The sequence below is a fragment of the Humiphilus diazotrophicus genome, from assembly GCF_059726315.1.
On sequence record NZ_AP040870.1, the window covers coordinates 6614013 to 6844698 of the forward strand.

Consider the following 230686-nt stretch of genomic DNA (forward strand, 5'->3'; position numbering starts at 1 on the left):
TTGCGATATGCCGGGATAGGGAAGCGGACGTCCTATGCCCTGTCCCGGATCTTTGTTACTCGAACGGATGGTGGAGAGACAACGCTCAACACCTCGGAGATTGCAGGATCTGGAATAGCAGCAGGGCTCTCGGTTCTGTATTACCCTAGCAAAGAACAAACCTGGGGTGTGGTAGGCGAACGCTTTGGAACGAATCTTGCAGGTGATGCATTCGTGATGGTTCTCAAAGAATTTTCGCCAGAGATTAATCGAGTCATTGGAAATGTCGTCCATCTTAGGTTGAGCCAGAATCATAAGTGAGGTTGTGGCGGATACTGCCGGTGCCTGAAAGGCGCGGAGTTAAATAGCAACGGAGCAAGGATAAGAAAAAATGGTAAGAAAGCGACTGACGCGAGAAGAAAGTAGAGCGTTGACGCAAGAAAGATTATTGGAGGCAGCAGCTAAGGCATTTGCTCGTCATGGATTCGAAGGGGCCTCTCTTGAAGCCATTACCGAAGCTGCGGGCTTCTCGCGTGGAGCTTTCTATTCGAACTTCAAAAGTAAGGATGAGCTCTTTCTGGCGCTGATTGAGAGAGAGCTGAAGAGAATGACTCAGGAAGCGCGCGGCATCTTCTCCGAAGACATCTCTCCGGCCGATGTACTATCCGCATTTCGGGGGTACTATACAGGTTTCGGGAAGATGGATAAGGACGCCTTTCTCCTCATCACGGAAGCGCAACTCTACGCCGTGCGAAACACGAAGTTTCGTGGCAAATTAAACGCACTGTTCAAGCAGATGCACGACGAGCTGAAGTCATCCATGGAGACACTCATCAAGATTGCTGAGGTCGGCAAGGAGTTCGTCCCCGATCTGGTCGTCTTGATTGGACTTTCGCTAAGCCACGGACTTACCCTCTACAACCTTATGGACGCGAAAAACTATCCGGATAAAATGGTGGCTTCCTCGCTGGAAACGGTCTTCGACCTGCTCGTCAAGAAGTGAGTTGTTCGATTGTTGCGACTGCTTTGTACGGGAGGCAGGGCGGAATAGAAGATGAGCGATTGGCTTATGTTAGAGCGCTGAGTCAATCTGGCTCGGTGAGTTGGTTTCTCTCCCGGTAGGGAGCCGCCGAGAATAGCCCCGGGTGCAGCGTAGCGAAACCCGGGGTAACGTACAAAAATAAATATTGCCCGCGCCGTAGGTGCGGGACGAATGCTTTCTCAATCTAGTGAAGTGGGATTCGTTCCGCCCCATACGGGGCGGAGGTCCATTAAGATTGGGATACCCCGGGTTTCGCTATGCTTCACCCGTGGCTAAGTTAGTAGCATCCCTCCGGGATGCTCTCTGGAGTTCTACTTTTTTCGAGCAGGTAATTGCAGAAAACCTTGAACATAACCAGGATCTCAAAGGCGAATTGGCTTTTGTTTTGTATTAGCTATTTCACTTTTCCTGGTTCTGCAACGCATCGATAGGCAAGATAACCCGGCCCTATATGCTTGGGAATTTCATGAACGTATCCGTTGTTGGAGATATAGTATGCGTGTTCCTGGTCGACTTCGGTGCTTGTCCACCAATAGATGACCTTGGAGTGAACTTTCCATAGAGGCGAGTCTTTGTCGGGCATATGTTGGTACGCGGTCCGATGTAGTGCCGGATTCCAGCTTCCACCTGCGTTCTTCCCTCGAAAGACCAGAGAGCGAACCGATTCATCGACAGTAGGCAAGCGCCACACATTTTGCGGCACATTGGAAAGCAAGCGCCCGTCTGCCGTCAGATGTGCGCAGTTCTCCATCGCCGTGTTCCATGAAACGCCGTCTTCCGGCCAGCCTGGGCCCGCAGGAGCCCACACCAGCGTCACTCCGTTTCCTGCAATCTGACGCATCCCGTAATTCCCGTCATCGAAGCGATGCATGGCCAGCCACCCAGGATACGCTCCGGATACAATAGCCGTTGCTAACGGTATCCATAGAATGCATCGCCACGCCCACCGTCGTGGTTGAGGGCTGCCGAACTGGTATAGAACACCAAGGAGTACCAATGGAATCGCGATAAGCATGACAGCGGCGGAGAAACTGCGGAAACCTCCGAAAAACCATGCCACTGCGATTGCGCAAGAGACCAGGAGCAGAACTGCCAGTCTGGGCAAAGCTAGAGCAGCAGCTGAGATCAGTATGACAATCAACATCGGGCTCAGGTACTGCACAACCAGCAGACCCAGGTTTCTCCAGATGCTGGGGTAGTACCATCCCTCATGAAAGTTCTCCATGCTTCCCCACAACGCCCACCAGCACGCAAAGATAGTGGAGATAGCTATTGCCCCCCAGCCTAAAACCTGTTGTCTCAGTAACGTGCGATCTGTCATCGGTCAGCAAGTCTACCACCTGTCTCCTCGTCCTGCATCCCTGCCAACTGCAACATGTTTTTGTGGAGACTACCTTTCCCCCAGATAGCCGGCGAGTTTCTCGAAGATCTGATTCCAGCCGCCCTTGAGTTCCTGCGACGAGTGTTTCTCTGGAACCTTTTCGTGCGTCAGGACTAGTTCGCATTCTGTGCCATGCGGAAATAGCTCGATGGTGACAAGTGTCTCCAGATGATCCATTCGCGATGAGATCCAGGTGAACTGTAACTTACTTGGTCTGTCCAGAACCAGGTATTCGCCGCTATGGACAAACTTTGTATTGGGAGCGGTCATAACGATATGGAAGCGCCCGCCCACCTTAGGCTCCAGCGTTGCCTCGCAATGCGTTACAGGCCCAGGAAACATCCACTGGCCCATGCCTTCCGGATCGAGCCAGGCATCGAAGACCTCCTCGCGCGATACAGGTAACACTCGGCGGATGATCACTGTCTGGTTGCTCATTTCGTTCTCCGCTTGCGCTTCTCGATCAAATGCTTTTCAAGGGCATCTATGCGATCGGTCCAGAATCTGGTGTAGTAGCTCATCCAATTCATGGCTTCCTCCATCCGTGAAGCGTCCAGGCTGCAGGAGTGCTCACGCCCCCGAATCTCGCGTTGGATGAGCCCGGCCCGCTCCAGCATCTTCAGGTGCTTGGAGACTGCATTCAGGCTCATAGCGTAGGGCTCAGCGAGTTCTGTTACGGTCATGGGACCGTTGCGCAGACGGTCGAGGATGGAGCGGCGAGTCGAATCGGAGATGGCACCGAAGACGACGTCCAGAACTTCTGCGTTGCTGTCCTGCTGGATCATTGGAGTCCGAACTTTCTTCCTGTAACTATATTCAACCATAAAGTTGACAATCAACCAAAAGGTTGAATATCGTTGAGTCATGGACGAGAGGTGGGACTCCGGCCGGACCTCCTTTCCGTCTTACCCAAACATCTCAGGAGCAAGCGAATGCCTACTTTACTTCACGTCGATGCCAGCCCGATGGGCGAGTTTTCCATTTCACGCAGCCTTACACGAGAGTTTGTGGAGCAGTGGAAAGCGGCGAATCCTCAGGGCCGGGTGATTGTGCGGGATCTGACCACGACTGCGATTCCGGTCATTACTGCCGCCTGGGTTGCAGCTAACCTGAAACCAAAGCACTTACGCAACGAAGAAGAGGAGAGGCTACTCTCTTTCTCGTCTCAACTTACCGGGGAATTGCTTGAAGCCGATGAGTATATTATCGGCGTGCCGATGCATAACTGGGGCCCAGCCTCCAGCTTTAAATTGTGGATAGATCAACTCGTGCGCTTTGGAGAAATCCTCGAGGTTACTCCTAATGGACCAAAGGGAAAATTAGTAGATAAGCAGGCAACCTTTATCGTTTCGGCCGGTTCGCTTTATGGGCAGGAATCGGGAGACCCCTCGAAGAATTATCTTGAACCATGGATTCGGTCTTTCTTTAGCTATCTTGGCCTTAAGAAGATGGACTTTGTCCTTGCCGATGGTGCCGTTGCCGTCCGGTATGGAAAGATCGATCTCGCTTCTTTCCTTACCCCTCACATTGAATCTATACGGGCGCGATTTGCAGGAGCCCTGTCTCGATAACTTACAGCCTCCGGTTAGCAGGTTTTCGGCAGCGAGGTAGACCGAAATTTAACACTCTTCACTCTCCCTTCCTAAGCGAAAGCTGTACTTCGTTGTCATGCGGAGAAATACTTCGGCTCCCGGAAGAGAGTCACATAATCTCTTCCGGGTTGCCTGTATTTCCTGGTAAATTTTGTGCCCCTGTTCTGAATCCTCCCTTCTAAAGCGATGTATTTGAAAAGCCCTTGGCGGATAGGCAGCAGTTATAAATCTTTTCTATCGCCGGGGCTCGCTCCGGTAAAAGCATCTCCGGCTCGCATTTGCCAATTGTTGAAGAAAGCGCTATCTTGTCTATTTCTTTTGGGATGTAAGGGGCCGGCAGATGGCTAACTTATTTAGATCCTTCGGCGAACCGTTTCGGCTTCTGCCCGATACCCGACAATCTTTCGCCTGGTCTATCTCTCAAATAAAACGTTTTTTCACGAATAAGTGTGGCGGTAATCGTTTTCTCCAGCAGGGATATGGGTGAAGCGGGTATATTGCTGTGAGATAAGGCGTAATGCTGTATCTTTCAGCGAAAGTTGTTAACTTAAACGTTTGATCAAAATATTTCCTATTGACAGTCGTATCACGAAAAGAGTAATCAAACGTTTCACTACTTTCATAGTGGAAAGGATCGATAAAGCGACCTGACACCAAACCGATCATACGAGTCGGTGAATAGAAGTTAGATTTCTGGAGGTAAGCTTGAATAACTATCGGCCTTGAGTTGGTCTCGCCAACCCGGGAGCCGGAGCTATAACGCGGGCCAGGGCTACACCCTTGGTACTCGTGCTGGGTGTTGTGCGTCTGGACAGCTATCCTCCTGAACAATTTATCAGTCTTGTCTGCTCGCCAAAGGAACGTGGCGGCTTTCTTGCTGTAGAGAGGAGGGCTTCGCGTAATACCGGATGTTTTCGGATGACAGATGACGTTGGCAGATTGTTATGCCCGGTATTTGCGGGGGCAATCGACATCTGCGTCTGCTGCTGCGGCTTTGACGAAAGCTGCAGCAATCGTAGATAGAATATTTGACCGCTGTACTTGTTCCTAACAAAAGATAGCTACCTGTTAGGGTCGAACTTCGACAGTAAACAAGCGAACAAGAATAACGCAGTTCATATCTGAAGTATCTGGGAGAACATATGAACCGATATATTCGCTGGATGCTGCTGATCGGTTTTGCAATCACGTTATTGCAGATACCTGCATACAGTCAGCAAATTACCGGTGTCATCAGTGGTTCGATCACTGACACAACCGGTGCCATAGTTGCGAATGCTAGCGTTTCGATTATCAACTTGGGGACCAATGACGTACACAAAGTGAACGCCGGCGACCAGGGGACCTTTACCGTTACTCAATTACCCGAGGGTAACTATGAGGTCTCCATCAGTGCGAAAGGCTTTAAGGCATTTGTCTCCAAGAACGTAGTGGTCCACGTTGCAACAACTACTACCGTGAACGCACAACTCCAGCCGGGCAGCGTATCGGAGACTGTCACGGTAGAATCCAACACGATTCAGGTGCAGACCGATAACTCTGCGCTGGGCCAGGTGGTTGAAGGTCAGCAGGTGCGGGAACTTCCGCTGAACGGCAGAAGTTTCGTGCAATTGACTCAGTTGACGCCCGGTGTCTCCGCCGCGAACAACTTCGATACGAAGAATAAGGGACTTCAGGGCGGCGTCGACATGTCCGTGAACGGCAATCCCACCACGAACAATCTGTTCATCATCGACGGTGTGAACAACAACGACGTGGGCTCGAACCGTACGATCCTGATCTATCCTTCCATCGATGCAATCGCCGAATTCAAGATGTTGACCAACAACTTCGGGCCAGAGTACGGACAGGCTTCCGGCTCGATCGTCAACATCGTGACTCGTAGTGGCAGCAACGCCTTCCATGGGTCCGCCTTCTACTCCGGCCGTAACGACCAGCTGGATACCTATACCTTCTTCTCGGCTCCCAATGCAGGCAAAGGGCTGCCCCTGGATGGTAAGGACAAGTTACGCCGTAATGACTGGGGCTACACTGTGGGTGGTCCGGTCCTGAAAGATAAGCTGTTCTTCTTCTGGAGCCAGGAGTGGAATCGCGAGATTCGTGGCCGTCAGGTAAGCGCTTGTGTACCAACCGCGGCACAGCGCGCCGGAGATTTTTCGACTCCCGGTTGCAATACGAATCTTCCAAACTTCGGTTCGCTTCCGGCTTCGGCATATACGGGAAATAAGCTGAATTCCGTAGATCCCGCAACTGCTACCTATCTGCAGATGCTGCCGTTGCCGAATCTGAGCAGCTACAATTCCTCCAACCAAAACTGGTCAGTATCTCTGCCGACGGCTCTGTCCTGGCGCGAAGAGAATATCCGCGGCGACTATGACCTGAATAAGACAAATCACATCTCGGGCCGTTATACCCAGGACACCTGGAACAATCCTGCTTTCAATGCCGGGTACTGGGGCGATACTGTGTTTCCTGCTCTCGATAGCAGCTGGGCTCAGCCTTCCAAGTCCACCACCGTGCATTGGATCGATACTTTAAGCAGCACGTTGGTAAACGATGTGGCCTTTAACTATTCGAATAACCGAATCAGTATTACGGCTGGCGGTACCAATCCGAGTCTGTTGTCTAAGGTAACGGCCGCCATTCCTACCCTTTATTCCCCCTCTATCAAACACCAGCAACTGGGCGTTGCACAGGTGAACTTTGGTGCCTATGGTGGTACGACGCAACTACAGGCTCCATGGCAAAACGAGCTGAACCTTTACAGCTTCCATGACGACCTCTCCTGGGTAAAGAGCCAGCACTCTTTCAAGTTTGGGGCGTTATTGGATTTCAATGGCAAGAACGAAGACACCGGTGGCGGCAGTTCCGAACGTCCGGTGATCAACAGTCCCAATACTGGCGCGGGTGGTTACGATACGGGCGATTCCCTGGCCAACCTGGAACTGGCAGGAAACGTATTTAACATCAACGAAACTTCAACCAATGTTCGCGCCCAACTTCGTTGGCGTAACTATGAATTCTATGCGGGTGACACTTACAGGATGAGTCCACGTGTGACCCTGTCCTATGGTGTGCGTTACTCGCTCTTGCTGCAGCCCTATCAACCGGACGATCAGATCACCAGCTTCCAGCCGAGTCTCTTCGATCCCAACAAGCCTGCTTCCGATGCCTGCAACGGCCTGTGGGTAGCACCGGGTAAGGATCCCTGCGGTGATGCCAACAAGAAGTATGGAACCAACTTCAGCTCGGGGACTCCTGGTCCTAATCGTTCTTTAATCAAGAACGGATATCATAACGTCGCTCCGCGTATCGGTGTGAACTGGGATATGTTCGGAACAGGGAAGACGATTATTCATGCTGGCGGTGGACAGTTCTACCAGCGTGAACGTGTCTCCCGGTATGTACTGGTATCGAATGCTCCGTTTGCATTGACGACCAACAACTATGCGCGTACACTCGGCGGAGCCACTCCGGGGAGCCTGTCAGGTTCGGCAAGTCCGCAAGGTGGCATTAACCCGAGTACGATTCTTCCAAACTCGTGGCAATGGAACGTATCGGTGGAACAGTCATTGGCTGCAAACACAGTTTTGCAGATGGGTTATGTCGGAAATCGCGGGATACATCTTACCGTGGGTTACGACATCAATGCTATTCCACAACAAAACTGGTTGGCCGCAACCTTCGCGACCTCCGACAAAGTTAATAGCTACCGTCCGTTCCCCAATTATGGAACTCTTACCTATTGGGATCGTGGCGGCAACTCTAACTACAACGGCTTGCAGATTCTGCTACGTTCCCGTATTGGCAGCTCACTGAATTTAGGTGCCGCTTATACTTGGTCACATACGCTGGCAGATATCCAGATTGACGATTCCGGTGGTGGCTTGAGTGCTGGTTCCAGAACATATCCTGGATTGCGCAGCATCGACTATGGAAACTCGACGGTTAACAGGCCTAATGTCTTTGTTGCGAACGCAACCTGGTTCCTCCCAAAATTAAAAGGAGCAAACCCGATTGAGCGTGGCGTGCTCGGCGGTTGGGAGTTGACCGGAATTATCAGTGCCATGAATGGAAACTCCTTCAGTATCTTCCAGGGGGCATCTGAGAATCCGAACAATGTAAGTCCCAACAGTCCGACCCCGGCCCTTCGTCTGAATCAGACCGGAGCTCTTGTGGCCACTGGCTTCACGAGTCCGAATCCGCTTCGGCCGCTATCGACCGGGCAGAACTGCTCCGACGGGCGTAGTTCGAACAAAATCATCAATCCGGGAGCCTTTACTCTGGTCGGATATGCGCTCGGAACGATTCCGTCCAACATGGAACACAGAGGTAGTTGCGGCGGGCCTAATTTCAATAACACAGACTTTTCGGTTAACAAGAACTGGCATGCAGGCGAACGTTTGCAGGTCCAGTTCCGGCTGGATTTCTTCAACCTGTTCAATCACCCGAACTTCAACCCGGGATCGCTCTCGCAAGGTAGTCCTATCCAGGATGTAAATTGCGGCAGCGTTGTTGGCACAGGAGTAGATCCGACCACGAAACAGCCGATAAATCTGTACAACGCTTGCAGTGCTACCAACAACATCGTGACCAGAGAGACTCGTACCTCTGGCTTCGGCACTTCCAGCGGACTGATCGGTACTGCACGTCAGATCCAGTATGGAATGCACTTCACCTTCTAGGAGTCGATCATTCTGAATCCTGGAACTCAACTGGAATGGGGCCGCATACGCGGCCCCGTCTCCTATCGAATTTGTGCTCTTCACTATTCGTCCATATGGCACCATAATGCCGTTATGTTTTTACGGCTGATATGCAGGTGGACTTTTCTGCTTTTGGCTCTCTCGTTTGTGGCATCTTATGCCCAGCAGACACGGCGTATTCCTGCCGGTGCTGCCTCTTCTTCCCGTCCTACCGGAAAATTAAACAGCAAGTTGGCTGAGCTTTGGGAGCGTGAGCAATCCGCAGTCCGGAGCGGAGATCCCAATGGGGTGCTAACAACAGCACAGCAGGTTTGCGAGCAGGCCTCCCGGGAGATCGCTGAGCTTCGGGCGAAGCTGAAGACTACTCCTCGTGCTTCGACCGCCGCGCTGCAGGAACTGAAGACACGCGAGAACCTGCTGACCAAGATATTGGCCAGTACCTTCAACGATTGGGGAACGGCTGAGGCTCGCCTTCATCAATACGAGCAGGCGCTGGGACATTTTCAAGAGGCCGAACGCTGGGATGCGGGAGCACCCGGCGTGATGCGCAACATCGGTGTTGCCGCTTTCCGTCTTGGCAAATACGACGAAGCTGTCCGCGCGCTGCCGTCGGCCACAATGAAATCTTCTGCAGACGATCCGACGCGTATCATGCTGGCCGTCTCGCTCTTCTCTTTGGATAAATACAAGGAGGCGGCAGAGGTCTTCTCAAAAGCTGGCAATCAAGCGTTACAGGATCCACGGGCCGCCTATGCCTGGGCTGCTGCTCTGGCGCGCAGTAAGCGGCAGTTGGAGGCAAACAAACTGCTGGATCAGCTCACTGCTAAGGATCAGCCGACGGAGTTGATGTCTCTTTATTGCCAGCTTTATATCGTTACAGAGAATTACGAGCACGCGGTTAGTTGCTTCCGAAATCTCTACACGAAAGATCCTGCGGCTAAGTTAGCTCACTTTCAGGTTGGGGCTGCACTGATTCGGCTGAATCGCCCAACCGAGGCGATTCCTGAGTTCAGAGAAGAACTGAAGCTCGATCCCAACAATCCTTCCGTAGAGTACAACCTCGCTTATGCCTTGCTGGAGACGTCGCAGAAAGAAGAGGCGGCAACGTTGTTGTGGAAAGTTGTAGCGGTGGATCCCGATTACCCCCAGGCGCAATATCAATTAGGCAAAATGTTACTCGCCGATGGTAAGCCGGTGGAAGCTATCTCGCATCTGGAGGTAGCCGTCAAAGCCGATTCTTCAAAAGACTACATCCACTATCAGCTGCAGACTGCCTATCGCAAGGCCGGGCGTTTGGAGGATGCGGATCGCGAGTTGAAGATCTACCGAGAAATTAAGGCAGAGCATCGTCAGGCTTCCACCACCGGGATGGGAGATTCCAGCGTGCGATGATCTGCTGACAAAGGTGCCAGGGTTCGTATATCTTTTCATTCTTGTGTGACGGCAGTTTCGGAAGCGTGGGATAGCAGAAGTACGAAACGCAGTGAAGGAAGCTGGTGAGAAGAATCCATGACCTGGTCAGGTAAGCTTCGTTGGATAACCGTTAGTGCCGTGCCGATTCTTCTTTCTTGCAGCGCTCTTGGGCAGGGCGCGCATGCTGCTGCTCCTCCGCCACCTCCCGGGGCCAAGACACAAATATGCAGCGGGCATTCGATTCCTCAGCTTGTCGATATAACTAAGAAGACAGGTATCACCTTCTCTCATCTGGCATCGCCGGAGAAGAAATACATTGTCGAGTCGATGAGTGGCGGCGTATTGATTCTCGACTACGATCGCGATGGCTGGCCCGATATCTACTTTACCAATGCTCCTACCGTCGAGATGGCCTTGAAGGGACAGCGGGCCCGGAGCGCTCTCTATCACAACAATCACGATGGTACCTTCACCGACGTGACCGATAAGGCCGGAGTCGCCTATCCGGGATTTGCCATGGGTGGAGCGATTGGTGATTACAACAACGACGGCTGGCCCGATATCTATGTCACCTGTCTTGGAGGCAATGTTCTTTATCGCAATAATGGAGACGGTACTTTCACAAACGTGACCAAGCAAGCCGGAGTGGCCGAAGGTCGTTGGTCTACAGGCGCCACCTTTGGAGATTACGATGGCGATGGCTTTCTCGATCTGATGGTGACGAGCTATGTGGACTTCCATCTCGACGATCTGCCCGGCTTCGGTAAAGCTCCCACCTGTACTTATCGGGGAATCGATGTGCAGTGCGGTCCGCGCGGGCTTCGCGGTGCCGGTGACGCACTCTTTCATAACAATGGAGACGGCACCTTCACCGATGTGACCAAGACCGCCGGGGTAGAAGACCCGGGCGGATACTATGGCCTTGGCGTTGTCTGGTCCGACTTCAATAACACCGGTAAGCCTGACATTTATGTAGCCAATGACTCGACTCCGAACTTTTTATATCGCAATAGCGGAGGAGGGAAGTTCAGCGAGATCGGGCTGGAGTCAGGAACGGCCGTGAGCGACGATGGCTCCGAGCAAGGATCGATGGGCGTCGCCATTGGGGACTACGACCACTCCGGCCGCTTTTCGATTGCGATCACCAACTTTGCAGACGAGAACAACACCCTCTATCGCAACGATGGGAATTGGTCCTTCACCGATGTCTCTTATAAGTCAGGAATGGCTCTGGCAACTTTGCCTTGGGTGAAGTGGGGGAATGCTTTTGTCGATTTGGATAACGACGGTTGGCTGGATCTGATCTCGGTAAATGGGCAGGTGTATCCGCAGGTCGATAAGTTGCCGTCAGGTGCTCGTTATCGTCAACCCAAGAATCTAATGATGAATGAGCGGAACGGCACTTTCTGCGATGCCAGCGATCAGGCTGGCGCCGCGATGCAGGAGCCGAGGACCAGCCGCGGTCTTGCCTCTGCCGATCTGGACAATGACGGCAATGTCGATCTCGTCGTCGGCAATATCGATGGTGCACCGATGATTCTGCACAACAATGGACTCACCGGAACCCATTGGGTGAGCTTTGAACTGGCGGGAACGAAGAGCAATCGTCTGGCCATCGGTGCGCGCCTTAAGATCGTCGCTGGAGGCATAACGCAGACAGAAGAGGTTCGCAGTGGCGGAAGCTATATTTCGCAACATGATTTGCGCGTGCACTTCGGATTGGCCGATGCCAGGAAGATCGATTCCGTAGAGATTCGCTGGCCTTCGGGCGCCATTGAAAAGCTGACGAACCTAGATGTAGATCGTTTCTACGCAGTGATGGAAGGCTCCGGCGTAGTCGAGCCGTCGAAGATACATCCAGCGAAGAAATAGTGTACCGCCGGACTCCAGGCCGGCTGTCGTGTGGGCGTCCTCGCCCACACCTAGAGGTTCTACATTTTTCGCGAAGGATAGCAACAAAGAACAACGAAATATAACAGCAATTTCGGTCGTTGCCACCATTGGTCAGGCTGTGTGTCAGGGATGGCCTTCAGGCCATCCGAAAACAGTCTTGGTTAAGAGAGAAGAAACATTTTCGGTAACATATGCAACGGGAAGAACAAAGGCATTGAACCTATACCAGTTTGAGCGTTTTGGTCATTGCTTCCACAAACGAAGATACTCTCAGACAGTACCTTGCAACTATTCGGCCTGCTCAATTTCCCGCAGCATTCGTTACCGAGAATGTTAAGCCACTCTTAGGAGACGGCTTTCGGATGGCCTGAAGGCCGTCCCTGACACACGACCAAAGTCACTTCGCCTTTGGGACTCTGGTTATGTTCGAAGATTTTCTGCAATTTCAGCTCAGAGAAAGTAGAAACTTCAGGTGTGGGCATCCTCGCCCGCACAGGCGAAGCAGAGTGAGAACAATGAACTTTGCATTAATACACGGACTTCCCAGGTGGAGGGCCTGGAGACCGGCGGTACAAGGTGGTTCGGTAGCCGGGAAGGTCAGCTTCACAAGCAAGCTTGCCCAACAACTCCATGGCCTTTTCCGCATGCTCCGACCAATAGGTAGCGTTTAGGCGAATGCAATTTCGGAATCTATCACCGTTGGTAAAGATGACTCCGCTAGCCAGGCTAACGCCGATCTGCAATGCTCTTTCATAAAGCTTTTGCGTATCAACCTGCTCAGGCAATTCAACCCATAACAAAAATCCGCCTTCGGGTTTGGTCGCTCTAGTTCCTGTAGGGAAATAGCGGCCCACTGCATTGCGAAGCTGCGTAAGCTGTTGAGAATATGTCCGGCGTATATTCTTCAAGTGGCGGTCATACCATCCATTCTCCAGGAATTCCGCTATGGCGAATTGCGATGGTGCCGCTGCAATCATGTTGGAGTAGCTACGCAACTCTTCGATTCTCTTCAAGAACCTGCCTGGAGCAATCCATCCGACACGATAACCGGGGGCTAAGGTTTTGGAAAAAGATGAGCACAAGAGCACCTGTCCTTTTCTGTCAAAGCTTTTGGCCGTAACAGGTCGGGAGGTCCCAAAAGTTAAATCTCCGGATACATCGTCTTCAATGAGGGGAATGTTGTGCCTTTCTAACAGACGCACCAAGTCCCGTTTCTTCTCCTCCGGCATAAGACTCCCGAGGGGATTATTGAAGTTGGAAATGATCATGCATCCCTTGATGGAATTGTGCTTGATCGCATAATTGAGCGCTTCAAGGCTAAGTCCTTCCCGAGGGGCTGACGGAATTTCGATAACTTTTAGATCCAGCCACTGAGCTGTGCTGAGAAACGAATAGTAGACAGGAGACGCAACGGCAATCGTATCGCCTCTTCGGCAAATTGCCTGTAAGGCCAGGGTTACTGCCTCCATACATCCCGATGTGACAATGATCTCGTCAGGTGACAGAGTGCATCCCGCTTCAAAAGCACGTCTCGCAATCTGTGCGCGCAGGCGCATCAGACCCGACTGCTCTTTAAGCGCTATACTCTCGCTCCGGAATTTTCGTACCTGCGCGGAAAGCGTCGCACTTAATTTGTCGATGGGTAATAAAGCCGGATTCGGAGCACTAATTCCAAGCGGTAATATCGATGAACCGGATGCACCTTGTACCAGGCGCATTGTCGTGTCGCTGATGCGAACAACTTTGGCACTGAGGCTATCGCGAATCAATCGGACATTCGAACAGGCTTCCGGTTCCGGAAGATGGCGGCGAACGTAATAGCCGGATTGAGGGCGGGCTTCAATGACATTCATGCTCTCCAGTCGCGCATAAGCTTCCATAACGGTGTTGATGCTTACACGCATCTGGTTGCTTAAGTCGCGAATGGAAGGGATGCGTTCTCCGGGCCGGTATGCCCCTTGTTGAACCATCCTCTCAATCTTTGCCGCAACGTCTTCGTATAAAAACGAATCGCGATTGTTACTGCGCCGGTCCCTTGTCATCTTTCAACAGAAGTGTATCCTCTTTTTCATCATGTCATGCCAAAAAGTAATATCAGCATGAAATTCTCAATACTGTACCCATTCCAATTATGAATATTGTGTCTGTTTTTTCTCATTCACAAAAATCAGAATTACTGACAAGGCAAAAGAACAGCTTGTCCACTGGAGGGTGCATGTTCACCGGAGTTATCGAAGAAGTGGGACGTGTCGCAAAGATTCATACATCTGGAGGGAGAAGATACGTCACGGTGAATGCTCCGCGTATTGCCAGGCAGTTGCAGGCAGGAAGCAATATCGCTATATGTGGAATGAGCCTGCCGGTTCTGGCTGTCACCTCCGACACCTTTTCGATAAAGCTTTCGGAAGAGACTTGGGCAAGTACAGCTCTGTATCGCCTCACGGTGGGAGCACCTGTCAATCTGGAATTGCCTTTGCCCGTCGATGAAAGAGGAAGAGTTGGAGGGCACATGGTGTTAGGCCATGTAGATGGAACGGGTGCGTTTCTTGGCACTGAAGCGAATCCTGACAGCGGCAATCTCCTGATGTTTATTGAGGTTCCCGTCGATCTGGAGAAATATGTCGTCTACAAAGGATCGATTGCAATTGAAGGTGTCAGTCTTGCTGTGGCCGAGCTTGATGGGTCAAGGGCTTCTATAGCCGTAAATCTCCACACTGCCGATACGACCAATCTGGCTCGGCTCATGCCAGGAGATCCTGTCAATATTGAAGCCGACATCATTGCCAAGTATCTGGAGAAGTGGTTCAGAGCCGGGATGTTTCAAGATCCAGCGGAAATGCAATTTGCTTTATCTGCGGATTGATATCTCCCTCCTGATTCGCTGTCGAGACCTTTCCTTTGTTAAGCATTGATTTATCCATGAATAAGTAATGAGTTTAGCCATAAAGTCGGAACAGAGTCTTACTTGGGCTCCAAAGCATAACCCCTGGCTGGTAGCTGTTGTTGTTTCTCTTGCAGCATTTATGGAAGTGCTGGATACAAGTGTAGCCAACGTTGCCTTGCCACACATCGCAGGCAATTTAGGCGCGAGTAATGACGAAAGCACATGGGTCTTGACCTCGTACCTCGTATCGAATGCTATCGTACTTCCTCTTAGTGGCTGGTTTGTATCGGTGTTCGGGCGCAAAAGGTTCTTTATGGGTTGCATCGTACTGTTCACACTGAGCTCATTGCTTTGTGGCCTCGCACCCAGTATCGGAATTCTGGTTATAGGGAGAGTCCTTCAAGGGGTGGGCGGAGGGGGCTTGCAGCCTATATCTCAAGCAATTCTGGCCGATACCTTTACTGCAGAAAACCGGGGGATGGCATTTGCCATTTATAGTGTCACCGCACTGATTGCTCCGTCTGTAGGCCCGACTCTTGGAGGATGGATAACGGACAATTACTCCTGGCGCTGGGTCTTTAACATCAATCTTCCTGTCGGCCTTGTCGCGCTTGTATTGGTTTACAACCTTTTGGAAGATCCCCCATATCTTGCAAAAGCAAAAAGCAAATTTGTACATTTTGACTATATTGGGTTTTCCTTGCTCTCTGTCGGGATTGGTGCATTACAGATAATGCTTGATAAAGGGCAGGAGGCAGACTGGTTCGGGTCACGATACATCGTTCTGCTCGCCGCAGTTGCAGGAGTATCTCTGGTGGCACTCATTATTCATGAGTGGACGTATCATTCTCCGATCGTCAATGTGCGTTTATACAAGGATCGGCACTTTGCCATCGCCAACACGATGATCTTTGTTCTTGGAACGCTGACCTTTGCGTCAACGGTTCTGCTTCCCCAATTTCTTCAGATCCTGATGGGGTATAGTGCGGAAAGCGCTGGAATGGTGATGTCGGTTGCCAACCTTCCTCTTTTGCTCATGGTTCCGTATATCGGAAAGCTGACAAAGAAGTTTCAAGCCCGCAATATTATCGCTTTGGGTTGGATATCGCTGGCTTTCGCTATGTATTATTCGGTGCATCACATCGACCTTTTCATCGATTTCTCGACCGCTTCCTATCTGAGAGTGCTGCAGTATTGCCCCGTGTTAGTTATTTTTATCCCCACGTCAATGGCGGCTTATTCCAATTTGTCCCGAGAGCACAGCAACGATATTGCAGGGATGGTCAACTTCATGCGCAACATTGGCAGCAGCGTTGGAACATCGGTCGTTACAACCCTGATTGCAAGGAGATCGCAATTCCATCAAACGATGCTGGTGCACTCTATTTCATTAACAAACCCTACATTCCTGGATACCTCTGCTGCGCTTTCGTCCCATATTAACCATGCCGGTGTCAGCGCCGCTGATAGCTATCATTGCGCGATTGCGAGGATCTATCAGGCTGTTCAAAGTCAGGCGTTGATGCTCTCGTATATCGATATCTACTGGGTATTTGCCATGGGTGCGGCCTGTATGGTCGGGTTATCGCTCTTCTTTAAGAAGAACCTCCGGTGATTTCCCAAACCACGTACCATAAGGTACCGCTGGACTCCAGGCCGGCTGTCGTGTGGGCGTCCTCGCCCACACAGGCGAAGCAGCGCGAGAATATGAACTTTGCATTGATATACGGACTTCCTAGGTGGAGGGCCTGCAGACCCTCCACGACAGCCGGTCCTCCACCCCAACACGCGAAAACCACGCGTGCCGGGGACCCCGGCCTGGAGTCCGGCTGTACAAGGTGGAGTTGCAAAAAAAAGGACAGAACCTTAGTTCTGTCCTGAGACAAAGACCTAAGCTTTTTTGCAAGAACTTAGGCTTTGTCCTTTTGCACTCTTGTTCGTTTAGCGGTCGGTGCAGGAGTAGCAGGGGTCGCAGGATGCCTGGATGAGAGGTGAATCCGCCAGTTCCTGTCCGATGACTGCGTACTTTACCGTTGCCATATTCATGAAGGTTGGCGTGCGGACGCGAACGCGTTCGGGAATCTCTGTTCCGTTCGAGGTGATTTGATAGAAGACCTCCCCGCGAGGCGCTTCGACACGACTTACTGCCGTTCCTGCCGCAACCTTGAAACGGGCAGCAGTCGGGGGCGGTGTGTGGAAGGGGCCTTCGGGCAGAGATGTTAGTGCCTGGCGCAGGATCTTGCAGCTCTCGATCATCTCCAGAGCATGGACAACCACGCGAGCCTGCACGTCGCCCGTCGTTTCGACCGGAACATTGAACTCGAAGCGGTTATAGGCAGCGTAGGGAGCAGCCTTGCGAATATCCTGAGGGACACCCGAGGCGCGAGCCATTGGTCCGACGGTTCCCATCGCCAGAGCATCTTCCTTGCTCAGAATGCCGATACCCTTGCAGCGCGACTCGACTGTCTTGTCATGCAGGAAGATGGGGATGATGGTCTTCGTGATTCCGCGCTCCATTTCATCCAGAATGGAGATGATGCTGCTCGGATCGGTAACGTCGCGATTGACGCCGCCAATGCGGTTCATTCCGTAGTTCACGCGATTGCCTGAAACAGCCGAGAGCGCATCCATGATCTTCTCGCGCAATTCGAAGCAGGTCATGAAGACAGTCTTGAAGCCGATAAGCTTGGCCGCAATTCCGGCCCAGAGGAAGTGCGAGTGCAACCGCTCCAGCTCAGCCATGATGACGCGAATGTAGAGGCCGCGTTCCGGAACTTCGAGTCCGCAGAGCCGTTCTACCGTCTGGCAGTAGGAGAGGGAGTGCACATTCGAGCAGATGCCGCAGACGCGCTCGACGAGCGTGATGCCTTGCATGTAGTTGCGGCGTTCGGCCAGATACTCGATGCCACGGAAGTTGAACCCCACCGTCATAACGGCATCGCGAACGGTCTCTCCATCGCAGACAAGTTCCAGCTTGTAGGGTTCTTCCAGTGCCGGGTGGTAAGGCCCGATAGGAATTCGATAGCTCATTTTTGGACCTCCTGTTCCTTGCGAAGGTTGATACCGATGGCATCGCCGGGGCGGGTCATCAGGGGTTTGGTATTTTCACGGCCCAGGAATTCGACAGCGAAGTACTCATGGGTTTCGCGTTCAACCCAGTCTGCCGCCGGAGTAAGATCGACAATCGTATCGATCTTTCCCGACTGTGTGGCGGTGACGAAGCTGAGCAACTGCCCATTCAGATCCCACTGGTAATCGAGGCGGATCTCTTTGTCAGGACGTTCTGTAGCCGTGATGGCGACAAAACGTGCCTGCAATTCGCGCATGCGCGTCGTAACGGCACGCACGTCGATTGGCTCTGAGGGGGTAAGCCACCAGGAGCCTTTATCCCACTGCCAGCCTTCGCCGAGGCCGAGTTCTTGAAGAGTTTTTTCAAAACCTGTTGTATCGGTCATTCTCTAAATCCTCTTTATTCCCTAGCGGCGAAAGCTATACTGCCGGTTCCGTTTTCGGAGCAGGAGGAATTGCTGTAGCAGGTTCCTTCGCTGCCTCTTGTTTCGGTGCTGCTGGTGTTGCGGCCGCAGCTGCTCCAGCGACTGGAGTCGGACGGACGGGCTTTTTCCTGACCATGTTGAGAGTCTGCTTTAGCTCGCCCTGCTTGCTGTAGAGGGGCGGAAGCTTCGATTCCATGGTCAGAGTGTTCGGCTTGCAGCGGTCGATGCAGCGTCCGCAGAAGGTGCACTTACCGGGATCGTATTCCCAGGAGTAGTTGTCTCCACTGCGAGTTACCACGATTGCGCAAGTCGGGCAGACGTAAGCGCAGGCTGCGCAACCCACACAGCGGGTCTCGTCGTTGTGAATGAGGCCGCGATACTGGTTGCTGGTGCACTCGTGTGCGTGAGGCAGCCGGTAGGAAAAAGTGCCTTTGCGCAGATTGTCAAAGATGAGGCGAAAAATGTTCATATCCGGAACCTCAAATAGATGGCGGAGGACATTGCGAGAACGGCAAGAACTGCAGCCCAGCGCCAGTAGAACCTGATCGAGCGTTGCAGCGTGAAGCGTGCTGTAGCGGCAGCGATTGCGGAAAGAACCAGAACTTCTCCAAAGGAGATGACGAAGAAGAGAACGGCGTGCGCCCACCAGGGCAGTCCGACGGGAATGATCAAGGTAGCGACCAGTCCGGTCAGTGCAAGCCACTCCAGACCGTGTGCCAGCTCCCACATTGCCAGAGCCGCACCGGCGTACTCGGTCAGAGGTCCGGCATAGATCTCCTGCTCGGCGCTCGATGTCGAGAAGGGATTCAAACGAAGCTTGGCGGGAATGCAGAGCAGGATTCCCAGAATGCCGATCCAGTGACCGGGATGCCAGGAGGGTCCGGCAAGCTCGGCCAGGCGGAAGGTCTGTCCGGTAACCGCGATGGTTACGATAGCCAGCAGGAAGACGATGTTGTTGGCAACGCTAAGAACCGCTTCGCGGATGGAGCCGATCTCACCATAGATGGAGCCGGAGGTGAAGCCCGCGAGGATGAAGCAGATCGAAGGCATTTCGAGCAGCGCGACCAGCAGAACTCCGTCACCGGAGAAGCCGTGTCTTCCGGCAGGGAAGACGGGCAGTAGTGCCAGGGAGCCGATCAGTGCCAGTACGGAAAGTGTCGGATAGAGCCGGAGCAGATCCGCTTCAATTCCGTGACGTGAAGGCGTGCGCTTCCCGAAGAGCTTGATGAAGTCGTAGAAGGGCTGCAAAAGAGGCGGCCCGATGCGGCGCTGCATACGCGCCACTGCCTTGTGCTCGCCCCAGACAAAGAGCCAGCTGCAAGGAACGGCGAAGAGCAGTCCCGGAAAGAGGAAGAGATAAATGAGGCCGGTCATGTTCATTTCTGCGGCTCTCCTTTCGCTTTTTCGGAAATTCCGCGATCGGCCAGAATCTGTGCAGCGCGTGCGATGCCTTCAATGATCGCGTCCGGATGCGGCGGGCAGCCGGGAACGTAGACATCGACCGGAATGTGATCGCCCAAGGGTCCGGCGATTACCGGGCTTCCGGCAAAGACGTTGCAGGAAGCGGGGCAGGAGCCCAGGGCCACGACGGCCTTGGGCTCGCAGACCTGCGAGTACACTGTCTTTACGGCTTCCAGAGTATTGTTCGTGACGGGTCCGGTGATGCAGAGAATATCGGCATGTCTCGGACTGCCTTCCAGGTGAATGCCCAACTGCTCGACGTCGTAACGGGGAGAGAGGCAGGTGACCAGCTCGATGTCGCAGCCGTTGCAGCTTCCTGTGTTCATGTGGAAGATGCGTGGGCTCTTGACGCGGGCCTTGTGCATTAATTTCTCAAAGATGCTCATTGAATCCCTCCCAGAGCCAGCAGTGCATTCGGACACATACCGCCAGCCAACAGAAGAACAATCAGGACCACGATGGCAAACCGCAGAGCGAAGGGCTCGGTGGCGGTTGCTTCCTCCTGCCCTTCGGGAGCAGGACCCCACCAGCTGCGGGTCAGGCACAGAACATAGGCGACCAGAGCGAACATGGAGGAGGCGACGAAGCCTAACAGCAACCAGCGATTTGTAAGGAATGCTGTGTCATAGAGACGCCAGCGTCCGGCAAAGCCCAGCATCGGAGGAACTCCGAGCATGGCCAACATGCCAGCCATAAATCCGGCGGCGCTGAGCGGGTAACGAGTCGCCAGTCCGCGAGCTCCTTCCGTTAAGGCTCCATCAGCTTCCGGAGCACTCAAGGAGATGAAGAGCAGAGCCTTGGCCACGGCGTGAACGGTTGCTCCGAAGAGCGCTCCGCGCCAGCCTAGTTCCGTTGCTGCGGTAAGGCCCAGCAGCAGGAAGCCCATATCTTCGATGGTCGAGAGAGCCAGCAGCCGCTTCAGGTTGCGCTGCGTAAGCATCAGCAGCGAAGCCGCAAGCGAAGAGGCCAGCGCGATGATTAACCAGAAGCCGTGCGGCTTCAGGAACTCCGGATGGCTTTGCGCCGTCAGGTAGAGTTCTCCGAAGGCTGCGATATCGACAACAGCGATAATCAGCCCGGCGACCAAAGCCGGTACAGCTTCTGCAACCGCAGGCAGCCAGAGAAGCAGGGGCACCAGAGCAAGCTTGAGAACAAAGCCGCTCAGCAAGAGTGCCCGTCCCAGACCGGTTGCACCCTGCGCGAGAGCAATCTGTCCGCCCACCAGGGCGAGAACGGAGAGAGCAACAACTAAGGAGTAGAGCCAGGCTCCACGACGAGTGCCGCTACGCCATACCAGGGCCAAAGCAGCGATGCTGGCAAATTCCAGCAGTGCCAGCCGGGCCATTGGCTGTGAAACGAAGGTTGCTACCACGGCAGCCGCTCCGCTCACGGTTAGCAGCGGAAGCAGGGAACGCCATGCCTTCTGCGCTACGGAAGCGATAAGCAATCCGGCGAAGGCGATTGCGCAGCCGATACCGATTACCGCAGGAATCACCTCTGCGCCACCTTCGGCAACAGTTGCCGAAGAGAGTGAGAAGCCGCGAATGCCGAAGAAGAGGGCAACGGTAAGTGCCGAGACCCAGATCACGGCCGAACGTTCCGCCCAGACCAGGGCGCGACTCATCAGGTTCGAAAGACCCTGGATAGCGCACCACAAGCCAAGATAGACGCGATCAACATTGGTAGAGCGATAGATCGGTTCGAAGTTCTTCTTCAGAACAACCGAGAATTCACTGGCAGGCAAACGGCTTGGACCGGGGTTGAATTCACCACCGGTGAAGACGCCTACTCCGCCACCACCTGTTGCTCCGGCCAGAATTACCTGTTGCTCAACCGCGGCGGAACGCGCTCTCGAAAGACCGGCGAGCATGTAGATCAGAACGCCCACTCCGGCAGAGGCGATACCGAGAACCAGTCCGCCGGTGGTAATCCAGGAGCCTGAGGTCGGAGTAAGTCCGAACCAGGAGACCTGAACGGTTGCCAGACCGAGCACAGGAAGAATCGGATTAATGATGTACTGCACGGCCAGCTGAGGAGCAAAGCCGAGAACCAGACTGCCCAGAGCGAAGAGGCTAAGGCCGAGGACCATGCTGGTCGGGGCCTCATGCGCATTTTCCGTTTCTGCCGTTGTCGGTCCAAGAAAGACTGAGCTGGTAGCCTTCACGCAGGAGAAGACTGTACCGATACTGACGATCCAGGCCATCAGCGCGGGAACAACCTGTCCGGCTTCGAGCGATGCGGTGTAGAGCAGCCACTTGCTGGCAAAGCCGCTCATGAAGGGAATACCCATCATGCTGCCGACGCTGATTAGCCAGACTACGGTGGTCTTCGGCATCTTGCGGCTGAGTCCGCCGAGCAGGTTCATGTCGCGGGTACCGGCGGCGTGTTGTACGGAACCGGCGGCGAGGAAGAGCCCGCCCTTAAAGAGGCTGTGGTTCAAGCAGTGCAGCAGACCTGCGGCGATACCGAGCGGGGTACCGAGGCCGAGGCCGGTGATGATGTATCCGATCTGGCTGACTGTGTGGAAGGCCAACATACGCTTAAGGTCATGTTGGATCATTGCGTAGGCGACGCCAACGACCATAGTCACAGTTCCGAGCCACATCATGACCAGTCCCCAGGAGGTGGGCCACTGGTTGAAGGTGTGCATACGGACGGCAAGATAAACACCGGCCTTCACATAGCAGGCGGCGTGAAGCAGAGCGCTGACCGGAGTCGGAGCGTTCATGGCTTCGGGAATCCAGGTATGCAGCGGGAATTGTACGGACTTAGCCAGAAGTGCAACCAGCATCAGCGTATAGACGCCAGTGCTGAAGGCCTGGGCAACGTGAGGATCGGTCCAGAGAGCGCTGCCGGTGCGGGAGTAGATCATCAGGATCGCTGCCAGCAATCCGTATCCGGCAAGGTGGGTCATCAACAGAACCTTACGGGCTCCGGCGACCGCTTCCTTCTTGTTGTACCAGAAGCCGACCAGGCTGAAGGAGCAGAGTCCCATCGCTTCCCAGCAGAGATATAAGGAGAAGAGATTGGCGCTATAAACCAGCCCGACCATGCCGCAGATGAAGGTGAGCATGAAGGCGTAAAAGCGGGTGGCTCCCTTCTCGTGAGCCATGTAACCGATGGAATAGAGCAAAACAATGGCACCGAGACCGGTGCCCATCAGTGCAAACATTAAGCTCGCTGCGTCTACATGAAAGACCAGCGAGAGCGGTCCATCCCAGGGCGCTGCCGAAAAATGAATCGGGCCGTTCTGGTGGACCCGTCCAAAGGTCGCCAGCACTGCCAGAAGGCTCGGTATGCTGCAAGCCAGAGCCAGAAAGCCCTTTGCCCGGGAAGAGAGCAACGGAGCCGCGAAAAGTTGAAGGAGCACGCCAGCCATAAGTGGCAGCATGGCCCAGAGCACGAGAGCTTCAGAAGAGATGGCCATCTTTACTCCTCAGTCCTCCGCATCTTGCCTGTGAGATTGTGAACGTCATGCCAATACCAACCTTTTCTCATCCGAGTAACTCGTACTGTCCTAGATTTGTTCAACTGCGGTCTGCGGAGAGGGAATCGTTGCTCTAGGGGTAGAGGCACAGATCGCCTGTCTGCACGAAGCATGTATCTCGCGCAGTTCCGCTAACCGGAAAGTGTTATTGACTTATATAAGTTGGTTTGTATCAGGTTATGATATGAGTCGTGACGTTAAGGGCAACCAGATCGTTCGGGGCTTATGCCCTTACCTGCTTTAGCTCTTGAAACGGCTAAAGTCCACTTCTTTCTACGGCTTGCGTGGCATAACCAAAGTCACACCCTGATACAGAGCCAATTTGTAATTTCCAAAGTTCCAAAATTTCTTTATGTTGACTGCTTAATACAAATTCACAAATACAACTAATTGGTAATTTACGAACCCGGACATTTCGAGGTGGTATCGGATCTTGAGATTTAACTCTCGATCGGAAGAGCTTCCGGAAGCTTCGGGCAGTTAACCGGTCTTCCTTTTGCTCCGATACAGTGGCCTCGATTGATGTCGAAGTTCAACTACTACTTTGATCGGAATCCTTAAAACTAATTCTACAAACAACTTTGAAAATCTGTTATAGGGGCTTCCCAGATCTCGAAACTGAGGCCTGAGAAGCCCGGATTGTGATACTCGTTACACCTTTTTCCTACTTCGCGGCTACGGCTTCTTCTTTCGCTTCTGCCTTGGAACCCTTGCCATTACTGGCTTTTTCCTTATGTGCAGGAGCTGGAGCAGCAGCAGCCTTGGCTTCCGGCCGGTCGACAAGTTCTACAAAAGATTTTCCGTAGAAACTGTCGAGCAGGATGGCGCGGAACTCGCTGATCAGCGGATAACGCGGGTTGGCACCGGTGCACTGGTCGTCGAAGGCATCGACAGCCACGGCATCGAGCTTGGCGAGGAAGTCTTCCTCGGAAACTCCGGCTTCCTTGATGCTGGCCGGGATTTCGAGAGTCTTCTTCATCTCTTCGACCCACTTGATCAGGTTCTCGACCTGTTCTTCCTTGGTGTTTCCGCCCAGACCCAGATAGCCTGCGATTTCGGCATAGCGGCACTTGGCCTTCGGACGGTCATATTGCGAGAAGGCTGCCTGCTTGGTCGGGTTGTCGTTGGCGTTGTAGCGGATCACGTTCGAGATCAGCAGAGCATTCGCCAAGCCGTGGGGCAGGTGGAAGGCTGCACCGATCTTGTGTGCCATGGAGTGGCAGGCACCCAGGAAGGCGTTTGCGAAGGCGATTCCGGCCAGTGTTGCGGCGTTGTGCACCTTTTCGCGAGCCACGGGATCCTTAGCTCCGTTCTGGTAAGCCGAGGGCAGATACTCCTTCAACAGCTTGAGAGCCTGCAGAGCCTGACCATCGGAGTACTCGTTGGCCATGATCGAAACATAGGCTTCCAGAGCGTGCGTTACGGCGTCGATACCACCGAAGGCTGTCAACGACTTAGGCAGATTCATGACCAGATTGGGATCGATGATGGCCATGTTCGGCGTCAACTCGTAGTCGGCGATGGGGTACTTCTTGCCCGTTGAGTCGTCGGTCACGACGGCAAACGGCGTAACTTCGGAGCCGGTACCGGAGGTCGTCGGGATAGCGATCAGCTTGGCCTTGATGCCCATCTTCGGGAACTTGTAGATACGCTTGCGGATATCCATGAAGCGCAGTGCCAGATCCTCGAAGTCCACTTCCGGATGCTCGTACATGACCCAGGCGATCTTGGCTGCGTCCATCGGAGAACCGCCGCCCAGAGCCACGATCACATCGGGCTGGAAGACGTTGGCAGCTTCGACGCACTTGCGAACCGTGGAGAGATTCGGATCGGCCTGTACTTGATAGAAGGTTTCGACTTCCAGATGCTGCTTCTTCAACTGCTCGATCAACTCGTCGGCATAGCCGTTGCGGAAGAGGAAGTTATCGGTAACAACCAGGGCGCGCTTCTTTCCGGCAAGTTCCTTCAGGGCTTCCGGCACGCAACCACGGCGGAAATAGATAGAACCGGGAAGCTTGTGCCACAACATGTTTTCTGCACGCTTTGCAACGATTTTCTTATTGAGCAAGTGCTTTGGCCCCACATTCTCAGAGATTGAGTTACCACCCCAGCTGCCGCAACCCAGAGTCAAGCTAGGTGACAGGCTGAAGTTGTAGAGGTCGCCAATACCGCCGTGAGAAGAAGGCGAGTTGACCAGCACGCGGGAGGTCTTCATCTGCTCGCCGAAGTAGTTCACGCGTTCCTTCTGTCCATCCTGATCGGTGTAGAGCACTGAGGTGTGTCCGATTCCGCCCAGGGCGACCAGCTTGGCTGCTATTGCAACGGCGTCCTTGAAGTCCTTGGCGCGATAGAGACCCAGGATTGTGGACAGCTTTTCGTGAGCGAAGGGCTCGGTCGTGGTCGCGTCGGTGACTTCTCCGATCAGGACCTTGGTCGTTGCAGGAACGGTGATTCCGGCTATGGCTGCAATGGTCGGGGCAGCCTGTCCAACGATCTTGGCGTTGACCGATCCGTTGACCAGAATGATGTTACGAACTGCGTCAAGCTCCTTACCCTTCAGAATGTAGCCACCGTGGGAGGAAAAGCGCTCGCGGACCTGTTCGTAAACCGCGTCGACGGCTACGACGGCCTGCTCGGAGGCGCAGATTACACCGTTATCGAAGGTCTTCGACATCAAGATAGAGGCGATGGCGCGCTTGATGTCTGCAGTCTCGTCGATGACAACCGGAGTATTTCCAGCGCCGACGCCGATAGCCGGGGTGCCCGAGGAGTAGGCAGCGTGTACCATTCCTGGTCCGCCGGTCGCGAGAATCAGCTTGATTTCCGAGTGACGCATTAGCTGGTTGCTGAGGTCGAGGGTCGGCTCGTCGATCCAGCCGATGATGTCTTCCGGGGCTCCGGCTTCGACTGCGGCCTGGAGAACGAGAGCGGCGGCCGTGCAGGTGCATTTGCGAGCGCGTGGGTGCGGGCTGATGATGATGCCGTTGCGGGTCTTGAGGCTGATGAGTGTCTTAAAGATGGCGGTCGAGGTCGGGTTCGTCGTCGGGATGATGCCGCAGATCAGACCCATCGGCTCAGCCATGGTGATGGTGCCGGCTTCGTCGTCTTCGCTCAGAATGCCGCAGGTCTTCTCATCCTTATATTTGTTGTAAATGTACTCGGAGGCAAAGTGGTTCTTGATTACCTTGTCCTCAACCACACCCATTCCGGTCTCTTTTACAGCCAGTTCGGCAAGAGGAATGCGGGCGTTGGCGGCTGCCAGAGCGGCATTCCGGAAGATGTGATCAACCTGCTTCTGTGTGAAGCTGGCGAATTTTTGCTGTGCGGCTTTAACACGGGCAATAAGGGCATCCAGCTCTTCGGCTGTGGTTACCCGGATTCTTTCCTGCTTATCCCCTAAAAGCGTCTCAAGATTTGTCATGCTCTCCTCATTCACTCGTTTTTTCTGCTACCGAAGCCCTGTAGAGGCAGGCTACCGGGACAGCTCCGGTTTTAGCCTGCCCGTGGATGGAGGAACCGTGCCACCTTCCGTCTCGGTGGCCCGATCAATTCGATAAACTTATATCGATATCCACATACCGAATGTACGGTGAAGCTTTTTCTGGGACAGTGACAGCTGTCACTAGGTCCCTGTGATATGAGACTAAGTCTTTTATAGCGATACGCTTGCAGATTCAAAAAAGGAATGGAAGAAAGAGAGGGTTTAAGTACCGCCGGACTCCAGGCCGGCTGTCGTGGAGGGTCTCCAGGCCCTCCACCTGGGAAGGCGGATATTACCACCAAGCTTCCTGTTCCAACGATATTCTCCCTGTGTGGGCGAGGACGCCCACACGACAGCCGGCCTGGAGTCCGGCGGTACAAGTCAGGGAAGCACTATCTCTATTCCACGATCTTTCCGATCCACGCCGGAGTTTCCGGTTCTAACTGAACTGGTTTGCCGGCAGCAAGCCCCCAGCGATGAATCCAGGAAAGCCCTTTGCTTCCTATATAGGCATCCGGAGCCTGATAGGCTTTGTCGCGCATCGCCTGATAGAGGCTTACAAAGGTATAACCGCGCTTCCGATACATATCGAGCAGCGCAGGAAGCATTTTGGCATTGAGCTGGCTGGCATGGAGCAGCAGAATCTGGGGACACTCGCGTCCCAGGACCTCAACCGAGCGTTTTTCGAAGAAGGCCGTTATCGATTCCATGTAAGGGATGTAAGCTTCTTCGATCCGCCGAGCTAACTCGGCGTCATGCTTCTTAAGAGCTTGTTTGTAAGCGGCAGCAAAGGTCCAGTCATTGTTATCGAGGGTAACCGGAGCCTCCTGATAATTATGCGCGGCCAAGAGCGCTTGAAGATGATGCTTAGCTTCAGGAGTATTACCGTCGTGCAGAAAGGGTGCCCGATAATAGCGTAGCTTTAGAGTTGGAAAGGTTCGATGTAACTCCTGGTCTGCTTTGAGAAGGTCTGCTTCGTATTGGGTAACCGGAATCTGGTTGATATCAGGATGCGACCAGGTATGGTTGCCGAGTTCCGCTCCGGCGTCGAGCCATTGTTTTAGAATCCGCTGGCGTTCTTCCATCGATAGCTTTTGGCAGCGATTCCCAATAACGAATCCAATGAGCGGTACCTTGTCCTTACGAACAGGCTCCAACAGCTTCTGTGTGTTCTCGTTAATCTGCTGAGCGTCGCAGTTCCACTCATCCGCATAGGGAAGATCGTCGATTGTAATGGCGAGTTGGCGATGCAGTGGTTCCGCAAACGTATCAAATGTGAATACAAAGAAAGATGCCGCGAATAGAAATTTAGCTAGGGACCGTTTCATCATGAGTACCGCCGGACTCCAGGCCGGGGTCCCCGGCACGCGCGGTTTTCGCGTGCTGGGGTGGAGGACCGGCTGTCGTGTGGGCGTCCTCGCCCACACAGGGGAAGCTGCGTTAGAATTTGAAACTTCACATTGAAAAGCGATCTTCCCGGGTGGAGGACCGGCGGTACAAGTGGGCACCTCTTTCCGTTGTTATTAATCTCGTTCTATTCACAACAGCTGACAAATGGAGCAGATTTCTTCGTCCAAGGATTCGTCGGATATCTGCGGCGAAGAATCTGAACAACCGAGTGGTGAATCGTAGCTGTCCTGCGCTGCAGATTCTGTGCTCCCGCCGATTGGCTCCATGTGTCGCTGGAGCAGCCATAACGGATCATTCGCAGCGTTAGATAAAGCGCTTCGGGAATGTCCGGATCGTCGGGATGGCTCTTGACGTAGGCGAGTACTTGTTCTCCAAGATATGCCTGACCATTTCCGAGGTGCATTATTTCCGCGACCTCGCGCTCTCCCTGGCTTCGTTGCTCTTGAGAAAGAAATGTAGGAGCAATACCAAAGCGTTCCGTGATTTCGGGAACTGCGCTTTCATATCTGATGGCCGGGTAGTCTGCCTGCCAGTCTTGGCACCACCAGTTATCGCGATAACTTTCGACGAAATCGTAAGAATAGGAGCGCTGTATCCCTCCATCGAGATAGGGACGCAGCCCGGGATTCCTCAGCAAGGTCATAAGCGGATGGAAGCCATTTCCCGGAGCAGCCTGTTGTTGAAGCTTTTGCGGAAGCAAGGGCAGAAGCTGTGCGGATGCGGAGTCGTTTTTCAGAAGTATGCTTCGTACCCACGCCATCATGGCTACGGAACGGCGTAGCTGCTCCGGAAGACTGCTGGACTTGGCGGCGGTTACTAGAACTTCGAGCGAGGCCTTGCGATTGAAGAACTCAGCAGAGTCGCTGCTGAACTGCATCGGTTCGAGCTTTTTCTCGCAATCGTAACTTCTCTTCGGATTTTTCATTACATCCCGGCATTCATCGACCGAGAAATTTTCGTCGGAAGTACTCTCCAGGACTTTGCGCGGCGCGTAGGTAAGCGCTTCAGTCAAATTAGCGGAAGCGCGCATCCTGAGGCCTCGAAAAAGATTCGTAGAAGAATCACGATTGCTGGCCTGAAGATGTGGCAGCACCTCGTCAAGAAGCGTGCGTGCTTCTTGAGCACGTCCCAAAGCGTTGAGTAGGCGAACGCGGTGATAGGTAACTGTCTCCCAGTCAGGAGAGTCTTGCTTGATTTGTTCTGCTGCTTTGATCAGAGCTTCGGCTTCGGGTGATTTCGCTGTGGCCTTCCCAATGGCCGCAACCAGCCAGTAGCCTTCGCCTGTCTTCTTCCATTCTGCAGCAGCATGTCTTGCGGCTTCTTCACTCGGAGACTGGAAGGTGATTAACCAATCGATGAGTGTGCTGGTAGTACGCAGTTCGGATGCGTCGTGGTAGGCCTCGGTGAAGATCTGGGCCCGTTCTGCCGGGGTGAATATCTTCACTGTATTTGTCTTGTTGTCATACTCTTGTATCGCCTGGTCGGAGTTTTCTCTGAGGGGGATTGAATCCAGCTTAGCATTCAGATACCAGGTTATATCTTCCAGGTGCTGCGCATAGTCAGGATCGGTTTTGGGTCCCGCTAAAGCATTCGATAGTTCTTTCAATCGCGCTGCAGTATCGGTCCGCAAATGAATCAAGTCGAGCAGATTTTGAATAGCTTTGGCAGATATGCCTGTTGGGTGCTCTCTTGAAAGCAGCTCAAGAACAGCACCAGCCTTCTTCATCGGTTCGAGATCGAATTTAGCGGTTGGGTCGTCAGCAAAAGAGTCCGATACCTTATATGCATTCCTTACTAAGCATCTTGCGACCATGTATCGGGAGATGCCCTGCCATGGGGATTGAGAGTCTTTGCCGATAGCTTCAAAGGAAATCCGTGCTTCTTCGAATTGTTCTGCATAGAACTGGGCCGCAGCCAACTGATATGCGCGATCTGCCTTAAGCAGTGATGAACTTCCCTCCGGCGCGTTTTCGGGAAAGATGGGGGAGTTCTTTTTGTAGTTTGGGATGCTTGATTGACGGCAGTTAGCGAAGACCGCATCTTGTCCTTCGAGCCAATTAGTTAGGTCCAGGCTTTTTTCTCCCCAGGTCTTTGCTCGGCTCTGGAGTGTGCGAACAGCTGTGCGAAAAGCATCTTCATTACAGTTGCTGTAGTCGTCGTACGAGTGTTCTTCGTGACTAAGGTCTCGGCTTTGATCGATCTTGAGTGCCGACTTCGGATATTTTGCACGTTCCTTCAGCCATTGGCCCAGAGGCTCTTCCTTTTTTTCGCGGGCGCTGTCTTCCTCCTGCGATTGTTGTTCCCATGCTTTTGGCTCCGAATAACGGCTATAGAGCGGCTGATAGGCCTTCTGCTCCTCGGTCGTCAGGCTTCCGCCATTGAGATAGCGGAAGGCAACAGTCAGGTCGGCACGTGGATAAGTAGGTAACAAGACACCGAGCTTGCCGGCAGCAAAGTCCTTCGGATTATCGGGACGAAGCTTGCGCACAAAGACATCAGGCACAAAGTCGGGTCCGCAGGCTTGTACGGTAACTAGCGGCACGACGATGAAGGCGAGCAGGGAAGCAGCGAGAAGACGGCGGTTCATGGCAACTCTCTATCTGTTAGGAGGGAAAGATCCTGACGCCAACCACGGTCGGCGAAGACGTAAAGTCGTTTGCCCGCCAGATTCTCCGGCCAGGCTTCACGGGTTGAAATTCCGATGCTGCTCTTGCACTTGGGCTCGCGGATGCGAAATTCCGGCAGATCGGCCGGAGCACGGCGGCGATCCGGTTCCATGCGGAAGAACATGGGAACAGCTTCGTCGATGGGAAGATTGGCAATCCAATCATCGCTACTGCACCAGGAGGCCAAGGCCGTGATCGAAAGCGGCAAACCGGATGGCATCCGGGAATGAAGCTTTTCGAGAACACTTGTGTAGAAGCCGCGTTCGGAGCGCCGGGCATCGAAGTCTACCTGCATGGCGGCGATTCCCGGGCGGGTCGCAGAATAAAGCAGCAGGTCTGTAACGCGGTCTTCGGAAGTCTTGTCGAGCTTGCCTCCGGGGCGTGTCTCGATACGGACAACGGCGATCCTGGTAGCCGTATTGGGAAAGGCCATTGGCTGACGCCGAGGCTGGCTGACGATCTGGGGGCCTACGAGGATGGTTTGATCTAGCCACGCAATGGCTGTAGTTGTGGGATCGATGGAGCCGAGATCTTCAGGTCGTTCCCAAACCCAAAGTGTGCGACGGGGCAGCTGCTTCATTCGTGCGGAGAGACCGGTAGTGACAGCCGAGTCCGATCCAAGCGCAAAGCATAAAAGAGCGAGAGCTGCGAAGGCGGCTTTACTCCAGCGGACTAGCGGAACAGACATGGCAGCAGCAGGTAAGCTCAACAATGAAGCAACTTCGATCAGACGTCAAGCCACTATAGGTACCGCCGGTCTCCAGGCCGGCTGTCGTGTGGGCGTCCTCGCCCACACAGGCGAAGCGGCGTGAGAACAGGAATTTTGCATTGATATCCAGCCTTCCCAGGTGGAGGGCCTGGAGACCCTCCACGACAGCCGGTCCTCCACCCCAGCACGCGAAAACCACGCGTGCCGGGGACCCCGGCCTGGAGTCCGGCGGTACAAAATCGGAGGAGTACCCGGGCTGCTTATTCTCGTTGAGTTTAGTGTGAGGTGCTGACTTTCTGGCCTTCGACCGTGCTGCCGAGGACTTCTTGCCAGGATTGGCGGCGCTTAGGTCTGTCCGTACGACGACCGAAGGGTGTGGAGCAGCTGGTTTCGTAATCGTCCTGAACATCGATGTTCAGTGATTCCCAACCGAGATCGGCCATGGTGAGGTTATGAGCCTCCATCAGCTTCTGGAACTTTTCCGCGAAGGCTTCCGCTTCGGCAAAGTTGCCAATCGCGCTGGCGCTCTTCTCATGCTCGATCAGTTTGCGAAGTGTCTCGATAATGGCTGCTGATCGCATATCTAGAGCTCCAAAAGATGCCTTGCTCTCCAATGCATATATCGGAAGGAAGGCGTGGTTTCGTGAGACGGTACGAAGGGAATATGAGAGGAATCTATCCGAACTGCTTCACTTTGGAGCACACAACGCATGTCGACACGTTCTTTCTGCATCAACTTTAGTCTGACATCGATCACAAAGTTTAGACGCACGTTAGCGTCGGCTGGATGTGGAGATTCTTGAGAAAATTTCTGCGCGGAAAAAGAGGATCTTTCGTCGGTGTTTCGAGGCGGATTCTAAGGAATCTCTTAGTTTTTATCAACAAGGCAGAACCTTGGCGGAGTTATCTGCTATGGTGGACGGGTTCCGGACAATCGCTTCGGAACGCGCATGTAATTAAAGCCCTCCTATTAAGGAAGCGATCCGATGAATTCGATATTTCGTCATTCCGCTTTTCTGCTTCTTGCCGCATCCACAACTCTGTTAGCCCAGCAAACAACTCCTCACCCGACTACTGCTGCCGAAGCTCCGAATCGCGACACCAGTTATATCGATGCCGAGGGCACAGCGCATGTGACCCGCGTCGTCCCTGTACCTAAAGCACTCAGCCCAGAGGCGCGGGAGATGTTGAGCCGTCCGGCTCCAGATCAGGGACCACCGGAACCGCTGGCGCAGCGTCGCAGCCGCACGGACACATGGGCCGCAGGAGCCGCCAAGGAGTGGTCGAAGCTCTGCCCGAATCAATTGGTCGAGGACAAGATTGCCGGTGTCCCGGTGCGAATTGTTACTCCCGAAGGAATGCCGGAGGCAAATCGTGACAAGGTGTTGCTGAACTTGCATGGTGGAGGCTTCAACTCCGATTCCGGCTCCTATACCGAATCGATTCCGATAGCAGGCTACGCGAAGATGAAGGTTGTTGCTGTACTGTATCGTTTGGCTCCCGAACATCCTTTTCCAGCTGCGGTCGACGATTCGGTAGCCGTATATAAAGAACTGCTGAAGACCTACAAACCGGAGCACATCGTCATCTATGGAACGTCGGCGGGAGCCATCCTTACAGCAGAGGTAGCTGCAAAGCTAAAACAGCTGGGATTGCCGCAGCCCGCTGCACTGGGAATTTTTAGCGGCATGGGGGACTTCGCACGCGAGGGAGACTCCATGGCGCTATACGCTCTACGAGGCTTCACCGGGCATCTCGATCCGCCAAAGCCGGAACCGCATGACTCCGAATATGTAACTAAAACGGATCCGAAAGATCCGATATTATCTCCGATTTACTCTGACCTTCATGGGTTACCGCCAACGCTCTTCGTTACAAGCGGACGGGATCTTTTGTTGAGTGGAACGGCAAATCTGCATCGTGCCTATCTGAATGCAGGTGTGGACGCCAGACTGATAGTCTTTGACGCTCTGCCTCATGCCTTCTGGTACGATCATCGTCTTCCCGAGGCAATTGAAGCCAACCACCTGATGGCCGATTTCTTCGTTAAGCAGCTAAGCAAATAGAGTTGTTCCGGTATCGGGTAGCACTGTCATCTTTGCAGACTGATAAGTTTGTGCTTATGCAAAAAAGCTCTAACACCTGAAATCACAGCTGAATGCCCGCAGAAGGATATGGAGACCTCAATGATAATTTGCAGGCTTTCCATATCCAACGCGGGCTTTGAGCTAATGTTTAGTTTTGAGAAGGGCGATCAATGTGATCTACCGCGGTTTCATCGATGGCCGTATCTATAGTTTTCCATTTCAGTCCTAATGGAGCTATATCGAACCGCTGGGTGATGTCGTGGGCACCTTCAAGGAGGTCCACAGTAAAGTCATATCGGGCAGATAAGCCTGTATTGTCTTTTACTAATGTTCTCCCAGAAAGATGCGCGGCAAACTCGGCCATTGTCATTCTGTAGAATGTCCTTTTTTCGTTTTGGCCGTCCGGATCCTTCGCAAATGTTGTCCGCCAAGTTTCACTCTCAGGCCCGATAGCATTGCTCGGAATATTTTCGGAGGCCGTAGATATCTTCATCCTCTTGGGATTGATTCCCTTTGCTCCTACTTCCAGCGAATAGGTGTGCAACACACCTTTCGTGGTATGTATGACAAGGTTGCATCTTTCTTTGAGCATCTTTTGGAGCATTGGATGAAGCATCTCTAGTGGAATGTCAGGTGAATGTGCCTCCCGCTTTAATGCCTCGTAATCTTCCGCCGATAACTTTGCGGTGATATCGTACTCTTCTTCCCGTACCCATTTAGGGAGAGTCCCAACAAAACCCGGAGGCATCTTTCCTCGATCGAAAAGTGCAGCAATAATTACACCACTCAAGTGTCCTTTCCTTATGGAAAAAGTATCGCGCGCCACGCCAAACCACTCAATCACGTTCTGATCCGGATTGGAGGGGCGAATCGAGACCGCTTCAAAGGCCATATCCTTGCTTGCACTTTCCTTCTTTCCTTCCGGATTTTGTGCGAGGAGAGAACATGCAGTAAATGCCAAGACCAGGAACGACGCGGTCAACTTGGCAGAAGCACTGGACAGGCTAAGAACAAATCGTTTTGAAGAATCTTCTTTCATGGTGTTCCTCCAGGAACAAAAAGCTTGATTGGAACAAAGACGTTCAGAGCAGCGATAACTATTCGGCCTCAACGAACGCTCCTCCACATCCCCAGTCGTGTTTATATCTTCGCCCTGGAGAGCGAATACCCAGGGTGTGATCATTATTAGTTACATTACCACTCCACAAGAACACATTACCCAGAACATCCATTTGATCCCTTGGGAGTTGATTCGCTGGGACGAGAGCCTATGCTTCGCACCAGTCATCGTGTTAAACGTTGTCATCTCGATTCACCGCCTGACCACACAACTGCTTTGGACCTGTGTTAGCTATTTGCCCTTATCTTGCTAGGTTACTCCATACCGTAATGGCGAGTGCTGCACTTTCGATATGGGAGTGGGGATGACAAGCGGCGCATACGGGGGGCTCCATGCCGAAGTTCGCTCAGATATATCCAAGCCCTCTGTGGCTGGAACTCAAGAAGTCGTCAGCTTACCAAAGTAAGGTCCAAACGCTCATTGTCCCAGTTTGAGGCCTATCCATATCCCTGCATCGTTTATCTGTGATGTGTTACTTAGGTTTATTCCCCCGTAAATTATGAGATTATGGGTCAGCGTTCTAGAGCGGAATCAGGGTAGCTGTATCCGCAAGCCACGGAGGATCGGACACAGTAACCCTGGTTCCGCTTTAGGCAGGGGCAGCGGTTCACCGGTCACATCGTAAAATCTCTTTCTGGAGAATGAAGTTGATGAGAGTGCTCTCGAAATGGTTCTCGTTGTTATTAATCGCAATTCCTTCAATTCTTTGTCTCAGCATCGAGGTGGAAGCACAAACTGCAAAGTCTTCGACCCCTGCTCTACGCTACGATGTTGTCTCGATCAAACAGAACAACTCGATGAGCGGAAATATGAGCATAGGTTGGGACGACCATGAATTTAAAGGAACCAACGTTCGAGTAGACACTCTCTTGTCAAATGCCTTCAATTTACGACCCGAGCTCATATCCGGCATTCCCTCGGTCTTGAAGGGTAAGGCATTTGACCTTACGGCGAAGATACTGAATCCGGGACCTGGTGGCTTGGGTGTCCTCAGCAGTGAGCAGCGCGATGCGATGCTCATTGCGATTTTGGAAGAGAGATTCAAACTTAAGGTTCATTTCGAAACCAAGATACTGCCGGTTTATGAGTTGGTGCTCGCAAAAGATGGGCAGAGAGTTCTGGAAGGGAAGCAATCGGAGTTTGACCGTATCCTTGAGAAACGCGGAGTTTCTTCCGATTCGCTGATGATAAGCGATGGTGAACTCTTTGCTCGCGCCGTTCCTATTTCATTCCTGGTCACTCCGCTTGCAGGAGCGGTCGGTAGAGAGGTGATCGACAAGACCGAGTTAAAAGGAAAGTACGACTTTTGTCTGAAGTGGAGCTCTCAAAGCTCAGCAGACGTGGCCGATGCGAGCGGGGACGAAAAGGATCATGGTTCGTCTGTCTTTACGGCAGTGGAAGACCAACTCGGCCTGAAACTGATTCCATCGAAAGGGCCACTTAAAACCTTGGTTGTCGATCATATGGAATTGCCGTCAGCAGATTAAATTGCAATAAGACCCTCTCTAGACATATTCCTTGGCATAGAGTATAAAACTGGCATCGATTATGTACACATAAGTGTATACGTGTAAATTTGAAAGCTCGATTAGCGAGTGACAATGCCAGAGGTTTACTTATCGCGTCTGTGTATTTGACTGCTTCCTGTGAACTCAAATCATGGGAAGGGAGATGGCCGGGACTTGTTAAGAATAATAAGTTGCATTCCGGCTATAAAGACGTATTAGCTAGATCGTGGAGTTTCCTGAACGGAAGGAACAGCAAGATCGTGCACGTGTTCAGCAGAGCATTACGGTGTGTCTCTTTGAGTCTGATGGCCGCTTTCATATTGCCTGGAGTTCAGGCAGTAGCGCAAGCAGGTAATGCCGATCATCGGGACAAATCCGGCAGTAACGCCGGGTACAAGAAGGATGTAAAGTTCGAAGTAATTTCCATTCGTCCCGTTAAGCAAGGCGTATCCCCATACGATAATGCTGCTCCCTCTCTGGGGAATGTGGATCCCACTCCTACTGGATTTGTATCGACTCTGACTGTTTGGCAGATGCTGATGATTGCTTATTCTCCAGTCGATCAATCCGCCTGGAATAGCATCCCTCTAGTCAACGCGCCAAAGTGGTTTCGCGAAATTCCTGCGGAGTGGTTTGTCATAAACGCCCGCGTTTCACAGGCTGATCTAGGTCCTTGGCGCAATCAAAGCATTCACCATGAACTTCTCCGTTCAGCCATGCAGGATCTGCTCAAGAAGCGCTGCAAGCTCATACTTCATGAGGAACCGACAGAACTATCGGATTACAAGTTGGTGCTTGGGAAAAAGGGACTAAAGATGAAGACGTTTAGCCCGAGTGCCACTCTACCCAAGAATGGCGCACCTCTGCGCACGGGAGGAGTTAGAGTTTTCGAGGGCTCCAAGGGCACACAGGTATGGCATTTTTATGGAGCAAAGATAGAGGAGCTTGTAAGCTTCTTAGGGGCTTGTTCGCCAGAGCGTCCTATTCATGATGGGACAGGACTTACGGGGAGATATGATTTCACTGTGCAGATGATAGATAATCCCTCCCACGATCGTCTCGACCAATTACATAATTGGCCCGTTGCGCCTTTAGGCCTTGAGTTGAAATTGGGCAAATATTCCGGTTCCAAGTTGGTAATCGATCACATTGAGAAGCCAAGTTCGAATGACTAGCCTATCTCGAATCGTTACGGAAGGTTTCTGGGGCTTCTCTATGTAGAAGAGGAATTAAGAAAAGCGAGATGGCAATACCCGATGTTCAGCTCGTTTTGAGTTTTTGTGTCGAGGCTGTGTAAAGGTGGACATCAGCGCGAATTTATCGTAATGGTTTTGCAGCTTAGTCTTCTGTAGGGAAATGTGCTGATTCGATCACAAGCACCTCGACTGCCTCTCGCGCCGATTTAAGTTCGAGCCCTAGTTGTTTCCGCAGTGCTGCCGGAAGTGGTGGTGTGCCTTCTCAGAGGAAATTGGTCTAATCGGGCTGAAAGTCCGATGGCTAAATATTAGCCCAGTCCGTCAGGGCTGGGTAGGAGATATCAAACGATCTTTGAGCGCTGGAGGCGCGCTACTCACTGTTCATTGCGTACGAATCAGGTGCCGCGCCGCTGGCGCTCGGATATGTTTCCGCACGTCGTCTGATTAAATTACGCGAATGGGATGAATCTGTACGAATCACACCTCGACATCGTCCGGGTGCTGATGCCGCAGAGACGTGGTCGATGCGAGCGATGACAAGAACGATAGTGGCTCGTTTATATTTACGTTATTGCAGGACTAGGTCATACTGAAATTGATTTTATCGAAGGGGTCACATAGTGTTGACAGGTGAGACGATTTACATTCTCCAGCATGAGTATGAATTAAATGGATATGACATGCTCAAGATCCTCGGAGTTTACTCCGAGCTGAGTTTAGCGGAGCAGGCAAAGGCACGATTCGAGATTGAGCCTGGCTTCTGCGATCATAAGGACGACTTTATAATACATAAAACGAAAATTAATCAGGAACTATGGTCAGGCGGCTTTTTTACCGTTAGCATGCCTGCGGAATGACTGGCGTGTAGGTTTGCCTACTAAGGGGAGATCCCTTCAATCTAATCTCCTGCAGAAATGGGGGATAGGATAAGCATATGGTGCAGTATCGACCAGTATTCTATTTATTCGAAATTACAACGTGGATCTGTCGTAGTAACTTTGTATTTAATCTTCTGTAGGAGGATGTGCCGATTCGATCACAAGTACTTCGACTGCTTCTTTCGCAGATTTAAGTTCGAGTCCGAGTTGTTTCTGCAGCGCCATGGGAAGTGGCGGCGCGCCTTCTGTGGTGCCCTTTTGTGAATCTGCATCAGTGTTTCCAGTTGTGCCCACTGCCGACAGTTCCGGAGCCCAGGTTAAGTCGAAGTCATAAGATTCGCTAAGATTTGTCTTGTCGACTACAGTCCGGCCTGTACTTCTGGAGGCGATAGTGGAGAGGATTGTTGCCAGCCTATTCATGTCGACACAATAGGCAGTCAGGTGCGTATCTTCGTCCATCTGAAGGCCACTGTGCGGCTTGCCGTCGGCTCGAAGACGCGCACTGGAATTAACGAGATCGGCTTTACACGGATGCATCTTGTGTCCGTCTTTACTGACTACCAGATCGTAGACCTGACGCGGCTGGTAGTTCTTTCGTGTCTTCAGTCCAAATCTTTCTCTTAAGACACTTTGAAGCATTGCCATGCGGTGCTGTTTATCAAGAGCCTGTAATGTCGGCATATCTGCATCGGCGACCTTGGCTCTAATTTCGAACAGCTGATTGTCATCCCACTGTGGGCCGCCAATAACAGAATCCATGCGAACTCCATATGCTGCGCTTACAAGCCAGCGGAGCGTTTCTGTCATATGTAAACCATCTGGGGTGAGTCCGCCGCCGGTTTCCATAATAGCCTTACCGGCTGGCTTAACCGAAACAACAGTGAAATTGAGCGAGGTCTCTGTAGCGGCTGCAAGAGTTTCCGTTTGAGGCAAAGTTGTTTCTGACGTTTGACCCCCACGCGAAGTTCGGCGTTGAGAGAACAACGGAAAGTATCACCAGATGCTCAAGCATAATCATCTTTGTCTCAAGAGAAAAGCAGTCTGATCGGCCTAGATGGCCGATGGCTAAACATTAGCCCAGTCCGTTAGGGCTGGGTAGGAGATACAAAACGATTTATGAGCGCTGGAGGCGCGAGACCCACTGTTCATTGCGTTCGAAATCAGGTGCCGCGCCGCTGGCGCTCGGATATGTTTCCGCCAGTCGCCCCAGTCCTGACGGACTGGGCTGACATCTTGTACCGGCCCTTTGGGCCTATTCCTCTCTTCCGTTCGCTCCTAACCATCTGTGGAGTTCTCGGCTGTTGCAGTGCCGCTTCCTTTGCCGGAAAGCTGGGTTTCAGAGTGCAGCTACGCTGGAATTGCGCTAGTTCCCTGATGGTTTTTCAAGATGCTCTATGACGATTGATTCTATCTGTCCCTTGGACTCCTTAATGATGAAACCGAGAGCTTTGAGGGACACAAAGATTGAGGAGACAATTGCATCGTTTGTGTCGGAGTCATTTTCTCCGACTTCGACGCGAAAATCATACTTTCCTGAGAGGCTGGTTTGATTGATGACCGGGCGTCCGAGCCACCTGCTGAGGCGGGCTGCAAATTCCGGCATTGTTATGTTAGTGCCAACGAGACCATCCCCGTCCGGATAGCCTCCTCCAATTCCTCCCGCCCACGAAACCCCCGAATCTTCTTTTGCGGGTTGCAGCTTTAGTCGTTCGTTGTCCGCTGTAAGGACATAAATCTTGCCTTCTTTGGTTTCCCGATGAAACTTGAGTTGGAAGCGTTCAACGAGCAACGATTCAAGCATTTGCCTCTGTTCTTCATTGATGGGCGTCTTTTCCGAAGCGACTGTAAACTTGCCTGCATTTTCAGCGGGAGGCTTGGCCTCAATATTGAATCGGTCCCTCTTTATCCAATACGGAGCTCCGGAGATCTGAAAATCCTGAACGTTGAAGGCCTCTGTAAGAAGGTACTGGAGGTTGCAGGCGCCGCAGAATATTCGCCCGCCCGCATAGTTGGACAATCCTATCCCGATCCTTTCTCCCGGGTGCGTCGGGCGAATGGATATAATTTCAAACTTAGGTAACTGCGATATCGTTGCAACATCTTGAGCGAGACTGCTCAAATTGGAAAGACATAGGCCCCAGATTGTGAATGCCAGAGAGGCAAAGAGAGGAGGATTAGTGCTTCTATCGCGCTCGCAATCCTTGCTTGTCATTGCTTGACTTCCTTTATGTTGCGAAAGTTGGCTCCAAATCCTGTGACGATGACAACGATAGCATATGCTTAAACCGTTTTGAATCGGGTAAGAAGTCATTGACAACGTTATCAATTGCGACTATTGTGTGGTCCTATCTCTCCTGATTTTGGCTTGGTGAGGATTATCGGATAACAGGTTCCATCGTTTTTGTGTGGATGACACCGCGCTTACTAACTCTCACTCCTAACTGGATTTTCCGCATGTAAACGTTTATTGTTGTTAGCCTGAATGAATTACTGGGAAAAGTTGTTTTAGAAAGGCATTTGGGTGGGCCTGTAGACTATGGGAGTTCAAGCTGCAGTTGTACACAATGAATGTAGCCTGGATATAGGTCTCAGATCATATTGAAAGGCCGACTTCTAATTAAAGATGCTGAACCTGTATAGCTGGAAGCGAAGTTGGTGGGGCTGGAAGATCTTTGCAGCCGGGAGCCTTCTCTGGGCTGCATTTGCTCAGGGGGCAGAACATCGCGGGCAGGTAGTGACGAACAACTTCCCGGTGCCTGGAGCCATTATTACGGCGACGCAAGGCGAGAAGAAGTTCGTTACTGTAACGGATGCCCGGGGAAGCTACTCCTTTCCGGATCTCGCTGATGGGGTCTGGACGGTCGATGTCGAGATGCTTTGCTTTGCTCCCGCAGAGCAGAACATTACGGTCGGTCCGAGCGCGGCTCCTGTGCAGTGGGAGCTGAAGATGCTTCCGCTTACCGAGGCCCTGGCGAAGAGTTCGACTGTTCAAGCACCTGCTGCCACGGCTGGAATAACACCGGCGCAAGCTGCAGCACCGGCAAAGGCGAAGAAGGATTCCGGCAAGTTCGAGGCTTCCGCCGAGAAGCCTCAAGCTCCGGAGCCGCAATCCTCTTCCGATGAAGGATTGTTGCTGAATGGCAGCGTCAACAATGCCGCGACCTCTCAGTTCTCCCAGTCACAGGCCTTTGGTAATGCTCGTCATTCCCGGAGCATCTATAACGGAGGCTTGGCACTGAGCTTCGGTAATTCGGCTTTGGATGCTCGCCCTTATTCCTTGAGCGGGTTGGAGGCGCAAAAGCCAAGTTACAGCCAGGTTACAGCGGTGGCGAGTTTCGGAGGCCCGCTCCGGATTCCTCACTTTGCGCATCGCCCTCCTAACTTCTTTTTGATCTATGAGTGGACGCGCAACAGCAACTCGCTTTCGCAGAGCGGCTTGGTTCCGACTCTTGAGCAGAGGACAGCTACCGTCAGCACCGTTGATCCTGTTGCTCAGTCCTTGCTTGCCCTCTATCCGCTTCCGAATGTAGCAGGGAATAGCACCTACAATTATCAGATCCCAGTGCTGAACGGAGATCATAAAGATGCCTTGCAAGCTCGCGTCAGTCGTGGGTTTTGGGAGCGCAGTTTTATCTCCGGATCGTTCGGACTTCAGAGTTCACGGTCGGACAACACGAATCTCTTCCACTTTCACGATCGCACCGCAGCCTTAGGCGTGAATCTGAATCTGAATTTTTCTCGGCAGCTTAATCGTAGTTTCTCAATCGATAGTAGTTATAGCTTCAGTCGGTTGCGCATGAGGATGGATCCAAACTTCGCCAACCGGATAAACATCTCCGGAAACGCCGGAATGACGGGGAATAACCAGGACCCGGCGAACTGGGGGCCTCCGACGCTGGTATTTTCGAGTGGAATCAGTTCGCTTAGCGATGGGCAAAGCGCCTTTAATCGCAATCGGACAGACTCATTCGCCGGGGCGGTCAAGATGTATCTGGGCAAGCACAACATTACGGCTGGAGGCGACTTCCGCAGGCAGCAGTTCAACTACTTCTCGCAAGAGAATCCGAGAGGCAGCTTTACCTTTACGGGAGAGGCCTTCGGCTCAGACTTTGCCGATTTTCTGCATGGAGTTCCCGATACTGCTTCGATCACCTATGGCAATGCCGATAAATATCTGCGCCAATCGAATTACAACCTCTATGCTACGGATGACTGGCGCGTCCATCCCGACTTCACTCTTAATATAGGAATCCGCTGGGAATATAGTGCTCCGATAACGGAGCTGAAGGACCGGCTCGTTAATCTGGATGTCGCGTCGCAGTTCGCTTCTGTTAGTCCCGTGGTGGCAAGCAATCCGGTTGGTTCGATTAGCGGACAGCACTTTTCTAGTGCGCTCATGCGGCCTGATCGTACTCACGTGGAGCCGAGGATTGGGCTCTCCTGGCGTCCGATTGCGGCTTCGTCCCTGGTGATACGCGGCGGATACGGCCTCTATGCGGATACTTCGGTGTACCAGAGCATTGCCTTGCAGCTCGCGCAGCAGGCTCCGTTTTCGAAGAGCATAAGCGTGAGCAACGCTCTTTGTACGCAGTCGTTGAAGAATGGGCCGAATGCCTGTACTTCGACTACGGCAGATACCTTCGGGATCGCTCCCGATTTCCGATTGGGCTATGCGCAGGTGTGGCGCGTCTCGGCACAACGCGACCTGCCTGCAGCCTTGCAACTTACCGCCACCTACCAAGGCGTAAAGGGTTCGAATGGCGTGCAGCAGTTTCTGCCCAATACCTATCCTGTAGGAGCCTCCGATCCTTGTCCCGAGTGCCCGACGGGTTTTCTCTATCAAATCTCTAAAGGAACCTCCTCGCGGCATGAGGGATCGATTCAATTGCGTCGCAGATTGCGCAGCGGACTGACAGCTTCGGCACAATACACTTGGTCGAAATCGATTGACGATGACTCGATTCTTGGAGGGCAGGGCCCGATGGCCGCAGGCGCAACGACTGCATCGGAGAAAGCCTTGTCGACGGCGCAGAACTGGCTCGACCTGCATGCCGAGCGGGGCTTATCGACCTTCGATCAGCGGCATTTGCTGAATGCGACTCTGCAATACACCACAGGGATGGGCATTGGCGGACGTACGCTGATGGGGGGCTGGTTCGGCCGTATGTATAAGGAATGGACGGTGCTGAACACCTTCTCGATAGGATCGGGATTGCCTGAGACTCCCGTATATCTGGCCACGGTGAATGGCACCGGCTTTACGGGAAGTCTTCGCCCGGACAGAACCTCGGCCTCTATTTATCACGCTCCACCTGGATATTATCTAAATCCCGACGCTTTTGTTGCGCCGCAGGCAGGGCAGTGGGGGAATGCGGGACGAAATTCGATTACCGGTCCGCAACAGCTATCGTTGAACAGTTCGCTGGCTCGAACGTTCCGTCCCACGCAACGACTTACCGCAGACTTCCGCATCGATGCAACAAACCTGCTGAATCATGTAGTGTTCACGAGTTACAACACTACGATCAATCCTGCGCTAGCGAATCCGCTCTTTGGACTTCCTGCGGGAACGAATCCGATGCGTAGTCTCCAGATCACGACAAGGCTGAGGTATTAGGGCAATGAAGAAGACTCTCTCGTTATTGCTTGCGGTCGTCTCGCCTGCTTTGGTCTGTGCGCAAGTGATTGGGCATAACAAGGATGCGGGTAAAGACGAGTACACCCTCTCGGTCCGTTCTCAACTCGTAATCGAGACGGTTACGGTCAAGGACAAGGCCGGTAACCCGATCCAGGGTTTGACGGCAAAGGATTTCACTTTGACCGAAGAAGGGGTTCCGCAGAAGATTCGTTTCTGCGAGCATCAGAGCTTTTCTGCTGAGGCGACTCCTTTGCCAACACTTTCTCGCGAAGAAGAGAAGATTCAGATCTTCAAGAAGCTTAGCCGTTCCGATATCGCGTCGGAGAGCTCGGAAAAGTTGCGTTATCGTAATCGCCGCTTGATGGCCTTGTACTTCGATATGTCAGCGATGGGGCAGGCCGAGCAGTATCGTGCTCTGCGGGCGGCGGAGAGCTTTGTCCGCAAGCAGATGACGGCTGACGATCTGGTCTCGATCATGCGTTACAGCAACGGCTCCGTCGATGTGCTGCAGGATTTTACCGAAGACCGTAATCGGCTGCTGAGTATTCTCTCCACCATGATTATTGGAGAAGATCAGGAGTGGGCCACAGGCAGCAGTAACGAAAGTGCAGCCGATACCGGAGCGGCTTTCGGACAGGACGATGCCGAGTTCAACATCTTCAATACCGACCGCCAGCTCTCTGCTCTGCAGACAGCGGCAAACATGCTCGGCCGTCTCAGCGAAAAGAAAGCCCTCATCTATTTTGCCGGTGGTATGCGCCTCAATGGCATCGATAACCAGGCCCAATTACATGCAACGGTAGATGCGGCGATCCGTTCCGGGGTCTCCTTCTGGCCAATTGATGCTCGTGGGCTTGTTGCCGAGGCTCCGTTGGGCGATGCGACAAAGGGTTCACCTGGCGGAATCGCCATGTATACGGGGATGGCTGCGCAGGCTCGTGCGGCGGACTTTCAGCAGTCGCAAGACACTCTCTATGCACTCGGCGCGGACACGGGCGGCAAGGCTCTGCTCGATACGAATGATCTGTCCCGGGGAATTACTCAGGCACAGCACTCTATTTCGGATTACTACATCCTGAGCTACTACACGACGAACTCCAATCCTGACGGACGCTTCCGCCACATCAAGCTCACGGTCAGTCATCCGGATGTCGCGAAGATGGATTACCGGCAGGGCTACTATGCCGGGAAGGTTTTCAGCAAATTCACCGAGGCTGATAGAGAGCGTCAGTTGGAAGATGCCTTGATGCTGGAAGATCCGATTACGGAACTCACCATCGCCATGGAACTGGATTACTTCCAGCTGAACAGCGCCGAGTATTTTGTGCCCATCGTCGTCAAGATTCCCGGGCGTGAGCTGGCTCTGGCAAAGCATGGAGGAGCCAGCCATACGCTGCTCGACTTTATCGGTGAGATCAAAGATATCTATGGCGGAATCACGATCACCAATATCCGCGATCACATGGATATCAAGCTCACGGAGAAGACAGAAGCGGAGTTGGCGCGAGTTCCCATCGAATACGATGGTGGTTTTACCTTGCTTCCCGGCAAGTACCGGATCAAGTTCCTGGCCCGCGACGATGAGACCGGGCGCATCGGGACCTACGATGCGGTCTTCACGATTCCGAACCTCAATAAAGAGGAGCAGCACGTTCCGATCAGTTCGGTTGTGTTGAGTAGTCAACGCGTACCGCTGCAGGATGCTCTCTTCAATGCCATGAAGGCAAAGGATCAGGCAAAAGAGGCGGCTGCGAATCCGCTGGTTACGGAAGGGAAGAAGCTTATCCCTAGCGTGACCCGCGTCTTCAATAATAAGAAGACCCTCTATGTCTATCTGCAGGGTTATCAATCCGGACCGGATGACGGCAAGCCGTTGATCACTTATGTAAGTCTCTATAAGGGACAGTCGATGGCATTTCGTTCGCAACCGATTGCCGTGACTCCAGCAGGAACGGCGAAACTCAAATCTGCTCCGTTCAGCTTTGGGGTGGATCTGGGAACTTTGGCCCCTGGGGCTTATGACTGCCAGGTTTCGGTACTTGATCCGACAACAGGCAAGAGCACCTTCTGGCGCGCTCCGATTGAAATCAAGGTATCTCCATAGAACGTTTTGCATCGATTTGCTCAGAGGCAGCGTAGAAAGGACAGATTGCATTAGCGGCGAATAATACAGCAGTCGTCGCCCCGGCCCTCCGGGACGGGCTCCTTTATTGCGAACTAACCCAGGATTGCGCTTGCTTACGCTGCGCTTCATCCTGGGCTAGTATCGATTCCTCCCTCCAGGAGGAAGGTTGAAGTTTCTATATTTCGAGGGGGGAACCGCCTTGGGAACGGCTTTGAAGATGTGATATCAGTTTGTGTCAGGGCATGGGCTTTAGCCCTGCCGCAAAGACAGTGAAAGAGGATTGGGCTTTAGCCCCTGTAATGGCAAGCCCTAACCGAAATGCCGATAGAAAAGCGATACTCATTTCTCGACATACATTTTTCGGCGAAGGAAAAGACACAGGGGCTGAAGCCCAAAAACTCTTAAGGACTTTACCATCGGCACGACTAAAGTCCATGCCCTGACACAGGGCCATTACTAATGGCTTGAATGACCGAAATGCTGTTATATTTCCGCCATCAAATAGAACCTTCAGCATCCCGATCTGATACCCACGGTGATAAGGCCCAGAGACCATCCTCTGAGAAAGCGAGTGTTTCTAATATGTCCAGACGAGGACGGTATCGTTCTTTCTTTGCTATAGCGCTGTTGCTCTCAGGCGTTGCGGGGATTGCGAGCAGTCGAGCGCAAGAGGTGAGGCCTAGCTGCTACAGCAGTTCTGCTAATGGGGTTCCGGGTTTTGAAGTCGTGTCCATTAAAGAAGATGATCCCAAGATAAGCAGATATTCGTATGACATCGATCCGGATGGACTTCGTCTTGAAGGGTTCACCTTGAGGGATTTCGTCAGGTTTGCTTATGGGGTGAACAACGACCTTATTGTGGACGGCCCTAAATGGGTCGATTCTGCTCGCTATAGCATTCAAGCGAAGGTTGCAGAATCCAATGTCGCAGCTCTGAAGAAAATGAACAGAACTGAGCGTAAGGACATGCTGCGTGCGGTTCTAGCAGATCGTTTCGGACTCAAGGTCCACTGTGAGCCCAGGAAGCTTCCCGTATATGAGCTTGTGATTGCCAAGGACGGACCCAAACTAAAGGTCCATCCTCCAGATCCGGCACAAGACAAAGGCCAAGCCGGAGGTAATTGGAATATTCCCGGTGAGTTGATGGTCTATCCATCGAGACGGATAAAGGGGGTCAATGTCATGATTCCTGTGATCGTCAACCACCTTCAATCCATGCTTCATCAAACTGTAATCGATAAGACGGGACTTACTGCCAACTACGATTTCGATCTTAGTTGGACCTCCGACGAAACTACCGGTGCGAGTACTCAGTCATCAAACGAGCCGTTTCGTCAGACTGGTAAGTTGGAAGATTCCGGACCCTCCATTTTCACGGCTATTCAAGAGCAGTTAGGACTAAAATTGGTGCGGTCTAAAGGAATGACTGATGCGCTCGTGATAGATGATGCATCTGTACCACGTTCAAACTAGGTGCTGGAATAGGGCGCTCTCTGACGAGGTGATAGTGTGATGTTGTTTGAGTGTGACAGGAGTTTTCTGAAGGTGAACCGGACTCTTATTCCAGTTCTTGCGTTTGCTTCGTTCCTGAGTGTTGCTTCGACAGCGACGAGGAGCTTTGCGGAGGACGTGTCGTCCAAGTGCTATAGCACCCCGGTTTCAATGTCGGATTCCGGCAAGATGCCGAAATTCGACGTGGTATCGGTCAAGGAAGTTACCCACCCGCTAACTTCAACCTCATTTTCTCTCGATCCGGATGGCATTCGGATCAGCGGCTCGTCGCTGCAGTATCTGATCCATAGAGCCTATGGAACTAACCTTCAGCTTATTTCGTGCGGCCCCAAGTGGGTTGAATCTACCATGTTTGAGATTCGAGCCAAGATCACCGAGTCGGAAGTGGCGCGTGTGAAGGCACTGAGCCAGGATGAGCGTAACATGATGTTACGCTCAATCCTGAAGGATCGTTTTGGGCTCACCTTCCATTGCGAGCAAAGGAAAAATTCCGTCTATGAGCTTATCCCTGCGAAAAGCGGAACAAAGCTCAAGCTTCATCCTGAAGACAATGCCCCTGGATCGCTCGTGCTCCATATAGATGGACGAATGAAAGGCACTAATGTTCTAATATCGGCGCTGATCTCTCATCTTCAGACCAGAGTGAAGCAAGTTGTGCTGGATAAGACCGGACTCACCGGGCATTACGATTTTGAGATAATTTCGACCCCGGGGAATGAGTTGTCAGCTTCGCCGTCACAGACGGATGCGGCAGATACCTCTACGGCATCTCTCTTTACGGCACTTCAGGAGCAACTGGGGCTGAAGCTGATACCAGTCAAAGCCATGGTAGACGTACTGGTCATCGACGATGCACATATGCCCAATCCTGACTAACCTGAAGTCGTATCATATTCTGGATCTCTAGATAGGTTTAACGAGCTTCTTTTGTGGGCAGGATCACATCCGTCACAATCCGGGTGTCGTATTCTCGAATTTCTACCCACAACTCAAGGGTTCGCAGATCCCTATTCGAGATTGGGCAAAGTTCTATCTTCAGTGATAATGCCCGTGATCCCGTTCCTGTTGTGGTGAGAAGGAAACGGGTGCCGTAGTAGTGGATCGACGCAGCTTTCTGAGAACCAGTAGTATTTGTGCTGCAGTAGCTTGTGCCAGTCGATATCTTATCTGCGGTGGAGCGCTCAGAAGTGCGACCCGGCCTGCCGATCAGGGAAAGCTTCTTCATAAAGACCGAGCCTACGATTACGATTTGTGCTTCGTTCCCGCCTATGGACAGAGTTTGTCGATGGGAGAGCGGGGGGTTCCTGTTCTCTCGACCAGACAGCGCTTCGATTCTTTGATGTTTGCGGGTGGGCCTCTTGCGCAGGCTTACAGCAGAGATGTGCGCCGCGATTATGCCTCACTTGTGCCGCTTGTAGAGCGAGACTCGCAAGCCGGTTTCGATTTCGATCTGCTAGGTATCGCCGATCCTGGGGAGACTCCGCTTTCCGGCACCTTTGAATCTATCAAGGAACTGATGCAGTCGCAGGACGGATTGACGACTGAGAATATCTGCTATCGTCTGCTTGGCTCTTGTCCTGGACATGGTGGCTGGCCGCTTGAATTGCTCACGAAAGAATCGGGACCGTATCAGCGCCTTATCTACGAGGTGCGGCAGGCAATGCGGCTGTCCAGAGAAAAGAGACTTAGCTGTGGAGTTCCGGCTCTGATGTGGATGCAAGGCGAGGCCGATAGCATCACTCCGCCGACACATTACCAAGCCACATTGCAGAAACTGTTTGAAGATCTGAACAACGATATTGTCGCTATTACCAAGCAGCGGAAGCCGGTGCAGTTTCTGATGTATCAGACGGCCCAAGTTGGATGCTTTGGAATTGCTGCTGCGCAATATGAGCTTGCAAAGAAGCTCAGCAACGTACATATCGCTACTCCTGCTTATCCTTTTCAAACCGATGGCCCTCCCTGGAATGACGAGGTCCACCTGTCGGCACTCTCCTATAAGGTGATGGGTGCTTACTTCGGTTCGGCATATAAGCGGCTGGTCATCAACCGTGAGCCTTGGTTGCCGCTTTCTCCTGCGCAAATCTCTTCGAATGGCAGGACGATAATCATTCGCTGCAATATGTGCAACTCCGCAAAGCTGGTGGCAGATGGGATGACGACCACGACAACCTGTCCTATCAAGCCGTCGTATGGATTCACCGTACAGGATGCGGGTGGGAATCCGCTGAATATCGATAGGCAGGTACGAATCATCGGCCCGAATGAGATCATGATTACCTTACCGAAGCCTGTTACGCCGGGCTTCGTTTTGAATTACGGCGATGTAATCAATGGACACGGCGGCGGGAATATCCGCGATAACTTCGGCGAACAGTACATCTTCGATGGCGGCGGCCTAAATATCCGAATGCATAACTGGCTGACTGCTTTTAGTTATCAATTCGCCTAGCCGTCGGACGTGAAGTTTCTATTCTTTGAAAAATAGTCAGAGTGATAGTAACGAGAAATTATCCCGGAGATGAGCCGGTGGCTTATGTTAGAGCGCGAAGTCAATCACGTTTCACAAGTTGGTTTCTCTCCCGGAGGGAGCAGCCGATAATAGCCACGGGTGGAGCGAAGCGGAACCCGTGGTAACGTACAAAATATTGCCCGTCCCGGTAGGTGGCGGGACGAAAGCTTGGCCAATCCGGTGAAGTCAGATTCGTTCCGCCCCATACGGGGCGGAGATCTTGCTTATATCTGAGTCCCCCGGGTTTCGCTTCGCTACGCCCGGGGCTATTGTCGTGGCATCCCTCCAGGATGCCTTTTGAATAGCGTCGGCAGACTTCCATGACTTAATCGAATTCTTAATTGTTGCAGAGATACTTCCTGACAGCTAACTCTGAAAATATAGAAGCTCTGAGGGTGCTTTGCGTCCGTGAAGGTGGGGCACCCGGATACCTCTATCGGCAACTCCAAAATCCCTACCTGTTGACATTCTGACTATTCAAGTTCATAGTCAGAATGTCAACAGGAGTAGGAGATGGACAAGAGCAAATCCGACGTCTTGCAGGGAACGCTGGATCTGATGGTTCTTAAGACGTTAGAGTCGATGGGGACTTTGCATGGTTATGGCATTGCCCGACGTATCGAGCAAGTGAGTGACAACACGCTGGCGTTAAATCAAGGCACGATCTATCCTGCGCTTCTGCGGCTGGAACAGCGTGGCTGGATCAAGTCCGAGTGGGGACTTTCCGAAACCAATCGTCGTGCCAAGTTCTATACCCTCAGCCGTACCGGACGAAAGCAGATCGAGGCAGAGACCAAGAATTGGGAGCGCATTGCGGCAACCATGACGCGTTTCCTTGCTCCATCAAACTAGAACATTCCCCAAACGGAGGCAACGATGGACTGGCTTCGGATTCTATTCAGTCGCTGTCTGGCACTCTTCCGAACCGAGAAGCTGAATCTGGCTCTTGAGGAAGAGTTGCGCGCGCATATCGATCTTGCAATTGCAGACAATTTGCGGCGGGGCATGACGCCGGAAGAAGCCAGAACCGAGGCGTTGCGTAGTTTTGGAGGTGTTGCTCAGGTGGAGGAAGTCTACCGTCAGCAGCGCGGACTTCCGTGGCTCTCCTCAGCGATGCAGGATATTCGTTTTGGCGCGCGGATGCTGATCAAGAATCCGGGCTTCACGCTTGTTGCTATCTTGACTTTAGCTTTAGGTATCGGCGGAAATACTGCCATTTTTTCTATTGTGAATGGAGTCTTGTTGAACCCACTGCCATTTCCTCAGGCAGACAAATTGGTCGCGCTGCATGAGAGCAAGATCGGATTTCCGAATGGCTCCATCCCATATGTGAACTTTCTCGATTGGCAACGGCAGAATCATAGCTTTTCGTCGATGGCCGTAGCTCGCGGTTACGTTTTCAGTCTTACCGGCAGGGGCGATGCCGAGCAGGTAAATGCTCAATTTATTTCAGCGGATTTCTTCACTGTATTAGGACTCAATCCAATACTCGGACGTACCTTTCTGCAGTCGGAAGAGCAGCCCGCCGCAGCTCCTGTAGCGCTCATCAGCGAAGGCCTTTGGAGACGGAAGTTCAGTGCTTCTACTTCCATCCTGGGGAATCCTGTTACGCTTGATGGCCGGAACTACACCATCGTTGGAGTGATTCCTTCCAGCTTCCATCTGCAGTTTTCGAATTTCAGTGAACAGGATGTATATGTTCCGATACGCCAATGGAATAACCCTCTGCTGCTGGATCGTGGTGCCGGTTTAGCTATTCACGGTATTGCCCGCCTTCGTCCTGGAGTGACATTGAAACAGGCGCAGGCCGATATGGATACTGTTACGCATGATCTGGCCGTAGCCTATCCTGAGGCGAATGAGGGCACGAAGGCAAAGATCATTCCGCTAAAGGAGCAAATGGTGGGTGATGTGCGCCCCTTCCTTCTGGTGTTGCTCTGCGCGATAGGCTTTGTTCTTTTGATTGCGTGTGTGAATGTCGCAAGCCTGTTGCTGGCTCGCTCCGTATCCCGTGGGCGCGAGTTTGCCGTCCGTGCGGCACTGGGAGCCAGTCGTGGCCGAGTTATCCGGCAGCTGATTACGGAAAGTCTACTACTAGGTTTGATAGCGGGAGCCATCAGTCTCTTGCCTGCGATATGGGGCACACATGCGGCGATTAAGATACTTCCTGCTGCGCTTCCACGTACTGCGGAGATCGGCGTTGACTTTCGCGTGCTGGCATTTACGATGGCTGTTTCTCTGCTGACGAGTTTGCTATTCGGGCTGGTTCCGGCTTTACGGGTTTCGCAGCGCGATCCTCAGGGAGTGCTCAAGGAAAGTGGACGCGGAGCCGTACAGGCACAACACCGTACCTTAGGTCTCTTTGTTGTCATTGAGATGGCCGTAGCCTTGGTCCTGCTGGTCGGGTCAGGATTGATGATTCGAAGTTTCGTTGCACTCTGGAGTGTCGATCCCGGTTTCAATCCGCATAACGTGCTGACCTTTGGTTTCTCATTTTCACCTACGATGAAAGATGCCTCATCGGAGAAGATCCGTGCTGCTTATCGCGATGTGGTGGAGCGGCTGGCTTCTGTTCCCGGCGTAAAGGCAGTCTCGCCGGTGTGGGGCGCGTTACCTATGGCGGGCGACGATGAGCGATTGTTCTGGCTGGAAGGTCAAGCGCGTCCGGCAAGCGATAAAGATATGAACTGGGCGATCGATTACATTGTGGGTCCGGATTATCTGCGGGTGATGCAGATTCCTCTGCTGCGAGGCCGTTTCTTTACGCAGCAAGATAACGAACGCGCCCCTCTTGTAGCCGTAATTGACGAGGTCTTTGCCCGGAAGTACTTCGCTGAACAAGATCCCATCGGGAAGCGGATTCATTTGAGCGAAAGATCGGACGATGTCAGTGTTGAGATTGTCGGTCTTGTTCCGCACGTGAAGCAGTGGGGACTCGATCTGGATGATGGCCATTCTCTGCGGGCACAGATTTATTTACCGTCTATGCAGATGCCGGACAGCTTCCTAATTCTTTCCCGTACCGGTTCCGGGATGATTCTACGGTATGAGGGGGCTCTGACTGCAATTGCCGATGGGATTCGACTGGCAAGCCGTCAGATGAGTGTTGATCAGGTGATAGCAGGGAACCAGACGATGGACAGCATCATCTCCGATTCCATTGCGTCCCGCCGTCTGGTAATGATTCTCTTGGGAGCTTTTGCCGGAATGGCTTTGTTGCTGGCCTGTGTCGGAATTTATGGAGTTATGGCCTATCTGGTGTCGCAACGTACGCAAGAGATAGGAATCCGCATGGCTCTTGGGGCACAGAAACGAGAGATGTTGTTACTTGTTCTGCGACGGGGTGCCTGGCTCGCTGTTGCAGGTGTTGTTATCGGGATGGGGCTGGTGCTGCTGCTTACACGGTTGATGCATAAGCTTCTCTTTCATGTTAGCGCAACCGACCCTGCGGTTCTTGCCGGAGTTAGTGGACTGCTGATCGTTATCGCGCTGATAGCCTGTTTCGTTCCCGCAAGACGAGCTGCCTCCATTGATCCAATGCGTGCCTTGCGGACGGAGTGATCTTGAGAAGATTAGGTGCCGCGCCGCTGGCGCTCGGATATGTTGTCTGTCAACCCAGTCCTGACGGACTGGGCTCTAGAGTTTCTACATTTAGAGAAAGAAAATTAAGAGAAGTGAGAGGGTAAGACGTGTGGCTCAACTTGAGTCGTGGCATTGTGTCAGGGATGGACTTCAGTCCATCCGCCGCAATTTTTGAGGAGTTTGACAGACATTCTCGGTAACAGATGCAGCGTGGAATTGAGAAGGCCGAATAGTTGCAAGGTTCAGTTTGAGAGTATCTTCGCTTGTGGAAGCAGTGACCCAAACGCGCACACTGGTATAGGTTCAATGCTTTTGTTTTTCCGTCACATGTGTTACCGAAAATGTCTCCTTTTTCAAAGAAGACTGTTTTCGGCAGGCCTAAAGGCCAGCCCTGACACACAGCAAAAGCCAATTCGCCTCTAAGATTCTGATTTTGTACACGATTTTCGGCTGTCATCGACTAAGAAAATGTAGAAACTCTAGAACCCAGTCCTGACGGACTGGGCTGACGTTTAGCACCGGCCCCTTGGGCCTATTCCTTTCCGTCGAGCACTCCTGCTGTATCTGTAGAAGTCTGGAGATCCTACATCTCTCGGATTGTTTCCCAGCCAAGCTTTAACTAAGTAGGGATAAGAGAAAGGTGGAAGTTGTAATCTTTCTTTCTCTCGTAGGGAGACTACGATAGTAGCCCATGATTCCGCTCGCTTGCGCTTCGCTTCGTCCTTGGCTGTTTTCGAGTTCTCCCTTCCGGGAGAAGATATCTGTTGGTTTGATCTTTTTGCTTGATGAGTAATGTGCTATTAACTGTTACTTAATTCTCGAGTGGAGACGGCGTGCGCTGGAGCGAAAGGGAACTGCCCGTACTTATTCTTCTCAGATCATTTCTTGTGCGCTACGACACCTCTGGTTGCAGTTGTTGATGCGAGCAAAGATTACAGCAATGTGAAACGGCTTCTTTGCAGATCATTTCAGAGTCCACAGCAACATTTCCGGCGTACCCAGGTTGATGCCCCAATCGGAGTGCATGGACATCGAGTGGTTTTGGCATTGCCCTGTCCGATCAAAGATTGGTCAGGTGACGCTTCCTGTCGCGGAAAGCGGCTTCAAGCTTCGTGGCTGGTGGATACAGCTACGGAGATGCTATAGCTTGATTTTTTCGGAATGTTACATCCGTAACTATTACTCTTGTGCATTAACTAGCCGTCCCCCGTACCGATGGGGCGGAGCTTTTCATCTTTAGTCATATGCGTTTCAGCACGGATATGTGAGAAACTAAAGAAGTGAATCAGTTTACTTTTTTTGATTACTGACCGGATCAGAATCAATGTATTCTTTGAAAACCCCCGCTCCAGGAATTCCATTCGTAGAACAAGTTTGTTTTCCCCACAGATGGAATGTGGGCTGAATCGTATCCGCTTCGTTGGTAGCACAGCTTGAAGTAATAGCCTGATCTCGGGACCAGACTCTACAGCAGTTGTGAGACTTTTTGAAACTCTTTCATTGCGATTCTCTTGAGTGGTTTTCTCTTTCTTTTCTGTTCCTTGGGACGACTGAGGGAATTTCTGCAGTCTTTGAAGCTCGGGGAGGCTTCCAGATCTAACAATGTCGATACGGCTTGTCATTTTCGGATACATGCTGAGCCTTATCGCGGCTACGGTTGGTTGTGGCGTAATTGCAAGAAGCCGGGCCGTATTTCCCGGCCTGAGATGGATGCTTGCTTCGGTTTCGTCCTGCCTGGTCGGGGTGATACTGCTCTTCTGCCGCCATCTGATTCCGGACTTCCTGTCCATAGTGGTCGCAAATGAGCTGTTGCTCGGCGGACTGGTCTGCCTCCATCAGTCGATTACGGTGATCCTGAATGTCCGGCACCGGCGCTTCCTCTGGGTAAGCATTGTTCTTCTGGCGATTAATCTGGCCGGATTCGTTTACTTTACTTATTTCCTTCCCGATCTGGCAGCGCGCATCTTTGTACGTTTTTCCGCTTCTGCCATCCAGGTTCTGGTCAGTGCTTTCGTAGTCTTCAAACACGAAGATCCTGTGCTGCGGTCGCCCTTGCGGGTTGCGGGCTGGATGCTGGTCGTGTACTACCTGTTGAACATCTCGAGGCTGGTCGGTACGAAGATTTCGCTCCAGACCCAGGACCTGCTCAATCCCGATCCCTTTCAGGCCTTCTTTTCCATATTGAATTGCGTGATGGGGCTGTGCTGCTTCTTGTCTGTATTGTGGCTTGCTTTCTGGGCTCAGCGGTACGATCTGCAGACGCTGGCATGCACCGATGGGCTTACGGGATTGATGAATCGGCGCGCCTTCGATGAAATGATCCCCAACGAGATTTTGCGTAGCGATCAGCTCCGGGAGCCGCTGGCGCTTCTGATGGTGGATATCGATTCTTTCAAGGCGATCAACGATGATTTCGGCCACCTTGTGGGGGATGAGGTGATCCGGCAAGTGGGGGTAATGCTGCAATCCAGCTCCCGCACTGGCGACATGGCCTGCCGCTACGGTGGGGAAGAGTTCGTGATTGTGCTGCGCGACCTGACTCTCGATGGCGCGACAGCGGTGGCGGAACGGATACGCGCACAGATTGCCGGTATAGAAGACCTGCCGCATGGAATACAGGTGACAGTGAGCATCGGCATTGCCGTTCATGAGCCTGGAGATACAACGGAAACCCTGCTGAAACGCAGCGACGATGCTTTGTATTACGCAAAACGCTCGGGCAGGAACCGGGTGAGAGTGGCGCTGGTCTGAAGAAGAGGCTTCGACGGTTGCCGTCGTATGCTGCTTCCCTGGCCGATGACTTCCTTCGATTGCCCGTTGTGAAGAGGGATATCCCCCGGGACCCTGCTGTCAAAACACGCCAAAGACTCGTCGTATTTTGATCCCATCAACAGGGGGAGGGCGGACGCGCGGTCCCTATAATTGAAGTTTGGTGGTTATGCAATCAGGCCTGTCTTTTGGTGGCGAGTTCGAAGTGCAAGAGGTGGAAGCACGGTTCCTGACCGATCACTTGCCCGAGTTCGTTCGTCAGGTAGGCTTGTGCCTTCGTTTTGTCATCCTTATCAATCTGCTTTTCCTTCTGAGTGACTGGCGATTCTACGGCCAGCAGCACTTCTGGTACGCCATGGCTGCACGAGGGCTAATGGTTCTGCTCTCCGCAGCCGGAATTCTGCTTCTTCCCCAGGTTAGGAGCCTCCGCCAATATCTGGCGATTTGCACGGGGTGGATGGTCCCGGCAATACCGGCGTGTGCCGTTCTGGTCTCTCCGCACACTGACCTGGCCCTGCTGGTGATCTTTATTCTGCCGGCGTTTTTCTATCTGGCGATTCCTGTACGTTTCGTTCTGTCGCTGATCTTCGGAATGAGCTGCAGCGTGATTACTTTGGCCTCCTATCTTGCTCCCAGGCCCTGGTCGAGTGCGAATTTCGGACTGGTGGTCGGTATGACGATGAGCAATGTTGTCCTGGCACTTGTCCTGCGCCAGGGAAAGCGATTGCGGCGTATGGAGTGGGCGGCAACACAAGCAGAGCGTGCTGCCAAGGAGAAGCTTTCCCGTGGTCGCGACATGTTGCAGCGGATGCTCAAAGCCATTCCGGCTCCCTTGATCCTTACCGATCAGGAGAGCGGCCAGCTTATACGGTTCAACGATGCAGCGGGAGAGTATTTTGGCATTGGTCTGGATGCTTCGCTTCGGCTTGAGAACTGCCTGGATCCTCAAGAATGGACAAAGCTGCTTCTCCGCGTAAATACCGATGGCCAGGTTACAGGTTTTGAGACGCGGCTCTATTTCCCCGATGGCTCGATTCGGGATGTGCTGATTGCAGCAACGACCATTCTTGCCGACGATACGGAAGCGCTAATGACTGTCTTCGTCGATATCACGCGACGGAAAGAGGTAGAGGCCATCATGGAGAAGATGGCGAATACCGACCCTCTGAGCGGTTTGCCGAATCGTGCCAGATTCTTCAACGTTGCCGCAGCAGAGATAAAGCGGGCTCAGCGTTGCCATTGTCCGCTGGCTGTCTTCATGGTGGATATCGACTTCTTCAAGCGGATCAATGATACTCACGGACACAAGGTAGGCGATCTGGCCTTGCAGGCATTTGCCGAACTTTGCCGGACCTGGGTCCGCCATCAGGACACGGTGGCCAGACTGGGTGGCGAGGAATTTGGTCTGCTACTACCGGATACAGACGTTTCCAGCGCATTGGTTCTGGCCAACCGCTTACGGACCGCCGTCGAGGGGCTGAGAATGGACCGGCTCATGGCTCCAATTACCATCAGTATCGGGGTTGCGGAGGTTCTTCCCGGTGAAACGACGGTCGATGCTGCGCTCTCCCGTGCCGATCAGGCGCTCTATACGGCGAAGAAAACGGGGCGGAATCGTGCTGTTCTTTATGCCCCGATTGAGACGGCAACCTCCCACAGCGCCGGACATCGGTAACAGCGCCGGTTGGTTTTCTCTGCTTTACTTGGCCGTAAAGATGCCGCATTCTTCTTCCTGCAATAAAAAATGGGTAGCATTGCTAGATGCGCCGGATCTTGCTTTTGGCCAATCCTCTATCGAAGTCGCGTGCCGGATGGGACCTTCCCAGCGTCGTTCGCGTCTTTGAAGAGGCGAACGTTCAAGTAGAGGTTCAAGAAACGGGGCCAAACCGGGCTGCAGGCGGCAGTGCGCGGCGGGCGGCGGAGCGAGGGCTGGATGCCGTTATCGTCTGCGGAGGCGATGGCACTGTTTTCGACGTCGTGCAAGGACTTGCCGGAATGGATGTTCCTTTGGGGATTATTCCTCTAGGGACAGGGAACGTTCTGGCGCAGAATCTGAAGATTCCTCTAAAGCCTACGGAGGCAGCGCGCTGGCTGCTTTCGTCGGTTCCCCGAACGGTTCCTTTGGGCAAGCTCTCCTGCTGTAGCGAGTCTGGCACCGAAACCTGGTTCTTCGCAATGAGTGCGGGCATGGGCTTGCATGCCGCGATGATGAAGGTCACGCAGCGGAACGATAAGGTTCGAACCGGACGGTTTGCCTATTTCGCAGCCGGACTTAAGCTGCTCGTCTTTTATCCGCTGCAACCCTTCGATCTGGAGATTACGACGGTAGACGGGGAGATATTACAGCGTCGAGCCTCGGAGATGATTGCTGTGCGGGTTGCGGAGCTGAATCTCTGGCGGCCGGGTGGCGGCTTGGATTTTCCCTTTCTCCGCCTGGCCACGGTTGAGGGTGTTTCGCGTTTGCGGCTGGCGAAGGCCTCTTTTCAGGCGTTATTTCTGGGGGCGGGGCAGCGGAACAGGCGATTCAACGGAGAGGCCGCGGCCTGCTATGAAGATGTCCTTCGTATCGAGTGCAGGCCTATTGCGGGGATGGAGTACCAGGTTCCTATTGCAGTCGAGGCCGACGGAGAGGTCTTGGGAGTCTTCCGCGCAACGATTGAAATGGCCGGAGTAAGTGTGAAGCTTCTGTCTGCACCGGATGGGATCGTATCGTCTGTATAGATTCGTTTTTCGGGGGGGCCAGCACTCACGTACCGGGCTATTAATGTGTCGTTCCTTCGGAACTCCTTTCCCTGTAGTCCGCCTGCGTCCGGATGTAAAGGATGATGTCCTATGCCAGGTGAAGTCGGGTTCTTTCTTAGTTTCGGGTGAGCAGTATCTCTTGCGGTTGTGACAAATCCAGTCCCGTAGGGACGCTACAATCTTTAGCCCGGCACGTGAGTGCCGGGAACTAGAGTTTCTACATTTTCTTAGTCGATGACAGCCGAAAATCGTGTACAAAATCAGAATCTTAGAGGCGAATTGGCTTTTGCTGTGTGTCAGGGCTGGCCTTTAGGCCTGCCGAAAACAGTCTTCTTTGAAAAAGGAGACATTTTCGGTAACACATGTGACGGGAAAAACAAAAGCATTGAACCTATACCAGTGTGCGCGTTTGGGTCACTGCTTCCAAGTCGAGGATACTCTCAAACTGAACCTTGCAACTATTCGGCCTTCTCAATTCCACGCTGCATCTGTTACCGAGAATGTCTGTCAAACTCCTCAAAAATTGCGGCGGATGGACTGAAGTCCATCCCTGACACAATGCCACGACTCAAGTTGGGCCACACGTCTTACCCTCTCACTTCTCTTAATTTTCTTTCTCTAAATGTAGAAACTCTTTAGCCCGGCACGTGAGTGTCGGGAACTGGAACGTCAAGGATGTCGAGTCCCGTTAGGGACGGTACAATCTCTATCCCAATATGAACAAATGCTGGGTAGGATAAGAGTTACTACAATGTCCAGCTCCTATGTCAGCAATCACGTTCACATAGTTTTCAGTACCAAAAACCGGCGCAGGGTTATCGAGGAAGAACTTCAACCGAAACTATGGGCATATATAGCGGGGATTTCTGCTAACTACGGAATGAATGCAGTTGCTATTGGCGGAATCGAAGATCATGCTCATGTGCTCCTCAATCTAGGGGCGACTGTTTCCATAGCCAAAGCCGTCCAGGTATTGAAAGCCAATTCCTCCCGTTGGATGAATGAGCACCGGGGGACACGGTTTGAGTGGCAGGAGGGGTATTTTGCCTGTAGCGTCAGTCAATCGCAGATTGCTGCCGTCCGAAAATATATCGCGGAACAAAAGCAGCATCACTCCAAGATCGATTCGATGAAGGAATTTGAGCTCTTATTGAAGAAGCATGGAATCGAGTTGCCGGGTTGATGTGCCGTCCCTGAACGGGACTCAGGAGTCTTGAATCTCCGGTTCCCGGCACTCACGTGCCGGGCTATTGCTGTACCGTTCCTTCGGAACTCCTTCCCCTGTAGTCCACCAGAGTTGGAATGTAAAGGACGATGTCTTGTGCAGGTGAACTCGGGTTCGTTCTTTTAGCTTTAGGTGGTTGGGTCTTTGACATCGGCAAACGGATCAAGTCCCGCAGGGACGCTGCAATCTTTAGCCGGGCACGTGAGTGCCGGGAACAAGAGAGACCAAATTCGGAGTCCCGTTAGGGACGACACAAGGTTCTCACCACTCCCGGGTTATAAGTACGCTATTTCCTCGGGCCCATCCATTAACCTAGCAGGTGCGTAGTTCGGAGCTGTCTCCGGTTCATCGAGAAAGGCATTAAAGAGTGCGGTGAAGAGCCCTTGTTTCTTACTCAGCCGCTTATTCCTTTCACGAAGAAAATCGAAACGGAAGGGCGAGCGCCGCTCTATTTCCTGCAGAAAGCTTTCCGAACAGAATTGGTAGGAGTTTGCCACGGCTCCGACGATCAGGGAACGCCAGCTCATCTTCAGTAAGTCCTTCAGCATTGCTGAACCGTTTGCCAGGCAATCCATCCTGTTGCCCACTTGTTGACTGAAATTCAAAAGCTGGTGAACGAGCTGGTCCAGAGGCATCCCCTGGGTTACTGCACGGGTAAACAGAGTTATCGAGCCGCGTCGTAAGTCCTCCTGCACATCCTGTAAGTCATCCCCTAATTGCAGGAGCACTCCCCATTCAAAGGCGAAGCGGCTCTCCTCTTTGCTCAGCCAGCCATGAGAGAGGCAGGCATCGGTCAGAACCGAACTACCACCTTTTGCGCAACTTACTTTCAGGATGTCTGCTTCTTCACAAAGTTCCTGACTCCGCAACTGTGCGATGCTCTCTTCTTGTGCGCGGTGGATTGCATAGAGGCAATCGAAGACTTGGGGATATTCCAGTCGGGGATACTGTCTTTCGATCAGACCGACCATCGCCCAGATGGCGCTTTCATGGTGATTCTCGGCTGCAATCCCTTCTCCGCGTAGTCTCTGGAGAAAACGATGGCTGAAGTAGAGCTTAGTTGCAGCGGAAAGATCTTCCCGGTCGAGATAGTTATCACTGTAGGGATAGAGCATGCTGTATCCCAGAATGGAGGAAGTAAGCTCCATGGGGTCTCCGAGCAGAGGCTGCATCCCGCAGGCGGTCCAGGCATTCCGGCAGGCCTGAACAATACCGGGCATGCTCAAGGTTGGATCGAACTGGCGAGCCCAGCGCGCCAACGTGGTGCCTGCCGGCAGAAAGTCATTCGTGAGGAGATCAATTGCATCTTCCGATAAACCCAGAGCAGAGGCTGAAAAGCGGGCGAAGGAGGCGGTGACCCGATCTTGCGTTGTCACCCGGTCGGACTTATTTTTCGCTGCAAGCCGTGCTTCCTTCTCGACATCCCGCAGGGCCTGATCGTAAGTCTTTTCCCGGCGTTGCTGGTCTTTTCCGTTATAGAGAACGACTCCGGGAGACGACTGTGAGTCGCAGTTCTTCCAGATTTCGATGGTTTGCGAAACCTGTTCCTGAAGCCAAGGCCAGCTGTAGCGCTCATCCATATTCAAGGGATACGGATGGTGAGAGCTGGGAGTTCCACGTTCTGGAACATTTCGGCAGGTATGGCTATTCCGTCAAAACGACAGCTTCATTACGAGCTGAAGGGAGCGCGGCCCGCCTTGTTGATACAGGGGCCCGGCGGAGCCAAAGCTCTGGTTGAGCATTAGTTTGGATTGACCGAAAAGCTCGTCGGTAAGGTGTGGATCGATGTATCCCAGATCGGGGTGATTAAAGAGGTTGAAGGCTTCCATCCGTGTCTGTATGTCTAGTGATTTATAGATATGGATATTTCTCCGCACCGCAAGGTTGAGTTGCCAGGCTGCGAAACCGCGAAGCGTATTTCGCGAAAATGTTCCCGGATCGTTGCCGGTGGGAAGCTGGAAGGCCGGAACTTCAGCCTCCGGCCCGCCGTTGAATACGCGCTCATGAGGATATTTTGTTCCTGTCAAATAGAAGGGGTTACCCGGGATGAGGTTTACCCCGCTGTAGTATCTGTCTCCGGTGCAAGGATCGATGAAGAGGTTTCCAAGCGGAGTAACAGGGAAGGCCGATCTTGAGAAGAATCGTCCATCGGCACCCCAGCGGCTCAACATGGATCTGTATATCCAGCCATGGGTGAAGTTAGGGCCGTCCCAGGAGAGAGCCATCTGGAGGTTGTTACGGACATCGAAGTCGGAGTTCCCATGCTTCAAGGGGAAGGCCGGACCAGTGGAGCCATAATCCAGTGTGTGGGAGAAGGAGTAAGCGGCTAGCGCCTGTATTCCACGTGCGAGAGAGCGTTGAAATTTCAGCTGCAGAGCTTGATAGTTCGAGGTGATCTCTTCCGGGAAATAGTAGACCTCTCCAATATTTGTTCCTGCTGGATGGATACTTTTGAATTGACTCTGAAGCAAGCGCCGTCCGGAAGATCCAACATAGGAAGCGGTAATCATCTGATTTTTGCCTAAGGTTTTCTCCAGCGAGAGATTCCAATGCAAGGCGTAAGGAAGCTGCATATGGCGGGGAAACGCATAAGCGATCGTGGAGACCTCAGGTGCTTGGGAGGTCAGGTCGAAGTCGAAGAGAGAAGTTGCAACAGGCACAGATACGTTTTGGGTGTAACGTGTTGCCGAAAAGCCTTCGGCGCTGAAGGCTCCGACAGCAGCTTGGTTAGCCATGTCGAAGAAGGCTCCGCCACCTGCACGCAAGATGACTTCTCGTCCTGCACGGTCATCGATAACCCAAGCCGCACCCAGGCGTGGAGCGAAGTTATACCAACTGGTGTGCCAGAGTGCAGTGCCTCTTGGAGCCAGCGTCAGGGTAGCGGGAGATTGCAGGTTGCCTAAGACAGTGTAGGCATTTCTTCCATGTGCCGCACCCGGCGGCGGGTTTACTTCCCAACGGACTCCAAGGGAAAGGCTAAGCGGTTTTGCGATTCTCCAATCATCCTGAACGAAGGCTGAAAACTCATTCCAGACCGGAGCCGCTGGCGTAGCTTTTGTGATCGTCAGACTGGAGGTGCTGTTGTTTACCATCGCTTCGCGGGTGAAGTAATTTGCCTCCAGAGAAACAGATGGGGGTGTGATCTCGGAAACCACATTCCGATAATCGAGGCCGAAGCGGAAGAGATGATTTGAAGCCTGCAAGGTGAAGGTATCTCTCAGGTTCCACTGCCTGAGAAAACTTGCCGTGTTATCGGTATTGATGAAAGATTCGCCTATTCCGGGGATGCGAATGTATGCTTCGGAGCTTGCCAATCCTTGCGAGTTGGGGATGCCGAAAGATATATTCAGGTTTTCTAGCGCATAAGGAGACCAATAATAGGTGTAATACTCGTCGGTAAAAGTATTTATACGGGAACGGTTTCTTGCATAGCCGAATCTGAAGTCGTTCGTTCGAGTGGCTGAGAGCTGAGCCGTTATTCCACCGATAAGTGTTCTGGTCTTTATCCGTGAGTCGGTTACCGAGGAAAGATGTATGGATTTGTTCGCACTGGGGCTCTCATTCATTCTCAGGAAACCGGAAAATCTAGAGCCGAAGCTGTGATCGAAGCGTATGCTTGCCGCATGCAACTGACCGGGCAATGGTATGGTTCCGTAAGCATATTGGGATAACCCATCCCTGTTATCCCAATTCGGTCCAACAGCTAATGGACTGGGGAAATGACCAAGAACCGGACGTAATGAGTCAGGGACTTCGGTCTGCAGCTGAAAGTCCGGTGTGTACTCCATAGTCGGAGGATTCAGCTGCGAGGCCTCGAGCTTTTCATAGGAGCCGAAGAAGAAACTTCTGCTGCTACCTTGAGAACCTTTTGTAATTGCAATAGGGCCGCCCAGGGTCCCACCAAAATCATCCTGATGGAATGAGAGTGTGCTCCATGCCGAGTTGTAGCGGGTAAACCAGTCAACTCCATCGAAGAGACTGTCACGGACGAAGCCATACGCAGTGCCATGAAAATCGGTTGTTCCGGATCTTGTTAACAGTGTGAATTGTCCACCCGGGGTGCGGCCATACTCCGCTGAGTAAGAGGAATCGAAGACACGGAATTCCTGCAGCTCATCGACAGAGACGAGCCCCTGCGTTGTTCCCACGGCGGTAGTGCCCTCATATCTGCCTGTACTGGCGAATTTGCGATGGCCGAAGAGTGGACCGGTGCCAATATCTGCGGAGATGCCATCGATAATGAAGGCATTCTGATCGGGCCGTTGTCCATTCAGGCTGAAATCTCCCGGGCCGCTTATCTGAGGATTCTGCGTTTGAATGCCGGGAGTCATGGAGATCAGGTCCTGAAAGCTGCGCCCATTGAGCGGCAGATTGGCGACAAACTTTCGGTCGACAACAGTACTGATAGCGGCATCTGTGGTGTTGAGCGTCATGCCGGAGGCATCGACTTTGATTGTTTCGTCGATGGAGCCAATCTGCATGCGAATCAGAAACTGCTTTACGTCACCGATGTTGAGAATGATTCCTGTGAACTGTGCGGTGGTGAATCCGTCTTTCTCAATCTGAAGAGTGTAGTTGCCCGGGATGATGCCGGGCAGGAGAAAGATGCCAAGAGCGTTAGAGCTGGCGTCGTTTTCCGTGCCTGTCTGGATATTGAGGAGTTTGATTTTGGCGTCAGGCACTCGGGCTCCGGTTGAATCTTCTACTGCTCCGGAAACGTTTGCCGTACTTACTTGAGCGTTGGCAACGGCCATGAAATAAGAGAATAAAACGCAGAAGAATGCCGGGCCAAAATACTTAGTCTTTACCATCAGGTTTCTTAATCGAGTGTCTTCTCTATTTTAAAGCGGAATCAGGGCTAGAGTGTCCGATCCAGCAAGGGTTAAGAGCAGCTTTTTTCGACGGAAAAGCTGCGCGATCCTCTGTAGCTTGCGGATACATCTACCCTGATTCCGCTCTAGTGCTTGCAACTGGGCACTTCCAGTCAATATGACTGATTGTTCAAGGAGTTCCCGGATGTCTGATTTGTACGGGCGAAGATGAAACACATGCAGATTTCAACATCGGCAGCCGGGCAATGCTGAATGAAATATTGTTCGGTTATCTATTGAAGTCTTTACTCCTCTTCCTTTAACTGAGCACTTCGTGCCGACGTCCCTCAAAGGGAATCCTGGAGGGATGCCAAGACAATAGCTACGGGTGTAGTGTAGCGAAACCCGTGGAGAACAAGGCAAACAAGACCTCCGCCCCGAAGGGGGCGGAACGAATCCTGCTTCGCTGGATTGAGAAAGATTTCACCCCGCCACCTTCCGGGGCGGGAAATATTTTGTGTTGTATGTAGCATCCCTCCGGGACGCTCTCTGGCGTTTCTACATTTTTCGAGCTAGTAATTGCAGAATCTTAAGCACAACGAAAGTCTTAAAGGCGAATTGGTTTTTGCGGTGTGTCAGTCCCGCACCGGAGCAACCGACCCGCGATAAATGAAACGGGAGGTCGGATTTTGATGATTCTTTATGAGGGGTTGCGAATGTGTTTTGAAGCATTGCATCGGCCCTTAACAGTAAGGGAACAATACCTCCCGGAGGGAGCGAACGAAAATAGCCCCGTGTGGAGCGTAGCGGAACGCGGGGTTCGCAATCCCATTCAATAGATCCGCCCCGGCAGGGGCGGAACGAATCCTAATCTCCTCACCTAGGATTTGTGGAGGATTTCGTGCCGCCACCATACGGGGCGGCGAGACGTGAGGGGGCTAACCCAGCGCTCCCGTCCGCAAAGCGGACTCCGCGCGGGGCTACTACCGATTCGCCCCTCTGGGGCGAAGTGCTGGAGCTTCTATCTTTCCATGCTAGTAATTGCAGACAATTTTGAATATAACCAGAAGCTCAAAGACGAATTGGCCTTTGCCCTGTGTCAGTCCTGCACTAGGGTAGCCGACCCGCGACAAATGAAACGGGAGGTCGGATTTTGATGATTCTTATGAGGGGTTGCGAATGTGGTTTGAAGCATTGCACCGGCGCTTAACAGTAAGGGAACAATACCTCCCGGAGGGAGCGAACGAAAATAGCCCCGTGTGGAGCGTAGCGGAACGCGGGGTTCGCAATCCCATTCAATAGATCCGCCCCGGCAGGGGCGGAACGAGTCCTAATCTCCTCACCTAAGATTTGTGGAGGATTTCGTGCCGCCACCATACGGGGCGGCGAGACGTGAGGGGGCTAACCCAGCGCTCCCGTCCGCAAAGCGGACTCCGCGCTGGGCTACTACCGATTCGCCCCTCTGGGGCGAAGTGCTGGAGCTTCTATCTTTCCATGCTAGTAATTGCAGACAATTTTGAATATAACCAGAAGCTCAAAGACGAATTGGCCTTTGCCCTGTGTCAGTCCTGCACCGGGGTGGCCGACCCGCGATAAATGAAACGGGAGCTCGGATTTTGATGTTTCTTATTAGAGCAAAACCAGCGTTACTATGTCCTATCCAAATTCGGCGATGTGCAGGTTTTCTTGACGAAAAACCTGCGTAGGGATTTGTGGCTCGGGATACACCTACGCTGGTTTTGCTCTAGCCCTGACACAACTCCGGGATGCTTTCCCGACATAGGAATAATGCAGGGAGAAACGAAGACTGCTTTCCTCTCTTTCACTGTTCCTTATTCTCTTTTCCTGCCTTTCTGGTCATGAAGATGAAAACCTCATTCTATCTAGAACGAAACCTTCATGACGAATTGAAGAGAGCGGGGACCGCCTTGCTGAAAGAGAGGACTTGAAGAGCCGAAGCTTTGGTTCAGCATCAGAGTTGCCTGTCCAAAGAGTTCGTCTGTCAGATGCGGGTCGACATAGCCGAAATCGGGATGATTGAGAACATTGAAGGCTTCTGCCCGTAACTGCATCTTCAGTTGATGAGGAAGATCGAAATCTTTTCGGAGAGCCAAATTGACTTGCCATGCACCAAAGCCGCGGAGCGTATTACGAGAGAAGTTTCCTGCTTCTCCTGCGGCAGGAAGTTCAAAGGCCGGAACTGTAGTATTCGGTCCTCCATTGATGAAGCGCCCGCCTGGATATTGAGGACTGTTCTGGTAGAGCGGTCTGCCTGGGACACGATTGACGCCACTGTAATAGCGCTCCCCGGTAGCAGGATCGACAAATACATTTCCCAATAAAGTTATCGGATAAGCAGAGCGGATAAATAGCCGTCCATCTACTCCCAAGTCGTTCCACAGATACTGGCCTAAGGTCTTGGGATATCGACTCGATAACATCTTTGAGTATCGATCCGGCACTACCTTTGCGTACCGATCCGACAGCATCTTTGCGTATCGTTCGGGCAAGAATTTCGACGATGTTGCGCGATCCCAGGAGAGTGCCATCTGGTAGTTATGGCGAACGTCGTAATCGGATGAGCCGCGTATTAGCGGGAAGAGTGGATAAGTCGAACCATAGTCGATGGCATGGGAGAGGGCATAAGAAGTCAGCATCTGCAGCCCCGGTGCGACGGAACGCTGAAACTTCAACTGCAGCGCTTGATAGTCGGAGGTGATGTTCCGGGGGAAATAAAGAACTTCTCCGATCTGCGGGTTGGCTTTGCTGATATCTGTCGACTGGCTCTGCAATAGCCGTTTCCCGGCTGCTCCGACATAGGCAGCTGTAAACACTTGTTTCTTCCCTAGGGCCTTTTCTAATTCAACATTCCAGTGCAAAGCATAGGGAAGTTGCAGGTGACGGGGAAAGGCATAAGCACTTCTGGACACATTCGGAGAGGTTGATAGGAGATCGAAGTTATAGTTGGCGGTGGAGAGCGGAATCGCCATATTGGTGTAGTGTGCGGTCGCTGCAAATCCTGCTGCACTGAAGGCACCCACAGCTGCCTGGTTGGGCATGTCGAAGAAAACACCTGCTCCTGTGTGCAGAACCAGTTCGTGTCCCGGCGCGTCTTGGAGCGCCCAGGCTGCTCCGAGGCGCGGCGCGAAATTGTACCAACCCGTCTCCCATAGAGGGGTTCCGCGCGGGGCGAGCTTGAGCGTTGCCGGAGCATGCAGATCTCCGATGACGGTGTAAGCACTTCTTCCATGAGCTTCGGTTGGAGGCGGATTGATCTCCCAGCGGAGCCCGAGTGAAAGACTGAGCTTCTTATTGATACGCCAATCATCCTGAGCAAAGGCTGCAAATTCTTTCCATAGGGGAGTCGCTGGTTTGGCTTTGGTGATTACGACGATAGAAGCATTGTTATCTATCAAAGATTGGCGGTTGAAATAGTTAACACTTAGTGCGAGCGGGGAAGGGTAAATGTGTGTTGTGACTCTTCGATAATCCAAGCCGAAGCGAAGTAGCTGGTGAGCGGTTTGAAAGCTATAGGTGTCCTTGATGTTCCATTGTCTGAGAGAATTCGAGGCGTAGTCCTCGTTAATGAAAGATTCTCCCACCTCTGGAATCCTGATGTACAACTCGGAACGCGTCGGACCATCATTGCTGTATAGTCCCAAAGTCGAGCTCAGGTCCACGGGCGTTACTCCTCCCGCGCCACCTCCTTTGTATGCATATTGGAGGGAAGGTAATGTATCCAGGTGAGAGTAGCTCTCTGCATGACCAAGCCTGAAGTCGTTACTTTGATTGTTGGTGATTTGTGCGGTGTTCCCGAAGGTAAGGGTTTCGGTGCTCATCTTTGTGTATGACAGAGAGGAGAGATAGCGGGTCTGCACGTCGCTTGGTGAACGATCTAGCCTGAAAAAGCTGGATATCTTGGGCGTAAAATTGTGATCGATCCGAATACTTGCTGATCCTATATGGCTGGGTAAAGAATATGCGCCGAAAGAATAGTGCGCCAATCCGAGTTCACTATCGGGGAAGTAATCTTGTCCTGGAAACATATTGATGATGGTTTGCATCTCCTCCGGAAGCAGTTTTCGGGTGGAGAAGTCCGGAACGTACTGCACCAGTGGAGCGCTTGGTTGCGATGCTTTGAGTAGCCGTTCATAGGAGGCGAAGAAAAAAGTCTTGTCCGATCCCGGATAGATCTCTTTCGGAAAAAGATGGCCTCCTAAGGTTGCCCCGTAGTCTTGTTGGTGAAACGATACGCTGGAGTCTGCCTCGTTGTAGCCGGTGAACCAGTCCTTAGCATCGAGAACATTGTTTCTCGTGTAGGCATAAGCGCTGCCATGATAGGTGCTGTTTCCGGCACGCGTTAGTAGCGTGAACTGTCCTCCCGAGGTGCGCCCGTATTCAGCGGGATATGAGGAGTCAAAGATGCGGAACTCCTGAAGCTCCTCGATGGAAACAAGCCCTTGCGTGGTGCCTAAAGCCGTTGTTCCTGCATATCTGCCCGCGCTGGCAAATTTACGATGTCCGGAGAGCGAACTTGTCCCGATGTCTCCCGACACTCCGTCGACGGTGAAGGAGTTCGAGTCCGGCCTTTGCCCGTTGACGCTGAAGTCTCCCGGGCTGCTGATTTGCGGGCTCTGCGTCTGGACGCCCGGGGTCATGGAGATCAGATCCTGGAAGCTCCGGCCATTGAGCGGTAGATTGGCGACAAACTTTCTATCGACGACGGTGCTGATTGCTGCGTCTGTTGTGTTGAGAATCATTCCGGAGGCATCGACCTTGACCGTTTCGTCGATTGAGCCGACTTTCAGACGGATCAGAAACTGCTTTGCATCGCCGATGTTGAGAATGATTCCGGTGAACTGCGCAGTGGTGAATCCCTCTTTCTCGATCTGGAGGACATAGCTTCCGGGAATTACTCCGGGTAGAAGGAAGACTCCGTATGCATTGGAACTCGCATCGTTTTCGGTCCCGGTTTCGGTGTTGACGAGCTTGATCTTGGCATCGGTAAGCCGGGCACCGGTCGAGTCCTCAATTACGCCGGTTACGTTTGCTGTGCTGACCTGGGCGTCGGCTGCGGTTATGAAGCAGGAAATCAAGAAACAGAAAAATGCCGGACTAAAATACTTCGTCTTTACCATTCAATCGCCAGAACCTGAAACACCTAAGAATTCTGTTGCTAGTAGCGCGAAGAAGCGGAGTGCCTCTATTCATGGTTTCCTGGGCACCTGTACTCCTCTTGATTTACCTGACGACCTCCACCTATAGAGTAAAGAGTCGGTTTTCACCGAAATCTACCCTCAGGATTGAATTTTATTTTATAGCTGGTGAATATCGATTATTGAAGAGGGCAGGGATCGATGTGGCACTGGATATTTACCGAGAGCTTCGGCATGATGGTTTCGAAATCAGCTCCAAAGACATAGATCAGATTCAGCTGCTTCAGTTCTTCAACTGTTTTACGCATTAGGGCGTTTTGCTTTTGGAGAATCGCGCCAAGGTCTCGCTGGTAAGAGGCTTGATCAGTCCACTGTATGGTGAAGTGCTCGACGGGCTGCCAAGGCATATCCTTGTCTTTGAGACCAAGCCAGTAAGCGATCAGTCTATGACGAGTTTTGGCATTGAGGGGGAGAGCGTGGCAGCACGTGTCTGCTGGATGACCCAACTGTGTTCGGCGGGTACCAATAATGTCCCCATCCAAATCGACGACGGTTGGTCCGTTTCCAGGATGACCATTTTCGATAAGTTCATATTCATAAACGTCAGGCCATCCCCGTAGTGGTTCTTCTGGGAAGTAATCACCAATGGTCATTGTACGTATTCCCTGGTAATTGGAATTAGGAGCTGTAACGATGATTTGTAATTCCTCTTCTGAATTCCGCACAACATAGGCGACAAGATTCTCCCTTCTGTCACCTCTGTTCATCATGGCGAGGATAGGGTTTTTAGCAAGGATCATCGAGGCGATTCGACCGCGCATATTGGCGCCCCAGTCCTCGTCATAGTTGCAAGCCCACATCGTTAGCGTTGTGCGCGATTTCTCAAGCGGATAACGGCTGATGAGGATCGCGGCGTATGTAGGCAAGGTAGGGGCGATATGATCAATTGTCTCCAGAGGAACAACCACATTTTTCTGAATCAGAGCATCCAGAACAGCAAATGCGGCGTTGCGTAGCTCCCGTTGAGATTTGTTCAGGTTCGAGACGCCCGGAGGAATGTTCCACTCATCGAGCAGCTTCGGCATCTCGGCAATAATCTCTTTGTCATCTCTTCTCCGTGCAAAATCGGCGGCCCAGGCAATCAGCTTCGGATTGTTGCTGTGCAGCCAGTCATGAAGAGTACTGGAGCCAACTTTTGTCTCAGGTGAGATTACTGGTTCTTGAGCTCGCAAGGATGAAGGAAGGACTAAAAACAATAACAGCGCATACCAGCAGACTTTCATGAGTACTTTCCTTGCTCTCACTACCTGAGATTGATCTTCTGCCACCGGCCAAGGTCGTCATACCTCATAGACAGCAGCCGGGAGAAGAATGTTCCCGGCGCGTCTGGACGTCTGCTGCCAGAAATGTCCGATTCGGGACGATAGGCATGATACCGGACAGCCTTTCAGTTGTGATTCTCTGTTAAAAGTGGCTGAAATTGAGGCTTTTCCGTATTCCATGTTTGGCGAATGACGTGCTTAGGTTTGAGATAGCTTTTTATACCCAGGAAGGGGAATTCATGGGATACTGCTACGTCCCGTACTGTCGCGGTGGTCAATCAAGAGTTTGTCAGGACGTTCTTTAAGAATCAGAACCCGATAGGACAGCACTTCGGTGCTCCGGGACCGGAGTCAAGTGGAGATTTCGAGATTGTCGGCATTGTGGAAGATACGGCTTATTCGTCTCCACGCTGGAAGCCTTATCAAATGTATTTTTATCCAATGGTGCAACGTCCTGCCAGTTCCGAGCAGCCCATAGAAAAGGATCCAACTCTCTATGCCGGGGCCTTGGTTTTGCAAACGGACAATCCCATAAACAACATGGAATCGATTACCCGGCAGACCCTGGCGAGCATCAATCCAAACCTGACGGTGATGAAGTTTCAGACCTTCAATCAGCAGATTGCCAGCCAATTTACGGATGACATGATGATTGCGCGACTGATGTTGCTCTTTGGAGGTCTTGCCTTGTTGCTGGCTACAGTTGGTCTCTATGGTGTGACGGCTTATACCGTGGCACGGCGCACAAGCGAGATCGGAATCCGTATGGCTCTCGGGGCAGAGCGTACCGGGGTGATTGCCATGGTCATGCGCGGAGCAGTGCTTCAAGCCGGACTTGGGCTGGCAATAGGGATTCCTGTCGCTCTAGTGTGCGTGCGGTATGTGCAATCGCAGCTCTACGAGATTAAGAGTGTAGATGCGAGTGTGCTGACGATAGCTGTTCTTATCTTGGCGGCGGCTGCCTTATTGGCAGGATTGATTCCGGCACGGCGAGCAGCTTCGACCAATCCCGTAGAAGCATTGAGAACAGAGTAGCGAGCCATTGGCTTATGTTAGAGCGCTAAGTCAATCGGGCTCGGTGAGTTGGTTTCTCTCCCGGAGGGAGCAGCCGCTAATGGCCCCGGGTGTAGCGTAGCGGAACCCGGGTAACGTACAGAATAATATTGCCCGCCCCGGAGGTGGCGGGACGAATGCCTGTTCAATCCAGTGAAGTGAGATTCGTTCCGCCCCATACGGGGCGGAGGTTTAGCTAGATGGGGATACCCCGGGTTTCGCTACGCTTCACCCGGGGCTATTAGCTTGGCATCCCTACCGGGACGCCCTTTGCGTGACGTTGGCTGAATATTTGCAAGGTCCCGTTTGATGGTATCTTCGCGCTTGGGAGTAATGACCAAAACGTTCGAATTGGTATAGGTCCAATGCCTGTGTTCTTCCCTTTGCATACGTTACCGAAAATGTCTCTTTTCTCTCAAAGAAGACTATTTTTCGGATGGTCTGAAGGCCATCCCTAATAAGAAACATCAAAATCCGACCTCCCGTTTCATTTATCGCGGGTCGGCTACCCCGGTGCAGGACTGACACAAAGCCTGATCAATGGTGGTAACGGCCGAAATTGCTGTTATATTTCGTTGCTCTTTGTTGATATTCTTCGCAAAAAATGTAGAAACTCAAGCGGCCGGACTAAAAGTCCTGCCCTGACATAAAACCCTCATGCACCTTGATCAATTGGGCGTCGCCTATGGCTCCATCAAGCCAGCTTCATGAACGCCTCCGTATAGAAAGTTGACATATCGGGAAAGGTGCAGAACTCCGGTAGACCCAGTTCGAGCACAGGTGTTGTCTTGATCATGGCTGCGATGCGATTCTGTAGCAGTAGATGATACTCTTTCCCTTCTTCCGGGGTGAAATCTTGTAGGGTATAGGCGAGGGTGATATGAAAGCCGTAGCTTTCGTGATTGGGATCTCGGTGGTTGTACACAGTTGAGAGCTGATCGCGAGTTGCGCGGAGGACTGCTTCCGCTTCAGAATCGGCTCCTGTCATGCGCAGGGTAGCTGCATGACCGAAAGAGAGTGTCTTTTCGGCATCGATGCGGACGCGGAAAGGCAGCTGTGCCTTCAGTCGTGCGCTTTCGAAGCGGGTGCGAACCCGTTGTGTGCATTCTTCCAGAGACGCATCCAGGGGAAGATCCTGTGGCCAACTCGAACGATCTTTCCCGTGACCGTTCGCTCCCGGAAAGATCGTCATGTGATAGCTATCGATTGGCAGAACGCCTATCTTCCTGGCGAAGGAAGCCCTCAGTAAGTATTCACGCAACTTGCTGGCCTCTTCCATAAACCGGCTTTGATGCGGCACATGGCAGATGACAGTATTGCCTGGAAAGGGAGCTACCCGTCCATCGGAGTAAAACTTCTCGGCGCCATTTTTAATATAAATCGGAGCGTTACTGCCTACCTTGAAATAACTGGTCTCTTCCGCTCGTGAAGAAAGAGTGAGGGCGGCAAGGGAAGCCGTCGTTTGATAAAGGAAAGAGCGGCGCGAGTTTATCATCTTTGAATCCTCGATATGTCGGTTGAATGGTGAGAAGGGATTAGTGAAAGAGCCCGCAGACACGAGAGGTGCCCCATACGGTTCGCGTTTTTTGACAAATCGTGTGGGGGTCCCGGAAGGTACGGTCAAAAGTATCTTCAATTGAAGCAGTCGAGCTACCCCACACGACGTTTTTCTGGCGCAAGTTACTAGAATTCCAGACGCAAAGCTACCTGTACCTGGCGCGACGGATAGACGCTCGATTGAGAGTTGGAAAAGCTGCCAAAGCTAGCTCCATCTGTCACCGTAGAATTGGGCACGGCATAATTCGTCGAATTCAGAGCGTTAAAGGCTTCCATTCGGAAGTCAAACTTTCCGAACTCGTTGGGAAGAGGGAATCTCTTGTGGATGCCCAGGTCCAACTGGCCGAAGGCTGGTCCGTGGAATGCATTCCTCGGAGCATTGCCGAAGAGCACATAACCGGCAGGAACGGAGACCTGCCTCAAGTCGAAGTATCCATTCAGACTGGAATTGGTTTTGGTTCTGGTTTTGCCGTACACCGCTTTCACTGTGCTGACAAGATTTGGCCGCAATGTATAGGCTGAGCTGGTAGAAGAAACCGTATAACTGGAGTTGGGTGTATAGGCCAGATTGACAGGCAGGCCGCTGGTGACTACGTTGATTGCCGTCAGCTGCCAGCCGCCGAGGATCGTCTGTTGCCAGGCGGGAGCGTTTTGCCCAAACATCTGACCTTTGCCGAAGGGAAGATCGGCAATGACGGAGAGCGTATCGTTAAAGGGCTGATTATAACTGCCGAGTCCTCGATCTCCCTTGACGTTGAAGATATTCACGGAGGCGCTGTCGCCGGTACCGTTCGCAGCCTCGAGATCGGCGGCGGAGTTATTGATGCTCTTCGACCAGGTAAAAGCATTCGTAAAGAAGAGGCCATGCTTAAATTGTCTGGTCAGCTTGGTTTGTAGCGAGTTGTAAATGAGAAAACCAAGGTTCGATTCTGTAAGAATGTTGGTAAAACCAGAGATCGGACGGCGGGAGAGCTGCGAGGGGCAGTTATTCGCCGTAACTTGCGCAGCGGTGCAGAGCGAGGCCTGGTTGTAATCGTAAAGAGCCGGAATCTCGAGGCCATGATTGCCGACATAAGAAAGTTCGAACGTTATATTTGCCGGCAGTTGCTGCTGCATGGAGAGGTGATAGGCCTGCACGTAGGGGGTCCGGAAGTCCGCAGGCCGATAGCGGGTCTGTGCTTTGGTAGTAGAGAAGTTGATGGCGCTCGCGAAGTTGTTTTCGTAGCCATCCTGTGTGCGGCGGAAGCAGGTGGAAGGATCCTGGGTGAGCGAAGTACAGAGCGCCGACGACGGAGTCTGATCGATTGTCGCATCGATGATATCCGGGCCGTTATATGCAAGCAGACCCTCTCCACCGAAGCGGAAGAGGTGTGCATAGCTGATAGCATAGCCTCCGCGAACGACAGTCTTCGGCAGCACCTGCCAGGCAAAGCCAATACGGGGCCCAAAGTCGTTGTAGTCGGGATCGACGAGCGTGCGCTTTGCGAGCGATCCGTTGCCCACGTAATGGAGCGTGTAGTTTGCAGTGCTGACATCGCTTCCGTTGCCCGCGTGAAGCATCCGATGGTTGACTGGATCGAAGTTGAGCATGTGGTCGTTCTGCTCGTAATCGGGCGTGACGAACTCGTAGCGTAGTCCAAGGTTCAAGGTCAATTTTGGCATTATCTTCCAGTCGTCCTGAACATAGCCCATGTGCCAGTGGCGCAGATAATTGACTTCTGCCACATTGTTTAATTCATAGTGACTACGTGCTCCCCAGAGAAAGTCGGTGAGATTCGCAGCCTGCTTCACAACAGCTGCGCTGATGCCTTTATTGCTGGCAGCCACGTTGCTGAACTGTCCTGCGTACGTATCGGAGCCAAACTTCGGGTGGAAGTCGGAGATAGCCTGAGAGAGCCAGCCAAATTCATAGCCTATCTTGATGCTGTGGCGTCCGCGAAGAAAGGAGTAATTGATCTTCGGATTGGCCTGTGTCGGATTTGTGAACTGTGGATTAGTGGCCTGCTCTCCGAATTGGGTGAAGCCATTTACCGATTGCGTGTTGACGCCGCCCGTGTAAGACGGATCGTTGGGCACATTGGCAAAGCCCAGATCGGCCAGAATATTGTCCTGACCAAGATTGACGGGCTTCTTTCCGCTCGAGGTCCAGGTCTGGCCATAGCGCAACTCCAGAATGGAGTTTGGCGTTACCGACCAGTTATAGCCGGCGACAAGTTGGCGAGTGCGTGCATAAAGGTCACCGTTACTGTTACCTCCGGCCAGTCCGGGGAAAGGCGGAGCCACGGTGAAATCAACCGAGCGCTGGCTGTAACGGAAGAAACCATTCTGGGTAGACGAAAGGATAAAGTCGGCACGGATGTCGCCCTTATCGTCGGTCGTGGTGTTCGGGGCCATGTATTGATAGTTGTTGGCCGTGAGAGCCGCATTGGGTATGTTGGGCGCAGGGAGCAGGCTGAGGACTTTCGTTGCGAGTGGGTTGATTCCGGCGTTGTTGAGCGGAATCTGACCGTTGCCGTAAACCGTCTTTGTAAATGGATTCTGAAGGGTGACGACGTTGCCTGCGGCATTATTGGATGAGCCATCGACGGTAAAGATGCCGTTGCGCTCCGCTGCCGTGGGTAGATTGGCCTGCGTAAGCGTTCTGGCAATGCTGCGCATACCCTCGTAATCGGTAAAGAAGAATAGGCGGTTTTTCAAAACAGGTCCGCCAAAGGTAGCCCCGAACTGGTTTTGCACCAAGGTAGGCTTAACGCCCAGTCCGAGAAAGGGACCGTAGGCATTCAGAACTGTATTCCTCATGTATTCATAAAGACCGCCATGGAAATTCGCCGTGCCGCTACGAGTGATGGCATTGACGATAGCTCCTCCGGCGCGTCCGTATTCCGCGGAGTAGTTGTCCGTCTGAACTTTAAATTCCTGAATGGCGTCGGGGGAGGGAATAACTGCTTCGTTCGAGTACCCCTGATTCGCCTCCTGGTAGGCATTGTTATCGATGCCGTCCAGCTGAAAGTTGTTGGACTGCGAGGTAAGCCCGTTGACGTTATAGGAGGCGTCGCGGGCTGGGAAGGAGGTTGCCTCGAGAGTTGACTTCTTTACTCCTGGTACCAGGATCGCCAGATCGGCATAGGAGCGTCCATTTAGTGGCAAGCTGGTTGCCTCGTGGCTCTGGATTGTCTCTCCACGATCGCTGGTATCGGTTTCGAGTTGGGTGGCCGCTCCGTCCACCATGACCGAGGTGCTGGCGTTTCCGACAGGCAGTGCCAGATCGACTCGCTGGCGCGCGCCGATCACGATTGTAAAAGTCGCCGTTGTGATCGGTTGGAAACCGTCCGCCGTTACAGAGAGGCGGTAATCTCCGGGAGTTACATTTGCAAATTCATATTCTCCCGACGAACCGGAAGTCTTTTCCATTTCGGTATTCTTTTTGACATCGGTGAGTTTAATTTGGGCGTAATGGATGACGGCTCCGCTGGGATCGTGAATAACTCCAAGGACCGAGGCCGAATCAAACTGCGCATGTAGAGATTGAAGGCTGGCGCTCAGGAACAACAGCCAGAATCCTGCGCGCAAGAAAGTCTTCGGCATAAGCCTATTTCGGCGTTTAAAACACACGTGGCTCTCCTCAAACAGGGATTTCTAAAGTAAGTGATCGTGCACGATGTTTCCAGCCTAGTCAGGGTTGCGGATGGGAAGAAGCGATTTTACGGCGAATTGGCTGTCAAACGCGATTATCGTCAATGACTTCAAACAGATAACACGTTTGTAATAGAGTGGATTTAACAGGGAATCGGGCCTGGATTTACGTGATTGTAACCTTTATGGTGTCAGATGAGGACATGGCTGAAGATCGGCTATTGTATCTGCCTCCGGAGCAGGAAAAGAGACGGCTCCCAGAAGAAGCGGATGCAAATGCCCGCGAGGCCTTGATCAACCGCATCTGCAGCTCCCCTGCCTTTCACAAATCTCCCCGCCTTTCTGCCTTTCTTCGTTATGTGTATCGGCTGCAGAAAGAGGGGCGCGGCAGTGAGATCAGCGAGCAGCGCATCGGCTCGGCTCTCTTTGGCCGTAGCAGGGACTATGATCCTGCCGACGACAGTATCGTCCGCTCCCATGCCAGTCGGCTGCGTCGCCGTCTGGAAGAGTACTTCGAGCAGGATGGGGCACGGGAGAAGCTTCGAATTGAGATTCCACGCGGCGCTTATGTGCCGGTCTTCACCGCAAGTCAGGAATTGCGAAGCGAGACCGAAGAGAACTCCATACCCGAGACAAGTGCTCTTTCTTCCCAGCTGGAACCAGAGGAACGGATTGCAGTGTTCGATCCGGCTGCTGTTCAGCCTGACGATGGCGACACCGAATTGCGATCGTGGCTAAGGCGTTTTCAATGGCTCACGTATCTTTTATCGATCTTTTCCCTCGTTGCTCTTGGCTGGATCGCTTACGAGCACTGGAAGAGCACAACCAGCAGCCCGCTGTACAACGTCGAACATCACCTGCTCTGGAGCCGCCTGATCTCCGGGAATCGGAAGACTTTTATCGTCGGTGCCGATAGCGGTCTTGTCATGCTGCAGGGCATGACTCATCAGCGTATTACATTGGCCAGCTATCTTAGCGGAGACTATCTGCGGAATGCGCATGGCCAGGGCGTACCGGATTCCACGTTGATTAGCTTTGGAACTCGCCGCTACACCTCGTTCGTCGACCTGAAGATTTTCGACCGTCTGATGAGGATGGTGGGATCTCGAACCGACCTGTATGAGCTTCGTTACGCTAGAGATCTTCGTTTGGATGAGTTGAAGCAGGGGAATGCGATCTTGCTGGGGACCTATGAGTCAACGCCTTGGGTACAGCTTTATGAATCCAAAATGAACTTTTACTTCCAGAACGATCTTTCGAACGGCATCTTTTCGATTATCAATCGTAATCCCCAGCCAGGGGAGCAGGCTAGATACGACAGTGTTGTCAAGGACCCGAAACGCACCGTCTACGGCGTGGTTGCCTTCGAAGCAGGCTTGGATAAAACGGATAATGTTCTGATTCTTGAAGGCCAATCGATGGCAGGCACGCAGACCGCCTCCGATTTTGTCTTCAACGATGCGCTGCTTTTGCCCTTCCTGAACAGAATCAAGAAGGCCGATGGAAGGATTCCCCACTTCGAACTTGTCTTGCATTCCAACAGCCTGGGTTTTGAAAGCTCCCAGATAGACATCATAGCCTACCGGGTCGAGCGAGATTAGAGCATTTCCGCTACTGGGCGCCACTTTAAGTGTGTTAGCAAACTTCCGGGATCTACCCTAACTTCGCTTCCTCATTTACTCTTATTCTCAAAGAGAATCTGTTACTGCTATGAACTCCCGGACAACTATCTCTCCTCGTCTTGGCAAAGCATTTGCTGCGGTTGCCATTTCCTTTTCTCTATTCTCGGGCTGTGATTTCACTGCAAGGGCCCAGCATGTTGCGTTGGGCTATACCGGGGCGATTCCTGCTTCAGTCGACGACCTGCAAGATGCCTTTCATCTAGGCACTCCTGAGCAACGCGAAGGCCTTCTGAAAAGTCTGGGCGTTGAGCCCAAACTCGCTCACGCTGCTTCTACACAGATGAAAGAGTCTTCGATTCGTGTCGAGAGATTGGATAAGCAAGATACAACACTCGTCTTCCTTCCGCAGCAGATGCCTGAGAGAGAAGCAGCACATCTGCTGCTCGTTCGAAAAACGCAGCCAAAAGGCTGGAAGGTGATCGATGATACCTCTGCACATTCCTGGTACGGAAATATCTCCTATGAACTCATCTCAATTCCGGGGCAGGGCAGCGATGTTGTTCTGATGCATCATCAGGATGCAGGCCACGGTACCGGTATGGTGGCAGAGAATTTGGCCGTAATCGGGATTCACAATGGGCATCTCGTCACTTTAATGGAAACGCAGGAATACAAGCGGGAAGATACTTCCGGGAGCGATGAGAGTATCGAACAGAAGAGCACTCTGCAGCCTTTCCCCGACGGCAGCGTAGAAGAGACTCGTGCCACCTATGACCTCCGGCCGGAGGATAATTCGGGAAGAGAGGTCGAACGGGGCCGCCTTATTAAGATAGAGCGGCGGCGCTGGCGGTGGAATCCCGCTACAAAGAAATTCAAGGCCGGGATCTTTGCGGTCGTGAAGCCTTAATCGGATAGAGCTAGTGTTTTGTACCGCCGGCGTCCCCGCCGGCTGTCGTGTGGGCGTCCTCGCCCACACAGGGGATGCAGCGGTGGAATTTGAAACTTCACATTGAAAAGCAATCTTCCCAGGTGGAGGGCCTGGAGACCCTCCACGACAGCCGACGGGGACGTCGGCGGTACACTTATTCCTCGCGCAAAGTTTTTGCGGGATCGATTCTGGCGATTCTCAGTGCCGGTACTGTTGTTGCCAGCATTGTGACGCAGATCAACGTGAGTACAACGAGCAGAATTGTTGCGGCATCGTATACCCCTACTCCGTAGACAACACTCTTCATTACGCGCAGGGTTCCGGTGCAGATGCCGAGCCCTATCAGCACGCCCAATACAGAAGCTTCGGCCCCAGAACTCCCGATCTGGACAATTGCTTTTTCAAGTGTCGAACCGAGTGCCAGCCGGATACCCATCTCCCTGGTTCTTAACGCAACGACATTCGATACCAGGGCAAAGATTCCGATTGTGCTTAACAGAAGTGCCAGTGCCGCCAGGGTGGCGAGGAGTGCTACTTCTACTCTTTGCATCGCCAGCGTCTTGGCTATAACGTCATTCATTGAATAGAAACCGGAGAAGGGAAGATTCGGATCGGTACTGGCAAGTGCATGTTGCATCTGTGCTGTGATTCCTGAAATCGGAGCTGCTGTGCGAACAATCCAACTAGGCTGGAACCAGAGGTGTAACATCGCGAGCATCTGGCCGCTATTTATCTGTGCTGCCGGAATGTAGATGGTCTCCTCATGCGTTAAAGGTGACGTCACCTCATTCAATTGCCCCGCCGAGGAGAGCACCATATCTCCAACGACTCCCACGATCAGCATCTTGTTTAAATGCCGCCCAATGGGATTGGTCCCGTGAAAGAACTTGCGCACGAAGGCTTGATTGACGATGGCGACTGGTTGAGCCTGAGGACCATCCGTGTCGTTGAAACTTCTGCCTGTAAGTACCGGAATCTGTAGGGTAGAGAAGTATCCGGGAGTAACGTAGACCTCATCGGTCATAACCTGATGTCCGGCTTCTTTCCCGTCGCTGAGGGTCACACCGTCGATAAGGGCTCGTTCATAGGGCAGAGTCAATCCGACAGCGGCCTCCTGTACGCCGGGAATTTTTTGCATCGAGGCAAGGCTTTCGTTGAGCATTTTCCGGAAAGCGGCAGGATCTCGATAGCGAACGTCATCGAGCGATACTCTGGCAGTCATTACTCCATTGGAATTGAAGCCTGGAGGAAGGGTTTCAAGATGGATAAGCGTGCGGATAAGGAGTCCTGCGGCTGCCAGGAGGACAACCGTCAGCGCTACTTCGCCGGCGATCAGTGCCTGACGCAGGCGCAGATTTCCACTTCCGATGATTGCGCGGCTACGGATTGAAGAGCGCAGGTCGACTCTTCTTGTTGTCAGTGCTGGGAGCATTCCAAACAAAATGCTCGTCAGGAGCGAGAGTGAGAGTGTAAAGGCGAGAACCCGGTTATCGAGTGGAACGCCCGCAACAGGGAGAAAGTTCTCCGGTAAGAGAAGCAAGAGTCCGCGTAAGGCAAGGAAGCCTATGCCTATTGCGACGGCTCCTCCAAGGAGGGCAAGTAACAGGTTTTCAATCCAAAGTTGTCGTTGGATTTGCCAGCGGGAGGCTCCGAGCGCCATCCGGGTTGCAATTTCGTTTGTACGTTGTGAGGTCCGGACCAAGGTCAATCCGGCAAGATTTGCGCAGGCAATCAGAAGAATGAAGGCTGCGGAAAGCATGAGTGCCAGCACTTCAGGCCCTAGCTTAGCTGTTTCGCCCTTCTGCAAGGGAACCGAATAATAGGTGATCGAGCTGCCGTGCTGCGAATGGAATTGGACATGCTGTGTTTGGGTAAGCAGGCGATTGATTTCAGCATCGGCTTGCTGCCATGTGGTTCCGTCACGCAGTCTGATGAGGATTTCGAAATTCGTTCCTTGTCCTTCGCCTTGGCGGCTTGGCTGGAGTGCGGTGTAGATCTCGGCGTTTTGCGGAGTGGTAGCGCCTTCGGGAAGAACTCCTACGACTGTGTAGGGCTCACCTTTCAAAAGAACAGATTGTCCCAGCACGTTTGGATTTTCGCCAAAGGTCGTGTGCCACAGACCATAGCTGAGAATGGCTGCTTTCGGGCCGTTCGTCCGGTCCTCGTCCGGTGAGAAATTACGTCCTAACAAGGGGTGCAGAGATAGGACCTCGAAGTATTGTGCGGATACACGCGCAGCATGGAGGTACTGAACATGGGAGCCGGTCTGCAGGTTTACTCCCGATGTAATCATGCTGTAAATAGCTGCAGTTAGCGAGGAGGCGTTATCGCGCAGTATCTCCCATTGCTCGCCATCGATATTGACTCGCCCCTCGTAGGGCTCTGTTCCTGTTTCTCGAACAAAAAGTGTGCCTATGCGCTCAGGATGAGGGTAGGGAAGCTTCTTCAGTAGAAGTGCATTGACGATGGAGAAGATAGCGGTATTTGCTCCAATAGAAAGAGCTAGAGTTAAGACGACGGTAAGAACAAAGCCTGGGCTACGCCATAACTGGCGCATGGCAAACCTGAGAGGCTGGACCAATCCCTGCATGGGCGTTTCCTCCACACCGTGCAATAAGAGTTCATACGCAAGAAGGCTTGAGTGAGTTCCTGAGTTATTCGGCTGGGTATGGTTTTGTACCGCCGGTGTCCCCGCCGGCTGCCGTGTGGGCGTCCTCGCCCACACCTAGAGTTAAGACGTGTGGCTCAACTTGAGTCGTGGCATTGTGTCAGGGATGGACTTCAGTCCATCCGCCGCAATTTTGAGGAGTTTGACAGACATTCTCGGTAACAGATGCAGCGTGGAATTGAGAAGGCCGAATAGTTGCAAGGTTCAGTTTGAGAGTATCCTCGACTTGGAAGCAGTGACCCAAACGCGCACACTGGTATAGGTTCAATGCTTTTGTTTTTCCCGTCACATGTGTTACCGAAAATGTCTCCTTTTTCAAAGAAGACTGTTTTCGGCAGGCCTAAAGGCCAGCCCTGACACACAGCAAAAGCCAATTCGCCTCTAAGATTCTGATTTTGTACACGATTTTCGGCTGTCATCGACTAAGAAAATGTAGAAACTCTAGGTGTGGGCGTCCTCGCCCACACAGGGGATGCAGCGTTGGAAGGAAATTGCGTATTAATACCAATCTTCCCAGGTGGAGGGCCTGGAGACCCTCCACGACAGCCGGCCTGGAGTCCGGCGGTACAAGGTACTGTTAGGGAAGTTTTGATGCGTGCTCTAACATCGCCAAGACGAGCAGTAAGATGCGGCGAAGGCCTGTTTCTCGATTTACTCCGCTGTACCATTCGGCGCGGGTGTGGGCTCCGCCGCCGTCGCCTCCGGCTCCCATACTCAGAGACATAATTCCCTTCGATAGCGGGATGTTGGCGTCGGTTGAGCCTACCCTGGTGCCGGTTTTGATATCCATGTGACGGTCGACTGCGCGCAGGGCTTCCATAATTGTCGAATCGGAGGCTAATCTCGCTGCCGGGCGGTCACCTATCTTCTCTATGTTGAATGTCAGCTTGCCTCGCGATTTGCGGGGAGCGAGCTTGTTGGCTTCAAGTACAGCGTCTTCTACTGCGCGAAACAGCTCAACTTCAAGACGGACGAGCTGTTCAGCATCTGTAGAACGGAGGTCGATTCGTGCCGAGACCTGTTCCGGAATGGCGTTGACCGAGGTCCCGCCTTCAATGGTTCCGGCATTAATTGTCGTTCGCGGTTCCTCGGGCAGGGGAACCTTATAAAGACTGGCAATGGCGGCGCTGAGTGCTGCGATGGGGTTCGGCGTCCCGGCATCGGTGAAGGAATGGCCTCCCGGGCCGTTGACCTGGACCAGGAACCGACGGCTCCCCAGAGCATGGGTTACGACCGTCTCGTGTCCGGCTCCATCGAGAACAACGTTAGCTACAATCCGATCTTTGAGTGGCGATTCATAAATGTGGCGTATGCCGCGAAGGTCGCCTTCGCCTTCTTCTCCTACATTTGCAACAAAGATCAGATCGGCAGGGACTTCGTAGCCTACATGCAGCAGGGCCGAGGCCAGGGCAAAGAGAGCAACCACTCCGGCGGCATTGTCGCAGGCTCCGGGAGCTTCGAGGCGATGTCCCTTTAATTTCGGATTGATCGGGGTGCTCGCCGGAAAGACCGTATCGATATGTGCCGAGAGAAGGACGCAAGGCCGTACTGCCTCCGTTACTGCTGCCTTTGCCGCAGAGGGATAGATGGCCAGCACGTTGTCGAGACTGTCGGTCGTAATCTGGCTGAGGCCGATGGAACGGAAGCATTCGACCACCCACTTGGCCCGCTCCTTTTCTCCAAAGGGAGGCGCCGGGATGGCCACCATATCCGCCTGCCACTGCATGATCTGTTTCTCATTCAGGTGCAACCAGCGAAAGGCCTCGTGAACGCTGCGCTGCGACGCTAGACGGCTGATGAGTGCATGAGCTGGATTGGCGGATTCTTTCGACATTGCTCCCTTGAGACTATACCGATTCCGGGTGCTTCTTCTAGAGCGGAATCAGGGTTACTGCGTTCGATCCGGCAAGGGTTAAGTACAGCTTTCTCGACGGGAAAGCTGCGCAGTCCTCTATGGCTTGCGGATACATCTACCCTGATTCCGCTCCACCTCCGAATGGGTATCCCTTGCGGTTACTCTGGCCCTAACTTAAAGGAGCACATTAAGGTTGGTAATCGACTGAGACCAGAAATAATCCTCGCGCCGGGGCTGTTGGACCGGCTTGGGTCCGGCATTTTGCGTTCAGGATTCCGGGAATATCGTCCGGAGCGAATTGCCCTCTCCCCACGGCGAGGAAGGTCCCTACCAGATTGCGAACCATGTGGTGCAGGAAGCCCGTGCCGTGGACGCGATAAATAAAGAGATCGCCTTCCTTGACCCATTGCGATGCGAAGACCGTCCGGATATTGCTGATGGGCTCGTCCTGCTGACGCTGGGTGAGGTCCGGATCGCTGGCGGCAAAGGAGGTAAAGTCATGCTCGCCGACAACCTTTGCTGCCGCATCCTGCATCGCGGCAAAGTCCAACGGCCAATTCAAGGAGTAGACATACCGGGAGAGGAAGGGTGGGCAGATTTCTCCGCGAAAGATGCGGTACTCGTATTTTTTGCCACAGGCGCTGTGCCGGGCATGGAAGCCGTCTGGCATTACCTCCGCCGAGAGGATGCGGATTGTCGCGGGCAATGTCCGGTTCAGGGCTCGTAAAAAATTCGATGGAGGAATCGGAGCCGTTAACGGGAAGGATGCCACTTGACCGAGGGCGTGAACCCCGGCATCGGTTCGGCCCGAGCCTTGCGGCAAGATCCGCTCGCCGGTGATTCGCTCGATAGCCTGCTGCAGCTCGCCTTGGATGGTGATGAGGTCAGGCTGCACCTGCCAACCTTTGAAGTCGGTGCCGTCATAGCACAGCACCAGCTTCCATTGTCTGGCATGGGCGGAAAGGTTGGACTCGGGATTTTCGTTCATCACACTTCTTCGTTTAAGTCTACTCAAAGAATTTCGCAATTTTTTGCGAAGTTGGGGATATAGCGATGCCTGGTATGTCCGATTCTTAGCCAACCGCCCTGTTGCGATATACTCAACCTTCTTGCAGATGTGTCTTTGCAATGATGCGCTGATGCGATTTTTGTGGAACCAGGCTCAGCCATATTGCGTATGAAAAGAACATGTAAGCGAGGCAGGAATTGGGTGGTGAATTTTTCCGAAGTATGGGAACCGCCCATTCACAGATTCTTGTAATAAGGTCGTTTACGTAAATTTTTCGAGTCGAATGATGCTCCTGGAGCGTCTGTGAATTGGCATTCCATGCCCATAACAGATGGAGAGGGCGAATGGTTTTTTCGCGTAAACCGGTAGGAAAGACGAGGCAGTGTGTGACTAACGGCAGTCGAACAGATTCCATGAAGAAATTAAAGGCCGCAGCCGCGGCTGCATTGATGCTTGTGGCAGGGATGCCTGGACCAGCCATAGCGCAGCAGACGACACCACCGGCAGCGGTGAAGGATTTACCCTCGGCCCCGAATCCGAACTACACAAGCCCGCTCTATATGAGGCAAAGTTTGCGGGATTTCAGTAAGCCGCGGAACTTTTATAGCAAGCAACCTCTTAGCCCCTGGCAGGCGACCTCTGTGGATAAGGTGAATTTTATGAATTCACCTCGCATGGGTGATCTGATCAAGAACGGGAAGATCTATCTGAGCTTGAACGATGCCATTGCCATCGGTCTTGAGAATAACTTCGATATCGCCATTGCCCGCTATTACCTGGATATCGCAGACACAGACATTTTGCGAGCCAAGGCCGGAAGCTCATTATTCGGTGTAAGTACTGGTTTGATTACCAATACTCTTGGCGGTGCCAGTCAGACACTTACCTCAGGTGGCGGACCGGGTGGAACCTCGGGTGGTTCGGGTGGCGCGGCATCCGGTGCTTCCGGACTTACTCTTTCGACAAATGGTCAAGGACCTGCGCCGGAAAATCTGGACCCTGTATTAACCGGGAGTCTGCAATTGGAGCGTGCCCGTACTCCGCAGACTACGAACTTTTATACCGGTTCGTATTCCATGAGCCAGAATACTGACACCTATAATTTTGGTTATAGCCAGGGATTTCTGACTGGTACAAGAGCGGACGTTTCATTCAATAACAGCCGTACGACGAATAATCAGGTTTTGAACCTATATAGTCCTTATCTGAACTCATCCATTAAGGTTCAGTTAACGCAGCACTTGTTGCAAGGTTTCGGGACTTCCGTCAATGGACGATTCATCGTTCAGGCTATTAATGATCGCAGAATTGCAGATGCATCTTTCCGTCAGCAGGTCCTCTACACGGTGAACCAGATCGAGAATATCTACTGGGCTCTGGTAAGTGGTTATGAGGATGTGCAGTCGAAAGAACGAGCCCTCGAACAGTCGAAGCAGCTCGCAGCTGACAATCGTAAGCAGTTGGAGATTGGAACCCTAGCTCCTCTTGATGTGGTTAACTCGGATAGCCAGGTTGCTAGCGATCAGAATGCGTTGACATCCTCGCAGACAAATTTGGAGTATCAGCAATTGCTGATGAAGCAGGCTATTGCCCGCAACCTGAACGATGTTGCTCTGACTCAGGCTCCGGTGATTCCTACTGATCGTATTAGCCTGGAGGAAACCTCCGAAGAGAAGACTCCTGTCGATGAGTTAGTGCAGAAGGCTTACGAGAACCGTCCTGACGTTGAGCAGAGCATTCTCAACCTCAAGAATAATGAGATTACGCTGAAGGCTGTAAAGAATGGTTTGTTGCCAACAGTCGATCTCTATGCTTCCTACAGCGGTTCAGCGTTGGGTGGTGCTCAGAGTCCTTATTGCCGGACCAGTATCTTGAGTACAACCCCTTGCCCTCCAGGAACGGTTCCTGCCATTGGATACGGGTCGGTTTTGGAGAACACCTTCAATAACAGCAACCCGGATAAAGCTGTCGGCCTGAATATCAACATCCCATTGCGAAATCGTCCGGCTCAAGCGCTGCAATCTCGTGCGTTGCTTGAGTATCGCCAGTCGCAGATGCGGTTACAGCAGGTCTATACGCAGATTCGCATGCTTGTGCTTAACCAGCAGTTTGCGTTGACCAATGATCGTGCTCAGGTGAAGGCTGCTCAGGCAGCTCGTGAATATGCGTCTCAGAGTCTAGAATCCGAGCGGAAGAAGTATCGGCTTGGTGCCTCGACCACAGCGAATGTTCTGCAGCAACAGCGTAATCTGGCCACGGCTGAGAACAATGTGATTTCGGCTGAGGCAGCATATGCAAAGGATCGCGCTGCCATGTTCCAGATCCTGGCGAATACCTTCGATCACTACGGCATTAGCCTCGGTGATGCGGTATCCGGCAAGGTTTCTCAGGCTCCTAAGATTCCTGGTTTGCAGGCCGCTCCGGCAAATCAGCCTGAGCCTACGCTGCCCGCTCAGCAGGAGCAGTTGCAGCAGCAGCGTCAGCAGCAAAATCCGCCACCTCCGACTCAACCGCAGTAGTAACTAGGGAAGGCGAGAAATACAGAAATGCCCGGCTTTGGCCGGGCATTTCTTTTGCAGTCTCAACATTTGCAAGCAGCAAGCGAGGAAGAAGGAATCGGCGCAGGCAGGTGGCGGTCGGAAACCGCCACCTGCATTTCAATACGGTCCGGCCAAAGTCGAATAATTCTCCAAATTTCCTTCTATTTTTGAATCTTCTGACGTACTCTGAAAATCAAACATCTGTTTGAAACAACAATTTCATACAAGTGTTTGAAATCGAGACACTGAAAGGAAATTGACCAAACCTCATATATGGCACTGTCTGTGAAAAGCGACGAAACCCGCCGAAAGATCATCGATGCCGCTGGCAAGATCTTTGCCGAGGTGGGCTATGAGACCGCTACGGTGAGGCAGATCACCGAAAGCGCAGGCGTAAATGTTAGTGCTATCAACTATCACTTCGGCGATAAGAGCACTCTTTATCGCGAGGTGCTGACCTATGGCATGACAGAGATGTACGAAAAGCTGGCGCGGAACTGCAGTTCCGGTGCTCCGAAAGATCGTCTGCGCGGCTATGTCGAAGTGATGATGCGGGACACCTCACATGAGGACCGTCCCTGGCAGCACGTCATCATCACTAGGGAAATGTTCGAGCAGAGTCGAACCTCACTGGTTCCCGACCTGCTTGTTGAGCTGATTCGGCCCAGTCACGTCATGCTCGTTTCGATTGTTCGCGATCTTCTCGGCCCGGAGGCATCTTCCGAGAAGGTTGAAATAGCCGCTCAGATTGTCATCGGGATTTTGATTCATTGGACGCTTGGCAAAGACTTCTCGCGTCGGATGGCGCCCGAACTAACCTTCAGCGATGAACAAATAGACAGGATCGTCGAGCAGGTGTATCGGTTCGTGCTCGGCGGCTTTGATGGACTGAATCAGAAATAGAAATCCAGAGATGGTAGATCGTGTAAGTAAACACAACCGAGGATGCTCCATTCTGAGAAACGCCAAAGAGTGTGACAAAGAGTGGGTGGCAACGGTCTCTCCGGAACAAAATGTTTCGGCAGATCCGGCACTTGGTTCTGGCTAATAGACAAATATCGGACTTTAACACTGACTGAATTACTGATTGATTTTTCTTTAAGGCTCGAAAGGTAAATATGAATAGCGTTTCGCGACGGACTCCCGTATCGGCGGGACTATGCACCACTCTTGCGTTTTTTTCCCTGGCCGGGGTTCTTGCCCTGACTTCGGGATGTAAGCAGAATCATGCTTCTTCGGCAAAGATGCCTCCTCTGCAGGTTGGCGTCGTAACTGCCGAGCAGCGGGACGTCCCAATCTATGGAGACTGGATTGGTAATCTTGACGGTTACGTAAATGCTCAGATCCAGCCTCAGGTTTCCGGATACCTCATCCGGCAGAACTACCGTGAAGGTCAGGAAGTTAAGAAGGGACAGGTCTTATACGAGATCGATCCCCGGCCTTTCCAGGCAACGCTCGATCAGGCCATCGGCCAGCTCGGACAAGCCAAAGCTCAGCTGATGCTCAGCCAGATTAATGTAAAGCGCGATACTCCTCTTGTAGAAGCTCATGCGCTCGCCAAGAGCCAGTTGGATAACGATACGCAGCAGGTTGCCCAGTATGAAGCCCTGGTAAAGACCGATCAGGCTGCCGTCGATAGTGCCCGCCTGAATCTCGGCTGGACGAAGGTTCGCTCTCTAGTCGATGGCGTGGCCGGAGTTGCCGTAACTCAGATCGGCAACCTGGTAAACACGTCGACCGTTCTAACCACCGTTTCTCAAGTGAATCCTATCAAGGCTTACTTCTCCATCAGTGAGCAGGAATACCTTGCAATGAATCAATCGGCAAAAGAGAAGGGTGCAAGCGACCTGCTACGCAGCGGTAGCAAGATCCCGCTCGAATTGACTCTCTCGAATGGAGAGAAATATCCCCTCAAGGGCACGATCATCTTTGTGGATCGTCAGGTCGATAACCAGACGGGCACAATTAAGATTGCCGCATCCTTTGCCAATCCCGGAAACCTCCTGCGTCCTGGACAGTTCGCGCATGTCAGTGCCTTGACGGGCACCAAGCAAAACGCAGTGATTGTTCCGCAACGTGCTGTGCTGGACCTGCAAGGGCAGCATCAGATTGCCGTTCTTGGTCCGAACAACATGGTTCAGATTCGCAAGGTTACTGCCGGCAAGCAGGTCGGGCAGGAGTGGATCATCGAGAGTGGATTGAATCCGGGAGAGAAGGTTATCACCGAGGGCAACGGCAAGGTTCGTGACGGAATGCCGGTCAATCCTGTGGCCGACGCCGCCACTAAGGAAGGGAATAAGTAACCATGTCGAAGTTCTTTATTCGCCGGCCCATTGTGGCTATGGTGATCTCCATTGTTATGGTGATTGTCGGCGTGGTTTCGTTGCTTAGCCTGCCGACGGCACAGTATCCGGATATCGTTCCTCCGGAAATTCAGGTGAGGGCCTCTTATGCCGGTGCCGATGCAACTACGCTCGAACAATCGGTAGCGACTCCTATTGAGCAGCAGATGAGCGGCGTGGATTACATGAACTACATGTACTCCACGAACTCGAATACCGGGAATACGAGTTTAACGGTCAACTTTAAAGTAGGAACGGAACCGAATACCGACCAGATTCTCACTCAGTTGCGAGTTTCTCAGGCACAGGCACAGTTACCTGCTCAGGTGACCAATGCCGGTGTGACGGTGCAGAAGGCTCTCTCTTCACCGCTGATGCTCATCTCGCTTACTTCGCCAAAGGGTACTTATGACAGCACCTTCCTGGCTAACTATGCGTACATTAACTTAGTCGATCAGCTTTCCCGTGTAGAAGGAATTGGGCGTGTACAGATTCTTGGCGCCGGTCAGTACGCAATGCGTGTTTGGGTAAAGCCCGAACAGTTGGCCAAGCTCGGGATTACCGTTCCACAGATTACTGCCGCAATCCAGACCCAGAACACGGTAAATCCTGCCGGACAGATCGGCGGAGATCCTGTTCCGAATGGTCAGGAGTACACCTACACCGTTCGTACGCAAGGCCGGCTTGTTACCGAAGAAGACTTTGGAAACATTGTTCTTCGTGCCAGCCCGGATGGAGCGATTGTGCGCCTTAAGGATGTGGCGCGCATTGAGCTTGGGGCTCAGACCTATAGCATCGTAAGCCGTAGTAATGGTCAGCCCTCTGCACTGATTGCTCTCTACCAATTGCCTGGTTCGAATGCTGTGCAGGCCGTTAAGAATGCCCGCGCAGAGATGACGAAGCTATCGAGCCGGTTTCCTTCGGATTTGAGCTATGTAGTCGCGTTGGATACGACTAAGGCCGTAAACGCCGGCATTCACGAGATCGTCGAAACTCTTATCATCGCTCTCGTGCTGGTCATCATCGTCGTCTATATCTTCCTCCAAGGCTGGCGGGCAACATTAATTCCGTTGCTGGCTGTGCCTGTTTCGTTGATCGGTACCTTTGCCATCTTCCCGGCACTGGGCTTCAGTATTAATACGCTGTCGCTCTTCGGCTTGGTGCTGGCAATTGGCTTGGTCGTCGACGATGCCATCGTGGTGGTCGAAGCTGTCGAGCATCACATGGATGAAGGTATGACGGCTCGCGAGGCTTCCTATCAGGCGATGGAAGAGGTCTCGGGACCGGTTATCGCTACGGCCCTGATTCTGGCTGCCGTCTTTATTCCGACTGCCTTTGTCTCCGGCATTACGGGCAGACTGTACCAGCAATTTGCAATTACCATCGCCATCTCGGTTTTGATCTCCGCCTTCAACGCGCTGACGCTTAGTCCTGCATTGTGCGCATTACTGTTACGGAGAAAGCAAAGCTCCAACAGCCCTCTGGCGCATTTCTTTCACGGCTTCAACCGGCTCTTTACCAAGAGCGCGGAAGGTTATATCAGTGCCTCTTCCGTGCTGATTCGCAAATCTGTAATTGCCATTGTGTTTCTGGTAGTTGCCGGTGTAGTGGCCTTTGGCGTTGGGAAACGGCTACCAAGCTCCTTCCTGCCGGAAGAAGATCAGGGATACATGATGGTCAGCCTGCAGCTTCCCGAGGCCTCGTCCTTGCAGCGGACCTCCGAAGCAGCGCGTCAGGTCGAGAAGGCACTGATGAGTGTTCCCGGGGTTGAAAATGTGAACTCGGCTGTAGGCTTCAACCTGATTACTGCTACCCAAACCTCTTATAACTCCTTCTTCTTTGTCACTCTAAAGGATTGGGATCAGCGCAAGGGTAAGGATGAGCAGTTCGACACTATCAAGAGAGCTTTGGCACAACGTCTAGGCGGTGTGCGAAATGGTTTAGCCTTCTCGTTTGCTCCTCCGGCCATTCCCGGTGTTGGTACTTCGGGAGGTGTGACGTTCATCCTGGAGGATCGTTCGGGTAGTGGCGATGGGGAGTACCTCGCCAGCAATCTCGATAAGTTCATCGGTGCGGTTCGACGCCGTCCTGAAATTGCGATGGCGATCAGTACCGCCTTACCACATGTTCCGCAGATCTATGTCGATGTCGATCGGGCAAAGGTTATGCAACAGGGGGTCAGCCTGTCGGATGTCAATCAGACGATGCAGACCTTCATGGGCGGATACCTGGTGAACTACTTCAACCGTTTCGGCCGTCAGTGGCAAACCTATGTGGAAGCAGAAGGGGATTCCCGCACAAACATAAATAACATCGGCAACTTCTATGTTCAGAATGCTGCGGGCAATCGTGTGCCACTTAGCGCTTTGACTAACATCAAGACCATTACCGGGCCGGAATTTACACTGCGTTACAACGAGTATCGTGCGGCGCAGATCATGATTACCGGCGCTCCCGGTTATAGTTCGGGGCAGGTGATGGATGCACTCGAAGATGTCTACCATCAGACGATGCCCTCCGACATGGGCTTCGACTACATGGGCATGTCTTATCAGGAAAAGGAAGCGGCTAAGGGTACGTCGGCAGCAATGACCTTTGCCTTCTCGCTGCTCTTCGTCTTCCTGATTCTTGCCGCACAATACGAGAGCTGGTCTTTGCCTCTGAGCGTTCTGTTGGGAACTCCAATTGCCATCATGGGTGCATTCATCGCTCTATGGGCGCGCAATCTGGAGAACAATACCTACGCACAGATCGGCTTGGTCATGCTTATCGGTCTGGCTGCGAAGAATGCCATTCTCATCGTCGAGTTCGCTAAAGCGCGTTTCGATAAGGGAACTCCGCTGGTAGAAGCAGCACTTGTAGGCGCTCGTTTGAGATTGCGTCCGATTCTGATGACGGCCTTTGCCTTCATCCTGGGTTGTGTGCCTTTGTGGATTGCAACTGGATCGGGTGCTCAGGCGCGGCGAACGATGGGAACTGTCTGTATCGGTGGCATGTTAGCTGCATCGTTGATTGAGATCTTCGTAATTCCTGTCCTCTTCGTCCTGGTGGAACGCTTTGCTCACCGTTTCAAGAAGCAACACAAAGAATCTTCGACCGAGCTTGTAGTTTCAGGAGGTGCAGAATGATCGAACAGTTAAAGAATAGAAACCTCCGTATTGCGACGGCTCTGGTAATTAGTTTGGGAATCTCGGCCTGCCGGGTGGGTCCTAACTATAAGCGTCCTGCCGTTCCAGCTCCACCTGCTTTTCGCGGAGCGGAGAACGTCGAGGCAAAGGCGGCGGATACCGGCGATGCCGCAACGAAAGCTGCATCTACAGTTTCGCTCGGCGACCAGAAGTGGTGGGATGTCTTCGGTGATCCTCAGCTCCAGGAGCTGATTCGCAAGGCCGTTAAGCAGAACTATGACGTCCGTCTTGCGGCGGAGCGGATCGTGCAGGCTCAAGCGCAGTTGGGTGTTACGCGTGCCGATCAGTATCCGGAGCTCGATGGAACAGCATCGATTACCAGCCAGCGTTATTCCAAGGCAGTCTATGGTTCGGAACGGATGGTCAACAGCGGCAAGCTGGGACTCTCTGCCGCGTGGAACCTGGACTTCTGGGGCAAGTACAGCCGGGCTACAGAAGCCGCGCGTGCTTCCTTGCTTTCAAGCGAGTGGGCACAGCGGGCGGTGCTGAACACCGTAGTAATGAACGTGGCTAGCGGATACTTCCAGCTGCGTACGCTCGACCTTCAGTTACAGATTGCCAAAGATACCCTGGAGTCGCGCAAGCAGTCCTTGAAGTTGACTCAGAAGCTTGAGTCCGGTGGCTCGACGACGATGCTCGATGTTCGTCAGGCTGAGCAGCTGGTCTTTACCACGCAGGCGCAGATACCGGATCTCGAACGTCAGATTGAGCAAGAGGAGAACTCGCTGGCAACGCTGCTGGGGGATAATCCTCACTCGATCCCTCGTGGCGTGGCTATCGATAAGCAAGCCTATCTGCCCACGGTGCCGGTTGGTATTCCATCGCAGTTGTTGGAGCGCCGTCCGGATATCCAGGAAGCCGAGCAGAACATGATAGCGGCAAATGCTGAGATCGGTGTTGCCCGAGCGGCCTACTTTCCGCAGATTTCATTGACGGGGTCGGCTTCGACAGAGTCGAATGCACTTTCGCGACTCTTCGACGGACCTAATTCGGCTTGGAATTATGGTCCTTCGTTGTCGGTTCCGATCTTCAACATGGGCAGGACTAAGAACAATGTGAAGCTGGCAGAATCGCAAGAGCGGCAGATGGTGCTTACCTATCAGCAGACGATTGCGAATGCCTTCCGCGATGTTTCGAATTCGCTGGTGGCCTATGGGAAGTATCACGAGTATCGGTTGCAGCAGGAGCAGTTAGCTGCTGCTGCAAAGGACGCGGCACGTTTGTCTCAGCTTCGTTATGAGGGTGGGCAATCTTCGTATCTGGAAGTCCTGACGAATGAAACTAATCGCCTTTCGGCAGAGCTGACGTTAGCAACAGCTCGCCAGAACGAGTTACTTGCCCTTGTCCAGCTGTATAACACCTTAGGTGGCGGTTGGCAGCAGTAAGTAAAGTAGTACCTTTCGTAGTTCCTTGAATTGTTGTGTTTGATGGCCCGGCTCAGTCCGGGCCTTTTTTCGTAGACCACATATAAGGTACCGCCGGACTCCAGGCCCTCCACCGAGGAAAGCAGGCGTTTCAATAAGCAGCCGTAAAGTCACATATATTGCCATGTGTGGGTGAAGACGCCCTGGACAATAGCCACAAAGGTAACGGGCATGTGGAGTTGCCAATTAGGTGTGAAGCATTACAGCCCGGTAACAGAGCAATATCCTCCCGGAGGGAGCGCACGAAAATAGCCCCGTGTGGAGCGTAGCGGAACGCGGGGTTAGTAATCCCATTCACTTTATCCGCCCCGGCAGGGGCGGAACGAAGCATAATCCTCTTATTCAAGATTTGTGGAGGATTTCATACCGCGACTATACGAGGCGGCGGGATTTTTGGGTTGAGCTAACCCGGCGCCAGGAACAGTAATGGCCATTTGCAAGCAGCAAACGATGAAGAAATCAGCGCAGGGAGGTGGCGGCTAGAACCCGCCACCACAGCCGGTTCTCCACCCCAACACGCGAAAATCGCGCGTGCCGGGGACCCCGGTTCGGAGACCGGCGTTACATGAGAGATGCTTTACCCTTTTTCTTCATGTCTCACGCAAGCGTCTGCGGTTTCGAATGCTAACTTCGCCTAAGTGGGGATGTACAGCACCATAGAAGTAGTCTTCATCGGCCTTTGTTGGTTGTTGTTCGTGCCATCACCGCGCATTCTATCAAGCTACGGCGGATGCACCGGATGGTATCGTCGGTCTCCGAACCGGGGTCCCCGGCGGTACCTTATACAGCTACTTTCCGTAGACTCGCTTGGCGATTACGACCGGAGCTACGGCATTTCCACCGAAGACTTTTGTGCGGATCAATAGCTCGAAGGAGGGAATCGATCCGTCTTTTCTGGCGATGTTGGAGAGGAATGCCGAGAATTGCTGATCGTTGAAAACAAAGTTTCCCGCCGACTCGGTTCCTGACATCCAAAGCCCGCTCAGAATTAGGATCTTTCCTTGTCCTCCGGCTGTGGGCAGATATGCTGCTAATCCATAGACCGCTGTAGCACCACTGCCTTCATCGTCCGCCGAAGGCGAGTAGATATGCTTTTCTCCAGGTTCGGGATTACGATTGAGGAAGTAGAACTTCCCTTCGTTATCCCTACGCAATGGAAAATTCATTGCAGGCTCATAGAGCCCCACCCAGGGATTCGCCTGTCTCGATCCCACCAGGATCAAATTAGACTTCTCCACCTGATCCGAGCGCAGGTCCCTGGCGAAGATCACCTCATCGCTATTGTTATTCCACTGTGGTAAATGCGAAAGCTTCGTAATCAGTTGTAGATCGATGATTGAGGTATAACGCCGTCCTCCGAGATTCTGCAGGATTTCAGGACTGACTTTGACGGCGGAGGCAGAGCCGGAATTCTGAAGATACGATCCGTTGAGGTACTGTGGCAGCGAAACTTCATTCCGGGTATAGGTCTCGTAGAGTACGAGTCCACTATCGCCGGTTACAAGCAGCGTGCGCCGGTTGTTGGGAAAGAGGCTCTCCCAGAATCTTCGTTCAACGGCGGTTTGCGTGTTTTGTGGTTCGTCCTTTCCACTGCGCAGCAACGCATCCTGATGCAGGTGCCAGATTGCCATGGCCAGGAGCAGGGCAAAGAGTAGCCCCGTAGCAAAGGGAAGCAGCCAAGGTTTCTTTGCTGCCTCCTGATGGGAAGACGGCACGGGAGCAGGATCTTCTGTCGCTGCGGGTTCAGGTTCTCCCGGAGGGATTGTTGTTGCCGGATGTTCTACCTCAGAAGACGGCTGTGAGGCAGCGTAGAAATGCGGCAGGTATCCTCCGCGTGGAATCTCCAGGAGTAACGGCTCTTTTGCGCCCTCAGTGCTGAAGTACAGTTCAAGACGTTGACGCAGCCGTGTGGCATGTGAGCGGACGATGCTATCGGTTGCGGGATCGTAATTTGGACTGCGACGAAAGACGGCGACACCAATCTTCTGCTCATTTAATTCGTCGCTTCTCTGCGCCAGATACATGCGACAGATGTATAGCAACAATCTCGGCAGCCGCTCCGAGCGTGACAGAACAGAAGAGCGCGCAATGCGCTTGGCCAGCAGCCAGCGAGGATCTTGTTCCTTAAGCGGTTTGCCGGTATCAGTCGGCGTAGGGATCTCGACGGCCATAACACTATAGTTCTAAGCATTTCGAACGGTTAAATGATGAATGCCCGATGAATTTCACTTCTGTAGCAGTTACAGGTTCTATCTGTGAAGATCGGGCAAATGATTCTCAGACAAGAAGATATAGGATCTCGATCTCGCTTTGACTGTAAAAGGCGGCAACTGGCGACAACGGCGGGGATACGGTTCTAGTCAGTAGCGCGGCTATTCCGTTTGCGACAAAACGGGGATGGTTGCGGAACGAAAAGGATGGAACAGGAATGTCACGAATCCGATATCTCTTCCTGATTATGGTGTTGCTTGGAACGATTGGCCAGATGAGTGCACGGGCGCAGGCTGTGAATGCTCGTGTAACCGGAGTTGTTCGCGATCAGACGGGAGCGATCATTTCCGGTGCTCGTGTGGTTGCCACCAACGCAGATACAAACTTGTCTACAGCTGCCACGAGCAATGAATCCGGTGAGTATGTGCTGTTGAATCTCGGTGCAGCCAGCTATCGTCTAGAGGTGGAAGCTACGGGCTTCTCCCGTTATGTTCAGACCGGAATCAAGCTCGATGTCGGCCAGAGCACTGTACTCGATATCACTCTGCATGCGGGTGGTGCAGCCGAGACGGTACAGGTCGAGGCCGATACCACCCAGATCCAACTCAGCAGCTCGACCATCTCTGCCGTCGTGAATGGCGACGCGATGCGCAACCTTCCTCTGAACTCGCGCAATACTTATTCGCTGCTGGCTCTCACGCCGGGCTTTGCCGGATCGATTGGGAACAACTACAACTCGGTTGGGTACTCGATCAACGGCACCCGCCAGGGATACACGGATGTTCTGGTTGACGGCATTCCGGGCGGCTTCCCCACGGTGAATGGTAATTCAGGCGTTGGCGTCTTTCCGTCGGTCGATGCCATTAATGAATATCGAATCATGGGGCAGAACTATCCCGCCGAATATGGACGCAGCCAGGGTGGCGTTCTCAACGTTGCGTTTAAGAATGGAGCGAACACCTTTCATGGAACGCTCTTCGAGTTTGCCCGCAACTCGGCTCTCGATGCGAATGATTTCTTCTCGAATCGCAATAAGAAGCCTCTGCCTTCCTTCCAACGGAATCAGTTTGGCGGCAATCTGTCAGGTCCGATTCGCCGGGACTCGACATTCTTTCTTCTTTCGTCGGAGTTGTTGCGGTCGAACAGCTTCATCTCGACGACCACGACTGTTCCCACCGACGATCAGCGGGCAGGAGACTTTTCCAAGACCTTCAATGCCTCGGGTCAGCTGGTGAAGATCTATAACCCTTTTTCCACGCGTGCGAATCCGAATGGCTCCGGCTACATTCGCGATCAGTTCCAGGACAATGCGATTCCCAAGGGCATGCAGAGTACAGCGGCGCAAAAGATCCTGAATTACTTTCCCCGTGCGAATGTTGCGGGAAATCCGCTAACAGGCGCAAACAACTATTTCGCAACTTCGACGGAAGATATCCGCATCGACAGTTGGGATGTTCGTGTAGACCACAAGATCTCGCCAACGCAATCGGTCTTCGGACGCTACTCCGACCGCTTTTACGATGACAACCCGCAACCGCTCTTCCCGAAGGAACTGGCGAAGGCCGAAGGGCGTATCGAGCAACGTAACTGGATGCGGAACTTTGTTCTGGGCTATACGCTCGCTCCCACGGCCTCGCTGCTTTATGACGTTCGTGTGGGCTTCTCGCGTACTCTTTATGACTATCTGAATGCCGGACTCGGTTTTAATGCCAGCGACCTTGGTTTACCGGCTCTCCTGAACAATGGCGGCGGTCTGCCGGTCTTTCCGGTAATCTCGGCCAGCAACTATGTGCAGTTGGGCAATGGCGACAACCGCCACAATGCCTTCATGACCTACAGTCTGCTGCAAAGCCTTACCTGGATTCGTGGAAGCCACACCTTCAAGTTCGGTGTCGATAGCCGCATGATTCGCGTCAATGACCGTGAAACGCGCGACACCTCCGGTAACTTTTCCTTCAAGGCAGATTTCACGCAGGGACCGAATCCCAGCTCAGCCAGCACGGCGGCAGGAAATGCGATTGCTTCGCTCCTGCTGGGCACTCCCAGTTCGGGAGATGTGATTCAGGCCTTTAAGGATGCGGCGACACAGAGTTATTACTTCGGCATCTATGCGCAGGACGACTGGCGCGTGACTCCGAAGCTTACCTTGAATCTTGGTGTGCGCTACGATCTCGATACTCCAAGAACCGAGCGTTATAACCGCATGAACTCGCTCAATACTACGGCTGCATCCCCCTTGGCTGCCGCGTCTGGAATTACAGACCTTCATGGTGGGCTAGTCTTTGTCGGAGTCAATGGACACGACCGCCACCAGTTCGACTATGACGCCAATAACATTGCTCCTCGTATCGGTGTAGCCTATTCGGCAAGTGAGAAGACGGTCTTTCATGCTGCTTACGGAATCGTCTTTGCTCCATCGCCACAGGCTGCAGCCGGAACCGTCGGTCCCTATGGCTTCCGCGTTCAGAACGACATGGTGACATCGTTGGACGGGATCACTCCTTACAACACCCTGGATAATCCTTACCCCAGCGGCCTGCAGGCTGCAGCCGGTTCTTCTCTTGGCTTGGCCACGGGAGTAGGCGGACAGATTCAGGGAGTTCTTCCCAATACCGTTGTTCCTTACAGCGAGCAGTATGCGCTGAATATGGAACATACACTTCCGGGAGATGCCTCTCTGCATATCGGTTATGCAGGAAATCGCGGACTGAAGTTACAGCAGAGCCGTGAGGGCGGCATTGATTTCGATCAGCTTCCGGTTTCGGCCTTGAGTTATGGCTCGAAGCTGAATGATCTGGTGGCGAATCCATTCTATGGAGTCATCACTCGTGGGGCGCTTTCCGCAGCGAAGGTCTCTCGTGCGCAACTGCTTAAGCCCTTTCCGCAGTTCACCAGTGTGCAACCTCTTTTCCTGACTGGCGGGCAGACTAAGTACGATGCGTTGCAGGTCCGTTATGACAAGCGTTTCCGGAGCGGCTTCCAGATCAATGCTTCCTATGTCTGGGCCAAGACCTATGACAATGGCACATCGCACCAGGACAGCTACAGACCGATGGCCGATTTCGCTGTAGCCTCGCAGCATACTCCGCATCGTTTTGTTGCCGGATATCTTTATCAGTTACCCGTTGGGCGTGGACGTGCCTTTGGAGCGAACATGTCCCGTGGTTGGGATATGCTGGCCGGTGGCTGGCAAGTGAATGGCATTACCACGATCCAGTCCGGAAATCCGTTACAGATTACGGCTTCGAATGTTTCGGGATTGGGAAATCCGTCAGCCTATGCAAACTACAATGGTAGCGATCCGGCACTTTCTGGTGACATCCACAAGCGCCTGACCCGCTACTTCAATACCTCGGCCTTCTCTCAACCAGCATCGTTCACACTGGGAAATGCTCCAGCATATCTCTCGAACTTGCTCTCTCCGGGATTGAATTCTACGGACCTTTCCTTGTTCAAGGAGTTTCATCCCTTCGAACGCGGATCGATCCAGTTCCGTGCCGAAAGCTTCAACATCTTTAACCACGTGCAATTCAGCTCCCCGAACACGAATGTAAGCTCCAGCAGCTTTGGTCAGATTACCTCGCAGGCCAATAGCCCACGGCAGATGCAGTTTGGCGCTAAGCTGCTCTTCTAGACAAGGGCAGAGAGTCCGCGAAGGTGTACGGACTCTCTGCTTCTCTTTGTGTTGTTATCTCCGGGTTACTTACAACAGCTTCAAAACTGTGCAGATGGTGTTATCTTTCTTCCGGGACTAATTTTCAAATGAAAATTCTTCGTAGAGTTGTTTCTGTTGTCATTCTCTCTTCCTTCTTTTGCTTTGCCTCTTCCGGACATACAGAATCCGTCGATCGAAAAAAGCCGATGGTGGTTGTGATCAGCCTCGATGCCTTTGGGCATGAGAGCTTGCGTGATCCGTATCTGCCTGCACCTACTCTTCGCAGCTTAATGCAGAGCGGTGTTTATACCTCGATGCAGCCGATCAATCCTACCGTTACCTGGCCGAATCATACGGCGATGGTTACGGGCGTAGATGCTTCGCGCCATCATGTCCTGGTGAATGGACTTATCGTTGACGAGCGTAGCAGCAAGCCTATTCATGTCGATGCCGAGGCGCTTAAGACGAAACTTGTCGCTGTTCCGACTGTTTATGATGTGGCGCAGGCTGCCGGGCTCACTACTGCGGAAGTCGATTGGGTTGCTATCTACAAGGCTCAGACAATCAATTGGAGCTTTGCCGAAAGCCCCGATCCGCAGAGTGTCGTTGTAAAGGAGATGTTGCAGGAGGGAAAGATCAAGGCCTTTGATCTTGAAAACTTCTCCAAGGGATCGCAGGCCTGGCGGGATAATTTCTATACCGATGCCGCAGTGGACATTATCAAGAAGCATCATCCGAATCTGTTGCTCGTACACCTGCTGGCTTTGGATGGAATAGAGCACAAGACCGGATACGATAACGACTCGGGAAAGAACACGATTGCTTATCTCGATGATCGCGTTCGGGACATTATGAATGCCGTTCGCGAAGCTGGGGATCTGGAACGGACGACCTTTCTGATTGTCTCCGATCATGGCCAGCAGAGCTATCACCATCGTCTGCACCCGAATGTATTGCTGCGGGAGGCGAAGGTGCAGGGAAGCTGTATTTCCGAGGGCGGTTCGGCGATGGTCTATCTCGATCATGCTACGCCGGAAGCTGTTGTAGGTGTAAAAGCGCTCTTTACCGGGAAGCCGGGCGTTCGCAGTGTTTTGACCGCAGAGGAAGCGGCGAAAGAAGGATATCCGCTGCCTAGCCAATCCGGTCAAGGACCCGATGTGCTGATCTTCGGGCTTGATGATTACGCCTTTGTTGGAGGAGATAGCGGAGACTTCGTGACGGAGGGCAAAGAGGCTGGTGCTCACGGCTATCCAAAGGAGAATCCGCTGATGCAGGAGATCTTTATCGCTTCAGGCAGCGATATTCGCAAGGGTGAGGAAGTAAAGCCATTTCCGAATGTGAATGTTGCTGCGGCAATTGCCCACCTGCTCGGAGTCAAGCTGAACGATATCTCCGGTCAGGCCCCGGATATCTTCGTCAAATAGCGTTAAGGTACCGCCGGTCTCCAGGCCGGCTGTCGTGTGGGCGTCCTCGCCCACACATTCGAAGCCACGTGGAAATTGAAAATGTGGCAATGTCTGTAACTCTTACGGCTTCTTGAAATTCCTGCTTCCCCTGGTGGAGGGCCTGGAGACCCTCCACGACAGCCGGCCTGGAGACCGGCGGTACATGTGGGGTGGCTCCTAGCTTTAGCGTTCTGCGATCTGGTCTAGCAGGTCGAAGAACTCAGGGAACGAGATGTTCGCAGCGTCGGCACCCTTGATTAGCGATTCTCCCTTGGCGCGCAGAGCGGCAATCGAGAAGGCCATGGCAATGCGGTGATCGCCGCCCGAGTCTATCTCGGTTCCGTGCAGCTCCTGATTCCCCGGGACGTCGAGCCCATCTTCGAACTCTTCCACCTTTGCACCCATGGCACGCAGATTCTGCACCACCAGTGCAATGCGGTCTGACTCCTTCACGCGCAGCTCCTTAGCATCGCGAATGCGGATTCCTCCAGAAGAATACGGAGCGATAGCGGCAAGTACCGGCAACTCGTCGATCAGTTGTGCCGCAAGGGCTCCGGAGACGGTGGTCGTTGTCAGTCCATTATGTGGAGCGTTGACCTGGACTGTGCCAACCAACTCTCCATGCTTCTCTTCGAGGTTGAGAACGCTAAAGCGCGCACCCAGAGCCGTGAGCACATCGAGCAGCGTGGCGCGAGTGGGATTCATTCCCAGTCCGTCGAGAACGAGGTTGCTCTCCGGGAAGAGCACTGCCGCGCAGAGAAAGAATGCCGCAGAGGACATATCGCCCGGAACCATGGCATCGATTGCGTGCAGCTTCGCTCCTCCGACAATGGAAACAGAATCAACCGTGCGGTTGACATCGGCTCCGAAGGCGCGCAACGCCAGCTCGCCGTGATCGCGTGTGCGGACAGCTTCGCGAACGGTTGTCGTTCCGGCAGCATTCAGACCGGCCAGCAGGACGGAGGTCTTCACCTGGGCGCTGGGAACCGGAGTGGTGTAGTCGATAGGCGTAAGCTGTGAGCCTTCGATGGTCAGAGGTGCATGGCCATCGGTCAGGGTGATCTTTGCGCCCATCTGCGAGAGAGGCTTGCGGATACGCTCCATTGGACGCTTCGAGAGCGACTCATCGCCGATCAGCGTAAAGGTACCCTTCTGTCCGGAGAGCAATCCGCTCATCATACGCATGGTCGAACCGGAGTTGCCGCAATCGAGCGGTGTTGACGGAACGGTGAAGTTGCCGCCGTTGCCGATGATCTCTACTGACGCTTCGGCAACATTGTGTTTTACCTGGGCTCCGAGAGCCTTCATGCAGCCGAGTGTGCTGGCGCAGTCTGCTCCGGTCGAGAAATTGGTAAATCGCGAAGTGCCCTCAGCAAAGGCCGCTAGCATTCCGTAGCGGTGAGAGATGCTTTTGTCGCCGGGAAGGCGCAGGCTGCCGAGCAGATTCCGTGCCGGCGCAATGGTGCGTTCAGTAGCGGTGTTAGCCAAGGTCACTCCATCAGATTTGATATTGAAATATATGGTAAATGGCGCGGCTACACCGCGCAGCTAAAAAGCGGGTCGCGTGGCTTCGCCACCAAGCTGGTAAAGCGGATAGCGTCGCTTCGCTCCAATAGCAAAAGCAGGACCACGAAAACCCGCAGATCAATCCATTTTGATAGAAAGGAACGCGTCGGGATTATCACTTGCGACATTTAGCTTGGCGACGAAGTCGCGCTACCCGGTTTTTAGCTTGGTGGCGAAGCCACGCCACCCGCTTTACCAGCTGCTTTACTCCGTTGGATCGCAGCAGCCTGTTACCCGCAATACCACGACTGTTTCGTCGTCGAAGTGCTCGGCTCCGGCCTGGAACTTCGAAACCTCGGCAATGATGGTATCGGCCAGATTGGCGGCCGATTTGCGCTGATTCTTTTTGACGACCGAGATCAGGCGGTCCGTGCCGAACATCTCGCCTTGTGGATTCTGAGCGTCGACAATGCCATCGCTGAAGAAGACAATCGAGTCTCCCGGACGTGTCGAAATGTTGAACTCTTCATACTTCGCGGACGGGAAGAGTCCCAGAGGGAAGCCCTCGGCGTGGATCACCTCAACTTCTCCCGAACGGCAGAAGAGCGGTTGCACGGCTCCGGCATTCGCGATCTGTAGCGTCTGGCTATCGTCATTCCAGACGGAGAAGAGCATCGTCACATATTGCGAATCCATGCGGCGTTCTTGAAGAGCGTCGTTCAGATTCACCAACATTTCAGCCGGAGAAGGCTTTTGCGCTGCTGCGGAGCGGATCAGGCCGCTGACCAGCGCTGCGTAGAGAGCCGCTGGAGCAGCCTTGCCGCTGACGTCTCCCAAGGCGATTCCGGTGCGGCCCGATTCAAAGGCGAGGAAGTCGTAGAGATCGCCTCCGATGGTCCTTGCTGCCAGAAAACGGGCGGCGAACTGGGCGTTGGTATGCTTGGGCGTTTTCGGAGGCAGCAGGCGCAGCTGGACTTCGCGAGCCATCTGAAGGTCGCGTTCGAGCCTCTGTTCCTCAGCCGCGACGCGCTGATAGAGGCGTGCGTTCTCAATGGCGATAGCGATCTGTGCAGCCAGAGTCGTTACGGTTCGCTCGTGCTGCTCGTTGAAGAAGCCGACACGTGTGTGTTCCAGATCGAGCACGCCGATGACCTTGTTCTTGTAGACCAGCGGAACCACCATCTCCGAACGCGTCTCCGGATTCACCATGACGTAACGGGAATCGCGGCGTACGTCGGCGATGTTGATCAGCCGGTTTTCCCTTATGGCGACCCCGGTAAGGCCCCCGTCGAGCGGGAGTTTCGTGCGGGGTACAGCCGGCTGCTCGAAGCGTTGCGAGTAGCGGATCTCCATCACCTGCTCCTGCTCATTGAGCAGAAGGATGCTGAACATCTGATAGTTGATCAGCCGATGCAGCAGTTCGCCAACACGCTCCAGCAGGCGGTCGAATTCCAGAATGGAGGTTAGTTCACGGCTGATCTCGTTGAGCACCTCCAGCGTCTGCGCCTGACGGGCAACTCGCGTATAGAGGCGCGCATTCTCGATAGCCTGTCCGATGCGCGATGCGGTCAGGGTGAGCAGATGCATGTGCTCGGGCCGGAAGTATTCGGGCTGTTCGGATTGAATGTCGATGACCCCGATAACCCGGTTCTTCACGATCAGCGGAACGGCGAGTTCGGAGCGGACATTCGGATTCGCATTGATGTAGTTCTCGAATTGAGAGACATCGTTGATCAACAACGGTTGTCGTGTTTCGGCGACACGGCCGACGACTCCCTTGCCGATGGAGATGCGCATACGCTCGACCTCCGGCCGGTGTCCGATCTGGAAACGCATACGCAGATCGTTGGTTCGGTCGTTGATGAGCAGGATGGCAAAGATCCGATAGTCGATGACCGCCCGGACCAGGTCTGCGGTGCGGACGAGCAGAGTCTTGAGGTCGAGTGTGGTATTGAGCGCATCGGCAAGCTGGATAAGGAAGCCGATTTCCATCGGATCGACCCGGACGGACCGAGAGTCGAGCGACGCAGTCGTGGCGGGGCGATAGTCGCCTTCGAACGCGTGCTCTTCAGCAGTATGTCGAGTTTGAGCTTGTTCTTCCACCATGAATCCGCCGTGCCAAATTTATAAAAATTCCCCAGTAACTAGAGTAACGAAGTTGTAACGAAAGAGATACCTCAGCGGCGAAAAGCTGTTGAACCAGTATCAGTTAGAGCAGAAGAGGTTTCAACCCGCAGTCCTATAAGCGTCATTTGCAGGGAAAGTAGCATACCCGGGATAGGAAGTTGCTGATTGGAAAAGGGAAAGGTGTCCCCTTCCTTCGGCGTGCTGTTGGGCCGTGAGGGTGGGGAGCAACAGTTTGGAGTGCGGTATCCGTGCCTTACTTCGCTCTGAAGTCTGTGTGCGATTACCGCAACTCTTTACTCTAGCTACCCTATTCTTGGCTATCGAGAGGGAGCCCTTCTTTACTTGGCGCCGAGTTCGCGAACGATGGCTACGCTGGCGCTGGCTCCGATGCGATTGGCACCGGCTTCCAGCATGGTGCGAGCATCGGCCAGGGTGCGGATGCCGCCCGAGGCCTTTACGCCACAACGAGTTCCGGCGACGCCACGCAGCAGTGCCACATCTTCGGCGGTTGCGCCGCCGTTGGCAAAGCCTGTGCTCGTCTTCAGGAAGTCGGCACCGCCGCAGATGGCAATCTCAGAGCCGCGAAGCTTCTCTTCTACATTGAGAAGCGTGGTCTCAAGGATTACCTTCACGATGGCTCCGGCGTCATGAGCCACATCGACGACCGAGCGGATGTCCTGTTCGACCTGAACATTGAGTCCACTCTTCAATTCGCCGATCTGGATGACCATATCGAGTTCGCGAACGCCCATCCGAATCAGGGCTGCGGATTCTGCTCTTTTGGTGGAGGGGAGGGAGGCACCTAACGGAAATCCAACGACGACTCCAACAGGAATGCCGGTACCGGCAAGCTCAGAGGCTGCCAGCCCAGCCCAGATGGGATTCACCATTGCGCAGGCAAAACGGTATTCGGCCGCTTCCTGGCAGAGCTTGGTGACCTGCTCGCGGGTAGCATCGGGCTTCAAAAGCGTGTGGTCCAGAAGTCCGGCCAGGTTTTGCCATTTGCTTAGTGCGTTGGCGGAAAATGCCGCCGAATCAAAGTCGCCATGATCGACATCGAGCTCAGGCTCGGTGACCTTTACAGTACTCATCGATTACTCCACTCCTCGCTGTGCGGCTGCACTCTTCTCCACTCCTTACGGGGAATCGTGTCCCTGGAGTGCTGGCCGGCTACATTCTAATCCTTCAATGTTTCAGGTTGCTGTTAGCCTCATCATGAAAATGCGTTATTCCTCAATTGGGGGCATCACGCAGATATCGGCCAGATTGCGGTAACGTTCCGCGTAATCCATTCCATATCCGATGACAAAGAGATTGGGAATGCTGAATCCGACGTAATCGGCCTCAATCGGCTCGATACGGCGCGAAGGCTTGTCCAGCAGCGTGGCGATGCGGAGCGACTTGGGATGATGCTGGAGGAAGAGCTTCCGCAGATAGCCCAGGGTGAGACCCGTGTCCAGAATATCCTCAACCACGATGATGTTTTTGCCCTCGATGGGGTGGTCTAAATCCTTGATCAGCTTGACGGCGCCACTGCTGCGCTGCCCTTTGCCGTAGCTGGAGACGGCCACAAAATCAAAAGTACAATCGGCTTCGATGGCCCGAGCAAGATCGGCCAGGAACGGTGCCGCGCCCTTAAGGACTCCGACCAAGACGGCACTTTCACCCGCCAAGTCACGCGTAATCTGAGCGCCCATTTCCGTCACGCGTTCGGCGATTTGCTCGCGGCTATACAGTAATTCTAGCTTCTGTTGTGTTGGAGGCATGTCCAAGTATCTCCTGAAGGGCCGATGCTCGACTAGAGTTTTCCTTGTGGATCTAAATCTAAATATCGCTTGAACTTCCGTTGGTGATGCCGCATACAGTCCCGCGATACGGGAACCGGGGAAAGAAGGCTATACTCAAAGTCACAGAATCATGCTTCCCTTTATAAGAATCGGTTCCTTTAGCCTGCCCACCTTCGGTCTAATGCTCTGGGTTGCGGCTGTTTGCGCCTGCTGGGTGCTGCATAAAAATTTCCGCCGCTGGCAGGTGAGTGCCGATGCGGTCGGAATCGTCGCCGTGTCAACTGTGGCGGGCATCATCGGTGCTAAATTGTGGCACGTTGTGGAGACTCCCCGGGAACTGATTGCTCATCCCGCGGCAGAAATCTTTAGCAGAGACGGCTTTGCCTGGTTTGGCGGACTGGTTTTCGGCATTCTGGCCCTCATCTATCAGGGCAAGCTTTATAAAGTTGGTGCCCTCAGGATGCTGGATTTTGCGGCTCCCGCTGCCGCTATCGGCTACGGAATGGGGCGTTTGGGCTGCCTGACCTCGGGAGACGGCGATTATGGCATTCCGACCAATCTCCCCTGGGGAATGAGCTTCCCGAATGGTCTGGTTCCGACCGATCCTGGCGTGAGGGTACATCCCACTCCTGTTTATGAATTGCTGGTCGGGTTGCTGATCGGCTGGATCTTGTGGCGTAGAGGGGCAGAGAAGCGCCCTCTAGGACAGCTGACGGGAGAGTATCTGGTGCTCTCCGGAATTGCTCGCTTCCTGGTGGAGATCATCCGCATCAATCCTCCGATTTTGTTTCATATGTCGAATGCCCAGCTGGCGAGTATCGGCTCCGTCGTCTTCGGCGGCCTGCTGATTGTGTTTGCCAAGCGCCGCAATGTCACGGAAGACATTAGCGAACCCGCTGTCTCTGCAAATCAGCAATAAGTGAAGTAAGTACCGCCGGTCTCCAGGCCGGCTGTCGTGTGGGCGTCCTCGCCCACACGGGGACTGTACATTCAAACACGAAGGCGGAATAAGTAAAGAGTGCGAGAGCGGAGAGCAATCTCCGCTTCTTCTTGTATTGCTCCTGCGCCGCAAAACATCGCTGTGGAATGCCAGGTACGAAAGTATTCCCACCTCGGACGGTAGGCGGGGCGAAACCTTGCCCAATCCAGCCGAGTAAGAAATGTAGTAACTCTACAGCCGGATACTATTTCAAATTCCTGTTCGAACGCTGCTCCGCCTGTGTGGGCGAGGACGCCCACACGACAGCCGGTCCTCCACCCCAGCACGCGAAAACCGCGCGTGCCGGGGACCCCGGCCTGGAGACCGGCGGTACCAGTATCTGATAGTCAGAAAGTCATTACATAGTTATGCACTTGTTGCTCCGGGGCTATTTTGTTCTACTGCATGGCCATGGAGAACGCTGAACGATATCTGGTTCGTTGGCAAAACGCCGGACTGATCGATGAGAGCACGGCGGCCTCAATCCGTGCTTACGAAGCAGAACAAGCAAAACCCAGTGGACGACAATGGCAGGTCATCCTGGCGCTTATCTTAGGCGGCATTCTGCTCATTTCAGGCGTGCTGCTCTTTGTTGCTGCCCATTGGGAACGGGTTTCGCCTGCCAGTCGCCTATTCCTGGTCGTCTCCATGTTGGTGTTCTTTCACGGCCTGGGAATAGCGGTTTCGAAGCGCTTTCCTGCACTCTCGACGGCAATGCATGCCGTTGGCACTCTTTCTGCCGGGGCCGTCATAGCGCTTATCGGGCAGATCTTCAATATTCAGGAGCACTGGCCCGGAGCGATTCTGTTATGGGCTTTATGTGCAATCGCCGGATGGATTCTCTTGCGAGATCAACTTCAGCAGTCCTTCAGCCTGTTATTGCTGCCTGCCTGGCTTGTCTGTGAGTGGGGTGAGCGGGCTAGTGCCTATTCCGGTGGACAGGTTTATATCTCACGTCTGTTGGCTGTAATTGCGGTGATTTACCTGACGGCATTTCTTCGTTCCAGGAAGCGGGTTGTTTTTGGCATTCTTTTTGGAGTTGGTGCGCTGCTGTTGGTGGTGTCGGTAGGGCTGCTGGCAGATGGCTGGGTCCGTCCCTACTACTCGCACGATTGGGGCTTTGTTCCATTTTCTTATCGTCTGGCTGCGATAGCGACTCTGATCCTGGTTGCGGCTGTGGGAGCAGTGGTTGAGCGCCGCAGCGTTCTACCTTGCGCGGTGACGATTGTTCTTACGTGGGTTTTGCCCTGGGCTCAGTCTGCGGTTACCTATGGTACCGGGGAGCATGCCTTTCATACCTTCCGTCCAAATGTGTTTGCTTACAGCATGGTTGGGGCAGCGGCACTCTCCTTCGTCTGGTGGGGAGTGCGAATTGCCGCGAAATCGTTGGTGAACTATGGAATGGCCGCTTTTGCCTTGACTGTCATCTGGTTTTACTTCTCCAGTGTCATGGATAAGTTGGGTCGCTCGTTAGGTCTCATGATGCTCGGAGTGGTGTTTCTGGCAGGAGGGTGGGCACTGGAGCGAACTCGAAGGAAGCTGGTTAGCAGTATTGCCGGAGGTGTCGCATGAAAGAGCGTCGTGCCGCAATCGCATTATTGCTGATTCAACTTGTCCTGGTGCTGAGCATTGCAGGGAAGTATCTCTACGAGCGCAAGACCTGCCCTCGTGTCTGGGTGAAGACGGCACAAGTCGATCCCGAACTGCCTCTACGCGGACGGTATCTAGCTTTGAGATTAACGGTAGATACGTGTTCACTTCCGCGCGATAACGAGCATACTCTCGGAATGTATTCCTTCGACGGCGCTCAGCATCCGAGAACATTTCAATGGGGTGTATCCCTCAGAGAGAGCAATGGACATCTGGCAGCAGTTCTGCCGAATCGTCCACAATCTCCAGACAAGCTTCAGCAACTTTACGTGCGCGAAGGTGAGCCGTGTGAAGCCGTTACGCTTCCTGCGTCAGTCGAGTATTTCATTCCTGAACACGCTCAAGATCCCCTGCGTCCGCATTCCGGCGACGTTCTTTGGGTTGAAGTAACGGTTCCGCCTGTCGGGCCTCCTCGTCCGATTCAACTGGCTCTCTCGGGGAAAGATGGATTTCGTCCGCTTCGCTTTGAGTGACGTCTACAGCGTTTTCAGGAATGCCTTAGCTTCTTCGAGCTGAGGGAAGAGTCTTTCGTCTGCCTGGAACTCGCGTGAGTGGACGCAGCGCCGTCCTCCTCTGACCTTCACGGGATGCTTCAAATGAAGCATTTCGTGAAAGAGCAGATATTCGATTGCGTAACGCGGTACTCGCCTATGATCGAAGACCTTGCTGACGACGATGGTGTTATGTGCCGGGTCATAATGGCCGAGCAGTCTGCGTGCACTCTGACTGCTCCACGTCAGCTGCGGGCGGCCCAGCAGTCCGTGGAAGAAACGCCTGTTCAATACCTCGAAGACCTCGTCGAGATCGTAGTGGTCTCCTTGCGGCCCGGTGATCTTTTTGCGGCCTCTGGATTGGCGGATAAGCTCGGTCTGTCGCGAGACGGCTTCACTGGAAGTAAAGCGACGATAGCGAAGAGCCTGTTTGGCATCAATCGGCTTGCGGTAAAGCTTGGCGATCAGAATGTGAGCGATGGCGTGAAAGATCGGCTCCGGAGCGCCTTCCAGCAGGTCGGAAAGACTGACATGGATATTGCCTTCACGCAAACGGATTGTCGTGTTCAGGCTAGTGAAACGACGAAAGCGCACATGAAAGACAGGCATCGGGGCCCGAGGCCGGATTTCCCGATACTCCTGCTCAAAGATGGCAATCAACTGCGGATTCACCTTGATTCCAGCGTAGCACAGACGAAAGCGCGTTTCCTCCCGCGCTACTGCGGGGATGGCGATCCATTGGGCCTCGGCTTCCCATCTCAGTACAAAGGATCTTCGCGACGAGCAACGAAATGCCTTACACTCCTTTCATGAAACCCGCGCTCCTTCTTCTTGCTCTGTTGCTTATGCCTCTAACGCGGTCAACCTTTGCGGCTCAGAGTGCGGAGGAAGAATTGACAGTCTTTGCGCAATCGACGCAGTTGATCGTGGTGACAACGCCGGATTGGAGCACACTCCAAGGACATCTGCAGCGCTATGAGCGTGCGAATCCGCATGCAGAGTGGCAGCCGGTGGGTGATTCGATTCCCGTCGTGGTTGGAAAGAATGGAATGGCCTGGGGCCGGGGGCTGATTCGTACCGATAATCCGGAGATCCGCACCGCTTCCGATCCCGTGAAGAAGGAAGGCGACGGCAAATCTCCAGCAGGAGTCTTCGCGCTGGGGCGTGCCTTTGGCTATGACTCGCAGCCTTTGCCCGGACTCAAGATGCAGTATCTAGCGCTAACACCTTCGATTGAGTGTGTCGACGATAGCCATTCGAAACTCTATAACCGGATGGTCGATCATAATAAAGTTACCTCCGATTGGAACAGTTCCGAACATATGCGGGATACGGGAGAGTCGTATCGCTGGGGCGCTATCGTAGGGCACAATGGAATTCTTGCCGAGGGAGAAGATACTCCGCCTATTCCATATGGAGGCTCCTGTATCTTTCTTCACGTTTGGCAGAACGCAACAAGCGGAACGGCCGGATGCACGGCAATGGAGCCGGTTCTGCTGAAGACCATGCTTGTGTGGCTCGATCCCATGCACAAGCCTTTGCTGGTGCAGCTACCGACAGCACAGTATGCACAGTTGCTTCAGCGCTGGAATCTGCCCAAGGTTGCGAACATCGCTAGATGACGAGTACCAAAGCAGGCAGTAAAACGAATGAAGGGGTGCCCCATTTTCACGCTGCGAAACGAAGTGAAGCAGCAGTTAAAGTGGGGTGAGAGAAGATTTCAATATCGGTAACCGAGCTGTCCTTCAACTTATAGCTCGGTTACCGATATTGAAGGCATCTTCTGTCCCACCTTAGAGCATTTCCCGAAATACAGTGAACTTTCTAGGTAAGGTGAAGAGCGGCTTTCTTTAGCGGAAAGCCGCGCCAGATTTTATTGCTTCGGACTACATCTTTTCGGGAAATGCTCGAGCTCGCTCCGTTTCACTTCGCGGCGAAGATGGGGCACCCAGCGTTGTGGTTTACTCCGACAGGTTACTTAGCTAAGTCTTCGAATCTAACATTCTGGATAGAGTACTGCTTCCAGTCCTTGTAGTCGAAGTGCCACCACTCTTCAGGATTTACCTTGAAGCCCTGCTTCTCCATCATTTCACGCAGGAGAGTGCGGCGGGCACGTTCTTCCTCTGTTCCACCGTTGTAGCTGGGATAGGCTCGCTCTGTCATCTCGTCGTAGCCACTTGGCATGCGAACTTCTTGTCCTGTTTTCAAGTCGTAGAGGGAGAGATCGACTGCGCATCCGCGATTATGGTTTGAGCCCTTTGTCGGATTGGCGACAAAGATCCGTTGTTTCTCCGGAGTAGCTTCCCAGAAGATCTTTGTGACATACCAGGGCCGATAGCCATCGTGGATGATCAATCCGTAGCCATGCGACTTCAACTCATGATGTGCACGAACAAGAGCTTCAGCCGCAGGGCGCTGTAGAAAGGCCCGTGCCTGTGTATAGACCGCCGTGCTCAGGAAGTTGTTTGTTGTGGCATAGCGGATATCGAGCTTGATCGTGGGATCGAGCTTGACCAGCTCGACGAGATCGGGGGGACGAAAGCTTCCGTCTTCCTGCGGAGGTTGTAGCTTCAACGCCTCTTCGCGCAGTTCGGCTATAGGATGCAGCGGCTGGATGTGAAAGCTTACCTGCTGCGCGACGGTGGGCAGCGCTAGAAGGAAAAGACTAAGAAGCGAAAGAGGATGATGTCGCATTGAGTGCATAGTTTTGGGGAAATCGCGACTGCAGAGATTATGAGCTTCAGGGTACCACGAGAATGTGGACGCATGGAGTTAGAGAGGAAGCGTGGTGTTCCTATCCTCGCGATGTCGCAGAATGCTATTGTGGAGCGTCCCGAGTCGGTTTCTCTCCCGGAGGGAGCTGGTGATAATAGCCCCGTGTGGAGCGTAGCGGAACGCGGGGTTAGTGACCCATTAAATTCCCGCCCCGTATGGGGCGGAACGAATCTCAACCTCCTTAGTTAGGATTTGTGGAGGATTTCATGCCGCCACCATACGGGGCGGCGGCATTTTGGGTGTGAGCTAACCCAGCGCTCTCGTCCGCAAAGCGGACTCCGCGCTGGGCTATTATCGTTTCGCCCCGCTGGGGTGAATCTTGGGATCTTACATTTTGAGGAGACAATCTACGGAACAACATGGGAAACAGTTTTGAAGAGGTGATATCGGTTTGTGTCAGGGCATGGGCTTTAGCCCTGCCGCAAAGACAGAGAAAAGCGGTTTGGGCTTTAGCCCCTGCTATGGCAAGACCTAATCGATTTATCAGAGAAATACCCCAGTGCTATACCTATCTAGCGAAGAAAAATGCACAGGGGCTAAAGCCCCAAAACACTTAAGGACCCTACCATCGGCACGACTAAAGTCATGCCCTGACACAAAGCCTGGCGAATGGTTGCAACGGCCGAAATTGCTGCTATAGTTGGCTCCCCTTTATTATTCCCTCGCAAGAAAATGTACAAAGTTCGGGATTCGCCGCGCCGGGGCGAATCCTGAATTAGATCTTGGAAGCACCATCCGTACTTTCATAATTCAACTTGCGGGTAATTGATAGGCCCTCTGTCAAGGCTCATCTCCAGACACGTTTTTTCGAAACGAACACTCTCATCCTCGGCGATGAAATTTGTGCGTGTGCCGGATGCATATGTTCACAATGTCGCAAGCCGCTCAGTGTGGTAGTGAGGGATTTTCTTCTCCTCCTGTCGCTAATCAGGTTGTGGCGTTCTGCCACGTACGCAGACTCCGCTCCCGCCCCTGGGGAGTGTTGAAGGAGAATCTATGCGGCCGACAATGCTGTCCTCCCTGCAAGCCGCCAGTGCCTGGACTCTTTCAGGCTTTCTGCTGTTCACCCTATCCGTGCTAACTTCCATACCAGCATGGAACCAAACCCATTCCGCAACTCAGAATGCGCCGGCCCCATCCAATTTAAGCAATACCCCTCTTGGACGCTCACGTACGCCTAGAGAAGTTATCGAGGGAACGGCCAAGTTAATCAGCCACTATAATGCACAATCGAAGATTCGGCTGGTTCTTGGCTTGGCTGCTCCAAAGATGCAAGAAGAGGAGAAGTTCCTCAGAGAACTGCAAGATAAGAAGTCGCCCAATTTTCACAAGTATCTGACTCCCGAGCAATGGAATGCCCGCTTTGCCCCATCGGAGCAGGACGAGAAAGCCGTAGTCGATTGGGCCACAAATAATGGCCTCACCATTACAAAACGCTATGCCAACCGCCTGATTGTGGACGTAGAGGGCACGACCGACGCAGTCGAGAAGGCCTTTGGCGTCAGCATCAACAACTATCAGGTTGGCTCCGTAACGGAGTTTTCCAACGATCACGACCCGGCTATTCCTGCGCACTTAACAGGGATTCTTCAATCCGTAGCCGGTCTGAACAGTATTCAGAAGCTGCATGCTCCCCATGAGGGAGATATTCAGATGAAGAGCTCAGCCTATATGCCGGGAGAGATAGCTGCTTCAGGCGGAGCGATTCATGCCGATGGAGATAGCGCCAAGTTTGCGGCTGCTATGAAAGCTTCGGAAGCGAAGTGGAGTCAGGCCTCTCAGTCGCTGAAAGGGCTGGCGAAAGAAGAGGGTGGAATCACTCCCAACGTGACCAGCGGCTATATCGATCCAACCGACATCTATAGCTCCTATGGCTATGATTATGGAGCGCTGCAGGCGCAAGGACACTGCTGCAATCCTTATAGTCTCGCCTCCGGGTCTCCGCCGGAGACATCGATCGGTATTGCCACGGCGGGCGATTTCGCAAACAGCGATCTGCAAGGATTCCAAAGTCGCTATAGCTATCTTGCCTATAATGTGGACCGTGTTTGGATTGACGGTACTCCATCCTGTTGCAATGACGAGACGACACTCGATGTCGAATGGTCCCTTGCTACAGCAAACAGCTTCGGCTCCTATCTGCAGACCTCTCATGTCTGGGCCTATGAGGGAGCAAACGCATATCTTTCAACCTTTGTCGATATCTTCAACCAGATGCTATCCGATGGGCATGCCCGTGTCTTCTCAACCAGTTGGGGATGTGCCGAGTTCTCCTGCTGGGATAGCGGAACTATGGATACGGTGCACTCCATCTTCAATTCAATGGTAGGCCAGGGATGGACTTTAATGGTTGCTTCCGGCGATCAGGGAGCAACGGCGAGTTGCGGCAATGCTGTGCGCGTTTCCTATCCTGCTTCCGATCCTTCTGCTATTGCGGTCGGTGGCACCAGCCTTGCACTTTATACCGACGGAACCTTTAGTTCGGAAACGGCTTGGCAAGGTTCAACCTGGTCCGGAGCCTGCTCCAGCAATTCCGGAGGATCGACCGGAGGTTGCAGCGCTAAGTTCTCAGCCCCCGGATATCAGACTTCAAATCCTTATTGCGGAGCGGGAAGCCGCAGCGTTCCCGATGTTTCTCTAAACTCCGGTTATGGGCAGAACTATTACTTCAACGGTGGATGGGGCGGTGTTGGCGGTACCAGCATTGCTGCTCCAGAGGTTGCAGGATTCATTGCCCAGGAAAATGCTTATCTGCTTGCGGTTGGCGTCGGTTGCGGAGCGGGCTACGGCTCTACTTGCGCGCCTATTGGACAAGCAAACTATGAGATGTACTACATTGGCCGGAATCCTTCGTATCCGCGTCACTATCCCTTCTACGACACCCTTTCGGGCTGCAACAATAACGACGTCACAGCTGCTTATGGGCTGGGATATTACTGTGCCGGAACCGGCTATGATGCCGTCACCGGCTGGGGTTCCTTCAATGCATTGCAGCTATCGTGGGGAATCAGTACCTATCTTGCCGGTGATTTTGTTCCTCCATCTGTTACTTATAGCGGTCCGACATATAACGCAAGTGGAAACAAATGGTATAACACTGACCAGACTGTCAACTGGTCGGTTACGGACCCCAGCTTGGGAAGCTATCCTGCGGTAGGTGTTGCCGGATTCTCGCAAGCTTGGGACTACAGCTTTTCCGATTCAAGTTCAATGGCAAACCAGGGAGGTTCCCATTCGGACCTCTTCTACACGGGACCTGAATTCCCCAATGCTACCTCCGGATGGTTAAATCTCGCTTCCGCTGGCCAGGGATGCCATCGTGCAACAGTGTTTGCCTGGGATAATACAGGTATCACCTCGGGAAATCAGTATTATCCTCCGGCAAGTGCAGGCTCGATATGCTATGACACGGTTGCTCCCAGCATCGTCGCGAGCAATCTTCCCGTTCGCAATAGCTACGGGTGGAACAACCAGAACGTCCAGATTATTTTGACGCCCAGCGACTCCGGCGGCAGCAACGCCTCTGGAATTAACCGGACCTACTATGCCATCAATGGAAGCGGTTGCAATGCCGGCAATCTCGGAGCCTGTTCAGTCTATAGCGGCCATTTCTCAATCACTTCCGAAGGTCGCTACACATTGACTGATTTTACTCAGGACATTGCCGGGAACTTCAGTGCAATGGGTTCCACCACCATCAATATCGACAAAACAGCTCCCTCGACAGCATCGTCACTTGCCGGGACTCTGAGCGGCGGTTTCTATAACTCTGCCGTAAAGATAACGTTGAGTGCCAGCGATGCTTTGAGCGGCGTGCTCGGAACGCACTATCAGCAGGATGGCGGAAGTGTGCTGTCTTACTCGTCTCCGATAACCATCTCGACTCCGGGGACCCATAACGTCCGCTTCTACAGCGCCGATAAGGCAGGGAACACGGAGTCCACGAAGAGTGTGAGCTTTACAATTCATGCTCCAACTTCAACAGTGTTGAGTGCATCGCCAGCTTCCGCCGGAGTCGGGAAACCTGTAAGTCTGACTGCTCATGTAACAACAGCTCTTTCCGGAACTCCGACCGGGAACGTGGTCTTTAAGAATGGATCGACGGTCCTGGGAACGGTTGCGGCTTCAAGTGGTGTAGCAACTCTGACCACTAGCTCGTTGCCCGCAGGCGCGGACGTGCTGACGGCAAGCTTCCAAGGCTCCTCGCTTTATCTGGCGAGTACCTCGGCAGCCATCACTGAAAAGATCACGCAGAACACTTCAACCTTACTAACTTCTTCCGTGAATCCGTCGGCCTATGGACAGCAGGTAATTCTGACTGCCAAGGTGACTCCGGCGGTAAATGGAACTCCTTACGGCAGCGTAAACTTCTACGCCGGTACATATCTGTTAGGAACGGCAACCGTGAGCGGTGGAGTTGCCAAATTCTCCACTTATTATCTCGGTGTCGGGACTTCCTCCTTAACAGCTGTGTATCAGGGAACTTCGTTGCATAACTCAAGCAAGTCGCCGGCAATCTCGCACACTGTGAATAAGGCGAATACAACAACCTTGTTGGCGGCTTCTCCGAATCCGTCGAACTCAGGACAGAGTGTTACTTTTACCGCTATAGTTTCTCCTTCAACCGCTCTTGCTCTCACAGGGGGAACCGTAACCTTCCGGAATGGCTCAACGGCTATAGGAACCGCTTCAGTAGGCAGCGGCGGTAAAGCTACACTCTCAACCTCCGGGCTTTCTGTCGGATCGCACAGCATTTCGGCTGTGTACTCCGGAACCGGCAACTATAACTCCAGTACCTCTGCGACTGTAACTCAAGTTGTACACTAGTCTTGGACAGCCCATCCTTCCGATTCATAACCGGAAGGATGGGCTTTGGAATTTTCTGTATTTGAAAATAGCTAATGTCAGAGCCGGAAGGTGGCGGTCGGAAACCGCCACCACAGCCGGTTCTCCACCCCAACACGCGAAAATCGCGCGTGCCGGGGACCCGGTTCGGAGACCGGCGCTACATGACCTGATTCCGTTCAGAGAATGCCTGAAACTCACAGACTGGATTTGTTCATAGCTTCAGGAAGGTTTGCATTCGATCAATCTCCGCTTCAAGCTCGCGCTTGAAGAGCCGGTTCTCAGGCGGACGTGCGATATAGCCTATTTCAGGGATCACTTGGCCGTCCTTTACAGAAAGGTTTGCCCATCCGATCACACGATCACGCCAAAGAAGCGGCAGAGCATAATAGCCGAATTTTCGTTTGGCCGGCGGGGTATAGGCCTCGAAACGGTACACCCAATTCCATAGCAATGTGAAGCGGTATCGGTCCCATACGAGTGGATCAAAAGGTGTGAGCAATCGCACCGCATCTTGCGAAGCAGTGTGCGCCGGCTCCTCTTCTGCGGGCCAATACCAATCGATTCCATCGATGCGTAGATGGGCAAGTCTTAGTTTTGCTCTCTTCAGTGCACCCGGTATCTCGTCGCGCCATTGCGGCACTGCATAGCAAAGGCGACGCAAGAGAAAAGAGAGAGTTTTCCCTGGCAATGGCGCATAAATGCGAATCGCAGTATCGGCTAGTGTGTCGATTAGGCCGTGACGTAATTCTGGATCCGATGGACCAGGATTATGCTGCTGTACTCCATAGATACGGATGCCGTTCTCGCGCCGCACTATGCGCAGCATGCCGCGATAGTGCATAGCATCCAGCAAATGAGTCGTAGCATTCGACGCACCGCCCCAGGCATTCTGTACTTTTCCGTGTGAGAAATGAGCATGTACTTCACGTGGATGCACCGAGCCTTGCTTCTGAACGAACTTGAGTAAAAGCTGGGCTCTTTGTTCCTGCGCGCGGGACCATGGCTGAATGCCTGCTTCAGGAACACCAGCCATCGAACGCGGGTGCATGAGTGTCTGTAGGGCTTTCGTCACAAAGCCATAGTTAATGAAGAAGTCCTCTTCGACTCCAATTCCCGCATACCTACGCTCAAGGTCGCCAACACGATAGCCTTTCACACGATGGCGAAGGATCAGGTCCTGCGCCCGTGCAGGCGAACGGATCGGATCGGCCTGCACAAAGCCCCAGTAATTCATGACACGTTTCAGTGTGGTGGCAGGGAAGAAATTACGATTCACAGCGAAGCGGCGTAAGTCATCGAGCATGATCGATATGATATATAACCAAATTTATTGTGTGTCAGGGTTGGACCTTAAGTCAGCCCCGTAATTGCTACCTTTGTCATTGAGGTATAGCGAAGCGGGTGGCGGTTTCTGACCGCCACCTTCCTGCAATTGTAGAAACTCAAACAGCAGGCCTGAAGGACCCACGGTGGTTTCCTAGAATCTGACAGTCCCGGAGAGTTGTAGTGCGCGGCCTCCTCCGATGCCATTCACTCCGGAGCCGCTTCCGATTGTCGTTGTTATCTGCCCGAAGGTGCTGCTGGTAAGCGAGCCGCCGGGATTGTTGAATTGCGGGGTATTGCTTAGTTGGAAGGCATCGATTCTTGTCTCCAGGGAGAATGACTCCCAAATAGGAAATGTTTTGAAGGCGGAGACGTTGTCTTGAATGAAGCCCGGGCCGCGAAATTGATTGCGTCCTGTATTGCCCAGCGTGGTGCCGTATTGAATTGCGCAAGGCTTACTCGTGCATCCGGCGGGCTGCGCGAAGCTGCTGGGATCGAACCAGTTTCTTCCGCTCCCGATTCTATGCAGCACATTGAAGGGCTTGACCAGATTGGCCGTCTGAGCCTGTCCCGGTGTGTTGATGGTGCCGCCGTTGGCGGTTATGGTAAAGGGCGTTCCCGAGACGACGGAGATGATGCTGGAGAGTTTCCACCCTCCAAAGGCAATCGCGGCGGGGCCACTGCGCAGCCAGCGTTTCCCTCTGCCGAAGGGCAACTCATAGGTGAAGTTCTCCTCGAAGTTCAGCCTGCGGTCGTAATCGTTGGGAGCATAGTTGCGACGCTGATCCAGCCAGAATTGTAGATTCCCATCGTCGCCTGTCTGGTATCCCAGGCCCTTGCCCCAGGTGAAAGCCGTATTCGTTGAGAAGCCGCTGGTGAAGCGCCGGGTCAGCTTCAACTGCATCGATTGATAGTTCGAGGAGTAGCCGAGGAAGTAGACCGTCGTTTTGGCGATGCGGCCAAAGGCAACAGCTTCCGGTTCGGCACTGGCTCCCAGCCCGAGTGCGGGCGGAAGATTGACGTTCTGTGCTGAGCCGATGTGCACTCCATGATTGCCGACATAGCCGATTTGAAATGTGAAATGTGCGGGCAAGGATTGCTCTACGGTTACATTCCATGATTCGACATAAGGATTCCTGTAGTCCTTGGGAATCACGTTGTAGTCCTGATTCTTCGGAGCAACAAGAATGCCGTTAGCAGGAATGGCAACGGGCTTTGGTGCTGGAAAGCCTGCCTGGAAGGTGGCCGTTTGGCCATTGTCCAGAATTGCAGGTGAGTAAGAGTTCAGGGATTGATAGCTATTGTTGGCGCGAACCGGATAGTTGAAGGCGTAACTATTATCCGGGAAGGGCATATAACTGATGCCAAAGCCTCCGCGAATGACGGTTTTCTCCGTAGCACGATAAGCGAAGCCGGTACGCGGTGCGAAGTAGTTGTATTTCGTATCAATCCCTAAGTTACTGGGATTGTTACCTACTCCGGCGATGAGCAATGTACCGGTCTTGGGATCGTAGTTCGAAAAGCCGCCCGACTTACCCGGAGTTGCCGGAGGATAGAATTCCCAGCGTACGCCAAGGTCGAGTGTCAGCTTCGATGTCGTTTGCCACTTATCGCCGCCAAAGCCAAAGAGCCACCACTGACGATAGGCGGGCGCGTAGGTGTTCAGGTCGCGTCCAACCTGGCTGGGTACATCGAGTAGAAAGCTTGCAAGCTGATTGGCAAAGTTTGTTTTGCCGCCCGTGATAGAGGTCTGGTTTTCGGAGAAAGTAATCAGACCACGAGGACTGAAGGTCTGGTCCTGAAGCAGATTGTCCTGGATGCGCCGCAAGTCTCCGCCGAACTTGATAGTGTGGTTGCCTATGATCTTGGTCCAGTGATTCACGAAGTCAATGTTTGCTTCTCCACGCCGCCAGGGCATGCTGGCCGAGTAGCCGATGAGCGGCGTCGTGGTGCTGTTGCTGGGAACAAAGTTCGTCAGGTTGATGCCTACTTGTCCGCTTGTGAAGGGACTGATGTTAACGCCGGAAATCCCAATGGCGGCGGCATCGTTCGAGCCATAGTCGCTGGGAAGGGCATCGTTGTGATAATGCGCTACGCCGAAGCGGAACTCTGTCAGCAAGGTTGAAGAGAAGGCGCGATCGTAGTTGATTCCTGTGCTGTAAGCCTTCTGGATGCCTGTTCCTTCAAAGGCGCTCTGAGCCGGGCCTCCAGCTTTGGGACCAAAGACAGGAGCCTGAAAGGTGTTTACCTTCTGATAGCTGAAGCGTCCGCTGAGATGATCCGAGGGTGTTAGCTGATAGTCGAGCTTTGCGTCGTAGGTGTCGGCTGTTTTGCGGAAGGGGAGTACGGCAAAGTAGTTGTTGTTCGGTGAGGCCAGATTAGTGGCGTTCTGATTCGGAGCGGGCAGTAGTCGCAGGAGTGCGAGCGATACGGGATTTACGCGGCCTGCGGGAATCTGGTTGTTTGCGAAGGGAGTTCTTCCACTGCCGTCGGGATTGCCGGTTGCAGGGTCGTAGATCTGTCCTGTCCCATCGGCCTTGAGCGCGGGGCTCATATCGATAAAGCCAGCCGTGTTCGGTGTATAGAACTGCGTAGGCGGAATCGTGAGTGTGTTGGAGTTGGCCTCATGATCTTCGGTGCGATAGTAATCGCCGTAGAAGAAGAGCTTGTCCTTAAAGATAGGCCCGCTAAAGTTTCCTCCAAAGTAGTTATAGGCAACATGGCCCACCTTGGGGGAGAAGTAGGAGCGTGCGTTAAAGGCGTCGTTCTGCAGATATTCGGTTGCGGAGCCGTGGAAGCCATTCGTGCCCGATTTCAGCGTAACGTTTGTGACGGCTCCGATTGCGCGGCCTAACTCGGCCTCGAAGTTGTTGGTCGAGATATCGACGGTCTGGATTGCGTCCGCCGGAGGAATCAGAATCTGCAGCAGGCCGGTGCGCTCGTTGTCGTCAATGCCCTCGATCTGATAGCTGTTGCCCATGCGCGGGATTCCATTCACTTCCGTCTGTAGAGAGCTCTGCGCATTGAAGAACTGCGAGTGCTGGAAGGTAGCTGGAGTTGTGCCGGGGACCAGATTCAGCAGTCCCTGGAAATTGCGATTCACACTTAACGGCATATCCTCAACGTGACGGGCTTCGAACTGGGTGCTCACGTCGGCTCTGTCTGTCTGGAGAAGCGGCGGAGCATCTGTTACTGTGATTGTTTCGGTTGCATTGCCGGGTTCGAGAGTGAAGTCGACGCGAGCCGTGGTGTTGACGAGGACGTCTACCTTGGCGCGTGTCTCTTTTTTAAAGCCTGTCGCTTCTACGGTGACGGTATAGGCTCCGGGCGTCAAGTTGGGGAAGGTATAGTTACCGCTTTCGTTGGTCTGGACGGAGTGACTGCTTCCGGTGGCTGTCTCCTGAATGATGACTTTGGCGTTGGCTATGCTTGCTCCGGTTTTGTCGTCTACGCTACCGAGCAGTGTCGCGGAGACGGCTTGCGCATGAGCATGCAGAGATGCTGCGAGGAATAGAGCTAGAAAGGCTGTTCCCTTGAGGATTTGCTTGTGGTTGTATAAAAGTTTGTACTTCAAACTTTTGAGGAATGAGAGTGGCCCGGTGTTGCGATCTGCAGAGAGCATCGTTTGACCTCCTCACGTTACGCAAACAAGAACTCTCCCTTATATAGGTCTATTTATTGTCTGAGAGGGGCTGGGGAAAGTTTTTGAGAGCGAACGAACACTAACCGGATCGGAATATCGTTGTCAAGATGCGGACTGGAGCAAAACCAGCGTAGGTGTATACCGGACCACCAATGCCTACGCAGGTTTTCCGTTAGAAAACCTGCACTTGGAGTTTCTACATTTTTGCGAAGGGATATCAACAAAGAACGACGAAACATAACAGCAATTTCGGACGTTGCCACCATTGGTGAGGCATTGTGTCAGGGATGGCCTTCAGGCCATCCGAAAACAGTCTTCGTTAAGAGAGAAGGAAACATTTTCGGTAACACATGTGACGGGAAGAACAAAAGCATTGAACACTATACCAGTGTGCGCGTTTGGTCGCTGCCTCCACGTGTGAGGATACTCTCAACAGTACCTTGCAACTGTTCGGCGGCTCATTCCACGCTGCATTCGTTACCGAGAATGTTTGTCAAACTTCTAAAGAAATTGCGGCGGCTGGACTGAAGTCCAGCCCTGACACACGACCAACGCCATTTCGCTTTTGGCGATTCTGGCTATGTCCAAAGATTTCCTGCAATTCCAGCTCGGAAAATGTAGAAACTCAAGACGCAGGTTTTCCGTTAGAAAACCTGCACATCACTGAATTTGAGCAGGACACAGTAACGATGGTTTTGCTCTGGAGGCTGCGGCTTTCGTTCGGCACCCAACAGTTTGAGTGCCCATTCTTCCTGTCCGGATTTGACCGGAAGAATGGGACAGCCCGCGATCCTTTACGCAGACGGCAAAGTTGTTGCTTTCAGAGTGCTCTTATGCGTGTTTCGGAAGTGGGCCATAGGCCAGGTCCAGGGCCTCTTCTGCCCAGCGGACAGCTTGCGTGTAGTTTTCTGCAAGATCGGATTCGTCCACATGCAACTCGTCGCAGGTTTCGGCACATTCTGTCCAGTGGCCCTGCTCGTATTGTTCGAGGAAGGTGAGGAGTTTTCGTTGATGGTTGTTTCGCCCGCCGAGAGCCGCGAGAATTTCCACCCGAAAGGGAAGAGAAGGAATAATGTCCTCCATCTTCATTCTCAGGATTGCAGGAAAGAGCGAGAACATTCCAAGCAGATACTGCTCATTGGGATCTTCATCGATGATGCTCGAACTTAGTTCGCAGAAGCGTCCGCGAGCCAGGGAGAGAACCAGCAATTCGACTGTCTGCTTCTGATTGAGTTCGGCCGCAATAGAGATGCTGGCTAGTTTACGGAACTGCTTGTCGCCGATGGACAGCAGCGCCGCCATGATTGACGTAACTTCCTGCGGCTGTCCGAAGAGCGCCGAGTTGACAAGGCGCAGCAACCGGTAACAGAGTGCGGCTTCGGGCTTGACTAGTTGCTCTATCTCTTTGAGGTTGAGCGGATCGTAGCGCAGAGCACGAAGCAGTGCCAGACAATTCTTCTGGTTCGACGGTATCTCTCGGCTGGCCATCAGCAACGGACGGCAGAAGTAGTAGCCCTGGAAGTAATCGAAGCCTTCCTGGAAGGCGCTGGCGAAGTCGTCAGAGGTTTCCACTCTCTCGGCGATAAGACGAATACCTGTGTCGGCCACTCGCTTGCGGATCAACTTCCGCTCTTCGGAGGGACACATGGTCATGTCGACCTTGATGTAATCGGCTAAACCGATGAGTGGCTCCATCTCCGAACTGAATACAAAATCATCGAGGGCAATCTTGTAGCCCATGTCACGCAGTTCGCTACAAGCACGAACGATGGTGGCGTCCGGAATGACCGTCTCCATGATCTCCAGAACGGTGGTCTTGGGCGGTAGCAGCGTAACGAATTTCTCCACCAAAGCTTCGCGTGTGCAGTTGACGAAGGTCAGGGATTTTCCTGTAAGTCTATGAATTCCAAATAGAAGGGTGTTATCTAGCGTGATTCGACAAGCGTAGTCGCGGTCTCCAGTGAAGTCATCATCTGGGCCCTCCCGGTACAGGAGTTCATAGCCATGGACATGGTTATGAGTGTCGAAAATGGGCTGCCTTGCGACGAAACGGAGAAATGTCGTTTCTTTGGGCATACTACCTGGCCGGTGAAACATTTATGCCTTTCATAGAGCGATATCAGCCGATTGCGGGAAGCATTCAAATCAACGTGTCGCGAGGGCAGTATAGCGTCTTACGAATACTGCCAATAGTTTTTAGTTAGGTTCCTTTAATGCTTTTCCCACAATGACTTAGCTGTAATGCTTCGGTGGTAGAACCAACTAGCCCCCATATCTGGCTTTTCGGCAGATGTTTCAGGATCGTTACTGGATCTCATTTAGTTTCTTGGTCCTGCAATAGGAATCGTTTGCGCAGCTCTCGCATAGGGATACGCTCGCCAACTGCTGTGAAATACGGCTTTCGAGATATAGGTCGGGATAGAGCGAATGATCCGCTATCTGTTGGCACCTAAGTTAATGGTAGTGAACTTTCGTCTATTCTCCCGATTTATATTCCGGGATGGAAGGTTGCGGATAGCTCGAAAGTAACATTACCTTGTCCTCCCCCATCTTGCTCTTAGGTGCTGATCCTGGGATGGTTGTGGGCATCTCTGTCGGCGATTTGCGATTCCAACTTCCTTTTGGAGGATTCAGATGCCGCGTCCCTATTGGTCCGGGCATATCCAGATCTCGTTGGTTTCATTCGGAGTTAAGCTCTTTACCGCTACCGAATCGAAGAGCGAGATCCGCTTCCATCAGATCAACCGCAAGACCGGAGAACGGATTCGTCACCAGAAGACGAGTGGCGATGAGGAGGCTGTCTCCGATGAAGATGTGGTAAAGGGTTACGAGTATCGAAAAGGCGAGTACGTGATCATCGAACCCGAGGAGATCGAGCATTTGCGGGTACCCTCCCGGCATATTCTCGATGTCTCGCAGTTTGTCGGTGAGAATGAGGTCGATCCTTCCTTCTTCGAAAAGCCTTACTTCGTGCTTCCGGAAAACGAGCAGCAGGCGACGGCCTTTGCCGTGATACGCAAAGCTTTGCACAATGAGAAAAAGTTTGCACTGGGTAAAATCACCATCGGCGGGCGGGAGCAGCTGGTCGCGATTGGGTCTCCTGCGAACGATAAGTTTCCGGGAATGATGGCCTACACCCTGCGCTATGACGAAGAGCTTCGCGATGCTCGCGAGTACTTCGGCGATATCGAGAACCCTGCTGTCGAGGACGGTCAGCTTTCGATGGCGAAGCAGCTCATCAAGCACAAGACGGCGAAGTTCGATCCGGAGAAGTTCAAGGATGAATATGAAGTGGCGCTACGTGAACTGATCGAGGCGAAGGTTGAGAATCGTCCACTGCCGAAGGAAGAGCCTGCTCCGAAGCCTGCCAAGGTGATCGATCTGATGGATGCGTTGCGCAAGAGCATCCAGGGAGTCGAGAAGGCAGGCGCCGTTCCTAAGAAGAAGCCGGAGAGCGAGACGAATGGACTTGCTTTGGTGAAGAAGCCGAAGAAGACTCGCAAATCGGCATAGGTGCTCAAACCGGTATCAGAGGCGAGAGCCACGGCGATTCTGTGCAAAGATCAAAATGACAACAGCCCGCAAAACAGGAAAGAATCTTTCGCCCTCCGATGCCGTCGATGCGCAGCTCAAACGCTATCGCGAGATGCGCGACTTCTCCATCACAGCAGAACCACGAGGCGGAAAGAGATCCGAAGCGAAGGCAAAGGCAGGCGCACTTCCTTTTGTCATTCAGAAGCACGCAGCCACGCGGCTTCATTATGACTTTCGTCTGGGATGGAATGGAGTCCTAAAAAGTTGGGCCGTTGCCAAGGGGCCAAGCTACTACACGCGGGACAAGCGTCTCGCCGTGCAGGTGGAAGATCATCCCATCGAATACGGCGGCTTCGAAGGCATTATTCCCAAGGGACAATACGGCGGCGGAACCGTTATGGTCTGGGACCAGGGAACCTGGGAGCCTCAGCCCGGACAGGAGGATATCGAAGAAGGACTGCGCAAGGGCTCACTGAAGTTCATCATGCACGGCACCAAGATGAAAGGGAAGTGGACGCTTGTCCGCATGGGCGGTAAGGCCGCCGCGAATGAGCAGAAACCCAACTGGCTTCTCATCAAAGAACACGACGAATTCGAACGCGGTGAGAATGATCCTCCTATCACCGAAGAAGCTCCAAACAGTGCCGTAACGGGTCGCAGCCTGGAAGAGATCGCGCATCAGGAAGATCATGTCTGGAACTCCAAAGAGACTGCGAACAAAGGCCAGGCCTGGTATCGCCAGGAGGAGAAGAGAGAAGCCGGTGCTGCCAAGGCTTCCTCGCGCAAACCCGCTCACAAGAAGGCCGGAACACTCCATTTCGATGCTGCGTTGAAGAAGGCTCCTAAGGAAAAGCTTCCTGACTTTATCGAGCCTGAGTTGGCAGAGCTTGCCACTACTCCAACGAATGCCTCCGGATGGCTTCATGAACTGAAGCTCGACGGCTATCGAATTCAGGCTCGTAAAGAGGGAGCCGCTGTCCGTCTGCTTACACGCAAGGGTCTCGACTGGACGCATCGCATGAAGACAATTGCCTCGCAGGTCGCGGAGTTGCCGGTTGAGTCAGCCTTGTTGGATGGCGAAGTTGTCGTGCTCGCGGAGAATGGCACAACCAGCTTTGCCGATTTGCAGGCAGCCTTTCAAGAAGGAGCGAAGAAGCCGCTGACCTATTTCGTCTTCGACCTGCTGCATCTGGACGGGCATAATCTCCGCAATCTTCCTCTCGTGGAGCGGAAGGAGTTGCTGAAGCAGATTCTGGAGAATGCCGGAGAGTGGCTTCGCTTGAGCGACCACCTGGATGGCAAAGGTGCAACGCTCTTCCGCAAAGCCTGCGAGATGCAGACCGAGGGCATCATCTCCAAGCGGGCGGCGAGCGCCTATCTCTCCGGACGAGGCGGCGACTGGCAGAAGTTCAAGTGTGTTCACGAGCAGGAGTTCGTCGTCGGTGGCTTTACTTTGCCGACGAATGGGACGCATGGCATCGGAGCTCTGCTGCTGGGCTATTACGAGGGCGATAATCTTGTTTATGTCGGGCGCAGTGGCACCGGCTTCAGCCAGAAGACACATCGGGTGCTGCGAGATCGTCTCGATGCCTTGCGACAAAAGGAGATGCCGTTTCACGATCCTCCTGCCGAGGCGAAGCAGAAGGCGATCTGGGTACAGCCGGAGCTGGTTGTGCAGATTCACTTCGCCAACTGGACAGCGGACAATCTTCTGCGGCAGGCGTCTTTTCAAGGACTGCGTGAAGATAAGCCTGCTGACGAGGTTCATCGCGAAGATGCTGCTCCGGTCAAAAGAAAAAGGACGAAGGACTCGGCACAGCACAAGGCTGCTCCGGAACAAGCCGCGAAAGCTTTGCCTTCGAAGCATCGCGAAGAGAAGTCAGAGGCCCATGCGCCGGTGCGGATTACGCATCCCGATAAGGTGTTGGACGAAGCTTCCGGGTTGACGAAGCAGCAATTGGCCGATTACTTCTGGGCCGTTGCCGCACACATGCTGCCGCACATCGAAGGGCGTCCGCTGTCTCTGGTGCGTTGTCCCGAGGGGAGTGGGAAACCATGCTTCTTTCAGAAGCACAGGAATCAGATGCTTTCTCCCGGGATAGAAACCGTCGAAGTACCAATTAAGAAGACAGGCAAGCCGGAGCCTTACATTACTTTGTCCACTCCGGAGGCACTTGCGAGTCTCGCGCAACTGGGAGTTTTAGAAATCCATCCCTGGGGCTCGCGCAATAAAGATCTGGAGCACCCGGATCGCATCATTATCGATCTCGATCCCGACGAGGCAATCGCATGGAAGACTCTGACGGAAAGTGCCGAGGAAGTTCGCGAAGCCTTGAAGGGGCTCGGCCTCGAGAGCTTTCTGAAGTTGACCGGAGGCAAGGGGCTGCATGTCGTCGTGCCGATTGAGCCGCAGAACGAGTGGCCTGCGATTAAGGATTTCGCGCATCGCTTTGTGCAGGCGGTGGAACAGCAGAATCCTGATTTGTATCTGACGAAGATGACGAAGGCTGCTCGTAAGGGAAGGATCTATCTCGACTATCTGAGAAACGAACGCGGAGCAACTGCCGTAGCTCCGTTTTCTCCTCGTGCGAGAGAGGGTGCGGCAGTTTCAATGCCGTTGGCCTGGCCGGATTTGAAGTCCGCCGAACGGCCTGTCTTTCGCGTAGCCGAGTTCGATAGCTGGAAACAAAGGCTGGCAAAGAATCCCTGGAAGAAGCTCCCAACCCTACATCAGAAACTAGCTTTATAGCCCTAGGTACCGCCGGTCTCCAGGCCGGCTGTCGTGGAGGGTCTCCAGGCCCTCCACCTGGGGAGCCGGCGTGCGAATAAGATTCTGTAATAGTTACATATGTTATTAATTCTCACGAAGCATCGCCTGTGTGGGCGAGGACGCCCACACGACAGCCGATCCTCCACCCCAGCACGCGAAAACCGCGCGTGCCGGGGACCCCGGCCTGGAGACCGGCGGTACAAGAGGGGTGCGGTTTCCGCGTCTCTGCAGCATGAAGGCAGGGAAAGAGGATAGGAGAAGAGAGTATCGTAATTAGCTCTTCCCCCTCGCATTGTTCCGAGATCGGCAAGCATCCTGGAGGGATGCTACGACAATAGCCACGGGTGAAGCGTAGCGGAACCCGTGGTAACTTCCCACCAATATTGCCCGCCCCGGAGGTGGCGGGACGAAATCACTCACTAATCAGCGGAGGGTTCGTTCCGCCCCATACGGGGCGGAGGTCTTCTTTACGTTGGGAGACCCCGCGTTTCGCTACGCTACACACGGGGCTATTGCAGTGGCATCCCTCCGGGATGCCTTTTGCGGCGCACCTGCGAGCTTCCGGTATCTAGAGCGGGTGCGGCAGTTTCAATGGACATGTACCGCCGGTCTCCAGGCCGGCTGTCGTGGAGGGTCTCCAGGCCCTCCACCTGGGAAGCAGGCGTGCGAATAAGATTCTGTAATAGTTACATATGTTATTAATTCTCACGAAGCATCGCCCTGTGTGGGCGAGGACGCCCAGACGACAGCCGATCCTCCACCCCAGCGCGCGAAAACCGCGCGTGCCGGGGACCCCGGCCTGGAGTCCGGCGGTACAAGAGGGGGGCGGTTTCCGCGTCTCTGCAGCATGAAGGCAGGAAAAGAGGATGGGAGTAGAGAGTAGCGTAGTTAGCTCTTTCTCCTCGTATTTGCTCCGAGGTCGGCAAGCGTCCCGGAGGGATGCTACGAGAGTAGCCCCGGGTGTAGCGTAGCGAAACCCGGGGTAACCGTCTTAATATTGCCCGCCCCGGAGGTGGCGGGACGAAATCACTCACTAATCAGCGGAGGGTTCGTTCCGCCCCATACGGGGCGGAGGTCTTCTTTGCGTTGGGAGACCCCGCGTTTCGCTACGCTACACACGGGGCTATTGTAGTGGCATCCCTCCGGGATGCCTTTTGCGGCGCACCTGCGAACTTCCGGTATCTAGAGCGGGTGCGGCAGTTTCACTGGACATGTACCGCCGGCCGGGAGTCCGGCGGTACAAGGGGTTCTTATCTTTCTCGCTTCTGGTATTCCTTGTCCGGTTTATGCGTAATGAAGTATTTCTCCTCGAAGCTCAACATGTCTTTGGCAGAGGAGTTCAACGTCGCAGCGGAGTCCATAGCGGTCTTGCGGTTGAAGTCATAGGAATTGTCGGCCGGGGCATTCTTAATGATTTCAACCCATTTTTCGCTGGCCGGGACCAGGTCCTTCAGTGTTTTGCGCAGGTCGGCGTGCTGGCGATGGTATTCGTCCAGATTGTCCTGTAACTCGTCGTTGATGTGCGTGAACTCATCCAGCAGATTGCGGATGCGGATACTGCGGTCCGCAGCTCGGCGATCGTCGGTCAACTGTTTGATCGTCGAGGTGCGTTCTTCAATGAACTTGATATAAAGCTTAATCCGATCCGGCGGACGATCCGCATACTCGCGGATCTGGTCGATCTCATCTTCCTTCAGCGGGTCTTTCTTCGACTGTCCGCAGAGGAGGGGCGTCACTAGCAGTGTTACGACGAGACAAGCGATAACTTTACGCATACCGCAATAGGATGCTCTTGTTTTCTTATTTACGGAAGACCTGCATCATCGCTTCGGCCTGAACCTGATTTACTTGCGCTAAAGTATTTTCGACAACAGGACGATCATCGAGCGGCGCACCATGGAGCATTTCCTTTAGGCGAAAGGCTGCACGGCGCAGGAGAATTTGTGCTGTCTTGAGTCGCTTGTTGTCTTCCGAAACGGCGAGGTGGATCTTCTGCGCATATTGCTGAACGTCGCGCAGAGTGGTGGAGGCCTGCTCCTCTTCACCGGCAGCCATCTGATAGCCTGCCAGTTCGATCATTTTGTGGACCAGCTCCGCGTAGAGGAAGCATTGCTCTCGAGGCTGGGCTGTGCTGGCCCTTACTTGCAGGGCCGAGATAAGTTGGGGATCTGGAGCCTTGTCGTCAACTGCATAGACGGCAGGGGTCACGCTAAGAAGAAACGCCGCAATGCATATAAACCGCATCATGCACCTCCGGGGTGCTCAAGCAGTTTTCTTTTATAGCTGTTGGGGAGGGAACAGGTTCAGCACAGCTGTTGCATATTATGATAAGCGCAAAAAACCTTTCCCCGCCACAACAGACGAATAAGAAAATGCGTTCGTCCACCTTCCCCGGAGAGGAGCCATTGTGTCGGGCAGAAACAACTATGCCCGGGAATACTGTTGTAATACCCAACCTCGGCTGCGAGGGCTCATCTGTCGGAAAGATGTTTACGGCTACATTGAACCGTCTACCGCATCTTTTCAAGCGCCGCGAGTCGCTGTTTTGCCTGCCATTCCTGATCCGGGAACTTGCCGGCGGCCATTTCCAGGAATTGGCGATAGGCTGCGGTCGCTTCCTTCTTCTGATGAAGATGATCGTATGCAGTTGCCCGGAGGAAACAGGTCGGCGGGGTATCGGGCGTCAGTTTCGACCTCATGGAAAGCGCCTGCAAGGTCAGCTCCGATTGTTGCGCTTCCGAAGCCGCAAAGGCGAGCCCGCCCCAGGCATCGGCGTTGTTGGCGTCAAGATGCGTGGCCTTCTGGAAAACACTGACGGCTTCGGGATACTTCTGCTGACGGATGAGCCCATGCCCGTAATCGGTTAGCAGTGCAACGTCGTCGGGCTGCGCCTGTAACAGTTGCTTATAAAGATCGGTTGCGGCTGCGGCGTCTCCACCGGACATGAGCGTATCGGCCAGCATGCGGGCCAGTTCCGGATCGGCTGGTGCTTTCTGGTGCGCCTTGGTCAGCAGGTCGAGAGCCTCTTGATTTTTATCCTGCGCAAGTAAGATCGTCGCCAGCTGCGAGGTTAGGGCCGGATTGCCTTCGTCCTTCTGCAGTGCGGTACGGAGCAAAGGCTCCGCTTGAGCGTATTTCTTCTGCTTCAGAAACAGATGTGCCAGTCCGGCTACGGCGGGAGCGGAGCTGGGTTCCTGTGCGATAGCTCTCCGGTAAGCGGTTTCTGCTGTTTGCGGATCGTCACTGGCTTCGGCTATCTCTGCCGTCAGAAGAATGTCTTCCGGGGTTTCGGGAGAGATCTTGAGAGCCTCAACCAAAGCTTGTTTAGCGGCTGCGGGATCGCTGTTGCGTATCAGCTGCGCCAGCGCACGCCAGGCACGGCCCTTTGCCGTCTGATCATCGGTCGCCGGATCGAGTTTCGTAGCCGCTTCCAGCTCCTTCTTCGCATCTTCGGGCTGATTCAACCGGGCCAGAAGAAGGCCAAGGGCGAGATGTGCCTCAAACTGCTTGGGGTCGAGCTGGATTGCGTGCCGATAGGATGCGGCTGCGGCATCGTCTTTGCCTTGGGCGTCGTCGATGTACCCGGCATCGAAGAAGGCGCGGGCATCGCTGGCATGAGTTGCCAGATAGGCGTCCAGCTTTCTGCGGGCACCGGCGAGGTCGCCTTTGCTGATTGCCTCTTCAATCGTGGAGAGAGGATCGTTTGCCTGTTGGACCTGTGCATCGGGATCTTGTGTCCCGGGAGGAAGCGATTGCTGAGCAAAAGCAAAGGTAGTGCAACCTGCAGCGAGCAGAAAGACGAGATGTGGACGCTTGGTGTACATCAGATTTCCTGTTTCCTGAGTAGAACTTGGTTGTTTTGAAGCTGGGCAGAGCAATGGGGCATCCCCTTCTGCGGGGTGCGACCGGAGCTGAAGGTCTTTCTCATCGCCGATCTACGCCATCACTTCTGCCGCATGAGAATGTGCAGCCAGAGTCTTCGCCAGCCAGTGTCCGGTATGAGAGCCCTTGGTTGCGGCAATCTCTTCCGGAGTTCCTGTGGCTACCACACGTCCGCCGCCGTCTCCGCCTTCGGGTCCCATATCGATGACCCAGTCGGCGGATTTGATGACATCCAGATTGTGCTCAATCACGATCAGCGAGCCGCCGCCATCGATCAGTTTACGAAATGCCGTCAGCAGCTTGCTTACATCGTCGAAGTGAAGTCCCGTGGTCGGTTCGTCGAGGACATATAGGATGCGGCTCTTTGCCGACTTCCCATTGCTGTTCGGTCGTCCCGTCGAAAGATGTGCAGCCAGCTTTACGCGCTGTGCCTCTCCACCGGAGAGCGTCGTGGCCGATTGGCCCAGGCGGACATAACCTAGTCCGACCTCTTCGAGAACGGCCAGCTTGTCGACGATCTTCGGATGTCCCATAAAGAAGCGTAGAGCCTCTTTCACGGTCATGTTCAGTACGTCGTGAATGTTCTTGTTCTTGTACTTGATATCGAGGATCTTCGTTTTATAACGAGTGCCGCCGCATTCTTCGCAAGGCAGCTCGACATCGGCCAGGAACTGCATCTCGACCGTGACGGTGCCGTCGCCTTCGCAGACGTCGCAACGTCCGCCGGGAACGTTGAAGGAGAAGTGTCCGGCTGTGAGCCGCTGCCTCTCTGAGTCGGGCTGTGAGGCGAAGAGTTCGCGGATAGCGTCGAAGGCCTTGATATAAGTCACAGGATTGGAGCGAGGCGTGCGCCCGATCGGTGTCTGATCGACTAGAACAATGTCGTTCAAACGCTCGACTCCCTTGATGTCGCGATAGACGCCCGTAGGATCTCCGCCTTCCGTGCGGCCCAGCTCATGCGTGATGGCACGATAGAGAACTTCGTGCACCAGCGTCGATTTACCCGAGCCCGAGACACCGGTAATGCAGACCAGCATGCCGAGCGGGATTTCGACATCGATCCCCTTCAGGTTGTTGGCACGGGCTCCGCGCAGGACCAGCTTTTCCTTCGTCGGTTCGCGACGATGAGAGGGTACAGGAATGCTGATCTCTCCATTGAGATAGCGGCCTGTCAATGAGGCGTGGATCTTCTCCACTTCAGCGACAGTGCCTGCGGCCAGCAGCTTTCCACCGTATTCTCCGGCACCGGGACCGAGGTCGAGCAGATAATCGGCCGAGCGCAGCACATCGGGATCGTGTTCGACGACGACGATGGTGTTTCCCAGGTCGCGCAGCTCTTCGAGGATGTTGATCAGTCGCGCCGTGTCGCGTGTGTGGAGCCCGATGGAAGGTTCGTCGAGCACATAAAGCGCTCCCACCAGTCGCGAACCAAGCGAGGTGGCCAGCTGAATACGTTGCGATTCTCCACCGGAGAGCGTCGAAGCCAGACGGTCGAGCGTGAGGTATTCCAACCCGACGGCGTTGAGGAAGTGCAGGCGCTGGCGAACCTCTTCGAGGATGCTTCCCGCAATCTCCTCCTGCATCGGCGTAAGTTCGAGAGCGCTGAAGAAATCGACAGCAGCCGAGATGGTCAAAGCCGCAGCCTCACAGACGTTCTTCCCATTGATGCGGACAGCACGCGCTTCGGCGCGCAGACGTTGTCCCTTGCACTCGGGGCAGAGCGCGTAGCCGCGATACTTCGAAAGCATCACGCGCACGTGCAACTTGTACTTCTTCGTCTCCAGATAAGAGAAAAAGCCGTTGATGCCGAGGAAGCTTCCACTGCCGTTGAGGATGTAATCCTGCTGTTTCTCGGTCAGGTCATACCACGGGACATCGAGCGGAACCCCGGCAGCCTTGGCTACCTTCTTCATCTCCGTGTAGTAGGGACGATACTTCGGACGATTCCAGGGATCGATGGCTCCCTCTTCGAGAGTCTTCGATTTGTCGGGGATGATTAGGTTCAGATCGAAATCGACTGTGTTCCCGAAGCCCTGGCAACGCGGACATGCTCCATAAGGATTGTTAAAGGAGAAGAGCCTCGGCTCCGGGTCGCGATAGGTGCGGTGGCAGGTCTTGCACTCGAAGGCGGCGGAGAAGCGCAGCTTCTGGCGTTCCTCCCCTTCGACAGGATCGCGGGGCACGACTTCGTAGATCACCTCTCCCGATTCGCGATAGCTGATTTCGGCAGCATCGACGATGCGGGCGCGGTTGTCATCTGAGACCACCAGACGATCGACGAGAACAAAGATCGGTTTGGCGAAGTCGAGATCGAGCAACGATTCCGGCGTGGAGAACTCGAAGATCGTCTCGTTCTGATAAAGACGATTGAAGCCGCGCTTGCGCAGATCGAGCAGCTTCTCCTTCATGGCATCGGAGACGGCCGGTTCGGCTTCGGCAGCCTTGCTCTTGGAGGAGGCTTTTTTCACGGCTGTCTTCTTGGCTGCGGTCTTGCGAGCGGGCTTGGCTGCTGCTGCATCAGCTGGTGGCACTTCGACCAGCACCGGGAAGAGCGCGTGCAGTCGGGTGCCTTCGCCGAGAGCGAGGACGGCGGTGGCGATCTCATCGACCGAGTCGCGGCGCACGATTCCGTCGCACGCAATACAGTGCACCGTGCCGCAACGGGCATAGAGCAGCCGCATGTAGTCGTAGATTTCGGTGGCGGTTGCAACTGTCGAGCGAGGATTGCGCGTCGAGTTCTTCTGCTTGATGGCGATGGCTGGAGCGAGTCCGTCGATCAGGTCGACATCGGGCTTCTCCATGCGCTCGAGGAACTGGCGTGCATAAGCGGAAAGAGACTCGACATAGCGGCGCTGGCCTTCGGCATAGATGGTGTCAAAGGCAAGGGAAGATTTTCCCGAGCCTGAGACTCCGGAGACGACCGTGAGCTTGCCATGAGGAATCTGGCAGTCAATGTTCTTTAGATTGTGTGTTCGTGCGCCACGAATAATGATCTGATCGGTCAAGATTTCCCTGGTCCTTACAACATTTCGCGCCGCCGCCTCCGATAGCAAACTTCCAAGGCTGCGGCAAGATATTCCCAGCTTTCATTATAGGGGGCAGAGAAGGGGATGTCTGCCCGCAGCGGCCTTGCCCCAGATGCGCCAGAACTCTGCACTCTGTACGCGAAGAAGAGATGCCTAAATAAAAGAATACAAAGAGCATATGAGGGGGAAGGTATCTCTTGACCCTAGCTCTCTCACGTTTTGCGAAATTTCTAGCTGCAATTTGACGGGACAGCCAAACATGTACCGCCGGACTCCAGGCCGGCTGTCGTGGAGGGTCTCCAGGCCCTCCACCAGAGATGACCGCGTGTTACTACGACGTTTCCTGCTTCAACGCTGTTTCGCCTGTGCGGGCGAGGACGCCCACACGACAGCCGATCCTCCACCCCAGCACGCGAAAACCGCGCGTGCCGGGGACCCCGGCCTGGAGTCCGGCGGTACATGTGGTTACGAACCCGCACCAGGAGATCTCATCGTCGAGCCATGCTTGTTTCGGTCTGCAATCTGTGTGCGAAGCACTCAAGCTCGATCAGTTCCTTTACCTCGCGGCAGAAGCAAAGCCTTAAAACGAGGCAATAGCTCTTCCATCTCCACCTTATTGCGATATAAACCGCTTTATTCGAACAAGACCTCTTTCATGGTAATTGGGAGGACAAGCCTATAAATTGATGACACATCTCTATAACTGCTGTATCTTGTCTGGGACAAAAGGGAGCTTCAATGATAGGGCGTGTAAGTCTGTTCCTTCTTTGTGCTGTCTTGTCCGGTCCCGTTGCTATTGCTCAAACACAGGCAAGTCCGCTCGTAGTTAGGCCCATTGATAACGAGAAGTTAGTTTCGCTTCACGGAAGTGTTCATCCTCTGGCAAAGGCTCAAAACGATCGCGGAGCCGTTGCCGATGATTTCCCCGCAGACCGTATGCTTCTGCTTTTAAATCGTCCTCCTGAGCGGCAAATCGCGCTTAAGGACTTTCTGCAAGATATCCATACCGCTGGTTCGGCGACATATCATAAGTGGCTAACTCCCGAACAATTCGGTGAACAATTTGGTCCGGCAGAGGCAGATATTCAGACTGCGACGCAGTGGCTCTCCTCGCAAGGTTTTCAAGTAGCCAAGGTCTCAAAGAGCAAGCAGTTTATCGAGTTTTCAGGGACGGCAGGCGTCCTAAAACGTGCTTTCCATACTGAAATCCACAAATATCAGGTTCAGGGAGAGACGCAGTACGCCAATGCCAGCGAAGTAAAAATCCCTGAAGCGCTGTCGAAGCTGATTGTGGGAATTTCGCCGACGAATAGTTTTCGGGCTAAGCCGAATCTTGAGCTTATCGGCAAAGGCTCCTATCTGAACTCGAAGAGGGCGGTTGTTCCTGATTGGACGCTGCCGAATGGTCAAAAGAAGTTCTACGCCCTTGCTCCCAGGGATTTTGCAACGCAGTACAACGTAACGCCTCTCTATCAGGCAGGAATTAATGGGACTGGGCAGACAATCGGCATCATTAATTCCTCGAATATCGATTTGAGTCTGGTGCAGGCTTATCAGAAGCTTTTCGGGTTATCTGGCCCTCTGCCCCAGGTGGTAATCGACTGAGTAGATCCGGGGCCCGTTTCAGGTGCCGATGTCGAGGCCTATCTGGATGTTGAGGAGGCAGGTTCTGTAGCTCCAGGTGCGGCGATCAACCTTTATATAGGAGATGCGCACAACATGGTCGATCCTGTCTATATCGCTGCTCTGCGTGCAGTCGAAGACAATCAGGCCAGTGTTTTGAGCGTGAGCTTCGGGCTATGCGAGGGTTTTCTTCTCCAGTCAGGGAACACACTCTGGTCAAGCCTTTGGCAACAGGCCGCGGCTCAGGGACAGACAGTTCTCGTATCGAGTGGAGACTCAGGTTCGGCCGGCTGCGATAACGGCTTCGGACAGTGGATTACCGGCTATGGATTGGCGGTGAATGGACTGGCCTCCACGCCATGGAACGTTGCCGTGGGCGGAACCGACTTCTATTACAGCGACTACGCAAGCGGTGGTGCCAGTGCGGCGACGCTGTGGAGCGATACGAACGATGCCACTCTGGGTTCGCTCAAGGCTCCCCTTCCGGAACAGCCTTGGGACACGGCTTTCGGTCTGAATGCGACAGGTCCCTATACTCCCTCCAGAACGGTTCCTATTCCTGCTGCCGGAGGCGGAAAGAGCAGTTGCATTGACTCCGCCGATGCAACTATGGCAGGCAGTGCGTTGCCTTTTATCTGTGATCCTGTTTCGGGTACCACTTACGGCTATGCCAAGCCCTCATGGCAGCGCGGGACAGGTGTGCCCGAGGACGGGGTACGCGATATCCCGGATGTCTCTTTATTCGCTGCGAATGCGCTCAACTTTAGTGGATATCCGATCTGTGCCGCTTCAGGCGATTGCGTGATGGATGCAACAGGACAGGGTCCTATTACTGTGGTCGCCGGAACCTCAGCTGCGGCGCCCGCCATGGCCGGTATTATGGCTCTGGTCAACCAGAAGTATGGCCGCCAGGGACAGGCCAATTACACTCTCTACTCCCTGGCACGTCAGAAGCCGGCAGCTTTTCACGATGTGACCGTGGGCAGCAATAACGAACCTTGCGAAAAGGGAAGTCCCGATTGCTCTCTCGATACAAATGGAGATGGGCTTTATTCGCTGCAGAAATACTCTGCAGCCACGGGATACGATCTTGCGACCGGACTCGGGTCGGTTGACGCAAATGTTCTGGTGAACAGCTGGAATTCGATCTCGCTTCAGGGATCGGCCACTACCTTGCAAGTCTCTCCGACTAGTGCAACGCATGGATCCCCAATCACCTTTACCGTAAATGTGAAATCTGCTTCCAGCAGTGGAGTTCCGCAAGGAACGGTGGCGATCCTTACCAATTCGACCGCTGCTCTGGGACAAGTGGCCGGATCGTTTGTCCTTGATGGCAGCGGCAATGCTACGGGCACATTGCGCACTCTGCCCGGTGGCAAGTATCAGGTTTGGGCTTCTTATGCAGGAGACGGCATCTTTGCCGGCAGTCAGTCTCAGGCACAGGGGGTGTCTATTGATGCAACGAGCAGCAATTTGAATATCACCGGCTTTATGGTCCCGACTTTGAGTTCCATTCCCACAGATCCCTGTGCGATTACATCGAATCAGTCCGATTTGTATGTCCAAGACCACACGCCATTTTCAAGTGGAGTGACGCTTGATGCTGGCTGGCAGTTTGCTCCACTTGCCACGGTGAACGGTTCATACCTTACCCGAGGGGATGCAACAGGGAATGTGACGTTTTCTCTTGGAGGATTGTCCCAGGAGACAGTTGCATTGAATACTTGGGGCTACGCGGCATGGGTCCCGTCGAAGGCCCTTGATGCTGGAACGTATTCCCTTGGGGCGTTGTACTCCGGGGACTCCAGCTACTCGGCCGTATCGGCTGCACCCTTCAGCTTTACCCTGAGCAAGGGAACAGATTACTTGTATGTGTGGCCTGCGGCAAACTGTAACGGCTCCTATAGTAGTGCTGAGAACTGCACTTTTAGTGCCGGGGACGATCTGCCCGTCGAGGTGTATGCCTATGGGCAGAGCTGTCATCCCCTCACCGGAACCGTAACGGTCAAGCTAGGATCGCTTACTCAGTTCGTTAGTCTGCACTCGAATGCGCTCCATTCGCCTGGCAGTCCTGCCATGATTGGCGAGACAATTTTCAGGAATCTCCCGGCAGGGACATACTCGCTTTCGGCCTCTTATCCCGGAGACACAAATTCACTTCCATCCGTAACGGGCGCTGTTCCTGCAATTACGGTGACGGCGGTAGCTCCGGCCGCGCCCTTGTTGCCAACGACCATCACCGCTGTGGCGACTCCCACGGTGCTTTATTACGATGCCATGCAGTATGTAACGATTTCAGCTACTGTAACAGGTAGTGGCGGTTCTACTGTGGCTCCTACCGGGATGGTTACAGCTTTTGTGAATGGCATGGCCGCGAGTATGGGCATTCTTACGCCTTCCGGCACGAATATCTCAACGGTGACTCTGGTGCCGCTTGTGAGCTCCAACCTCGATCATGGCCCGAATGAGACCAAGCTCGCCTATTCGGGCGATGGAGTCTATAAGGCTTCCGTTTCGTCACCCTTTATGCTTCATTATGATTTTCCGGCAACTCCCGACTTCCTGCTTGCTCCGCAGTTGCCGCAGATCCTTTTGCAACGCGGTGCCGCTGGTAGCGTCAAGTTCAATGTGGCTCCACTGAGTGGGTTTACGGGGGCTGTCAGCTTGAGCTGTACTCCATCTTCGAATCAGATCAGCTGTAGCTTTAATCCGACCTCGATTACTGCAAATGGGCAGTCGGTGCTTACGATTCAATCTTCAGCGGCGACGACTGCACGATCCGTTCCTTCGGAAGGTCGCACTCCACTGCCTTGGTCTGCAACGGCTGGTGTTTTGGCCTGTGGACTATTTCTGGTAAGAAGGCGCTCCTGGAATCAGGTAAGCCGGGTTCTGTTGCTGGCCGCTTGTCTGTTTCCTTTGCTGTTTACGATGAGTTGCGGCAGCAGCACTTCGAACCGCGGAGGGAATCCCACCCCTCCTCCTTCTTCCACTCCTGTTACCCAGGTTTCGTCCTATACCGTATTGGTGACTGGATCTTCCAACGGAGTAATTCATAACGCGAAGATCACCGTGTACGTGTCGACAACCGTACCTGTCCAGCGATGAATTGGGCAAAGGGGTGTATGTCGTTTTCGATGCTGGCGTGATCGAGAGCGCTCAGGTATTCGGCGCGGTCATCGACGCGGATTACTGTCCAGGGATAGCCGCCCGAGGCGAGCAGTACGTTCATTAGAAAACGCGCTATGCGGCCATTGCCGTCCGGGTAGGGATGGATGTAGCCAAAGAGCCAGTGTCCGAGGACGGCGCGCACGGCGGGCTCCGGTTCCTTTTCGATGAGGTTCAGCAGCGCAGGCATCGAGTCGCGCACTGCTTCCCAACGCGGAGGAACATAGCGCGAGTTACGCAGATAGACAGCATTGTTGCGATAACCGGCCAGCGCTGACGCGGGAATCAGTCCCGCCGCGACACAAGGTTCGAAGAGTTCGCGATGCCATTCCCGGTGATCGGTGCGGACCACGGCTCCGGCATTTTTACCTTGCAGCACTTTGACCACGCTGGTCTTAACTTGCTGGAAGGCCTGCCAGTAACCTCGTGCTGCCAGCGCATCATGATTCTGCCGGTCAGCTTCGTTGTGCTTTGGGTCCCACTGGCCGGAGATGACGCGCTCGATCAACTCCGGACTAACGCGAAAGCCCTCGATGGAGAGCGAGTGATAGGCGTCGTTCTTATAAATGTCGTCGATGTGCGTGAGATAGCTTTCCGTCTGAGTGGGCAAACCTGGCGCGGAGGGAAAGACCTCGAGTACAGCACCGCGTGTGGAAGCCCAGAGCGCCTCAAGACGGCTGACGATAGGAGCTTCCGTGGCCCGAGTGAGAGCGAAGACAGTCTGTCCGTCAGCATAGGGATCAGATTCTCGCACATCGTAGTCCGCACGCTTCATGGTGGAGAGAATCTCGTCGGCCTGTTCGGCGCGGCCTGCGCGGCGTAGCGCCCCTGCCAGCCGTCCGGCAATGGCGGAGTGGCCACCATCGAGTAGGATGCGCAACAGGTCGGAGGCATCTGTAATGCGCGCCAGCAGTACCTGCGTTTCCAACGGATGCTTGCGGAAGAAGGACTCAGTGACCCGCACGAGTGCGGCCTCGGATGTGAAGAGTCGCAGAGCATCGCGGCGAGTGAGCTGACTTAGCGGCGGCATCTGCGCCTGCTTCAGATCGTAGAGCGACGTTTGGAAGGGCAGCGTGATGGAGTTGTTGTGGCCTTTGCTGCTATAGATGGTGGTTTGTGCTGGAACCACGGTGTTTTCCGCGTGCAGAAGCAGAGACTGCTCGGGCGAGAGATGCCAATCCGCGTCGAAACGCTCATTGCAGTAGGCAGCGCAGAACTCCCAGAAGGAGGCGAACCATGCCGTGCTGTCGCCCGGGTGCGCGTTGGGGCTAGACGACATGAACCAGCCCTTGAGCACCGGCTGCAAAAAGCCATGCTTCACCAGCCGGTCACGGTGAATCCGGGCAATCTGGCTGGTCTGGAAGATACGCTGTCCACTCTCCTGTAGCACGCGGAGCAGTTCGAGCGAGGAGGCGAGCTTTTCATTAGGCTTGGGCATTATGGATTTGCAAGTTTATTGTGCTGTGCCAAAACAAGTTTATTGTGTTGTGATTTCGCAAGTCTATAGCGTTGTGAGTTTGCAAGTAAATTATGCTGTTATTTCTTATATATCGTTGAAAATAAATATGAAATAGGTGTTTCAGGTGAACCGCGGCTCGAACACATCAGTGGGGGCCTGGTAACAATGCCAGGGAAATCCTCTTTCCCAGTCTTCCTACTCGGAATGTCGGGAACTTCCAGAAACAGTTTGTGCAAACGGTATAGCGTTCTTTACCACCCGTTGAGTGCGCGACCAGCAGCCAAACTTTGAGACAAAGCGGTTCTTGCGCCTTCTTCTCAAGAAGGGGTATCTCTTTCAATCTGAATGGATTGCTCAAAGATAGGGCTGATTCATGCCGTTCCATATCTCATTATGTGAACATGAGTTGCAAATATTGATTTCCTAGCCGATACTCATCTGTAGCGCCCCTGAAATTGTGAGTAGGAACACAAAAATGCCACAGCCAGGGGTGCGGCAAGGTTCGATCTTGACGGGGAGCCGGTACTCTTTAACCTAGATCTGCCGACAACCCTGGAGACCGAAGCCTGCAACCCGAGGACGTGAACCAGCGATCCTGGGTGCAGTGTGAGGTTGCTTTATGGCAAGCGTAATGTGCTTCGCAGATTGGGAGAACGGGCTTACTAGGGGCAATCCCACCGTTCAAGAGATCACCTTTCAAGCCGGACACAGCATCGCCCCCAGCGCTGCTAATTTCCACATCCCACTGGCCTTAATCTCCTCCGAAATACCTCAATCTCTATCCATAGGAATAAAATCGTTGCAGGAGCCTCTCCCTGACAAGCTACTGCGACATAGAAAACGCCGAATTCCGGTGTAGCTACCGGTGTTCGCCAAGCCAACCAGGTTCTTCTCGCGAGAGGGGAAGCTGTTCCGGTAGGAGTTGGACGAAAGGAAGGTCCACCGGATGTTTGTCTTTGTCGGTTTTTAAATGTGACACCTCGTACCGCAATGCGGAAACCGAGGGCAACAAGAAGGGAATTAAAGATGAGCAACGTGACTTACGAGGAATGGGAAGGCTTTCAAAGCGGCAACTGGCAGGAAACTATTGATACCCGCAGCTTCATCCAGAGTAATTTCAAGCCCTACTTTGGAGACAGCAGCTTTTTGGCCGGACCGACGGACCGCACGACCAAGATCTGGTCGCGGATCCTGGAGTTGCTTGCTGCCGAACGCGAAAAGGGAGGAGTTCTCGCCATCTCCAGCGACACACCTTCCAGCATCACGGCTCATGCTCCCGGCTATATCGACAAAGAGAGTGAAGTAATTGTTGGACTGCAAACGGATGCTCCTTTGAAGCGGGCCATCATGCCCTTTGGTGGCCTGCGCATGGTTGAGCAGAGTTTGCAGACCTATGGTGAAGCCATCAGCCCCAAGGTTCACGAGATCTTCACCAAATATCGCAAGACGCACAATGAAGCCGTCTTCGAGATGTACACACCTGAGATCCGCCGCGCCCGCAGCTCCCACGTCGTGACCGGATTGCCTGACGCCTATGGACGTGGCCGCATCATCGGCGACTATCGCCGCGTGGCTCTCTACGGTATCGATCGCCTGATCGAGTTCAAGAAGCAGGAGAAGGAAGAGCTGAACGACCGTCCTTTCTCCGAAGAGCTGCTGCGCTTACGGGAAGAGCTCTCCGAGCAGGTCAAGGCTCTAGGCGAATTGAAGGAGATGGCCGCAGCTTACGGCTTCGACCTGAGCCACCCGGCAGCCAATGCCCGCGAGGCTGTGCAGTGGACCTACTTCTCTTTTCTGGCGGCGGTAAAGGAGCAGAACGGCGCTGCGATGTCGCTGGGCCGCATCTCCAGCTTCCTCGATATCTACTTTGAGCGCGACCTGGCCAAGGGCATGATCACGGAATCCGAAGCACAGGAGATGATCGATCAGCTGGTTATCAAGCTGCGTATCGTCCGCTTCCTGCGCACACCGGAATACGATTCCATCTTCTCGGGCGATCCGACGTGGGTTACGGAATCTATCGCCGGAATCGGCCTCGATGGGCGTCCTCTAGTGACGAAGACCAGCTTCCGTATGCTGCAGACCCTTTACAACATGGGACCTGCGCCGGAGCCGAATCTTACCGTCCTGTGGTCTCCTGCATTGCCGGAGAACTTCAAGAGCTTCTGTGCGAAGGTCTCGCTCGACACCTCGTCGATCCAGTACGAGAACGACGATCTGTTGCGTGAGCATCATGGCGACGATTGCGCCATTGCCTGCTGCGTCTCGGCGATGAACGTCGGCAAGCAGCTTCAGTTCTTCGGTGCTCGCGTGAATCTGGCCAAGTCGCTGCTCTACGCCATCAACGGCGGACGCGATGAGATGACCGGCAAGCAGATCGCTCCGAAGTGCATGCCCCTGATTGGCGATCAGCTGCACTATGACGAAGTCGTCAAGGCCTTCGACCACATGATGGATTGGCTGGCCAAGGTCTATGTCGAAGCTCTGAACTGCATTCACTACTCGCATGACAAGTACGCCTACGAGCGGATCGAAATGGCTTTGCACGACCGTGACGTTATTCGTACCCTGGGCTGCGGTATTGCCGGATTGTCCGTCGTGGCCGATAGCCTCTCGGCCATTAAGTATGCGAAGGTGAAGCCGATTCGCGACGAGAGCGGGCTGGTCATCGACTTCTACACGGAAGGCGACTATCCGACCTTCGGCAATAATGACGACCGTGTGGACAGCATCGCCGTCTGGGTTGTCGATGCCTTCATGAACAAGATCAAGAAGCAGCCGACATACCGCAACGCCATTCACACGCAATCGATTCTGACGATCACGTCGAATGTGATGTATGGCAAGTACACGGGCAACACACCGGATGGACGCCGCAAGGGCGAGCCTTTTGCTCCAGGTGCGAATCCGATGCACGGACGCGATAAGCATGGCCTGATGGCTTCGGCGTTATCTGTCGCCAAGCTGCCCTATGAGCAGGCGCTGGATGGAATTTCGCTGACGTCGTCGATGGTTCCGGTAGCGCTGGGTCGTTCCGAGGAAGACCGTATCGGTAACCTTGTAACAGGCTTGGATACTTACTTCGATGCCAAGGGCTATCACATGAATGTGAACGTGATGAACCGCGAGACTTTGATAGATGCCATGGAGCATCCGGAGAAGTATCCGCAGCTCACCGTGCGCGTTTCGGGATACGCCGTGAACTTCATCCGTCTGACGAAGGAACAGCAGAAAGAAGTAATCAGCCGTACCTTCCATGCGTCGGTGTAACTAGTAGCCAAGAAGGACAGCGTAATGTCGGATCAGCGGCAATTCGAGATTCTGAGTAATCCTGCCCAGGCGACGGTTGCGGAAGACGCCGGAGCCTGGGGCTGGGTTCACTCGTATGAAACGTCAGCCGGACAGGATGGTCCTGGCTGGCGTTTTCTTCTCTTTCTCTGCGGCTGCCCGTTACGCTGTCTTTACTGTCACAATCCCGATACCTGGAATACGCTGAGCGGCGAGCGCATGAGTCTTGAACAGGTCTTCGACGAGATGCATCGCTATCTCCCCATGCTCAAGCGGGGAGGAATAACCGTCTCCGGCGGCGAGCCTCTGATGCAGCCGAAGTTTCTGAAAGCCGTGCTACACAAGGCAAAGGAGTGGGGCGTTCACACTGCCATCGATACCTCCGGCTTTCTTGGAGACCGCGTCGATGACGAGATGATGGCTGATCTCGATCTGGTTTTGTTGGACATCAAGTCCTGGAATCCCGAGGTGTACAAGATCATCACCGGACGCGAACTTGAGCCCACGCTGCGCTTCGCCCGGCGTCTGGCGGAAAACAAGAAAGCGATCTGGTTACGTTACGTATTGCTTCCCGGCTTCACCGATGTTCCGCAGGAAGTCCACGGCCTGGCTGAGTTTGCTAAGAGCCTTGGTGTTGTCGAGCGCGTCGATGTCCTGCCCTTCCACCAACTAGGCAAGTCGAAGTGGCATGCTCTCGGGCTGAACTACAAGCTCGAAGACGTAAAGCCACCAAGCGAAGAGAGCCGCAAAGAGATTGTTGAAATCTTCCGCAGCCACGGATTGAAAACCATCTAGGGTTTTGTACCGCCGGACTCCAGGCCGGGGTCCCCGGCACGTGCGGTTTTCGCGTGCTGGGGTGGAGGACCGGCTGTCGTGTGGGCGTCCTCGCCCACACCTGGAGTTTCTGCATTTGCGAGAGAGGATAGCCAGCGTAAGCAACCAAGGGAATAACATCAGGAAACAGCCTTGAAACTGTGATATCGATTTGTGTCAGGGCTGGACTTCAGTCCAGCCGCGGAAATTCTCTTAATAATGAATAGGCATTCTCGGTAACGAATGCAGCGGAGAGAGCTTTCGCTCATGGAAGCTATGACCAAAACGTCCGAACTAGTATAGATTTAATGCCTTTGTTCTTCCCGTTGCATATGTTTCCGAAAATGTTTCTTCTCTCTTAATGAAGACTATTTCCGGATGGCCTGAAGGCCATCCCTGACACAAAGCCTGACCAATGTTTGCAACAAGGCTTAGGCTACTTCGCGGACTTGTGGATGTTCTCCTGCAAAGTCCTCTGAGAGCCGTGCTGCGATCTGCGTAATGAAGTCCGCTTTCGATACTTTATTTCCGGGGCAGAGATGCGTGGTTTCAGGATCTTCTCTGTGAAGTCTGAGCGTTTCGGGCTTGAGGCCGAGTGCTCCGTGCAGTGTTGCCAGCGCCGAGATGGCGTTTGCCCGCAGAGCGTCAGACATAGTTTCTGTTGCGTAATCGCCGACCATTTCAACTCCCCAGGAGACGCTATTCCATGAGGGCGAATGAACACCGGGAACGGTAAGAGGCGTGAATACCCAGATCAGGTCGTCGGCCACAAAGAGATGCGGACCTCCAGACCAGTGCATCTGGTCGCGGTAATAGCTCTGGAAGTTCTGCATCCGTTGCTCGCCGGAGACGCTATGCCACTGGGCAAAGGTTGGTACGGCAGTGTTATGCAATACGACAAAGGAAGGTCTCCAGGCCCCGAAGGTGAGACCGGAGACATATTGGGCAAAGTCTTCCAGGGTGAACCCCTTGCCGACGATACCTTTCCATTGAGGCATGATTCCTCCAACGCAGACAAATAGAGATGAGTGCAGCTACTACTGATAGCGCTGTCTGCGGCCGTTTCCCTTGGAGGTCGATTTGCGGAGCTGATACTTCGTTTGATTGTTATCAAACAGTGTTGATTCGATGGGGCGTTTAGAGCAAAACCAGCGTTACTATGTCCTATCCCAATTCCGCGATGTGCAGGTTTTCTCGACGGAAAACCTGCGTAGGGAGTTGTGGCTCAGGATACACCTACGCTGGTTTTGCTCTAGGTCGCCCAGTTCATCACTTTAAGACCCTGTACTCTTCGGAACTCGCTTTCGTTATTGGTAACAAGAGTGAGTCCTTCCGCTTTGGCATGAGCTGCGATCCAAAGATCGTTCCCTCCAATGGGTTTGCCCTGACTCTCTAAAGTGGCGCGAATGGAGCCGTAAATGTGACCCACTTGTTCGCTCAGGGGAAGAACTGGAACGAGCGTGACGAATTCGTGAAGAATCTCAAGAACCTTGCTTTTGTTCTGACTCTTTTCCGCTCCCAAGAGAAGTTCTCCCCAGGTGATGACCGAGATAGCGGCTTCCCCCTGCTTCAGCTTCTGAAAACGGGCGAGAACCTGCGGGGGACGGTGTTTATGGATATAGATACAGATATTGGTGTCCAGCAGGTATTTGACGGTGGTCACAGGTCTTCTCGTTCTTGTGGTGGAGGGTCCCGACGTTCCTCGGCAAAGAAATCCTCCGGAAGGCTCGCGAGTAATTCGAATGCGTGTCCAAGCCCCTTCGCTGGTTCGCGCAATACGATCTCGCTTCCACGACGGAAGATCTCAAGCTCTTTGGTTCGAACGCGGAACTCTTTGGGGAGCCTTACCGCTTGACTGTTGCCGGATTTGAAAACACGAGCAGTGGCCATAGACCCTCCTTAGGAAAGTATATACCTGCATGTATATACTTTAATGAAGATTTTCCATTACGGGTGGCTCTTGTAGCTTTAGTACCGGAACCTAAACGGTTGAGGCTTCAGTCACTTTGCTTTCTGTAGTCGATTTCTCTCCGCACAAATGCGATGATGAAGAGATCATGCAATTGACAGAGACTCCGGCGCAGCTCACCGTGCGTCAACGGGTAGCCGCCGCCCGGCGCATCGTTATAAAAGTTGGAACCAATGTTTTGATTCGCAAGGACGGATCGGCAGCCATCGGCCTTGTCTATGGGCTGGTGGAATCGGCTGTTAACGCCCGGAGTGAGGGACGCCAGATCCTGATCGTCTCCTCGGGGGCCATCGGCTTGGGTGCCAAGCGCCTGGGGCTGAAGGGATCTCCCGCCGAGCTGCCGCTGAAGCAGGCTTGCGCCGCCGTGGGGCAGAGCCGGCTGATGGCCCTCTACGAGCATGCTTTCCGCAATCTGGATACGGTTGCCGCCCAGGTCCTGCTGACGGAAGATGACTTTCTCGATCCGGTCCGCTATGCCAATCTCTGCAATACCTTGAACAAGCTGCTCGATCTGGGCGTGGTCCCGATCATCAATGAGAACGACACGGTTTCGACCCTGGAGTTGGGGCGTCCCGAGGTTACAGGTGGAAGCCACCACATCTTCGGCGACAACGATAAGCTCTCCGCCCTGGTGATGGCTAAGATCGACGCCGATTTGTTAATTCTGCTTTCCGATGTAGATGGCCTTTATACCGGCGACCCGGAAAAAGAGGGAACGACCTTTATCCCTGAAGTACCAGTGATTACAGATGAGATTGCCGGGTACGCCCGTGGAGCCAAGGCTCGCGGCCGTGGCGGCATGAAGACCAAGATCGAGGCAGCACGGCTGGCGACCGAGGCCGGAAAGCTGGCCATTATCGCCAATGGACGGACGGCGCATGTGATCGAGCGCATCTGTGCCGGAGACGAGGTGGGAACCGTCTTTTTACCTCAGGAGCAAAGTCAAGGATGAACGATCTTCGTCAGCTGGCGAAACAGGCACGACAGGCCGGATTGCGTCTTGGCAGTTTAACCACAGCCCAGAAAGATGAGGCTCTGTCAGCGATTGCAACAGCACTGACCGAGGCCATTCCTTCCATCCTGGAGGCGAATGCCGTCGATGTGGCCGAAGCCAGGAAGATGCTGGAGGCCGGTGAGCTCTCCAACTCCATGTTCAAACGCCTGCAGCTGAATGAGACCAAGCTGAAGGAGATGATTCGCGGCATCCTCGCTGTTCGCGAGCTACCCGATCCGGCAGGAAAGATTCTGGAGCGGCGTCTTCTCGACGACGGATTGGAGCTGCATAAGGTCAGCGTGCCTCTCGGCGTTTTGGCCGTGATCTTCGAGTCCCGTCCCGATGCGGTTACGCAGATCAGCTCTCTGGCGTTGAAGTCAGGCAATGCCGTCCTGCTCAAAGGTGGGCGCGAGGTAGAAAACACAACTCGCGAGCTGTTACGCGTAATGTGCGAGGCTCTTCAAGGGACGACTGTTCCGCAGACTGCTCTGCAAGCCGTCTATGGTCGTGAAGCTGTGAATACGCTGCTCGGTTTTCACGAAGAGATCGATCTGGTGATTCCTCGCGGCTCGAATGCGCTGGTGCAGTATGTCCAGAAGAACACGACGATTCCGGTGCTGGGCCATGCCGATGGTGTCTGCCACATCTTCGTGCATCGCGACGCAAATCTCGATATGGCTTGGGAGCTGGTTCTGGATGCCAAGGTTCAGTATCCGGCGGTCTGCAATGCTGTCGAGACAGTTCTTATCGATCAGCCCATCGCCGAACGTCTGTTGCCCGAACTCTACGAGCGTTTGAGAAGGGAAGCGGTGCGCGTGCGCGGTTGTGCCCGGACTCAGGCTCTGTTGCCGGGGAAACCGATTGAGCTGGTCGGGGATGACGAATGGCATACCGAGTATGGCGATCTGGTGATTGCGCTAAAGGTGGTCGACGATCTGCAACAGGCACTGGATCATATTGAGCACTTTGGCTCGCACCATACCGACGCCATCATTACGGAGAATCAGAAGATTGCCGATTGCTTCCTGCGGGAGGTGGATTCGGCCGGAGTCTTCCATAACGTCTCGACGCGTTTTGCCGACGGCTATCGTTATGGTTTCGGAGCCGAAGTCGGCATCAGCACCAGCAAGTTGCATGCCCGTGGCCCGGTCGGGTTGGAGGGGCTGGTCAGCTACAAATACAAGATGTATGGCAAGGGGCAGAAGGTCGTCGATTACGTCGGCCCTAATGCTAAGCCCTTCAAACATCAGATCTTGAATTAATTCAGGTTAGACGGTTGATTCTGGATTTAGGAATTTCAGAGGTCTCCCGGTAGGGAGGCCAAGAGAATAGCCAGGGGTGGAGTCGCTGCAAAGCGACGGAACCCCTGGTCTGCATCCGAAAAAGATATGCCGCGCCGTAGGTGCGGGACGAAGGTTGTGGGATGAGATCGATCCGCCCCTACAGGGCGGACACACCTTTGTGGGCTGGTCTAACCCCGGTTTTCGCTGCGCTTCAGCCGGGGCTATTGTCGTCGCGTCCCTCCGGGACGCACGCGGGGATCTATTATGCGCAAAATGCAGATTTGTTTACGTGCAAACGGAATTCCTTTACGCAAAGACACCGGCCCGATCCCGGTATCTATTCCATCCCTCTGATATGACCTGCGCTGATGAGAGAGCCTTATGTCGGCAATCAGTCGCTTTCTCCGGATTCTGTTTTCCCCCGATTCGGGATGCAGGAATTTCAGAGGTCTCCCGGTAGGGAGGCCAAGAGAATAGCCAGGGGTGGAGTCGCTGCAAAGCGACGGAACCCCTGGTCTACATCCGAAAGAGATATGCCGCGCCGTAGGTGCGGGACGAAGGTTGTAGGATGAGATCGAACCGCCCCTAGAGGGCGGACACCTTTGTGGGTTGGTCTAACCCCGGCTTTCGCTGCGCTTCAGCCGGGGCTATTGTCGTCGCGTCCCTCCGGGACGCACGCGGGGATCTATTTCCGGGAAACACCTACCCGATCCGTTATCTCCCTCCACACGATACGAACTGCTCTGATGACGGGGTTTACCTTTGTGTCCCGGTGCCTTACCCAAAAAGGGAATCCCTCTGTTCAGCTCCCGATTCCGTAACGTGCTCTTTCCAAAACGGATGCTTCCGGTTTTCATGTCTTCCCGACGCTGATACTCTCGACCCAAGGCCAGAATCCGTCGCAGGAGACTGCCAACAGGGAGAAGAGATAGGAAATGAAGAAGAGATCGTTGCTTGCCGTGCCCGTATTGATGGCTTCGTTGATGGCGCATGGCCAGGCAGCTCCGTCGCCGGGACAGACGATTCCCGGACCAGGGCCTGCACCGTCCTCCGATTCCAACGACCAGACTGCGAAGGACAAGAAGGTGGGCAGCTATCACACCGTCATCACCTATTGGACTCCCGGACCGACAAGCCATCTTCTTATGCCGCAGCCGACAGCCGAGATGCCGACCGCAACATCCCGAACCCCCGGCGAAGTGAACGGCACCATTCCTATTCCGAATCAATTCTCCTTTGAGGGCTTCGGAAAGCCTTCGTATGAATGCGCTCCGACGACTCCAACCGGAAAGGGCTGCGATAGCATCGATGTTGCCCGGTTGACTCCGACCGACCCTAAGACGATTGCCTATCACTTTACGAATCATGGTCCTGCCGTCCGGCTTACGATGAACGTTCAGGTGCGCGATCTAATGATGCGTTCCCAAGAGCAGGGCGAACAGGAGTGGCATGCAAACGAGGTGTTCTTTGTCTCCGTGCCCAAGCCGACGCCAACCTTCAATATCGTTTCCGTAACCGTGGTCGGAGTTTGGGATAACAATGCCATCGTCTTCGAACCCGGCAAGCCTCTTCCCGCGACGGCGAAGAAGGGTATCGACGATCTGAATATCCGCCAGGATCTCGGCGACAAAATCCTCTTCAGTTACAAAGTAAGAGAGCCGAAGGAAGCCAAAGACAACGCAAAGGAAAAAAATCCGAAGGGTAGCAAAGGCACCCGCTAACTTAGTTCGGTTCCGGACATTTCAGGAAGGCGCAAAGCTACAATGCTTTGCGCCTTCTTGCTTTGCTGGTTGGCATCAGTTGTAACCATAGCTTCAGGCGCTGCTCCAAAGTTCCACTTTGGTCAAATTGAATCTTCTGCAGTTCACACACTTTTCATAACGGAATTCTTAAAGTTACTAAAGTGCTTGTCTTTGGTTTTTCACTTGTACAATTTTCGGACATGCGGAAGAATTCTGCACAACCGTCGATAACAGAGTCAAAGATTAGAGAACACTTGTAAAACAATGTGTATCAGCTGCGGTTACGTCCTCTGTCCGGCGTAATCGGTTTTCTGTTGGAGACCGAGTAGTAACCTCTTTCATCCGTGCAAGATCGGACATTTTGAACTTTTTCTGCCGTGTTGGCGGTTTGTATGGCATGTTTTGCTGATAAGAAGACAGTCGAATCTACGCGATTCCCGTTCCGAGAACGGAGAAGAACTGCGGCGTCTTCTTCTATGTCTCAAGCCGTACAGTGGATCTCTCCCGCTTCCCCCAAAACGCAAGTTAGTCTAAGTCTCATTCTTCCTTTAAGTTGTAAGAACTCCTCCCCAGATGCTTTCTTAAGTATTCCCACTTGTTCGTTGCTACAGCCTCCTGCTTTCCCCCCATTGCAAGAAGTGAAGGGCAGCACGACCACCGTAAGTCTCCGATCAACTCTGGGAACAGATAAACCGAAACCTATGTTGCAAGTCGATCGAAGGACACACTGAAATGACTGAGTCGAAAGTTGGAACACGTATCGCCGCCGGCTTCGCGGCTGTTCTTGGAGTCTTTCTCCTGCTTATCTGCTTTATTTGGAACAAGGCAAACAGCGGGGGAGCCGGCCTTTCCAGCGATGTGCTGGTTGCCGCTGTGGCTGCTTTTGCGATTGCTGCGTTGATCGCCGTATTTGTTGTGCGGAGTCTGTCGGCGCAACTTGGCGGAGCTGCTGCCTTTGCCCGGAGGGTTGCTGGCGGAGAACTCGATGCCCGCGCTGAGATCAAGTCTCAGGACGAGATCGGGCTTGTTCTTTCTTCGACGAACGCTTTGCTGGATAAGGTTCAGGCCGCAACCGAAGTTGCGGAACAGCTGGCAGTAGGAAATCTGGCGGCCTCTACACAGCGCTTGTCGGAGAAAGACGCGCTCGGTAAGGCCCTGATTCATCTGGTCAAGAATCTTGAGGGACTGACGGAAGCGAATGCAGTGCTGCAACGGATGGCACTGAACGACTACAGCACGGATGTAAAGGGCAACTATCAAGGCATCGTTGCCGAAGTTGCAACGGCAACGAACAGTGCTCAGCAGCGGATACGTTCTGCGAACAGGGCTTGTCTCGATGTGGCCAAGGGTGACTACTCAGAGATCCTGACAGCCTTCAAAAAGATTGGCAAGCGTTGTGATAACGATACTTTCCTGCCTGGCTTTATCCAGATGATGGAGGCTATCGACCGGCTGGTTGAAGATGCAGAGAAGTTGGCCCTGTCCTCCGTCGATGGAAATCTTACCGTCCGCGCCGATGCTTCCCGTCAGCAAGGGAAATTCCGTCAGGTGATTGAGGGCATTAACGCAACTCTGGATGCAGTTACAAATCCGCTGGGTGTTGCGGCGGTTGCTCTCGACAGAATCGGCAAGGGCGATATCCCGGCTCCGATCACGGATCTCTATCGTGGAGAGTTCAAGAAGCTTATCGACAATCTAAACGCCTGCATCGCCGGACTCGGCGGTCTGGTGGAGACCAACCAGGTACTTCAGCGGATGGCCTTGAACGATTTCACTACCAATGTAAATGGAAAGTATCAGGGCATCTTTGCCGATGTCGCGGCTGCGACCAACAGTGCTGAGGAGCGCGTTCGCTCTGCGAATAAAGCTTGCGTCGATGTGGCCAGAGGCGATTACTCCGCGATTCTGGAGTCCTTTAAGAAGATCGGCAAACGTTCGGAGAACGACACCTTCCTCCCCGGCTTCATTCAGATGATGGAGTCGATCAACAGTCTGGTAGCCGATGCGCAGATGCTGGCCAATGCCGCACTGGAAGGGCGTCTCGACGTGCGGGCGGATGTTACTCGTCAGCAGGGCGAATATCGCAAGGTCATTGAAGGCATTAATGCGACGCTCGATGCCGTAACCGCTCCTCTGAATGTTGTTGCAGGCTGCCTGGATCGCGTTGGCAAGGGCGACATTCCTGCTCTCGTTGAAAACAACTATCGTGGCGAGTTCAAGCGGCTGCTCGACAACATGAACGCCTGCATCACTGGATTAGGTGGTTTGGTAGAAGCCAATCAGGTTTTGCAGCGTATGGCCGTGAATGACTTCACCACCAATGTGAATGGGAAATATCAGGGCATCTTTGCCGATGTCGCGACTGCAACCAACAGCGCAGAAGAGCGCGTCCGTTCTGCGAATAAAGCCTGCGTTGCCGTGGCCAAGGGCGATTATTCTGAGATCCTGGAAGCCTTCAAGAAGATCGGACGGCGTTCGGAGAACGATACATTTGTTCCCGGCTTTGTTCAGATGATGGAGTCGATTAACAGCCTGGTGGCTGAAGCACAGACGTTGGCCGCCGCTGCTGTTGAAGGCAATCTCTCTGTCCGTGCCGATGCCAAGCGTCAGCAGGGCGAGTATCGGAGGGTTATCGAAGGCTTCAACGCCACGCTCGATGCTGTTACCAATCCGCTGAATGTCGCAGCCGAATGCCTGGATCGGATCGGCAAGGGCGATATTCCCGACGCGATTGAGAATAAGTATCGCGGCGAATTCCATCGTCTGATGAATAACCTGAACGCCAGTATCGAGAGTCTGAATGCGGCGGTGCATGTTGCTGCTGCAATCGCAGAAGGCGATCTGACGGTCAAGGCCAAGGCACTCTCGGACAAGGATCAATTAGGCAATGCACTCATCCGCATGTCGGAGAATCTGCGCAGCACGGTCCAAAGCGTGACGGAAGCCGCCGAGCAGGTGGCACAGGGAAGCGAGGAGATGTCCACCACCTCGCAGCAGCTTTCGCAAGGTGCTACCGAACAGGCGGCGGCTGCGGAAGAGAGCACTTCTGCGATGGAGGAGATGGCTGCCAGCATCCAGCAGAACTCCGATAACGCCAGCCAGACCGAGAAGATTGCCGACAAGGCTGCCGTCGATGCGACGGCCAGCGGTAAGGCTGTTACTGAAACCGTCGCCGCAATGAAGAATGTTGCGGAGAAGATCAGCATCATAGAAGAGATCGCCCGCAAGACCGATCTGCTGGCTCTCAATGCAGCAGTCGAAGCCGCACGAGCCGGTGAGCACGGTAAGGGCTTTGCCGTAGTGGCCTCGGAGGTTCGCAAGCTGGCAGAGCGCAGCCAGACTGCGGCGGCAGAGATCAGCCAGCTCAGTACAAATGGCGTTCGCACGGCGGAGACTGCCGGAGATCTGCTCACGAAGCTTGTCCCCGATATTCAGAAGACGGCCGAGTTGGTTCGCGAAATTGCCGCCGCCAGTGCCGAGCAGAGCAGCGGAGCGACCCAGGTCAATACCTCAATCCAGCAGTTGGATCAGGTTATCCAGCAGAATGCTTCAGCTTCACAGCAGATGGCTTCTACATCGGAAGAGCTGGCCAGTCAGGCAGAGGTTCTGCAGACGACCATCAGCTTCTTCAAAATGAACGATGTTCGCAACGAAAGCGCAGCGCGCATGAAGAGAGTGGCTTCGACACCGGTTTATTCCAAGACGACGGCTACAAAATCTTCTACGCAGAAGCTGCAAAACAAGAACAACGGAGCGAGCATCGAGTTGGGGACCGGTAAGTCCTCTGCCGATTCACGCGATGCAGATTTTGTGGCGTACTAAGAGGGGATTGAATTGATAACCGAAACATTTCAGTACATGACCTTCAAGCTAGGAGACGAGTTATTTGCGATCAATGTCTCTCAAGTGCAGGAGGTATTGGAAGTATCGCTGATAACGAAAGTTCCGCAGATGCCGGATTATGTTTGCGGAGTCGTAAATGTACGCGGACAGTCGATACCTGTAGCGGATCTTCGTATGCGCTTCGGGCTGACTCCGATTGTTCATACATTGAATACCCGGATCATCGTTATGGAGTTGTCTGTCGATGGTGAGCAGACAATTCTAGGCGGGATGGCCGATAGCGTACATGAGGTGATTGAGATCGAGCCTTCGAATATCAATCCACCGCCGAGAATCGCGCAACGCTGGAAGACAGAGTTCATTCAGGGGATGGGCAGAAGAGGTGATGACTTCATCATCATTCTCGATGTGAATGCCATCTTTTCCTCGGATGAGCTTGCATTGGTGGAAGAGAAGACGGAAGAAGCTGCTGTGTAACTGTGGTTGAATGGCGGCTTACTTTACAACTTTATTCATTCCACAAAACCCGGGCTCTCCACACGATTCGCAGATGGCGCGAATCGTGTGGGGAGTTTCTTCGTTTGGCGATGGTTACAGATGTATCGGTGGTGACTTCAGAGCGCGGAGTCAATCGCGCTCTGCTGGTTGGTCTCTCTCCCGGAGGGAGCCGGCGATAATGTCGATGAAGGCCGCGCAGGAAGCGGGTGTGGAGGGTAAAGCAGATCTCAAGTAGCGCCGGTCTCCGAACCGGCTGTGGTGGCGGTTTCTGACCGCCACCTTCCTGCTTCCGATTGATGACTGAAATCATCACCTGATACTTTTTGCTTCTACAGCGAAACGTAAACTGCTTTATTGTTTCAAACTTGGACAGAGCTAAGAATTTTTTAAAACGGCCGATAATATAACTGTAGAAGATACATTTATCCGGTACGTTGCTTTCTGTTTGAGCAAAAGATACCTAAGGAAAATAGTCGTACTTTGCCGGAGGCGTTGTAGCTATTGCGCCTGAACAATCTCAGGCGTCGTCCGATTCCGTTGTTTTGCTTTTTTGCGTTGGCGATATTGATGGCAAGTGCAGGTAAGACGCTGACAAAACCTATTCCACGCCTGATCCGGTCTTGGAGATGGACCCGTTGTCTACTCCAGCCGTGTTCGAACCTAAGGCTTTCTCTTCTCCTGATTCGTAAATACTCTGTTCCCTATATCCTGCTGATTCTCCCCCTTTGTTCGTTGCTATATCACCTTGCTTTCCTTCTTTTCCCACGGCGTTCCAAACTCGCAAATGAGAGCGCAAGCCGGGAACTCGAAGAGATGCTTGGCATGATGACTGTTATTGGCCTTCGATCAACTCCGGGAGCAAACAGGCTGAAACTCATCTCGTAAGAGAGATCGAAGGACGCGCTGAAAATGAACGAGTGGAAAATTGGAACACGTATCACTGCCGGATTCGCGGTTGTGATCGGTGTATTTTTGTTGTTCTCACTACTTATATACAAAATTGTCGACAGTAGTCCCTTGGGGGCGACCGCCCTTCCCGCGGTAATTCTGGTTGGATTGGGAATTACATTTCTTATCGCTATATTGGTTGCCGGTGTTGTCGTGCGTGGCCTGGCCTTGCGCTTGAATGGTGCAGCTGACTTCGCGAAAAAAGCTGCGGATGGGGAATTCGATACTCGCGCAGAGATAAAAGCCGAAGACGATCTAGGTTCGATTCTGCAATCGATGAATACGTTGCTGGAAAAGATGCAGGCGGCAACCGAAGTGGCCTCTCAGTTGTCGGTTGGCAATCTCTCGGTATCGACGAAACATCTTTCCGAGCGGGATGAACTCGGCAAAGCGCTTATTCATCTGGTAGGAAATCTTGAAGGGCTGAAAGAAGCGAATGCTGTGCTTCAGCGTATGGCGGTGAATGACTATACCACCGATGTGAAGGGCAATTATCAAGGTATCTTCGGCGAAGTGGCAACGGCAACCAACAGCGCCCAGTTGCGGGTCCGCTCTGCAAATAAGGCAAGTCTCGATGTGGCGAAGGGTGACTACGCCGAAACGCTGGAAGCCTTTAAGAGAATCGGACGGCGTTCCGACAATGATACTTTCCTTCCTGGTTTTATTCAGATGATGGAAGCCATCGACCGGCTTGTGGCCGATGCGGAGACGCTGGTCTCAGCCGCTCTGGAAGGGAAGCTTTCGGTTCGTGCCGACGCCTCCCGCCAGCAAGGAAAATATCGCAAGGTCATTGAAGGCATTAATGCCACTTTGGATGCGGTTACCGGGCCTCTCGGTGTTGCTTCTGTTGCTCTCGATCGAATAGGTAAAGGCGATATTCCAGCCCCGATTACCGAGAGCTATCGTGGAGAGTTTAAGAGCCTCATCAACAATCTGAATGACTGCATCTCCGGCCTGGGCGGACTTGTCGAAGTAAACCAGGTACTGCAGCGGATGGCAGTTAACGATCTGACGATACAGGTTCAGGGAAAATATCAGGGGATCTTTGCTGAAGTAGCCACGGCGACCAATACAGCTCAAAGTCGTGTCATCTCCGCGAACAAGGCCTTTATTGCTGTGGCCAATGGCGATTATGCCGAGGTTTTAAAAGCCTTCCAGAAGGTCGGACGCAGATCGGAAAACGACACCTTCGTTCCCGGCCTGATTCAGATGATGGAATCGATTGATCGTCTGGTAGCCGATGCGCAAATGCTCGCCACTGCAACCATCGAAGGACGGTTGAATGTTCGCGCCGATGCCACTCGTCAGCAAGGCGAGTATCGCAAGGTCATCGAAGGCATCAATGCAACGCTAGATGCCGTCACTGATCCTCTCAATGTTGTTGCCGAGGCTTTGGATCGGATTGGCCAGGGCGATATTCCTCCGCTGGCAAAGAACGACTTCAATGGAGATTTCCAGCGCGTACTGAGCAATCTGAACGACTGCATTACTGGCTTGGGTGGACTTGTCGAGGTAAACCAGGTGTTGCAGCGGATGGCCGTCAACGATCTAACGACACAGGTTCAAGGAAAGTATCAGGGAATCTTTGCAGAAGTAGCTACGGCGACCAATACAGCTCAAAGCCGTGTCATCTCCGCAAACAAAGCCTTTACCGCTGTCGCTAATGGCGATTATGCCGAAGTCCTCAAAGCCTTCCAGAAGGTTGGACGCAGATCGGAGAATGACACCTTCGTTCCCGGCTTGATCCAGATGATGGAATCGATTGACCGCCTGGTAGCCGATGCGCAAATGCTGGCCACTGCGGCAATCGAAGGGCGGCTGAATGTTCGCGCCGATGCCACCCGTCAGCAAGGCGAATATCGCAAGGTCATCGAAGGCATCAATTCGACGCTCGATGCAATTACCGATCCCCTTAATGTTGTTGCCGAAGCTCTGGATCGAATTGGCAAGGGCGATATTCCTCCGCTAGCAAAGAACGACTTCAATGGAGATTTCCAGCGCGTACTGAGCAATTTGAACGACTGCATCACCGGTTTGGGTGGGCTTGTCGAAGCAAACCAGGTATTGCAGCGGATGGCCGTCAACGATCTGACGACGACGGTTAATGGCAAGTATCAGGGAATCTTTGCCGAGGTTGCTACGGCGACCAACACCGCGCAGGGCCGAGTGATCTCTGCGAATAAGGCTTGCGTCGCTGTGGCCGAGGGCAACTATGCCGAAGTCCTGGATGCCTTCAAGAAAGTTGGACGGCGCTCGGAGAACGATACTTTTGTTCCCGGCCTGATTCAGATGATGGAGTCGATCAATGGACTGGTTGCCGATGCGCAAATGTTGGCGAATGCAGCCGTGGAAGGCAATTTATCCGTTCGCGCCGATGCCTCCCGTCAGCGTGGCGAGTACAGAAGAGTGATCGAAGGCATCAACGCAACACTGGATGCTGTTACCAATCCGCTGAATGTAGCAGCCGAATGTCTGGATCGTATCGGCAAGGGCGATATTCCCGACCCGATTCAGAACGAGTATCGCGGTGCCTTCTGTCGCCTGATGAGTAATCTGAATGCGAGTATCGATAGCCTCAACGCTGCGGTTCATGTTGCCGCGAGCATTGCCGAAGGAGATTTGACGGTTCAAGCCAAGGCTCTTTCCGCTGAAGATCGGTTAGGCAATGCACTGATTCGCATGTCAGAGAATTTGCGCGCTGCCGTCCATGTGGCCAGTTGCATCTCGGAAGGCGATCTGACTGTGCAGGCCAAGGCACTCTCCGAGAAAGATCAGCTCGGGAACGCGCTGGTTCGCATGTCGCAGAATCTGCGCAACACGGTCCAAAGCGTGACGGAAGCAGCGGAGCAAGTGGCACAGGGAAGTGAGGAGATGTCCACTACCTCGCAGCAGCTTTCGCAAGGCGCTACCGAGCAGGCAGCTTCGGCGGAGGAGAGCACCTCTGCAATGGAGGAGATTGCAGCAAGCATTCAGCAGAACTCCGACAATGCACATCAGACGGAGAAGATAGCCGATAAAGCCGCCATCGATGCGCAGTCCAGCGGCAAGGCTGTCTCCGAGACGGTGAGCGCTATGAAGAATGTCGCGGAGAAGATCACCATTATTGAGGAGATCGCTCGCAAGACCGACCTGCTGGCACTCAATGCAGCAGTCGAAGCCGCAAGAGCCGGAGAGCACGGCAAGGGCTTTGCCGTAGTGGCCTCGGAGGTTCGCAAGCTGGCAGAACGAAGCCAGACTGCGGCGGCAGAGATCAGCCAGCTCAGTACGAATGGCGTTCGCACGGCGGAGACTGCCGGAGATCTGCTTACCAAGCTTGTTCCCGATATTCAGAAGACGGCCGAACTGGTTCGCGAAATTGCTGCGGCGAGTGCCGAGCAGAATAGCGGAGCGACCCAGGTCAACACCTCGATTCAGCAGTTGGATCAGGTTATCCAGCAGAATGCTTCTGCTTCCCAGCAGATGGCTTCCACTTCGGAAGAGCTGGCCAGCCAGGCAGAGATTCTGCAATCGACCATCAGCTTCTTCAAGATGGATGACGGCAGGGGTGACGGCGCAGCACGCATGAAGAAGCTTGCTTCGACGCCCGTTCGTCCCAATTCTTCCGCGCCTGCAAGGGCAGTGGCAGGGCAGAAGCTGCAGAGAAAAGGTAACGGAGCGAGTATCGAATTAGGTGCCAGCTCGATTGCCACCGATGCCCGCGATGCGGACTTTGTAGCGTACTAAGAGGGGACTGAATTGATAACCGAAACATTTCAATACATGACCTTCAAGCTAGGGGACGAGTTATTTGCGATCAATGTCTCTCAAGTGCGGGAGGTGTTGGAAGTATCGCTGATAACGAAGGTTCCGCAGATGCCGGATTATGTTTGCGGAGTCGTAAATGTGCGAGGGCAATCAATACCTGTAGTGGATCTGCGTATGCGCTTCGGGTTGACTCCAATCGTACAAACCCTGAATACCAGAATCATCGTCATGGAGTTATTGGTCGATGGTGAAGAGACGATTCTAGGCGGGATGGCCGACAGCGTACATGAGGTGATTGAGATCGAGCCTTCGAACATCAATCCGCCGCCAAGAATCGCGCAACGCTGGAAGACGGAGTTCATTCAAGGGATGGGGAAGAGAGGCGATGATTTCATCATCATTCTCGATGTGAATACCATCTTTTCCTCGGATGAGCTTGCTCTGGTAGAGCAGCAGACAGAGAGCGTTGTAGAGAGCTGATAGAGAAGGCTTCCATTCGCCCAAGGCAATGGAAGCCTGAATATTTGATTTTCCGATAACGTCGATGTGGGATAGTGAAGGTTGCGAGCCTTCACTATCCCATTCTGTTTTGAGGGTCGGAAGCTGGTTTTGCTTGGAAGCAAAAGGTATCAGGTCATGGCTTAAGAGCGTTTCTATATTTTGAAGAGCAATCAGAATGGTGATAACGAGAACTTGCTTTCGAGATGGGGCCTTGGCTTATGTAAGGGCGCGAGGTTAATCGCGCTCCGTGAGTTGGTTTTTCTCCCGTAGGGAGCAGTCGATAATAGCCCAGGATGGAGTGAAGCGGAAGCGAACGGAATCCTGGGTCAATGCACAGAAGAAAGACGCCCGTCCCGGAGGGCCGGGGCGAAAACCCGTTATGAATGAATGTTGCTCGTCGCCATTTCCTGGTGTCTTTTCGACACAGGGCTGACAGAGAGACCATCATCGTAAATGGATTACGATTTTCGATTCGTGGGAGACTGAGCTTCGACCCGGCCCTACGGGACGGGCCTTGAGTTTCTACATTTTTTGCGAAAGATATCAACAAAGAACAACGAAATATAACAGCAATTTTGGTCGTTGCCACCATTGGTCAGGCTGTGTGTCAGGGATGGCCTTCAGGCCATCCGAAAACAGTCTTCGTTAAGAGAGACAAAACATTTTCGGTAACACATGCAGTGGGAAGAACAAAAGCATTAAGCCTCTATCAGTTTGAGAGTTTTGGTCATTGCCTCCACGAGCGAAGATCCTCTCAAACAGTACCTTGCAACTATTCGGCCTGCTCAATTTCCAGCAGCATTCGTTACCGAGAATGTTAAGCCACTCTTAGGAAGACGGCTTTCGGATGGCCTGAAGGCCATCCCTGACACACGACCAAAGCCACTTCGCCTTTGGGTCTCTGGTTATGTTCAAAGATTTCCTGCAATTTCAGCTCTGAGAATGTAGAAACTCGAAAGCGCCGGGAGACCGGCATAGCGTAGTGAATGAAAGAGTCACGCAGTGAAGGAGTAGCAAACCACACTGGCCCCAAGTCATGCGGCGAGGCCCGAGAGGGACTGGCTGAAGCGTTGGACAGGGGAAAATGCGGGCCGGGCAATAGAGCCGCGAAATTACATTCAACTTCGGGACGCCGACGAATTGAGTTTGTTCGGAAGGCAACATCTGAGGTGCCGCTAAGCGAGGCACGGAAGAGTCCCGCGAGGTCGAAGACCCTGGCACGTATGGACGCGCTAAGCACGGGAACCGGGAGATCCCGGGTTCGCCCGAGAGAAGCAACTCGGGCCGTATCTGGAAGTCCAAGGACAGAAGCAGATGATGAACGAACACGGGAAGTCGGACAGATCCAAGGTACCAGGGAAGTCTCCGAACAAAGACGGGAAACCGGCAGCGGAGGGGATGGAGGGACGGGATCTGGCCAAGGGCAAACCGCAACAGCAAAACACGTACCGGACGCAGAGCCGGGGAAACGTGCAAAGAGAGTTGGAGCGGGTACGGCAAGCGGCAAGAAAGGACAAAGAGACCAGATTTACGGCGCTGTTCCACTACGTCTATAAGCTGGAGATGCTGGAGTGGGCCTATTTACAACTGAAGAAAGAGGCCTCACCCGGCGTGGATGGGGAGACGTGGCAGCACTACGGCGAGAACTTGGGAGAAAAGCTCCAGGACTTGTCCCATAGACTGCAGCGAGGAGCGTATCGAGCGAAGCCAGTACGGAGAACGTATATCCCGAAAGCCGACGGGCGACAACGAGCGCTCGGGGTGACAGCGCTGGAGGACAAGATAGTCCAACGAGCCGTTGTAGAGGTGATGAATGCGATCTACGAACAGGACTTTGCAGAGTTCTCGTATGGATTCCGAGCAGGGCGAAGCCAACACCAAGCGTTGGATCAGCTCTATGTAGGGATCATGGAGAAACCAGTGAACTGGGTGTTAGATCTGGACATACGAGCCTTTTTCGACAGTGTGTCGAAGAACTGGCTGGTCCAGTTTATCGAGCACCGGATAGGAGACCGGCGCGTGGTGCGACTAATCCAGAAATGGTTAAACGCAGGCGTGCTGGAAGACGGAAAGCTGACGGTGAGTGAGCAGGGGACACCACAAGGAGGCAGTGCATCGCCATTGCTGGCAAATGTCTACCTGCACTACGTCTTTGACCTTTGGATCCAGGTGTGGCGGAGGAAGATCGCACGCGGAGAAATGATGGTGGTGCGATTCGCCGACGACATAGTCGTAGGATTCGAGGAGAAGATGGAGGCCGAGCGGTTCCGGAAAGAACTGGAAGAACGGATGAAGAAGTTCAATCTAGAACTGCACCCGGGCAAAACGCGGTTGCTGGAGTTTGGACGTTATGCGGCCAGAAATCGGGAACAAAGCGGCGAAGGGAAGCCGGAGACGTTCAATTATCTGGGCTTCACGCATATCTGCGGAAAGACCAGGAAAGGAAAGTTTACGGTGTTGCGGCAGACAAACCGAAAGCGCATGCGTGCGAAGCTGCGGGCCATCAAAGAGGAACTACGGAGACGCATGCATGATCCGATGGAAACGGTAGGGCGATGGTTGCAGGCGGTAGTTAGAGGGCACATGCGCTATTACGGAGTGCCTACTAACAGTCCATCGCTGCAGGTCTTTCGCAATCAAGTTAGTCGATACTGGCACCGGATGTTATGCCGGCGCAGCCAACTCGGCTACGTGATCTGGGAACGAATGCAGCGGCTCATCCATCGCTGGCTACCGCCAGTCCGTATCTGTCACCCTTATCCTTCGTGTCGCGTGCGCGTTAGGACCTAAGGCAGGAGCCGGATGAGGGAAATCCTCACGTCCGGATCTGTGCGGGGGGTGCGAAGTAATTCGCATCCCTACCGCGACCAAACCCATCCCTACGGGACGGGCCTCCATTTCATTCCGGGCAACCCAGGATTCCGCTCGCTTCCGCTTCGCTCCGTCCTGGGCTATTCTCGTCTTCTCCCTCCCGGGAGAAGGTAACAAACGTTGTTTCTATATCGTGTAAGATCCGGCGCTGTCGTCTCTGAGCGCGTTACTGCCTAGCAGTCCTCGCAGCTTTCCAGCCAGCGATTGTTGCGTGAAGGGCTTTTGGATGAAGTCAGTTCCCGTTGTCGGGATTCCTACTTCCACGATTCCGGCGGGATGAGCCGACATGTAAAGAACCTTCAGCCCGGGAATTCTCTTCATCAGCGTATCGGCTATCTCGATTCCACTAATTCGAGGCAGGCTCAGGTCTGTTAGCAGTAAGTCGATGGGAACATGCTGATCGACGATATCGTAAGCCTGTTCTGCGCATTCCGCTTCCAGCATCGTATATCCAAAGCCTTCAAGAACTTTGCGGATGAGTGCGCGCAAAGGCGTTGCATCTTCCACTACCAGGATGGTTTCTTTTCCGTACAGCGCTTCCAGGGGAATCTGCTTAGTCTGTTGCGTTTCGACGGGTCTGTCCACCGAGGGCAGATAAACGGAAAAGGCCGATCCCCGGCCCAATTCGCTGTAAGCCCACACGAATCCTCCGCTTTGTTTGACGATGCCGTAGACCGTTGCCAGTCCAAGCCCCGTACCTTTGTCCATTCCCTTTGTCGTGAAGAATGGTTCGAAGACCTGCGCCAGCGTTGCCTTGTCCATTCCTGTTCCCGTGTCGCTGACTACAATGCGTACATAGCGGCCCGGCTGCATTGGGTAATGTTGCGCGGCAAGGAAATCATCGACTTCGACATTTTCGGTTTGAATGGTGATCCGTCCACCCCGTGGCATGGCATCGCGTGCATTGACGCAGAAGTTGAGGATGACTTGTTCCATCTGCCCGGGATCAGCATTGACGTTATCCAGATCGAGTGCCAACGAGGGCTTGACCTCGATTTCATCACCGATCAGGCGCTGAATCATCTTCCCGATGTTATCGATGACCTGATTCAGATTCAGGATGCGAGGCTTAAGTACCTGCTTGCGGCTGAAGGCGAGCAATTGCCGGGTAAGGCTGGCTGCGCGCTTGCCTGCCTCGTAAACTTCCTGGACAAACTGCCTGGTCTCCTCGTGCAGTTCCTCAGCTGCCATTAGAAATTCGGAGTAGCCCATAATGACGGTAAGGATGTTGTTGAAGTCGTGGGCAACGCCTCCGGCAAGTTTTCCCACGGCTTCCATCTTCTGTGCCTGTTGCAGTTGCTGTTCTATCTTGCGGCGCGCTGTTTCGTCGATCAGGAAGCCATGGATCTCTGTCAGCTCTCCATTATCGTCGAAGACTCCGAGAGCATTTTCGACAACGAAGAGAGGTGTGCCATCGATACGAAGAAACTGCTTCTGATAGCACTCGACATGGCCATGCTGCCTTAGCTGATCGAGAAAGCTTTGTCTGCTTTCGTGCGTCGGATACAGGGAAGCAAGGTTTAGAGTGGCAGCTGCTTCGTCGGATTCTATGCCGAACATATGCCGGAAGGCGGGATTGTAGGCGATTAACTTGCCGTCCGTGCGGGCAATGTAGTTTCCGGCAGGATTCTCTTCGAAGAAGGAGCGATACTGCTGCTCGCTTTTCTTCAGCGCCTCCTGCGTCTGGATGTGCTCGGCAATCTCGTTCCGGAGCTTATCCATTGCCGCTGTGAGATCGACGGTTCGTTTTGTTACTTCGTCTTCAAGATGTACCCGCAGGCGGCGAAGCGCGATCTGGGTTTCAATGCGAGCCATGGCCTCTTCCGGCTCGAAGGGCTTAACAATGTAATCGACGCCGCCGCATTGGAAGGCCTTGACCTTATCGATAACCTGATCCATGCCGCTGAGAAAGATCACCGGAATATCGCGCGTCTCGGGATCTTCTTTCAGCTTGGCGCAGACTTCATAACCGTTCATGCCGGGCATGCGTATGTCCAGCAGAATCAGATCCGGAATCATGGTCTGCAAAAAACGCAGTCCCAGGCGTCCCTCATTGGCTGCGTGAACACGATAGCCATGCTCGCCCAGAATAGCGATCAATACTTTCAAATTGGCAGGAGTGTCATCGATGATCAGAATCCTGCCTTTATGGATTTCCTGCTCCTCTTCTTTCATATCTCTTCCTCTGCGTAGGAGCTGCCTTCCATCGCTCTCAGTATTTCTCCGTACTGAAAGTTGTCCGCAAGTCCTTCAATCATTTCCCCTGTATCGGGGTTAAATGCACGAATGTCAACCAGGATTTTTGCAATAGCTTCGGTATCGAGTTCGAGCAGCGCTTTATGGAGATCCTTATTGAGTTGCGGTGGTAATGCGGCCAGGGCCTTTTCCAGCGACTGTTCTTCCCGACTGTGTCCGTTTTTCCCGGCAGTATGATGCTCCTGAACTACTTTTCTCAAGAACTTAACGCCCAGATAGCGCTGTAGCATATCGAAGAGCTGCGGTTCTTCGAAAGGTTTGCGCAGATAATCATTGCAGCCGGACTCCAGTATCTTTTCGCGGTCCTCTTCGAAGCTGCTGGCCGTAACTGCAAGGATAATGAGAGATTTGCTCTCCGGGTCCGAGCGGATGCGTCGGGTAGCCTCACAGCCACCCATTCCGGGCATGCGTATATCCATGCAGATCAGATCCGGATGCCACTCCTTCCAGATGGCAATAGCCTCTCGTCCTTCGCTGGCTTCGCGGATCTCAAAACCTACCGGCTCCAGAATCCTCTTCATCAGATTGCGGGCGGTCCACTGGTCGTCCGCTATAAGGATGCGCCGGGGCCTCTCATCTGGTGCCAAAGCAATGACTTCCCCCTCGGGGACTTGGGCATGTTCTTTTTGCTCCGAGGGGATGACCACCGGGATTTCGAAGGTGAAAGTCGTGCCGCGTCCGACCTCGCTCTTTACACGAAGGTCGCCGCCCATCAGCCGTACGTAACCGCGGCTGATCGTGAGCCCCAGTCCGGTTCCTTCTCCGCGTTCCCGGCCGGTTTGGGTCTGCTCAAAGGCTGCAAAGACTGACGATAGCTCCTCCGCTGCGATTCCGGGACCGGTGTCGGCGACGGAGAAGGATACTCGGCACTTTCCTTTCGTAAAGGAATGGGCGTGCACTCTTAGGGCAACATACCCGCGCTCGGTGAACTTCAGGGCATTACCTAAAAGATTGAGCAGTACCTCCCGAAGCCGGATCGGGTCTGTCGAGACCTGGACTGGAACGCCGGGCTGACGTTCGAAGATCAGACGTATGCCCTTTGACTTTGTTTGCAGCGAAAAGGTTTCTTGCAGATCTTTGATCAGGCGATGGAGATCGAAGGTTGTGGCGTGCAGCGCCGTGTGCCCGGCTTCGATCTTTGAAAGATCTAGCACCTGATTGATGACGTTCAATAGATGCTCGCCATTGTGCCAGATAACCTGGATGTCCTCTCGAATCTCTTCGGGAAGAGGTCTGCGAGCCAGCAAGCGAGAGAAGCCCAGAATCGCGTTCAGCGGCGTACGCAGCTCGTGACTCATGTTGGCCAGAAAGATGCTTTTTGCCTGGTTGGCTGCTTCGGCCTTTTCTTTTTCGGCGATCAGATCGTAAGTTGCTTCCGCTACCTGTTTGCGAAGATCTCGATTTCGTCGTGCTGCTCTGCGCATCCGCCAGTAGTGCGCTGTCCAGAAGAGAAGGAGCACGCATACGACGGCAACGATGCGGAACCACCATTGCATCCACCACGGCGGCAGAACATCGATGATGAGGAGCTTTTCATTTGCATTCCATGCTCCGCGATTGACGCGGGCCTGCACACGGAAGACGTAGTGTCCGGGAGCAAGTGTTGTATAGGTAACGGAGCGATGGGAACTGTCGACTTCGTTCCAATCCTTTTCCAGACCCTCCAGCATGTAGCGATAGCGGGTCCTCTCCGGGCTGCTGTAACTGAGAGCGGAGAACTCAAGGGAGAAGATGTCCTGTGAATACGAAAGCGAGAGTGCTTTTGTAATCGCGATAGGAACTTTTAACAGCGAGTCTTCTCCAGGAACCACCGGCTTTCCGAATAAGAGAAAGTTTGTCAGGACAACCGGCGGCACATAGGGCTCTTCTTTGATCTGCTCGGGGAAGAAGGAGATGACTCCGGCATAGTTGTTGAAGAACATTTCCCCGGTATGGCTCTTGTAACCGGAGGCATAGTTATAAAACTCGTCGCTGAGCAGACCGTCGGAGGTGTAGTAGTTCTGGAACCTTCTGGTATGTGGATCGAACTTCGAAAGACCATGGCTGGTGCTGATCCATAGCTTGCCCTCCGAGTCCTCCAGCATCGTACTTATCAGTGCGCTGGAGATTCCGTCCCGCTCGAAGAAGTTGGTGAAGGTGTTGGTAGAAGGATTGAATTGATCCAGACCGTCGTCTGTTCCTACCCAGATATTACCTGCGTGGTCCACGCGAATAGAGTCGAGGGAAGGACTGCTGAGAGAACGTTTGGATTCCGAGTAACTATAGATCGTGAATTTGCCGGTAACGGGATCGAGACGCTGCAAGCCATGCGCCTGGCTACCCAGCCAGATTTTTCCTTGGCTATCCTCATCGATAGAGCGATAGCGCACCGGTATCTTGTCATAGGGCCTGAATACCTTGAAGCGCTCAGTAGCGGAATCGAAGCGGCAGACGCCGTTTCCGGTTCCTGCCCATAACGCGCCGTTATGATCTATCAGGAGCGCAAGTACAGAGTCTTCCGGCAGACTAGAGGGATCTGACGGATTGTGCCGAAAGGCCTTGAACTTCCCGGTCTTTGGATCGAAACGGTTAAGTCCTCCTGCGACGGTGCCGAACCAGAGAAAGCCCTGGCGGTCTTCCGCGATGGAAACTACCCAGGTACTGGAAAGGTTTCCTCCTCCTCCTGTCTTGCGGTAGAAGGTATATTGGCCGGTCTTACGATCGATACGGGTGAGTGCTTTCATGCTCCCTACCCACACGTAGCCGTTGCGGTCTTGAAAGACGGCCGAGTTGTATTCCATATCCAGACTATTGGGGTTGTCCTGCTCGTGCTGATATCGCTGGAAGGGAAGAGGCTTTCTCTTAAACCAATTGATGCCTCCACCCGTGGTGCCTACCCACATGTTGCCTTCGTGGTCTTCAAAGATGGAGATGACCTGATCTGAGCTTAGGCTGAAGGGGTCGTTGGTCTTCTTCCGGTAGCTCAGAAATTGGCGGCGGTCCTTATCGAGCTTGAGTAAGCCACTGCTTGCTGTGCCCAGCCACAATGAACCTTCCCGGTCTTCATAAATTGTGCGCACGCCGGGAAGCGGCTCCGTGAGAGAGCTGCCTTTCCCAAAGGTGTAGTAGGTGAGTCTGTTTGCGCGCCGGTCTATCGTGGCTAAGCCGCTTCCGAAGGTAAAGGTTACCCAGATGGTGCCTGTATGGTCCTCGTAAAGCGCAATCCCGGCGAGGGCGCGTTCCGCCTTTCCTCGTATCGGTAACGCGAAGTGTTGTAGAACCCTGTGCGATTTACGGTCGAAGAGATCTACGGCCTCTTGCGTGGCAATCCAGAAGGTTCCGTCTTTCGCTTCGAGAGCACAACGGACGGAATCATCGCTCAGGCTGGCCGGATCATTCTCCCGATGCTGAAAGTGTTCGATCTTGTGGGTTGCGGGATCGAGACTGAAGAGTCCCTGGTTCGTGGAGAGCCATAGGATTCCCTGCCTGTCTTCCGACATGCCCAAGATCAATGTTTCGAAATTTCCATAGTGCGTGAAGGTTTCGGTAACCGGATCGAAACGGTCGAGGAAGGTATTCGAACCCATCCAGAACTTGCCGTGACTGTCCTTAAACGATGAAAAGATGACGCTTCCGCTCAGGCTGTTCGGATTCTGAGGATCATGTCGGTATCTCTGCAAACGGTAGCCGTCGAATCGCTGCAGTGAGTCCTGTGTTACAAACCATAGAAACCCTTGTTCATCCTGCAGGATATTGTTGAATCTGCCGTAAGACGTTCCGGCACCGAAAGAGACACGGGCAAAGCGAAGATCCTTTCCCTCCACAACCGGTATGTGAATCGGATTGCTAACTTGTTGCGCGCTTGCCAGTGGCATTCCGAGGGAGAGCAGGAGGAGTGTTGTGCAGAGAATCCCCTGTGACAGCAAACACATATAGGTGAGGCGCCGCCGCAGAGCACTCGCCGCATCGCAATAGATTTGCCAACGATTCAGGGGCGCAGCTTTCTTTCCACCCCGGCAAAACAAAAGCGGGTTTCCTTGTGGCTTCAGCTTCAGCGGAAAGCTGCGAGGGCTTTTGCCTTTCGGCCTGCATCCTTGCGGGAAACGCTCCCTGTGCATCCCAGCTTGTCTTGGCTTCCACCGAAACATCGCCGCCTCTTCACGGATTTGCAGCTGAATTGTAGCTCAGTCAAGTGATTGAAACAGTAATAATTTCCGCCCTTGACTTAGTAAGTGACGTGGAATACCCTCCCTCCCAAACTTAAGGGGGGACTGCAATGAAAACCATTTCTCGATCTCTCCATGTCCTGTGTTTCTGCCTCTTTACTGTCCCGCTGCTGGCGCAGCTCAATGCAAGCGGTACCTTCATGGGACAAGTTACGGATTCTACAGGCGCAGCTCTCGGAAATGCCAACATAAAAGTAGTCGAAGAGCTGACAGGCATCATACATATGTCTGCTGCAGATAACGAGGGGTATTACAACATACCTTTCCTGAAGCCGGGTATATATTCCATGGAAGTTAGCTCGCCCTCTCCCGGCTTTGTTCCCGTCCGGAGAAACGGAATCATCCTCGAAATACAGCAGACCATCCGGCAGGACTTTCAATTGCAGCTCGCCGGAGTGAAGGAGCAGATTGCCGTGTCAGCTTCCGCTCCGATGCTCAATACTGCCTCCGCAGAGTTGGGCAACATTATCTCCAGGCTCCCTATGGAGCAATTGCCCGTAAATCGCAGGAACTTCTCTCAGTTAGCTTTGCTTGTGCCAGGAACAAACCCCGGTCCGGTCGGCGGTATTCGCACGCAAGGGAATGGGAATGAGACACAGCGCGCCGGGGCTGAGATCATCGCCGATGGTTCGCGCGGCAGCTTCAATACCTTCATGATCGATGGACTCGATGACAGAGACCAGTCCGTTGGCACCGTGAAGGTGTTCCCCAATTTGGAAAGTATCGAAGAGTTTCAAGTGCAGGTAGGTAATTACGACGCGCAATTTGCCTCCGGTGGCGCGGTTATCAACGTCCTTACCCGGGCCGGAACCAACGAGATTCATGGTTCTGCCTTTGAGTTCCTGCGCAACAATGCTCTCGACGCGCGCAAGTTCTTCGATTCCAAGAAACCGCAGTATCAGCAGAATCAGTTTGGCGCCGCACTTGGTGGACCGATTCGCAAGAACAAGACCTTCTTCTTCGGCGATTATCAGGGCCTGCGCATCCATACGGCTGCAACCGCCATACTTTCGGTGCCGACTATTGCGATGCGTGGTGGCGACTTCAGCGGATATCCATCTGTAATCTACGACCCCACAACCTACAAGAGCGCGACGAATACCCGCACAGCCTTTGGCGGGAATGTTATTCCTCCGGAGCGAATCGATCAGGTAGCTAAGAATCTTCTGGCTATTGTTCCAAAGCCCAACTTATCGGGAGTAACTAATAACCTGCAGATCAATCCTCTGCAGGTTTTAACGCAGGATCAGTTCGATGTCCGAGTCGATCAGACGGTTTCAGATAACAGCTCGCTCTTTGCGCGATACATCTACGGTAGAGCCGATATCACCTATCCAAAGACTCCGGTCCTGATAAACGGTGCGATTAATCCGCTGGCCTTTGCCCAGGGCGTAGCCGCCGTGTCGGGTTCTCTCAAGGTGAATCATGCGCCCAGTCATCAGGCGACCATACAGGAAGTTCATCGTCTTACTACCCACGCTACAAATCAGGCCGCCATCGGCTACACCCGCTTGGATTTGCGCGTCACTTCGCTGGAAGATGGTTTGAATCTGGCGAAGCAGTTAGGCGTGAGTGGCGCGAATACCGATGCAAATTCGACTTCGATGATGAGCCTTTCGGTCTCCGGACTGGCGGGCTACAACTCGGGGAGCCTGCCTGAGGTGGTTCCTCAGAATACCTGGCAGCTTAGCGATACTTTTTCGCTGAACAAGGGAACTCATGCCTGGCGCTTTGGTTTTAGCGGTATTCAGAATCGTTTTGGCTTCTTCCAACTTGCTTACGCTTCCGGCCTGATGAGCTTTACCGGAACCTATACGAATAATCCTGCGCGGAGCTCGGGTACCGGAGCAGGCTTTGCCGACTTTCTGCTTGGACTGCCTGTCAGTTCCAGTAAGTCGTCGTATCAGAAAGGGGCACCCTATCTGCGCTATAGCGAGTACGGACTCTTTGCCCAGGACCAGTGGCGTGTGGGGACAAATCTTTCTCTTACGCTCGGGCTTCGCTACGATCTGTTTACGCCTGTTTCGGAGCGTCAGAATCAGCTGTCCGATTTCCTTTTCGATCGGGGTACGCTCGTTCTTGCCAATCAAGGCAACTTCTCGAACAGCATTCTCGATGTTCAGAAGCACAACATCAGTCCCCGCATAGGCTTCGCCTATCAGTTCGGCGAGAAGAATGTTCTTCGCGGCGCTTACGGACTCTATTACTTTAACGAACAGGGAACCGGCGGATCGACGCGGCTCTTCATCAACTATCCCTATGCCTTGCAATATACCGTTACCTGTTCTTCGACGAGTCCGTGCCTGAGCACCTCAACCGGTATTCCGACAACTCCAAGCGCGAATAATGTTCCGAACGTTGTCTATCAACCGCTTGAGAACACCACGCCGATGATGCAGCAGTGGAATCTGACTCTCGAACGCCAGATAACGCCTACACTGGTTTCGCGTATCGCTTACGTTGGCAGCAAGGGAACGCATCTGAATCTGAATATCGATGAGAATGTCGCCACGCCTGGGCCGGGAGCTGTCGCTCCGCGTCGGCCTTATCCTGCCTATGGTTCCATCTCTTCCTGGGAACCCCGTGGACCGTCGAGCTACAACGGATTGCAGCTATCGGCTACGAAACGCTACAGCCATGGCTTATCCTTTCTCGCGGCCTATACCTGGAGCAAGAGTCTGGATGAAGGTGCGGGAGGGAACTCGTCCACTGGCGAGTCACGAATCAATATTCAAGATCCGCGCAATCTTGCGGCGAATTATGGTCCATCGAATTTCGATTACCGCCAGAGGCTTTCGGTAAGCCCGATCTACGAGCTTCCCTTTGGAAAGGGACGAGGAAAAGTTACAGCAGCAATCGTAGGTGGATGGCAGCTGACCAGCATCTTTACAGCGCAGTCCGGTGGGCCTTTCTCCGTGTCGCTGGCAACGCCGACGGCAAATACTGGAACCTTTACGCGTCCGAACCGGATCTGCAATGGCAACCTTCCTGCCGGTAAGCGGAGTATCCGAGCCTGGTATCAGACGAGTTGCTTCGTTGCTCCTCCGGTCTACACCTTTGGCAATACCGGTCGCAATGTTCTGGTCGGGCCGGGGCTCTTCACCTGGGACTTCGGAGTGGCCAAGGATTTTCCTCTGGCCGAAGGCGTAAAGATGCAATTTCGAGGAGAGCTCTTCAATATCCTCAATCATCCTAACTTTGGATTGCCGAATGGAAGCATCGGTTCGGCTTCGGCAGGAACTGTGACATCTGTAGTGACAGATGCGCGTGAGGCGCAGTTCGCCCTGCGCCTGCACTGGTAACAGCGGTTAAGTACCGCCGGCGTCCCCGCCGGCTGTCGTGGAGGGTCTCCAGGCCCTCCACCTGGGAAAGTGGAGTATCACCACGACGTTTCCTGCTTCAACGCTGCATCGCTTGTGTGGGCGAGGACGCCCGCACGACAGCCGGCCTGGAGTCCGGCGGTACAAGATTGGATGTGTAGCTCTAAAAAGGCCCCACCTCAGATTCGCCATCAAAGCCGCGAGGATCCGGGGAGGAAGCCCCCATACATCCTAAGAATGTATGGGGATGCGAGGTGGGGCTCTCCAGTCGTAGGGAGGCTTCTTTCGCCACGACGAGGAGTAAAAAGCTTTCTCGAATTTACTCGCTACGCAAAGCCTCGCTAGGATTCACCGAAGCAGCGCGTCGAGCCGGTAAGGCTGCGGCAATGAGCGCAACCGTGCCAACGCTCAGGATTACGAAGGCATAGATCAGTGGATCGTTTGCCGAGACGTTATAGAGCTGGGTTTTGATAGTCCTCGTCAATGCGATGGCAATCGGAATCATGATCACGATACTGACGCCTGCCAGGATGGCGAGTTCATGGAGAACCATACGAACGACTGACAGCCGATTGGACCCCAAGGCCATGCGAATGCCGATTTCTCTTGTGCGCTGAGCCGTCGAATAAGCCAGCACACCATAGATACCGATTGCGGCGAGGAAACTTGCCAGGACTCCGAAGCTTATTGCCAACAGCGCGATAACCCGCTGCACGCTGATATCTTCATCAATCTTCGCATCCATCGTGCGCAGAGAGTCGACAACCAGCTTGCTGTCGAGATGATTCATCGCCTCGCGGATCGTCGCTTCCGTGCTGGACGGAGCGCCCCAGGTCCTGACGTAGTAGGCAAGTCCGGTCGCTTCCTTTAATTGAAGGAATGGGCGGAAGACCGATGGTACTTTCTCATGCTGTACGTGCTTGTGGATTGAGTCTCTGACAACACCGATGACTTCTGTGTCCAGCTTGGTCTTGTTTCCGCCACCCGAGGCGATGTGGCGTCCGACTGCATTGGCTGTGCCGCCGAAGTAGCGCCGCGCCAGAGTTTCATTGATGATGGCCACCTTCGGATGGTTGCTGTCGTCCTGCTCCGCAAAGCTTCTGCCAACCAGCAGAGGAATCTTCATTGCGTCGAAGTAGTTGGCTGAAACCCCTGCTATCTCTACGTCGATGATTTCGTCAGGCTGTGCGACATAACCTTCGATCGAGATATCGGTGCTATTGCTTTCTCCTGCTAATTCAGGATCGTCCGTTGCTGCGACAGCGCTTACGCCGGGAAGGGTGGAGAGCTTTAGCAGAATCTGCTTGTGCAGAGGAACGATCTCGTTTTCCTTGTATCCCGACCTTGTAGGATCGACATTGAAGGTCATCAGATGATCGGTGGCAAAGCCGACATCGACAGAGCGCAGGTTCTGGAGCGTTTTAACAAAGAGCACCGACGCGAAGAGCAGAAGCATGCTCAGGCCTATCTGCAATCCGACCGTAATGCGACGGAAGCCCAGTGCGCTTCCGGTACTTGCTGCCGACCGCTGCTTCATTGCCTCAACCAGATTGGGCTTCCATAACTGCAGCACAGGCGCCAGCGAAAAGATAATGCTGATGACGATGGCAACGGCAAAGTTGAAGATCACCATGCGGTAATCGAGATTCGTAGAAAAGGGAGCCGAGCCGTCTCCACTGGTCAGATAATTCACCAACCCTCGTGCCGCAAGTGGCGCAAGGATGAGCGAGCAGAGGCCGCCTGCGATTCCCAGCATCAGACCTTCCACGATGAGCTGCGTAACGATGCGGCTGCGCTTTGCTCCCAGTGAGTAGCGCATGGAGAACTCCCGGACCCGGCCCGAAGCGCGAACAAGAATCAGGCTGGCAACATTGACCGCGGCCATCAGAATCACCAGTGCTACCATGCCCATCTGCACGAGCAAAGGTGTGCGAAGCTCGTCGCGGCTGTATGAGAATCCTCGGGAGCCATCCTTAACGAGCAGTTTGCTTGTCGTCAGAAAACCGTTAACGAAGCGCTGCGATTTGGGGCTCAGCCGCTTAAGCTCTTCAGCACGTAGTGAATACCAGAGAGGAGACAAGGCCGCCTGTGCCTGCGCGTATGTTTCGCCCTTCTTGAGGCGTCCGATGATGTTCAGCCAACGGGATGTGTGTTGGTCGAGATCGTCCCAGCCTGGAGTGATTTGAGGCTTCATCGTCATCGGGACATAGACATCGACCGGCGATCCCCAAATTGCGCTTGAGAAGCTCGGCTGCGCTACGCCGACCACCTGGAAAGGGTTTCCATTGATATTGATCGTTTGATTCAGGATGGAAGGACTCGCGCCGAAGTGCGTCTTCCAGTAATTGAAACCGAGGACCGCAACCGGAGAGCCGTTCTTTACCAGGTCGTCACTCTGTGCGAGTACGCGTCCCATGGCTGGCCCGACGCCCAGTACCTGGAAGTAATTTCCGCTGACCAGTGCTGTCTCTGCCAACTCGGAATGATGATTCCACTCCACTCCTGCATTGGTCTGCAAGGTTGCAATCAAGCCATCGAAGACCTGACTCTTGTCGCGCAGGTCGCGATACATCGGATAGGAAAAATAAGCTTCCGTATCTCCGCCGTGCGTGGAGGTGCGTCCCTCCCAGGCTTTTCCCGTTCCTTCGAGCACTACCAGGCTCTTGGGATCGTGAACTGGCAGCGAGCGCAGCAAAGCCTGATCGAGCAAGGTGAAGATTGCGGTATTTGCTCCCAGTCCGAGAGCCAAGGTCAAAATTGCTGTTAGCGCAAAGCCGGGAGCCTTGCGCCACTGCCTGATCGTGTACTGGACATCGGAGAGAATGTTTTTCATGTATCTCAATTTCCTGTAGTTCTGGGGGAGTACTGGAAACTGGATGAGTGCAACTGGAGGGCCAGAGGTGTTCGATGTAAGTCTTTTGTTTTGATGGAAATACGATTCCCTACTGAAGGGGCTGCAAGGCAGGGATGTCCGATTTCGAAAACTACTGGTTAAAAATGGACAGTGACGGATTGCTGCCTCCATCACTGCCCGGAACGCCCTCAGTTGAAGAGAGAGAGAGGAATAGCTGAGGTGAGGGCGGAAACTTGTGATCGTACTTGCATAAATCTTGCGAGCTCGTGAGCTCTATTCTTGTTCCTCTTATTTCGATACCGGCTGCTTGCTTTTCCTGCTTTCAAGCGAAGCGCTGATGTAGAACCCCGTGACAGAAAACATCAGGAAGAGAAGAACTCCGAATCCGATTTCCAGAAATGCATTGCCCCAGAGGATAGCGGCCTTCTCGTTTCCGAATTCTGGCAGGTGGAGCAGGATCGGCAACGCCGATCTGTGCAGGATGACTACGGCCAGAAAACTCAGGGTTCCAAGGATGAGACCCAGACGCTTAATTTGTCTCCCTTGCTGTTCCTTTTTCCCGGCCTCTGTTGCGTCAATCTTGTGGACCTCCGCCTGATTCATGTCGTGCACTCCGATGGAAGCTCAATTTCTTACGAATAACGAAACTGATACCGCTATCGGCTCGATTCGAGGTTACGAAAGTGGGTGTGTGATCATAGGACAGTTATATGTTTGATCCGCTTATTTGTTGGAGAAATATAAGATTGGCGCGGCTTTTCTGAGAGGGTTCTAAGTGTAAAGTGAGTTATTGGTCAGCATTTATTAGTTAAAACTATTGAATCGCAGGAAGAGTTTGTAGCATCCGCAGCGACAAGTTTGGCCCCCCATGCATCGTTGTAAAGGAAAGCAGTCGAGGGTTTGGAGTACCGCCGGTCTCCAGGCCGGCTGTCGTGTGGGCGTCCTCGCCCACACAGGCGATGCAGCATAGGAAGCGGGAAGTATGGTTCTATTCCCGTCATCCCAGGTGGAGGGCCTGGAGACCCTCCACGACAGCCGGCGAGGACGCCGGCGGTACAAGTACCGCTGCCCGGACTTTAGCTGCCTTTACGGCACCACCTTCAACATCACCACGCCGTGTGCCGGAACCATCGCCGTGAACTTATCGCGATAAGTTCCGATATCCTCGTGCTTCCACAAATCGCGCAGTTTGGCTTCCAGGTGGGCGGGATATCCCATGTCCTGCCAGTCAAGCGTCATTTCTCCGGCATGGTCGCTGCGGTTCAGCAAAACAACGGCACGATAACCACCTTTGAGTTGCTTCACCCAGACTTCCGCATCTCCGGTCTTGCGTATGCGGTGGCCCTGCATTCCCAGGGGATCCTGGTCGATGGCGATGACCTCTTTATTGGTGAGGATCGCTTTGGTGTCTTCCGACATGTTGGCCAGATCGTTGCCTGCCATTAATGGCGCAGCAAGAATAGACCAGAGGCTGAAGTGGCTGCGATATTCTTCCACGCTCATGCCGCCGTTGCCAACTTCGAGCATGTCAGGATCGTTCCAGTGTCCGGGCCCTGCATGGTCGGCCAGTCCAACCTGCAGGTCGAGGATCTCCATTACGCCGAGTTCTTCCTTCTTCTGTGCTGTCCAGTGGTCGGTGATGTCTCCGGTAGTGCGCCAGAGATTTCCGACTCCTTCCGCCCAGAGCCACGGCTTCGCCGTTCCCCATTCGCACATGCTGAAGACGATGGGGCGTCCCGTGGACTTAAGAGCTTCGCTCATCAACTTGTAGGAGGCTTCGGCGTTTTGCGTCGTGGTATAGCACCAGTCGTATTTCAGATAATCAACGCCCCAGGCTGCATACTGGTGTGCGTCCTGGAACTCATAACCACGGCTGCCGGGACGTCCGGCGCAGGTCTTTGTTCCCGCATCGGAGTAGATGCCGAATTTCAATCCCTTGGAGTGTACGTAATCCGCAAGGGCCTTGATGCCGGAAGGGAAGCGCTCCTTGTCGGCTTGAATATCTCCGTGGGCATCGCGTTGTCCGTGCCAGCAGTCATCGATGACGATATAGGTGTAGCCCGCATCCTTCATCCCGGAAGCGACCATCTGATCGGCAGCTTGACGAATCAGCTTTTCGTTAATGTTGCAGCCGAATTTATTCCAGGTATTCCAGCCCATGGGCGGTGTTGCGGCAAGGGGCTGATCTTGTGTCTGGGCACTAAGACCGGCTCCAAGGAAGGTAAAACTCAGAGCAGCAAAGACAATTTGACACCGGTTTAGATACAAGGCAAATCTTCCTCCGCTTTCGAATCTCTTTTGCGAGTCGCATACACTTTAAATGAAAATCGAGCTTGATTGGTAACGATACCCCGAAGGATTGTCGGATTTCTCTTGCCTCCTCTGCCGATGCTCTGGCCGGATACCTTCGTTTGAATTTGCCTTGAATTTGTACATAGATAACTGTTTCCTTTCCGCTTTCTGCCCCTACAATGATCCTTCCCATTCGAAGCGGCTAATTGCGTCTCGGCGTTTGCTTCCGTCTTGGGGAATTCTGTCGCAAAGTGCCTATGGGCCTGTTGAACGAAAAGAGAAGGAAAGAGTCAAGATGAATAAGTGGCTGTTTGTTGCACCTATGCTTCAACTACTGTCTCAGGGAAAGTTCTTCCGCAAGGTTTTCTCGATTTGGCTGCGAGTCAGCTCCATCGGCTTCGCTTTGTTTGGGCTAGTCGTATTTATCTCGACCTGGCGCTTCTTCTCCTATTTGCCTCCTGCGGCTGTTGTCGGAGGCATTCTCTTTCAGTTGCTGTGGCTGGTCGCCGTTTATGCCGTGGTCCATATCGGTTGGATTCGCGCGGGTAATATTGACGACCTGCCCGAGGGCAAGTTCACGATGATTCCCATCGTGTCGCTGCTGCTGCGCATGAGCGGCGAAATGTACGCCTGCTTTGGGTTGTTGCTGTCGCTGGGCGCCTGTCTGCTCTTCCTCTTCGGTGGCGATGCCGCGTTATTTCCACTGCGGATGCTTATGCCCTTTGCGGCGCTCTCGATGGCCTCGGGTAGTCCATTGCTACAGGGCGTCCTCGTTTTGATCCTCGGAGCCCTGGTTTCATTTCTGGTGCTGGTCTTCTCTTATTTCCTGGCAGAGTCGGTGATAGTGCTGGCTGAAATAGCGCTTAATACACAGGGGCTCCTGGAGACGGCGAAAGCTTCGGCTCCTGCAATTGCAGCGTCGGTCCGCTGTCCCCGTTGTGATGCCATGAATCCGGCTGGAACAAAGTTCTGTGAAAGCTGCGGTTCGACTCTGTAAGCTAGAGGAAATAAGAAAGGCAGATAAAGAGATGGTTTGTGCAAGGTGTCAGGCTCCTCTCTCCGAGGGGAAGAAGTTTTGCGGTCAATGCGGCGCTCCGGTCAATCAGGAGCCGGTGTTGGCATCTTCTCCTTATTGCCAGGGGTGCGGGAAGGAACTTGTTCCCGGGAAGCGCTTTTGTGGCGCTTGTGGGCGGCCGGTAGATCAGGTAAATACGATTGCTCCTCCACCATCTCCCGCGCCTGTCATCGAAATGCCGGTTAGAGTCCAACCTGAACCTGTACCCGCATTTGAACCTGAGCCCGAACCTGAATCCGAGACGGAGCCGCAGCCTGCGTATCAACTTGAGCCGCCAATACCGCTGGAATGGACTCCCACCCCGAATCCTTCAGCTCCCGAGGTAGAAGCGCCATTGGTAGCTCCGGCAGCGCAGAAGAATCGGCTTCCGCTGGTGCTAATCGCCGTCGTCGTTGTTCTGGTGGGTGCAGGAATATTCTTTGGAGTACAGCTGCTCTCTCCTTCGAAGCCGAAGGCGGAAGCTGCAAAGGATACCGGCTCTACCTCCACAGCCCAAGCGGAGAACTCCCAGGCCGAGGTCAGCGATTATCAACTGGCGACGAACGTAAGGGCCGCTCTGCAGGAGGAGTCGTCGTTAGTAAACGAGACGATTCAGATCTCAGCGACCAAAGGCCGAGTTTCTCTTACCGGGAGTGTGAGCAGCGAGGCCGCCCGCGTTCTGTCCGAAAGAAAAGCCACGCAAGTCAAAGGTGTAAGGACACTGATCGATAACCTTGTCGTCCGTAAGTCGAAGTAAGGCAGGGCAGCAGAATAGCGTCGATAGCCTGCGGTAGAGAAAACCTGCGGGTGCCCCATTTTCACGCTGCGAAACGAAGTGCAGCAGCAGTTAAAGTGGGGAGCGCTGAGTTTTCCATATCGGTAACCGAGCGACACTTTGAAGATCAACTTGGCCCGGATATTGCTTATTGTGCGCCACACCTTAACTCGCTTTGCTAGTGAAAATGGGGCATTCGCAGGCAAGTCGGTTTTTCTCCCGGAGGGAGCAGTCGACAATAGCCCAGGGTGAAGCGTAGCGGAACCCTGGGTGATCTAACGTTAAAAATGTTCAGCCCTGTAGGGGCGTCCGATCTTTCCCTTTCGTGTCTGCACTTGGATCGGAGTCTGGTACCAACTTTCCGGGAGATCGATTATCGGTAACCAGAGCTCCGACGGAGTAGCGCCCAAGCTTTCCGGAAAGGCGCGCTCCAAAGTCGGGATTCACAGTCGTTCGTGAATATAGAAAGTGCTGGCTCGTCAGCATGGCACTTCTGTCACGAATGTGTCGGTATAAGGTCCCTCCCAACATCCGCGTTCGAGTGTCTAAGAGCAACCGTGTTGGTGACAATAAAGAATCCGCGAACTGTTAGGTGTAGCTGGCAAACAGCACATATGCACAGACCAAAGTTCTTTAGCTCCGGATCTGCCATCTGTGCCGGAGATGTTTTCTGCATTGGCAGTGGCCGCGGAATGTATTAGGGGATGGCTTCAGTCATACCGATGGGTTTGCTTTTGAAAGAAGCAGACATGCTCGGGAGCCGAAAAAATTAAGGGTCTCCCGGTAGGGAGGCCAAGATAATAGCCAGGGGTGTAGTCAACGCGAAGCGGGACGGAACCCCTGGGCAGCAGACGAAAATGATTTCCCGCCCCGGAGGGTGCGGGGCGAAGTTCTGTTCCGGTATTCGCACCGCCCCTCCAGGGCGGACTCTCTATGGGATGGTTTACCCCGGCTTTCGCTGCGCTTCAGCCGGGGCTATTACCGTTGCGTCCCTCCGGGACGCACTCCGAATAGGTACAAGCTTCATGGGGATGGCCAGCGAAATATGGGACCTCATGTCCCCCCTAATCCGCCTTTCCCCAACTGAATCGGTGTGTTCACCAGATTTCATTTCTCTTTGATCTTCTGTGCCACAATACTGTTCGGAGGAGATACGGCTTGGTTTCCTCATTGAAAGAACAAAGGATACGTCTTACAGGGGAGAAGGTCTTAGCTAGCCGATATCCAGGGCCCTGGTTGCTGGCCTTGATCTGGACGCTGGTCGGAGCCGTTGCCTATACACGCCACTATCTGCAAACTCCCTCGGGAGGAAGTTCAACGCAGATTCTGCACGATTTTCTGCTCTGGCAGACCTGCTTCTATCCCTGGATTGCCTTTGCTCCGCTCGTCTTTCGTCTGGAGAGACGTTTCCCTTTGCTGGAATCCGGACAACCCTTCAACCCGCTCTGGCTGATTGGAGGAGCCGTCCTCTTCGTCTATGCCGGATCCGAAGTCGCTTTTTTCTCATCCTGGGGCTTGGATTTCTTCTTCGCCCAAGGCATGCCGCTTCCGCCGATCTGGTGGAAGCCTCAAACCGCCGAGTTGTGGATACAGTTCTTCATCTACTGCTCCACGGTCCTCGGAGCCTATGTGATTCGCAGCCTCATACGTTTACACCAGCGGGAAAGGGAAGCGACACAACTGGCGCTGGAGAAATCGGAACTGGAGAATAGTCTTCGTCAGGCCGAGCTGGAAACTCTGCGCATGCGGCTCAATCCGCACTTTCTCTTTAACTGCTTGCAGAATATCGCGGTCCTGACGCAGGAAGATCCCAAGACAGCGAATCAGATGCTGACGCGTTTAGGCGATCTATTGCGCACGGCACTTCGCCGCGACGGTTCGGCCGAAATGACCCTGGCCGCTGAGATTGCCCTGACCAAGAGCTATGTCGCTATTGAGAAGATGCGCTTCGAGGATCGACTGGCCATTCTCTTCGATATCGATCCGAAGAGCGAGTCCGCCATGGTTCCGGCCTTCCTGCTGCAGCCTCTGGTTGAGAATGCGATTCTGCATGGACTGCGCGGAGTAAAACGCGACGGTGCTATCGTCATCAGGAGCAAGGTCGATTCCGAGAGTCTTCTTCTTACGATCAGCGATAACGGTGTGGGCTTGCCGGTAAAGGATTTGGCAAGTCTTGAGCACGGAGTCGGGCTGAACTCTACCTGTGAGCGCTTGCAGAAGATGTATCCGCAACAGCACTCATTTTCAATAAGGCCCTTGCCTGAAGGCGGTACCGCAGTTGAAGTAATCCTTCCTCTGAGACTTGAAAATCCCTCTGCTGGAGCAATCCTCTATGAGCAACCTTCGTCTGTTAGTCGTTGACGATGAACCACTGATCCGGCGAGGCATTCGCAACGCCCTCTCTAATTTTGAAGACGCAGAAGTGATCGGCGAATGCGGCTGCGGGCAGGATGCCGTGCAGGCGGTCGAGACGCTGCATCCCGATCTGGTCTTGCTCGATGTGCAGATGCCGGACTTCTCCGGCCTCGATGTTATTCGTCAGGTCGGTGCCAAGAAGATGCCGCTCACCATCTTCATCACTGCCTACGATGAGTACGCAGTGCAGGCCTTCGAACTGAATGCAGTGGACTATCTGCTGAAACCCTTCGATGAAGAGCGCCTTCATGAAAGCCTCACACGCGCGCGGCAACGGCTTGCGGCACAGACGCAAACCTCGTTTGCCGAACAGTTGGAAGCGCTGCTCTCACAGAAATCGCAACGGGGCCCCGAGCGCCTGGTGATACACAATGGAGATCGCTACGATTTCATTCCTGTAGATTCCATCGATTGGATCGAGTCGGCGAATAACTATGTCGAGCTGCATTGCGGGCCGAAGCAATATTTGATGGGTGAGACACTTACTCGTCTGGAAACAAAGCTGGATACAGGGAGATTCCTGCGTATCCATCGCTGCCGCATCGTGAACCTCTCACGAATCATCGCCGTGCATCCGCTGATGAACGGCTCCTATGAGATGGAGCTGAAGAACGGCGTCCGTCTTACTACCGGGCGCCAGTATAAAGATGTCGTCCAGGGAATGATAAAAGGCAGCTAAGGTCCGGGCGGCTAAGAAGCGGGCAGCTAGAGTCCGGATAGCGCGGCTTCGCCGCCAAGCTTAACCCCTTCCTCTCTTATCTTCTAAGGTCGTCGCCATAGCCATGGTTCAGCTTGTTTTGAGGCCTTGTGTCAGGGATGGCCTTCAGGCCATCCGCCGCAATTCCTTTAAGAGCGGATAGACATTTTCGGTAACGAATGCAGCCGAACGCGTGAATTGGCATAGTTCCAATGCCATTACCCCTTTCTTCAACATTAGTTACCGAAAATGTTCCAATTCCAACAGAAGACAGCTTTCGGTAGGCCTGAAGGCCTTCCCTGACACACGACAAAAGCCAATTCGCCTTTGAGATTCTGGTCATATTTAGGGTTTCCTGCAGTTGCCAGTCCGGAAAATGTAGAAACTCGAAGGGCATCCTGGAGGGATGCCAAGACAATAGCCCCGGGTGTAGCGTAGCGAAACCCGGGGATAGCAATGCAAATAAGACCTCCGCCCCGTATGGGGCGGAACGAATGCTACTGTGCTGGATCAGGCAAGATTTTGCCCCGCCATCTCTGGGGGAACGAAGACTGCTTTCTTCCTCTTGACAATCTAGAGAAGTAGGAGGCAAACTCTGGATTAACTAGAGGAGCGAGACGTGTCGGAGAAACCTGCAGAACTTGTCCAGGGAACCCTGGAGATGCTGATTCTGAAGACGCTGGCACTGGAACCGATGCACGGCTACGGTGTAGCGCAGCGTATAGAGCAGATCAGTCAGGGAGTCTTCCTGGTAAATCCTGGATCGTTGCTTCCGGCCCTGAGCCGTATGGAGCGCGCCGGACGTGTTAAGTCCGAGTGGAGATCGACGGAAAACAATCGTCGGGCCAAGTATTACGTCTTAACCGAGAGGGGGCGCAAGGCTCTGAAGGAAGAGACGCAGGAGTGGGGAAGACAGCTTGCGGCCATCGCCAGAATTATGGAAGCGTAACGGTCTGCGCAACTGGAAGATTCTACCCCGTCAAAGTATCGATAACCAGCTTTCGTAATTTGCGGAGATCTCATGACCTTATTCCGTAATATCGCACTTGGGCTGAAAGGACTGTTCCGCAAAGAACAGGCCGACGAGGAGTTGAATCAGGAGTTGCGCGACTATCTCGATGCTTCAGTCGAGCGCAAGGTGCATGAGGGCATGAGCCGCGAAGAGGCTTTGAAACGCGCTCGTGCGGAGATGGGCAGCTTCGAGAGTGTCAAGCAAAAGGTGCGTGCCGTCGGTTGGGAATCTGCTGCGGAATCTATATGGAATGACATCGGTTACAGTATTCGCGTATTGGCTAAGAGCCCGGGGTTTACGCTTATAGCCATTCTCTCCCTGGCTCTGGGGATTGGTGCGAATACCGCTATCTTTACGCTGATCAATCAGGTGATGCTGAAGTCTTTGCCTGTGCGCGATCCTCAGTTTCTGGTTAGCTTCGGAGATGGCTCCGATAGCGGACAGGTGGGCGGAATCGATCCCGGTTCGCTGAGCCTCTATCCCTTCGATTTTTATCAGCGGATGCAGGCCAACCCCAAGCTCTTCGAGGGCGTCAGCGCCTTTGACAGCAATCTCTCGATGGTTAGCGTCCGTTTCGAGGCGAAGCAGACAGAGCTGGCAGCCCAGGCCTACAGCCATCTTGTCTCGGGAAACTTCTTTTCTGTCCTCGGCGTAGAAGCACTCCTGGGGCGCACGTTGCAGCCGACCGATACTGAGACTCCGGGACGTAATCCGGTGGTCGTCCTCAGTTATCGGTACTGGCAGCAGATATTGGCGGAAGATCCCGGCGTTCTCGGTCGGACGCTGGTGATCAACGGGACGGCATACACCGTCGTCGGAGTTATGCCGAAGAGCTTCTACGGTGCCAAGCTCAACGAGCAGGTCCCGGATATGTGGCTGCCTATCACCATGCAGAAAGAGGTGATGTTGCAGAAGACCTCACTCTTGCAGCCGCGTGGCTACTCCTGGCTGCACATGATTGCAAGGCGTAATCCGTCGGTCAGTATCGCGCAGGCGCAGTCCTGGGTAAACACCCAGCTACAACAATTTATCGTTCAGAGAGAGGGACCGGAACTTTCTCCGAAACGCAGAGCCGAGATTGCGCAAACCTATATCACGCTCATGCCAGGAAATGCAGGCGTTTCAAGTCTCCGGATCAAGTACCATGAACAGCTGCTTATTCTGATGGGCGTGGCGGTTCTGGTCCTGCTGATAGCTTGTGCCAATCTGGCGAACTTCCTTCTGGCGAAGGCTATTGCACGGGAAAGAGATATCTCCACGCGTCTTGCTCTGGGGTCAAGCCGCAGCCGCATCGTTCGTCAGATTCTTATCGAAGCGCTGCTGCTTTCTCTTAGCGGAGGAGCTTTAGGTCTGCTTGTTGCTTATGGTGTCACTTCTGCTTTGATCAAGTGTGTATCTAGCGGTGTTACACAAACGGCACTGAAGGCTCAGCCGGACTTGCACGTTCTTTTCTTTACTCTGGGAGTCTGTCTCTTTACCGGGCTTCTCTTTGGCCTGGCTCCGGCCCTTCGTGTTTCGCGAATGAGCTTTACCCCCGCGCTGACGGCCAATACTCGTACAGCTGCAAGCAGCGGTGGTGGGTCTGGCCGGTTGCTGCCCAAGTTGCTGGTAGTTGTGCAGGTGATGCTGTCACTGGTTCTGCTTACCGGAGCCGGGGTCTTTCTGCGTACGCTCCATAATCTGGAGAACCAGGATCTTGGTTTTAACCGCCATACGGTCCTGGTGGTGAATACGAATCCTAAGTTTGCGGGCTACAAGCCGGAGCAGTTAAATGGACTTTACGACAGATTGCAGGATCGCCTTCGCACCCTTCCCGGAGTAAAGGCTGCGGCTCTGTCGGGTAGTTCTCCTCTAGCTAGGGGACGATGGGCTGCGGACGTCGATGTTCCGGGCTATAATGCTGCTCCCGATGAAAATTTGATAACTACGATCAATCGTGTCTCCTCGGGATACTTTGAGGCAACCGGGATACCGGTTCTCTCCGGACGTGGCATCGATGCAAGCGATACCTCTACTTCGCATCCTGTAGTCGTGGTGAATCAGACCTTCGCAAAGCATTTCTTTCCTCATGGCGATGCTCTTGGACGTAGGCTAGTCGTTCAACTCCCAGGGATGGAGACCCAATGGGAGGTTGTGGGCGTTGTCCGAGATGCTAAGTATCATGGTCCCCGCGATAAGCCGGAGCGAATGATTTATCTTCCGGTCCGCCAGATAAGCGGCGATTCGGGTTATGCGTATTTCCTTGAGGTCCAAAGCACGGCTGATCCTGCTCTGGTTGTAGGAGAGTTGAGGGCCGCGCTGGCGGAGGTTGACCGGAACTTGCCCGTTCTTTCGATAAAGACTCTGGACGAGCAGGTGGAATCGACGCTTGGGCAGGAGAAGATGATCTCGCAGCTTTGCTCGGCCTTTTCGCTCCTGGCCCTCTCCTTATGCTGTATCGGTTTGTACGGAGTGATGACGTATAACGTGATTCGCAGAACAAACGAGATCGGCATTCGCCTGGCTCTGGGAGCGCAGACGAAACGTGTACTGTGGATGGTGCTGAAGGAGTCTATGCTGCTGCTCGGTATCGGAGTGCTGCTGGGCATTCCGATTACTCTGATTGCTACCGGGGGAGTGAAGTCTCAGCTTTATGGGATGTCTTCCACCGATCCTGTGACCTTGCTGGCAGCTGTATTAGTAATCTCATTTGTTACTGTATTTGCTGCATTCTTCCCGGCACGCCGCGCCTCGAAGGTTGAGCCTATGGTGGCGCTGAGGTATGAGTAAGGTTTAGCTTTCCCGAGCTGGTAATTACAGAAATCTTTAACATGGCCAGAATCTGAAAGGCGATTAGCTTTTGTGGTGTCAGGGTAGGTTTTCAAGGCCTACCGCTGGAGTTTCTATATTTCTTGTGAAGGATATCAATAAAGAACAACGAAATATAACAGCAATTTCGGTCGTTGCATCCATGGTCAGGCTTTGTGTCAGGGATGGCCTTCAGGCCATCCGGAAAGAATCTTCATTGAGAGAGAAGAAACATTTTCGGTAACATATGCAACGGGAAGAACAAAGGCATTAAACCTTACATCGTTCCGTCGCTTTGGTCATAGCTTCAACGAGCGAAAGCTCTCTCAAACAGCACTTTGCAACTATTCAGCCTGCCTGTTTTCCGCAACATTCGTTACCGAGAATGTCTATCCATTATTGAGAGAATTGCCACGGCTGGACTGAAGTCCAGCCCTGACACAAACCAATATCACAGCTTCAAGGCTGTTTCCTGATGTTATCTCCTTGATTTCTAACGCTGGTTACTCCCTCTCGAATGTCGAAATTCTAGGTGGCGGTTTCTGACCGCCACCCGCTTCGCAGCTTGCTCCTCTTTGACTGGCGAATTCAGGCATTCACCTTGAAGACGCAACCGCAGGCCCGGCACATAAATGAGAGATCCCAATCTCTCCGCAAAGCGGGATAGGTGATCTTATTGTATCGGTCGATGGTCGAAATCCTTCTCATGCAAAAAACTACACCCAGGGTGCAGAAGGCGAAAATCGCCAGAGCTATAGCTCCTTTGCGGGTGGTAAAGAGATCGTGAAGCGTAAGTGGGGTATCGTCGATGGGCGCAGGTGTTGCTGCGGAGGGAACTGCCGGTGTATTGCGAGGAGCGTTCCTGGCTCCATCCCGGGACTTGGCCATATGGCTCTTGACTGCGGGCGGCAGAAGAGAAGGATCGGGTCTTGCCGGGCCTGCGGTCTGTGGTGCCGGAGCGGTGTTGCCGACAGTCCCTGATAAGGGGAGAACAACCGTCGGAATCGGAATGACCAGAAAGACGAGAAGCAGCACGATGTAGCGAGAGATGCCCATGCGAGACGGGGGAGTGGCGAAACTGGAGAGTACGCTCTGCGAGGTGTGCTGGTAGCTGTGAGCGTTGATTGAGCCACTCGTGTGCGAGATTCCCCCGGCATGGACCATAGAGAGCTTTTGCGTGGAGCGATCTCCGCACTTAGGGCATGGATACGACATGAATCGGCCTCTCAGGATTAGAAAATTCCAACCATTCGTTATCGGCAGGAATATTCTGAGCATCAGCGGGAATTGGCAGCTCCCGGGTTGCGGGACAGGAACATAAAATCTATGTGCCTGGGCCTGGAGATTCTACATTTCTTGCGAAAGCGATCGACAAAAAGGGCCAAATAGAGCTGTATTTCGGCTGCTTAAGCCAATGGTGAGGCTTTGTGTCAGGGCATGACTTTAGTCGTGCCGATAACAGAGTCTTTAGGTGTTTTGGGCTTTAGCCCCTGTGCTTTTTTCTTCGCCAAATAGGTATAGCAATAGGGGTATTTCTCCGCTGAATCGACCAGTCCTGCTTTTACTGGGTTTTGAGCAATATATTCTCGAACTCGCTGGTAGCTTTCTTCATCTTTAATCCTCTCGTCGGAAAAGCCAAGTTGCCATACTTCTCCGCTATATCCAAATTCGCTCTTCAGTCGAAAGGAAAAACGGCCTTTGATTAATTGCATGGCTCTCTCGATAGTCATCGTCTTATCCACTTCGATGAGAAGATGCACGTGGTCTGGCATAACTACAAAATCGTGTAACAGAAATTTCCGTTTCGCCACATAGGAACGTAACACGTCGATAAAGAGCAAAGCATTTCGTTCCGATTGCAGCAAGCGCTTTGCCATAAGGGTCTTGGTCGTAGTGAAAAATATACGTCGAGAGCTGAGTATTGTTTTTCCATCGGCATTTCGGTTAGGTCTTGCCATTGCAGGGGCTAAAGCCCAAACCTCTTTTCTCTGTCTTTGCGGCACGGCTAAAGCCATGCCCTAATAAGAAACATCTCTTGTATATCAAGCGAGGATGGGTTGAATCTGGACAGCGAAGCCGAGATTTTCGAGCCGCTTGAGTAAACGCAAGGCGTGTCTTTGTTTATTGTGAGGATCGAAATGGTCAGCACCTAGGTCCTGATAGACGGTGCCATTCTTGAGCATGTGATAGGCGGTAGTGAGTAAAGAAGCAGCTACCGCACAGACGGCTTTTTTCGAACCCCGTCGTGCTCGCAAACGGTGGTACTGGGCCTGGAAATAACTTCCTTTGGTGCGGCTGGCTGCCCAGGCGCACTGCACCAGAGTCGTTTTCAGCCAGGGTGCCCCTTTCTTCAAGCGTGTAGAACGGCGTTTACCAGCGCTTTGGTCGTTGCGGGGACATAGTCCTGCCCACGAGATCAAGTGACCGGAGGTCTCAAAGCGAGTCATATCGATGCCGATCTCAGAGACCAGCACCTGAGCCGCGAGGGGACTAAAGCCGGGAATAGAGTTCAGCAGTTCGACGGCGGCGCGAAAGGGTTCCACGTTAGTGTTCACCTCCTCGTCTAGGCTGGCAATGCTAGCCGTCAAGGCATCGATCTGATCCAGATGTAGTTTGAGCAGAAAGCGGTGATGCCGGGTAAGCCGACCGCGTAGCGACGCCTCCAACTCCTCTGCCGAAGCGTGAATGCGCCAGTGAGCTAACGCAGCCAAAGCTTGTGGTGCGGTTTGACCAGCGATGAGCGCTTCCAAAATGCGTCGGCCGCTGAGCCCCACAATGTCTGTCACTACACTATCTAGCTTGATGTTGGCGTCTTCCAGCGTCTTTTGGATGCGCTGGATGTGACCAGCTCGCTCCCGTACGATCTGCTTACGCGTGCGTAGCAGGTCGCGCATTTGTTGGGTTGGTTCATCGGGAACAAAGCTGGCTTTGATCAGACCGTGCGCTATCAGATCGGCCAACCACATCGCATCGTTGACGTCGGTCTTGCGACCGGGCACATTTTTCACCTGTGCCGCATTGGCCAGTGTCAATTGAAACTCGCCATCGGCCAGTATGTGCCAGACCGGCTTCCAATAGACCCCAGTCGCCTCCATGGCGATATGCGTAACACCTTCCCCGGCTAGCCAATCCGATAATGCCATCAACTCCTGCGTGATCGTCTTGAAAGTGCGGACTATGGTCTTAACCTTGCCTTGGCTCATATGGCGAACGCAGGCCACCACCGTCTCTTTATGCACATCCAGTCCGGCACAATGCGAGTAGAGAACTTCCATCGTCACTCCTCTGCGCTTGGCTTGGAACCCCGTTGTTAGAAACTCTAATAAGCGTGCTCTAAGGTCTGGTGCAACACTTTAGGCGACAATACGGGGTGCTCTAGGGTTCCGGGTCCGACTGACACACGGGCTGTTCTGCACCAGGGAATTGACGACCTCTGTGCCTCTGCGCAATTCCACTCTATACGCTGCTGGCTCTCGTTTCATCCATCGTGGGTCGGAATCACCGGTGCGGGACTGACACAAACCCATAGCACTTCTTTAAGATAATCTTCCAAGGTTTTTCCCTTGATTGTCGACTCAAGATGTACAAACTTCAGGGACAGGGACATGATCCTATATCCCTGTCCGTAGAAAAGAGCTAATTCTGAAAAGGTGTGTTACCAGCCTACGGCGACCACCAGAGTCTGCGGGCCGGTGCAGGAAACATCGCTTGAATACCCGCCCGCGTCGTCATAGGGAAAGGCGTATTGCTGGCTGTTGATGGCGTTTGCATGCCAGAACTGCGCATAGTAGTCTGCCGGGTCCTGTTGATAGAACTTGCTGGGATTACTCCACATTGCTTGTGAAACAAGCTTCCCATCCGGCTTAAAGGTTCCCGGAGCGGCCGTATGCCGATAGATTGCCGCCGAGAGGTCAGGGTAATCTCCTAAGCCGTCGCCATTCGGCCCTGCAATCGGAATCGTAATGCCATTACTCGACCAGACCTGGGAGATGTAATTTGTGTAGTAATCCGCGTATGCGCCTCCTGCATCGAAACCTCCTCCTCCAGGATTGACGATTCGGTAAGGTGGCTGCGCCAGCTGCTGAAATTTCGGTGGCACTGAGGCGATATAGCGTTGGAAGGTGGCGGAGCGATCTTCGGCAAAGGTCGCGGCATTCTCTCCCACCGCGATGTCGGTGCCATCGGAGCAGGTAAGCCGGAAGGCCAGCTTCACTCCGAAGGCATCGACGCGGGTCGTGTCGCCATTGAAGAATGTCTGCCCGATGGTGAATTCAATAAAGTCGGCGTAGGGGCTGTTCTTCCCCTCGGGCCCAAGATAGAACTGCATGCGGCCGGAGGCATTCGCAGGCATGGCAAAGATCGATTGGTCCGCAATCGACTTTGTGGTTGTTACGCCATTGATGGTTGCGTCCCAGTAGACCTGACTATCGGGATAGCGTCCATTTGTCCGGTTCAGAATCTTGAACATCATGACTGATCCTGCTGGGGTAGGTGGAATATTGCTGCCATCCCAGAAGAGAGGATTCTGACCAAGCGCCAGCGTTGTAGCACTGGCCGGTCCGATGGGTGCCGAGGTGCTGGATGGATTTTGCGCCTCTACCTTGTAGTAGTAGGTCGTCGCAGGTGAGGCGAGTACGTCTTGAAAGGCATTAGCTTTTGCTGTGCCTATCTGGTTGCTGCCCGAGGGCGTGAAGTTTTGCGTCGTGCTGCGGAAGATCAGATAGGTGACAGGATCGGCTATCGTACTGGCTGGCCAGACCAGATCGACTTCGTTCGCAGATGCGGCGGTGGCCGTCAAGCTGGTTGGCTGCGCCAGTGTTGTAGCGCTTGCCTGGGCCGACACACCCGGCGATGTGCCATCTTCGTCGGCTGCTTCTACGACGTAGTAGTAAGTGGTGGAAGCCGGAAGATTGTTGTTGAAGAAACTGGTGCCCGTCAGATTGCTTGCAATCTGGTTGCTTAGCGATGGGGTGAATCCGCTGGTGGAGCTGGCATAAAGGTTGTAAGTAATGTTCGTGCAATTTGCCGGTGGAGTGATCGCGGGCCAGCTTAGTCCGATGATGCTGGAAGAAGCTGCCGTCGCGGAGAGACTGCTCGGAGCCGCAGGAACACTGATGCAGGAGTTTGCTGCGCGGGTCTGCGCTGTTGCCTCTGCCGAAGGAGCCGAGTTTCCGGCTGCATCGACTGCTTCCACGATGTAGTAATAGTTCGTTGCGGCGGTAAGTCCTGTGTTCGAAAAGCTTGTGCTCGTTAAGCCACTGGCAATCAGGTTCGCCGAAGATGGCGTAAATCCGCTGGTCGTGCCGCGATAAACGCTATAGGTGATAGAGCAATTTGGCGGAGGCGTGACTCCTGTCCAGCTTAGTCCGATGATGCTGGGCGAAGAGGCTGCTGCTGTTAAGCCGGTTGGCGCGGTTGTTGGAGTGAGCGTGCAGGGACTGGCCGCACCGCGTACTTCGACGCCGCTGGATTTCGGTTGATCGCTCGGTCCCCGGGTATAGGCAATCACGATCTGTCCACTGCTGTTTGCGGTTGCCGTGAACTGTTCCACGAGAGCTTTGTTCGCTCCCACTAAGGCGAAGATGTCGAAGTTACTCAAGACCGTTGTGCCGTTGATAGCCACATTGAAGACGCGGCTTCCGGCAGTGGTGAAGTAAGTCTCGGCAAAATGCAGCAGAACGGTATATTGCGCTCCGGGCGCGAGGCCGGGAATTGTGTAGTTGAAGGCACCATTCCGTTCGCTCTGATAGACGGCTGCTGGTGCGGCATTGGTTACACCGTCGGTAACAACGGCTTTGTTCGATGTCGAGGTTCCGCCGCCGTTAAAGAATTCGTCGGCTACAAAGGAAGCATCGCCGCCCATGGCATTGCTCACGGCAGGCCCGGCGGAGTTGATGGCGACAATCTCCACTCCACCTGCGACGGAGCCCTGTGTGATTGCAGAGGCTTGTGCGGAGGCCGTGGAGGCACCGGCTGCGTCGCTGGCAACAACGAGGTAGTAATAGGTTGTCGAGGCTGTCAGTCCGGAATCGGTGAAGGAGGTAGCAGTAAGTCCAGAGGCAACCTGATTATTGGAGGAAGGCGAGAAGCCTGAAGTTGTGCTGCGATAGACGTTGTAGCTGACCGAGCAGGGCGTGGGCGCCGAACTGGCTGTCCAGCTGATGCCAATCTGGCTGGGTGATGTCGCCGTAGCAGTTACGTTTCCCGGAGCAGCAGGTACCGTGCTGCAGGTAGCGGTGTTGGCCGTTACGGTGAGGACAGCGGTGTTGCTCACCGTGGAGCCCTCGGTATTGCTGACCACAACGTTGTAGTTCGTAGCATTGTTCTGCAAGGTAGTGGCCGCAGTCGTGTAGCTTGCCGAGGTGGCTCCGGTGATTGCCTGTCCATTGCTCTGCCATTGATAGCTCAAGGGAGCAGTTCCGGAGGCCACAACGCTGAAGGTAGCCGTCTGCCCGACGGTTACAGTTTGAGAGACGGGCTGCGTGGTGATGGTGGGCTTTGTCCCTGTCCCGGGATTACTTGTTGGAGGCGCCGGGGCGGAAGAAGAGCTGCAGCCGCTGAGGCAGGCGAGACCCACAATGCCTGTGAATAGAATTGCCAGCATCCGTTGGAGGCCGCGCCTCCTCTTTCTGCCCAAGAAGCAGAAGGCCATAGCCAAAGCCGATCCGGAAGAGGGGAGATTCGGCAGTTTGTGCCGATCCAGCGAGCTGGCAGAAGTAGAGGTCGTTACGGTGAGGGAGAAAGTCGCCGTATGTTGCAGTGTTCCTGAGGCTGCCGTTACGGACACGCTGGAGGTCGTGGATTGTGGGGGCTTGGTTCCTCCCGGAGCGGAGGAGTTCGGAGAAGAGCCGCCGCAACCGTTAAAGAGTGCCAGTCCGGCCAGACTTGCAATAAGGAACAGCATCAGTTTCAAACTTCGGCCTTTCTTTCTGCCAAAGAAGCAAAGCACAGCCGCGAGGACTGGACCCACGAGCCACGGTGAGGGCGTAGCGTGAAGCTCTGCTGTAGTAGCTGAGGTTTTCAGCGTCAGTGTCGAAGTAATCGCTCCGCTTGCTGTTACCGTTGTTGGGGCAAAGCTGCAGGTGACCCCTGCCGGTAGGCCGGTGCAGGAGAAGGCAACCTGCGACGTGGTTGGAAAGCCATTCTGCGGTGTAAGGGTCAGAACTTCTGTAGCCGTGCCTCCCGCTGTTACGCTGAGCGTTGGCGCAGAGACGGCCAGGGTGAAGTCCGGTACAGGCGCAGGTGGTGCAGCACTCACGCTGAGCTTGGCCGTATTACTGGAGACTGTTCCGGCTATGTTGCTTACATCGACGCGGAAGAGCGTGCCATCGTCACCCGCAACGGTTGCCGGAGTGGTGTAACTTGCCGAGGTGGCAGCAACGATAGCATTTCCGTTCTTATACCACTGATAGCTCAAGGGAGCCGTGCCGCTGGCTACTACGCTGAAGGTAGCTGTCTGCCCGGCGGTCACGGTTGCGGCCTGTGGTTGTGTCTGGATCGTTGGAGCAACCGTTGGTGCTGTGGTGGTGGCAACAACACAAAGCGTTGCTCCGGGATAATTGTCCGTCACCTGCCAGGAGGTGGTGCCGTCGAAATTGACCATCGCCGTTTCGCTGGCGTTGCTGGAGTAGACGGTCGAGGTCCAGGTGCTCCATACACCAGGGAAGGCACAGGTGGCATTGTTATCTCCACCGATGCTCAGCGCTTCTTCTTTGGTTGGCAGACGCATGTTGAGGCTCTCGCAATAAGCCTTGGCCCTGATGCCGGTAAACTGCGAGCCTGGAGTGGTATCGGTTTGTATGGTGCGGGTCCAGGTTAAACCGGTCTGGTTATCGGTCACCAGCGAGGCATTTGACGAGTTGATGGTGTAACGCTCGGAGGCGCCTCCACACTGTGCGATGTTGTACAGCTGAAATTCAAAGAGAGAGTAGCCGTACTGCGTGGCTCTCTGCGTGCCGTTCATGCGAACATAGCGGGCCTGGACGGTTTGGAAGTTAAGTGTCTCGGTACCGCCTGTGCCTGCGCTGTTGGTCGTTGCCACATCCCAGGTGGGATTCGTTGCCGGATCGGCACTCGTGTATTGGATCTGATACTGCTTCGCGTAGGCGTTTTCCCAGTTGAGGATCACGGTGTTGAACGACTGAACAGAACCGAGATCCACTTGCAGCCAGGAGGGATCGACTCCGGCTACCGGAGGTGTAGGCGCTGCATTTGCCGTAGCCGAGCCCCAGCGGGTTGTCAGGTCTCCGTCAACGGTGTTTCCCGCTCCCAGACATCCGGCTCCGGAGTTGGGCGGTGTCGTAGTGCCTTTACAGGGATTCTCGCTGCTACTGGAGGTTGCGGTCTTGTTCAATGCCAGATTGACGCCCGGAGGCGCCAGCGTAATCTGCGCAGCCGCGCTGGTCACCGGGACATTGGCGGCATTGTTCACCGTCACGGTATACGCGCCTACATTGGCAGAGGTAACGGCGGGAATGGTGTAAGTAATGGTATCGGAGGACTGTGTGTTGCTGGTCAGGACGATTGCGGAACCATTTGCAGGTGTGTACTTCCACTGATAGGTATAAGGCGCGGAACCCGCAACGACAGCCGTCAATTGAACGGGCTGATTTACTGAGACCATCTTGCTGGCCGGTTGCGTGAGGATTGAAACAGGCGTTGCTGCGTTAATCGTAACTACGGCGGTATCCGATTGCAGATGTCCGAGAGGATTGCTGACAATGACGTAGATGCTTACTGTTCCCGTTGCCGTAAAAACGGGCGTGGTATAGCTGGCCTGTGCTCCCGATTGCGCGAGCGCTCCGTTGAGGAACCACTGATAACTGAGTGCCGGAGATCCTGTAGCTGCGACCGATAGCGTTGCCGATTGCCCCACCACTACCGTTTGGGAAGCTGGCTGCGTTGTGATGGCGACAGTGGCTGGAGATGCCACCGACAAGGTGACCTCCTCCGAGTTTACCGAGCCGAAGCTGCTCGTAACCGTGACCTTGATGCGGTCGCCGTTTTGCGAGAGAGAAGTGGCGGCGGTGGTGTAGGTGGCGCTGTTTGTTCCGACGGCAGTACCGTTCTCGTACCACTGATAGCTCAAGCTTCCGGAGCCCGAAGCCGTGACGGTGAAGGTCGCGGGATAACCTGCGGTTGTGGCGGTATCCGCAGGAGCCACGATGATAGCCGGCGGCTGCGATTGCGAGGGCGCGGGAGGTGTCACTGAGGTTAGAGTTACACTTCCACTCGCCAGTCCGGGCGCGGAAGCTGTAACCGTTACCGTGCCTGGAGTGAAGGTACTGCGCAGAGCGATCTTCTGTAAGCCGCCTTCGAAGTTCAGTTCCTGATCTCCGGGAGAGTGGAAGAAGGCATAGGGCAATCCGGCAATTACGGTACTGCGTGCTTGAGAGAAGGCGTCCTGGTAGTAGTTCGTCCAGGAGGGATCGGCAACATATTGCTGCGTGCCTCCCATGTAGGTAGCCGGTCCTGTAACTGAGAAGGTGACATTATCCGCAGCTGTCGGCACAAGATTTCCGTTGGCATCGTGTACCTGAGCGGAGATGAAGGCGGCGTCGGAACCATTGGCCGTCCACTGGAAGGCCGAGCCATCGGGTTTAATCACATTCGGAACAACGGAGAGGACGATTTTGTTTCCCGCTCCCGCCGTGGTGCGTGAGTCGGTCGCGCCTGGGACGATGTTGCCGTTGAGGTCCAGGCATGCTGCCGTGACGGTGCCGGAAGTCCAGTTCACCATCCAATGAACCTGTCCGGGCATGACAGTCGTGTTCTGCGTCAGATCGGTATTGGAGCTTATGTTCCAGGGATTCGGCGTTTGATCGGCAAGTGCCGCGCCGGTGACGGGGTCTTTGGCTGCGCCATTGATCAGCAGGCGGACGGAAGGGCAGTTGCTGAAGGCGTTCACCTGGATCGGCGTGCCCGGGGTGTATTGGTAAGCGCGGTTCCAGTGGTGGGCCAGATGGACAACCGGTTTGATTGCGTAAGGAGTCCAGACGGCCTGATAGATGTAATAGAGCAGGCGCGGGAATCTGTTCGCGTCGACCGAAGAGTATCCGAGCGAGCGAACCATGTCCTGCATGAAGGTCTTGTTCTGGAATTCGGCATAGAGGCTGATCTCGCCGGGCGAATCGGCAAAGTACCATTGCGCCATTCCAAAGGCATTCGCCTGACGTCCCTTGCGCCAGTCGTCGAGATAGGGAGCGGCGAAGGCCAACTCATAATCCCAGGCCAGACCGCGCCCTGTACCCATGTTGTCCCAGTATTCGGCGCCGAAGGCCGGATTATCCGGGTACTGTTCTTTGTTTCCTACTTCGCAGCCCGCGCCGTCGCACTCGTCCATAAAGCCGTAGGCGGGCAGGTAGGCCCGCGATGCTTGAACGCGGGGATTGATCGAATCCCAGGTGGTTGCCATTGTTGCCAGATCTTTGGCAAGGCTCAGATTGTTGCCGCCGTTGTCCAGCTCCCAATCGAGAATGGATGGATGGCTGCGGTCGCGGATGATCATGTCGCGATGCAGCTCTTCTTTCATCGTGACATCGTCTGCCGCGGGAGTGTTGTTGAAGGCTCCTTCGCCGTCTCCACTGGGCTGGTCGATCATGATGCCGTAGGCGTCGGCGGCTTCGACGAGTTCTTCGCTGCTGGTCGAGTGGCCCGGCCTCCAGATGTTTCCTCCCTGTGCGGCGATCTGCTCCATGTCGCGCCATACCTGTTCATCGGGAACTGCGGAGCCGAGCGCGGGATAGTCGTAACGTCCGGAGCCGCCCCAGAGATACATGGCATGTCCATTGAAGTAGGGGAAGTTTGCATCCCAGGTAATGGTGCGGATTCCAAGCGGACTCTGCACCGAATCGACCACAACGCCGTTGACGCTGACGATGTGATAGACCTTGTACATATACGGCTTTCCGTAGATCGAGTTATTGGGATACCACAAGGTCGGATTCGGCACCGTAATCTTCTGATCGAACATCGGAGTCGGACCGGAAGGAAAGCTGGCAGGCGTCATAGCCGGAACCGATTGTGTAAGCGGCGGCGCAGTTACTACGACATTTCCCTTGGCATCGACAATCTGCGTGGTCAGAGTAACTTGCTGGGTCGTAGCCGTTTCATTGAGAACATTTGTCTGAACCTCTACGACAGCTGAAGTCGCCGTTGCCGTGCCCTCTGTAGCGGGGACTTCTGATACCGTTCCGACATAAGTTCCCCAGGTCTTCTGGTTTGAATAGACATTCAGTGGAATGTGAACCGGATTTGTGACGTACAGATAGACGTTACGGAAGAGTCCCGCCATGGCCTGACCGAAGCGGAAGGCTCCGGAGAAGCTTGGTTGTTTGAACCACGCATCGCCTCGTGAGACGTCGATGGCCAGAACATTGTCTGTAACTCCGTCCTTGTGCAGATAGGGGGTGAGGTCGACGATGACCGGGATGAATCCTACAACGTGAGTCGCTTGAGCATTCGCTGTAATTGCGCTGATGCCGGGTAACAGGGTTTCGTTGATAAAGACTTGTACTCCGGTGTGCGAGCCTTCAATCTGAACGAGGAACTTCCGGTCGGCATACTTCGGGTCTACTTTGAAGTGCAGCCGATACCAGTTCTGCTGGCCGTTAAGCGAGCCCTGACCTCCGCCCGAGGTTTGGTTGATGAAGGTTCGCGAAATATTGGCATCGTAGGGAAGCCCTATCTGGGTCCAGGTTGTGCCGGTATCGCTGCTTTCGGCAAAGGCCGGATCGGAGTAGGAGACAGAGTTCTTCGCGTTCTGAAACCACCAATGATCTTGAGGTTCATTGGATGTCGTCGTCGCATCGCCCAGATACTTCGGCACTCCGGCGGCAAGATTGATCGTCATCCGCTGCGAGACAGGGAGCGTAGGCTCAACCTGCTGTGCCGCTGCGCTTGCTCCGACGAAGAGAAGCAGGAATGTCCAGACCGTCCATAGTCTATGTGTCCTTTGCGGAGTATGCCTTGCATCGAGGGGATAAGTACGATCCTCGATAAGTGTGTGTTGACGATCCATGGATTCTCCTTCCGGACAGGACAAGATTGTAGGGGAACTTATATAAGGTTGTGCTTGGTGGCGTACTATGCATGTCAACTTAGGCGGGTCCTACCTATTGCCGGTAACTTTCGTAATAGTCGCGTAGGAAGCGGGTAGTGTAGGGATGATTGACAGGGAGAAGTTGACCCGCGATTGGTTCGAGCACGTGCAGTTACCTGGGATGGATTGAGTTGTTCCTACTACTCTACTTCAATTGTGGAATATCCCCTATGTCATTTTTTTTGAGGTGATGTCTGGCAGCAATCGTTTGTTTTGAGCGCCGTCATCGGGACAATCGTTGTCATGAGAATTTAATAGTCGATTAGATTTTGCTCAGGAAAGTGGCGGTCAGAAACCGACACCTTCTTGCGCTGATTCCTTCTTCTTCGTTTGCTACTTGCAAATGTAGAAACTTCAAAAGGCATCCTGGAGGGATGCCAAGACAATAGCCGCGGGTGAAGCGTAGCGAAACCCGGGGATACCAACGGCAAACGAAATCTCCGCCCCGTATGGGGCGGAACGAATCTTATCTTTGGTTTGCTGGGGTGGAAAGAAAGCCGCTTTTCACCCTATTGGGAAAGTTCACAGTATTTCGGGAAATGCTTTAGGCGCTACTGTAACTGCTTGTAGGCGTCCAGAACTTGTCTTCCTGAAAAGGGACCGCTGGCCCACAGAGCTACTTCCTTTGGGAAGACGAACTTATTCGCGCCGGGTTTTCCGTCTTTCATCTCGATCAGTTCCTCCGGTTTCTTGCCTTCCTTCATGGCCTGGCGGACTTCCCCTATCAGTAATTCCAGATACTCGCGTTGGCGGCTCATCAGCTCTTTGGTTCCGGGCTGGCCGTGTCCTGGCAGGACGAATTGAACATCCATTGCCTCGGCTTTGCGAATGATCTCGGGCCAGTTCGTCAGATGCGAGTCGAAGATGGAGTTATACGGTCCATTGGTGACTACATCGCCCGTACACAGAACCTTCTCTTTGGGTAGATAGACGAGGCCATCGCCTTTGGTATGTGCCCATCCGAAGTGATGGAACTCCACGCGGCGTGTGCCGTCGTCGAGGACGAAAGAGTCTCCGGGCAGGACCTGCTTTACCCGCTCGTCTTTACTCTTTTGCCGGTCGAGTTCTTCGTTGACCCCGGCAAAGGCCATGGTCGTGGCTCCGGCTGCGGTCCAGAAGGAGTTACCTCCGACGTGGTCGAAGTGATGATGTGTCAGGAAGACGTATTTCACCGGTTTCGGCGATAGGGCACGGCAATCGGCCAGAATGCCGGGGGCACTGTTCTTCGTCCCGGAGTCAACGACCAGCAGATAATCCTTCATCTCGACGATCATCGAATTTTCGGTGATGTCTGCCCCGTTGCCGAGGATGAGCGGTGCTCCGGTGCGAAACCACACTCCGGGGACGATCTGGCGAAGGTTCTTGGACTGTCCCCAGCCAGGGAGAGCCAGGAGAAGGAGGCACAGTGTTACGAAAACAGGACGTACAGCGCGGCTATTTTTCATGATCTTTCGGAAGCAGGGAGTGTACCATGTCCGATTCGAGGAAGAGAGATTTCTGGTGCCAGTCGGGCGGGGTTTGTGCGATTCTCTTTGGTTACTCTCGGGGGAGGGGAATCGTGAACCGTAAAGACGTGCTGGATACCGTCACCGGGTTCAGCAGAAAAGAAAAGATCCAATGGTTGGTCCGGCTTGGTTTTGCCCTGACCGTGTCCGCGCGTGACGAGTATCCCGCCATCAATCCCGATGGCGACCTGAATCACTTGATGGCCTTCAACGAAATGGCGCATCTGATCTACCAAGAGATCCTGCATGTGGAGACCGGAGAGAACTGGGCCATCGAACATCTGCTGGATAACTTGCACGCCGAGGCCGTGAACTATGGCATCGTTCCTGCCTTCCGTTCGGTAATTAATTCTTCGTTGAGTTAGAAGCGAAGAATATTGCGGTATCGGTAGCCGGAGGACTTGTCGTTGCAGAGAGCAGGGGTGCCCCATCTTCACGAGCGAAGCGAGTTAAGGTGGGAAAAATAGAAATTTCAATTTCGGTAGCCGTACAGAGCTAAATCTTTAAAGTGTCGCTCGGTTACCGATATGGAAGCCTCCGTTGACCCCACCTTAGCACGCTCCGTTACACTTCGCGGCGAAGATGGGGCACCCGAAATTCTTCTCTTAACGATTACGTATCTATATTTGTGACGATTCTATGGGTTCGGGCTCTTCCAGCGTGGCCATGTCGCGGTCGCGTACTCCGATCAGATAGAGTAGGCTATCCAGACCCAGGTGCGAGAGGGAATTGTCGGCATTCTGGCGGACAATTGGCTTAGCGTGGAAGGCGATTCCCATGCCTGCGAGGTTGAGCATCGGCAGATCGTTGGCGCCGTCGCCTACGGCAACGCACTGTTCGAGCGAGATGCCTTCCTTCTCTGCGATTTCACGCAACAACTGCGCCTTTCTTGCACCATCGACGATCCGGGAGACGATGCGGCCGGTTACGGCTCCATCGACGATATCCAGATCGTTGGCGTGAATGTAATCGATACCGAGCGTCTCCTGCAGATGGCGGGCGAAGAAGTTAAAGCCGCCCGAGAGAATAGCTACCTTATAGCCCAGCATCTTGAGAGTACGGATCAGTCTTTCGGCACCCTGTACGAGAGGGATCTTGCCGATAAGGCCGAGCACACGCTCTTCGGGCAGCCCCTTCAGGAGAGCAACGCGGCGGGTGAAGCTCTGCTGGAAATCGATCTCTCCGCGCATGGCAGAGGCGGTGATCTTGACGACTTCGTCGGCGACTCCGGCCATCTTGGCCAGCTCGTCGATGACCTCTCCCTGGATCAGGGTGGAGTCCATATCGAAGGCGAAGAGGCGGCGATTGCGGCGGAAGATGCTCTCGCGCTGGAAGGCGATATCGATAGCCAGATCCTGCGCGGCCTTCAGAAGGTCGGCACGCATCTGGTCTTCGTTCTTCGCCTGCCCGCTGACTTCGAACTGGATGCAGGCGTTAGCCTCCGGCGTGTGCAGGGTGAGCGAAAGACGGCGGGAGAGCCGTTCGATCAGGTCGATATTCATCCCATGAGCGGCGATGATCGTAGTAACGCGGGAGAGCTGTTGCGCCGTAATGGCTTGGCCGAGAATCGTGATGATGAAGCGGTCTTTGGCCTGCGAGATTGTCCAGTGATCCAAGGCATCCTGGGTGATGGGGGTAAAGCGTACCTGCAGGTCCAGATCGTGAGACTGAACGATCAGAGCATTGCGCAGCGGCGTGAAGTTGCATCCCTCGGGGATCTCGATCAGGAGCCCCAGAGCCAGCGTTTCATGCACAACAGCCTGTCCGATATCGAGGATCGCGGCATTGTATTCCGCCAACGTTGCGGTTAGCTGCCTCGTCATGCCCGGTTTATCCTGGCCGGAAAAGTGGATCAGAATCGTCTCGTTCATTGTTAATAGAGTAGCAGCAGAGGGAAGCAGTCAACCTTCCCCATTCTTCACGGAGGGGGAGAGGGGGAACAAGTCTTTGAAACAGAGTCTCGTATCACCATCCTCCTTGCCCTTGTAAATGCAGAAACTCCAGGGTGTGGGCGGGGACGCCCACACGACAGCCGGTCCTCCACCCCAGCACGCGAAAACCGCGCGTGCCGGGGACCCCGGCCTGGAGTCCGGCGGTACAAGGCGGTTTCTGAACGCCAAGGTTGTTCCCTACAAACTACAGGGCAGGCTTTAGCGCCAATTCGCGAGATATTTATCTAGCCGGTCAAGCCCTACGACGCACAATAAAACGCAGAAGATGAATACTACTAGTCCTGCGAGAATTCCGGTGACATCGTAGAGGCCGGAATTCCTCTGGATGAAGTGTCCCAGACCTTTATTGGAACTTATCAGCTCGGCGATGAAGGCTCCGATAAATCCGAAGATGATGGCGAGTCTGTAGGAAGGCATAGCTAATAAAAGACTGCCTCGCAGTATCAGACGGAGAAAGACATCAGTGCGGGATATCTCAAAGCATTGCGCCAGCTCGCGGTATTCTTCGTCAATGTTTTGTGCCGCCTGATAAGTCGATAGCAGCGCTATGAATACGACGGACAAGCATACGACAACCAGTTTTCCCGAGAAGCCTACTCCAAACCAAAAGACCAGAAGTGGGGCTACCGCAAAAATAGGAATGGAGGCGAAGGCGATGATGATTGGCTGCAGTGCCTCTCCTACCGTTCTTAGCCACCAGAGTGACAGTGCTAGGACAAATCCGATAAGCAGCCCGGCAACGGAGCCGATCAATACTTCCTCGCAAGTGGCTGCCGTATCGGGGAGAATCGTGCCGTGAAGGAGTTCGGAAAATACTCTGACGACGACCTCGAGAGGAGTCGAGTAGAAGAAGTGAGCCTTTGCATTGGAAGAGCCTGCCCATTGCCAGCAAGCAATCAGCGACAGCACCGTCAGCCATCGAAACAGATGAACCTGAAGTCTGGCTCGTGATTGGAGTGCCTTCCTCATAACAAAACATCCTCATAGTCGGAAATCAGATTGCGCATAATAAGTGGCATTCGCGGGGACTGACGCGCCTGCGAGGGGATGAACATGCGTAGTTCCTTCGGAATGCTGAGGAGTGAAGGCCGATGGGATGATCCAGCGGAAGGCAGTATCAGAACCTGGTCTGCATTGGCGGCGGCTTGATCCAGATCGTGCGTAACGATGATTGCCGAAATCGAATCGGCACGAACACGGTCGAAGAGATAATCTTCAATCTCAAGGCGGTGTATGTAGTCGGTGCTGCTCAAGGGCTCGTCCAGCAGAAGCAGTTCCGGTTTTCCGAGCAGAGCTCTTCCAAATGCAGTCCGCTCCTTCAGTCCGCCGGAGAGATGGCTTGGATATTCTGAAAGATGATTCTCTAACCCAAGCAGCTTCACAACGTCCTGAAATTGAGTACTGGCTTCGACACTTGAGTCATGTCCAAACATCAAGTTCTTTCGCACATTGAGCCAGGGCGCAAGTTTCAGGTCCTGAAACATAAATCCCATTCGCGGCTTCCGGGCTCCGTCATGATATCGTATGTTCCCGCTGGAGGGTTCGAGCAGTCCGGAGATAAGGCGCAGAAGCGTCGTTTTGCCGCACCCGCTGGGCCCCGTTATCGCCAAGGTCTTTGACGACACTAATGTGACCGAGACAGCATCGAGAACTGGCCTGGTTTTTGTCCCATGCTGGAAGGTGTAGCTAACGGCTTCGACTTCAACTGCAGTTTGGTCGGCCATATTTGTATCCGTGTTAATGCGTTCTTTCGAGTTGCGCAAATCGGGGTTGGTCATATTCCTCCGGAATTGCAAAGCCCAGCGAGGTAAAGATCTGCACGTAGAGTGCGCGCTCATCTGTTCCGGTATTGAGCGGGAATGCTTTGGGGAATTTGCTTTTCACCGACGCCAGAGATTCGCCTCTTGCACGTAATAACTCGCGCGACCGGATGTTGATAATGGGATCGTCCATTTCTACGCCGCCAAAACCGGCTCCGTAGGCGAGCGTTGCCTTCCGGCGCAGCACGATTTCATCCGGAAGCCTTCCGGCATACGCTTCGCGAAGGAGCGCTTTCCCCAGCCAGATTCCACAAGAGGTGAGCTGCTTCTCATACGCGGTGAGCTGTGAGGCAAAGCGGACGACGGACTCATCGAGGAAGGGAACACGCACCTCGACCGTGTGCGCCATTCCTATGCGATCCACACGCAGGAGCTGGGTTCTGTATAAGTCTCTAAGCAAAAGACTGGCGAGATACTCCGGGTCGGCTGCATTTGCAAAATCGGCGTAGCCCCAGAAGAGTTCGTCTGCACCCTCTCCGCAGTATGCGACTCGAAAACCGTCAGCCGCGATCTTCTGGATGACGTGATACTGAATCGCCGCATTGCGGACAACATTGGGTTCAAAGGTCTCGACGTGATAAATCACATCGCCGAGAACGTTGAAAAGATCGTCATAGGAGATCTGTACCTCGCGGAGAGGGATCTGCCGTTCGGTGCACAATAACCTCGCTGCGACGATATCGGAATTCGCACTTGAACGGGAGGTGTCGGTGCAGTAACCCGTGTACGCTACAACCGGCTGCCGGGAGGTCCTATATTGGGCTAACTCGTAGGCAATGATGGAACTATCGATTCCGCCGCTGCAAAGCGTGGCAACAGGCAGATCTTCCACCGGCCATTGAGCTTTTACAGCAGCAGCGATTACGTTACGAAGGGAGGCGGCTTGCATGTCGTGAGATTGTGCTGAGCCTGCCAGCAACTGCTCGCGGACGTCTTTCGTTTTCTGCTCAGCCCATTCTCCACCGAAATGTGTAAGTACCACCAGCTCTCCAGGCTTCACTTCCCGAACAGAGATAAGCGTTTGACCGAGAAAGGCTTTGAGCTCCGATGCGATCAAGATCCCGTTCGATGAATGTGCCAGCCAAAGCGGCTTGATTCCAACGTGATCGCGAAGGATCTTGACGACCGGCGTGGACTCGGCGGTGTCGTGGAGGACGAGCGCATACATTCCCCGGCATTGCAGGAGACGTTCCTCATGAGAGCTGTCGTCTTTCGACGATCTATAGAGCAGTGGTAAGACTGCGGTATCGCTCTCCGTGTTAGGGATAGCTGTACTCCGAAAGGAATCGATATTGTAGATTTCGCCATTCAGAAGCGCAGCGACTGAGTAGTCGCTGTTGTAGGAGGGCTGATCTCCTGCGATAGGGCTGCGAATGGGAAGCCTGACACATCCCATAACGGACATGCCGACAACACTCGACCGAGAGAGTGCGGAGAAGCCTCGATGCTCCAATCTTGCCAGCATGAGGTCGACAGTCTTTTGAGCCCAATTGTTCAGGTTCTTGTTATTGAAGAAGACTGCTGCTATACCGCACATGATTCCTGAATCTCCCAACTATAATTACGTGTAGATCAAGTGATGAAAATCTTCGGAAGCAGCACTGCTCTCGTACTGTAGCTTTGTAGCTAGATCGGGCTGACTGTAAACAAGGGATTTTCTCAACGAATGTGCGGCAAAGATACCGGCAGCCCATGCCTGACTTGCTGTACCCCACCCGGGTCGCTTGTAATCGGTCGTATCTGCAGGTAAAGGCGTATTCCTTACCAGACGGGCAAGCACCGATTCGCATACTTCCTTTTCGAATCCGGCAAGGAGTCTCCGCTGCTCCAGTGTCTGTTTGCAATAGGAGAGGCGGTTCGGATCCTGAAGACGTGCAACTGCCCGGTCCAAAGCTCTTCGCAGCCGAATCGGGATAGTTGGATTTTCATAAATCATTTCTTGTGTTACCAGGAGTCCCGAATATATCAGGGGCGGTCCGAAGTCTTTCAGGATTTCCTCGTACTCATGAGGGAAGAAGTATCTTGCCCCTCGCTGGAGCGCCATTTCACAGTGCGGCTCCCATAACATCATGACGTCATACTGCATCAAGAGAAGTTGCAGCCCGTCTTCGATATCTTTACGGATTTCGCTTTCGCCGAATTTTGCCTCGGAATCGCTGAGTTCGACTACCGTGGCAGACATCCTGGACGATTTGCTCAGCCGCGGCGATACGAGGCGCTTGGCCACAAGCTGGGCAAGCACATGGGTCGTACTTGGGGCACGATAGGCAGCAACCTGAACCTTGTTGCTTTTTCTTGATGCTGCATCGGTACTGCCAATCCAGTTAAGCGTCATGGGCCACGCCGCCACCCTGTTGCAGAGCGGGTAGATCATCCGCAAGCTGCTGTTTGCGAAGCACATGTATGGATCGCAGATAGCGATGCCGTTCTTGGCGTTCTGCAGCAGCATTCTGGCCGTGTTTTGATCGTCCAGGCTAGAGAGAGAGGAAGTGATTGCAATGTTCTCTTCCTGGAGATAGCCAAGATCCTCTGCTAAATACAAGGGAAGATAGGCGAGAAGGTTCTTGAAGGCTATCAGCGTCAGATTGTCGGTAGTTCGAGAAAGAAGCAGCAGTTCGTGGGCCTTTAGCGCTCTGGTATTGTTTTCAATTGCGGCTTCGAATTTGTCAATTTTGTCGGTTTCGAGCCTGTCGATCTTTTCGGCAAGTCTTCTATGTGAGGTGGCATTTTCTCTTCCGGCATCGATCAGATAGAAAAGAGCTCCAATGAATATGGCGAGTACGGATGGTACAGTCAGTTGCTCCTTTATTAGATCGTAGAGGGGGATAGTAACTCCAATTAAGGTGCCGATAGCTGCCCAGGGGTGCTCTTTGATGACGCGTTTTGCAGTCTCGCCACGACTGGGTGTTTGTGTTTTGGTTGCTTGCTGATCGTCTGCCATAGAGATTGACACCTCAGTGCCTGTTCCAAAGGCAATTCAAGTAATCATTTTGCGTGCGTAGATCGCCGACTTCCTGTCGCACAAGGATTGCCCGCTGCCAACCCTCTTTGTCCGGTTCAGCCGAACTTGGCAGCGTATCTTCCTGAATCATCCGGTCAACAGCCTTGCTCACTACTGCCTGATCGATCTGAGGAAAGAGCTTTTGCGCAGCTGCAATCGTGGCAGGACGGTTTGTGTGTGCGAAGTGACTTGCCTCTTCAATGGCCGATTGTGCGTCTCCGACAAGCTCCGGGTTTGAAGTTGCAAACAGACGAGTTGTGGTTAAACCTGTGAAAGCGAATTTGCCCCACATCCCAGGCAGGCTCATCACGATTGAGTAGCCCCTGGATTCGGCAAGGGAAGCGTCCGGCTCAAGAAGAAAGACTATATCTACCTTATTCGATTCAAGAAGGGAGAGCTCGCTCCCGATCTGTACTTGCACGATCTGTGCGCGTACATGCGAGCGCTTCAGCGTATCGGTCAGGAGCGTGTACGTTGTCGAGGGCCGGGGGTAAGTTCCAATCCTGAGGCCAGCTAAGTCTTCCGGCTTTGTTATTGACTTAGCACCTTTTCGGCCTACTCCCCAGAGTGCTACGCGTCCTACGATTGTGGCGACTTCGACCCCGGGCAAGCCCCGTTCCGAACTGATGGCTGTAAAGATAGGATCTCCAACGCCAAACTGTGCATCGCCCCTGGCTACCGTTGCAAAGACCTGGTCGTCATTGCCTGAAAACGTTATGTCCGCATGTATATGATGATTTGCAAAGAATCCCTGCGACTCCGCCAGATAGACAGGAAGATAGATTAAATAACGCGCCTGTCCCCACTGTGCGATTGTAATGTTCCGCATGTTCTCCTTCGGGGAGTCCTTTGACTTGCGACAGGCGGTGCAGAAGGCAATAAGCACACAGAGCACAAAGATACTTAGCTTACGGGTAAACATAGCTTTTCCCTTTGCCGGACAGCGTATCACGGTTGGTATCTATTGTAGGAAGTGTTATTTCATCTGCCAGGAGAGAAATCCTGCTCCGTCTATCTCTCTTGTGAGAAGTAATGTGAGTGGTTGCTGCGCATGGATAGCTTGGTATAAGAAGGGAAAGATAGGATAATGAGCTATATAGAAGCAGCAGCCGATGAGGTCTCTATCTTTGAGGTCGGATGACTTCAGTCACATCTATGGAGTTACTTCATCTTTCCCTTGTATTTGTAAGTAGCCTGGGAGTAGGATTGCAGTTTGTGCCAGGTATGACAAATGTAGTTGTTTCTCTACCGATAAAGAGAAGACGACAGTAGCCCCGAGTGAAGCGTAGCGAAACCCGGGGTGGAAAACTCAATGCCTATTTAGCAATCACTCTCTGCAAAATCTTTCAAACTATCAGGCTCGAGTGTTAAGGGTGGGAACATCTGAATTCCGAGGCGCTCCATTTCTGTGAGAGGATTGGTTCGCTTTTCAGATAGAGGAAACCCTCGTGCCTTCCACGCGTCCAGGCCACCGGATAGAACAAGGATACGAGGTATTCCGCTTCGACGCATGGCGGTGGCTACACGAGCACTCACAAAGTTGTTCTTCGATGCACAGTAAAGCACTATCTCCAAATCTTCGGGCGTCAAAATACGTTTCTTCCGTCGAATTTCCATCGGATTCATCCGTACTGCACCTGGAATTACGCCCTGTCCTTCAGGATCGTCCTCGAAGCGCAGCAGATCGACCACGCCAATCTTCTCCCCGCTATCCAGGCGAACCTTTAGTTGCTCCGGAGAAATGTGTAGCGGTCTCAGAAGGCGAATCATGCGCAGCAGTTGCAAGAGCTTCCACACGAAGAAGATGAGTAGCGGTACACCTAATGACAGGATCATAGTGTTGGCTACGAGCGAAGTATATTTCGCTACTTTCTCCAGTTGGTCGCCAAAAAGAAATCCGGCACCTGCATAAGCTCCAACCCATAGCATTGCACCTCCAGCATCATAGGCCAGGAACTGTGGCCGTGAGATCTTGAGCAATCCAGCCAGGGGTGGCATAATCCCGTCCAACCCCGGAACAAACTTGGCAACTAAGAACACGGGCAATCCTTTACGCGCAAAGACGCTACGGGAGCGGCGAACGCAATAGCTTGGATCTGGGGCCAGGGCGCACAGGAGTCTCAAAACAGACTTGCCGCGCAGACGTCCGGCTTCAAACCAAATCAGATCTCCTAGAAGACATCCGACTTCGGCAACGATCAGGATCCCGACGAGACTCAGCCTGCCTGAGCCTGCAAGAGCACCTGCCGATAGCAAAAAGAGCAATGCCGGAACCGGAAGACACAATTGGCGCGCAAATACAGAAAGGAACAGGATTGGGTAGGTCGTATGGGCAAAATAGTAGCTCATTCGAGAATGCCACTTAAATTATGCCGAAGGCGCAGGCTTGTGACAAACAGTAGGGCGCGGGAGCCTATAGAAGCATGGCCGATGAGGTCTCCATCTTCGAGGCTGGACGACTTCGGTCACATCCGGCAGAGTTACTTCATCTTTCCTTGCAGCTGTAAGTAGCGTGAAAGATGGATTGCGGTTTTTGTGCCAGGCATGACAAATGTAGTTGTTTCTCTCCCGGTAGGGAGAAGACGACAGTAGCCCCGGGTGAAGCGTAGCGAAACCCGGGGTAACGTACAAAATAGACATTGCCCGCCCCGGCAGGTGGCGGGGCGAAATCATGTCCAATCCTGTGACGTAAGATTCGTTCCGCCCCATACGGGGCGGAGATCTATTTTCGATTGGGATACCCCGGGTTTCGCTACGCTTCACCCGGGGCTACTCTGGTAGCATCCCTCCGGGATGCTGTCGCTGTCTCTTCTTCTAAAATGGTGCTTGCGAATAGTCCATTTCGTCCAAGTCGGTGATCAGGCCTGGACCGGTTGGTTCCCAGTTAAGCTTCCGCTTCGTGATTGCGCTGGACGCGGGCATATCGTGTACGGCGAAACGGGAGAGCCAGCCGAAGTGTGCCTCGGCCTCTTCGGCCTTGATGCTGACCACCGGTACATTCAGCCCTCGGCCCAGTGCCTCGGCGACTGCCTTCATAGGTACGCCCTCTTCATCGACTGCGTGATAGATCGCGCCGGGCTCGGCCTTTTCAAAGGCAAGGTGATAGAGCCGCGCTACGTCGGAGACATGTGCTGCCGGCCAGCGATTGCCACCGTCGCCGATGTATGCCGACACCCGCTTTTCGCGTGCAACGGCATGGATGTAGGGAACCAGGCCCTGCTTGCGCGTGTCGTGTACCTGCGGCAGTCGCACAACCGAGGTGTTTACACCACGCTCCGTTAGTTCCTTGACTGTTGCCTCCGAGGCCGCACGAGGATTCCAGGCTGCGGTTGGTCCGTCTTCCGTCGCAGGCTTGCCATCCACGTTTTCCGCGATTGCTGTGCCCGAAGTGATAACGAAAGGACGGTTGGAGCCAAGCAGAACCTCGCCCATTGCGGTGATGGCTTTGCGGTCGTCCTCGCAGTTCTTCTGGAATTGCGAAAAGTTATGGTTGAAGGCCAGGTGGATTACTCCATCCGATTTGTCCGCTCCTTCGCGCAGACTGTTGAGATCTTCGATATTGCCATGGAGCACCTCAGCTCCAATGGTTCGCAGCTTTTCGGCACCAGCTTCCGACCGAGTCAGTCCCAGCACCTGGTGTCCTGCCTGGATCAGCTTTGGAATTAGTGCCGAACCGATGAATCCTGGAGCCCCGGTCACAAAGATACGCATGTTGATGTTCTCCTTTCTCTACGAATGAGCGGCCAGGCAATTCCGGCATAGGTGTATCCACGAGCCTCGAAACCCGAAGCCGCTTTCCTGCAAAGAAAACGTCATCTAGCTGATCTCTGATCGGACATCGTAACGCCGGAATTGCTCTAAATCGTTGCCGTCGATCAATAGATGGGCCTTGATCGAGGGACGATCTATACTGAAAGTCCGTATGATTGGTCCAATCGTCCCGCAGCTACAGCCTGCTGAATCCCCGTCGCTAATGGATCGCACCCTGCCGCCTCATCGGGAAGCGGCGCAACATATGGACCCGCTCTCCGAGGTTCTTTCATTGCTGAAACCTCAGAGCTACTTCTCCGGAGGTTTTGCGGTGCGCGGCGAGCTGGCTATCCAGTTTCCGAAGCATCAGGGAATCAAGTGCTACGCCGTACTCGCGGGTCAGTGCTGGCTGATTGTCGAAGGCGTCCCCGAGCCGGTGCAGATCAATGCCGGGGATTGCTTTCTACTTCCGCGAGGGCTGCCATTCCGGATTGCCACAGACCTCTCCTTGGAACCGGTTCTCTATACGGTCGCTAGTGCTCGGTTCTCTATGAGCTGCGAGGCGCCGGGGGTTACGGAGGGAGCACGCTATATCGTCGGTGGTCATTTCGCTTTGACTGGTGGCCATGCCGAGATGCTTCTTCAATCGTTGCCGCCCATCGTCCACATCCGTGGCGAGTCGGACAAGGCTGCCATGCGCTGGTCGCTGGAACGCATGAAAGAAGAACTCCGTAACCCTCAGCCCGGCAGTTCTCTCATTACCCAGCAACTCGCCTACATGATGCTGATTCAGGCGTTGCGCCTGCATTTGACCAATGCAAACAATGCTTGTCCCTGCTGGCTTTCCGCACTCTCAGACAAGCACATGAGCGTTGCAATTGCGAGCATCCATAACGATCCCGGGCATCCCTGGACAGTGCAATCGTTGGCAGAACGCGTTGGAATGTCGCGCTCGGTGTTTGCTCTGCGCTTCCGTGAGATTGTGGGGGCTACGCCGATGGAGTATCTCACTCGCTGGCGTATGTTGCTGGCATCGGATCGGCTGAAGAACTCCACGGAAGGGATCTCTTCTATTGCGCAGTCGCTTGGTTACGAGTCTGAGAGTGCCTTCGGTAAGGCCTTTCGCCGCGTGATGGGTTGTTCTCCCAGGCAGTATCCGAGGAATGCCATTTCGATGGAACAGGCAGCGGACGATTAGCTCGGGACGACATCTGAAGTTTCTGCGGTTTCAAGTAGGAAATAGCGGAAGAGCGTAAAGGGAACAGAGGGAAGTAGTGGAAGAGATGGATGCAGTGAGGAAGCCCCATATCCGCATCTTCTCGCGCTATTCTTGCGTCGCCAAATTCCTGCGTCGGCAATGCATCCCGGAGGGATGTTACGAGAGTAGCCCCCGGGTGTAGCGAAGCGAAACCCGGGGTAACCGTCCCTCTTAAAATATTGCCCGCCCCGGAGGTGGCGGGACGAATCTTTCCCTATTCGCCGATGCAAGATTCGTTCCGCCCCATACGGGGCGGAGGCTAGAGTTTCTACATTTTCTTAGTCGATGACAGCCGAAAATCGTGTACAAAATCAGAATCTTAGAGGCGAATTGGCTTTTGCTGTGTGTCAGGGCTGGCCTTTAGGCCTGCCGAAAACAGTCTTCTTTGAAAAAGGAGACATTTTCGGTAACACATGTGACGGGAAAAACAAAAGCATTGAACCTATACCAGTGTGCGTGTTTGGGCCACTGCTTCCAAGTCGAGGATACTCTCAAACTGAACCTTGCAACTATTCGGCCTTCTCAATTCCACGCTGCATCTGTTACCGAGAATGTCTGTCAAACTCCTCAAAAATTGCGGCGGATGGACTGAAGTCCATCCCTGACACAATGCCACGACTCAAGTTGAGCCACACGTCTTACCCTCTCACTTCTCTTAATTTTCTTTCTCTAAATGTAGAAACTCTAGGTTCCGCCCCATACGGGGCGGAGGTCAATTTAGATTGGGGTACCCCGGGTTTCGCTACGCTACACCCGGGGCTACTCTGGTGGCATCCCTCCGGGATGCCTTTTGCGTAGGGGCTGCAAGCCTCCATACCACGCGGGTTCTTGTGGAACGCTATCGAAGGTTCGTATCTCGGTGTACATCTGTGCGAGAACCTGTCCCGGTTGGCTACTTGCTTCCCGCAGGCTTCAGCTTGATCTCAAAGAGCTTGGGCCAGAGCTTCCCGGTGACAAAGAGACGATCTCCCTTGGCATCGTAGGCAATGCCGTTCAATACCGCGTCTCCGTCGGGACGTTGCGAGGCCGGAAGCAGGCCGCTCAGATCGATCCAGCCCAGAACCTTGCCTGTTGCCGGAGAGATGCGGGCTATCTTGTCGGAGTGCCAGATATTCGCGTAGATCTCGCCCTTGATGTACTCCAGCTCATTGAGTTCGCTGATCTCGCGCCCGTTATCGACGACCTTGATGCGGCGCAGTTCCTTGAAGGTTGCGGGATCGAGGAAGCGCAGGAAGGATGTTCCGTCGCTCATGATGATCGCGCTCTTGTCGTGGGTCAGACCCCATCCTTCGCCGGTGTAGTTGAGGGTCTTGATCACTCGAAGGCTGAAACGGTCATAGACGAAGCAGATATGCGAGGTCCAGGTCAGCTCGTAAAGATTGCTGCCCCAGTTTGTCAGCCCTTCGCCGAAGTATTGGCCGGGAACATCGTGGCGTTGCAGTACCTGTCCGCTCTTCAGGTCAACCATGCGGACGGACGAGCGTCCATTGAGGCCGGTGCCTTCGTAGAGTGCTCCATCCAGATAGATCAGTCCTTGCGTAAAGGCCGAAGAGTCGTGCGGATAGACGTTGACGACCCGATAGCTCTGCGTCGGTGCTGCGGGCGCCGCCGAGGTGCCCATAAGAAGGATTGAAAGAAGTCCGAGCAGGGAAGCGGCGTGTCGCACGCTCCTTTTGCGCAGGTTCCGGAGTGAGGGGAAATGACCTATCGTAGTACTCGAGGCCTTTGCCCGCCGATAGGAAGATTCCATGACAATTCTGCTTTCTGCTACCGAGGCACGCGTTCTTGGTTCGCTCATCGAAAAAGAAATCACTACTCCTGAATATTATCCGTTGTCGCTCAATGCGCTCGTAAACGCCTGTAATCAGAAGAATAATCGAGAGCCGGTCATGAGTCTGGACGAGGAGTCGGTACGCGAGGCTCTCCATGGGCTGGAAGATGACAAACTGGCTGGTCCGGCGCGTGGAGCCGAAGGCCGCGTTACCAAGTACGAGCACTGGTTACAAGAGGCTTTCAACTTTACCCGCAGCGAGATTGCCGTCATGTGCGTCCTACTGCTGCGCGGACCCCAGACTCCGGGAGAGCTTCGCGGACGAACGGAGCGGATGTACAGCTTCTCGGAGCTGAACGACGTAGTTTCGGTCCTGCAGCGCCTCGCGCAGAGAGAGGAGCCCCTGGTCAAGATGCTTCCCCGGCAGCCGGGAACCAAGGAGGCTCGCTATGCCCATCTGCTGAGTGGCGAAGTTGAGTGTGCAGCGGGTGTGCAACCAGCTGGCGAAGTTGCAGCATCGGAAGGTCCCGTAGCTTCTCTTACGGAAGAGCGGATTTCTCAGCTTGAGTCCGAGGTCGCGGAGCTGCAACGCGAGGTAGCAGATTTGAAGGACCAGCTCTCGCGCCTCATCGGCTAGGTTTTAGTACCGCCGGCGTCCTCGCCGGCTGTCGTGTGGGCGTCCTCGCCCACACAGGCGATGAGTGTTTGAACTGCGAACTTTGGATTCCTAATCCATCTTCTCAGGTGGAGGGCCTGGAGACCCTCCACGACAGCCGGCGAGGACGCCGGCGGTACAAATTCCTGCCTTTGTAGTTCAGCCGAAAGGACTTGAGTCCCTCCTCTTGACAGTACCAAATAGTAACGCCTATAAGGTTGCGCGGTACGGAACTATTCCATAGCTGAAATCTAGAGCAATTTGGGTTTAGGTGCCCGCACAGGAACGGATATGCGCGTGGCCATTCCGCCAAAGAATGGCCACTCTTAATCATTCTTTGATGGACCATCCTGAAACCTAAATTGCTCTAAGCAGAGCTCCACCCATTGACCAAGAAAGGAAGATTCGCCCATGCGTATTGCATTGCGGGTAGAAGGGAAAGCTTTTTCTCCCGTGCTTTTGCTGGTCTTAGGGATGTCAGTTATTTTGGCGAGGCCGGTTGCTTTATTTGCGCAGATAGCTGGAACCGCAAGTGTTCAAGGAACGGTGCAGGATCCCAGCGGAGCCGTTGTCGCAAATGCCACTGTAACCATGATATCGGTTGAAACCCACGCTGTTCGCAGTACCGTCACCGATGCGGAAGGCCGTTACAGCTTGCCGAATCTTCCTGTCGGCGGCTATACGCTCGGTGCCACGGCAAGCGGTTTCCAGACTTACGAGCAGAAGAATCTTGTTTTACAGGTCGGTAATAGTGTCCAGATCAACATCAGCCTGAAATTAGGCAATGCCAGCGAGAAGGTCGAAGTCGAGGCCAGCGGAACCATGTTGCAGACCGAAGAAAGTTCCTTCAAGCAGGTAATCGATCAGGCCCGAATTACCGAGATGCCTTTGAACGGGCGCCAGGCCACAGACCTGATTCTTGTCTCCGGGGGTGCCGTTACGGCTCCAGCTGGAGATATGACGGGAAGTAAGAACTACTTCAGCTCTACAGCTGTATCGGTTGCCGGTGCCCAGGGCAACTACAACAACTATCAGCTGGACGGTGGAACGAACGTCGATACCTTCACGAACGTCAACCTGCCCTACCCCTTTCCGGATGCGCTGCGGGAGTTCAGCGTAGAGTCAAACAGCCTTCCGGCACGAAACGGAATCCATCCCGGGGGATTGATCAACGTCGTCACCCGCTCGGGCAGCAATCAATTGCATGGCACCGTCTTTGAATTTTTGCGCAATAACATCATCAATGCGACGAATTTCTTCTCATCGAAGGACACGCTGAAGCGCAATCAATTCGGCGGGACTCTGGGTGGCCCGATCTTTCATGACAAGCTCTTCTTCTTCGCGGGTTATCAGGCAACGCGCAATCGTCAGAAGACGAGCGCAACGACGGCTTGCGTGCCTACTGCTGCGATGCTCGGCGGAGACTTCAGCTCTATGGGCGGAAACTGCCCGGCTGCGGCAACTTGGGGAACGGGCGGCAAGAAGCTGATCGACCCTGTCGATGGCACCGATATCTCCACGACGCGAAAGATTCCGGCCAGCCATTTGAACGGACCGGCGCTGGCGTTGGCTAAGTATCTACCTGCGCCTGAAGATGCTTTTGGACTCGTGCACTACAGTATTCCGACGACTGGCGATGAAGACCAGATCATCGGCCGCGTCGATTGGACGATCAGCGCCAATCACAGCCTCTTTGGCCGCTACTTTGTTGCCGATTACCGCAATCCGGCCAGCTTTGCCAATAATCTGCTGCTTACAACACAGGCCGGAAATCTGGAGCGTGCGCAGTCCTTCGTCCTGGGCGAGACTTACACGATTACGCCCAAGCTGGTGAACAGCTTTCACGGAACTTATACCCGCCGTCGTGACGACCGCGGACCGACGGCAGGTATTAACGCCGCGAGCCTGGGCGTACAGATGTATAACTTCGTCAGTAACGATATCCGGCTGACGGTGAGCAATAAGTTCACGACCAGTTGCGGAACCTGCTCGCCGGGGCACTTCAACGTCAACACCTTCGGAGTATCGGACGACGTGGATTATATGCGTGGCAAGCACCAGCTCGCTTTTGGAGCCGAGGTGTGGCGCACGCAAGACAATAACTTGATCGGCTATCTGGAGAACGGTAATTTCACTTTCAACGGTCAATACAGCGGTGCGGCCAACAATAACGTCGGCGAGCCGTTGATCGACTTCTTGTCCGGACAGATGAGCGCCTTCAGCCAGAGCCGCAGCCAGCAGTTGGCCGCGCGGCAGACGATCTTCAGTCTCTACGTGCAGGACACGATTCACTTCAACAGTCATCTGGTGATGAATGCCGGAATCCGCTGGCAGCCGCTGCTCTTTCCGCAGGACTACTTCGGACGCGGCAGTACTTTTGATTACAACGCCTTCGTAGCTAATCAACACAGTGCCGTTTATGTGAATGGACCAGCGGGCTCGTTCTATTACGGCGATCCTGGTGTACCGAAGTCCTTCACCTCGAATAACTGGAATAACCTTTCGCCGCGTGTCGGCTTCACACTCGATCCGAAGGGAAATGGCAAGACGGTCTTTCGCATTGGTGCCGGGATTACGTTCGATTCTCCCGGACTGTTTACGGCGCAACGGTTGACCTCGAATCCTCCGTTTACGAATGAGATCGATCGCACGGATGGGCCGATCAGCTTTGCTACTCCTTGGTCCGGCTATCCGGGCGGGAATCCCTTCCCGGGAACTTACCCTCCGGTGAAGACGATTGCCTTTCCGACAAACACACTTTATATCGTGTTGCCGCGTTCGATTCATACGCCCACGGTGAATCAGTGGACGGCGAGCTGGCAGCAGGATCTGAGCAAAGGCTGGGAGTTTACGCTTAGTTATCTGGCCAATAAGACGACACATCTGTATGTGGGGCGGGGAATCAATCCTGGCGTTTATACCGGGCCGTCTTCGACTCTGAGTAATACGAACAGCCGTACGAAGTTATCGCTGATTAATCCCGTGCAGGGCGCCTTCTACAGTCCCACGATGGCGATCATCGACGATGAGGCGAATGCTAATTACAACGCGATGTTGGTTTCCATCCAGCATCGTATGCGGAATAACTACAGCATCCTTGCCAATTACACCTGGTCGCACTGCATTAGTCCTGCCGATGCGAATGGCGATGTAACTGGAAATGTTTATATGGATCCGAATCGTCCCTATCTGGATCGGGCGGTTTGCGGCTTCGACCGGCGGCATGTCTTCAACACCAGCATCGTTGCTTCAAGTAACTTCACTCAGCTTCACGGTTGGATTGGGGGACTGGTGAATCGCTGGCAGCTGGCTCCGCTGCTTCGTATCAACAGCGGAGCTCCGATTAATGTAACTTCGGGTGTGGATTATTCGCGTAATGGTCTGGGGGTGGATCGTCCGAACATTGTCCCAGGAGCGAATCTCTATAGTGGGAAGAAGATTACTCGCGACGCGTCGGGAAATCGCTTCTATCTGAATCGCGCGGCCTTCTCTCCAAACCCTGTGGGTACCTTCGGCAATTTGGGCAGGAATGCTCTTCGTTCCCCTAACACCGTCAACTTCGATGTCGCGTTGAGCCGGACGATTCCTCTACGCGAGCGGTTGGATTTGAATCTTCGGCTGGAGAGCTTCAATGTGCTGAACCATCCGAACTTTACTCCACTGATCGGATCGACCTTCACCACAGCCTTGAACTCCGGGAACTTCGGCTATGTATCTAGGGCCGACGATCCTAGAATCTTTCAGGCCTCGGCGAAGATAAATTTCTAGAACTGAAGTTTCTGGGTTTCGAAGCAGGAAGACAGGTAGAGAGGATAAGAAGAAGTGCAGAGAGGAGGGCATTTCCCCTCCTTGCATTATTCCTGCCTCAGCAACGCATTCCGGAGGGATGCTACGGCAATAGCCGCGGGTGAAGCGCAGCGAAACCCGGGGTAATGTAGGAGATAAATATTTGCCCGCCCCGGAGGTGGCGGGACGAAATCTTGCCCTATGCAGCGAAGTAAGATTCGTTCCGCCCCATACGGGGCGGGAGGCCTTGTTGGGTATCGGGGGCCCCGGGTTTCGCTGCGCTACACCCGGGGCTATTAGCTTGGCATCCCTGCCGGGATGCCCTCTGCCCGGGTTCAATGTGTTACCTATGTCCCCGTTCGTACACCCGCATCTTTCGTTGAGTACAGGTGAGCTTAGCGGCGGTTGACGACAAAGTCGGCACGGCATCCGCGATCTACCCAGATACCGCGGCGGTCGCGGCCCCAGGTTTGTCCCTCGGTGCAAGGAGAGCCGCTGGCCTGACGATCCATGCGGACTCTGGCATCGGGATCTATCTGGCAATAGTGGCGTCCACCGTCATCGGAGGAACATCTTAGGCGATATTCATTGTTCTGGTTTTGATCCAGGCGTGGGTCTCTGATTGGACCATAACCACCCGGCGGAGGCGGGGGAGGCGAGTAACGATCACGATCCCTGTCCCATCCACCGTGATTGGGGCGGCCTAACACAAAATCGGCACGGCATCCGCGATCGACCCAGATACCCCGGCGATCGTAGCCCCAGGTTCTTCCCTCAACGCAGGGTGAGCCGCTCCGCTGATTCACCATCTCTACCCCAAACTTGGTATTTACGGGGCAATAGTGCCGCCGGCCATCGTCCGATGCACACGTGACGTTGCGTCCGTCTGCTTCGGTGATTCCGCTCTGGGCATGGAGACCCAAGGGAAGCACAAACGCTCCAATTGCCAGCAGCGACATCCAAATCCGTTTCTGCAAGTCTTTCTCCTTCAGTACTATTCCATTTTCGCTTATACGTAGAAAGCGGCAAAGCCGTTCCTGCATCATCATCTGTTTATCTGATGTGAATGCCGGGAATATGCCTTTGCAGTATTGCAATAGCTGTATCCGGGGATAGTTTTTCAAGGTGAAGAACTATGTTTAGATGCTCAGTTTGTTACTATGCGTTGTTATGAATTGGTTAACAGATTAAGAGACTATGTAGTTAGAAATACGCCCTTTACTCTTACTCTGAAACCATGCTATGCTCCGCACATTATGGCGACTGCTGCAAATCTAGTTGTTAACAACTTGAATAACATCTTTTCTTGGCCAAAAGAAAAGGTTGCCCAGGAGCTCCACCCCGATTTGCTTCGGTATTTCCCTGAGCATCTAAGCCGCGGCCATATCAACAATTACTACCGGCAGGTTGAGGCTTATTTCAAAGTATCCGGCATGAAGGGCGAGGTGCTGGACTTCGGCTGCGGTTGGGGTCTGACGAGCCTCTGCATGCGATGCCTGGGAGCCAGCAAGGTAACCGGCGCCGACATCGTGCCGGAAAAGGTGGAAACCGCCCAACGTTTAGCCGCCCTCGTCAATTGCGATAGCATCAACTTTGTCCTTTCCGACGACGATCTCAAGTTTCCCGACAAATCCTTTGACGGCATCCTGATCAAGGACGCGCTCTCACATCTCTACGAACACTCTCCCTTTCTTCCTCATGCGGCCCGCATCTTGCGGAAGGGCGGCAAGTTGTTGATTGTCGATGACCGCAATGCTTTATGCCCCGGTACTGTGTATCGCACCAAGAAGCTCTGGGAGTGGTCGGAGGCAGGGAATCCGCAACAGCTGAAGAGCCTTGGTCTGACGCGCAGCTTTACGGAAGAGCGCCGGGTCTTTCTCGACGAGCATTTTCCGGCTCTCTCTCCGAATGAGCGTCAGCAGATTGCGGAGAAGTATCGTGGCTACAGCACGGCACAGCTTGCGAACTGGCTGCGCGGCGGTGAGCTTGGTAAGCCGTTGGCGAAGTGTGTCGGCCCGAACGGCGTTGTCCAGGAGCGCTTGATCAATCCTATGAAGTTGAAGGCCGAACTGGAGGAGCTGGGCTTCCGCTGCAAGCTGTATCCCGGCTATCGCGAAGATAAGAAGGCCGCAATTATCAACGCTGGCTGGCCTTTGACGCTTCTGATCTCCAGCATGTTCATCATGGTCGCCGAAAGACAATAAATGATGTAAGGTACCGCCGGCGTCCCCGCCGGCTGTCGTGGAGGGTCTCCAGGCCCTCCACCTGACGAACAAAGCAAAGAAAGATCGCAGCGAAGAGCCCTAAAAGAAACAGCGAAGGCGCGGCTCATCATTATGCCGATGCAAAAGACATCTTTGCCGCCAGCCAGATTCTGGGCAGCTATCTTTTCGAAGATCACCTTAAAACGAAATATTTCTTCTGGCTCTCTCATGTGGAGGGCCTGGAGACCCTCCACGACAGCCGGCCTGGAGACCGGCGGTACCTTCTCGCACTGCTCCTACGTTTCCAATGCATCCCGGAGGGATGCTACGAAAGTAGCCACGGGTGAAGCGTAGCGAAACCCGTGGGTAACGTAGCGAATCTTGCCCGCCCCGGAAGGTGGCGGGGCGAAATCTTTCTCAATCCAATGCCGTAAGATTCGTTCCGCCCCATACGGGGCGGAGGTCTTGTTGGCATTGGATCCTCGGGTTTCGCTACGCTTCACCCGGGGCTAGTATCTTGGCATCCCTGCCGGGATGCCCTTCTTTATTCGGATTTGGTTTTGAAGGCGTCCAGCAGCAGCAGGCAGCCGCCGATCACGATGGCCGAGTCCGCGATATTGAAGTCGGGCCAGTGATAGTGGACGATGTGCACTTCCAGAAAGTCGATGACCGATGAGAAGCGGATGCGGTCATAGGCATTGCCGATAGCTCCACCCAGAATCAGGGCAAGAGCCAGCGTCATTGCGCTCATCGTGTGACGCATCTTGATCAGCGCTCCCAGGACCAGCAAGCCAGCCAGAATGGAGAAGCTTACAAGAAAGAGCCTCACGTGCTCCGGCGAGGAGGCGTCTTCAAACAAGCTGAAGGCCGCTCCCGTATTGAGCACATGCGTAATACGGAAGACCCGGGGGATGACCGTAATGGCCTCCCCGAGTGCGATGTGGCTGCTGACCCAAACCTTGGTCAGCCGATCCAGAAGAACAACGAACGCCGAGATAGAAAACAACCAGGGAAGCCAATTCCGGGTACTTGTGGACTCGGTCACTACTAGGCCTCCACTGCAGCTGGGGGCTTGATGCCCATTTCCTTAAGCGCATCCTGACAACGGCCGCAAACATGTGGCCATGCTCCGTAAGCAGAGACATCGGACATGTAGTTCCAGCAGCGGTCACACTTCTCGCCTTCAGCGGAAAGCGCTGTCGCCTTCAACTCTGCGCCTTCCTTCAGATAGACCTGCGAGACGTTATAAAGCTCCTTGAGAACCGGCTCGTAACGCTTCAACAGGGCATACTGTTCGGCAGGAGCGAGAACTTCGACGCTAGCCTCAAGAGCCTTGCCGATCTTCTTCTCCTTACGCGCCTCTTCCAGAACCTTCAGCGCTTCGTTACGGACGACCAGCATCTGCTGCCAATCGGACATCAGCGGCTGGATATCGCCCGGAACCAGATCCTCAGGCTTGGGGAAGTGAGCTATGTGCACACTCGACTCACGACCTGCAACCTTGGGCAGATAGCCCCAAACCTCTTCAGCCGTGAAGCTGAGAATCGGAGCGACCAGGCGCGCGAGAGCTTCCGCGATCTTCCACATCGCAGTCTGCGCCGAACGGCGAGCTACCGAGGTGGGAGCGAAGGTGTACATGCGGTCCTTCAGCACATCGAGATAGAGCGAGCTGAGATCGACGACCGCATACTCGTTGAGAGCCTGATAGATGCGGTGGAACTCGAACTCGTCGTACCAGCGCAGGATCTTCTCTGTCAGCTCGCGGGTGCGGCCCAGGATGTATTGATCGAGGGGCTGCATATCCTTGAACTCGACCTGATCCTTCGCAGGGTCGAAGCCGTTCAGATTGCCGAGAAGGAAACGGAAGGTGTTACGTACCTTGCGATAGTTCTCAGCGACGCGCTGCATCAGATTTTCGCTGGCGGCGACGTCTTCGCGGAAATCGACCGAGGCAACCCAGAGGCGCACGATCTCGCCGCCCAGGCGCTTTGCGATATCGACAGGATCGACGGTGTTGCCGAGTGACTTCGACATGGCGCGGCCCTGCTCATCGAGCGTCCAGCCGGAGGTCGCAACATACCTGTAAGGCGCTACATCGCGCGTGGCGACCGCGCACAGCAGGGAGGAGTGGAACCAGCCACGATGCTGGTCTCCGCCCTCGGTGTAGAGGTCGGCAGGGAACTTCAATTCAGGCTCGGCCTCGACAACGGCATGCCAGCTTGCGCCTGACTCAAACCACACGTCGAGGATGTCCATCTCCTTGCGGAACTCCGTGCCTCCGCAAGCGCACTTGGTGCCTGCGGGCAGGATGGCTTCGGCCTCGTGTACATACCAGGCGTCGGCTCCTTCGGCTGCGAAGAGATCGACGACCTTGCGATTGATGGCCGGATCTTTCAGCGGCTTGTTGCACTTCTGGCACAGGAAGACGGCGATGGGCACGCCCCAGATTCTCTGCCGCGAGATGCACCAGTCGGGACGGGTCGCAATCATGTTCGAGATGCGCTCTTCGCCCCAGGACGGGTCCCACTTTACGGACTTGATCAGATCGAGAGTCCGATTGCGGAAGGTGGTCTCCGAGCCGTCGGGATTCTTGACCGGGGTCTCCATGCCGATGAACCACTGCTCGGTGGCACGGAAGATGATCGGCTTGTGGCAGCGCCAGCAGTGCGGATAGCTATGCTCGATGGTCGAGTGAGCCATCAGGGCACCGCGCTCCTTCAGAATCTCGATGATGATCGGGTTAGCGTCCCAAACCTTCTTTCCTTCGTACTCGGGCAGTCCGCCGTGGAGGCGTCCGGCATCGTCGACCTTGCACTCCTGCGAGAGTCCGTAACGCGCACCGGTGTAGAAGTCGTCTGCACCGTGAGCCGGGGCCGTGTGGACCGCGCCGGTACCGGCATCGGCGGTCACGTAAGTGGCGTTGACGCCCAGAATCTCGCGATCGAGGAAGGGATGCTGGAACTTGATGTGCTCCAGCTTGGAGCCCTTGAAGCGTGCCACTTCGACGGCGTTCTGGAGCTTGCAGTCTTCCTTGACCTTGGCGGCCAGCTCTCCGGCGACGATGTAAGCAATGCCGTCCTGTTCGAGGGCTACGTACTCAAAGTCCGGGTGGAAGGCCACGGCGAGGGAGGCGGGCAGCGTCCAGGGCGTAGTGGTCCAGATGATGGTTGCAACTTTCTTTCCGGCCAGCTTGGCATCGACCTCGGCCGGGTCGCTCTTCATCATGTAGCGGACGTAGACCGTCGGGCTGGTGTGCATCTCGTACTCGACCTCGGCTTCAGCCAGGGCGGTACGGTCGTGGATACACCAGTAAACGGGCTTCAGACCCTTGTAGATGAAGTCCTTCTCGAAAATCTCATAGAAGAGCTCGACGATTTTGGACTCATACTGCTTGGTCATCGTGAGATAGGGATCGCGGAAGCGTCCGAAGACCCCGAGACGCTCGAACTGGGAGCCCTGAAGATTGACATACTTCTGCGCGTACTCACGGCAGGCGCGGCGGACGGAGATGGCTGGCATTTCAAGCTTTTTACGGCCCAGCTGCTCGTCGACTTTAATCTCGATGGGGAGTCCGTGGCAGTCCCAGCCGGGGACGTAGGGCGAATCGAAGCCCGCCATGGTCTTAGACTTTACGACGAAATCCTTCAAGGACTTGTTTAAAGCGTGGCCAAGGTGAATCGGGCCGTTGGCATACGGCGGGCCGTCGTGAAGGATGTAGCTGGGTGCACCTTTCCGCGCTTGGCGGATCTGGTTGTAAATATCGGATTTAGCCCAGGCTTCGAGTCGGGAAGGCTCATTCTGCGGAAGGTTGGCCTTCATCGGAAAGTCGGTCTGCGGAAGGGTGAGGGTCGCCTTGAGTTCCGGCGGAGCGGACATCTTTTCTCCCATCTCTTTCATTCGTGTGTAAAGAAATATTGTAGACGGGGTAGATGTTTTTCACATCCTACTCAGGGTTTCCTTTGTGGTTCAGGCAGTTAGAAAAGTACCGCCGGTCTCCAGGCCGGGGTGGAGGACCGGCTGTCGTGTGGGCGTCCTCGCCCACACAGGAAGAGCTGAAGAGTTCCACTGAAGGAAGGGAGGAACGAGCGAGTTGTTTCTCTTGTCCCTTGCACTGTTTACACGTCGCCAGAGCATCCTGGAGGGATGCTACGAGAGTAGCCCCGGGTGAAGCGTAGCGAAACCCGGGGAGAGCAATGCAACACAACACGTTCGCCCCGTATGGGGCGAAACGAAATTTACTTCGCAGGATCGGGCAAGATTTCGCCCACAACCTTCCCGGAATGGCGGCGGGGACGCCGCCAGGACAGCCGGTCCTCCACCCCAGCACGCGAAAACCACGCGTGCCGGGGACCCCGGCCTGGAGACCGGCGGTACCAAACAGAAATTTTCTCTTTGTGAAATTCAGGTGACTTGTCTAGAGGGTGTATCGTCTAATCTGAGTGCACATAGGGATTTTCGGGAAGGTTCCTGAAAGTTGGCCAGGGTGATGCGTCAATTTCGACTTGGGCAGGCGACAGGCAGTGTATCTGTCGTTAATATTGTTGGTTAAGGAATAGCCCTCGAGCGGAACGGAGCTGAATGGTTTGGCTCCGGTAAGGCAATAGGCAGAAGAGCCAGGTTAGATACCTCTGGAAATGGAACCAGGAAAAGAACAAGACTTCACCTTAGATTCATTGACCGGAACCCCGTTTAAACAGGTTCCGATCTGGCAGGAGCTCTACGAGAATCTGCGAGATGTTTTCTTCCCCAAGAAGTTACCTCCGCTAGAGCTCACCTCGAAACCGGTAGCCGTCAAAGACCCGATGGCCTTCAAGCGGAGTACTACGTCCAGCTTGATCTCCTTTGTGGTCCACGTGGTAGTGATTGCAGTCATTGGAGTTCTGGTCGCCAGCAAGATTCATCAGCGCATCGTCCAGAAGTCTCTTGCTGACGCGACCCAGGTCGATATCAAGCCCTTTATCCCGGTTACGCAAAAGGGGAAGGACTCGATGGGCGGCGGTGGCGGCGGCGGATCTCATGACCTGGCCGACGTCTCGAAGGGACACTTGCCGAAGTTTGCCAAGACCCAGATCACGCCTCCTCAGATCATCAAGAACGATAATCCGAAGCTGGCTATCACCCCGACAGTCGTGATGCCGCAGATTAAGCTTCCTGACGCTCCCAACATGCCGAATATCGGTATGCCAACGTCGGCGCAGGTCCAGCTGGCCTCAAATGGCAGTGGCAGCGGCGGTGGCATGGGAACAGGCAGCGGTGGCGGTCTCGGTTCCGGTAAAGGTGGCGGCATCGGACCTGGAGAGGGCGGTGGCTACGGTGGCGGTCTTTACCACATCGGTAGCGGCGTCTCCGCTCCACAACTGATTCGCGCTGTCGATCCGGAATTCTCCGATGAAGCACGCCGGGCGAAATATCAGGGAGTCTGCCTGGTGTCGCTGATCGTCGATGCTTCGGGGCATCCGCAGAACATCCGCATTGTCAGAAGGTTAGGCATGGGACTTGATGAAAAGGCTGAAGAAGCCGTTCGTCAGTATCTCTTCAAGCCTGCCTACTACCAGGGCAAGGCTGTTCCGGTGCAGATCAGCGTGGAAGTGAACTTCAGGATTTATTAAAGCAGCTGGTAAAGCGGTCAGCTAAAGTCCGGTCAGCTAAGGTCCGGGCAGCTAAAAAGCGGTTAGCGGAAAGGCCTCATTCCTTACGGATGAGGCCTTTTTAAAGATTGCCGCAGATGGAGTACCGCCGGTCTCCAGGCCGGCTGTCGTGTGGGCGTCCTCGCCCACACAGGCGATGCAGCATGGGAAAAGGGGAGTGTCGTTCTATTCCCCTCATCCCTGGTGGAGGGCCTGGAGACCCTCCACGACAGCCGGCGAGGACGCCGGCGGTACACGGATGAAGCCCCTCTCCTTTTGCTGTGCCTTTAATTTGCCAGCTTGGGGTGGTCCTTCCAGACTGGCATCTTCTTCATGTATTCGCGGGTGGACTGCTCGGCTGAGGTGCGATCAGAGCCCTTCTGCCGCATCTGCCACTGCACCATGCGTTCGAAGCGCTCGTCGAATTCCTGGAGAGCACCGTCGGGTTTGCTGCAGTATTTGCAATGCAGGCTGTGAGGGTTTCCCGGAGCATGGTCTTCAACGGATGCCATCGGCATTCCGCAACTCTGGCAAATTTCTTGGACTTGAGTCATTTCTCCTCCTTGCTTGGTGCGGTGGTGTTGGTGAGATTTTGTCCGGCGCGCAGAAGAGCGCGCATTCCTGTGAGCAGATGATCCATCTCCTCCGCTGAGAGCTGTTGCAGTGCGGTGCGGAGTTTTGCGTTTTCGAGAACTTCAATCGGAACAGCGGCCCGGCGCTCTCCCTCCGGCGTCAATCCCACGAAGACCCGCCGATGGTCGCGCATGTCGGGAGCCCGCTCGACCAGCCCCTTCGGAACCAGGCGATCGACGAGTTCGGTAGCCGTCGATTTAGAAATTCCCAGGTGCTGGGCGATCTCTCCCACCGTCGACGGTCCGATATTCGCCAGATGCTGCAGTAACCAGAGCATTCGCGGGGTAATCGTCTCCCCAGGGAGTGGCTGCCGGGAGACATGGAAGCAGCGATAGATGGCCGGATAGAGCAGAGCCACTTCCGCTACGACGGATTCAAGATAGTTCGTCACGAACGAAATAAGGATAAACCAAAGCTGATGAAGCGGGCAGCAAAAAAACGGGCAGCTAAAGTCCGGTTGGCTAAAAACCGGTCAGCCGGTTACCGCTATTGAGATATTTCTTTTGGTAAAAGTCCAGTTGCGGTTGCCGAGGAAGGGAATTCGAAAACCTAGCTGCAACAGGGAAGGCACCGACCGTTAAGGGGGAGAGCCAGACGAAGGACAAAAGAAAAAGGCCTCATCCGTGAGGAATGAGGCCTTTCAGCTGACCGGTTCTTAGCCGACCGGACTTTAGCTGACCGGTTTTAAGCTGCCCGGCCCACAGCTGTTGTTACTTCTGCAGAACGATGTGTCCACGGCGATTCTGCTGCCAGCAGGACTCATTCTCTTCGGAGCAGAAGGGACGCTCTTTACCGTAGCTGATGGTCTTGATGCGATCAGCGCTGACGCCTTGACCCACGAGAGCGGTCTTGACGGCATCGGCACGGCTCTCACCGAGGGCCAGGTTGTACTCAGCCGAACCACGGCTGTCGCAGTGACCTTCGACGATGATCTTCATGCCACCATGCTGGGACAGGAAGCCGG

General features: G+C 53.8%; 139 protein-coding genes and 1 pseudogene (2 of these 140 only partly in view). 66 read left to right on the forward strand and 74 right to left on the reverse strand.

The features are described from left to right. Both AC6I7T_RS26765 and AC6I7T_RS26770 read left to right on the forward strand, forming a co-directional pair. Nucleotides 1-300, forward strand: partial view of a hypothetical protein gene (locus tag AC6I7T_RS26765; RefSeq protein WP_497790862.1) — the 3' portion only. The gene continues 450 nt to the left of window position 1, outside the view; 300 of the gene's 750 nt are visible here — the last part of the coding sequence; the start codon falls outside the window, past its left edge; it ends in the stop codon at nucleotides 298-300. Nucleotides 301-409: 109 nt separating this feature from the next. Beyond that, nucleotides 410-982: a TetR/AcrR family transcriptional regulator gene (locus tag AC6I7T_RS26770; protein ID WP_497790864.1), complete on the forward strand. Its 573-nt coding sequence runs from the start codon at nucleotides 410-412 to the stop codon at nucleotides 980-982. 433 nt (nucleotides 983-1415) lie between these two features. On the opposite strand, the gene AC6I7T_RS26775 is transcribed toward AC6I7T_RS26770, so the two are convergent. From AC6I7T_RS26775 to AC6I7T_RS26785, 3 genes are all read right to left on the reverse strand, one after another. Next, nucleotides 1416-2342: an Lcl C-terminal domain-containing protein gene (locus AC6I7T_RS26775; RefSeq protein WP_497790865.1), complete on the reverse strand. Its 927-nt coding sequence runs from the start codon at nucleotides 2340-2342 to the stop codon at nucleotides 1416-1418. A gap of 69 nt (nucleotides 2343-2411) precedes the next feature. Next, a complete protein-coding gene (locus tag AC6I7T_RS26780; protein ID WP_497790866.1) occupies nucleotides 2412-2840 on the reverse strand; it encodes an SRPBCC family protein in 429 nt (142 codons plus the stop codon). Continuing rightward, on the reverse strand, nucleotides 2837-3268 hold the full coding sequence (locus AC6I7T_RS26785; RefSeq protein ID WP_497790867.1) for an ArsR/SmtB family transcription factor: 432 nt from the start codon (nucleotides 3266-3268) through the stop codon (nucleotides 2837-2839). The genes AC6I7T_RS26780 and AC6I7T_RS26785 overlap by 4 nt, the downstream gene beginning before the upstream one ends. A gap of 66 nt (nucleotides 3269-3334) precedes the next feature. Between AC6I7T_RS26785 and AC6I7T_RS26790 the strand changes: the two genes are divergently transcribed. From AC6I7T_RS26790 to AC6I7T_RS26805, 4 genes are all read left to right on the forward strand, one after another. Continuing rightward, nucleotides 3335-3973, forward strand: coding sequence for an FMN-dependent NADH-azoreductase (locus AC6I7T_RS26790; protein ID WP_497790868.1), 639 nt, complete (start codon nucleotides 3335-3337; stop codon nucleotides 3971-3973). Between the two features lie 1163 nt (nucleotides 3974-5136). After that, on the forward strand, nucleotides 5137-8679 hold the full coding sequence (locus AC6I7T_RS26795; protein ID WP_497790869.1) for a carboxypeptidase-like regulatory domain-containing protein: 3543 nt from the start codon (nucleotides 5137-5139) through the stop codon (nucleotides 8677-8679). Nucleotides 8680-8832: 153 nt separating this feature from the next. Further along, nucleotides 8833-10092, forward strand: a complete 1260-nt coding sequence (locus AC6I7T_RS26800; RefSeq protein ID WP_497790870.1) for a tetratricopeptide repeat protein — start codon at nucleotides 8833-8835, stop codon at nucleotides 10090-10092. A 117-nt stretch (nucleotides 10093-10209) separates the two neighbouring features. Beyond that, complete coding sequence (locus AC6I7T_RS26805; protein ID WP_497790871.1) at nucleotides 10210-11985, forward strand: CRTAC1 family protein; 1776 nt, start codon at nucleotides 10210-10212, stop codon at nucleotides 11983-11985. A gap of 548 nt (nucleotides 11986-12533) precedes the next feature. On the opposite strand, the gene AC6I7T_RS26810 is transcribed toward AC6I7T_RS26805, so the two are convergent. Next, a complete protein-coding gene (locus tag AC6I7T_RS26810; RefSeq protein WP_497790872.1) occupies nucleotides 12534-14048 on the reverse strand; it encodes an aminotransferase-like domain-containing protein in 1515 nt (504 codons plus the stop codon). Nucleotides 14049-14221: 173 nt separating this feature from the next. Between AC6I7T_RS26810 and AC6I7T_RS26815 the strand changes: the two genes are divergently transcribed. Both AC6I7T_RS26815 and AC6I7T_RS26820 read left to right on the forward strand, forming a co-directional pair. Then, a complete protein-coding gene (locus AC6I7T_RS26815; protein ID WP_497790873.1) occupies nucleotides 14222-14869 on the forward strand; it encodes a riboflavin synthase in 648 nt (215 codons plus the stop codon). 67 nt (nucleotides 14870-14936) lie between these two features. Continuing rightward, the gene (locus AC6I7T_RS26820) at nucleotides 14937-16505 is read left to right on the forward strand and encodes a DHA2 family efflux MFS transporter permease subunit (RefSeq protein ID WP_497790874.1); all 1569 of its coding nucleotides are present in this window, start codon (nucleotides 14937-14939) and stop codon (nucleotides 16503-16505) included. 326 nt (nucleotides 16506-16831) lie between these two features. Here the strand turns inward: AC6I7T_RS26820 and AC6I7T_RS26825 are convergent, their stop codons facing one another. From AC6I7T_RS26825 to AC6I7T_RS26875, 11 genes are all read right to left on the reverse strand, one after another. Then, entirely contained in the window at nucleotides 16832-17920 is a 1089-nt protein-coding gene (locus tag AC6I7T_RS26825; RefSeq protein ID WP_497790876.1) for a hydrogenase large subunit, read from the reverse strand. Then, complete coding sequence (locus AC6I7T_RS26830) at nucleotides 17917-18345, reverse strand: NADH-quinone oxidoreductase subunit C (protein ID WP_497790877.1); 429 nt, start codon at nucleotides 18343-18345, stop codon at nucleotides 17917-17919. Before AC6I7T_RS26830 ends, AC6I7T_RS26825 begins: the two co-directional genes overlap by 4 nt. A 34-nt stretch (nucleotides 18346-18379) precedes the next feature. Then, complete coding sequence (locus AC6I7T_RS26835) at nucleotides 18380-18853, reverse strand: NADH-quinone oxidoreductase subunit I (RefSeq protein ID WP_497790878.1); 474 nt, start codon at nucleotides 18851-18853, stop codon at nucleotides 18380-18382. Continuing rightward, nucleotides 18850-19764 carry a respiratory chain complex I subunit 1 family protein gene (locus AC6I7T_RS26840; RefSeq protein WP_497790879.1) on the reverse strand — a complete coding sequence of 305 codons (915 nt, stop codon included), beginning with the start codon at nucleotides 19762-19764 and terminating at the stop codon, nucleotides 18850-18852. The genes AC6I7T_RS26835 and AC6I7T_RS26840 overlap by 4 nt, the downstream gene beginning before the upstream one ends. Then, the gene (locus tag AC6I7T_RS26845; RefSeq protein ID WP_497790880.1) at nucleotides 19761-20231 is read right to left on the reverse strand and encodes an NADH-quinone oxidoreductase subunit B family protein; all 471 of its coding nucleotides are present in this window, start codon (nucleotides 20229-20231) and stop codon (nucleotides 19761-19763) included. The genes AC6I7T_RS26840 and AC6I7T_RS26845 overlap by 4 nt, the downstream gene beginning before the upstream one ends. After that, nucleotides 20228-23272 carry a proton-conducting transporter transmembrane domain-containing protein gene (locus AC6I7T_RS26850; RefSeq protein WP_497790881.1) on the reverse strand — a complete coding sequence of 1015 codons (3045 nt, stop codon included), beginning with the start codon at nucleotides 23270-23272 and terminating at the stop codon, nucleotides 20228-20230. Before AC6I7T_RS26850 ends, AC6I7T_RS26845 begins: the two co-directional genes overlap by 4 nt. Before the next feature lie 724 nt (nucleotides 23273-23996). Next, the gene (gene adhE, locus AC6I7T_RS26855; RefSeq protein WP_497790882.1) at nucleotides 23997-26753 is read right to left on the reverse strand and encodes a bifunctional acetaldehyde-CoA/alcohol dehydrogenase; all 2757 of its coding nucleotides are present in this window, start codon (nucleotides 26751-26753) and stop codon (nucleotides 23997-23999) included. Nucleotides 26754-27211: 458 nt separating this feature from the next. After that, nucleotides 27212-28144 carry a polysaccharide deacetylase family protein gene (locus AC6I7T_RS26860; protein ID WP_497790883.1) on the reverse strand — a complete coding sequence of 311 codons (933 nt, stop codon included), beginning with the start codon at nucleotides 28142-28144 and terminating at the stop codon, nucleotides 27212-27214. Nucleotides 28145-28347: 203 nt separating this feature from the next. Then, on the reverse strand, nucleotides 28348-30810 hold the full coding sequence (locus AC6I7T_RS26865; RefSeq protein ID WP_497790884.1) for a hypothetical protein: 2463 nt from the start codon (nucleotides 30808-30810) through the stop codon (nucleotides 28348-28350). Continuing rightward, entirely contained in the window at nucleotides 30807-31601 is a 795-nt protein-coding gene (locus AC6I7T_RS26870) for a DUF3142 domain-containing protein (RefSeq protein WP_497790885.1), read from the reverse strand. Before AC6I7T_RS26870 ends, AC6I7T_RS26865 begins: the two co-directional genes overlap by 4 nt. Before the next feature lie 272 nt (nucleotides 31602-31873). Next, complete coding sequence (locus AC6I7T_RS26875) at nucleotides 31874-32179, reverse strand: DUF2786 domain-containing protein (protein ID WP_497790886.1); 306 nt, start codon at nucleotides 32177-32179, stop codon at nucleotides 31874-31876. 405 nt (nucleotides 32180-32584) lie between these two features. On the opposite strand from AC6I7T_RS26875, the gene AC6I7T_RS26880 reads away from it, so the two are divergent. Then, a complete protein-coding gene (locus tag AC6I7T_RS26880; RefSeq protein ID WP_497790887.1) occupies nucleotides 32585-33664 on the forward strand; it encodes an alpha/beta hydrolase in 1080 nt (359 codons plus the stop codon). A gap of 169 nt (nucleotides 33665-33833) precedes the next feature. Here AC6I7T_RS26880 and AC6I7T_RS26885 read toward each other — a convergent pair whose 3' ends face one another. Further along, nucleotides 33834-34724 (reverse strand): TIGR03435 family protein, encoded by an 891-nt coding sequence (locus AC6I7T_RS26885; protein WP_497790888.1) that lies wholly within the window; start codon nucleotides 34722-34724, stop codon nucleotides 33834-33836. A gap of 731 nt (nucleotides 34725-35455) precedes the next feature. Between AC6I7T_RS26885 and AC6I7T_RS26890 the strand changes: the two genes are divergently transcribed. Further along, nucleotides 35456-36292: a TIGR03435 family protein gene (locus tag AC6I7T_RS26890; protein WP_497790889.1), complete on the forward strand. Its 837-nt coding sequence runs from the start codon at nucleotides 35456-35458 to the stop codon at nucleotides 36290-36292. Nucleotides 36293-36618: 326 nt separating this feature from the next. Beyond that, nucleotides 36619-37488: a TIGR03435 family protein gene (locus tag AC6I7T_RS26895; RefSeq protein WP_497790890.1), complete on the forward strand. Its 870-nt coding sequence runs from the start codon at nucleotides 36619-36621 to the stop codon at nucleotides 37486-37488. Between the two features lie 163 nt (nucleotides 37489-37651). On the opposite strand, the pseudogene AC6I7T_RS26900 reads toward AC6I7T_RS26895, so the two are convergent. Continuing rightward, nucleotides 37652-37753, reverse strand: a pseudogene (locus AC6I7T_RS26900) (DUF3738 domain-containing protein); the annotation flags it as partial. Nucleotides 37754-38129: 376 nt separating this feature from the next. Between AC6I7T_RS26900 and AC6I7T_RS26905 the strand changes: the two are divergent. After that, a complete protein-coding gene (locus AC6I7T_RS26905) occupies nucleotides 38130-38366 on the forward strand; it encodes a DUF7336 domain-containing protein (protein ID WP_497790891.1) in 237 nt (78 codons plus the stop codon). A 147-nt stretch (nucleotides 38367-38513) separates the two neighbouring features. Here the strand turns inward: AC6I7T_RS26905 and AC6I7T_RS26910 are convergent, their stop codons facing one another. Both AC6I7T_RS26910 and AC6I7T_RS26915 read right to left on the reverse strand, forming a co-directional pair. Continuing rightward, nucleotides 38514-39320, reverse strand: coding sequence for a TIGR03435 family protein (locus AC6I7T_RS26910; RefSeq protein WP_497790892.1), 807 nt, complete (start codon nucleotides 39318-39320; stop codon nucleotides 38514-38516). A gap of 430 nt (nucleotides 39321-39750) precedes the next feature. Further along, complete coding sequence (locus tag AC6I7T_RS26915) at nucleotides 39751-40599, reverse strand: TIGR03435 family protein (RefSeq protein WP_497790893.1); 849 nt, start codon at nucleotides 40597-40599, stop codon at nucleotides 39751-39753. Between the two features lie 411 nt (nucleotides 40600-41010). Here AC6I7T_RS26915 and AC6I7T_RS26920 point away from each other — a divergent pair, with 411 nt between their 5' ends. From AC6I7T_RS26920 to tnpA, 11 genes are all read left to right on the forward strand, one after another. Then, nucleotides 41011-44004: a TonB-dependent receptor gene (locus AC6I7T_RS26920; protein ID WP_497790894.1), complete on the forward strand. Its 2994-nt coding sequence runs from the start codon at nucleotides 41011-41013 to the stop codon at nucleotides 44002-44004. Nucleotides 44005-44008: 4 nt separating this feature from the next. Beyond that, nucleotides 44009-46129: a VWA domain-containing protein gene (locus tag AC6I7T_RS26925; RefSeq protein ID WP_497790895.1), complete on the forward strand. Its 2121-nt coding sequence runs from the start codon at nucleotides 44009-44011 to the stop codon at nucleotides 46127-46129. Nucleotides 46130-46732: 603 nt separating this feature from the next. Continuing rightward, nucleotides 46733-47623: a TIGR03435 family protein gene (locus AC6I7T_RS26930; RefSeq protein ID WP_497790896.1), complete on the forward strand. Its 891-nt coding sequence runs from the start codon at nucleotides 46733-46735 to the stop codon at nucleotides 47621-47623. Nucleotides 47624-47695: 72 nt separating this feature from the next. After that, the gene (locus AC6I7T_RS26935; protein WP_497790897.1) at nucleotides 47696-48538 is read left to right on the forward strand and encodes a TIGR03435 family protein; all 843 of its coding nucleotides are present in this window, start codon (nucleotides 47696-47698) and stop codon (nucleotides 48536-48538) included. A 220-nt stretch (nucleotides 48539-48758) separates the two neighbouring features. After that, nucleotides 48759-50114, forward strand: a complete 1356-nt coding sequence (locus AC6I7T_RS26940) for a sialate O-acetylesterase (protein WP_497790898.1) — start codon at nucleotides 48759-48761, stop codon at nucleotides 50112-50114. Between the two features lie 573 nt (nucleotides 50115-50687). Beyond that, nucleotides 50688-51026, forward strand: coding sequence for a PadR family transcriptional regulator (locus tag AC6I7T_RS26945; RefSeq protein WP_497790899.1), 339 nt, complete (start codon nucleotides 50688-50690; stop codon nucleotides 51024-51026). Nucleotides 51027-51050: 24 nt separating this feature from the next. Further along, nucleotides 51051-53735: an ABC transporter permease gene (locus tag AC6I7T_RS26950; RefSeq protein WP_497790900.1), complete on the forward strand. Its 2685-nt coding sequence runs from the start codon at nucleotides 51051-51053 to the stop codon at nucleotides 53733-53735. Between the two features lie 1623 nt (nucleotides 53736-55358). Then, a complete protein-coding gene (locus tag AC6I7T_RS26955; protein ID WP_497790901.1) occupies nucleotides 55359-56507 on the forward strand; it encodes a GGDEF domain-containing protein in 1149 nt (382 codons plus the stop codon). A gap of 187 nt (nucleotides 56508-56694) precedes the next feature. Next, nucleotides 56695-58200, forward strand: coding sequence for a GGDEF domain-containing protein (locus tag AC6I7T_RS26960; protein WP_497790902.1), 1506 nt, complete (start codon nucleotides 56695-56697; stop codon nucleotides 58198-58200). Between the two features lie 86 nt (nucleotides 58201-58286). Then, a complete protein-coding gene (locus AC6I7T_RS26965; protein WP_497790904.1) occupies nucleotides 58287-59246 on the forward strand; it encodes a diacylglycerol/lipid kinase family protein in 960 nt (319 codons plus the stop codon). Nucleotides 59247-60018: 772 nt separating this feature from the next. After that, nucleotides 60019-60450: an IS200/IS605 family transposase gene (tnpA, locus tag AC6I7T_RS26970; RefSeq protein ID WP_497790905.1), complete on the forward strand. Its 432-nt coding sequence runs from the start codon at nucleotides 60019-60021 to the stop codon at nucleotides 60448-60450. 317 nt (nucleotides 60451-60767) lie between these two features. Here tnpA and AC6I7T_RS26975 read toward each other — a convergent pair whose 3' ends face one another. The 4 genes from AC6I7T_RS26975 to AC6I7T_RS26990 form a co-directional block, all read right to left on the reverse strand. Beyond that, a complete protein-coding gene (locus tag AC6I7T_RS26975; RefSeq protein ID WP_497790906.1) occupies nucleotides 60768-62072 on the reverse strand; it encodes a hypothetical protein in 1305 nt (434 codons plus the stop codon). A gap of 72 nt (nucleotides 62073-62144) precedes the next feature. Further along, the gene (locus AC6I7T_RS26980; RefSeq protein ID WP_497790907.1) at nucleotides 62145-65303 is read right to left on the reverse strand and encodes a TonB-dependent receptor; all 3159 of its coding nucleotides are present in this window, start codon (nucleotides 65301-65303) and stop codon (nucleotides 62145-62147) included. 1883 nt (nucleotides 65304-67186) lie between these two features. Then, nucleotides 67187-70441 carry a TonB-dependent receptor gene (locus AC6I7T_RS26985; protein ID WP_497790908.1) on the reverse strand — a complete coding sequence of 1085 codons (3255 nt, stop codon included), beginning with the start codon at nucleotides 70439-70441 and terminating at the stop codon, nucleotides 67187-67189. 197 nt (nucleotides 70442-70638) lie between these two features. Continuing rightward, nucleotides 70639-71742, reverse strand: a complete 1104-nt coding sequence (locus AC6I7T_RS26990; RefSeq protein ID WP_497790909.1) for a hypothetical protein — start codon at nucleotides 71740-71742, stop codon at nucleotides 70639-70641. Nucleotides 71743-72051: 309 nt separating this feature from the next. On the opposite strand from AC6I7T_RS26990, the gene AC6I7T_RS26995 reads away from it, so the two are divergent. After that, nucleotides 72052-72816 (forward strand): FtsX-like permease family protein, encoded by a 765-nt coding sequence (locus AC6I7T_RS26995; protein WP_497790910.1) that lies wholly within the window; start codon nucleotides 72052-72054, stop codon nucleotides 72814-72816. A gap of 712 nt (nucleotides 72817-73528) precedes the next feature. On the opposite strand, the gene AC6I7T_RS27000 is transcribed toward AC6I7T_RS26995, so the two are convergent. Both AC6I7T_RS27000 and AC6I7T_RS27005 read right to left on the reverse strand, forming a co-directional pair. Beyond that, nucleotides 73529-74329, reverse strand: a complete 801-nt coding sequence (locus AC6I7T_RS27000) for a DUF1868 domain-containing protein (protein WP_497790911.1) — start codon at nucleotides 74327-74329, stop codon at nucleotides 73529-73531. A gap of 188 nt (nucleotides 74330-74517) precedes the next feature. Then, complete coding sequence (locus AC6I7T_RS27005; RefSeq protein WP_497790912.1) at nucleotides 74518-77976, reverse strand: outer membrane beta-barrel protein; 3459 nt, start codon at nucleotides 77974-77976, stop codon at nucleotides 74518-74520. A gap of 251 nt (nucleotides 77977-78227) precedes the next feature. Here AC6I7T_RS27005 and AC6I7T_RS27010 point away from each other — a divergent pair, with 251 nt between their 5' ends. Both AC6I7T_RS27010 and AC6I7T_RS27015 read left to right on the forward strand, forming a co-directional pair. Beyond that, nucleotides 78228-79625 (forward strand): hypothetical protein, encoded by a 1398-nt coding sequence (locus AC6I7T_RS27010; RefSeq protein ID WP_497790913.1) that lies wholly within the window; start codon nucleotides 78228-78230, stop codon nucleotides 79623-79625. 109 nt (nucleotides 79626-79734) lie between these two features. Next, complete coding sequence (locus AC6I7T_RS27015; protein ID WP_497790914.1) at nucleotides 79735-80553, forward strand: hypothetical protein; 819 nt, start codon at nucleotides 79735-79737, stop codon at nucleotides 80551-80553. A gap of 175 nt (nucleotides 80554-80728) precedes the next feature. Here AC6I7T_RS27015 and AC6I7T_RS27020 read toward each other — a convergent pair whose 3' ends face one another. The 3 genes from AC6I7T_RS27020 to truA form a co-directional block, all read right to left on the reverse strand. Further along, nucleotides 80729-83164 carry an ABC transporter permease gene (locus AC6I7T_RS27020; RefSeq protein WP_497790915.1) on the reverse strand — a complete coding sequence of 812 codons (2436 nt, stop codon included), beginning with the start codon at nucleotides 83162-83164 and terminating at the stop codon, nucleotides 80729-80731. A gap of 655 nt (nucleotides 83165-83819) precedes the next feature. Then, on the reverse strand, nucleotides 83820-85076 hold the full coding sequence (locus AC6I7T_RS27025; RefSeq protein ID WP_497790916.1) for a M20/M25/M40 family metallo-hydrolase: 1257 nt from the start codon (nucleotides 85074-85076) through the stop codon (nucleotides 83820-83822). Nucleotides 85077-85284: 208 nt separating this feature from the next. After that, complete coding sequence (truA, locus tag AC6I7T_RS27030) at nucleotides 85285-86085, reverse strand: tRNA pseudouridine(38-40) synthase TruA (protein WP_497790917.1); 801 nt, start codon at nucleotides 86083-86085, stop codon at nucleotides 85285-85287. A 365-nt stretch (nucleotides 86086-86450) separates the two neighbouring features. Here truA and AC6I7T_RS27035 point away from each other — a divergent pair, with 365 nt between their 5' ends. The 5 genes from AC6I7T_RS27035 to AC6I7T_RS27055 all read left to right on the forward strand — a co-directional run bounded on the left by AC6I7T_RS27035 (nucleotide 86451) and on the right by AC6I7T_RS27055 (nucleotide 95561). Beyond that, nucleotides 86451-88625, forward strand: a complete 2175-nt coding sequence (locus AC6I7T_RS27035; protein WP_497790918.1) for a TolC family protein — start codon at nucleotides 86451-86453, stop codon at nucleotides 88623-88625. A 306-nt stretch (nucleotides 88626-88931) separates the two neighbouring features. Next, entirely contained in the window at nucleotides 88932-89549 is a 618-nt protein-coding gene (locus AC6I7T_RS27040) for a TetR/AcrR family transcriptional regulator (protein ID WP_497790919.1), read from the forward strand. Between the two features lie 215 nt (nucleotides 89550-89764). Further along, nucleotides 89765-90949 carry an efflux RND transporter periplasmic adaptor subunit gene (locus tag AC6I7T_RS27045; protein WP_497790920.1) on the forward strand — a complete coding sequence of 395 codons (1185 nt, stop codon included), beginning with the start codon at nucleotides 89765-89767 and terminating at the stop codon, nucleotides 90947-90949. 2 nt (nucleotides 90950-90951) lie between these two features. Beyond that, a complete protein-coding gene (locus AC6I7T_RS27050) occupies nucleotides 90952-94116 on the forward strand; it encodes an efflux RND transporter permease subunit (protein ID WP_497790921.1) in 3165 nt (1054 codons plus the stop codon). Beyond that, nucleotides 94113-95561, forward strand: coding sequence for an efflux transporter outer membrane subunit (locus tag AC6I7T_RS27055; protein WP_497790922.1), 1449 nt, complete (start codon nucleotides 94113-94115; stop codon nucleotides 95559-95561). The genes AC6I7T_RS27050 and AC6I7T_RS27055 overlap by 4 nt, the downstream gene beginning before the upstream one ends. An 827-nt stretch (nucleotides 95562-96388) precedes the next feature. On the opposite strand, the gene AC6I7T_RS27060 is transcribed toward AC6I7T_RS27055, so the two are convergent. Continuing rightward, the gene (locus tag AC6I7T_RS27060) at nucleotides 96389-97771 is read right to left on the reverse strand and encodes a hypothetical protein (RefSeq protein ID WP_497790923.1); all 1383 of its coding nucleotides are present in this window, start codon (nucleotides 97769-97771) and stop codon (nucleotides 96389-96391) included. 257 nt (nucleotides 97772-98028) lie between these two features. Between AC6I7T_RS27060 and AC6I7T_RS27065 the strand changes: the two genes are divergently transcribed. Together AC6I7T_RS27065 and AC6I7T_RS27070 are read left to right on the forward strand one after the other, a co-directional pair. After that, nucleotides 98029-101445 carry a TonB-dependent receptor gene (locus AC6I7T_RS27065; protein ID WP_497790924.1) on the forward strand — a complete coding sequence of 1139 codons (3417 nt, stop codon included), beginning with the start codon at nucleotides 98029-98031 and terminating at the stop codon, nucleotides 101443-101445. A 128-nt stretch (nucleotides 101446-101573) separates the two neighbouring features. Then, the gene (locus AC6I7T_RS27070; RefSeq protein ID WP_497790925.1) at nucleotides 101574-102890 is read left to right on the forward strand and encodes an alkaline phosphatase family protein; all 1317 of its coding nucleotides are present in this window, start codon (nucleotides 101574-101576) and stop codon (nucleotides 102888-102890) included. 204 nt (nucleotides 102891-103094) lie between these two features. Here the strand turns inward: AC6I7T_RS27070 and aroA are convergent, their stop codons facing one another. The 4 genes from aroA to hpt form a co-directional block, all read right to left on the reverse strand. After that, a complete protein-coding gene (aroA, locus tag AC6I7T_RS27075) occupies nucleotides 103095-104399 on the reverse strand; it encodes a 3-phosphoshikimate 1-carboxyvinyltransferase (RefSeq protein WP_497790926.1) in 1305 nt (434 codons plus the stop codon). 282 nt (nucleotides 104400-104681) lie between these two features. Then, nucleotides 104682-106523, reverse strand: coding sequence for a SpoIIE family protein phosphatase (locus AC6I7T_RS27080; RefSeq protein ID WP_497790927.1), 1842 nt, complete (start codon nucleotides 106521-106523; stop codon nucleotides 104682-104684). 359 nt (nucleotides 106524-106882) lie between these two features. Further along, a complete protein-coding gene (gene deoC, locus AC6I7T_RS27085; RefSeq protein WP_497790928.1) occupies nucleotides 106883-107635 on the reverse strand; it encodes a deoxyribose-phosphate aldolase in 753 nt (250 codons plus the stop codon). A gap of 135 nt (nucleotides 107636-107770) precedes the next feature. Next, nucleotides 107771-108310, reverse strand: coding sequence for a hypoxanthine phosphoribosyltransferase (hpt, locus tag AC6I7T_RS27090; RefSeq protein ID WP_497790929.1), 540 nt, complete (start codon nucleotides 108308-108310; stop codon nucleotides 107771-107773). A 151-nt stretch (nucleotides 108311-108461) separates the two neighbouring features. Between hpt and AC6I7T_RS27095 the strand changes: the two genes are divergently transcribed. From AC6I7T_RS27095 to AC6I7T_RS27105, 3 genes are all read left to right on the forward strand, one after another. Beyond that, nucleotides 108462-109250, forward strand: coding sequence for a prolipoprotein diacylglyceryl transferase (locus AC6I7T_RS27095; protein WP_497790930.1), 789 nt, complete (start codon nucleotides 108462-108464; stop codon nucleotides 109248-109250). A 471-nt stretch (nucleotides 109251-109721) separates the two neighbouring features. Beyond that, nucleotides 109722-110882 (forward strand): DUF2157 domain-containing protein, encoded by a 1161-nt coding sequence (locus AC6I7T_RS27100; protein ID WP_497790931.1) that lies wholly within the window; start codon nucleotides 109722-109724, stop codon nucleotides 110880-110882. Then, nucleotides 110879-111433 (forward strand): GDYXXLXY domain-containing protein, encoded by a 555-nt coding sequence (locus AC6I7T_RS27105; protein WP_497790932.1) that lies wholly within the window; start codon nucleotides 110879-110881, stop codon nucleotides 111431-111433. The genes AC6I7T_RS27100 and AC6I7T_RS27105 overlap by 4 nt, the downstream gene beginning before the upstream one ends. A gap of 3 nt (nucleotides 111434-111436) precedes the next feature. On the opposite strand, the gene AC6I7T_RS27110 is transcribed toward AC6I7T_RS27105, so the two are convergent. Continuing rightward, nucleotides 111437-112123, reverse strand: coding sequence for a M48 family metalloprotease (locus tag AC6I7T_RS27110; protein ID WP_497790933.1), 687 nt, complete (start codon nucleotides 112121-112123; stop codon nucleotides 111437-111439). 119 nt (nucleotides 112124-112242) lie between these two features. Here AC6I7T_RS27110 and AC6I7T_RS27115 point away from each other — a divergent pair, with 119 nt between their 5' ends. Next, entirely contained in the window at nucleotides 112243-113073 is an 831-nt protein-coding gene (locus tag AC6I7T_RS27115; protein ID WP_497790934.1) for a L,D-transpeptidase family protein, read from the forward strand. 352 nt (nucleotides 113074-113425) lie between these two features. Here AC6I7T_RS27115 and AC6I7T_RS27120 read toward each other — a convergent pair whose 3' ends face one another. Continuing rightward, entirely contained in the window at nucleotides 113426-114145 is a 720-nt protein-coding gene (locus AC6I7T_RS27120; RefSeq protein WP_497790935.1) for a M15 family metallopeptidase, read from the reverse strand. 1077 nt (nucleotides 114146-115222) lie between these two features. Here AC6I7T_RS27120 and AC6I7T_RS27125 point away from each other — a divergent pair. After that, complete coding sequence (locus tag AC6I7T_RS27125; RefSeq protein WP_497790936.1) at nucleotides 115223-119053, forward strand: Ig-like domain repeat protein; 3831 nt, start codon at nucleotides 115223-115225, stop codon at nucleotides 119051-119053. Between the two features lie 232 nt (nucleotides 119054-119285). On the opposite strand, the gene AC6I7T_RS27130 is transcribed toward AC6I7T_RS27125, so the two are convergent. The 3 genes from AC6I7T_RS27130 to AC6I7T_RS27140 all read right to left on the reverse strand — a co-directional run bounded on the left by AC6I7T_RS27130 (nucleotide 119286) and on the right by AC6I7T_RS27140 (nucleotide 126137). After that, complete coding sequence (locus AC6I7T_RS27130) at nucleotides 119286-120377, reverse strand: DNA glycosylase AlkZ-like family protein (RefSeq protein ID WP_497790937.1); 1092 nt, start codon at nucleotides 120375-120377, stop codon at nucleotides 119286-119288. 174 nt (nucleotides 120378-120551) lie between these two features. Further along, nucleotides 120552-124019: a TonB-dependent receptor gene (locus tag AC6I7T_RS27135; protein ID WP_497790938.1), complete on the reverse strand. Its 3468-nt coding sequence runs from the start codon at nucleotides 124017-124019 to the stop codon at nucleotides 120552-120554. An 852-nt stretch (nucleotides 124020-124871) separates the two neighbouring features. Next, nucleotides 124872-126137: an EAL and HDOD domain-containing protein gene (locus AC6I7T_RS27140; protein WP_497790939.1), complete on the reverse strand. Its 1266-nt coding sequence runs from the start codon at nucleotides 126135-126137 to the stop codon at nucleotides 124872-124874. Between the two features lie 537 nt (nucleotides 126138-126674). Between AC6I7T_RS27140 and ku the strand changes: the two genes are divergently transcribed. Beyond that, nucleotides 126675-127553, forward strand: coding sequence for a non-homologous end joining protein Ku (gene ku / locus AC6I7T_RS27145; protein ID WP_497790940.1), 879 nt, complete (start codon nucleotides 126675-126677; stop codon nucleotides 127551-127553). A gap of 55 nt (nucleotides 127554-127608) precedes the next feature. Then, nucleotides 127609-130323 (forward strand): DNA ligase D, encoded by a 2715-nt coding sequence (gene ligD, locus AC6I7T_RS27150; RefSeq protein ID WP_497790941.1) that lies wholly within the window; start codon nucleotides 127609-127611, stop codon nucleotides 130321-130323. 1271 nt (nucleotides 130324-131594) lie between these two features. Here ligD and AC6I7T_RS27155 read toward each other — a convergent pair. From AC6I7T_RS27155 to uvrA, 4 genes are all read right to left on the reverse strand, one after another. After that, nucleotides 131595-132119 carry a hypothetical protein gene (locus AC6I7T_RS27155; protein WP_497790942.1) on the reverse strand — a complete coding sequence of 175 codons (525 nt, stop codon included), beginning with the start codon at nucleotides 132117-132119 and terminating at the stop codon, nucleotides 131595-131597. A 25-nt stretch (nucleotides 132120-132144) separates the two neighbouring features. Then, a complete protein-coding gene (locus AC6I7T_RS27160) occupies nucleotides 132145-132591 on the reverse strand; it encodes a hypothetical protein (RefSeq protein WP_497790943.1) in 447 nt (148 codons plus the stop codon). A gap of 263 nt (nucleotides 132592-132854) precedes the next feature. Further along, nucleotides 132855-134168, reverse strand: coding sequence for a tetratricopeptide repeat protein (locus AC6I7T_RS27165; RefSeq protein ID WP_497790944.1), 1314 nt, complete (start codon nucleotides 134166-134168; stop codon nucleotides 132855-132857). Between the two features lie 111 nt (nucleotides 134169-134279). Next, a complete protein-coding gene (gene uvrA, locus AC6I7T_RS27170; RefSeq protein WP_497790946.1) occupies nucleotides 134280-137231 on the reverse strand; it encodes an excinuclease ABC subunit UvrA in 2952 nt (983 codons plus the stop codon). A 759-nt stretch (nucleotides 137232-137990) separates the two neighbouring features. Here uvrA and AC6I7T_RS27175 point away from each other — a divergent pair. Further along, a complete protein-coding gene (locus tag AC6I7T_RS27175) occupies nucleotides 137991-138857 on the forward strand; it encodes a protease pro-enzyme activation domain-containing protein (RefSeq protein WP_497790947.1) in 867 nt (288 codons plus the stop codon). A gap of 114 nt (nucleotides 138858-138971) precedes the next feature. Continuing rightward, nucleotides 138972-141980 (forward strand): Ig-like domain repeat protein, encoded by a 3009-nt coding sequence (locus AC6I7T_RS27180; RefSeq protein WP_497790948.1) that lies wholly within the window; start codon nucleotides 138972-138974, stop codon nucleotides 141978-141980. Here the strand turns inward: AC6I7T_RS27180 and AC6I7T_RS27185 are convergent. Continuing rightward, entirely contained in the window at nucleotides 141940-143169 is a 1230-nt protein-coding gene (locus tag AC6I7T_RS27185; protein WP_497790949.1) for a Fic family protein, read from the reverse strand. The genes AC6I7T_RS27180 and AC6I7T_RS27185 overlap by 41 nt on opposite strands. Nucleotides 143170-143181: 12 nt before the next feature. Here AC6I7T_RS27185 and AC6I7T_RS27190 point away from each other — a divergent pair, with 12 nt between their 5' ends. From AC6I7T_RS27190 to pflA, 3 genes are all read left to right on the forward strand, one after another. Then, a complete protein-coding gene (locus AC6I7T_RS27190; protein WP_497790950.1) occupies nucleotides 143182-143427 on the forward strand; it encodes a hypothetical protein in 246 nt (81 codons plus the stop codon). 1098 nt (nucleotides 143428-144525) lie between these two features. Next, nucleotides 144526-146769, forward strand: coding sequence for a formate C-acetyltransferase (gene pflB / locus AC6I7T_RS27195; protein ID WP_497790951.1), 2244 nt, complete (start codon nucleotides 144526-144528; stop codon nucleotides 146767-146769). 24 nt (nucleotides 146770-146793) lie between these two features. Then, nucleotides 146794-147582, forward strand: coding sequence for a pyruvate formate-lyase-activating protein (pflA, locus tag AC6I7T_RS27200; protein WP_497790953.1), 789 nt, complete (start codon nucleotides 146794-146796; stop codon nucleotides 147580-147582). Between the two features lie 449 nt (nucleotides 147583-148031). Here the strand turns inward: pflA and AC6I7T_RS27205 are convergent, their stop codons facing one another. The 3 genes from AC6I7T_RS27205 to AC6I7T_RS27215 all read right to left on the reverse strand — a co-directional run bounded on the left by AC6I7T_RS27205 (nucleotide 148032) and on the right by AC6I7T_RS27215 (nucleotide 149490). Beyond that, nucleotides 148032-148598 carry a peptidoglycan recognition protein family protein gene (locus AC6I7T_RS27205; protein WP_497790954.1) on the reverse strand — a complete coding sequence of 189 codons (567 nt, stop codon included), beginning with the start codon at nucleotides 148596-148598 and terminating at the stop codon, nucleotides 148032-148034. A gap of 254 nt (nucleotides 148599-148852) precedes the next feature. Further along, complete coding sequence (vapC, locus tag AC6I7T_RS27210) at nucleotides 148853-149263, reverse strand: type II toxin-antitoxin system tRNA(fMet)-specific endonuclease VapC (protein ID WP_497790955.1); 411 nt, start codon at nucleotides 149261-149263, stop codon at nucleotides 148853-148855. After that, entirely contained in the window at nucleotides 149260-149490 is a 231-nt protein-coding gene (locus tag AC6I7T_RS27215; RefSeq protein WP_497790956.1) for an antitoxin, read from the reverse strand. Before AC6I7T_RS27215 ends, vapC begins: the two co-directional genes overlap by 4 nt. 167 nt (nucleotides 149491-149657) lie before the next feature. Here AC6I7T_RS27215 and proB point away from each other — a divergent pair, with 167 nt between their 5' ends. From proB to AC6I7T_RS27240, 5 genes are all read left to right on the forward strand, one after another. Next, on the forward strand, nucleotides 149658-150521 hold the full coding sequence (proB, locus tag AC6I7T_RS27220; RefSeq protein ID WP_497790957.1) for a glutamate 5-kinase: 864 nt from the start codon (nucleotides 149658-149660) through the stop codon (nucleotides 150519-150521). After that, nucleotides 150518-151825 carry a glutamate-5-semialdehyde dehydrogenase gene (locus AC6I7T_RS27225; protein WP_497790958.1) on the forward strand — a complete coding sequence of 436 codons (1308 nt, stop codon included), beginning with the start codon at nucleotides 150518-150520 and terminating at the stop codon, nucleotides 151823-151825. The genes proB and AC6I7T_RS27225 overlap by 4 nt, the downstream gene beginning before the upstream one ends. A gap of 956 nt (nucleotides 151826-152781) precedes the next feature. Next, nucleotides 152782-153567 (forward strand): hypothetical protein, encoded by a 786-nt coding sequence (locus AC6I7T_RS27230; RefSeq protein ID WP_497790959.1) that lies wholly within the window; start codon nucleotides 152782-152784, stop codon nucleotides 153565-153567. A 753-nt stretch (nucleotides 153568-154320) separates the two neighbouring features. Then, nucleotides 154321-157410, forward strand: coding sequence for a methyl-accepting chemotaxis protein (locus AC6I7T_RS27235; RefSeq protein WP_497790960.1), 3090 nt, complete (start codon nucleotides 154321-154323; stop codon nucleotides 157408-157410). A 12-nt stretch (nucleotides 157411-157422) separates the two neighbouring features. Then, nucleotides 157423-157908 carry a chemotaxis protein CheW gene (locus tag AC6I7T_RS27240; protein ID WP_497790961.1) on the forward strand — a complete coding sequence of 162 codons (486 nt, stop codon included), beginning with the start codon at nucleotides 157423-157425 and terminating at the stop codon, nucleotides 157906-157908. Nucleotides 157909-157939: 31 nt separating this feature from the next. Here the strand turns inward: AC6I7T_RS27240 and AC6I7T_RS27245 are convergent, their stop codons facing one another. Beyond that, a complete protein-coding gene (locus AC6I7T_RS27245; RefSeq protein WP_497790962.1) occupies nucleotides 157940-158242 on the reverse strand; it encodes a hypothetical protein in 303 nt (100 codons plus the stop codon). Between the two features lie 596 nt (nucleotides 158243-158838). Between AC6I7T_RS27245 and AC6I7T_RS27250 the strand changes: the two genes are divergently transcribed. Beyond that, on the forward strand, nucleotides 158839-162600 hold the full coding sequence (locus tag AC6I7T_RS27250; RefSeq protein ID WP_497790963.1) for a methyl-accepting chemotaxis protein: 3762 nt from the start codon (nucleotides 158839-158841) through the stop codon (nucleotides 162598-162600). Nucleotides 162601-162612: 12 nt separating this feature from the next. Continuing rightward, the gene (locus AC6I7T_RS27255; protein WP_497790964.1) at nucleotides 162613-163101 is read left to right on the forward strand and encodes a chemotaxis protein CheW; all 489 of its coding nucleotides are present in this window, start codon (nucleotides 162613-162615) and stop codon (nucleotides 163099-163101) included. 838 nt (nucleotides 163102-163939) lie between these two features. Here the strand turns inward: AC6I7T_RS27255 and AC6I7T_RS27260 are convergent. Continuing rightward, a complete protein-coding gene (locus tag AC6I7T_RS27260; RefSeq protein WP_497790965.1) occupies nucleotides 163940-164362 on the reverse strand; it encodes a hypothetical protein in 423 nt (140 codons plus the stop codon). Between the two features lie 74 nt (nucleotides 164363-164436). Between AC6I7T_RS27260 and ltrA the strand changes: the two genes are divergently transcribed. After that, complete coding sequence (gene ltrA, locus AC6I7T_RS27265; protein ID WP_497790966.1) at nucleotides 164437-165912, forward strand: group II intron reverse transcriptase/maturase; 1476 nt, start codon at nucleotides 164437-164439, stop codon at nucleotides 165910-165912. Between the two features lie 207 nt (nucleotides 165913-166119). Here ltrA and AC6I7T_RS27270 read toward each other — a convergent pair whose 3' ends face one another. Together AC6I7T_RS27270 and AC6I7T_RS27275 are read right to left on the reverse strand one after the other, a co-directional pair. Further along, nucleotides 166120-168168 (reverse strand): response regulator, encoded by a 2049-nt coding sequence (locus AC6I7T_RS27270; RefSeq protein ID WP_497790967.1) that lies wholly within the window; start codon nucleotides 168166-168168, stop codon nucleotides 166120-166122. Then, nucleotides 168165-172376 (reverse strand): two-component regulator propeller domain-containing protein, encoded by a 4212-nt coding sequence (locus AC6I7T_RS27275; protein WP_497790969.1) that lies wholly within the window; start codon nucleotides 172374-172376, stop codon nucleotides 168165-168167. Before AC6I7T_RS27275 ends, AC6I7T_RS27270 begins: the two co-directional genes overlap by 4 nt. A 128-nt stretch (nucleotides 172377-172504) precedes the next feature. Between AC6I7T_RS27275 and AC6I7T_RS27280 the strand changes: the two genes are divergently transcribed. Further along, nucleotides 172505-175756, forward strand: coding sequence for a TonB-dependent receptor (locus AC6I7T_RS27280; RefSeq protein WP_497790970.1), 3252 nt, complete (start codon nucleotides 172505-172507; stop codon nucleotides 175754-175756). A gap of 337 nt (nucleotides 175757-176093) precedes the next feature. Here the strand turns inward: AC6I7T_RS27280 and AC6I7T_RS27285 are convergent, their stop codons facing one another. The 3 genes from AC6I7T_RS27285 to AC6I7T_RS27295 form a co-directional block, all read right to left on the reverse strand. Next, complete coding sequence (locus tag AC6I7T_RS27285; RefSeq protein ID WP_497790971.1) at nucleotides 176094-178607, reverse strand: ABC transporter permease; 2514 nt, start codon at nucleotides 178605-178607, stop codon at nucleotides 176094-176096. Between the two features lie 309 nt (nucleotides 178608-178916). Continuing rightward, nucleotides 178917-179231 carry a hypothetical protein gene (locus AC6I7T_RS27290; protein WP_497790972.1) on the reverse strand — a complete coding sequence of 105 codons (315 nt, stop codon included), beginning with the start codon at nucleotides 179229-179231 and terminating at the stop codon, nucleotides 178917-178919. Nucleotides 179232-179714: 483 nt separating this feature from the next. Beyond that, complete coding sequence (locus tag AC6I7T_RS27295) at nucleotides 179715-180896, reverse strand: glycoside hydrolase family 27 protein (protein ID WP_497790973.1); 1182 nt, start codon at nucleotides 180894-180896, stop codon at nucleotides 179715-179717. Between the two features lie 319 nt (nucleotides 180897-181215). Between AC6I7T_RS27295 and AC6I7T_RS27300 the strand changes: the two genes are divergently transcribed. Together AC6I7T_RS27300 and AC6I7T_RS27305 are read left to right on the forward strand one after the other, a co-directional pair. Beyond that, on the forward strand, nucleotides 181216-181917 hold the full coding sequence (locus AC6I7T_RS27300) for a hypothetical protein (protein ID WP_497790974.1): 702 nt from the start codon (nucleotides 181216-181218) through the stop codon (nucleotides 181915-181917). A gap of 31 nt (nucleotides 181918-181948) precedes the next feature. Further along, nucleotides 181949-182731, forward strand: a complete 783-nt coding sequence (locus AC6I7T_RS27305; protein ID WP_497790975.1) for a zinc-ribbon domain-containing protein — start codon at nucleotides 181949-181951, stop codon at nucleotides 182729-182731. 309 nt (nucleotides 182732-183040) lie between these two features. Here AC6I7T_RS27305 and AC6I7T_RS27310 read toward each other — a convergent pair whose 3' ends face one another. Beyond that, nucleotides 183041-183235 (reverse strand): hypothetical protein, encoded by a 195-nt coding sequence (locus AC6I7T_RS27310; RefSeq protein WP_497790976.1) that lies wholly within the window; start codon nucleotides 183233-183235, stop codon nucleotides 183041-183043. Between the two features lie 672 nt (nucleotides 183236-183907). Here AC6I7T_RS27310 and AC6I7T_RS27315 point away from each other — a divergent pair. The 4 genes from AC6I7T_RS27315 to AC6I7T_RS27330 all read left to right on the forward strand — a co-directional run bounded on the left by AC6I7T_RS27315 (nucleotide 183908) and on the right by AC6I7T_RS27330 (nucleotide 189642). Beyond that, nucleotides 183908-185110 carry a sensor histidine kinase gene (locus AC6I7T_RS27315; RefSeq protein ID WP_497790977.1) on the forward strand — a complete coding sequence of 401 codons (1203 nt, stop codon included), beginning with the start codon at nucleotides 183908-183910 and terminating at the stop codon, nucleotides 185108-185110. Then, nucleotides 185082-185843 (forward strand): LytR/AlgR family response regulator transcription factor, encoded by a 762-nt coding sequence (locus AC6I7T_RS27320; RefSeq protein ID WP_497790978.1) that lies wholly within the window; start codon nucleotides 185082-185084, stop codon nucleotides 185841-185843. The genes AC6I7T_RS27315 and AC6I7T_RS27320 overlap by 29 nt, the downstream gene beginning before the upstream one ends. A gap of 637 nt (nucleotides 185844-186480) precedes the next feature. Further along, nucleotides 186481-186810 (forward strand): PadR family transcriptional regulator, encoded by a 330-nt coding sequence (locus tag AC6I7T_RS27325; RefSeq protein WP_497790979.1) that lies wholly within the window; start codon nucleotides 186481-186483, stop codon nucleotides 186808-186810. 72 nt (nucleotides 186811-186882) lie between these two features. Then, the gene (locus AC6I7T_RS27330) at nucleotides 186883-189642 is read left to right on the forward strand and encodes an ABC transporter permease (RefSeq protein ID WP_497790980.1); all 2760 of its coding nucleotides are present in this window, start codon (nucleotides 186883-186885) and stop codon (nucleotides 189640-189642) included. Nucleotides 189643-190248: 606 nt separating this feature from the next. Here the strand turns inward: AC6I7T_RS27330 and AC6I7T_RS27335 are convergent. The 5 genes from AC6I7T_RS27335 to AC6I7T_RS27355 all read right to left on the reverse strand — a co-directional run bounded on the left by AC6I7T_RS27335 (nucleotide 190249) and on the right by AC6I7T_RS27355 (nucleotide 203205). Further along, complete coding sequence (locus AC6I7T_RS27335) at nucleotides 190249-190875, reverse strand: hypothetical protein (RefSeq protein WP_497790981.1); 627 nt, start codon at nucleotides 190873-190875, stop codon at nucleotides 190249-190251. A 215-nt stretch (nucleotides 190876-191090) separates the two neighbouring features. Next, nucleotides 191091-191675, reverse strand: coding sequence for an REP-associated tyrosine transposase (locus tag AC6I7T_RS27340; protein ID WP_497790982.1), 585 nt, complete (start codon nucleotides 191673-191675; stop codon nucleotides 191091-191093). Nucleotides 191676-191702: 27 nt separating this feature from the next. After that, on the reverse strand, nucleotides 191703-192935 hold the full coding sequence (locus AC6I7T_RS27345) for an IS110 family RNA-guided transposase (RefSeq protein ID WP_497789221.1): 1233 nt from the start codon (nucleotides 192933-192935) through the stop codon (nucleotides 191703-191705). 380 nt (nucleotides 192936-193315) lie between these two features. Continuing rightward, entirely contained in the window at nucleotides 193316-201679 is an 8364-nt protein-coding gene (locus tag AC6I7T_RS27350) for a malectin domain-containing carbohydrate-binding protein (protein ID WP_497790983.1), read from the reverse strand. 632 nt (nucleotides 201680-202311) lie between these two features. Next, a complete protein-coding gene (locus tag AC6I7T_RS27355) occupies nucleotides 202312-203205 on the reverse strand; it encodes an MBL fold metallo-hydrolase (RefSeq protein ID WP_497790984.1) in 894 nt (297 codons plus the stop codon). Nucleotides 203206-203318: 113 nt separating this feature from the next. Here AC6I7T_RS27355 and AC6I7T_RS27360 point away from each other — a divergent pair, with 113 nt between their 5' ends. Beyond that, nucleotides 203319-203630 (forward strand): hypothetical protein, encoded by a 312-nt coding sequence (locus tag AC6I7T_RS27360; protein ID WP_497790985.1) that lies wholly within the window; start codon nucleotides 203319-203321, stop codon nucleotides 203628-203630. A 255-nt stretch (nucleotides 203631-203885) separates the two neighbouring features. On the opposite strand, the gene serB is transcribed toward AC6I7T_RS27360, so the two are convergent. The 8 genes from serB to AC6I7T_RS27400 form a co-directional block, all read right to left on the reverse strand. Beyond that, entirely contained in the window at nucleotides 203886-205136 is a 1251-nt protein-coding gene (gene serB, locus AC6I7T_RS27365; protein WP_497790986.1) for a phosphoserine phosphatase SerB, read from the reverse strand. Nucleotides 205137-205415: 279 nt separating this feature from the next. Continuing rightward, complete coding sequence (locus tag AC6I7T_RS27370) at nucleotides 205416-206186, reverse strand: ABC transporter permease (protein ID WP_497790988.1); 771 nt, start codon at nucleotides 206184-206186, stop codon at nucleotides 205416-205418. Further along, the gene (locus AC6I7T_RS27375) at nucleotides 206183-206995 is read right to left on the reverse strand and encodes an ATP-binding cassette domain-containing protein (protein ID WP_497790989.1); all 813 of its coding nucleotides are present in this window, start codon (nucleotides 206993-206995) and stop codon (nucleotides 206183-206185) included. Before AC6I7T_RS27375 ends, AC6I7T_RS27370 begins: the two co-directional genes overlap by 4 nt. Continuing rightward, nucleotides 206955-208574 (reverse strand): asparagine synthetase B family protein, encoded by a 1620-nt coding sequence (locus tag AC6I7T_RS27380; RefSeq protein ID WP_497790991.1) that lies wholly within the window; start codon nucleotides 208572-208574, stop codon nucleotides 206955-206957. The genes AC6I7T_RS27375 and AC6I7T_RS27380 overlap by 41 nt, the downstream gene beginning before the upstream one ends. A gap of 24 nt (nucleotides 208575-208598) precedes the next feature. Beyond that, complete coding sequence (locus tag AC6I7T_RS27385; RefSeq protein WP_497790992.1) at nucleotides 208599-209978, reverse strand: hypothetical protein; 1380 nt, start codon at nucleotides 209976-209978, stop codon at nucleotides 208599-208601. Nucleotides 209979-209991: 13 nt separating this feature from the next. Then, nucleotides 209992-210867, reverse strand: a complete 876-nt coding sequence (locus tag AC6I7T_RS27390; RefSeq protein ID WP_497790993.1) for an ABC transporter substrate-binding protein — start codon at nucleotides 210865-210867, stop codon at nucleotides 209992-209994. Between the two features lie 491 nt (nucleotides 210868-211358). Then, nucleotides 211359-212387: a VTT domain-containing protein gene (locus tag AC6I7T_RS27395; protein WP_497790994.1), complete on the reverse strand. Its 1029-nt coding sequence runs from the start codon at nucleotides 212385-212387 to the stop codon at nucleotides 211359-211361. 465 nt (nucleotides 212388-212852) lie between these two features. After that, entirely contained in the window at nucleotides 212853-213749 is an 897-nt protein-coding gene (locus AC6I7T_RS27400) for an SDR family oxidoreductase (RefSeq protein WP_497790995.1), read from the reverse strand. A 211-nt stretch (nucleotides 213750-213960) separates the two neighbouring features. Here AC6I7T_RS27400 and AC6I7T_RS27405 point away from each other — a divergent pair, with 211 nt between their 5' ends. Continuing rightward, the gene (locus AC6I7T_RS27405) at nucleotides 213961-214986 is read left to right on the forward strand and encodes an AraC family transcriptional regulator (RefSeq protein ID WP_497790996.1); all 1026 of its coding nucleotides are present in this window, start codon (nucleotides 213961-213963) and stop codon (nucleotides 214984-214986) included. Between the two features lie 952 nt (nucleotides 214987-215938). On the opposite strand, the gene AC6I7T_RS27410 is transcribed toward AC6I7T_RS27405, so the two are convergent. Further along, complete coding sequence (locus AC6I7T_RS27410) at nucleotides 215939-216796, reverse strand: glutaminyl-peptide cyclotransferase (protein WP_497790997.1); 858 nt, start codon at nucleotides 216794-216796, stop codon at nucleotides 215939-215941. Here AC6I7T_RS27410 and AC6I7T_RS27415 point away from each other — a divergent pair. After that, nucleotides 216795-217454, forward strand: coding sequence for a YceH family protein (locus tag AC6I7T_RS27415; protein WP_497790998.1), 660 nt, complete (start codon nucleotides 216795-216797; stop codon nucleotides 217452-217454). The genes AC6I7T_RS27410 and AC6I7T_RS27415 overlap by 2 nt on opposite strands. Nucleotides 217455-217883: 429 nt before the next feature. Further along, the gene (locus AC6I7T_RS27420; RefSeq protein WP_497790999.1) at nucleotides 217884-221240 is read left to right on the forward strand and encodes a TonB-dependent receptor; all 3357 of its coding nucleotides are present in this window, start codon (nucleotides 217884-217886) and stop codon (nucleotides 221238-221240) included. Nucleotides 221241-221653: 413 nt separating this feature from the next. Here the strand turns inward: AC6I7T_RS27420 and AC6I7T_RS27425 are convergent, their stop codons facing one another. Further along, nucleotides 221654-222235 carry a DUF3011 domain-containing protein gene (locus AC6I7T_RS27425; RefSeq protein ID WP_497791000.1) on the reverse strand — a complete coding sequence of 194 codons (582 nt, stop codon included), beginning with the start codon at nucleotides 222233-222235 and terminating at the stop codon, nucleotides 221654-221656. A 369-nt stretch (nucleotides 222236-222604) separates the two neighbouring features. Here AC6I7T_RS27425 and AC6I7T_RS27430 point away from each other — a divergent pair, with 369 nt between their 5' ends. Continuing rightward, nucleotides 222605-223462, forward strand: a complete 858-nt coding sequence (locus AC6I7T_RS27430) for a class I SAM-dependent methyltransferase (protein WP_497791001.1) — start codon at nucleotides 222605-222607, stop codon at nucleotides 223460-223462. A 544-nt stretch (nucleotides 223463-224006) separates the two neighbouring features. On the opposite strand, the gene lspA is transcribed toward AC6I7T_RS27430, so the two are convergent. Both lspA and ileS read right to left on the reverse strand, forming a co-directional pair. Next, the gene (gene lspA, locus AC6I7T_RS27435) at nucleotides 224007-224507 is read right to left on the reverse strand and encodes a signal peptidase II (RefSeq protein WP_497791003.1); all 501 of its coding nucleotides are present in this window, start codon (nucleotides 224505-224507) and stop codon (nucleotides 224007-224009) included. Between the two features lie 2 nt (nucleotides 224508-224509). Next, complete coding sequence (gene ileS / locus AC6I7T_RS27440; protein WP_497791004.1) at nucleotides 224510-227338, reverse strand: isoleucine--tRNA ligase; 2829 nt, start codon at nucleotides 227336-227338, stop codon at nucleotides 224510-224512. 758 nt (nucleotides 227339-228096) lie between these two features. Here ileS and AC6I7T_RS27445 point away from each other — a divergent pair. Continuing rightward, nucleotides 228097-229071 carry an energy transducer TonB gene (locus tag AC6I7T_RS27445; RefSeq protein ID WP_497791005.1) on the forward strand — a complete coding sequence of 325 codons (975 nt, stop codon included), beginning with the start codon at nucleotides 228097-228099 and terminating at the stop codon, nucleotides 229069-229071. 305 nt (nucleotides 229072-229376) lie between these two features. On the opposite strand, the gene AC6I7T_RS27450 is transcribed toward AC6I7T_RS27445, so the two are convergent. The 3 genes from AC6I7T_RS27450 to pal all read right to left on the reverse strand — a co-directional run. Beyond that, nucleotides 229377-229643 carry a zinc ribbon domain-containing protein gene (locus tag AC6I7T_RS27450; RefSeq protein WP_497791006.1) on the reverse strand — a complete coding sequence of 89 codons (267 nt, stop codon included), beginning with the start codon at nucleotides 229641-229643 and terminating at the stop codon, nucleotides 229377-229379. Continuing rightward, nucleotides 229640-230113, reverse strand: coding sequence for a MarR family winged helix-turn-helix transcriptional regulator (locus tag AC6I7T_RS27455; RefSeq protein WP_497791007.1), 474 nt, complete (start codon nucleotides 230111-230113; stop codon nucleotides 229640-229642). The genes AC6I7T_RS27450 and AC6I7T_RS27455 overlap by 4 nt, the downstream gene beginning before the upstream one ends. A gap of 319 nt (nucleotides 230114-230432) precedes the next feature. Further along, nucleotides 230433-230686 carry the 3' portion of a peptidoglycan-associated lipoprotein Pal gene (gene pal, locus AC6I7T_RS27460; RefSeq protein ID WP_497791008.1) on the reverse strand. 487 nt of this gene lie beyond the right edge of the window, so only the last 254 of its 741 coding nucleotides appear in the window; its start codon lies beyond the right edge, outside the window; its stop codon occupies nucleotides 230433-230435.

What these genes read in the sequence shown, in the direction of transcription:
- AC6I7T_RS26890 (WP_497790889.1), top strand. Translation starts at nt 35,456, where the DNA reads ATGAGAGTGCTCTCGAAATGGTTCTCGTTGTTATTAATCGCAATTCCT.
- AC6I7T_RS27400 (WP_497790995.1), bottom strand. Translation starts at nt 213,749, where the DNA reads ATGCGTATCTTTGTGACCGGGGCTCCAGGATTCATCGGTTCGGCACTA.
- AC6I7T_RS27445 (WP_497791005.1), top strand. Translation starts at nt 228,097, where the DNA reads ATGGAACCAGGAAAAGAACAAGACTTCACCTTAGATTCATTGACCGGA.
- AC6I7T_RS27410 (WP_497790997.1), bottom strand. Translation starts at nt 216,796, where the DNA reads ATGGAATCTTCCTATCGGCGGGCAAAGGCCTCGAGTACTACGATAGGT.
- ligD (WP_497790941.1), top strand. Translation starts at nt 127,609, where the DNA reads ATGACAACAGCCCGCAAAACAGGAAAGAATCTTTCGCCCTCCGATGCC.
- AC6I7T_RS27275 (WP_497790969.1), bottom strand. Translation starts at nt 172,376, where the DNA reads ATGTTTCGGTGGAAGCCAAGACAAGCTGGGATGCACAGGGAGCGTTTC.
- AC6I7T_RS26790 (WP_497790868.1), top strand. Translation starts at nt 3,335, where the DNA reads ATGCCTACTTTACTTCACGTCGATGCCAGCCCGATGGGCGAGTTTTCC.
- AC6I7T_RS27305 (WP_497790975.1), top strand. Translation starts at nt 181,949, where the DNA reads ATGGTTTGTGCAAGGTGTCAGGCTCCTCTCTCCGAGGGGAAGAAGTTT.
- AC6I7T_RS26780 (WP_497790866.1), bottom strand. Translation starts at nt 2,840, where the DNA reads ATGAGCAACCAGACAGTGATCATCCGCCGAGTGTTACCTGTATCGCGC.
- AC6I7T_RS27270 (WP_497790967.1), bottom strand. Translation starts at nt 168,168, where the DNA reads ATGAAAGAAGAGGAGCAGGAAATCCATAAAGGCAGGATTCTGATCATC.
- AC6I7T_RS26945 (WP_497790899.1), top strand. Translation starts at nt 50,688, where the DNA reads ATGGACAAGAGCAAATCCGACGTCTTGCAGGGAACGCTGGATCTGATG.
- AC6I7T_RS27005 (WP_497790912.1), bottom strand. Translation starts at nt 77,976, where the DNA reads ATGCCGAAGACTTTCTTGCGCGCAGGATTCTGGCTGTTGTTCCTGAGC.
- AC6I7T_RS26880 (WP_497790887.1), top strand. Translation starts at nt 32,585, where the DNA reads ATGAATTCGATATTTCGTCATTCCGCTTTTCTGCTTCTTGCCGCATCC.
- AC6I7T_RS27450 (WP_497791006.1), bottom strand. Translation starts at nt 229,643, where the DNA reads ATGACTCAAGTCCAAGAAATTTGCCAGAGTTGCGGAATGCCGATGGCA.
- AC6I7T_RS26785 (WP_497790867.1), bottom strand. Translation starts at nt 3,268, where the DNA reads ATGACTCAACGATATTCAACCTTTTGGTTGATTGTCAACTTTATGGTT.
- AC6I7T_RS27390 (WP_497790993.1), bottom strand. Translation starts at nt 210,867, where the DNA reads ATGCGGAACATTACAATCGCACAGTGGGGACAGGCGCGTTATTTAATC.
- AC6I7T_RS27100 (WP_497790931.1), top strand. Translation starts at nt 109,722, where the DNA reads ATGGAGAACGCTGAACGATATCTGGTTCGTTGGCAAAACGCCGGACTG.
- AC6I7T_RS27165 (WP_497790944.1), bottom strand. Translation starts at nt 134,168, where the DNA reads ATGTACACCAAGCGTCCACATCTCGTCTTTCTGCTCGCTGCAGGTTGC.
- AC6I7T_RS27310 (WP_497790976.1), bottom strand. Translation starts at nt 183,235, where the DNA reads ATGCTGACGAGCCAGCACTTTCTATATTCACGAACGACTGTGAATCCC.
- AC6I7T_RS26795 (WP_497790869.1), top strand. Translation starts at nt 5,137, where the DNA reads ATGAACCGATATATTCGCTGGATGCTGCTGATCGGTTTTGCAATCACG.
- tnpA (WP_497790905.1), top strand. Translation starts at nt 60,019, where the DNA reads ATGTCCAGCTCCTATGTCAGCAATCACGTTCACATAGTTTTCAGTACC.
- deoC (WP_497790928.1), bottom strand. Translation starts at nt 107,635, where the DNA reads ATGAGTACTGTAAAGGTCACCGAGCCTGAGCTCGATGTCGATCATGGC.
- AC6I7T_RS26965 (WP_497790904.1), top strand. Translation starts at nt 58,287, where the DNA reads ATGCGCCGGATCTTGCTTTTGGCCAATCCTCTATCGAAGTCGCGTGCC.
- AC6I7T_RS27020 (WP_497790915.1), bottom strand. Translation starts at nt 83,164, where the DNA reads ATGCAGGGATTGGTCCAGCCTCTCAGGTTTGCCATGCGCCAGTTATGG.
- proB (WP_497790957.1), top strand. Translation starts at nt 149,658, where the DNA reads ATGCAATTGACAGAGACTCCGGCGCAGCTCACCGTGCGTCAACGGGTA.
- AC6I7T_RS27000 (WP_497790911.1), bottom strand. Translation starts at nt 74,329, where the DNA reads ATGATAAACTCGCGCCGCTCTTTCCTTTATCAAACGACGGCTTCCCTT.
- AC6I7T_RS27385 (WP_497790992.1), bottom strand. Translation starts at nt 209,978, where the DNA reads ATGGCAGACGATCAGCAAGCAACCAAAACACAAACACCCAGTCGTGGC.
- ltrA (WP_497790966.1), top strand. Translation starts at nt 164,437, where the DNA reads ATGATGAACGAACACGGGAAGTCGGACAGATCCAAGGTACCAGGGAAG.
- truA (WP_497790917.1), bottom strand. Translation starts at nt 86,085, where the DNA reads ATGAACGAAAATCCCGAGTCCAACCTTTCCGCCCATGCCAGACAATGG.
- AC6I7T_RS27235 (WP_497790960.1), top strand. Translation starts at nt 154,321, where the DNA reads ATGACTGAGTCGAAAGTTGGAACACGTATCGCCGCCGGCTTCGCGGCT.
- AC6I7T_RS26775 (WP_497790865.1), bottom strand. Translation starts at nt 2,342, where the DNA reads ATGACAGATCGCACGTTACTGAGACAACAGGTTTTAGGCTGGGGGGCA.
- AC6I7T_RS27280 (WP_497790970.1), top strand. Translation starts at nt 172,505, where the DNA reads ATGAAAACCATTTCTCGATCTCTCCATGTCCTGTGTTTCTGCCTCTTT.
- AC6I7T_RS27420 (WP_497790999.1), top strand. Translation starts at nt 217,884, where the DNA reads ATGCGTATTGCATTGCGGGTAGAAGGGAAAGCTTTTTCTCCCGTGCTT.
- AC6I7T_RS27415 (WP_497790998.1), top strand. Translation starts at nt 216,795, where the DNA reads ATGACAATTCTGCTTTCTGCTACCGAGGCACGCGTTCTTGGTTCGCTC.
- AC6I7T_RS27340 (WP_497790982.1), bottom strand. Translation starts at nt 191,675, where the DNA reads ATGGCTTTAGCCGTGCCGCAAAGACAGAGAAAAGAGGTTTGGGCTTTA.
- AC6I7T_RS26810 (WP_497790872.1), bottom strand. Translation starts at nt 14,048, where the DNA reads ATGACAAGGGACCGGCGCAGTAACAATCGCGATTCGTTTTTATACGAA.
- AC6I7T_RS27320 (WP_497790978.1), top strand. Translation starts at nt 185,082, where the DNA reads ATGAGCAACCTTCGTCTGTTAGTCGTTGACGATGAACCACTGATCCGG.
- AC6I7T_RS27250 (WP_497790963.1), top strand. Translation starts at nt 158,839, where the DNA reads ATGAACGAGTGGAAAATTGGAACACGTATCACTGCCGGATTCGCGGTT.
- AC6I7T_RS26885 (WP_497790888.1), bottom strand. Translation starts at nt 34,724, where the DNA reads ATGAAAGAAGATTCTTCAAAACGATTTGTTCTTAGCCTGTCCAGTGCT.
- AC6I7T_RS27130 (WP_497790937.1), bottom strand. Translation starts at nt 120,377, where the DNA reads ATGCTCGATGACTTACGCCGCTTCGCTGTGAATCGTAATTTCTTCCCT.
- hpt (WP_497790929.1), bottom strand. Translation starts at nt 108,310, where the DNA reads ATGCCTCCAACACAACAGAAGCTAGAATTACTGTATAGCCGCGAGCAA.
- AC6I7T_RS27405 (WP_497790996.1), top strand. Translation starts at nt 213,961, where the DNA reads ATGATTGGTCCAATCGTCCCGCAGCTACAGCCTGCTGAATCCCCGTCG.
- AC6I7T_RS27160 (WP_497790943.1), bottom strand. Translation starts at nt 132,591, where the DNA reads ATGATGCGGTTTATATGCATTGCGGCGTTTCTTCTTAGCGTGACCCCT.
- AC6I7T_RS27285 (WP_497790971.1), bottom strand. Translation starts at nt 178,607, where the DNA reads ATGAAAAACATTCTCTCCGATGTCCAGTACACGATCAGGCAGTGGCGC.
- AC6I7T_RS27300 (WP_497790974.1), top strand. Translation starts at nt 181,216, where the DNA reads ATGAATAAGTGGCTGTTTGTTGCACCTATGCTTCAACTACTGTCTCAG.
- AC6I7T_RS27055 (WP_497790922.1), top strand. Translation starts at nt 94,113, where the DNA reads ATGATCGAACAGTTAAAGAATAGAAACCTCCGTATTGCGACGGCTCTG.
- AC6I7T_RS27045 (WP_497790920.1), top strand. Translation starts at nt 89,765, where the DNA reads ATGAATAGCGTTTCGCGACGGACTCCCGTATCGGCGGGACTATGCACC.
- ileS (WP_497791004.1), bottom strand. Translation starts at nt 227,338, where the DNA reads ATGTCCGCTCCGCCGGAACTCAAGGCGACCCTCACCCTTCCGCAGACC.
- AC6I7T_RS26990 (WP_497790909.1), bottom strand. Translation starts at nt 71,742, where the DNA reads ATGAAAGTCTGCTGGTATGCGCTGTTATTGTTTTTAGTCCTTCCTTCA.
- ku (WP_497790940.1), top strand. Translation starts at nt 126,675, where the DNA reads ATGCCGCGTCCCTATTGGTCCGGGCATATCCAGATCTCGTTGGTTTCA.
- AC6I7T_RS27025 (WP_497790916.1), bottom strand. Translation starts at nt 85,076, where the DNA reads ATGTCGAAAGAATCCGCCAATCCAGCTCATGCACTCATCAGCCGTCTA.
- adhE (WP_497790882.1), bottom strand. Translation starts at nt 26,753, where the DNA reads ATGACAAATCTTGAGACGCTTTTAGGGGATAAGCAGGAAAGAATCCGG.
- AC6I7T_RS27070 (WP_497790925.1), top strand. Translation starts at nt 101,574, where the DNA reads ATGAAAATTCTTCGTAGAGTTGTTTCTGTTGTCATTCTCTCTTCCTTC.
- AC6I7T_RS27035 (WP_497790918.1), top strand. Translation starts at nt 86,451, where the DNA reads ATGGTTTTTTCGCGTAAACCGGTAGGAAAGACGAGGCAGTGTGTGACT.
- pflA (WP_497790953.1), top strand. Translation starts at nt 146,794, where the DNA reads ATGTCGGATCAGCGGCAATTCGAGATTCTGAGTAATCCTGCCCAGGCG.
- AC6I7T_RS26915 (WP_497790893.1), bottom strand. Translation starts at nt 40,599, where the DNA reads ATGACAAGCAAGGATTGCGAGCGCGATAGAAGCACTAATCCTCCTCTC.
- AC6I7T_RS27375 (WP_497790989.1), bottom strand. Translation starts at nt 206,995, where the DNA reads ATGACCAACCCCGATTTGCGCAACTCGAAAGAACGCATTAACACGGAT.
- AC6I7T_RS27180 (WP_497790948.1), top strand. Translation starts at nt 138,972, where the DNA reads ATGGTCGATCCTGTCTATATCGCTGCTCTGCGTGCAGTCGAAGACAAT.
- AC6I7T_RS27290 (WP_497790972.1), bottom strand. Translation starts at nt 179,231, where the DNA reads ATGAATCAGGCGGAGGTCCACAAGATTGACGCAACAGAGGCCGGGAAA.
- AC6I7T_RS27010 (WP_497790913.1), top strand. Translation starts at nt 78,228, where the DNA reads ATGGCTGAAGATCGGCTATTGTATCTGCCTCCGGAGCAGGAAAAGAGA.
- AC6I7T_RS27135 (WP_497790938.1), bottom strand. Translation starts at nt 124,019, where the DNA reads ATGCTCTCTGCAGATCGCAACACCGGGCCACTCTCATTCCTCAAAAGT.
- AC6I7T_RS27065 (WP_497790924.1), top strand. Translation starts at nt 98,029, where the DNA reads ATGTCACGAATCCGATATCTCTTCCTGATTATGGTGTTGCTTGGAACG.
- AC6I7T_RS27345 (WP_497789221.1), bottom strand. Translation starts at nt 192,935, where the DNA reads ATGGAAGTTCTCTACTCGCATTGTGCCGGACTGGATGTGCATAAAGAG.
- AC6I7T_RS27115 (WP_497790934.1), top strand. Translation starts at nt 112,243, where the DNA reads ATGCCTTACACTCCTTTCATGAAACCCGCGCTCCTTCTTCTTGCTCTG.
- AC6I7T_RS26930 (WP_497790896.1), top strand. Translation starts at nt 46,733, where the DNA reads ATGTCCAGACGAGGACGGTATCGTTCTTTCTTTGCTATAGCGCTGTTG.
- AC6I7T_RS27380 (WP_497790991.1), bottom strand. Translation starts at nt 208,574, where the DNA reads ATGTGCGGTATAGCAGCAGTCTTCTTCAATAACAAGAACCTGAACAAT.
- AC6I7T_RS27335 (WP_497790981.1), bottom strand. Translation starts at nt 190,875, where the DNA reads ATGTCGTATCCATGCCCTAAGTGCGGAGATCGCTCCACGCAAAAGCTC.
- AC6I7T_RS27330 (WP_497790980.1), top strand. Translation starts at nt 186,883, where the DNA reads ATGACCTTATTCCGTAATATCGCACTTGGGCTGAAAGGACTGTTCCGC.
- AC6I7T_RS26805 (WP_497790871.1), top strand. Translation starts at nt 10,210, where the DNA reads ATGACCTGGTCAGGTAAGCTTCGTTGGATAACCGTTAGTGCCGTGCCG.
- AC6I7T_RS26820 (WP_497790874.1), top strand. Translation starts at nt 14,937, where the DNA reads ATGAGTTTAGCCATAAAGTCGGAACAGAGTCTTACTTGGGCTCCAAAG.
- AC6I7T_RS27140 (WP_497790939.1), bottom strand. Translation starts at nt 126,137, where the DNA reads ATGTTTCACCGGCCAGGTAGTATGCCCAAAGAAACGACATTTCTCCGT.
- AC6I7T_RS27060 (WP_497790923.1), bottom strand. Translation starts at nt 97,771, where the DNA reads ATGGCCGTCGAGATCCCTACGCCGACTGATACCGGCAAACCGCTTAAG.
- AC6I7T_RS26840 (WP_497790879.1), bottom strand. Translation starts at nt 19,764, where the DNA reads ATGAACATGACCGGCCTCATTTATCTCTTCCTCTTTCCGGGACTGCTC.
- AC6I7T_RS26980 (WP_497790907.1), bottom strand. Translation starts at nt 65,303, where the DNA reads ATGGTAAAGACTAAGTATTTTGGCCCGGCATTCTTCTGCGTTTTATTC.
- AC6I7T_RS26920 (WP_497790894.1), top strand. Translation starts at nt 41,011, where the DNA reads ATGCTGAACCTGTATAGCTGGAAGCGAAGTTGGTGGGGCTGGAAGATC.
- AC6I7T_RS27125 (WP_497790936.1), top strand. Translation starts at nt 115,223, where the DNA reads ATGCGGCCGACAATGCTGTCCTCCCTGCAAGCCGCCAGTGCCTGGACT.
- AC6I7T_RS26925 (WP_497790895.1), top strand. Translation starts at nt 44,009, where the DNA reads ATGAAGAAGACTCTCTCGTTATTGCTTGCGGTCGTCTCGCCTGCTTTG.
- AC6I7T_RS26830 (WP_497790877.1), bottom strand. Translation starts at nt 18,345, where the DNA reads ATGACCGATACAACAGGTTTTGAAAAAACTCTTCAAGAACTCGGCCTC.
- pflB (WP_497790951.1), top strand. Translation starts at nt 144,526, where the DNA reads ATGAGCAACGTGACTTACGAGGAATGGGAAGGCTTTCAAAGCGGCAAC.
- AC6I7T_RS26950 (WP_497790900.1), top strand. Translation starts at nt 51,051, where the DNA reads ATGGACTGGCTTCGGATTCTATTCAGTCGCTGTCTGGCACTCTTCCGA.
- AC6I7T_RS27215 (WP_497790956.1), bottom strand. Translation starts at nt 149,490, where the DNA reads ATGGCCACTGCTCGTGTTTTCAAATCCGGCAACAGTCAAGCGGTAAGG.
- AC6I7T_RS27205 (WP_497790954.1), bottom strand. Translation starts at nt 148,598, where the DNA reads ATGCCTCAATGGAAAGGTATCGTCGGCAAGGGGTTCACCCTGGAAGAC.
- AC6I7T_RS27155 (WP_497790942.1), bottom strand. Translation starts at nt 132,119, where the DNA reads ATGCGTAAAGTTATCGCTTGTCTCGTCGTAACACTGCTAGTGACGCCC.
- AC6I7T_RS27175 (WP_497790947.1), top strand. Translation starts at nt 137,991, where the DNA reads ATGATAGGGCGTGTAAGTCTGTTCCTTCTTTGTGCTGTCTTGTCCGGT.
- AC6I7T_RS27050 (WP_497790921.1), top strand. Translation starts at nt 90,952, where the DNA reads ATGTCGAAGTTCTTTATTCGCCGGCCCATTGTGGCTATGGTGATCTCC.
- AC6I7T_RS26850 (WP_497790881.1), bottom strand. Translation starts at nt 23,272, where the DNA reads ATGGCCATCTCTTCTGAAGCTCTCGTGCTCTGGGCCATGCTGCCACTT.
- AC6I7T_RS26955 (WP_497790901.1), top strand. Translation starts at nt 55,359, where the DNA reads ATGTCGATACGGCTTGTCATTTTCGGATACATGCTGAGCCTTATCGCG.
- AC6I7T_RS26875 (WP_497790886.1), bottom strand. Translation starts at nt 32,179, where the DNA reads ATGCGATCAGCAGCCATTATCGAGACACTTCGCAAACTGATCGAGCAT.
- AC6I7T_RS26860 (WP_497790883.1), bottom strand. Translation starts at nt 28,144, where the DNA reads ATGATGAAACGGTCCCTAGCTAAATTTCTATTCGCGGCATCTTTCTTT.
- AC6I7T_RS27370 (WP_497790988.1), bottom strand. Translation starts at nt 206,186, where the DNA reads ATGAGGAAGGCACTCCAATCACGAGCCAGACTTCAGGTTCATCTGTTT.
- AC6I7T_RS26985 (WP_497790908.1), bottom strand. Translation starts at nt 70,441, where the DNA reads ATGGTAAAGACGAAGTATTTTAGTCCGGCATTTTTCTGTTTCTTGATT.
- AC6I7T_RS26845 (WP_497790880.1), bottom strand. Translation starts at nt 20,231, where the DNA reads ATGAGCATCTTTGAGAAATTAATGCACAAGGCCCGCGTCAAGAGCCCA.
- AC6I7T_RS26865 (WP_497790884.1), bottom strand. Translation starts at nt 30,810, where the DNA reads ATGAACCGCCGTCTTCTCGCTGCTTCCCTGCTCGCCTTCATCGTCGTG.
- serB (WP_497790986.1), bottom strand. Translation starts at nt 205,136, where the DNA reads ATGAACGAGACGATTCTGATCCACTTTTCCGGCCAGGATAAACCGGGC.
- AC6I7T_RS27080 (WP_497790927.1), bottom strand. Translation starts at nt 106,523, where the DNA reads ATGGTGGAAGAACAAGCTCAAACTCGACATACTGCTGAAGAGCACGCG.
- AC6I7T_RS26835 (WP_497790878.1), bottom strand. Translation starts at nt 18,853, where the DNA reads ATGAACATTTTTCGCCTCATCTTTGACAATCTGCGCAAAGGCACTTTT.
- AC6I7T_RS26975 (WP_497790906.1), bottom strand. Translation starts at nt 62,072, where the DNA reads ATGGATGAGCGCTACAGCTGGCCTTGGCTTCAGGAACAGGTTTCGCAA.
- AC6I7T_RS26815 (WP_497790873.1), top strand. Translation starts at nt 14,222, where the DNA reads ATGTTCACCGGAGTTATCGAAGAAGTGGGACGTGTCGCAAAGATTCAT.
- AC6I7T_RS27230 (WP_497790959.1), top strand. Translation starts at nt 152,782, where the DNA reads ATGAAGAAGAGATCGTTGCTTGCCGTGCCCGTATTGATGGCTTCGTTG.
- AC6I7T_RS27120 (WP_497790935.1), bottom strand. Translation starts at nt 114,145, where the DNA reads ATGCGACATCATCCTCTTTCGCTTCTTAGTCTTTTCCTTCTAGCGCTG.
- AC6I7T_RS27395 (WP_497790994.1), bottom strand. Translation starts at nt 212,387, where the DNA reads ATGAGCTACTATTTTGCCCATACGACCTACCCAATCCTGTTCCTTTCT.
- AC6I7T_RS27355 (WP_497790984.1), bottom strand. Translation starts at nt 203,205, where the DNA reads ATGAAAAATAGCCGCGCTGTACGTCCTGTTTTCGTAACACTGTGCCTC.
- AC6I7T_RS27105 (WP_497790932.1), top strand. Translation starts at nt 110,879, where the DNA reads ATGAAAGAGCGTCGTGCCGCAATCGCATTATTGCTGATTCAACTTGTC.
- AC6I7T_RS27015 (WP_497790914.1), top strand. Translation starts at nt 79,735, where the DNA reads ATGAACTCCCGGACAACTATCTCTCCTCGTCTTGGCAAAGCATTTGCT.
- AC6I7T_RS26825 (WP_497790876.1), bottom strand. Translation starts at nt 17,920, where the DNA reads ATGAGCTATCGAATTCCTATCGGGCCTTACCACCCGGCACTGGAAGAA.
- AC6I7T_RS27225 (WP_497790958.1), top strand. Translation starts at nt 150,518, where the DNA reads ATGAACGATCTTCGTCAGCTGGCGAAACAGGCACGACAGGCCGGATTG.
- AC6I7T_RS26960 (WP_497790902.1), top strand. Translation starts at nt 56,695, where the DNA reads ATGCAATCAGGCCTGTCTTTTGGTGGCGAGTTCGAAGTGCAAGAGGTG.
- AC6I7T_RS27350 (WP_497790983.1), bottom strand. Translation starts at nt 201,679, where the DNA reads ATGGATCGTCAACACACACTTATCGAGGATCGTACTTATCCCCTCGAT.
- AC6I7T_RS27095 (WP_497790930.1), top strand. Translation starts at nt 108,462, where the DNA reads ATGCTTCCCTTTATAAGAATCGGTTCCTTTAGCCTGCCCACCTTCGGT.
- AC6I7T_RS26895 (WP_497790890.1), top strand. Translation starts at nt 36,619, where the DNA reads ATGGCCGCTTTCATATTGCCTGGAGTTCAGGCAGTAGCGCAAGCAGGT.